At 55.3% G+C, this 230,686-nt stretch carries 194 protein-coding genes, 2 tRNA genes and 1 pseudogene (2 of these 197 cut by a window edge); 98 read left to right on the forward strand and 99 right to left on the reverse strand.

Annotated features, from left to right (window positions below):
• Both C0557_RS24385 and C0557_RS24390 read left to right on the forward strand, forming a co-directional pair.
• Positions 1-199, forward strand: partial view of a 7-cyano-7-deazaguanine/7-aminomethyl-7-deazaguanine transporter gene (locus C0557_RS24385; RefSeq protein ID WP_208661837.1) — the final stretch only. 467 nt of this gene lie to the left of the window's left edge; 199 of the gene's 666 nt are visible here — the last part of the coding sequence; the start codon falls outside the window, past its left edge; the stop codon is at positions 197-199.
• A 72-nt stretch (positions 200-271) separates the two neighbouring features.
• Complete coding sequence (locus C0557_RS24390) at positions 272-829, forward strand: DcrB family lipoprotein (RefSeq protein ID WP_208661857.1); 558 nt, start codon at positions 272-274, stop codon at positions 827-829.
• 93 nt (positions 830-922) lie between these two features.
• On the opposite strand, the gene C0557_RS24395 is transcribed toward C0557_RS24390, so the two are convergent.
• Positions 923-2,119: an MFS transporter gene (locus tag C0557_RS24395; protein ID WP_208661859.1), complete on the reverse strand. Its 1,197-nt coding sequence runs from the start codon at positions 2,117-2,119 to the stop codon at positions 923-925.
• 146 nt (positions 2,120-2,265) lie between these two features.
• Between C0557_RS24395 and C0557_RS24400 the strand changes: the two genes are divergently transcribed.
• Positions 2,266-3,315: an AI-2E family transporter gene (locus C0557_RS24400; protein WP_208661872.1), complete on the forward strand. Its 1,050-nt coding sequence runs from the start codon at positions 2,266-2,268 to the stop codon at positions 3,313-3,315.
• Positions 3,316-3,318: 3 nt separating this feature from the next.
• On the opposite strand, the gene arnF is transcribed toward C0557_RS24400, so the two are convergent.
• The 8 genes from arnF to C0557_RS24440 form a co-directional block, all read right to left on the reverse strand.
• On the reverse strand, positions 3,319-3,705 hold the full coding sequence (gene arnF / locus C0557_RS24405; protein ID WP_074776023.1) for a 4-amino-4-deoxy-L-arabinose-phosphoundecaprenol flippase subunit ArnF: 387 nt from the start codon (positions 3,703-3,705) through the stop codon (positions 3,319-3,321).
• Complete coding sequence (arnE, locus tag C0557_RS24410) at positions 3,702-4,040, reverse strand: 4-amino-4-deoxy-L-arabinose-phosphoundecaprenol flippase subunit ArnE (RefSeq protein WP_007369659.1); 339 nt, start codon at positions 4,038-4,040, stop codon at positions 3,702-3,704. Before arnE ends, arnF begins: the two co-directional genes overlap by 4 nt.
• On the reverse strand, positions 4,037-5,695 hold the full coding sequence (gene arnT, locus C0557_RS24415) for a lipid IV(A) 4-amino-4-deoxy-L-arabinosyltransferase (RefSeq protein ID WP_208661876.1): 1,659 nt from the start codon (positions 5,693-5,695) through the stop codon (positions 4,037-4,039). Before arnT ends, arnE begins: the two co-directional genes overlap by 4 nt.
• Positions 5,692-6,594: a 4-deoxy-4-formamido-L-arabinose-phosphoundecaprenol deformylase gene (gene arnD, locus C0557_RS24420; protein WP_074776029.1), complete on the reverse strand. Its 903-nt coding sequence runs from the start codon at positions 6,592-6,594 to the stop codon at positions 5,692-5,694. Before arnD ends, arnT begins: the two co-directional genes overlap by 4 nt.
• A gap of 2 nt (positions 6,595-6,596) precedes the next feature.
• Complete coding sequence (arnA, locus tag C0557_RS24425) at positions 6,597-8,576, reverse strand: bifunctional UDP-4-amino-4-deoxy-L-arabinose formyltransferase/UDP-glucuronic acid oxidase ArnA (protein ID WP_208661888.1); 1,980 nt, start codon at positions 8,574-8,576, stop codon at positions 6,597-6,599.
• Positions 8,573-9,556: an undecaprenyl-phosphate 4-deoxy-4-formamido-L-arabinose transferase gene (arnC, locus tag C0557_RS24430; protein ID WP_208661891.1), complete on the reverse strand. Its 984-nt coding sequence runs from the start codon at positions 9,554-9,556 to the stop codon at positions 8,573-8,575. The genes arnA and arnC overlap by 4 nt, the downstream gene beginning before the upstream one ends.
• Position 9,557: 1 nt before the next feature.
• Entirely contained in the window at positions 9,558-10,694 is a 1,137-nt protein-coding gene (gene arnB, locus C0557_RS24435) for a UDP-4-amino-4-deoxy-L-arabinose aminotransferase (RefSeq protein ID WP_208663106.1), read from the reverse strand.
• A 426-nt stretch (positions 10,695-11,120) separates the two neighbouring features.
• Positions 11,121-11,627, reverse strand: a complete 507-nt coding sequence (locus C0557_RS24440; protein ID WP_208661893.1) for a phenolic acid decarboxylase — start codon at positions 11,625-11,627, stop codon at positions 11,121-11,123.
• A gap of 98 nt (positions 11,628-11,725) precedes the next feature.
• Here C0557_RS24440 and C0557_RS24445 point away from each other — a divergent pair, with 98 nt between their 5' ends.
• The 4 genes from C0557_RS24445 to C0557_RS24460 all read left to right on the forward strand — a co-directional run bounded on the left by C0557_RS24445 (position 11,726) and on the right by C0557_RS24460 (position 15,491).
• Entirely contained in the window at positions 11,726-12,583 is an 858-nt protein-coding gene (locus tag C0557_RS24445) for a LysR family transcriptional regulator (RefSeq protein WP_074776039.1), read from the forward strand.
• Positions 12,584-12,683: 100 nt separating this feature from the next.
• Positions 12,684-13,742 (forward strand): ABC transporter substrate-binding protein, encoded by a 1,059-nt coding sequence (locus C0557_RS24450; RefSeq protein ID WP_208661897.1) that lies wholly within the window; start codon positions 12,684-12,686, stop codon positions 13,740-13,742.
• Positions 13,729-14,730, forward strand: a complete 1,002-nt coding sequence (locus tag C0557_RS24455) for an iron ABC transporter permease (RefSeq protein ID WP_208661900.1) — start codon at positions 13,729-13,731, stop codon at positions 14,728-14,730. The genes C0557_RS24450 and C0557_RS24455 overlap by 14 nt, the downstream gene beginning before the upstream one ends.
• On the forward strand, positions 14,727-15,491 hold the full coding sequence (locus C0557_RS24460; protein ID WP_208661902.1) for an ABC transporter ATP-binding protein: 765 nt from the start codon (positions 14,727-14,729) through the stop codon (positions 15,489-15,491). The genes C0557_RS24455 and C0557_RS24460 overlap by 4 nt, the downstream gene beginning before the upstream one ends.
• Here the strand turns inward: C0557_RS24460 and C0557_RS24465 are convergent.
• Positions 15,453-16,172, reverse strand: coding sequence for a substrate-binding domain-containing protein (locus C0557_RS24465; RefSeq protein ID WP_208661905.1), 720 nt, complete (start codon positions 16,170-16,172; stop codon positions 15,453-15,455). The two genes, C0557_RS24460 and C0557_RS24465, sit on opposite strands and share 39 nt — an antisense overlap.
• Positions 16,173-16,337: 165 nt before the next feature.
• On the opposite strand from C0557_RS24465, the gene nikA reads away from it, so the two are divergent.
• Genes nikA through nikR form a run of 6 tightly spaced genes read left to right on the forward strand, consistent with a single transcriptional unit; the run spans position 16,338 to position 21,609 of the window.
• Positions 16,338-17,906 (forward strand): nickel ABC transporter substrate-binding protein, encoded by a 1,569-nt coding sequence (gene nikA, locus C0557_RS24470; RefSeq protein ID WP_208661908.1) that lies wholly within the window; start codon positions 16,338-16,340, stop codon positions 17,904-17,906.
• Entirely contained in the window at positions 17,903-18,844 is a 942-nt protein-coding gene (gene nikB, locus C0557_RS24475; RefSeq protein WP_208661911.1) for a nickel ABC transporter permease subunit NikB, read from the forward strand. The genes nikA and nikB overlap by 4 nt, the downstream gene beginning before the upstream one ends.
• Complete coding sequence (gene nikC, locus C0557_RS24480) at positions 18,844-19,677, forward strand: nickel ABC transporter permease subunit NikC (RefSeq protein ID WP_208661914.1); 834 nt, start codon at positions 18,844-18,846, stop codon at positions 19,675-19,677. Before nikB ends, nikC begins: the two co-directional genes overlap by 1 nt.
• Complete coding sequence (gene nikD, locus C0557_RS24485) at positions 19,677-20,441, forward strand: nickel import ATP-binding protein NikD (RefSeq protein WP_208661929.1); 765 nt, start codon at positions 19,677-19,679, stop codon at positions 20,439-20,441. Before nikC ends, nikD begins: the two co-directional genes overlap by 1 nt.
• Positions 20,438-21,223, forward strand: coding sequence for a nickel import ATP-binding protein NikE (gene nikE / locus C0557_RS24490; protein WP_208661931.1), 786 nt, complete (start codon positions 20,438-20,440; stop codon positions 21,221-21,223). The genes nikD and nikE overlap by 4 nt, the downstream gene beginning before the upstream one ends.
• Positions 21,211-21,609, forward strand: coding sequence for a nickel-responsive transcriptional regulator NikR (gene nikR / locus C0557_RS24495; RefSeq protein ID WP_090125920.1), 399 nt, complete (start codon positions 21,211-21,213; stop codon positions 21,607-21,609). Before nikE ends, nikR begins: the two co-directional genes overlap by 13 nt.
• Here the strand turns inward: nikR and C0557_RS24500 are convergent, their stop codons facing one another.
• Complete coding sequence (locus C0557_RS24500) at positions 21,610-22,701, reverse strand: iron-containing alcohol dehydrogenase family protein (protein WP_208661933.1); 1,092 nt, start codon at positions 22,699-22,701, stop codon at positions 21,610-21,612.
• Positions 22,702-22,927: 226 nt separating this feature from the next.
• On the opposite strand from C0557_RS24500, the gene purB reads away from it, so the two are divergent.
• The 4 genes from purB to C0557_RS24520 are packed head-to-tail and all read left to right on the forward strand — an operon-like array spanning position 22,928 to position 27,295.
• Complete coding sequence (purB, locus tag C0557_RS24505) at positions 22,928-24,295, forward strand: adenylosuccinate lyase (RefSeq protein WP_208661937.1); 1,368 nt, start codon at positions 22,928-22,930, stop codon at positions 24,293-24,295.
• Entirely contained in the window at positions 24,292-24,819 is a 528-nt protein-coding gene (locus C0557_RS24510; RefSeq protein ID WP_208661940.1) for a GNAT family N-acetyltransferase, read from the forward strand. The genes purB and C0557_RS24510 overlap by 4 nt, the downstream gene beginning before the upstream one ends.
• Positions 24,820-24,830: 11 nt before the next feature.
• Positions 24,831-25,976, forward strand: coding sequence for an amidohydrolase (locus C0557_RS24515; protein WP_208661942.1), 1,146 nt, complete (start codon positions 24,831-24,833; stop codon positions 25,974-25,976).
• Positions 25,973-27,295 carry an MmgE/PrpD family protein gene (locus tag C0557_RS24520; RefSeq protein ID WP_208661948.1) on the forward strand — a complete coding sequence of 441 codons (1,323 nt, stop codon included), beginning with the start codon at positions 25,973-25,975 and terminating at the stop codon, positions 27,293-27,295. The genes C0557_RS24515 and C0557_RS24520 overlap by 4 nt, the downstream gene beginning before the upstream one ends.
• Here the strand turns inward: C0557_RS24520 and C0557_RS24525 are convergent.
• Genes C0557_RS24525 through C0557_RS24540 form a run of 4 tightly spaced genes read right to left on the reverse strand, consistent with a single transcriptional unit; the run spans position 27,292 to position 32,144 of the window.
• On the reverse strand, positions 27,292-29,568 hold the full coding sequence (locus C0557_RS24525; RefSeq protein WP_208661953.1) for a molybdopterin-dependent oxidoreductase: 2,277 nt from the start codon (positions 29,566-29,568) through the stop codon (positions 27,292-27,294). The two genes, C0557_RS24520 and C0557_RS24525, sit on opposite strands and share 4 nt — an antisense overlap.
• A gap of 2 nt (positions 29,569-29,570) precedes the next feature.
• The gene (locus C0557_RS24530; protein ID WP_007369637.1) at positions 29,571-30,332 is read right to left on the reverse strand and encodes an amino acid ABC transporter ATP-binding protein; all 762 of its coding nucleotides are present in this window, start codon (positions 30,330-30,332) and stop codon (positions 29,571-29,573) included.
• Positions 30,325-31,251, reverse strand: coding sequence for an amino acid ABC transporter permease (locus C0557_RS24535; protein WP_208661955.1), 927 nt, complete (start codon positions 31,249-31,251; stop codon positions 30,325-30,327). The genes C0557_RS24530 and C0557_RS24535 overlap by 8 nt, the downstream gene beginning before the upstream one ends.
• Complete coding sequence (locus C0557_RS24540; RefSeq protein ID WP_035886702.1) at positions 31,251-32,144, reverse strand: ABC transporter substrate-binding protein; 894 nt, start codon at positions 32,142-32,144, stop codon at positions 31,251-31,253. The genes C0557_RS24535 and C0557_RS24540 overlap by 1 nt, the downstream gene beginning before the upstream one ends.
• Before the next feature lie 220 nt (positions 32,145-32,364).
• Here C0557_RS24540 and C0557_RS24545 point away from each other — a divergent pair, with 220 nt between their 5' ends.
• A complete protein-coding gene (locus tag C0557_RS24545; RefSeq protein WP_208661957.1) occupies positions 32,365-33,159 on the forward strand; it encodes an SDR family NAD(P)-dependent oxidoreductase in 795 nt (264 codons plus the stop codon).
• Between the two features lie 35 nt (positions 33,160-33,194).
• On the opposite strand, the gene C0557_RS24550 is transcribed toward C0557_RS24545, so the two are convergent.
• The 9 genes and pseudogenes from C0557_RS24550 to C0557_RS24590 form a co-directional block, all read right to left on the reverse strand.
• Positions 33,195-34,193, reverse strand: a complete 999-nt coding sequence (locus C0557_RS24550) for a bifunctional helix-turn-helix transcriptional regulator/GNAT family N-acetyltransferase (RefSeq protein ID WP_074776075.1) — start codon at positions 34,191-34,193, stop codon at positions 33,195-33,197.
• 99 nt (positions 34,194-34,292) lie between these two features.
• Positions 34,293-35,270, reverse strand: coding sequence for an AEC family transporter (locus tag C0557_RS24555; RefSeq protein WP_208661959.1), 978 nt, complete (start codon positions 35,268-35,270; stop codon positions 34,293-34,295).
• Positions 35,271-35,960: 690 nt separating this feature from the next.
• Positions 35,961-36,479 (reverse strand): DUF4303 domain-containing protein, encoded by a 519-nt coding sequence (locus C0557_RS24560; RefSeq protein ID WP_208661961.1) that lies wholly within the window; start codon positions 36,477-36,479, stop codon positions 35,961-35,963.
• 360 nt (positions 36,480-36,839) lie between these two features.
• Positions 36,840-37,433: pseudogene (locus tag C0557_RS24565) on the reverse strand (RHS repeat-associated core domain-containing protein); the annotation flags it as partial.
• A 78-nt stretch (positions 37,434-37,511) separates the two neighbouring features.
• Positions 37,512-38,138: an imm11 family protein gene (locus C0557_RS24570; protein WP_208661963.1), complete on the reverse strand. Its 627-nt coding sequence runs from the start codon at positions 38,136-38,138 to the stop codon at positions 37,512-37,514.
• 1,026 nt (positions 38,139-39,164) lie between these two features.
• Positions 39,165-39,599 (reverse strand): SMI1/KNR4 family protein, encoded by a 435-nt coding sequence (locus tag C0557_RS24575; protein WP_208661965.1) that lies wholly within the window; start codon positions 39,597-39,599, stop codon positions 39,165-39,167.
• Between the two features lie 5 nt (positions 39,600-39,604).
• Positions 39,605-44,104 (reverse strand): RHS repeat-associated core domain-containing protein, encoded by a 4,500-nt coding sequence (locus C0557_RS24580; RefSeq protein WP_208661968.1) that lies wholly within the window; start codon positions 44,102-44,104, stop codon positions 39,605-39,607.
• A gap of 3 nt (positions 44,105-44,107) precedes the next feature.
• Entirely contained in the window at positions 44,108-44,521 is a 414-nt protein-coding gene (locus C0557_RS24585) for a DcrB-related protein (protein WP_208661971.1), read from the reverse strand.
• Positions 44,521-46,443 (reverse strand): type VI secretion system Vgr family protein, encoded by a 1,923-nt coding sequence (locus tag C0557_RS24590; RefSeq protein WP_208661974.1) that lies wholly within the window; start codon positions 46,441-46,443, stop codon positions 44,521-44,523. Before C0557_RS24590 ends, C0557_RS24585 begins: the two co-directional genes overlap by 1 nt.
• A 524-nt stretch (positions 46,444-46,967) precedes the next feature.
• Here C0557_RS24590 and C0557_RS24595 point away from each other — a divergent pair.
• A complete protein-coding gene (locus C0557_RS24595) occupies positions 46,968-47,672 on the forward strand; it encodes a GNAT family N-acetyltransferase (RefSeq protein ID WP_208661976.1) in 705 nt (234 codons plus the stop codon).
• A gap of 44 nt (positions 47,673-47,716) precedes the next feature.
• Here the strand turns inward: C0557_RS24595 and C0557_RS24600 are convergent, their stop codons facing one another.
• The 4 genes from C0557_RS24600 to C0557_RS24615 form a co-directional block, all read right to left on the reverse strand.
• Complete coding sequence (locus C0557_RS24600) at positions 47,717-48,826, reverse strand: phosphoserine transaminase (RefSeq protein WP_007369623.1); 1,110 nt, start codon at positions 48,824-48,826, stop codon at positions 47,717-47,719.
• Between the two features lie 27 nt (positions 48,827-48,853).
• Positions 48,854-50,080 carry a RimK family alpha-L-glutamate ligase gene (locus C0557_RS24605; RefSeq protein WP_208661978.1) on the reverse strand — a complete coding sequence of 409 codons (1,227 nt, stop codon included), beginning with the start codon at positions 50,078-50,080 and terminating at the stop codon, positions 48,854-48,856.
• A gap of 312 nt (positions 50,081-50,392) precedes the next feature.
• Positions 50,393-51,805, reverse strand: coding sequence for a hypothetical protein (locus tag C0557_RS24610; protein ID WP_208661980.1), 1,413 nt, complete (start codon positions 51,803-51,805; stop codon positions 50,393-50,395).
• A gap of 173 nt (positions 51,806-51,978) precedes the next feature.
• Entirely contained in the window at positions 51,979-53,169 is a 1,191-nt protein-coding gene (locus tag C0557_RS24615) for an NAD(P)/FAD-dependent oxidoreductase (protein WP_208661982.1), read from the reverse strand.
• Positions 53,170-53,397: 228 nt separating this feature from the next.
• Here C0557_RS24615 and pitA point away from each other — a divergent pair, with 228 nt between their 5' ends.
• Complete coding sequence (gene pitA, locus C0557_RS24620; protein WP_208661984.1) at positions 53,398-54,894, forward strand: inorganic phosphate transporter PitA; 1,497 nt, start codon at positions 53,398-53,400, stop codon at positions 54,892-54,894.
• Positions 54,895-54,966: 72 nt separating this feature from the next.
• Here pitA and uspB read toward each other — a convergent pair whose 3' ends face one another.
• A complete protein-coding gene (uspB, locus tag C0557_RS24625; RefSeq protein ID WP_007369618.1) occupies positions 54,967-55,302 on the reverse strand; it encodes a universal stress protein UspB in 336 nt (111 codons plus the stop codon).
• A gap of 453 nt (positions 55,303-55,755) precedes the next feature.
• On the opposite strand from uspB, the gene uspA reads away from it, so the two are divergent.
• Positions 55,756-56,193, forward strand: a complete 438-nt coding sequence (gene uspA, locus C0557_RS24630; protein ID WP_007369617.1) for a universal stress protein UspA — start codon at positions 55,756-55,758, stop codon at positions 56,191-56,193.
• Between the two features lie 66 nt (positions 56,194-56,259).
• On the opposite strand, the gene rsmJ is transcribed toward uspA, so the two are convergent.
• The 3 genes from rsmJ to C0557_RS24645 form a co-directional block, all read right to left on the reverse strand.
• On the reverse strand, positions 56,260-57,012 hold the full coding sequence (gene rsmJ / locus C0557_RS24635) for a 16S rRNA (guanine(1516)-N(2))-methyltransferase RsmJ (RefSeq protein WP_208661986.1): 753 nt from the start codon (positions 57,010-57,012) through the stop codon (positions 56,260-56,262).
• 4 nt (positions 57,013-57,016) lie between these two features.
• Positions 57,017-59,059, reverse strand: coding sequence for an oligopeptidase A (gene prlC, locus C0557_RS24640; protein ID WP_208661989.1), 2,043 nt, complete (start codon positions 59,057-59,059; stop codon positions 57,017-57,019).
• A gap of 156 nt (positions 59,060-59,215) precedes the next feature.
• Positions 59,216-60,487, reverse strand: coding sequence for a phosphatase PAP2 family protein (locus C0557_RS24645; protein ID WP_208661991.1), 1,272 nt, complete (start codon positions 60,485-60,487; stop codon positions 59,216-59,218).
• Positions 60,488-60,680: 193 nt separating this feature from the next.
• Here C0557_RS24645 and C0557_RS24650 point away from each other — a divergent pair, with 193 nt between their 5' ends.
• Entirely contained in the window at positions 60,681-61,523 is an 843-nt protein-coding gene (locus C0557_RS24650) for a 23S rRNA (adenine(2030)-N(6))-methyltransferase RlmJ (protein ID WP_043956184.1), read from the forward strand.
• Positions 61,524-61,605: 82 nt separating this feature from the next.
• The gene (gene gorA / locus C0557_RS24655; RefSeq protein ID WP_208661993.1) at positions 61,606-62,958 is read left to right on the forward strand and encodes a glutathione-disulfide reductase; all 1,353 of its coding nucleotides are present in this window, start codon (positions 61,606-61,608) and stop codon (positions 62,956-62,958) included.
• Positions 62,959-63,077: 119 nt separating this feature from the next.
• On the opposite strand, the gene C0557_RS24660 is transcribed toward gorA, so the two are convergent.
• Positions 63,078-63,683: a histidine phosphatase family protein gene (locus C0557_RS24660; RefSeq protein WP_208661995.1), complete on the reverse strand. Its 606-nt coding sequence runs from the start codon at positions 63,681-63,683 to the stop codon at positions 63,078-63,080.
• Positions 63,684-64,580 carry a LysR family transcriptional regulator gene (locus C0557_RS24665; protein WP_208661997.1) on the reverse strand — a complete coding sequence of 299 codons (897 nt, stop codon included), beginning with the start codon at positions 64,578-64,580 and terminating at the stop codon, positions 63,684-63,686.
• A gap of 129 nt (positions 64,581-64,709) precedes the next feature.
• Here C0557_RS24665 and aguB point away from each other — a divergent pair, with 129 nt between their 5' ends.
• Complete coding sequence (gene aguB, locus C0557_RS24670; RefSeq protein WP_007369608.1) at positions 64,710-65,594, forward strand: N-carbamoylputrescine amidase; 885 nt, start codon at positions 64,710-64,712, stop codon at positions 65,592-65,594.
• 3 nt (positions 65,595-65,597) lie between these two features.
• Entirely contained in the window at positions 65,598-66,680 is a 1,083-nt protein-coding gene (aguA, locus tag C0557_RS24675; RefSeq protein ID WP_208661999.1) for an agmatine deiminase, read from the forward strand.
• Positions 66,681-66,713: 33 nt separating this feature from the next.
• Here aguA and C0557_RS24680 read toward each other — a convergent pair whose 3' ends face one another.
• The gene (locus tag C0557_RS24680) at positions 66,714-67,142 is read right to left on the reverse strand and encodes a GNAT family N-acetyltransferase (RefSeq protein WP_253073761.1); all 429 of its coding nucleotides are present in this window, start codon (positions 67,140-67,142) and stop codon (positions 66,714-66,716) included.
• A gap of 275 nt (positions 67,143-67,417) precedes the next feature.
• Between C0557_RS24680 and C0557_RS24685 the strand changes: the two genes are divergently transcribed.
• Entirely contained in the window at positions 67,418-69,067 is a 1,650-nt protein-coding gene (locus tag C0557_RS24685) for an alpha,alpha-trehalase (RefSeq protein ID WP_074776116.1), read from the forward strand.
• A 69-nt stretch (positions 69,068-69,136) separates the two neighbouring features.
• Here the strand turns inward: C0557_RS24685 and C0557_RS24690 are convergent, their stop codons facing one another.
• Positions 69,137-70,726: an STY4199 family HEPN domain-containing protein gene (locus tag C0557_RS24690; protein WP_208662001.1), complete on the reverse strand. Its 1,590-nt coding sequence runs from the start codon at positions 70,724-70,726 to the stop codon at positions 69,137-69,139.
• Between the two features lie 156 nt (positions 70,727-70,882).
• Here C0557_RS24690 and C0557_RS24695 point away from each other — a divergent pair, with 156 nt between their 5' ends.
• Positions 70,883-71,419: a GNAT family N-acetyltransferase gene (locus C0557_RS24695; RefSeq protein ID WP_208662003.1), complete on the forward strand. Its 537-nt coding sequence runs from the start codon at positions 70,883-70,885 to the stop codon at positions 71,417-71,419.
• A 68-nt stretch (positions 71,420-71,487) separates the two neighbouring features.
• Positions 71,488-71,886: a YdeI family stress tolerance OB fold protein gene (locus C0557_RS24700; RefSeq protein ID WP_208662005.1), complete on the forward strand. Its 399-nt coding sequence runs from the start codon at positions 71,488-71,490 to the stop codon at positions 71,884-71,886.
• A gap of 44 nt (positions 71,887-71,930) precedes the next feature.
• On the opposite strand, the gene C0557_RS24705 is transcribed toward C0557_RS24700, so the two are convergent.
• Positions 71,931-72,689 (reverse strand): SDR family NAD(P)-dependent oxidoreductase, encoded by a 759-nt coding sequence (locus C0557_RS24705; RefSeq protein ID WP_208662015.1) that lies wholly within the window; start codon positions 72,687-72,689, stop codon positions 71,931-71,933.
• Positions 72,690-72,807: 118 nt separating this feature from the next.
• Between C0557_RS24705 and C0557_RS24710 the strand changes: the two genes are divergently transcribed.
• The 3 genes from C0557_RS24710 to C0557_RS24720 all read left to right on the forward strand — a co-directional run bounded on the left by C0557_RS24710 (position 72,808) and on the right by C0557_RS24720 (position 76,383).
• Complete coding sequence (locus C0557_RS24710) at positions 72,808-73,707, forward strand: LysR family transcriptional regulator (RefSeq protein ID WP_208662017.1); 900 nt, start codon at positions 72,808-72,810, stop codon at positions 73,705-73,707.
• A gap of 54 nt (positions 73,708-73,761) precedes the next feature.
• Positions 73,762-74,793 (forward strand): inner membrane protein YhjD, encoded by a 1,032-nt coding sequence (yhjD, locus tag C0557_RS24715; protein ID WP_074776127.1) that lies wholly within the window; start codon positions 73,762-73,764, stop codon positions 74,791-74,793.
• A 273-nt stretch (positions 74,794-75,066) separates the two neighbouring features.
• Positions 75,067-76,383 carry an MFS transporter gene (locus tag C0557_RS24720; protein WP_074776129.1) on the forward strand — a complete coding sequence of 439 codons (1,317 nt, stop codon included), beginning with the start codon at positions 75,067-75,069 and terminating at the stop codon, positions 76,381-76,383.
• A 37-nt stretch (positions 76,384-76,420) separates the two neighbouring features.
• Here C0557_RS24720 and C0557_RS24725 read toward each other — a convergent pair whose 3' ends face one another.
• Both C0557_RS24725 and pdeH read right to left on the reverse strand, forming a co-directional pair.
• Complete coding sequence (locus C0557_RS24725) at positions 76,421-78,475, reverse strand: AsmA family protein (RefSeq protein ID WP_208662019.1); 2,055 nt, start codon at positions 78,473-78,475, stop codon at positions 76,421-76,423.
• 65 nt (positions 78,476-78,540) lie between these two features.
• Positions 78,541-79,311 carry a cyclic-guanylate-specific phosphodiesterase gene (gene pdeH, locus C0557_RS24730; protein ID WP_208662021.1) on the reverse strand — a complete coding sequence of 257 codons (771 nt, stop codon included), beginning with the start codon at positions 79,309-79,311 and terminating at the stop codon, positions 78,541-78,543.
• A gap of 232 nt (positions 79,312-79,543) precedes the next feature.
• Between pdeH and C0557_RS24735 the strand changes: the two genes are divergently transcribed.
• Positions 79,544-80,479: a sugar kinase gene (locus C0557_RS24735; protein ID WP_074776134.1), complete on the forward strand. Its 936-nt coding sequence runs from the start codon at positions 79,544-79,546 to the stop codon at positions 80,477-80,479.
• Between the two features lie 44 nt (positions 80,480-80,523).
• Here C0557_RS24735 and C0557_RS24740 read toward each other — a convergent pair whose 3' ends face one another.
• The 9 genes from C0557_RS24740 to bcsR all read right to left on the reverse strand — a co-directional run bounded on the left by C0557_RS24740 (position 80,524) and on the right by bcsR (position 96,471).
• Positions 80,524-82,017, reverse strand: coding sequence for a pitrilysin family protein (locus C0557_RS24740; RefSeq protein ID WP_208662023.1), 1,494 nt, complete (start codon positions 82,015-82,017; stop codon positions 80,524-80,526).
• A 217-nt stretch (positions 82,018-82,234) separates the two neighbouring features.
• Positions 82,235-83,521 carry a dicarboxylate/amino acid:cation symporter gene (locus C0557_RS24745; protein ID WP_074776138.1) on the reverse strand — a complete coding sequence of 429 codons (1,287 nt, stop codon included), beginning with the start codon at positions 83,519-83,521 and terminating at the stop codon, positions 82,235-82,237.
• A gap of 157 nt (positions 83,522-83,678) precedes the next feature.
• The gene (gene hmsP, locus C0557_RS24750; protein WP_217273274.1) at positions 83,679-85,685 is read right to left on the reverse strand and encodes a biofilm formation regulator HmsP; all 2,007 of its coding nucleotides are present in this window, start codon (positions 85,683-85,685) and stop codon (positions 83,679-83,681) included.
• Positions 85,686-85,907: 222 nt separating this feature from the next.
• A complete protein-coding gene (bcsC, locus tag C0557_RS24755; RefSeq protein ID WP_208662025.1) occupies positions 85,908-89,405 on the reverse strand; it encodes a cellulose synthase complex outer membrane protein BcsC in 3,498 nt (1,165 codons plus the stop codon).
• Positions 89,387-90,493: a cellulose synthase complex periplasmic endoglucanase BcsZ gene (bcsZ, locus tag C0557_RS24760; protein WP_208662027.1), complete on the reverse strand. Its 1,107-nt coding sequence runs from the start codon at positions 90,491-90,493 to the stop codon at positions 89,387-89,389. The genes bcsC and bcsZ overlap by 19 nt, the downstream gene beginning before the upstream one ends.
• A 6-nt stretch (positions 90,494-90,499) precedes the next feature.
• Entirely contained in the window at positions 90,500-92,890 is a 2,391-nt protein-coding gene (gene bcsB / locus C0557_RS24765) for a cellulose biosynthesis cyclic di-GMP-binding regulatory protein BcsB (RefSeq protein WP_208662029.1), read from the reverse strand.
• A 25-nt stretch (positions 92,891-92,915) separates the two neighbouring features.
• Positions 92,916-95,519 carry a UDP-forming cellulose synthase catalytic subunit gene (bcsA, locus tag C0557_RS24770; RefSeq protein WP_208662031.1) on the reverse strand — a complete coding sequence of 868 codons (2,604 nt, stop codon included), beginning with the start codon at positions 95,517-95,519 and terminating at the stop codon, positions 92,916-92,918.
• Positions 95,516-96,271 carry a cellulose biosynthesis protein BcsQ gene (gene bcsQ, locus C0557_RS24775; protein WP_208662033.1) on the reverse strand — a complete coding sequence of 252 codons (756 nt, stop codon included), beginning with the start codon at positions 96,269-96,271 and terminating at the stop codon, positions 95,516-95,518. Before bcsQ (C0557_RS24775) ends, bcsA (C0557_RS24770) begins: the two co-directional genes overlap by 4 nt.
• Before the next feature lie 11 nt (positions 96,272-96,282).
• A complete protein-coding gene (bcsR, locus tag C0557_RS24780) occupies positions 96,283-96,471 on the reverse strand; it encodes a cellulose biosynthesis protein BcsR (protein WP_007369584.1) in 189 nt (62 codons plus the stop codon).
• Between the two features lie 174 nt (positions 96,472-96,645).
• Here bcsR and bcsE point away from each other — a divergent pair, with 174 nt between their 5' ends.
• From bcsE to bcsG, 3 genes are read left to right on the forward strand one after another with little or no spacing between them, the layout of a single operon-like run.
• Positions 96,646-98,205: a cellulose biosynthesis c-di-GMP-binding protein BcsE gene (gene bcsE, locus C0557_RS24785; protein WP_208662035.1), complete on the forward strand. Its 1,560-nt coding sequence runs from the start codon at positions 96,646-96,648 to the stop codon at positions 98,203-98,205.
• Positions 98,202-98,399, forward strand: a complete 198-nt coding sequence (bcsF, locus tag C0557_RS24790; protein WP_208662037.1) for a cellulose biosynthesis protein BcsF — start codon at positions 98,202-98,204, stop codon at positions 98,397-98,399. The genes bcsE and bcsF overlap by 4 nt, the downstream gene beginning before the upstream one ends.
• Complete coding sequence (bcsG, locus tag C0557_RS24795) at positions 98,392-100,071, forward strand: cellulose biosynthesis protein BcsG (RefSeq protein ID WP_208662040.1); 1,680 nt, start codon at positions 98,392-98,394, stop codon at positions 100,069-100,071. The genes bcsF and bcsG overlap by 8 nt, the downstream gene beginning before the upstream one ends.
• Before the next feature lie 39 nt (positions 100,072-100,110).
• On the opposite strand, the gene C0557_RS24800 is transcribed toward bcsG, so the two are convergent.
• The 17 genes from C0557_RS24800 to C0557_RS24880 form a co-directional block, all read right to left on the reverse strand.
• Entirely contained in the window at positions 100,111-101,106 is a 996-nt protein-coding gene (locus tag C0557_RS24800; RefSeq protein WP_208662042.1) for a glycosyl hydrolase family 8, read from the reverse strand.
• 4 nt (positions 101,107-101,110) lie between these two features.
• On the reverse strand, positions 101,111-101,593 hold the full coding sequence (bcsD, locus tag C0557_RS24805) for a cellulose biosynthesis protein BcsD (RefSeq protein WP_074776156.1): 483 nt from the start codon (positions 101,591-101,593) through the stop codon (positions 101,111-101,113).
• Complete coding sequence (locus C0557_RS24810; protein WP_208662044.1) at positions 101,590-105,585, reverse strand: cellulose biosynthesis protein BcsC; 3,996 nt, start codon at positions 105,583-105,585, stop codon at positions 101,590-101,592. Before C0557_RS24810 ends, bcsD begins: the two co-directional genes overlap by 4 nt.
• A 14-nt stretch (positions 105,586-105,599) precedes the next feature.
• On the reverse strand, positions 105,600-107,885 hold the full coding sequence (gene bcsB / locus C0557_RS24815; protein WP_208662052.1) for a cellulose biosynthesis cyclic di-GMP-binding regulatory protein BcsB: 2,286 nt from the start codon (positions 107,883-107,885) through the stop codon (positions 105,600-105,602).
• The gene (gene bcsA / locus C0557_RS24820) at positions 107,882-109,996 is read right to left on the reverse strand and encodes a UDP-forming cellulose synthase catalytic subunit (RefSeq protein WP_074776160.1); all 2,115 of its coding nucleotides are present in this window, start codon (positions 109,994-109,996) and stop codon (positions 107,882-107,884) included. Before bcsA (C0557_RS24820) ends, bcsB (C0557_RS24815) begins: the two co-directional genes overlap by 4 nt.
• A 16-nt stretch (positions 109,997-110,012) precedes the next feature.
• Positions 110,013-110,816, reverse strand: coding sequence for a cellulose biosynthesis protein BcsQ (bcsQ, locus tag C0557_RS24825; protein ID WP_208662055.1), 804 nt, complete (start codon positions 110,814-110,816; stop codon positions 110,013-110,015).
• Positions 110,807-111,298, reverse strand: a complete 492-nt coding sequence (locus C0557_RS24830; RefSeq protein WP_208662057.1) for a cellulose biosynthesis protein BcsO — start codon at positions 111,296-111,298, stop codon at positions 110,807-110,809. The genes bcsQ (C0557_RS24825) and C0557_RS24830 overlap by 10 nt, the downstream gene beginning before the upstream one ends.
• A 625-nt stretch (positions 111,299-111,923) precedes the next feature.
• Positions 111,924-112,937, reverse strand: a complete 1,014-nt coding sequence (dppF, locus tag C0557_RS24835) for a dipeptide ABC transporter ATP-binding subunit DppF (protein WP_208662059.1) — start codon at positions 112,935-112,937, stop codon at positions 111,924-111,926.
• Entirely contained in the window at positions 112,934-113,917 is a 984-nt protein-coding gene (gene dppD, locus C0557_RS24840; protein WP_074776168.1) for a dipeptide ABC transporter ATP-binding protein, read from the reverse strand. The genes dppF and dppD overlap by 4 nt, the downstream gene beginning before the upstream one ends.
• A gap of 10 nt (positions 113,918-113,927) precedes the next feature.
• Complete coding sequence (dppC, locus tag C0557_RS24845; RefSeq protein ID WP_208662061.1) at positions 113,928-114,830, reverse strand: dipeptide ABC transporter permease DppC; 903 nt, start codon at positions 114,828-114,830, stop codon at positions 113,928-113,930.
• Positions 114,831-114,839: 9 nt separating this feature from the next.
• Positions 114,840-115,859: a dipeptide ABC transporter permease DppB gene (dppB, locus tag C0557_RS24850; protein WP_007369570.1), complete on the reverse strand. Its 1,020-nt coding sequence runs from the start codon at positions 115,857-115,859 to the stop codon at positions 114,840-114,842.
• Positions 115,860-115,993: 134 nt separating this feature from the next.
• On the reverse strand, positions 115,994-117,601 hold the full coding sequence (dppA, locus tag C0557_RS24855) for a dipeptide ABC transporter periplasmic-binding protein DppA (protein ID WP_208662063.1): 1,608 nt from the start codon (positions 117,599-117,601) through the stop codon (positions 115,994-115,996).
• A gap of 675 nt (positions 117,602-118,276) precedes the next feature.
• Positions 118,277-118,353: transfer RNA gene (locus tag C0557_RS24860), tRNA-Pro, on the reverse strand.
• A 91-nt stretch (positions 118,354-118,444) separates the two neighbouring features.
• Positions 118,445-120,127 carry a kdo(2)-lipid A phosphoethanolamine 7''-transferase gene (gene eptB, locus C0557_RS24865; protein WP_208662065.1) on the reverse strand — a complete coding sequence of 561 codons (1,683 nt, stop codon included), beginning with the start codon at positions 120,125-120,127 and terminating at the stop codon, positions 118,445-118,447.
• Between the two features lie 198 nt (positions 120,128-120,325).
• Positions 120,326-120,757: an organic hydroperoxide resistance protein gene (locus C0557_RS24870; protein ID WP_007369567.1), complete on the reverse strand. Its 432-nt coding sequence runs from the start codon at positions 120,755-120,757 to the stop codon at positions 120,326-120,328.
• A 118-nt stretch (positions 120,758-120,875) separates the two neighbouring features.
• The gene (locus tag C0557_RS24875) at positions 120,876-122,078 is read right to left on the reverse strand and encodes an MFS transporter (RefSeq protein ID WP_208662067.1); all 1,203 of its coding nucleotides are present in this window, start codon (positions 122,076-122,078) and stop codon (positions 120,876-120,878) included.
• A gap of 244 nt (positions 122,079-122,322) precedes the next feature.
• Positions 122,323-123,012, reverse strand: a complete 690-nt coding sequence (locus tag C0557_RS24880) for an autotransporter domain-containing protein (RefSeq protein WP_208662069.1) — start codon at positions 123,010-123,012, stop codon at positions 122,323-122,325.
• Between the two features lie 146 nt (positions 123,013-123,158).
• Between C0557_RS24880 and tag the strand changes: the two genes are divergently transcribed.
• Together tag and C0557_RS24890 are read left to right on the forward strand one after the other, a co-directional pair.
• Positions 123,159-123,737 carry a DNA-3-methyladenine glycosylase I gene (tag, locus tag C0557_RS24885; protein ID WP_208662071.1) on the forward strand — a complete coding sequence of 193 codons (579 nt, stop codon included), beginning with the start codon at positions 123,159-123,161 and terminating at the stop codon, positions 123,735-123,737.
• Positions 123,718-124,164 (forward strand): N-acetyltransferase, encoded by a 447-nt coding sequence (locus C0557_RS24890; RefSeq protein WP_074776184.1) that lies wholly within the window; start codon positions 123,718-123,720, stop codon positions 124,162-124,164. The genes tag and C0557_RS24890 overlap by 20 nt, the downstream gene beginning before the upstream one ends.
• Here the strand turns inward: C0557_RS24890 and C0557_RS24895 are convergent.
• On the reverse strand, positions 124,127-126,457 hold the full coding sequence (locus C0557_RS24895; protein ID WP_208662074.1) for a molybdopterin guanine dinucleotide-containing S/N-oxide reductase: 2,331 nt from the start codon (positions 126,455-126,457) through the stop codon (positions 124,127-124,129). The two genes, C0557_RS24890 and C0557_RS24895, sit on opposite strands and share 38 nt — an antisense overlap.
• 205 nt (positions 126,458-126,662) lie before the next feature.
• Between C0557_RS24895 and C0557_RS24900 the strand changes: the two genes are divergently transcribed.
• The 5 genes from C0557_RS24900 (at position 126,663) to ghrB (ending at position 131,843) form a co-directional block, all read left to right on the forward strand.
• Complete coding sequence (locus C0557_RS24900) at positions 126,663-127,679, forward strand: LacI family DNA-binding transcriptional regulator (protein WP_208662077.1); 1,017 nt, start codon at positions 126,663-126,665, stop codon at positions 127,677-127,679.
• Positions 127,680-127,792: 113 nt separating this feature from the next.
• Complete coding sequence (locus C0557_RS24905) at positions 127,793-128,554, forward strand: sugar phosphate isomerase/epimerase (RefSeq protein WP_208662079.1); 762 nt, start codon at positions 127,793-127,795, stop codon at positions 128,552-128,554.
• Complete coding sequence (locus C0557_RS24910) at positions 128,547-129,488, forward strand: sugar kinase (protein ID WP_208662081.1); 942 nt, start codon at positions 128,547-128,549, stop codon at positions 129,486-129,488. The genes C0557_RS24905 and C0557_RS24910 overlap by 8 nt, the downstream gene beginning before the upstream one ends.
• Positions 129,489-129,579: 91 nt before the next feature.
• Positions 129,580-130,872 (forward strand): MFS transporter, encoded by a 1,293-nt coding sequence (locus C0557_RS24915; RefSeq protein WP_208662083.1) that lies wholly within the window; start codon positions 129,580-129,582, stop codon positions 130,870-130,872.
• On the forward strand, positions 130,869-131,843 hold the full coding sequence (ghrB, locus tag C0557_RS24920) for a glyoxylate/hydroxypyruvate reductase GhrB (protein ID WP_208662085.1): 975 nt from the start codon (positions 130,869-130,871) through the stop codon (positions 131,841-131,843). The genes C0557_RS24915 and ghrB overlap by 4 nt, the downstream gene beginning before the upstream one ends.
• Before the next feature lie 65 nt (positions 131,844-131,908).
• On the opposite strand, the gene C0557_RS24925 is transcribed toward ghrB, so the two are convergent.
• Positions 131,909-132,622: a DUF3053 domain-containing protein gene (locus C0557_RS24925; RefSeq protein ID WP_074776196.1), complete on the reverse strand. Its 714-nt coding sequence runs from the start codon at positions 132,620-132,622 to the stop codon at positions 131,909-131,911.
• 392 nt (positions 132,623-133,014) lie between these two features.
• Between C0557_RS24925 and C0557_RS24930 the strand changes: the two genes are divergently transcribed.
• Entirely contained in the window at positions 133,015-133,308 is a 294-nt protein-coding gene (locus C0557_RS24930; RefSeq protein ID WP_208662094.1) for an HTH-type transcriptional regulator, read from the forward strand.
• A 53-nt stretch (positions 133,309-133,361) separates the two neighbouring features.
• Here the strand turns inward: C0557_RS24930 and C0557_RS24935 are convergent, their stop codons facing one another.
• Entirely contained in the window at positions 133,362-134,987 is a 1,626-nt protein-coding gene (locus C0557_RS24935) for an ABC-F family ATP-binding cassette domain-containing protein (protein WP_208662097.1), read from the reverse strand.
• Between the two features lie 408 nt (positions 134,988-135,395).
• Here C0557_RS24935 and C0557_RS24940 point away from each other — a divergent pair, with 408 nt between their 5' ends.
• The 3 genes from C0557_RS24940 to C0557_RS24950 are packed head-to-tail and all read left to right on the forward strand — an operon-like array spanning position 135,396 to position 137,361.
• A complete protein-coding gene (locus C0557_RS24940) occupies positions 135,396-135,767 on the forward strand; it encodes a response regulator (protein ID WP_074776202.1) in 372 nt (123 codons plus the stop codon).
• On the forward strand, positions 135,764-136,402 hold the full coding sequence (locus C0557_RS24945; RefSeq protein WP_074776204.1) for a chemotaxis protein CheC: 639 nt from the start codon (positions 135,764-135,766) through the stop codon (positions 136,400-136,402). Before C0557_RS24940 ends, C0557_RS24945 begins: the two co-directional genes overlap by 4 nt.
• Positions 136,403-136,404: 2 nt before the next feature.
• Complete coding sequence (locus C0557_RS24950; protein ID WP_208662099.1) at positions 136,405-137,361, forward strand: GGDEF domain-containing protein; 957 nt, start codon at positions 136,405-136,407, stop codon at positions 137,359-137,361.
• A 205-nt stretch (positions 137,362-137,566) separates the two neighbouring features.
• Here C0557_RS24950 and C0557_RS24955 read toward each other — a convergent pair whose 3' ends face one another.
• Positions 137,567-138,283, reverse strand: coding sequence for a hypothetical protein (locus C0557_RS24955; protein WP_208662101.1), 717 nt, complete (start codon positions 138,281-138,283; stop codon positions 137,567-137,569).
• Between the two features lie 488 nt (positions 138,284-138,771).
• Here C0557_RS24955 and C0557_RS24960 point away from each other — a divergent pair, with 488 nt between their 5' ends.
• From C0557_RS24960 to C0557_RS24975, 4 genes are all read left to right on the forward strand, one after another.
• Positions 138,772-138,972 (forward strand): hypothetical protein, encoded by a 201-nt coding sequence (locus tag C0557_RS24960; protein WP_208662104.1) that lies wholly within the window; start codon positions 138,772-138,774, stop codon positions 138,970-138,972.
• Between the two features lie 62 nt (positions 138,973-139,034).
• Positions 139,035-139,313, forward strand: coding sequence for a hypothetical protein (locus C0557_RS24965; protein WP_208662106.1), 279 nt, complete (start codon positions 139,035-139,037; stop codon positions 139,311-139,313).
• Between the two features lie 17 nt (positions 139,314-139,330).
• Positions 139,331-140,605 carry an HlyD family secretion protein gene (locus tag C0557_RS24970; RefSeq protein WP_208662108.1) on the forward strand — a complete coding sequence of 425 codons (1,275 nt, stop codon included), beginning with the start codon at positions 139,331-139,333 and terminating at the stop codon, positions 140,603-140,605.
• Entirely contained in the window at positions 140,592-142,712 is a 2,121-nt protein-coding gene (locus tag C0557_RS24975; protein ID WP_371813218.1) for a peptidase domain-containing ABC transporter, read from the forward strand. The genes C0557_RS24970 and C0557_RS24975 overlap by 14 nt, the downstream gene beginning before the upstream one ends.
• Positions 142,713-142,777: 65 nt before the next feature.
• Here C0557_RS24975 and glyS read toward each other — a convergent pair whose 3' ends face one another.
• The 3 genes from glyS to C0557_RS24990 form a co-directional block, all read right to left on the reverse strand.
• Positions 142,778-144,847, reverse strand: coding sequence for a glycine--tRNA ligase subunit beta (gene glyS, locus C0557_RS24980; RefSeq protein ID WP_074776213.1), 2,070 nt, complete (start codon positions 144,845-144,847; stop codon positions 142,778-142,780).
• 9 nt (positions 144,848-144,856) lie between these two features.
• On the reverse strand, positions 144,857-145,768 hold the full coding sequence (gene glyQ, locus C0557_RS24985) for a glycine--tRNA ligase subunit alpha (protein WP_035886762.1): 912 nt from the start codon (positions 145,766-145,768) through the stop codon (positions 144,857-144,859).
• A 136-nt stretch (positions 145,769-145,904) separates the two neighbouring features.
• Positions 145,905-146,207: a YsaB family lipoprotein gene (locus tag C0557_RS24990; protein WP_208662110.1), complete on the reverse strand. Its 303-nt coding sequence runs from the start codon at positions 146,205-146,207 to the stop codon at positions 145,905-145,907.
• A gap of 169 nt (positions 146,208-146,376) precedes the next feature.
• On the opposite strand from C0557_RS24990, the gene C0557_RS24995 reads away from it, so the two are divergent.
• A complete protein-coding gene (locus C0557_RS24995) occupies positions 146,377-147,372 on the forward strand; it encodes an acyltransferase (RefSeq protein WP_208662112.1) in 996 nt (331 codons plus the stop codon).
• Here C0557_RS24995 and C0557_RS25000 read toward each other — a convergent pair.
• From C0557_RS25000 to xylA, 4 genes are all read right to left on the reverse strand, one after another.
• On the reverse strand, positions 147,365-148,285 hold the full coding sequence (locus C0557_RS25000; protein ID WP_072439468.1) for a GlxA family transcriptional regulator: 921 nt from the start codon (positions 148,283-148,285) through the stop codon (positions 147,365-147,367). The genes C0557_RS24995 and C0557_RS25000 overlap by 8 nt on opposite strands.
• Positions 148,285-148,821, reverse strand: a complete 537-nt coding sequence (locus C0557_RS25005; RefSeq protein ID WP_208662120.1) for an isochorismatase family protein — start codon at positions 148,819-148,821, stop codon at positions 148,285-148,287. The genes C0557_RS25000 and C0557_RS25005 overlap by 1 nt, the downstream gene beginning before the upstream one ends.
• Before the next feature lie 121 nt (positions 148,822-148,942).
• Positions 148,943-150,397, reverse strand: coding sequence for a xylulokinase (gene xylB, locus C0557_RS25010; RefSeq protein ID WP_208662122.1), 1,455 nt, complete (start codon positions 150,395-150,397; stop codon positions 148,943-148,945).
• A gap of 50 nt (positions 150,398-150,447) precedes the next feature.
• Positions 150,448-151,770, reverse strand: a complete 1,323-nt coding sequence (gene xylA / locus C0557_RS25015; RefSeq protein WP_208662124.1) for a xylose isomerase — start codon at positions 151,768-151,770, stop codon at positions 150,448-150,450.
• A 349-nt stretch (positions 151,771-152,119) separates the two neighbouring features.
• Here xylA and xylF point away from each other — a divergent pair, with 349 nt between their 5' ends.
• The 4 genes from xylF (at position 152,120) to xylR (ending at position 157,181) form a co-directional block, all read left to right on the forward strand.
• On the forward strand, positions 152,120-153,112 hold the full coding sequence (gene xylF, locus C0557_RS25020) for a D-xylose ABC transporter substrate-binding protein (protein ID WP_074776224.1): 993 nt from the start codon (positions 152,120-152,122) through the stop codon (positions 153,110-153,112).
• Positions 153,113-153,199: 87 nt separating this feature from the next.
• Positions 153,200-154,741: a xylose ABC transporter ATP-binding protein gene (locus C0557_RS25025; protein ID WP_208662126.1), complete on the forward strand. Its 1,542-nt coding sequence runs from the start codon at positions 153,200-153,202 to the stop codon at positions 154,739-154,741.
• Entirely contained in the window at positions 154,719-155,900 is a 1,182-nt protein-coding gene (gene xylH, locus C0557_RS25030; protein ID WP_074776226.1) for a xylose ABC transporter permease XylH, read from the forward strand. Before C0557_RS25025 ends, xylH begins: the two co-directional genes overlap by 23 nt.
• A gap of 102 nt (positions 155,901-156,002) precedes the next feature.
• Complete coding sequence (gene xylR / locus C0557_RS25035; protein ID WP_074776227.1) at positions 156,003-157,181, forward strand: D-xylose utilization transcriptional activator XylR; 1,179 nt, start codon at positions 156,003-156,005, stop codon at positions 157,179-157,181.
• A 52-nt stretch (positions 157,182-157,233) separates the two neighbouring features.
• Here xylR and C0557_RS25040 read toward each other — a convergent pair whose 3' ends face one another.
• Positions 157,234-158,061, reverse strand: coding sequence for a protein bax (locus C0557_RS25040; RefSeq protein ID WP_074776229.1), 828 nt, complete (start codon positions 158,059-158,061; stop codon positions 157,234-157,236).
• A 315-nt stretch (positions 158,062-158,376) separates the two neighbouring features.
• Between C0557_RS25040 and C0557_RS25045 the strand changes: the two genes are divergently transcribed.
• Positions 158,377-160,413, forward strand: a complete 2,037-nt coding sequence (locus C0557_RS25045; RefSeq protein WP_208662128.1) for an alpha-amylase — start codon at positions 158,377-158,379, stop codon at positions 160,411-160,413.
• Between the two features lie 149 nt (positions 160,414-160,562).
• Positions 160,563-161,819, forward strand: a complete 1,257-nt coding sequence (avtA, locus tag C0557_RS25050) for a valine--pyruvate transaminase (protein WP_074776233.1) — start codon at positions 160,563-160,565, stop codon at positions 161,817-161,819.
• Positions 161,820-162,597: 778 nt separating this feature from the next.
• Here the strand turns inward: avtA and C0557_RS25055 are convergent.
• From C0557_RS25055 to C0557_RS25070, 4 genes are all read right to left on the reverse strand, one after another.
• Positions 162,598-163,071: a 4Fe-4S dicluster domain-containing protein gene (locus tag C0557_RS25055; protein ID WP_208662131.1), complete on the reverse strand. Its 474-nt coding sequence runs from the start codon at positions 163,069-163,071 to the stop codon at positions 162,598-162,600.
• 126 nt (positions 163,072-163,197) lie between these two features.
• Positions 163,198-165,042: a selenocysteine-specific translation elongation factor gene (gene selB / locus C0557_RS25060; RefSeq protein ID WP_208662134.1), complete on the reverse strand. Its 1,845-nt coding sequence runs from the start codon at positions 165,040-165,042 to the stop codon at positions 163,198-163,200.
• A complete protein-coding gene (gene selA / locus C0557_RS25065) occupies positions 165,039-166,415 on the reverse strand; it encodes an L-seryl-tRNA(Sec) selenium transferase (protein ID WP_208662136.1) in 1,377 nt (458 codons plus the stop codon). Before selA ends, selB begins: the two co-directional genes overlap by 4 nt.
• 92 nt (positions 166,416-166,507) lie before the next feature.
• A complete protein-coding gene (locus C0557_RS25070; RefSeq protein ID WP_208662138.1) occupies positions 166,508-167,116 on the reverse strand; it encodes a glutathione S-transferase in 609 nt (202 codons plus the stop codon).
• A 514-nt stretch (positions 167,117-167,630) separates the two neighbouring features.
• Here C0557_RS25070 and C0557_RS25075 point away from each other — a divergent pair.
• The 8 genes from C0557_RS25075 (at position 167,631) to trmL (ending at position 176,212) form a co-directional block, all read left to right on the forward strand.
• Positions 167,631-169,541, forward strand: coding sequence for a PTS mannitol transporter subunit IICBA (locus C0557_RS25075; RefSeq protein ID WP_074776242.1), 1,911 nt, complete (start codon positions 167,631-167,633; stop codon positions 169,539-169,541).
• Positions 169,542-169,660: 119 nt separating this feature from the next.
• Positions 169,661-170,824 carry a mannitol-1-phosphate 5-dehydrogenase gene (mtlD, locus tag C0557_RS25080; RefSeq protein ID WP_035886773.1) on the forward strand — a complete coding sequence of 388 codons (1,164 nt, stop codon included), beginning with the start codon at positions 169,661-169,663 and terminating at the stop codon, positions 170,822-170,824.
• Positions 170,824-171,411: an MltR family transcriptional regulator gene (gene mtlR / locus C0557_RS25085; protein WP_208663115.1), complete on the forward strand. Its 588-nt coding sequence runs from the start codon at positions 170,824-170,826 to the stop codon at positions 171,409-171,411. Before mtlD ends, mtlR begins: the two co-directional genes overlap by 1 nt.
• A gap of 53 nt (positions 171,412-171,464) precedes the next feature.
• Positions 171,465-171,827, forward strand: coding sequence for a YibL family ribosome-associated protein (locus C0557_RS25090; RefSeq protein ID WP_074776246.1), 363 nt, complete (start codon positions 171,465-171,467; stop codon positions 171,825-171,827).
• Positions 171,828-172,089: 262 nt separating this feature from the next.
• Positions 172,090-173,745, forward strand: a complete 1,656-nt coding sequence (gene lldP, locus C0557_RS25095) for an L-lactate permease (protein ID WP_074776248.1) — start codon at positions 172,090-172,092, stop codon at positions 173,743-173,745.
• Positions 173,742-174,518, forward strand: coding sequence for a transcriptional regulator LldR (gene lldR / locus C0557_RS25100; protein ID WP_208662140.1), 777 nt, complete (start codon positions 173,742-173,744; stop codon positions 174,516-174,518). The genes lldP and lldR overlap by 4 nt, the downstream gene beginning before the upstream one ends.
• Positions 174,515-175,702, forward strand: a complete 1,188-nt coding sequence (gene lldD / locus C0557_RS25105) for an FMN-dependent L-lactate dehydrogenase LldD (protein WP_064562788.1) — start codon at positions 174,515-174,517, stop codon at positions 175,700-175,702. The genes lldR and lldD overlap by 4 nt, the downstream gene beginning before the upstream one ends.
• A 36-nt stretch (positions 175,703-175,738) precedes the next feature.
• Positions 175,739-176,212, forward strand: coding sequence for a tRNA (uridine(34)/cytosine(34)/5-carboxymethylaminomethyluridine(34)-2'-O)-methyltransferase TrmL (gene trmL / locus C0557_RS25110; protein ID WP_074776252.1), 474 nt, complete (start codon positions 175,739-175,741; stop codon positions 176,210-176,212).
• A gap of 174 nt (positions 176,213-176,386) precedes the next feature.
• Here the strand turns inward: trmL and cysE are convergent, their stop codons facing one another.
• The 5 genes from cysE to C0557_RS25135 all read right to left on the reverse strand — a co-directional run bounded on the left by cysE (position 176,387) and on the right by C0557_RS25135 (position 179,608).
• Entirely contained in the window at positions 176,387-177,208 is an 822-nt protein-coding gene (gene cysE / locus C0557_RS25115) for a serine O-acetyltransferase (RefSeq protein WP_074776254.1), read from the reverse strand.
• 142 nt (positions 177,209-177,350) lie between these two features.
• Entirely contained in the window at positions 177,351-178,370 is a 1,020-nt protein-coding gene (gene gpsA, locus C0557_RS25120; protein WP_074776256.1) for an NAD(P)H-dependent glycerol-3-phosphate dehydrogenase, read from the reverse strand.
• The gene (secB, locus tag C0557_RS25125) at positions 178,370-178,837 is read right to left on the reverse strand and encodes a protein-export chaperone SecB (protein ID WP_074776258.1); all 468 of its coding nucleotides are present in this window, start codon (positions 178,835-178,837) and stop codon (positions 178,370-178,372) included. The genes gpsA and secB overlap by 1 nt, the downstream gene beginning before the upstream one ends.
• 39 nt (positions 178,838-178,876) lie before the next feature.
• Positions 178,877-179,128 carry a glutaredoxin 3 gene (gene grxC / locus C0557_RS25130; protein WP_007369517.1) on the reverse strand — a complete coding sequence of 84 codons (252 nt, stop codon included), beginning with the start codon at positions 179,126-179,128 and terminating at the stop codon, positions 178,877-178,879.
• A gap of 48 nt (positions 179,129-179,176) precedes the next feature.
• Positions 179,177-179,608, reverse strand: coding sequence for a rhodanese-like domain-containing protein (locus C0557_RS25135; protein WP_007369516.1), 432 nt, complete (start codon positions 179,606-179,608; stop codon positions 179,177-179,179).
• A 248-nt stretch (positions 179,609-179,856) separates the two neighbouring features.
• Here C0557_RS25135 and gpmM point away from each other — a divergent pair, with 248 nt between their 5' ends.
• The 5 genes from gpmM (at position 179,857) to C0557_RS25160 (ending at position 185,839) form a co-directional block, all read left to right on the forward strand.
• Entirely contained in the window at positions 179,857-181,401 is a 1,545-nt protein-coding gene (gpmM, locus tag C0557_RS25140; RefSeq protein WP_208662142.1) for a 2,3-bisphosphoglycerate-independent phosphoglycerate mutase, read from the forward strand.
• A 9-nt stretch (positions 181,402-181,410) separates the two neighbouring features.
• Positions 181,411-182,676, forward strand: coding sequence for a murein hydrolase activator EnvC (gene envC, locus C0557_RS25145; RefSeq protein WP_208662144.1), 1,266 nt, complete (start codon positions 181,411-181,413; stop codon positions 182,674-182,676).
• A 3-nt stretch (positions 182,677-182,679) separates the two neighbouring features.
• The gene (locus tag C0557_RS25150; RefSeq protein WP_208662146.1) at positions 182,680-183,618 is read left to right on the forward strand and encodes a divergent polysaccharide deacetylase family protein; all 939 of its coding nucleotides are present in this window, start codon (positions 182,680-182,682) and stop codon (positions 183,616-183,618) included.
• Between the two features lie 84 nt (positions 183,619-183,702).
• A complete protein-coding gene (locus C0557_RS25155) occupies positions 183,703-184,932 on the forward strand; it encodes a glycosyltransferase (protein WP_208662148.1) in 1,230 nt (409 codons plus the stop codon).
• Entirely contained in the window at positions 184,925-185,839 is a 915-nt protein-coding gene (locus C0557_RS25160; RefSeq protein ID WP_208662150.1) for a hypothetical protein, read from the forward strand. The genes C0557_RS25155 and C0557_RS25160 overlap by 8 nt, the downstream gene beginning before the upstream one ends.
• Positions 185,840-185,905: 66 nt before the next feature.
• On the opposite strand, the gene tdh is transcribed toward C0557_RS25160, so the two are convergent.
• Complete coding sequence (tdh, locus tag C0557_RS25165; RefSeq protein ID WP_007369509.1) at positions 185,906-186,931, reverse strand: L-threonine 3-dehydrogenase; 1,026 nt, start codon at positions 186,929-186,931, stop codon at positions 185,906-185,908.
• Positions 186,932-186,940: 9 nt separating this feature from the next.
• Positions 186,941-188,137, reverse strand: coding sequence for a glycine C-acetyltransferase (gene kbl, locus C0557_RS25170; protein WP_035886783.1), 1,197 nt, complete (start codon positions 188,135-188,137; stop codon positions 186,941-186,943).
• A gap of 214 nt (positions 188,138-188,351) precedes the next feature.
• Between kbl and rfaD the strand changes: the two genes are divergently transcribed.
• Genes rfaD through C0557_RS25200 form a run of 6 tightly spaced genes read left to right on the forward strand, consistent with a single transcriptional unit; the run spans position 188,352 to position 194,539 of the window.
• Complete coding sequence (rfaD, locus tag C0557_RS25175; RefSeq protein ID WP_074776264.1) at positions 188,352-189,284, forward strand: ADP-glyceromanno-heptose 6-epimerase; 933 nt, start codon at positions 188,352-188,354, stop codon at positions 189,282-189,284.
• Between the two features lie 2 nt (positions 189,285-189,286).
• The gene (rfaF, locus tag C0557_RS25180) at positions 189,287-190,333 is read left to right on the forward strand and encodes an ADP-heptose--LPS heptosyltransferase RfaF (RefSeq protein ID WP_208662152.1); all 1,047 of its coding nucleotides are present in this window, start codon (positions 189,287-189,289) and stop codon (positions 190,331-190,333) included.
• Positions 190,334-190,336: 3 nt separating this feature from the next.
• On the forward strand, positions 190,337-191,317 hold the full coding sequence (rfaC, locus tag C0557_RS25185) for a lipopolysaccharide heptosyltransferase RfaC (RefSeq protein ID WP_208662154.1): 981 nt from the start codon (positions 190,337-190,339) through the stop codon (positions 191,315-191,317).
• 3 nt (positions 191,318-191,320) lie between these two features.
• On the forward strand, positions 191,321-192,430 hold the full coding sequence (locus C0557_RS25190; RefSeq protein ID WP_074776267.1) for a glycosyltransferase family 9 protein: 1,110 nt from the start codon (positions 191,321-191,323) through the stop codon (positions 192,428-192,430).
• A 4-nt stretch (positions 192,431-192,434) separates the two neighbouring features.
• The gene (locus tag C0557_RS25195; RefSeq protein ID WP_074776268.1) at positions 192,435-193,343 is read left to right on the forward strand and encodes a glycosyltransferase family 2 protein; all 909 of its coding nucleotides are present in this window, start codon (positions 192,435-192,437) and stop codon (positions 193,341-193,343) included.
• Positions 193,331-194,539 (forward strand): O-antigen ligase, encoded by a 1,209-nt coding sequence (locus C0557_RS25200; protein WP_208662156.1) that lies wholly within the window; start codon positions 193,331-193,333, stop codon positions 194,537-194,539. Before C0557_RS25195 ends, C0557_RS25200 begins: the two co-directional genes overlap by 13 nt.
• 33 nt (positions 194,540-194,572) lie before the next feature.
• Here the strand turns inward: C0557_RS25200 and C0557_RS25205 are convergent, their stop codons facing one another.
• Positions 194,573-195,526, reverse strand: a complete 954-nt coding sequence (locus C0557_RS25205) for a polysaccharide deacetylase family protein (RefSeq protein ID WP_208663117.1) — start codon at positions 195,524-195,526, stop codon at positions 194,573-194,575.
• Between the two features lie 153 nt (positions 195,527-195,679).
• Between C0557_RS25205 and rfaQ the strand changes: the two genes are divergently transcribed.
• The 7 genes from rfaQ (at position 195,680) to coaD (ending at position 202,575) form a co-directional block, all read left to right on the forward strand.
• Positions 195,680-196,747 (forward strand): putative lipopolysaccharide heptosyltransferase III, encoded by a 1,068-nt coding sequence (gene rfaQ / locus C0557_RS25210; RefSeq protein ID WP_208662158.1) that lies wholly within the window; start codon positions 195,680-195,682, stop codon positions 196,745-196,747.
• Positions 196,744-197,871 (forward strand): glycosyltransferase family 4 protein, encoded by a 1,128-nt coding sequence (locus C0557_RS25215; RefSeq protein ID WP_208662160.1) that lies wholly within the window; start codon positions 196,744-196,746, stop codon positions 197,869-197,871. Before rfaQ ends, C0557_RS25215 begins: the two co-directional genes overlap by 4 nt.
• Position 197,872: 1 nt before the next feature.
• Positions 197,873-198,976: a glycosyltransferase gene (locus tag C0557_RS25220; RefSeq protein WP_208662168.1), complete on the forward strand. Its 1,104-nt coding sequence runs from the start codon at positions 197,873-197,875 to the stop codon at positions 198,974-198,976.
• Between the two features lie 11 nt (positions 198,977-198,987).
• Entirely contained in the window at positions 198,988-199,977 is a 990-nt protein-coding gene (locus tag C0557_RS25225) for a glycosyltransferase (RefSeq protein WP_208662170.1), read from the forward strand.
• Positions 199,978-200,044: 67 nt separating this feature from the next.
• Positions 200,045-201,319 carry a lipid IV(A) 3-deoxy-D-manno-octulosonic acid transferase gene (gene waaA, locus C0557_RS25230; RefSeq protein WP_208662172.1) on the forward strand — a complete coding sequence of 425 codons (1,275 nt, stop codon included), beginning with the start codon at positions 200,045-200,047 and terminating at the stop codon, positions 201,317-201,319.
• Positions 201,319-202,089 (forward strand): glycosyltransferase family 2 protein, encoded by a 771-nt coding sequence (locus C0557_RS25235; RefSeq protein WP_208662174.1) that lies wholly within the window; start codon positions 201,319-201,321, stop codon positions 202,087-202,089. The genes waaA and C0557_RS25235 overlap by 1 nt, the downstream gene beginning before the upstream one ends.
• Positions 202,090-202,092: 3 nt before the next feature.
• Positions 202,093-202,575, forward strand: coding sequence for a pantetheine-phosphate adenylyltransferase (gene coaD, locus C0557_RS25240; RefSeq protein WP_208662176.1), 483 nt, complete (start codon positions 202,093-202,095; stop codon positions 202,573-202,575).
• Between the two features lie 107 nt (positions 202,576-202,682).
• Here the strand turns inward: coaD and mutM are convergent, their stop codons facing one another.
• The 4 genes from mutM to radC form a co-directional block, all read right to left on the reverse strand.
• Positions 202,683-203,492, reverse strand: coding sequence for a bifunctional DNA-formamidopyrimidine glycosylase/DNA-(apurinic or apyrimidinic site) lyase (mutM, locus tag C0557_RS25245; RefSeq protein ID WP_064562721.1), 810 nt, complete (start codon positions 203,490-203,492; stop codon positions 202,683-202,685).
• 75 nt (positions 203,493-203,567) lie between these two features.
• Positions 203,568-203,735: a 50S ribosomal protein L33 gene (rpmG, locus tag C0557_RS25250; RefSeq protein ID WP_003024094.1), complete on the reverse strand. Its 168-nt coding sequence runs from the start codon at positions 203,733-203,735 to the stop codon at positions 203,568-203,570.
• A gap of 20 nt (positions 203,736-203,755) precedes the next feature.
• On the reverse strand, positions 203,756-203,992 hold the full coding sequence (rpmB, locus tag C0557_RS25255) for a 50S ribosomal protein L28 (RefSeq protein ID WP_002436699.1): 237 nt from the start codon (positions 203,990-203,992) through the stop codon (positions 203,756-203,758).
• Between the two features lie 339 nt (positions 203,993-204,331).
• Positions 204,332-205,000: a DNA repair protein RadC gene (radC, locus tag C0557_RS25260; protein WP_074776279.1), complete on the reverse strand. Its 669-nt coding sequence runs from the start codon at positions 204,998-205,000 to the stop codon at positions 204,332-204,334.
• A gap of 170 nt (positions 205,001-205,170) precedes the next feature.
• Between radC and coaBC the strand changes: the two genes are divergently transcribed.
• The 4 genes from coaBC (at position 205,171) to C0557_RS25280 (ending at position 208,741) form a co-directional block, all read left to right on the forward strand.
• The gene (coaBC, locus tag C0557_RS25265; RefSeq protein WP_208662185.1) at positions 205,171-206,385 is read left to right on the forward strand and encodes a bifunctional phosphopantothenoylcysteine decarboxylase/phosphopantothenate--cysteine ligase CoaBC; all 1,215 of its coding nucleotides are present in this window, start codon (positions 205,171-205,173) and stop codon (positions 206,383-206,385) included.
• On the forward strand, positions 206,363-206,821 hold the full coding sequence (dut, locus tag C0557_RS25270) for a dUTP diphosphatase (protein ID WP_035886792.1): 459 nt from the start codon (positions 206,363-206,365) through the stop codon (positions 206,819-206,821). The genes coaBC and dut overlap by 23 nt, the downstream gene beginning before the upstream one ends.
• A gap of 124 nt (positions 206,822-206,945) precedes the next feature.
• Complete coding sequence (gene slmA, locus C0557_RS25275; RefSeq protein ID WP_074776281.1) at positions 206,946-207,542, forward strand: nucleoid occlusion factor SlmA; 597 nt, start codon at positions 206,946-206,948, stop codon at positions 207,540-207,542.
• Between the two features lie 182 nt (positions 207,543-207,724).
• Complete coding sequence (locus C0557_RS25280; RefSeq protein ID WP_208662193.1) at positions 207,725-208,741, forward strand: SMP-30/gluconolactonase/LRE family protein; 1,017 nt, start codon at positions 207,725-207,727, stop codon at positions 208,739-208,741.
• Between the two features lie 37 nt (positions 208,742-208,778).
• On the opposite strand, the gene pyrE is transcribed toward C0557_RS25280, so the two are convergent.
• On the reverse strand, positions 208,779-209,420 hold the full coding sequence (gene pyrE, locus C0557_RS25285; protein ID WP_007369488.1) for an orotate phosphoribosyltransferase: 642 nt from the start codon (positions 209,418-209,420) through the stop codon (positions 208,779-208,781).
• A 149-nt stretch (positions 209,421-209,569) separates the two neighbouring features.
• Positions 209,570-210,286 carry a ribonuclease PH gene (gene rph / locus C0557_RS25290; protein WP_208662195.1) on the reverse strand — a complete coding sequence of 239 codons (717 nt, stop codon included), beginning with the start codon at positions 210,284-210,286 and terminating at the stop codon, positions 209,570-209,572.
• 122 nt (positions 210,287-210,408) lie between these two features.
• Here rph and C0557_RS25295 point away from each other — a divergent pair, with 122 nt between their 5' ends.
• Positions 210,409-211,272 carry a YicC/YloC family endoribonuclease gene (locus C0557_RS25295; protein WP_074776283.1) on the forward strand — a complete coding sequence of 288 codons (864 nt, stop codon included), beginning with the start codon at positions 210,409-210,411 and terminating at the stop codon, positions 211,270-211,272.
• A gap of 167 nt (positions 211,273-211,439) precedes the next feature.
• Here the strand turns inward: C0557_RS25295 and C0557_RS25300 are convergent, their stop codons facing one another.
• On the reverse strand, positions 211,440-213,983 hold the full coding sequence (locus C0557_RS25300; protein ID WP_208662197.1) for a filamentous hemagglutinin N-terminal domain-containing protein: 2,544 nt from the start codon (positions 213,981-213,983) through the stop codon (positions 211,440-211,442).
• A gap of 641 nt (positions 213,984-214,624) precedes the next feature.
• On the opposite strand from C0557_RS25300, the gene C0557_RS25305 reads away from it, so the two are divergent.
• Positions 214,625-214,900, forward strand: a complete 276-nt coding sequence (locus C0557_RS25305) for a hypothetical protein (RefSeq protein WP_208662205.1) — start codon at positions 214,625-214,627, stop codon at positions 214,898-214,900.
• 127 nt (positions 214,901-215,027) lie between these two features.
• Here the strand turns inward: C0557_RS25305 and ligB are convergent, their stop codons facing one another.
• A complete protein-coding gene (gene ligB / locus C0557_RS25310) occupies positions 215,028-216,719 on the reverse strand; it encodes an NAD-dependent DNA ligase LigB (protein WP_208662213.1) in 1,692 nt (563 codons plus the stop codon).
• Between the two features lie 258 nt (positions 216,720-216,977).
• On the opposite strand from ligB, the gene gmk reads away from it, so the two are divergent.
• The 7 genes from gmk (at position 216,978) to C0557_RS25345 (ending at position 226,207) form a co-directional block, all read left to right on the forward strand.
• Entirely contained in the window at positions 216,978-217,601 is a 624-nt protein-coding gene (gene gmk / locus C0557_RS25315) for a guanylate kinase (RefSeq protein WP_208662215.1), read from the forward strand.
• Positions 217,602-217,655: 54 nt separating this feature from the next.
• On the forward strand, positions 217,656-217,931 hold the full coding sequence (gene rpoZ / locus C0557_RS25320; RefSeq protein WP_007369481.1) for a DNA-directed RNA polymerase subunit omega: 276 nt from the start codon (positions 217,656-217,658) through the stop codon (positions 217,929-217,931).
• 18 nt (positions 217,932-217,949) lie between these two features.
• The gene (spoT, locus tag C0557_RS25325) at positions 217,950-220,070 is read left to right on the forward strand and encodes a bifunctional GTP diphosphokinase/guanosine-3',5'-bis pyrophosphate 3'-pyrophosphohydrolase (RefSeq protein ID WP_074776287.1); all 2,121 of its coding nucleotides are present in this window, start codon (positions 217,950-217,952) and stop codon (positions 220,068-220,070) included.
• A gap of 4 nt (positions 220,071-220,074) precedes the next feature.
• Complete coding sequence (trmH, locus tag C0557_RS25330; RefSeq protein ID WP_208662217.1) at positions 220,075-220,764, forward strand: tRNA (guanosine(18)-2'-O)-methyltransferase TrmH; 690 nt, start codon at positions 220,075-220,077, stop codon at positions 220,762-220,764.
• Between the two features lie 3 nt (positions 220,765-220,767).
• A complete protein-coding gene (gene recG, locus C0557_RS25335) occupies positions 220,768-222,849 on the forward strand; it encodes an ATP-dependent DNA helicase RecG (RefSeq protein WP_208662220.1) in 2,082 nt (693 codons plus the stop codon).
• 124 nt (positions 222,850-222,973) lie between these two features.
• The gene (locus tag C0557_RS25340; protein WP_074776290.1) at positions 222,974-224,359 is read left to right on the forward strand and encodes an NCS2 family protein; all 1,386 of its coding nucleotides are present in this window, start codon (positions 222,974-222,976) and stop codon (positions 224,357-224,359) included.
• Positions 224,360-224,479: 120 nt separating this feature from the next.
• Positions 224,480-226,207 (forward strand): AsmA family protein, encoded by a 1,728-nt coding sequence (locus C0557_RS25345; protein ID WP_208662222.1) that lies wholly within the window; start codon positions 224,480-224,482, stop codon positions 226,205-226,207.
• 187 nt (positions 226,208-226,394) lie between these two features.
• Here the strand turns inward: C0557_RS25345 and yicI are convergent, their stop codons facing one another.
• Together yicI and C0557_RS25355 are read right to left on the reverse strand one after the other, a co-directional pair.
• Positions 226,395-228,713, reverse strand: a complete 2,319-nt coding sequence (gene yicI / locus C0557_RS25350) for an alpha-xylosidase (protein WP_208662226.1) — start codon at positions 228,711-228,713, stop codon at positions 226,395-226,397.
• Between the two features lie 10 nt (positions 228,714-228,723).
• Complete coding sequence (locus C0557_RS25355; protein ID WP_208662234.1) at positions 228,724-230,115, reverse strand: glycoside-pentoside-hexuronide family transporter; 1,392 nt, start codon at positions 230,113-230,115, stop codon at positions 228,724-228,726.
• Between the two features lie 289 nt (positions 230,116-230,404).
• On the opposite strand from C0557_RS25355, the gene C0557_RS25360 reads away from it, so the two are divergent.
• Both C0557_RS25360 and C0557_RS25365 read left to right on the forward strand, forming a co-directional pair.
• Positions 230,405-230,499 (forward strand) — tRNA-Sec (locus C0557_RS25360).
• Between the two features lie 183 nt (positions 230,500-230,682).
• Positions 230,683-230,686: the 5' portion of a type II restriction endonuclease gene (locus C0557_RS25365; RefSeq protein WP_208662236.1), read on the forward strand. 389 nt of this gene lie beyond the right edge of the window; only the first 4 of its 393 coding nucleotides appear in the window; its start codon is at positions 230,683-230,685; the stop codon falls past the right edge of the window.

The following is a 230,686-nucleotide window of genomic DNA, read 5'->3' on the forward strand; positions in this document are numbered from 1 at the left end:
TGCGTTCTTCTTTATTGCTTTCTGGCGCAGCCCGGATGCGTTTATGGCGCAGCACTGGACGGAAATCGCGATGGTGGATTACAGCTTTAAAGTGCTTATCAGCATCGCCTTCTTCCTGCCGATGTACGGTGTGTTGTTGAATATGTTACTGAAAAGGCTGGCAGACAAATCTGAAATTAACGCGTTGCAGGCCAGTTAAGAGTACCGCCAGGCAGATGTGATAAGATGGGGCGCTGAGCCGTTATGGCTGTTTATTGAAAGGAAGAAGTCAATGCGCAATCTGGTTAAATATGTCGGTATTGGCCTGCTGGTCGTCGGGCTGGCTGCCTGTGATAACAGCGACAGCAAGAAGCCGGTTCAGGCCGCTTCAGCTGAAAGCAATGCAACAGGCCAGCCGATAACGCTGCTTGACGGCAAGCTCAGCTTCTCGCTGCCGGCGGATATGACCGATCAGAGCGGCAAGCTGGGCACCCAGTCTAATAATATGCACGTTTACTCCGACGCCACCGGCCAGAAAGCGGTGATCGTCATCGTTGGCGACAACACGCAGGAAGATTTAGCGGCGCTGGCGAAACGCCTGGAAGATCAACAGCGTGGCCGCGACCCGCAGTTGCAGGTTGTGACCAATAAAGCGATTGAGATCAAAGGCCAGACGCTGCAACAACTCGACAGCATTATCTCGGCCAAAGGTCAGACGGCTTGGTCTTCCGTGGTGCTGGGCAAAGTTGACAATAAACTGCTGACCTTGCAGGTCACGCTGCCAGCGGATAACCAGCAGCAGGCGCAAACCGCCGCAGAAAACATCATTAATACTATCGTGGTGAAATAATCCCGCTGCGAGGAATAACGAGGGAACCTGCGGGTTCCCTTTTTTATTGCCGGATGACACCGTCGTCCCGATAAACAGAGCGCTAGCGGGCAATCATCCCACCAACACCGGCTTTTGTTTTAATCGCCAGGCCAACAACAAGGCGATTGCTACCAGCCCTGCCGCCGCCAGATAAATCGACGACACGCCCGCCCATGCCATCAGCAACCCTGCCAGCGGGCCGGTAATACCCAGCGATAAATCCATAAACACCGTATAGGTTGCCAGCGCGGAACCCTGGTTATTCTGCGGTACCGCTTTCACGGCCACGACGCCCAGCGCCGGGAACACCAGCGAGAAACCAGCACCGGCAAGGAACACACCGAGTTTTGCCATCCACGGATCGACCGCCAGCCCCACCAGTACCAGGCCGAGCGTTTCGACCACAAAACAGATCATCGATACATTCAGGCCGCCAAAACGGTTGATGCCGTTAGGGAACAGCAAACGGGCACCAACAAACGCACAGCTGAACAGCGTCAGGGCAAATGCCGCGCCGTCCCAGCCTTTGGCTGCATAATAAAGCGTGATGAAGGTCGCTATCACGCCAAATCCTGCCGAACCCAGCGCCAGCGCCATGCCGTACGGCCAGACGCGCCCCAGCACTGCGCGAAACGGCAGTGGTTTGCCTTTGCTGGCCTTTACCCTCGCCCGCGGTAATGCCAGCACGATCGCCAGCAACGCAATGCCCATAATGGTTAATGACAGCCCCTGTAACCCGCCATAGCGGTAACAGAGGACGCCGAGCGGCGCACCCAGCGCCATTGCGCCATAGGTGGCAATGCCATTCCACGAGATCACACGACCAATATGTATGGAACCGACAACGCCCACGCCCCACAGCGTCGCGCCGGTCCCGGCAAAACTCTGGCCGATACCCAAAATCACACGCCCGAGGCACAACAACACCAGGCTTAATATGCCAGGGCTGCTGCCCATTGCCGCCAGCAAGTAACTGAGACCGCTAAGAAAGGCGCCGCACAGACCAAAGATAACGACCTTTTTCGGCCCCAATAAATCGGCATAGCGCCCGGCGTGCGGTCGGCTGAGCAGCGTGGCGAAATATTGCAAACTGATCACTAACCCGGCCCAGAAGGCGCTATAGCCCATCACATCATGGACATAGCCAGGCAACACCGCCAGCGGCAGTCCAATGGTGAGATAACTGGCAAAGTTAAAAATAACGACGGACAAAATCCGCAGATTGAGGCGCAATCCGCTAAGCGCCGGTTCAGCGGCATTTTCAGGCATGAAGTTTGACCCAGAGATTCACAACAGTGTTTCACTATTATCACGTCAGGGCGCAGAAATCAGCATCCACTTTAAGAATATCTCTGTCGGGCGAAGACGTTACGGGGCACTACACTTAACGGGCGTGATGACAAAAGGAATGCTGAATGACACAACCTCAACCGGACCAGGCAGGTCTTCATATTCTGTTAAAACTGGCAGCACTGGTGGTGATCCTCGCCGGGATCCATGCCGCCGCTGACATTATTGTGCAACTGTTGCTGGCGCTCTTTTTCGCCATCGTCCTTAACCCACTGGTGAGCTGGTTTATTCGCCGCGGCCTGAAACGCCCGGTCGCCATTGCGATTGTAGTGCTGGTGATGCTGATTTTCCTCACCGCGCTGTTCGCGGTGCTTGCCGCATCGGTGAATGACTTTATGACCCTGCTGCCGAAATACAATCGCGAGTTCACGCGCAAATTTCTCCAGTTGCAGGATGCCATGCCCTTCCTCCGGTTGCATATGTCGCCAGAGCGCATACTGCAACGCATGGATTCCGAGCGGGTAATGACGTTCGCAACGTCCATGGCGACCCAGCTATCGAATGCGATGGCCAGCATTGTGCTGCTGGTGATGACCGTGGTGTTTATGCTGTTTGAAGTACGCCACGTTCCCTACAAAATGCGTTTTGCCCTGACCAACCCACAGGTGCATATTGCCGGGCTGCACCGCGCGTTAAAAGGCGTCTCTCACTATCTGGCGCTGAAAACGCTGCTCAGCATATGGACCGGTCTGATTGTCTGGCTGGGGCTGGTGTTACTGGATATTCAGTTTGCGTTAATGTGGGGCGTGCTGGCTTTTCTGCTCAACTATGTACCCAATATCGGCTCGGTGCTCTCCGCGATCCCCCCGATGATTCAGGCGTTGCTGTTCAATGGTACTTACGAATGCTTGCTGGTTGGCGCGCTGTTCCTGGTGGTGCATATGGTGATTGGCAACATTCTTGAACCGCGCATGATGGGCCACCGTCTCGGGATGTCCACGCTGGTAGTGTTCCTGTCATTGTTGATTTGGGGATGGCTGCTCGGCCCGATCGGTATGCTTCTGTCAGTACCGCTGACCAGCGTCTGTAAGATCTGGATGGAAACCACCACCGGTGGCAGCAAGCTGGCGATTTTACTGGGGCCGGGCAGACCGAAAAGCCGCCTGCCCGGGTAAACGTTATTTGCCTGACCGCCCAGGCAGAAAAATAACCAGCACACCGGCGACAATCAGCAACACGCCAAGCCCGCCGCGCAGAGAGAAGGGTTCATGCCAGCCGGGCAACCAGATGGCGGCGGCCCACACCAGAATGTAACTCACGCTGAGCAGGGCATAAGCCTTGCTCAGCGGCAAACGGTGCAGCGCAAAATACCAGCATCCCATCGACGCCAGGTAGCCGAACAGCCCGGCAATCAGCGCCAGCGTTCCTTTCTGCGGCTGAAGCAGTACCGACACAAACTCCCACGAGAGGCTCACCGGCGGCAATGAAATCATCGCGTAACGCAGCAACAACTGCGCGACGCTGACCAGCAGCACGCTCGCAAGCGCCCATACCATGCCCCTCATCGCGTACTCCCCAGCAGCACAATACCGGCAATGATCAACGCAACGCCCACCGCATGACGCGCGGTAACTCGCTCATGCCAGATAAACCGCGCGGCCAGCGTAACCCAGACAAAATTGAGGCTCAGCATCGGATACGCCACGCCGACCGGAATACGCTGGAGCACCAGCAGCCACAGCGCCATACCGGCGCCCAACGATGCCAGCGCCAGCCCCAGCCACAGACCGAGATGCCTGCCGCGATGCCCCGGCGGCGCGGGGCGTGTCGCCTGTTTCTGGCACAGTTGCCCTACGCAGCTCAACAGGCTGGCGAGGAGGAGCCAGATCCAGCTTGTCATTGCGGATAGTACTGAATAAAGACCATACGCCCCTGCACATAGACGTTATCAGGTTTCGGGATCGGCAAACGGGTGAAATCATCCGGTTTAGACTGGTGCAATACCAGCGATATCACGCCTTGCTGACGGTGTTGTGCCAGCCAGTCAGTAAAACCATCCTCACTGACAAAGCGGCCCTGCCCGTCAGGATACGCCATCCCGTAGGTAAGCTCACCCTGCGTACCGAAGAGAATAATATCTTTGCGCTTCAGCTCCCACGCCAGACCAGCGGCAACCCCGACGTTATCGGCCAGTACATAGCGGCTGGGGGCCAGCGAGTCGTTGACGAAGTTAATTAAAAATTGCGGCTGTTTGGAATCCATCACTTTGTCCGGGATAACAATGCCCACCAGCAGTGCAATCCCCAGCGGACACAGCGCGGCGTACGACCAGCGCTCGTGACTGGCGCGCAACGTAAACAACCCGACCAGCAACCAGCAGAAAAAGGCAAATGCTGCCAGCGCCGCTTTATACACTTCGATCGGCATCCATACCGGATGCTTTAAAAAGCCCCACGGCGACACCACCAGCGCGGCAACCGTACCGATCAAACCAAAAGCAATGTTGATCCAGGCGTTAATGCGCAGCGCCCGGCCATGCTCTTTGGCCACCTCTACCGCATAGCGCGCCATCAGGATCGCCAGGGGTCCGAAACACGGCAGAATATAGGTCGGCAATTTTCCCTTCGCGATGCTGAAGAAAATCAGCGGCATCACCACCCAACCCAGCAAATAGAAGGCTTCGCGCAGCCCCTCTTTACGCGCCAGCCAGCCCGTTTTCAGCGCGCCAGGCAACAGCGCGAGCCACGGCAGCGAACCGGCAACCAGGAACGGAATGTAATACCAGAACGGCGCTTTGTGCTGCGCATCCTGCTGAGCAAAACGCTGAATATGCTCCACCCAGAAGAAGTAGCGCCAGAAATCCGGCTCGCGGGCAGCAATCGCCAGTCCCCAGGGCAGTACAGTCACGACGCAGCAGATCACCGCCAGCCAGCCCCAGAGCAGCACCTCTTTCCAGCGTTTCTGCACAATCACCCACGGCAGCACGCCGATCACCGGCACCGCCAGTGCGAGGAACCCTTTGGTCATCACCCCCATGCCGCAGGCAATGCCCAACAGCACATAGCCGCCAAACTTACCGCGCAGCGTGGTGGCCTGCGACGCAAGCCAGAAGCTGAACATCGCCAGCGTCATCCACAGCGTGATCATCGGGTCGAGCACCGCATAAGTGCCGATACCGTAAACTAAAAACGCCGTCAGGAATATCACGCCGGAAAGCACGGCAATACGTTTATCGCGCCACATCTTCCACGCCAGACCGCCAACCAGCAGCGCCGAAAGCGCAATCGAGAAGATGGCACCGGAACGAACCGCGAAGTTATTGTGACCAAACAGCCACTGACCAATATTGTTGATCCAGTACCCGGCAATCGGTTTTTCGAAATAACGCAGGCCGAGGAAATGCGGCACTACCCAGTCGCCGCTGTGCAGCATCTCCCGGCTGATTTCCGCATAGCGGGTTTCATCGGGCTGCCAGAGCAAGCGATATTCAATGGGAACGAGATAGTAGAGGGCAAATAGCGCGAACAGCACCAGCGTAAAATAACGGGATTTCATGACCCTGAACTCAACAGTTGTTGGCAACCCAGCCAGCCTTCCCGGCCGACCACTTCTCCGCGCACGACTTTGCCCACCGGCAACGTGGCTACATCATCCGGCAATAGCTGGCTCAACGGGCAAAAGACGATTTGCTCGCGGGTCGCCATTGCCAGTAATTCATCAAATCCATCCGCGCCGATGATCCCTTCCACTTCAGCATGAATGGTATAAACCGGCGTCCCGTTATCACGATGGATACAGTCGAGAATATAGCGATTGTATTCAGCGGCGCTCACCGTGGTGCCGACCACTTCATCCCAGGTCGGCAACGTCACCGGGATCTGCGGAGCCGCACAGGTGTTGTCCGTCAGTTGCGGGCGAAACGGCTGCGTACCGCGACAATCGCTGTTATAACGGAAGTCGAACGCAGACTTCGCTTTCACCACCCGCTGATCGGCGCGCCAGCCTGCAACGGCCGAACAGGTCACCGAACGACCGATAATCACTTCCAGCGCCAGCAGGCCGCGTTCGATCTCTGCCTCTAAACGCTTTTGATCCCATACTCCGCTCCAGCGCTGCCAGCCGTGGTGATCCCAGGCGTGCAGCCCGACTTCATGGCCCTGCGCGGTCTGGCGAATAATTTCCGCATTCCCTTCGCCGATTAACCGTCCCGGCCAGGCCGTTCCGGCCAGCAGAATATCCCAGCCGTAGAGCGATGCCGCGCGCGAGCGCAGCATCTTCCACAGAAACTTCGGCTTAAGCAGGCGCCAGATATGGCGCCCCATGTTGTCCGGCCCGACGCTAAAGAAAAAGCTCGCCTGAATATGGTGCTTTTTTAACAGCTCCAGCAGGCGCGGTACGCCATCACGCGTGCCGCGAAAGGTATCGACATCAATACGTAAGCCGACATATTTCATGCTTATTTCTCATCCGTCAGTTCGACAGTGCGCAGGAAGAAATCCAGCGTCTCGTCGATGGTCTGGCGCATATCCACGGTCGGTTCCCAGTGCAGGCAGCGTTTAGCGTTACGGATGCTCGGTTTGCGGTGCTCCACATCCTGGTAACCTTTGCCGTAATAGGTGCTGCTTTCCACTTCGCGGAAACCGGCGAACGGCGGGAAACGATCGCGCAGCGGGTGTTTCTCAAAGCTCGCCAACAGCATTTCGGCCAGCTCTTTGATGCTCGCTTCGTTATCCGGGTTACCGATGTTGATGATCTCGCCGTCGCAGCGCCCATCTTTGTTTTCGATAATGCGGAACAGCGCTTCGATACCGTCGCTGATATCGGTGAAGCAGCGTTTTTGTTTACCGCCTTCGATAAGCTTGATCGGCGAACCTTCCACCAGGTTGAGGATCAGTTGGGTGATGGCGCGGGAGCTACCGATACGCGCCGCGTTCAGGTTATCCAGGCGCGGCCCCATCCAGTTAAACGGACGGAACAGGGTGAATTTCAGACCGTGCTTGTCGCCGTATGCCCAGATCACGCGGTCGAGCAGTTGCTTCGATACTGAGTAAATCCAGCGCTGTTTGTTGATCGGGCCAACCACCAGGTTCGAATTGTCTTCGTCGAAATTCTTGTCGGTACACATGCCGTACACTTCGGACGTCGACGGGAAAATGATGCGTTTATTGTATTTCACGCAGTCACGGATGATTTTCAGGTTCTCTTCAAAATCCAGCTCGAACACGCGCAGCGGGTTGCGGGTGTATTCGATCGGCGTGGCGATCGCCACTAGCGGCAGCACCACGTCGCATTTTTTGATGTGATACTCGATCCACTCGGAGTGAATGCTGATATCGCCTTCAACGAAGTGGAAGCGCGGGCTGCCGAGGAAACGGCTGATCGCATCCGATCCGATATCCAGACCGTAGATCTCGTAATTGTCATCACGCAGCAGACGTTCGGTCAGATGGTTACCAATAAAGCCGTTCACGCCAAGGATCAGCACGCGAGTACGGCGTTTTACCGCCACCACCGGTTTGCTGGTCAGCAATGCGCCAGCGACCAGCCCCAGCGACTGCGCCAGTTGCGTACCCTGCATATAAACGCCGTTATCGGCCTGGCCGGTCAAAATTTCCAGCGCGCCTTCGCCACAGGCGACAATCAGCGGCGCAACAGACAGCACGGTGCCTGCGCGGGCCGGGCTGAGATCGGTACGCACGCGGGATTTCCAGACGATAAATTTATGGGTACCGGCAAAGCTGTAGGCGCCCGGCCACGGATCGGAAACGGCGCGCACCAGGTTTTGCAGCGTCTGCGCCGGTTTTTCCCAGTCAAGACGGCCATCTTCCGGTGTGCGGCGGCCAACATAGCTGGCTTTGCTCTCGTCCTGCGCGGTTTCACTGAAGCGCTGCACTTTGATGTCTGGCAGCACGCTGCTCAGCATCGCTTTTGCCGCCTCGGACAGCTTACGGTGCAGCGAGAGGGCTTCATCATTTTCCTCAATCGCCACGCGCTGCTGCGCGATAATCGCGCCCGCATCGGCCCGCGCGACCATGCGATGCAGGGTAACGCCGGTTTCCGTTTCACCATTGACCAGCACCCAGTTCAGCGGTGCGCGGCCACGATAAGCCGGCAGCAGGGAGCCATGCAGGTTGAACGCGCCAAGACGCGCGGTGTTGAGGATGTTGTCGCACAGCAGGTTGCGGTAGTAGAACGAGAAGATCACATCCGCGTTGAGGTCGCGAATACGGTCCACCCACAGCGGGTGGTTAACATCCTCCGGTGCATAAACCGGAATGCCGCGCTCAGCGGCAATGCGCGCCACGGAGCCAAAAAAGTGGTTTTCATTCGCGTTGTCAGGGTGAGTAAAAATCGCTGCAATCTCAAATCCGGCATCCAGTAACGCCTGTGTACCAACACATCCCATATCATGGTAAGCAAAAACTACGGCTTTCATTGTTTTTTTTCCTCTTGCGAATCATCAGATTCTTGACGAACGACACGTTGAATAAAGTAGCGAGGACGGGCGCGCACATCGTTGTAGATGCGGCCGATATACTCCCCAAGCAGCCCCATGCCGATAAACTGCGCGCCGATAAAGGTGAACAGGATGGCGAAGAGCATAAACACCCCTTCCCCCGCCCACTGCGGCCCAAATGCCAGACGCAGCACCACCAGCAGTACCGCCAGCGAGAAGCCCACCAGGGCAATCACGCTGCCGAAGACGCTCAGCAAGCGCAGCGGCGTGGTGGTCAGGCAGGTCACCAGGTCGTACATCAGATTGATCAGCCGCATAAAGCTGTATTTCGAATCACCGAACTCACGTTCGGCGTGCTGCACCGGGATCTCAACCGCCCGGCGGGCAAAGGTGTTGGCGAGGATCGGGATAAAGGTGCTGCGCTCGTGGCAGTGCAACATGGCATCGACAATATGGCGGCGGTAAGCGCGCAGCATGCAGCCGTAGTCGCCCATCGCTTTACCGGTGGTGCGCTGAATCAGGCGGTTGATGGTGCGTGACGCCATTTTGCGGAACAGGCTGTCCTGGCGGTGCTGGCGCACGGTGCCGACCACGTCATAACCTTCATTGGCTTTCGCCACCAGACGCGGGATCTCTTCCGGCGGGTTTTGCAGATCGGCATCCAGCGTGATGATCAGATCGCCGGTGACATGGCTGAAACCGGCCATGATTGCCGAGTGCTGGCCATAGTTGCGGTTCAGCAACACGGCAACAATATGGCTGCCTGGCTCCTCTGCCGCGGCGGTTAACATCTGCGCGGAGTCGTCGCTACTGCCGTCATCGACCAGCAGAATTTCGTAATCAATGCCGAGCAGATCGCAACTCGCCGTGGTGCGGCGAATCAGTTCCGGCAGGCTCTCTTGCTCGTTGTAAACCGGGATAACCACGGAAACTTTTTCGACAAGCGGTAAGGTAAACATATCAGCGCCCTGCAATGTTTTTGAGCGCATCAATGACGCGGGTTGAGTCGTCATGGGTCATGTCCGGGAAAAGCGGCAGGGAACAGATACGTGCGCTGTTCCACTCCGTATTAGGTAAAACAATCGGGAAGCGTTCGCGGTAGTACTTCTGCGTATGTGCCGCGCGAAAATGCAGGCCAGTGCCAATGCCCTGCGCTTTCAGGGTTTCCATCAGTGCGTCGCGGGAGATACCGCAACGTTGTTCGTCAACGCGAATAATAAACAGATGCCAGGCGTGTTGATGCGGCCATGACGGCAGCGCCAGCGGCTGGAACGGGGTATCCGCCAGTTCCTGCAAATAACGTTGAGCAATCTCCTGGCGACGGGCATTGGCCGCTGGCAATTTACCAAGCTGCACCAGCGCAATGGCGGCGTTGATATCGGCCAGGTTGTATTTAAAGCCAGGGGAGATCACTTCCGCCTGCGGCGCTCGGCCGTGGGTCTGCCGATCATAGGCATCCACGCCAAGCCCGTGGAATTTCAGGCTGCGAATACGGTTGGCCAGTTGTTCGTCGTCCGTCACCACTAACCCGCCTTCAGCGGAGGTCATGTTTTTAATGGCATGGAAGGAAAAAATCGCCGTACCGCGCGAACCCACATGCTGACCTTTGTAGTACGTTCCGGCTGCGTGCGCCGCATCTTCAATCACCGGAATACCGTGCTTCTCGCCAATGGCGCGAATGGCATCAATGTCGGCAGGCGCGCCCGCATAATGAACAGGAATAATGGCTTTGGTTCGTGGCGTAATCGCCGCTTCAACCGCTTCAGGGGTGACCATCAGCGTGTCGCGATCGACATCGATCATCACCGGCGTCGCGCCGAGCAGGACGATCATGTTGAGAGTGGAAACCCAGGTCATCGACGGGGTGATTACTTCATCACCCGCACCAATCCCCAGCGCCATCAGCGTGACGTGCATTCCGCCTGTTGCAGAACTCACCGCAATCGCATGGCGGTTACCGGTCAGCGTGCAAAAAGCGTCTTCGAGCGCCTGGTTTTTCGGACCTGTCGTGATCCAGCCGGAAGAGAGCACTTGCTGAATGGCTGCGAACTCTTCATCTCCCATTGACGGGCGCGAGAACGGTAAAAAATCACTCATCATTTTTCCTTGGCGTCAAAGACGCATAAACAGACCGCCACAAAGACACTTTGCGGCTAGTGAGTAAAATGGCGGATGAATGTTAAACCACAATATAATGACTGCATTTTTTATGCGTTAATCATCATTCACAGTTGGTCGGTAGATGTTATCAAAGGAATATTAGGACAAGATTAAGAAATCTGAGAAGTGTCAAATTTAACAATTATAAAAAATATTTACTTTACAATGCGTTAAATTGCCAGGAAGGGAAATTAAGCTGTGATGATTGTCAAAAAAATGAAACAATTAACGCCTCTGTGTTGTATACAAAGGCGTTTTTCTTTGCTATTTAAACGATACATCAACAAAACAGAAAAATTAATATGGTTATGCAATTAATTATTTCTATCGTTACTGTTTAAATATATTTTCCTGAATAAGAAATCAGGACAAATTCTGCGGAAAATTAGCCGGTAATTCGCTGGCGGGGCAGTCTATTACGCTATCGTTATTCGCGCCGCAATCGCGCACAAACGTAATGGTGGCGAATTCATCAATCACTTCGGTCGGATAAGCCGGGCCCGCCGCGCGGTAAGACTCCATCAGCGGAATGTGATCGTTCTGGAAGCAGACGGTTTTTTCCGGGTTGTTGATCACCCAGCGCGGGAAGAAGATGGTGCCGTGGAACAGGCGATCGCCGAGGTTCACAATCAGGCTGACATCGGTGCCGGTCGGTTCAGTCCAGGAAATTTTATAAATACTTTCCCCCACGCGAACGATATACGCATGCTGGTTTTTCACCCAACGGTTCGCCACGATGCCGCTATGAATACGGTAATCCAGGGTTTCGCCGTTTTTCACGTAGATCTCGTAATTCCAGCCATTATCGTAGGTATAAACCAGATGTTTGCCGATAAAACCGCTCAAATCATGTTTATCAAAGGTGCTCATTTTTCATCTCCTCTGTTCGATAAGGTGATCCTACGCGCGTAAAAATCCAATGAATAATGCTATATTTGCATCAAATTAATTCAATTTTTAGATGAGTCATGCACAAGACCACGCTGGAACAATGGACGCTGCTGCAAAAAGTGGTGGAGCTGGGCAGCTTTGCCAAAGCCGCCGACGAAACGCACCGCAGCCAGTCATCCGTGAGCTACAACCTGGCGCTATTGCAGGAAAGGCTGGGCGTTGCCTTGCTGGTACAAGAAGGGCGTCGCGCGGTGCTGACACCCGCGGGCGAACTGCTGCTCAACCAGGTGAAACCGCTGCTCAAAGCCTTCGACTGGGTCGAAACCCGCGCAGCAACGCTGCGTAACGGCATGCGCACCCGGCTGGATCTGGTGGTGGATAACATCTTTCCCCGCGCGCGCCTGTTCGCCATTCTGCGCCAGTTCCAGCAGCGCTATCCGCAAACCCAGGTACGGTTGACCGAGGTGCTGGAAAACGCCTCCAACGAGCTGCCGGTGTATGCGCAGGCGGATGTGATGGTGCTGACCCGCCGCCAGGACACCACCGGGCGCGGCGAATGGCTGATGAATATCGATTTTGTCGCCGTCGCGCACCGCGATCACCCGCTGGGCGCGGCGCAACAGGTGAGCGAAGAGATGCTGGCCGAGTGGCCGTTAATCCGCATTGCCGAGAGTGATGCCCGGCAAAACCAGAGCGCGCAGGAGTCGTGGACTTTTTCCACCATCGATGCAGCGATAGAAGCGGTGCAGTATCAGGTCGGCTATGGCTGGCTGCCGGAAGAGCGCATTCAGCCCTTGCTGACAAACGGCGTGCTGAAAATACTGCCGCTCAGCCACGGCGCGCGACGCGCCACGCCGCTGCATCTGATCGTCAAAAAAGACCTCGCGCCGCTGGATGAGCAGGTCGAGATGTTGTTGCAGTTGTTCAAGGGGTAACCCCCTACCCCTGAATTTCTTCACCGCGTCATTTACAGACATGGTCGCTATATAATCTAATACATATCGTAAAATTCCTATTCCAGACAGAGCGATAATCATGTCGAACAAAATTTCCGCATTAATTCTGGGCACGGTACTGGCCTGTACCAGCCTTTTTGCCCATGCCGACCGCACCATCACCGATCAGCTCGGCCGCCAGGTCACCCTGCCGGATCACATCACTCGCGCGGTGGTATTGCAGCACCAGACGCTGAACCTGCTGGTGCAACTGCATGCCGCCGACGATGTTGTTGGCGTACTGAGTAGCTGGAAAAAACAGCTCGGACCGGAATTCGCCCGCTTTATGCCTGGCATTGAAAAACTGCCGACGCCAGGCGATCTGACGCAGGTGAATATCGAAAGTCTGCTGGCGCTGCATCCGCAGGTGGTGTTTATCGCCAACTACGCGCCCGCCGATATGATCCAGCAAATCCAGCAGGCCGGCATTCCGGTCGTGGCGGTTTCGCTGCGTCAGGATGCCGAAGGCGAGAAAAACAAAATGAACCCGACGATGGCGGACGAAGAGAACGCCTACAACGAAGGGCTGAAACAGGGTATCCGCCTGATTGCCGAGGTGGTCGATCGCAAACAGCAGGCTGAAGCGTTGATCGACTACACCTTCAGCGCCCGCGCGAAATTCAACGCGCCGGTGGCGAATATTGCGGAAGCGGACAAAGTTCGCGTTTATATGGCGAACCCGGATCTGAACACTTACGGTTCCGGCAAATATACCGGGCTGATGATGGAGCACGCCGGTGCGAAAAACGTCGCTGCCGCCACCATCAAAGGCGCGCGTCAGGTTTCGCTTGAGCAGGTTATTCAGTGGAACCCGCAGGTAATTTTTGTCCAGGATCGCTACCCGGAAGTGGTGAAAGCGATTGAGAACGATCCGGGCTGGAAAAATATCGACGCAGTGAAAAACCATCGTGTCTGGCTGATGCCGGAGTATGCCAAAGCCTGGGGTTACCCGATGCCGGAAGCGCTGGCGATTGGCGAACTGTGGATGGCGAAAAAACTCTATCCGGCACGCTATGCCAACGTGAATGTTGATGCCCAGGCGCAGGACTACTACCAGCGTTTCTATCGCGTCAACTGGCAAGCGAATGCGGGCAAATAACCGCTTTGCGCTGTTGCACGGCGGTTTTATTGCGTTAACGCTGCTGCTGGCACTGACCTCGCTCGGCCTGGGCCAGTACCGGCTCAGCATTCACGACGTGGCGTCGCAACTGCTCGCGTTCCCCGGCAACGGCGCGGCCGGGCAGATTGTCTGGTCGGTGCGCTTACCGCGCATTCTGCTGGCGCTGCTGGCTGGCGGCGCGCTCGGTCTGTGCGGTGCCGTGCTGCAGGGCGTGTTCCAGAACCCACTGGTCGATCCGCATATTATCGGCGTAACTTCCGGCTCCGCCTTTGGCGGCACGCTGGCCATTCTGCTCGGTTTCAGCCCACTGCTGATGATGACCTCAACCTTTGGCTTTGGCCTGGGTGCGCTGGTGCTGGTGTGGCTGATTGCCGCCTTACAACGGCGAGAAAATACGCTGATGCTGATCCTCTCCGGCATCATTATCAGCGGCTTTTTTGCCGCGCTGGTCAGCCTGATGCAGTACATGGCCGATACCGAAGAGACGTTGCCGAACATCGTTTTCTGGCTGCTGGGCAGCTTCGCCACCGCCAACTGGCACAAAGTGCTGATGCTTTGCATTCCGGTCGGCATCGTCAGCACCATGCTACTGATGCTGCGCTGGCGCATTAACCTGCTGGCGCTGGATGAGAAAGATGCGCTGGCGCTGGGCGTACCGCTAAAACGACTGCGCCGCTGCGTGCTGGTCGGTTGTGCGGTACTGGTTTCTTCGCAGGTGGCGGTCAGCGGCAGTATCGCGTGGATTGGTCTGGTGATCCCCCATCTGGCGCGGCTGCTGGTCGGTGCCGATCATCGCCGGCTGTTGCCGGTCGCTTTCTGGCTCGGCGCCAGCTTTATGCTGCTGGTTGACGATCTGGCGCGCACCTTAACGCAGGCGGAAATCCCCCTCGGCATTATTACCGCCCTGCTGGGCGCACCGGTATTCGCCGCTTTGCTGATTCATAACAACCGCCGGAGGTGGCAATGACGGAACCTGTATTAACGGTGAAAGATCTGGTGTATGGCCGCGAACGCGCGCTGTTTACCCCCCTCAGCTTCTGCTGTCATCCCGGCGAGATCTGGGCGGTGCTCGGCGCAAACGGGCTGGGGAAAAGTACGCTACTGGATACGCTGACCGGCGTGCTGCCTGCGCTGTCAGGCAGTTTTTCCGTGCAGGGTGGCGTCGGTATCGTGCCGCAGTCTTTCCGGCCGGCCTTTGCCTGGCGCGTACGAGATGTGGTGTTGATGGGACGCGCACGTCATGTCGGGCTGCTGTCGATGCCTTCCGCAGCGGACGATGTGCAGGTCGAAAAAGCGCTCAGCCAGCTAAATATCCGCCATCTTGCCGACACATCGTTTGTGCACCTTTCCGGCGGCCAGCAGCAACTGGTGATGATTGCCCGCGCGCTGGTCAGCGGTAACCAAACCATTCTGCTGGATGAGCCCTGTTCGGCGCTGGACCTGGCCAATCAGCAGGTGGTGTTACAACTGATTGATTCGCTTGCGCATCAGGAAGGGCGCTGCGTCGTTTTTACCACCCACGATCCGACCCATGCGCTGCAAGTTGCTCATCAGACGCTGTTGCTGTTGCCGGGCCAGCGCTGGCTGGCAGGTGAAACGCAGCAACTGCTCAGCGAAGCGAACCTGCAATCCGCCTACGGTCTGCCGGTGCGCCGCATTGAGCTGGCAGAAACCACGGCGCTGGTGCCGTTATTCCGCCTGCGGCGGCAAAAAACCGGCAGCGCGTAAACAGGCTTGCCCCTGCGAACCAACGATAAACTGCATCAACGGCGCGGCCGGTTCCTCCAGCAGCGCCAGCGCGTAGTTGCAGCGAATGTTGTGCGCGGGCGGAATATCCACCACCCGCACATCCCGTTCCGCCGCCAGCAACGTGGTGTAGTGCTGATAACCGATAAACATGTCGGCAAATCCTTCACGAATGAGCCACGCGCTGGCGATCTCTTTGGCAGGAACCGTTAAGCTGTCGCGCCCGCCCACCAGTGGCTGCGCGCGTTGCCGCAGTTGCTCTCCCAGCCCCGGTTTCAGCGTGTCGAGATGTGCAAAGAGCTGCCAGGTGTAGTCGCCAGAAGGATCGCAGCCGGGCGTGGATGTTCCGAGTCGCAACGTCGGATCGGCCAGCAACGTCAGCCAGTCCACCTGCGGTGCAGCGCTACGCACCGTCAGGCTCAACGCATTGGCGGCAAAAACCTGTATAGCCCGCGCACGCCGCGCATCCACCAGCGCCTGCGGGTGCGCGGTATTAGCAGACGCAAACAACGCACAGCGTTCCCCGGCCTCGATCCGTTCACGCAGCAGCCCCGCCGGGCCAAATCCGGCCTCAACCGCAATTCCAGTCTGCTCGCTAAACGCCGCCAGCAGTGGGGTAAACGCCCGTTTCAGGCTGCCTGCTGCCAGTACTGTTAATGTCATGTTCAGGTATCCGTGAGGTTCAACCGCCAGCCATCTTACGCGTCACGCGGCGGGAGATAAATCCTTGTGATTCACATGGTTTTTGATCCAGGACAGGCCATTAGTATGATGAATAAATAAAATCGTCATACCTTCTCGCCACCGACTTTCGTCAGGGAATTCAACGTGTCCTTCTTTCGCCACGCCGCCGCGCTGCTGTTATGCGTCTCTTTTGCCGCCTGGGCGGCACTACCCACATTAACCACCGCCTGGCCGGTGAATGTCGGCCCGCTCAACCCGCACCTTTACACGCCGAACCAGATGTTCGCCCAGAGCATGGTGTATGAACCGCTGGTAAAATATCAGGCTGACGGCAGCGTAAAACCCTGGCTGGCCACGCACTGGACGCACTCGGAGGATGGCAAAACCTGGGTGTTTACCCTGCGCGACGGTGTGCTGTTCTCCAACGGCGAGCCGTTTAACGCCCAGGCCGCCGCAGAGAACTTCCACGCGGTGCTGGAGAACCGCCAGCGCCATGCCTGGCTGGAGCTGGTAAACCAGATAACCGATGTCAAAGCCCTGAGCACCAGCCAGTTACAAATCACCCTGAAAAGCGCCTACTATCCGTTTCTGCAAGAACTCTCCCTGCCCCGCCCGTTTCGCTTTATCGCCCCGTCGCAGTTTAAAAACCAGCAAACCATGAACGGCATTATCGCGCCGATCGGCACCGGGCCGTGGGTATTGCAGGAATCCCGGCTCAATCAATACGATGTCATGGTGCGTAACGAACGTTACTGGGGGGAAAAACCGGCAATCGGCAAAGTCGTTATCAAAGTGATCCCCGACGCAACCAGCCGCGCGGTGGCTTTCGAAACCGGTGATATTGACCTGCTTTACGGCAACGAAGGGCTGCTGACGCTGGATACCTTCGCCCGCTTCAGCCACAACCCAGCCTGGCGCACGCAGCTTTCCGCACCGGTAGAAACGGTGATGCTGGCACTTAACTCCACGCGCGCGCCAACTAACGAGCAGGCGGTACGCGAAGCGCTGAACTACGCAGTGGATAAAAAAACGCTGATTGATGGCGCGCTCTACGGCACGCAGCAGGTCGCCGACACCCTGTTTGCGCCAACGGTGCCTTACGCCAATGTTGGACTCAAACCCCGCAGCTGCTCGCCGGATCGGGCGCGGACATTGCTGGAAAACGCTGGCTGGACGCTGCCCGCCGGGAAAACTATCCGCGAAAAAGCAGGTCAGCCGCTGCATATCGAGCTGGCGTTTATCGGCACCGACGCGCTGAGCAAATCGATGGCGGAAATTATCCAGGCCGATCTGCGCCAGGTGGGCGTCGAAGTGGCGCTGGTGGGTGAGGAGGAGAGCAGCATTTACGCCCGCCAGCGCGATGGCCGTTTCGGTATGATTTTCAACCGGAGCTGGGGCGCGCCGTACGATCCGCACGCCTTTATGAGCTCCATGCGCGTACCGTCCCATGCTGATTACCAGGCGCAGCGCGGCCTGGCGGATAAAGCCATCATCGACCACGAAATCGGCGAGGTGCTGACCACCCGCGATGAACACGCGCGCCAGGCGTTGTACCGCGATATTCTCACTCGTCTGCACAACGACGCGGTTTATCTGCCAATCAGCTATGTATCGACGATGGTGGTGGCAAAACCAGAACTGGGCGTGATTCCGTTCGCGCCGATTGCTTCTGAGATCCCCTTCGATCAGATTTCGCCGGAGGCGGCGCAATGAGCCGCTACTTACTCCGTCGTCTGCTTATCCTGATCCCGATGATCCTCGCCGCATCGGTGGTGATTTTCCTGCTGCTGCGCCTCGGTACGGGCGATCCGGCAATGGACTATTTACGCCTTTCCAGCCTGCCGCCAACGCCGGAGATGATTGCCGCCACGCGCGCGCAGCTTGGTCTTGATCAACCGCTGGCCGCGCAATATCTCCACTGGCTGTGGCGCGCGCTGCACCTCGACTTTGGCATCTCCTACGCCACCCAGCGCCCGGTGCTGGACGATGTGCTGCACTTTCTGCCCGCCACATTACAACTGGCGGGCGCGGCGCTGGCGCTGATTTTGCTCATCTCGGTGCCGCTCGGCATCTGGGCGGCACGCCATCGCGACGGCTTGCCGGACTTTATCGTGCGCGCGATTGCCTTTCTCGGCGTGTCGATGCCCAACTTCTGGCTCGCTTTTTTGCTGGTGATGTTCTTCTCGGTGCACCTGCAATGGCTGCCTGCACTGGGTTACGGCGGCTGGCAGCACCTGATTTTGCCTGCGGTGTCGATAGCGCTGATGTCGCTTTCGATCAACGCCCGTCTGCTGCGCGCCAGCATGCTGGAAGCGGCGGGCCAGCGCCATGTCACCTGGGCGCGGCTGCGTGGCTTAAACGAAAAGCAGACCGAGCGCGGGCATATCTTGCGTAACGCCGGGCTGCCGGTGATCACCGCGCTGGGCATGCATATTGGCGAGCTGATTGGCGGCACGATGATCATCGAAAACATCTTCGCCTGGCCCGGTATTGGCCGCTATGCGGTGTCGGCGATTTTTAACCGCGACTACCCGGTGATCCAGTGCTTCACGCTGGTAATGGTGGTGGTGTTTGTGCTGTGCAACCTGGTGGTGGATCTGCTGAGCGCCGCGCTGGATCCCCGCATTCGCCATCATGAAGGAGCGCACTGATGCACTTTTTTCTTACCGCGCGCGGGTCGGTACGGGGCGCGATGCTGATCCTGCTCCTGCTGCTGGTGATTGCGCTGACCTGTCAGTGGTGGGTGCCGTTCGATCCGCAGGCGATTGACCTGCCTTCGCGCTTGCTGCCGCCCGACAGCCAGCACTGGCTCGGCACTGACCACCTCGGGCGCGATATTTTCTCCCGGTTGTTGGCCGCCACCCGCGTGTCGCTCGGCGCGGTGATGATTTGCCTGCTGCTGGTGCTGACGTTGGGCCTTGCTGCAGGCGGCTGTGCCGGGCTGCTGGGTGGACGCGTCGATCAGGCGATTATGCGCGTGGCGGATATTTTCATGACCTTTCCCACGTCGATCCTGTCGTTTTTTATGGTCGGCGTGCTCGGCACCGGGCTGACCAATGTGATCATCGCCATCGCCCTCTCCCACTGGGCATGGTATGCGCGCATGGTGCGCAGCCTGGCGATCTCCCTGCGCAGCCGGGAGTATGTACTGGCGGCGCGCTTAAGCGGCGCGGGTTATCTGCCGCTGTTTCGCGACCATCTCGCGGGCGCGGTGGTGCCCTCGTTACTGGTGCTGGCGACGCTGGATATCGGTCATATGATGCTGCACGTGGCAGGCATGTCGTTTCTCGGGCTTGGCGTGACCGCGCCTACGCCGGAATGGGGCGTGATGATCAACGATGCGCGGCAATTTATCTGGACGCAGCCCCTGCAAATGCTGTGGCCGGGGCTGGCACTGTTTATCAGCGTGATGGCGTTTAATCTGCTGGGCGACGCCCTGCGCGACCACCTCGATCCTCATCTGGTTACGGAGCACGCACACTGATGCCTGGACAACTGTCTCTGGAGAGTCTCACCCTGCATGCCGAAAGGCCGCTGGTGCAGGAGGTTTCGCTGACGCTGCAACGCGGGCGCGTGCTGGCGCTGGTTGGCGGCAGCGGCAGCGGGAAATCGCTGACCTGCGCGGCAGCGCTCGGCGTGTTACCTGCTGGCGTGCGGCAGGTAAGCGGCCAATTGCGGCTGGATGCGCAGCCCGTCAGCCCGCAGGCCCTGCGCGGCATTACCGTCGCCACGGTGATGCAAAACCCGCGCAGCGCCTTTAACCCACTGCGCACGATGGCCGCGCACGCGCGGGAAACCTGCCATGCACTTGGCAAACCCGCCGATGACGCGACGTTAATTGCCGCGCTGCGCAGCGTCGGGCTTGAAGCGCCGCAGCGCGTGCTGGGCTGTTATCCCTTTGAGATGAGCGGCGGCATGTTGCAACGCATGATGATTGTCATGGCGCTGCTCAGCGATGCGCCGTTTATCATCGCCGACGAACCCACCACCGATCTCGATGCCGTAGCGCAGGCGCACATCCTCGATCTGCTCGATAAAATCGTACAACAACGCCAGCCAGGCATGCTGCTGGTGACGCACGATATGGGCGTGGTCGCCCGTCTGGCCGATGATGTCGCGGTGATGGATAACGGGCAAATTATCGAACGCGGCCCGGTGACAGCGCTGTTTACCGCGCCGCAGCATCCGGTGACCCGGCAGTTAGTGGCGGCGCATCTGGCGCTGTACGGCATGGAGCTGGCGCAATGAATATTCTTGAGGTTAAGGGTTTATCTCATCACTACCGGCAACAGCCAGTGCTGCAACATCTCTCCCTGCAACTTAAGCGCGGTGAAACCGTGGCGCTACTCGGGCGCAGCGGATGCGGTAAAAGCACGCTGGCGCGGCTGCTGGTCGGGCTGGAAGCGCCGCACGCAGGCGAAATTTTCTGGCAGGGCGCGCCGCTTTCCCGGCTGAATGCCCGCACACGTAAAGCGTTTCGCCGCGATATTCAGATGGTGTTTCAGGACCCGCTCAGCGCGGTGAATCCGCGCCAGACGGTGCATGAGATCCTGCGCGAGCCGCTGCGCCATTTGCTGGCGCTTAACAGAGCGGAGCAGCAGGCGCGTATCGCGCAGTTACTGGAAGATGTCGAGCTGGACGAGGCGTTGCAGCATAAGCGCCCGCCGCAGCTGAGCGGCGGCCAGCTTCAGCGCGTCTGCCTGGCGCGAGCGCTGGCGGTAGAGCCTGGGTTATTGATCCTCGACGAAGCGGTCTCCAGCCTTGATGGCGTGCTGCAAGCCGGGATGATTAATCTGCTGAAGCGCCTGCAACAGCGTACCGGCCAGGCGTGCCTGTTTATCACTCACGACCTGCGGCTGGTCGAACGTTTTTGCCAGCGGGTGATGGTAATGGAAAACGGCAGCATTGTTGAAACCGTGGAGGTCTCCGCGCCGCTGCGCTTTACCTCTACCGCAGGCCAGGCATTACAGCAGGCGGTGCTACCCGCCTTCCCTTCCCCACGACAAAGAAGAGCGCCATGCAACGCGTAACCATTACCCTTGACGATGATCTGCTGGAAACGCTGGATAACCTGAGCGAACAGCGCGGCTACAACAACCGCTCGGAAGCGCTGCGCGATATTCTGCGCAGCGCGCTGACGCAGGAATCGACACAGAACAGCGAGCAGCAGGGCTATGCCGTGCTCTCCTATGTTTACGAGCATGAAAAGCGCGATCTGGCGAGCCGCCTTGTCGCCACGCAGCATCACCATCACGAGCTTTCTGTCGCCACACTGCATGTGCATATCAGCCACGACGACTGTCTGGAGATCGCCGTGCTGAAAGGCAAAATGGGCGATGTGCAGCATTTCGCCGACGATGTGATTGCCCAGCGCGGCGTGCGCCACGGCCATTTGCAGTGCCTGACAGAAAAATAGCTACACCGCGTAACGCGGGGTGAAAAACTGCTCCGTCTGGCGCAGCGCGCGCTCAATACGCGCCGGATCGAGGGAAAACGGCAGGTGATCGGCCGCTACCTTCGGGAAGCTGATACTGCGCGCTACCGCCTGGATCACCGCCAGGCGGATCTCTTTTAACGGCGCCAGCGTCAGCGGCGCATCATACTGGCGCAGCAGCGCCAGCAGCGTGGCATCCGGCGTGTCGCTGTCATTCTCCAGAAACGACTGTACCAGCAGGCTGTAACCGACGCGTTCGCCGTGCAGCCAGTCGCGCAGCGCCGGTTCATAGGTCAGACGGTTATGAATCGCATGCGCCACGCCGGGCGTGGGAATTTCACCACGAATACTGTTGGCCATTCCGGCAACGGCAATATTGGCGTCAATAACGCTGATAAGCGCATCGCTGACAAGGTGCGCCTGATTATCCCGCAACGCCTGCTGACCGTGTTTTTCATAAATGTCCACCGCCAGCCGCGCGGTCTGTACTTTTAATTGCAGCGATAAGTTATCCGGCGTGTGCTGTAAATAGGGGCGGAATTCATACCATTTCGCTAACGCATCAACAATGCCCGCTTTTAAATAACGCACATCGCTTTGCGCAATAATCTCGCTGTCCACCAGCACCAGCCGCGGCAATGTTTTTAATGGCTGGCTGCGTAACTGCCCGCCCTCTTCGGTGTAAAACACCGACAGCGGCGACCAGGCCGCGCAGGTTGAAGCCACTGTCGGAATAGTGATCGATGCGCCGCCGTCAAGGGCATCCGCCACCGCTTTGGCGGTATCCAGCACGCGCCCGCCGCCGACGCCAACGATATACTGCACACCCAGTTTGCGCGCCCGTTTAACGTAGTGCGCTACCCGTTCATCGGTACAGTAACCGGTCATGATCTCCGTCTGCCACGCGACGCCGCTGCTGCGCAAACTGTTTTCCAGCGCCGGATTCACCCGCGCCCAGGCCTGCGCGCTGGTAATAATTAAAATATTCTGCGTCAGCGGCGCAATATATTCCCCTGCGTCATGACGAATACCTGCGTGATGAAACCAGGTGTGCGGCGTTTTTATTGCAAGCATGAGATTGTCCATATTGAGAGGGATTAACAGCCGTTATTCCCTCATGCTACAAAAATAAAAACAAAAAACAATCTTTGCTATTTCCTGTATTTTCATATCGATAGAACAATATTAGCTATAGCGACAAATACCTTGCCGCCGATATATTCATCCGTGAAGATGCTGAGCAGAAAATAAATTTAACCACGCTTCTTTTTTCATTTTTCACCGACAGGTAACAGCGACTATGTCATCGCATCCCATCGATTTTCTGATTATCGGCAATAACTTCGCCACGCCGGAAATGCGCGCCATCTGGTCGGAGGAAAACCGTCTTCGCCAGCAGGCCGCCGTGGAAGTGGCGCTGGCCCGCGCTCAGGGCGAACTGGGCGTCATTCCTGCGCAGGCGGCGCAGGAGATCGCCGAGCGCGCGCAACCGCAGGCGCTGCAACTGAGCGATATCGCCACGCTTGCCGCGCAAATGAAACACTCGTTTATGCCGACCCTGACGGCGCTGCAACAGCAGATTGGCCCGGCGGGCGAGTATCTGCACTACGGCGCGACGACGCAGGATATTGTCGATACCGGCACGATCCTGCAACTGCGCTATGCGCTGGCCATTATTCGCCGCGATACGGTGGGTGTGGCGCGCGCGCTGCGTCAGCTTGCTGAACGGCATCAGCGTACGCTGATGGTCGGGCGCACCCACGGCATGCAGGCGTTGCCCACCACGTTCGGTTTTAAGGTCGCCGTCTGGCTGGATGAATTTCTGCGTCACCTGACGCGCATCGATGAAATCAGCCCGCGCGTGCTGACCGGCAATATCAACGGCGCGATCGGCACTAATGCGGCGCTGGGCGATAAAGGGCCGGAAGTGGAACGCCGCGCGCTGGCGCTGTTGGGGCTGGCAAGCCCGAATATCGGCTGGCAATCGGCGCGCGATCGGCTGAGTGAATTCGCCTCGCTGGCGGTACTGATCAGCGGATCGCTCGGCAAGATTGGCAATGAACTCTATAACCTGATGCGCACCGAGATTGGCGAAGTTGAAGAGCCGTTCAGCGCCGGGAAAATCGGCTCCACCACCATGCCGCATAAACGCAATCCGGCGGCGATTGAAGGTCTGGCAAGCCTCACCGCGCCGGTGCGCCACAGCGCCGGGCTGATTTTTGAATCGATGCACGTTGAGCACGAACGCGACGCCATGAGCTGGCGGGCCGAGTGGCTGGCGCTGCCGGAAATCTGCCTCTACCTTTCGGCGCAACTGCAAAATGCGCAGGGCATTCTCAGCGGCCTGACGGTCAACGAAGCGAAAATGCGCGCCAACCTGGATATTCAGGCCGGGCTGCTGCTTTCTGAACGCGTGATGTTTGAAGCGGGCAAAACCCTCGGCAAACAGACGGCGCATCACTTGGTTTACACCTGTGCGATGACCGCTTTTGAGACAGGTCGCGACTTTAAAAGCGTGCTGGCGGAGCAGCCGGAAATCGCGGCGGTAATCAGCGGAGCCGATCTCGATGCGTGGCTTGATCCGGCGCGTTACCTCGGCAGCGCGGTGGAAAAAGTGAATGACGTTCTGCGCGCCGCCGACCGCTCCGCATTACTGGAGCCGCAATGAGCGAACATTACCGCCAGCTTACCGCTGCCGACAGCGAGATCTATCTGGCGTTGATGCTGGAAGCCTACGCGCAGGTGAAGGAGCTGGGGATCCATTTCGATGCCGCCACTACCAGCAAGGCGCAGGTGACGCAACACCTGCAACAGCACGGCGTCTGGGGGCTGTTTGTCGATGACGATCTGGCCGCCTCGATCACCCTGCGCTACCCGTGGGGACCGCTGCCAGGGCCATTTGGTTTGCCGCATATTGGCTGGTTTGGCGCGCACCCGCGCTATCGTGGCGAGCAGCGCGGGCGGCAAATCTACGACTGGGTGGAGACGCACATTCTGCGCGAGCAGCTTCGCGCCCCGGCGGTATCGCTGGGCACCGCCATCAGCCATCCGTGGCTGCTCCCGTTTTATCAGCAGTATGGTTTTGAGCCTTCCCATGAAGCGGATCTGGGCAAAGGCCATATCACATTGTTTATGAAGAAAATCCTTGATGAAGCCGCCCACAGCGCGTGGCTGGCACGTCAATCTCCCTGATGAGTAACCCTATGACTGATATCGCTGCATTATCCGGCTGGCTGACCGACTTTCGCCATGAATTACACCGTTTCCCTGAACTCTCAAACCAGGAGTTCGCCACCACCGCCCGCCTGCGCGCCGCGCTGGAACAACACCAGATTCGTATTCTGCCGCTGGATTTAGCCACCGGGCTGGTCGTTGAACTGGGCGGCCAGCAGCCTGGCCCGCTGGTGGTGCTGCGTGCCGACATCGACGCGCTGCCGATTGACGAAAAATCCGGCGTGCCGTTCAGCTCTGAGCATCCCGGCGTGATGCATGCCTGCGGCCACGACTTCCACAGCGCCAGCGCGCTCGGCGCAGCCATTCTGTTAAAAGCGCAGGAAGCCGAACTTCCGGGCCGGGTGCGCATTCTGTTCCAACCGGCGGAAGAGACGGGTCAGGGTGCGCCAGCGGTGATTGCCGCAGGCGCGCTGGACGGCGCAACGGCGATTTTTGGTATTCACAACGATCCGGCGCTGCCGGTCGGAGTGATGGGCAGCAAAGCCGGGGCGCTGACCGCCGGAGTTGACCGTTTCCGCATTGATATTACCGGCACCGGCAGCCACGCCGCGCGGCCGCACGAAGGCAACGATCCGGTGGTGATTGCCGGGCAGCTTATCGCCACGCTGCAAACGTTAATCAGCCGCAATGTTCCCTCAGATGAAAATGCCGTATTGTCGATTACCCAGGTTCACAGCGGCAGCACCTGGAACGTGATCCCAGACAGCGCCTGGCTGGAAGGTACTGTGCGTACCTTTAGCCAGACAGTGCGCGAGCAAATCGAGCAGCGCCTGCGCGATGTGATCTCCGGGCTTGGCACGGCGTTTAACGCGCAAATCGCCCTCGACTGGCAGCCCGGTCCGCCGTCGGTGGTCAACAGTGAAACGTGGGTTGATCTGGCGCTGGAAACCGGACGGCAGAGCGGTTTTGACGCCCGGCGCATTGCCGCCAACCCGATTGGCGAAGATTTCGCGTTTTACCAGCAGCATCTGCCCGGCGCGTTCATCATGATCGGTTCCGGCGGCCCTTATGCCCTGCACCATCCGCAATTCCGCGTTGATGACGCCGCGCTGTTTCCGACGTCACAATGGCTGGCAAACCTGGCCGTGCAGGCGCTAAAAAAGGCAGCCGCATGAGTGAACTGACCCAGACCGTTGCGCGGCTGATTGTTGACGCGCAACCTGACGATAACGCGCGGGAGCAGGCACGACGCGGCGTGCTCGATTTCTTTGCCGTCGCGCTACCACTGGTGAACGGCACGTTGCCCGACACCACGCTGCTGGCGTTGCGCAAAATTTGGCCGGGGCAGGATGCCCAGTCACGCGCATTGCGTCTGGGCTACAGCGGGCATGCGCTGGACTTTGATGATTTTCACCCGGATTTTCGCGGCCACGTCGGGACGGTTATCCTCCCGGCGCTGCTGGCGCTGTCGGCGGAAAACGATATAACGGAGGGGCCGCGTTTTCTCGATGCGTTTGTGCTGGGAGTCGAGATGGCGGGCCGCCTCGGGCTGGCGGTGGGCAGCGGCCATTATGTGCAGGGGTTTCACAATACCGGCACGCTGGGCGCGCTGGCTGCAGCCGCCGCCTGCGCACGGCTGATTAACGCCAGCGCAGAACAGACGGCGAATATCCTCGCCATTGCCACCAGCCAGGCCGCCGGGCTGCGCGTGCAGTTCGGCGCTGATATTAAACCGCTGCACGCCGGGCTGTCCGCCAGAGCGGCGGTGACCGCCGTGCAGTTGACACAGCATGGCGTGGAAGCGAAAACCGACGGCGCGCTGGCAGGTTTTCTCGCCGCCTATAGCCCGGCGACGGCCGATCCGGCAAAACTGACCGCAGGCTGGGGGGCGCCCTGGCGCATTATCACGCCGGGGCTGGAATTCAAACCCTGGCCGACCTGTAGCGGCACCCACGGCGCGGCGCTGGCCGCGCTGGATCTGCGCGCACAGTGGCTGGCGGCGGGGTTTTCCGTCGAACAGTTATTTGCTGAGGTGGAGCAGATTGCGGTGGCCTTTCCGCCCGGCGGCGATGTGGCGGCGTTTATTCGCATGCCCGCGAACGGTGTTGAAGCCCGTTTCAGCCTGGAATATGTGGTTGCCGAATGCCTGCTGGAAAAGGATTTGCCACTCGGCAGCTTCGCGCCCGATGCGGTGAAAGCCCGCACCGCCGAACTGGCGGCTCGCATCATCCGCACGCCGGATAACAGCGCTCCGCCCGATGCCCTTAACCCGTCAGCGCGTTTTCATCGCCTGATTTTAACCACCCGCTCCGGCACGCAGTTTACCGCGCACGCCACGCGCCAGCAGTTACTGGCGCAGGGGGTGGATTTAACGGAGAAGCTGCGCCGCTGCCTGCCGCAGGTGGATGATGCCACCCGCGAATACTGGCTTGCGCTAACGCGGCTGGAAAACGCGCAGGCATTATCGGCATTACAGGCGTTGTTGCTGGTTTAGAGCGGCGCAAAGGCCTGCACTTCGCCGACATCACCGGTGAAGAGGGAAACCTGCACCACGGTGATCTGCCCGCTGCAACCCTGGCCTAATGATGAGGTGCCGATATCGCGCGTTAACACGTTGGGGTTGCCGTGGCGGCACAGTGGGCGCTGCGCCAGCGGGTCGACGGGATCGTACCAGGCGCCGGTCGGAAGCTGGACGACGCCGGGCATAATATCGTCGGCAATCCGTACCGCTGCCAGTACCGCTCCGCGCGTGTTATGCAGCATCACAATCGCGCCCTCATCAATACCGCGCGCGGCGGCGTCTATCGGGTGCATCGTACACACCTCTTTACCCTGCTTTTTGTGCTGCGCGCTGTGTCGCCCGTAATCAAGCTGGCTGTGCAGGCGGGTGGCGGGTTGATTGGCGATCAGCCACAGTGGATGCTGCGCGTCGGGCTGCTCGTCCGGCGTCAGCCACACCGGAAGACCGGGGCAATCCGGGTAATTAAAACTGGCGATGGTCACCGAGTAGATCTGGATTTTCCCGTCCGGCGTCGGCAGCGGATGCGTATCAGGATCGGCGCGAAAGCGGCGCATCAGCCGCCCGCCGTCGTCCACCTGCGGCAGTTGCAATATGCCTTCCCGCCAGAAATCATCAAACGCGGGCGTGGAGACCCCTTCCTGCGCCAGTTTCCCCTGCATCTGGCCGTACAAATGTTGTAACCACTCGCGCACCGTCCGGCCTTCGGTAAACGCCTCTTCACGCCCCAGGCGGGCGGCAATATCGCGGAAAATGGCAAAGTCATCCCGTGCGTGTCCCCACGGCTGCGCCACCGGATGCATGGCGAACAGATAGCGATCGGTCGGCGCGCCGCCGATATCTTCACGCTCCAGCGTCATGGTGGCGGGCAAAATCAGATCCGCATGGCGGGCCGTGGCCGTCAGGCTGTGCTCATGCACGATTAAGGTATCAAGCTGGCAAAACGCATGGCGCAGCCGCGCCAGATCCTGATGGTGATGGAACGGATTACCACCCGCCCACCACGCCAATTTGATGTGTGGATAACGGCGACGCACGCCGTTGAAATCGAACGGCTCGCCGGGGTTGAGCAGCATATCGGCAATGCGCGCCACAGGAATAAGATCCTCCACGCCGTTGACGCCCTGCGGCAGCGCCGGGAAAGAGACGCGGTTAAATGCTTTACCGTAATGCCCCAGCGCCCCGAGCGCATAGGCGTATCCGCCGCCGGGCAGACCCGGTTGCCCCAGGGCAGCGGCCAGCACCAGGCCGAGCCAGACCGGCTGCTCGCCGTATTGCGCCCGTTGCAGGGAGTGGGCGACCGTCACCAACACCCGTTTACCGTGCAGACGCCGCGCCAGCGCGACAATCTTTTGCGCCGGTACGCCGCAAATGGCTTCTGCCCACGCAGCATCGCGCACGGTGCCATCCTGTTCGCCGGATAACGACGCCACCAGCGTCGGCCAGCCGGTACAGTAGCGGGCAAGAAATGCTTCATCGCTCAGCCCTTCGCGCCACAACGTGTGGAGCAGCGCGAGGATCAAGGCGGCGTCGGTGCCCGGACGCACCGGCAGCCACTCACCGGCGGCTTCCTGCGGTAAATCGCTGCGCAGCGGGCTGACGGAGATAAACGCCGCGCCACGCGCAGCGGCCTGCCGCATATAGCCGCGCTCGGTATGTTCACTCATTCCACCGCTGGCGACCTGCGAGTTTTTCAGCGCCAGCCCGCCGAACGCCAGCACAATATCGCTGTGTTCGGCGATCTCGCGCCAGCTTACGCCGCGCCGGGCGATCTCATCCTGCGGAGCAACAATGTGCGGCAGAATGACGCAGGCAGCGGCGGAACTGTACGACCACACCGAGCGCACATAACCGCCGATAGTGGTGTTGAGAAAGCGATGAAGCTGGCTTTGCGCGTGGTGAAAACGCCCGGCGCTCGACCAGCCGTAAGAGCCGCCGAACACCGCCTGCGGGCCAAAATTATCCGCTACGCGTTTCAGTTCATTGGCCGCCAGCTCCAGCGCCTGCTCCCAGCTAATGGCGATGTACTCATCCGCGCCGCGACGCGCATCCGGGCCGGGGCCGTTCTCCAGCCAGCCTTTACGTACCATCGGCTGCGTGACACGCGCCGGGTGGCGCAGAGTATCTGCAAGGTTTTCCAGCAGCGGGCTGGGATCGGGATCGCCGGGAAACGGCATAATCTGCAGTTCATCGCCAGTATCGGAGGCGGTGAATGCGCCCCAGTGCGAGCTGTGGGTAACAGAAGCCATAATTACAACACCGTAGAGAGGAAATGGCTGACGCGGGCGTTGGCGTTATTCTCCAGCAACTGGCGCGCCGGGCCGGAGGCGATGATTTTGCCGGCTTCCATAAAGACGATGTTGTCGGCCACTTCGCGGGCAAAACCGATTTCGTGGGTGACGATGACCATAGTGATACCGGAGTGCGCCAGCGCTTTGATCACCTGCAACACTTCGCCCACCAGTTCCGGATCCAGCGCCGATGTCGGTTCATCAAACAGCATCACTTCCGGGTCCATCGCCAGCGCTCTGGCAATCGCCACGCGCTGCTGCTGACCGCCGGAAAGCTGTTGCGGCCAGTCGTTTTCCCGCCCCGCCAACCCTACCTGCTGCAACAACAAGCGCGCTTTCGCCACCGCCTGCGCGCGCGGCTGTTTCTTCACGCGGATCGGCGCATCGATGATGTTTTGCAGCACCGTGCGATGCGGGAACAGATTAAATTGCTGGAACACCATGCCAATACGGCTGCGCTGGCGGGCGATTTTACTGTCGCTGACTTCAAACAGCGCCTGGCCTTTTTGTTCATAGCCAACCAGCTCTCCGCCAATACGAATGGTGCCCGCATCGAGTTTTTCCAGATGATTAATGCAGCGCAGCAGCGTGGATTTCCCGGAACCCGACGGGCCGAGGATCACGGTAACCGAACCGGCATCGACATCCAGATCGACACTATCGACCACCGTCTGCCCGGAGAAGCGTTTGGTAATGTTGCGTAATTCGATGGCTTCAGCCATTGCTCACTCTCCTGGCATTCAACAGATAAACCGGCAGCTTACGGGCAAACCAGACTTTTGCTTCCACGCGCTTCACGCCGCGCGAGAAGTAGCGCTCGACATAAAACTGCCCGACCGACAACACCGAGGTGAGCAGCAGATACCAGGCCGTTGCCACCAGCAGCAGCGGGATCACTTCATAGGTGCGCTGGTAGATGATTTGCGCCGAGTAAAGCACGTCCTGCAAGGAGATCACCGACACCACCGCCGTGGTTTTGAGCTGACCAATCACTTCATTACCGGCAGGCGGCAGAATCGCGCGCATCGCCTGCGGCAGCACGGTATGGCGGAAAATCTGCCCGCGCGAATAGCCGAGCGCCCGCGCAGCTTCCAGCTGGCCGTTGCCGACGCTCTGAATTCCGGCGCGAATAATCTCCGCCGCATAGGCCGACTGGTGCATCACCAGCGCAATGACCGCCGCGCTGAACGGGCTTATCAGCGCGTTCGCCGGGGAACTGTAGAGTTCGCCAATCCCTGGCAAGGTTACTGAAATCGTTGGATAGAGCGCCGCAATGTTGTACCAGAGGAACAGTTGCACCAGCATCGGCACACCACGGAAAAACCATGTATAGGCCCAGCTAACAGCGACCAGCACCGGATTCGACGAAAGGCGCATCAGCGCCAGCACAGTGCCACCAGCAAAGCCGAGCACCACTGAAATGGCGGTCAGTTGCAACGTCATTAGTACGCCGCTGAGGATGGACTCTTCGGTGAAGCTTTGCGCCACCACGCCCCACTCAAAACGCGGGTTGTTGAAAACAGAGTGCAGCAGCCCTGCCAGCAGCAGCAAAACGAACAGGGCGCTGAACCAGCGCCCGTAGTAGCGTTTTCCGATGATGCGCAGTTCATCCTGTGATGGTGAAGCGGTGGTGTGCGCCATTAGAAAATCTCTTCGTTACGTTTGGACTCTTTTACCGCGCCAAAACCGATCGACCAGTGGTCGAGGATCTTCTGGTAAGAACCATCTTTGATCAGGGAGTTGAGCGCGGCCTGAACGGCCTCTTCCAGCCCGGAACCTTTCGGGAAGGCGATAGAAACCGGTGCATCGTTAACGCTGATTTGCCCGCTCATGGTCAGCGGTTTCACTTTGCTGACCTGCCAGGTCAGGCCTTCATAAGGGCCAAAGAACATCGGCACGCGGCCGCTAACCACCGCCTGCACCCCTGCCGGGCGATCCGGGAAGACGGCGACTTTAATCGGCGGTTTACCCTGCGCTTCACAGGCTTTGCTGCCTTCGTTCAGGCGGTTGATTTGCGTGGTGCCAGCCCCGGCGCCAATCTCTTTGCCACACACCTGGGTAAGCTCAGTGAAGGCAGGAATATTGGCATCCTGGCGGGAAATAATGCCTAAGCGCGAGGCGTCGTAATAACTGACAAAATCAACCTGCTCAAGGCGTTTTTGCGTGGCGTTAATATTGGCGAGCGCCACATCGTAGCGGCCCGATTTCAGCCCCGGAATAATATTGTCGAAACCGCCGGTATCGTGCCATTGCACTTTCACGCCGAGACGTTCGGCAACGGCGGTCATAATATCGATTTCACGCCCGGCCAGCGTTTTATTATCTTCCTGATAAAACGTGGTTGGCGGCGTATTTGGATTGGTGCCGGCAATAATATAACCACGCTTTGCAATATCGGCGGGTAATTTCGCGTTTAATGTTTTGTCCGCCTGAATCGTGAATGTTGGATGCGCGGGTACACTCTCTTCCGCCGCATTGGCCTGCTGCACGCCGCTTATTGCGAGGAGAAGAGAAAATATGCCGTATTTATTCATCTGTTTGTCGGTCCCCTGAAATGAGCAAAAAAAACAATATATTTTGTGCAATCCATTCTGGTAGAGCGCTGAAAACGAGGGAACGAATAAAACCGGAAAAGCAATGCCAGGAATGGCATAAGCCAGCCTTCACGCGCAATGGCGCAACAATTGACAACGGTTCTGCGGCGCAGGTGCTAGCCTTAGTTATTTGTAAAATCCAACTGGCAAGGAGCGGACGATGAAGATTGAGCTGCACGATAAAGTCGCGCTGGTCACCGCCTCAACGGGCGGGATCGGCTTTGCAATTGCGAAAGGTCTGGCCCAGAGCGGTGCGGAAGTGATCCTGAACGGACGCAGCGAAGGGTCGGTCAATAAGGCGAAAGAGGCGCTGACGAAGCAGGTGCCGGGCGCGCGTCTGCGCACGGCGATTGCCGATCTCGGCTCGGCGCAGGGCGTGGAAACCCTGCTGAAAGCGGCGGCGCAGGCCGATATTCTGGTCAACAACGCCGGGATTTACGGCCCGCAGGATTTTTACGCTACCGACGATGAAACCTGGGAAAAATACTGGCAGACCAACGTGATGTCCGGCGTGCGCCTTTCCCGCGCGCTGCTGCCGGGCATGGTGAAAAAAGGCTGGGGCCGCGTGGTGTTTATCTCTTCGGAATCGGCGCTGAATATTCCGGCGGATATGATTCATTACGGCGTGACGAAAACTGCACAGCTCTCGCTGGCGCGCGGGCTGGCAAAATTCGTCGCCGGTAGCGGTGTGACGGTTAACAGCGTGCTGCCGGGGCCGACGATGTCGGATGGTTTTGCCGATATGATGAAAGACGAGATCGAGAAAACCGGTAAATCGCTGGAAACGCTGGCGAAAGAGTTTGTGATGGCGCACCGCTCAAGTTCGGTGATCCAGCGCGCGGCCACCGTCGAAGAGGTGGCGAACATGGTGGTTTACGTCTGCTCCAAACAGGCTTCGGCCACTTCCGGCGCGGCGCTGCGCGTCGATGGCGGCGTAGTAGACGATATTGTCTGAGCCAGTGGCTGCCCTCAACCCGGGTAGCCACTGTTTCAACTAAGCGTTTTCACCAGCACTTCGAACAGCAGACCGGGCCGGGTCGGAATGCCAAACCGGGTATCATCCACCGGAAACGGCTCGGTTTCTCCGGTGCGGCGATAACCGCGACGCAGATACCAGGCGAGCAACGATTCCCGCACCTGCAACACCGTCATAAGGATACGTTTCCCGCCGCGCGCCCGACACCATTGCTCCGCCGCTTCCAGCAGCCGTCGACCATACTGCGCATTCTGCTGCGACGGCGAAATCGCCAGCGATCCGAGATACCACACGCCATCCTGCTGCGGCTCTACCCAGACGCAGCCATCAATGCCGCTGGCGGTTTTCCAGACCAATAAAGTCGCCTGCGGTTTGCTCGCCAGCTCTTCACGTAGCGTTTGCTCGCTAATGCGATCGCCATCCAGCAAACCCGCTTCGGTTGTCCAGCCTGCTTCCTCGCCGCCGCTGCGATAAGCGCGGTTCAGTAATGTGACGACATCAGCGATTTCGTCTTCCAGCACGGGGCGAACATCGAGTTTGGTGTAACGCGCGCCGCGAACCGGCAACGGGCGCTCGGCAAGGCGTTTTTCAAGCTGCGCGATCTGCTCGATAAAGTTGCCCGAAAGGCCTGCCGTCAGCTCCTGAACCACTTTGCCCAGCAGCGGCCATGCCATCTCTTCGCCCCGCACAATGGCGTTTGTGCCCTCGTCCGTTAAGCGAATAAACGATTTTCGCCGATCCTCACCGTCACTCTGGCGGGTGACTAACCCAGCGCGGATCAGGCGGTTGATACTGCTGGTCATCGCAGGCTGGCTAACCCGCGAACAGCGAGCCAGCTCGCCAATCGTTAAACCGGGCTGCCGATAGAGCGCCAGCAAAACCGGGTACAGCCCGGCCGGTACATGGATGCCGGTATTTTGTACCAATACACTGGCTTCCGCCTGCAACTGCTCGGCCAGCCGTTTCAAGCGGCTGCCGAGAAAAGCGTAAGGCATATCAGAGAGAATATCCATTAGTCACCTGCAGAAATATATAACATCTTATATAGATCATTATATATACATACATACGATAAATGAATGCAACTCCTGAAGGCGAAAAAGAGAGAATCTTCAGGGCCAGTTGGGGTAGAAATGCGCCATCAAAATCATAAAAAGCGGCGTCGTTATGGTAGAGAACAGCGTGGAAAGCAACATGCTGGTTGCCGTCGCGCCCTGCAATACCTGGAACTTTTGCGCCATCAGATAGACATTGATCCCCACCGCCATTGAGCCTAACAGCACCACCACCTGGCTTTCCTGACGCGGCAAATGCAGCAGATACGCTATCGCCCAAATCAGCCCCGGCATCAGGATCAACTTCAACAGGCAGATAGCGCCGCTTTCGCGCAGCCCTTTGCGGATTTGATAGCGCGAGAGGCTCATGCCGAGGGTGATCAGCGTCAGCGGCGCGGCTACCTGCGCCACCATGCTGATCGGGCTGTCGAGGAAGGCGGGCACCGGGCGATGCAGCAGAAAACTCCAGGCAAAACCGGTGAAAATGCCGATGATAATCGGGTTACGCAATACGCTGAGCAGCGTTTTGCCAATTCCGCGCAGCGAGAAGCTACCGTTCTGCGCCCACTCCACCGACACGGTAACCAGCGTCCACAGGATCAAGCTGTTAAACACCAAAACCAGCGCCACCGAGGCGAGGCTCGCCGGGCCAAGCAGGATCACCGCGACCGGAATGCCGAGCATCACGTTGTTAGAGAATATGCCCGCGAGGCCAAACACCGAGGCGGAAACCGAATCCAGGCGGAATACGCCTTTCGCCAGAATCCGCCCGATAACGTAGATCACAAAGCAGGTGCCGAAATAAGCAATCAGTAGCCGCACGTCCACCGCCGGGCTTTCGTAGAATTTACTCATTACTTTGAATAGCATGCAGGGGATCGCCACGTTAAAGCAGAAGCGGTTTAACCCCTCGTTGACCGATTCCGGCCAGCCAGCAAAGCGCCCCAGCGAGTATCCCAACGCAATCAGTAAAAAGAGCGGCGCAGAGAGCAGTAGTTGCTGCACAAGCTGGCCGAAAAATTCAGCTGTATCCATCCCTTACCCTGTTGATATTGATAAAAGTGATTTTCTCTTTGTTTTCCGCAGTATAGGGGATGGTTTTGTGTACGTCTGCTTGTCTGGCGCCCGTTTTGTGATAAATGGCTTGCGCAGTAAAAAAGACTGCATCTTTTCCAGAGATATCAAAGCACAGGCCGCGGATTCTATTTATCGAGTTCTTAACACCAGGAGCAGCGCGTTGGTGAGGGGAAATTAAAGGGAAACCGGGAACAGGAGGGTAAAGCATTAACCAATGGCCGGAAGGATTGCGGGGATCGCTTTGGTTTTAATTAACGGCTGGCTAAAACGCCGAAACAATCCATTGTGGAAACATCAACATTATACCTTTCTCTCAATATAAAAATTCAGATATCTTTTCGTATATTCTTTAAATAGTCTTTACTTACCATTTTGTAAGTGGCATCAAATTTTCGAGCGCCTCACTATATTTTCATAGTCATCACACTCATATCCAAATAAAGTGACTTCAATGATTTTCTCCAATTCAGCATCCACCTTTGATAGTTTTTTCGTTACCCGTTTAAAATAAAATACTAATTTTTACCGTAATATACCCCCCAAAGCTTGGATAACCCACAATTAACGCTGACGGATTCTATACACGCCAGCATTGAATTATAAATTAATTCCTTAGCACACAACAAATTAAAAAATAATTATCAAAAATCAATCATACCTTGAAAAAAAATAAGATATGGTAGACTCATCATTTATTTGTTTAGCTGAAGCATTTTCTACCAACTCTGAATCATCATCATCCGTGATCGTTACAAATAAGACTGATGACTTCAAGTATTCATTTAACTCCTCATTTTTAACTCTCTTGAGAGTTTGCGTTAAGCATTCAATCAAGTTCTGCTTGAACGTTATAAAATTCGATCTAGCTGTTGATTCTCTGAGAAGTTTACTAATATCGGTAAAAGCAACAGCATTGAACCCTTCATAAGCCCATTCTGATGTAGCCCATTTGTAGTAAGTTTGGTTTTCCTTACTTTTATCGTCTTCAGAATCAAGAATAGCTTTTAGACGTTGCTCAGAATTAGCACTTAATGATACTGTCATCGCACTACTGTCAGTATATAGAGCAAACGCATAGAAAACCTCAGTTGGATTTTCAGACAGGAGTTTTTTAATCGACTCCACTGTAGCCCGAACGCATTGATCTTCCAATTCATTCCAGTTCATATATCACCTCGACGTTTAGCTTCCAAAAACTTCTATTCCGATTTTCTGAAGAGCCGATTTCATTTCATTCGTGGCCTCGATTGTGCTCAAGCCTTTACTGCTTATAACTTCGTGAGCAGCTTCAAGTTTATTTGCCACTAGCTTAGCATTTGCAACAGTATGGCCCCTATTTTCTGCCCACATTAGTGCAGAGACATCTTCAACAGGATTTATGTCATATTTCTTCAGGACGTCTCTGCTCCTATTCAGAGCTGCCTGCATTTGTGGTGACCTTGAAAAATCACCTTTGAATACAATGTGATGCGCATGAGGATTGAGCATCGATGCTGGAGGGGTCGTACCTGTTTTTCTTGAATAATATGCTCCCCAATCCCTGTCAAGGCACGAAGATGCCAACCCCAGCGGATCCACCCACACCAGCGGGTCAACCACATAGGTATACGTATTAATCCCACCCAGCAACCCTATCGGGTCCATCTGGGTGTAGCAGCCGCCGGTTGGGTCGTAGTAGCGGAACGTGTTGTAGTGCAGCCCGGTTTCGCGGTCGAGGTACTGGCCCTGGAAGCGCAGGTTCTGTGGAGTGTCCCACTTCAGCGCATCGTTTTCCCGCTCCGTGCGTCCCCATGCGCTGAACGCGCCGCGCCAGACGATGTCGCCGTTACTGTCGGTAACCGATTGCGGCAACCCGTTGATTTCGCTGTGATACCAGTAGATTTCCGCATACTGCTGGCGGCTGTCGACGCGCGCCAGCGGCTCGTAGCTGTTTTCCGTGTAGATATACTGCACGGCGGCTTCCGGGTCACGGTCACGGGTTTCGCCCACCATTTGCAGCCCGGACCATGCGTACTGCGTGCGTTCCGGCGTACGGCTGTGGCGTCGCCACACCTGTTTCTCCGTGCGGCGGCCCAGCGCGTCGTAACGGTATTCCGCTTTGCTGAACTCCGAGTCGCCTTGTTAATGCTCTGGTATGTTTAATAAAGCCCGAAGACAATCGTTATAACCATCGAGCTTTTCAGGCATTATTTTTAATTATCACCAGCCAGCCCAGGCATCATATTTGAAATTTTCGTCAATAGATTTAAAGTCAACTCCTTTTAAACCCAGCATTTCAAATTTTTCTTTAAAAGACCTGGAGCATACTGGCTTTGATAATTCCTGACAGAAAAAGAGATTGTTTTTTATTTCTTTTTTTACAATAAACAAATCAATTGTGTCATAATACGTTTTATCAAGCCCACGAGATTCCGGGGTATTCAGTAAACCTGACTCAACATCCTGAGAAATTGTATAGTCAGACTTTTTTCGATCGAGAATCTCAATATAGTCCAGCAAGAAAAATAAATAATACTCTTTTCCAGTTTTTTTCTTTCTAAGGAGTGAGATATCAACTGGGATATGTATGCTATGTACCAAACATTCTTCACACAGTTTAAGAAAATCAAAAGAGACCAGATTATCACTAATCAAAAAATCGCCATCTAATTGTGTAGCACTCGCTTTTAAACGATATACCGGAGAAAAATCAGTGGATTTTGGCGGTGCTGTAAAAATATCATAGTCCGGTAATTCCGGGTCCCACTCTTTATCCATAAAATACGGAGAATCAGCATCATCTGGTAAATATTCCATAACATAAAATTGTGCAGTCGTATTACTCATAGTAATCTCCCGGTATTCGGATCAATTTTAAAAATGCCAGACTCAAGACCTTTGCTTGCCCAAGCCTGGATGTTTTTTACGCCTAATGCCAGTTGAGTATCACTCATTCTGCTGGCCTGACTTGCAAAAGTAGCGGAACGTGTTGTAGTGCAGCCCGGTTTCTCGGTCGAGGTACTGGCTCTGAAAAAAACTAAGCAGGACATCCCATGCCTGCAAAATCTAAAATATCACAACAAAAAATTTACGAGATTAACCTTTTCAATATTTTCATTTCATAGACATAATTATTTTTATCAACTCCTTTGAAACTTGATAGGCTTTTAAAGAATGACAAGGCATATTTTGGCATTTCAGTAATAAAAACATTTTTATTCACAACAACCTTTTCTTCAGAATAGAAAATTACCGTTAGCAAGGCATCCTGTCTGATAGGCTTAAACTTTACTTTAATTGGCTGATCAGGAAAATTCGTCTCAAACGCTTTATTTTCCGAGACTTCCTTAAAATCTGTCGATATTGCTAAAAGTGATTTTCTCTTTGTTTTCCGCAGCATAGGGGATAGTTTTGCGTACGTCTGCTTGCCTGACGCCCGTTTTGTGAGAAACTGCCAGCAACTTTTCCAGAGATATCAAAGCTCAGGCCGCGGATTCTATTTATCGAGTTCTTAACACCAGGAGCAGCGCGTTGGTGAGGGGAAATTAAAGAGAAATAAGGAACAGAAAAATATCACTTCACTCACTTCTCCTGTAGCAGGATTACTTAACGCAAAGCAGATGCTATATAAAAATATATAATCCAGCTTTAAATCTCGCAGTCTAAATTTCACACAAAAAAAACAACCAGAATTAAAATAAAAACAATCATCTAATTTTTATTACCGTAGTTTCTATTACCACTTCCAATGATAAGGAATTCTCTTCTCCGCTTATTCATTAATATTAATGAGAGTTATAATTAACGTGCCAACTAAAAATATTTGTGCCGGAAGAGATTTTAAAATCACTTCCGACCATAGGGGACTAAAATTTATGGGTTAGGATCATCAACTATAGACTCCAGAAAAGATGAAAAAGATGGCCATTCACCAAAAATTTCAGCTTCTTCATGTAAAACATAAAAATAAACCTTTCCATAATCTTTTTTTCTTAGTGAAATTGAATAGATTCCAGCTCCCGGATCGTAAGCGAATGGTAATAACTGACCCTTTTTAAATCCTTCAGGTAAAGACTCATCATCAAATTCGTCATAACACTCGGCAATCTCATCCAGAGAATAAAATGAATTTATTGGATAAATATTTTTCTCATCATGAACAAAAGATGGCTGAGGTTGCCCACCATTATATTTTTTATAGAGAGAGATCATTTCCTCAGGCAAAGTTGATTTAGTTATAGAGCCTAACCTGGCAAAATCCTGGTCGCTTGCGGGAGGAAGAGATTCTGTAAAAAATAAACTATTCATAATAATCACCATGTTTTGAATATATATTTAATACCAGTAATTTCCTGATATTGGCTCACTCCACCTACATGTGGAATACCCCTATGTGCAGCTTGTTGAACTAATTGCATAGTACCCGTATTTGTTACAGCGTCATAATCATCCAAATGATGCCAGACATAGCCTTTAGGTGTCGATTTCTGCCCTAGTGCAGCCATATTTGCCTTTTCAAAATCTTGATGATAATTACCTGTATATTCAATCCTCTGTATAGGATTTACACCTTCTCTTGTAAAGAGGGCATTACTATCGACATAATCCAGACCACCATTTTTTGTTGCTCTTACACCCGTAAAGCCCTTTTCTTCTAATTTTTTGATAGGGCAAACAGCCAACCCCAGCGGATCCACCCACACCAGCGGGTCAACCACATAGGTATACATATTCAGCCCACCCAGCAGCCCTATCGGGTCCATCTGGGTGTAGCAGCCGCCGGTCGGGTCGTAGTAGCGGAACGTGTTGTAGTGCAGCCCGGTTTCGCGGTCGAGGTACTGGCCCTGGAAGCGCAGGTTCTGTGGAGTGTCCCACTTCAGCGCATCGTTTTCCCGCTCCGTGCGTCCCCATGCGCTGAACGCGCCGCGCCAGACGATGTCGCCGTTACTGTCGGTGACCGATTGCGACAACCCGTTGATTTCGCTGTGATACCAGTAGATTTCCGCGTACTGCTGGCGGCTGTCGACGCGCGCCAGCGGCTCGTAGCTATTTCCCGTGTAGATATACTGCACGGCGGCTTCCGGGTCACGGTCACGGGTTTCGCCCACCATTTGCAGCCCGGACCATGCATACTGCGTGCGTTCCGGCGTGCGGCTGTGGCGTCGCCACACCTGTTTCTCCGTGCGGCGGCCCAGCGCGTCGTAACGGTATTCCGCTTTGCTGAACTCTGCATCGCCTTCAATGATGACCTGGCTGATGCGCTGCTCATCGTCATAACTGAAGCGCTGCACGATGCCGCGATGCGTATCGTGGCGTTCCGTCATGCGCCCGAAGCCGTCATATTCGCGGCGCACGCCGTCGAGGCGTTTTAGCAGGTTGTCCCAGACAGGCGGCAAATCCGCTGTTGTGCGGTTGTCTGCCGCGTCATACCAGAAACGCTCCTCCCCGGAAGGCTGAATGCTCTGCGTCATGCGGCCTGCCGCATCGTATCCCCACAGCGACTGGCGATATTTATCCGCAGGCGTCGGCGGCGCGCCATCGGTGTACATCTGGCGGATGATCTGATCGGCCCGATCCCACTGGTAGCGGCGCTCAAACACTAACCGCTGGCGCACATTATCAACACAGCGCCGCTGGCTGATGCGCCCGGCGATGTCGTAGTGCGTTTCCAGCTCCACCGCACCCGTGGTGCGGCGGGTTTCCCGGTGCAGCTTGTCGCGCTGGTAACTGGCAACCGGCAGCGTATTGCCGCCAATGGCAAGCTGCATCTCCAGCAGATGCCCGGTACCGTAGCGCAGATACTGCAACTGCCGCCCGTCCGGGAAGGTAGTGGCGCTGAGGTTGCTTAACGCATCGTACTGATGCAGATACGCGCCGGAATGGTTCTCTTCCCCCACCAGATCGCCGAGTTTATTGCGGCGGAAAACCACCACTTCGCCATTTTCCGGCTCGCGCTGGGCAATCATCGCCTGCCGCCACGCGCTGTACGGGAAACGGTGAATTTCGGTGCTCAGGGCGTAGTAGCGATACTCGGTGCGGTGCTGCTCGGTTTCCCGCGCCACCATGCGGCCGATCGCATCGTATTCATAGTTCGTCACCAGCGGCGACAAACCGCTACCGCTGGCGGGATGACGTACCAGCGTCGCCACCTGCTGCATGGCGTTGTACTGATACTCCGTCTGCCGTCCGGCGTAATCGTGCTGGCGGGTCAGCAAACCGTCAGGCGTATAGTCAAAACGCCATTGCTGGTTGTTGGCGTTGGTCAGCGTTACCAGGCGGCCCGCGCGGTTGAAGCGAAAACGCGTCACCTGCCCGGCGGGATCGATAGCCTCAGTCACCTGGCCGCGCGCGTTGAGCGTCACTTTACGCTCCAGCAGGCCATCAATATTCTGCCCACACAGCAGCCCGGCGTGGTTATAGCTGAACAGGGTTTCACGCCCGTCGGCGCGGATCCAGGTTTGCAGGCGGCCTGCCGGGCTCCAGATATAGCGTTCGCTGTTGCCGAGCGGATCGGTGGTGCTAATCAGTTTGCCGGAAGCGTCGTACTGGTTGCGGCTCTGGTAGCCGGAACAATCCTCTTCGCGGATAAGCTGGCCGAGCGCGTCCCACCAGAAGCGGTGGCTGTTCTCCAGCGCATCAATGCGCCGCAGCAGATCGCCCTGCGCATTCCACTCAAAGCGCGTTACGCCGCCTTCCGGGTCGGTCAGCTTCACCACATCGCCCGCCACGTTGTATTCGTACTGCCAGATTGCGCCATCGGGCAGCACTTCTTTCAACGGGAAGGCGTACAGCGGATGCCAGTTGGTCAGTGTCGTGCGGTCCAGCGGATCGCGCTCCATGGTCAGATTGCCGCGCGCATCCCACGCATATTCCCAGATCGCGCCGTCCGGCTGCACCATCGCCAGCAGTTGTTCGGAGTTGCCCGCCCAGCGAAATTGCCAGTTGCCGCCATGCGGATCGGTATAAGCGGTGATGCGAAACAGTTCATCCCAGTGATGTTCGCTTGAGACGCCTTCGTCGTTGCTGACGCGCGCGCGACGCTGTGTTTCGTCGGCATCAATACGCCAGCGTTCCAGCACCTCGCCCCGATCGTCAAGCACCTGGTACGCCTCAACGCGCCAGTGCCGCGAGTTGGCGTCGGGCCGCCACTGGTACTGCACTTTTAGCCCGGTGGCGTAGGCGTGCCAGGCCATCATCTCGCTGGCCTGATCCCAGCCGAACTGGCGGGTGACGATGCCGTCAGCGTCGGTGACGGCGATCAGTTGCCCCTGCTCGTTAAAACGGTAAGAGACCAACAGATGGCGTGTGCCATCGTACGCCTGATAAACCGCGCCCAGGCGGCCGGAAAGCGCGTCATACTCCAGCTCAACGTCCAGCGCCTCGTTATCGCCGGAGATGCGCACCAACTGCCCGTGCTCGTTCCAGCTAAAGTGCTGTACGTTTTCATGGCGGTCATAAATGCGCTGAATGCGCCACTCGCCAGGACGCGTTGGGTCCGGTTCGTACAACTGGTGCTCGCCGTCATTTTGCTGAATGACCATCGCCCCATTCGGGCTACAGAACAGCTTAATGCCATCTTCCTGGTAATCGATCATGTCGCCCGGCTGCACATTTCCCATGCCCAGCTCGCGGCCAGTCATATCAAGAAAGATCAGCTGATTATCCGCCTGCCGGTAAAGACGGGTTTCAAACGGCAGCATCCAGCCAGTGCCGAGCATGCCGGTTGACAGGTTGCGGCTGTGGTAAATGCGCTGCCAGTAAAGCGGCATTCTGTCCGGCAGGACGAAATCGAGATCCTCTTCTTTACTGAGGATTTTCGCGCCGGTAAGGATATTGACCGGGTGTACGGTGTTTACTGCTGCCGCCAGTACCGGCATCACGCCCGCCGAAGCAACATAAGCGCCAAGCGGACAGATAATTTCCCGCATCAGGCGGTTCACGATCAGCCGGTTACAGCCCATCTTGATAAGCGAGGGGATAATCGCCACGACTGCGCTGCCCAGCAGGTTGCCCGCGAGGTAAGCCAGTTGGTTTTTGCCACTGTGGATATCGCGCACGGTGATGGTGTCACCACCGATACGCACGCGCGGGTTTTCACTGACTTTGATTTCCGCTTCGCAGGTGCTGAGGTGACCATTGCGGGCAGCGGGCTGGTTGTTGATCAGCACCGCTTTTGAACCCTGGGCGATAAAGTTGCTGCTGGTGACCATATGGCCTTTTTTGCAGGCCACGTTATCGTGCGGCGCGGGAGACGCATACGGGCTGGCGCTCTCCACCAGCGGCTGCGTCAGGTCGTTCCAGGTGTTTTTGCCCCACTGTTTAACATCGTCCAGGGTCAGCTTGCTGGCGCGTTCAGCAATCGCCATCAGCGCTGCGCCCGGCATCAGCGCCGTTTTCAGCGTTGCGGCTACGCCCGCCAGCGCCATCATGCCGAACCCGGCCCAGTCGAAGCTGCTCTCATCCGCAGAAGCGGTCGCATTCAGGTAATCGCGATCGACAGTGCCGGCAGCACGCGCCGCCTTTTTGCCCATGATCAGCACGTTATCCGAGCCGGAGATAATCTGCGCATCGGGAGGCCCAGGGTCTATCAGGCTATCGACGAGTTTCCCCGCCGCGTTGCCAACGCTCTCCAGCGCGCCGCTGAACATCAAACCAGCCACCGCCACACCGGCGACAACCATGCCGATTGGCGTGGTGGCGGCAATAAAGATCGCGGCGACAATCGCCCCTTCCACTAATCCGCCGACAAAATCTGCCAGCGCAGAGCTATGGATCAGCGGGTCATCGATGCGCGCTGCAAGGTAATCCGTCATCCGTTACGCCCCCGGCTGCACACCGCTTTTTACTGCTGTCCAGAACGCCTCTGCGTCGGCATCAAACGGGGCGACACGGCTGAGCGTGAACGCCATCAGGTGATCTTCCACGCGGGCGACGGCGAGTTTTTCATATACCGTAACGTGTTGATTTTCAAAACGCAGTGCGACTTCACGGGCGGGCAGCCCGCCGATGACGCTATCCTGTACCTCGCCCAGCACCACTTTTTTCATGCTGCGCTTCACTTTCGCCAACTGCTGCTGGAGGAAATTCTCTTCCTCGCCGGGTTTGATATCCCACGCGCGGGTGATGACAAGCGTTGCGCCCTGCTCTTTGAATTTCAGCACGTTGATGCTGTGATCCTGATACGCGCCCGGCAGCGCCAGCACGCCTTCAGAGAGTGTAAACGTCGCCATTATTTATCCGTTCCTTGATTAAATGCGGCTTTTACCGCGGCCTGAATTTGTTCTGGTGTCGGCTCGACAGTCGGCAGGCTCTCTGGCCGCGTAATGTTCAGATCCAGCGTGCCGCCGGTATTGATTTCGCCATTGCTCAGCGCATCGATGCTGAAGTTCAGGCATTGCAGCGAAACCGTGCCGTTAGCGCCGAGCGTCAGCACCGATTTGCCCGCCACCAGCATGATGCCGCTGTCGGAAGCCTGCACCAGCGCGCCCTGCACTTTTTGGGTAAAGCCGCCGCCGACCAGTTGTTCATGTGCCAGTTGCGTGGCCTGGGTATGCGATCCCGCCACCGCGCCGGTGTAATCCCGCGTCACGTTAACGGTCTGCGAACCGCCAACGGTATGCGTTTCGTCGTTTTTCACGTTGGTATCAAGATTGCGCTCGGCCTGCAGCCATACCTGCTCTTCGCCTGCTTTATCTTCAAAACGCAGGGCGTTGGCGTTATCGACCGAGCCATCTTTCGAGCGGCTGAGGAAGCCCATTTGCGTCGCGGCAGCAGGCAGTGCCCACGGTGGCATGCTGGCTTCGTTATAGACGCGCCCGGTGATGATTGGCCTGTCCGGGTCGCCGTTGATAAAGTCGATCACCACTTCGTCGCCAACACGCGGAATTTGTACGCCGCCAAAACCCTGGCCCGCCCAGGCGCTGGAGACGCGCACCCAGCAGGAGCTGGTGTCATCGCCCTTCGCCAGCCGGTCCCAGTGAAACTTCACTTTTACCCGGCCATATTTGTCCGTCCAGATGCTTTCGCCCTGCGGCCCGACGACGCGCGCGGTTTGCGGGCCGTAAGTTCGCGGCCAGGCGGTTTGCTGCGCGGGGCGGAAGACCACCGAGGAGGGAATGACGCTGAAATCAATGCGGTGCACCGTCTGGCTATCCGCACCGCTGGCATAGCGATTTTCTTCGAAGTTGTAGTGCGCAGCGGTCACCAGGTATTCGCCGTTATCATTGAAAAACGCGGCATTGGTCAACTGGAAAGTGCTGCCCGGCACGATGCCGATCGCCGTGGCGGTGCCTTCGATTTGCTGATGTTCAACCTGCCAGCGCTCCTGGCGGATGCGGGCATAAAACTCGCCGTGGCCGTGCTCGACAAAACGCCCCGGCCAGTCGTAAACATCAATGCTGCCCGGCTGCGGCGACGAAGGGTTCTGCCGCGCCTGAAACAGCCACGCATTCGGCTTGCGGAAATCATAGTCGTCAAGGCTGTAGATGCCCGGCGTGACGCTGTCTTCCAGCGCCCACTGGCTGATGCCCTCTTCATCCGTGCTGCCGCCGGACGGCGTCTGGTGATACGGAATGGTTTCATAGCCGCTGAACGGTTGATGTTGCGTGGCGGCGTCGGTCAGCACCAGCGTGTGTTTGTCGGCTTCATGCTTAAAGTGGTAAGCAACCCCTTCCAGCTCCATCAGGCGGCTGATGAAATCGAAGCTGCTCTCCTGGTACTGCACGCAATATTCCCAGACGCGGTAACTGCCACTCAGCTTATCTTCCAGATTCACCTGGTATTCGCCGAGCAGGGTTTTGACGATTTGCGGCACCGTCTGCCCCTGGAAGATGCGCAGGTTACGGTCGCGCTTCATTGGCCACAGATCCGGCTCGACGGTAAGCTGATAGACAGCGTAGCGCGTCCCGCTCAGTTCCACCGCGCTGACTGCCACGCGGGTAATTTTGCCGTTGAAGTAGCGGGAGCCGGAAAGCGATTGCGTGGGCACGGTAACGGTGACCGCTTTGCCGAGCAACTGGCTGCGATCCATGCGCGCGTCGGTTCCCAGCAGTTGCAGGTTGAATGCAAACGCCTCGGATAACGCCTCACGACCTGAAAATTTCCAGAAAAGCAGTCCTTCGACGGGTAACTGAACAGTAATACGATTGCTCATAAATCGGATCCTGACATAACGACGCAAGCCGCTCCGGGCTTCGCCTGTAAGTTTAACGTTACGGAATAATTGACACGCTACCGCACAATTTCTGTAAATGTAAAAGGACGCTATTGTCTGATTTTTCGGCGCAAGAAATGCCAGGAATAGTCCTAATCAGGTATCTAAAAGCCAGAAAACCCGCCAATTTTTAGAGGGTTAGCCACGTAGCACAATCTGGAAATAATACTTATACGAAATTTTTATGACATTTACTCACGCGGAAACGTGTCATATAGATGTTATTTACCACAGATAAAACTATACCAGTGATAACGTTTTCTCGCCTATTCTCGCACTTTCACATTAAAGATGAGACAGCCGACAGGAAACACGGTATAACGTTTTCATTACCATCGCATCCTTATTTTTTACTTATATTAAATTAAGCCATTATATGCCCAAGGGCATAGACCCTACGAATATTTAATACCCATTTAATGGTCGTTAAGCAGGATTAAATTAGTACTAAACTGGAGGGAATAATGGAAACGTATAATCAGTATGGACAACGTATTGGTCAGGAATTTTCGGAATGGACAAAACGGGCGATGCCCGAGAAAGTCGCGCTTGCTGGTCAATACTGTAACGTTGTTCCACTGGCGGTTGATCACGCCGAAGACCTCTTCCCGGAATGGCAGAGCATCGACGACGATCGCGACTGGACCTACCTTGAGGATGTCAGGCCAAAGGATATGACGGCCTGTTATTCCTATTTAAGAAATCTGTCTACACACAAAGAAAGAATTTATTACGCCGTACAGGATAAAGCCGATCAGCAAATAAAAGGGATATTTTATGCCGGTAAATTTGATCCGGAAAATGGCTCCTTCGATATTGGCGGCGTTAACTGGACGCCATTAATGAAAAGGACGCGCATCAGCACCGAAAGTCTTTATTTGGTTCTGGCTTATTTCTTTGATCAATTAAAATACCGCCGCTGTGAATGGCGCACCAGCAGCTATAATACGGAAGCAATTAAATCGGCAGAACGAATTGGCTTTGTGAAAGAAGGCGTATTAAGGGATAAGCGCATTCGCAAAGGCCATCTGACGGATATTTCGGTGTTCTCGATTACCTTACGGGAATGGCCAGCGATCTCGTCAATGATAACCGGCTGGCTGCGCGAAGAGAACTTCGACGGCCGCAGCCGCCAGTTGCATACGCTGGCGTCGTTTCGCCGCTACTGAGGTCGCCATGCGTTGGCTTACTGCGCAACGCATGGCTTGAGGGCTTATTTTCCGTGCTGTTTGAAACGGAAATCGTCCATAAAGTTGCTCAGTTTTTCCACCGCACCAAGCGTCAGCGCGTTATAGATCGAGGCACGGATGCCGCCGATCGCGCGGTGTCCCGTCAGACCAGAGAAACCCGCCAGCTCCGCTTCCTGCAGGAATTTATCCTCCAGCGCCGCCGTCGGCAGTGTAAACGCGGCGTTCATATCTGAACGGAAGGCCGCATCTCCCCAGTTACGATAGAAACCGTCGCTGTTATCAATGGTGCTGTAGAGCAGCGCCGATTTCTGCTGGTTGATGCGCGCCATATTTTCCAGACCGCCAATATCATTCAGCAACCAGCGGGTCACCAGCATCACCACGTAAATGGCGAATACCGGCGGCGTATTCAGGTTAGAGTGCGCTTCCACCTGACGGCGATAATCGAGAAACGCGGGCAGGTTAGTCGGGCCGTTTTGCACCACGCTGTCGCGAACCAGGACGATGGTCACGCCCGCCGGGCCGATGTTTTTCTGCGCGTGGGCATAAATCAGCGAGAATTTACCGGCATCACACGGTTTGGAGAGAAAATCAGAAGACATATCGCAAACGCGCGGCACATCATCACGACCCAGCACGCGATCAAACTGTAAGCCTTCCACCGTTTCGTTGGAAACATAGTGGATATAAGGCGCGTCCGGGGAGAAATCCAGCTCTTCGTCGGTCGGCAGACGACGGTAGCCCTCTTTTTCACCGCTCCAGATCACGCGTACCGGCCCTTCGCGCATGGCTTCGGTGATCACTTTGCGGCTCCAGTAACCGGTATCGAAATACTCAGCCGGATGCTTTTTGCCGCGCAGCATAGTCATGGGCACCATCGAGAATTGCTGCGTTGCGCCGCCCTGTAAAAACAGAATGTGATAATCCGCAGGCAGACCCAGCAGCGTGCGAATATTATTTTCGGTTTCGCGTACCACATTTTCGAACCATGCGGAGCGATGGCTGATACCAAGAATCGACAGGCCCACTTCCGGGACATTAATAATAGCCTGCTGTACCTGGTTTAATACGACGTCAGGTAATGCGCCCGGCCCGCCGGAGAAATTAAGGGTGTTGTTAGGATTTAATGACATGTTATTTCCTGAGTCATAGTTATCGTTTTAAAGGGCCTGACCGGCGTACTTAAGCAGCATTTCCCGCATCGCGTTTTTCACTTTCAGCATGTGAATTTGCTTATTCGGGAACATCTCTTCATCGTCCATCGCATGAACAACCATTGCCGGGTCGATTTCAAAAATCAACAGTTCGCCGTCGCGCGTTTCCGCGCAGTCGATGCCGATATACTCCAGCCCGGTACGCTGGCTGATAGCATTCAGCGCTTCGCGATGACGCTCAGCAAAGTCAGAAAACTCATTGAAGAAACGGCCTTCCTGCGCGCGTTTGTCCGCATCTTCGTACATCCCGNCGTTGACGTAGTGGATCATCCAGTGCGAAGAGACGCCCATATGGCAGGCGAACGGTTTACCGTCGATCAGTACCACGCGCATTTTGCGGAACAGGCCGTCTTCGCCGCTGTAATCGACGAAGCGCGAAACGAAAAATTCCTCTCCGGCCGTCTCTTCCAGATAGGCCGTAACAGCAGCGGCAGAGTCGATTTTTTGCAGGCCGTGACCACCGTGGCTGCCTACCGGGCGAACAATAATCGGGAAGGTGTGATCGGCGGCGATATCCGCCAGCGTTTTCTGACCACAAGCGACATCATGCAGCGCCTGGCGGGAGACATGCAGCACCGGACAAATCACTAAACCAGGGACATTTTGCAGCAGCAGGCTGGCGTTATGACGTTCAGAAGTCGGGACGTTTTTCGGCGGGTTCAGGACCGGTTTTGGCCAGTTGCGCAGAGCATATTCAAGACGCAGAAGCACGGATTCCTGCTCATCGCTGGCGCCAATCGCCACCATAACCACGTCATGTTCCGGCACCGGTGCCGTCAGCGGATTGTCATTCAGCGGATCGACGTAGTAGTAGATGAGGTCGATATCGCTGTCTTCCATCAGGCAGTCGAGCGGGATATTTGCCGAGAGATTGCCCGGCACCATCAACATCAGCAGGCGTAATTTTGTCGGCTGGCGCGCTGGCCAGTGATAAACGCGCTGCAAATCCAGCGCCTGCGCCTGGATTTGCAGGCCCAGTTCTTCGTGCTTCAGGCTCATCATCGCGGTCGCGAGATTCATCCATAACACGGCATCTTCAGGGGCATTTTGCGCCTGCGCGATCATCTCCTGCGTGGCGGAGGTGAAGTCAACGCCCGCAATACTCATACGCAAAAAAGGCGCCATTCCGAGGAATCGCGCCGACGAAACGCCTGATTCAGTCGTTAGTGGCATGGTGGTTAATCCTGTTTGTATGGTGCATATCGCTTATGATGCGACATAACGCCAACAAACAATTCGCGGAATAGCGGCCTTAGTTGTCGGGATAACTGAGCGTAAACCGGCCAAATCAGTGACGCGGTGAATAAATAAAAGTAAAAAAAAAGAGTAATACTCGAAAAATAATTAATAAAAACAATCAGTAAATAACGACGCGTCTGACAGGAAATATAATGAAATATTTCCGTTTTAGCTGCTTCGTTACTACAAATAAATCGTGCGTCTTTGGGATATGAAAACCTGAGCCTTTCGGCCCAGGTTGATTGGCTAGCGGGTTATCTGTAGATCTTTGATGGTGACGGGCAGCTCCGCGCCGTCTTTCCACTGCGTTAATGGCATAAAGACGTTGTAATCGACAAGCCAGGCCAGCGTCTGTTTCTCGCCTTTATCGTCACTCTCCGTTTCGCATGCGACTTTCCAGTAGCGGCCAGTAAGTACGCTGCTGATCTGGCGAGCCTCATCGCTGCCGGTCACTTCGCAACGGCGGTTGATCGCGGTTTTGTCGCCCGCTTTACCTTTCGCAGGCAGCACCGTATCAAAGGTGAATTTCTGTCCCTGATGCAGCGGGAAACGCAGGTTGGTGTGCAGTTCGCTGATGATACTCGGCGAGTTATCCAGGCTGATACCGCCTTTTAACTGCCCAAGGTTACCCAGGGTCAGGCGCTGCGCCTTAAACACGTTGTAATTTTCCAGCAACAGCATCAACCCATTGGGTTGAACATCCAGCTCCATCGGCACGCCTTCATCACTCCCCCAGATCAGAGTCCACTGCATTTTTTTGAAGCGCGGCGTCGCCCACGGGTTAACAAGCTGCTGCGCCTGTTTGTCGATCTCCGCAGGCAGCGGGAATTGCGCCAGCCATTGTGGCGAATTGCTGCTCATATCCGGCAGCATCGGGCCAAGCGTAGAGGAGACGCTTTTTTTCTTCACCTGGGGAACATAAGCCCCTTCTCCTTTAAAGGCAGAAGGTGTGCTCATTGCGCATAGCTGCTTAAACGCCGCAGCAGTGGCGGGCGTATTGGTAAAATCCGCCGCCCGGCGCAGCGCTGCTTTCCCACTCAGGCTATCGGATACATAACCTTCCGGCGTCATATCCAGCCCGGCGAGCACGCTGTCTTTATTGGTTGCGCAGTTATAAGCGTGTACTTCGATTTTCATGTCGTACGGCGCATCATACGGCGGATCGTACTGAATCTCGTTGTATTCGAAGCCGATTTTCGCAATCAACAGATCTTTAGCGCGGATAACCGAAGCGGTATCCAGCAGGATCGGCGTGTCATATTGCGATTTTTTTTCAATGTAGACCCAGTTGGCATTTTTCAGCCCGGGAGATTTGCAGAGGCTGGCGGCGACATCATTCAGTTCGCTGTTCGGGCTGGGCGCGGCGTAACGTCCGTAGCTATCACCATAAAAACGGCGCACGACCGCCTCTTTATCGTCGAGCATTTCCCAGTACAGTTTCACCGCTTTTTGCGTGGAGCAATCGAAGCCGTCCCAACGGTTAATGTTTTGCCCATCTGCAAAAACAATGTGATTCATTGCCGTGATGCGATCGTTAAGTCGAATCATTACCAGCGGGTTTACCGTGCTGCTAACGACTTTTTTGCCCTGCCCGTCAGCCGCATGGCTGCTTAACGTCGCGGCCAGTAATGCTGGCAGAAGAATCTTGCCCGTTTTCATTTTCATTCCTTTGTCAGCGCAAAAATGGAGTAGCGCAATAGATGTGTAGTGATGAGGTTATCGGCAGCAGGCAGGAAATATAAAGGTCTTAAAGGGAAGGCTGAAAGTCACCAAAAATGATAGTGATGGATGAACCCAATAGTGTGATTCACCCATCTGGCAACGCCGTCAGATTACTCCGCCAGCGCCTGCGCGCAGGCCCACGCGCTGGACCACGCCCACTGGAAGTTATAACCGCCCAGCCAGCCGGTGACATCCATCACTTCGCCGATAAAGTAAAGCCCCGGCACATTGCGGGCTTCCATCGTGCGGGAAGAGAGTTCGTGAGTATCAACGCCGCCCAGCGTCACTTCCGCCGTACGGTACCCTTCCGTGCCGTTTGGCTGTACGCGCCAGTGCGTGAGTAATTCGACCAGTGACTCCTGTTCGCGACTGTTGAGCTGCTTCAGCGTGACATCCGGGATCTGCTCCAGTTGCTGCAAACATTCGACCAGCCGTTTCGGTAACTGCATCGCCAGCGTGTTTTTCAGGCTTTGATTCGGGTGCGCTTCGCGCTGTTCATCCAGCAAGCTTGCCAGATCGCACTCCGGTAACAGATTAATGCTGACGAATTCGCCCGGCTGCCAGTAGCTGGAAATTTGCAGAACCGCCGGACCTGAAAGCCCGCGGTGGGTAAAGAGCAGATTTTCCCGGAAAACCGTGCCATCTTCAGCGGTAATAACCGAAGGCACCGACACGCCGGAGAGCGCCTGCATCTGCTCCAGTAGCGGTTTATGCAGAGTAAAAGGCACCAGACCGGCGCGTGTCGGCAACACTTTCAGGCCGAACTGTTCGGCGATTTTGTAGCCAAACGGTGAAGCACCTAGCCCCGGCATCGACAACCCGCCAGAAGCAATAACCAGCTTTGCGGCCTGCACGCTGTCACCATTCAGTTGCAACGTGTAACCCTGAGCATCGCGCGTCACGCTCAGCACTTCGCTGCGCAGGCGCTGAGTGACCTTGCCTTTTTCGCACTCGGCCACCAGCATATCGACAATCTGTTGCGCCGAGTCGTCGCAGAAAAGCTGTCCCAGCGTCTTCTCATGCCAGGCGATACCGTGCTTGCCGACCAGATCGATAAAATCCCACTGGGTATATCGCGCGAGAGCAGATTTGCAAAAATGCGGGTTCTGGCTCAAATAGGCTGCGGGTTCGACATAAAGATTAGTGAAATTGCAGCGACCGCCGCCGGACATCAGAATTTTACGCCCTGGTTTTTTGCCGTTATCCAGTAACAGCACACGACAGCCCGCCTGCCCGGCCAGCGCCGCACAGAACATGCCCGCCGCACCCGCGCCGATAACAATGGCATCAAACCTTTCCACACCTGCACCCTCATCAAAAAAATCGTGGCGGATTGTAAATAGTTCACGCTGGTCACACCAGCGCGAAGAGAGCTAAAAACAACATAGCATTGAAAAATATACGATAATTTTAAAGTTTCAGCGGAATGTAAGAAATAATGTCAAAAAAAATACATATTTCACTTTGCCGACACCGCTAATGTCCCTGATAATGCGCCGCGTTCATGACCTCAAAATGGCTTAACGTCTATGCTACATTTGTTTGCAGGCCTGGATCTTCATACCGGGTTATTACTCTTGCTTGCTCTGGTCTTTGTTCTGTTCTACGAAGCAATCAATGGCTTCCATGACACAGCAAACGCCGTGGCAACCGTAATTTATACACGCGCTATGCGTTCTCAGCTGGCGGTGGTGATGGCGGCGGTATTTAACTTCTTCGGCGTTTTGCTGGGTGGGTTAAGCGTTGCCTATGCGATTGTGCATATGTTGCCAACCGATCTACTGCTGAATGTCAGCTCCGCGCACGGCCTGGCGATGGTCTTCTCCATGCTGCTGGCGGCGATTATCTGGAACCTTGGTACCTGGTATCTGGGTCTGCCGGCTTCCAGCTCCCACACCCTGATTGGCGCGATTATCGGTATTGGTTTAACCAATGCGCTGATGTCCGGTACTTCAGTAGTGGATGCATTAAATATCCCGAAAGTGCTGGAGATCTTCGCCTCGCTCATTCTTTCGCCGATTGTCGGGCTGGTGATCGCCGGCGGTTTGATATTTATCCTGCGCCGCTACTGGAGCAATACCAAAAAACGCGCGCGTATTCATATGACGCCAGCTGAACGCGAGAAGATCGATGGTAAGAAAAAGCCGCCGTTCTGGACGCGTATCGCCTTGATTCTTTCCGCTATTGGCGTGAGTTTCTCCCACGGCGCGAACGATGGTCAGAAAGGCATCGGCCTGATTATGCTGGTGCTGATTGGCGTTGCGCCTGCGGGCTTCGTAGTGAATATGAACGCGTCAGGTTATGACATCACTCGTACGCGTGATGCCGTCAACAACGTGGAAACTTACTTCCAGCAACACCCGGCGCTGCTGCAAAAAGCCACCGGCGTTGATCCGCTGATTCCGGCGCCGGAAGAGGTGAACACGCAGCCTGGCGAGTTCCACTGTCATCCGGGTCGCGCAATTGTGGCGCTGGATCGTGCGAAGGTGATGCTGACCGGTATCGAAAACTACGAGCAGGTTCCGTTGGAGCAGCGCAGCCAGCTGCGCCGTATTATGCTCTGCCTCTCCGATATTACGGATAAAGTGGCGAAGCAGCCGGATATCAGCGCCGACGATCAGCGTCTGCTGAAGAAACTGAAAGGCGATATGCTGAGCACCATTGAGTATGCGCCAATCTGGATCATCATGGCGGTAGCGCTGGCGTTAGGTATCGGCACAATGATCGGCTGGCGCCGCGTGGCAACCACCATCGGCGAGAAAATTGGTAAGAAAGGTATGACCTACGCTCAGGGAATGTCCGCGCAGATGACTGCGGCGGTGTCTATCGGGCTGGCAAGTTATACCGGGATGCCGGTTTCCACCACGCACGTGCTCTCCTCTTCCGTGGCCGGGACAATGATTGTCGACGGCGGCGGTTTGCAGCGCAAAACCGTGACCAATATTTTGATGGCCTGGATCTTCACCCTGCCAGCCTCGATTATTTTGTCCGGCGTGCTGTACTGGCTCTCGCTGCATCTGATTTAACGCAGCGCAGGCGCAATAAAAAACGGGTCAGGAAACTGGCCCGTTTTTTTTATTCTCTGATTAGCGCAGCGCTCAATGCCAAATCATCAACGCAATCAGGCTGATGACCACCAGGCCACACAGCGAACTGGTCAAAATAAACTGACGGCGAACACGCTCACAGCGGCGGATGAATTCGTCATCATGGTGATCGCGGTAGCGCTGGGCATAGATATACCAAACCAGACGCATCTGCTTACTGGGCTGGCCGTGCGCGGTAAAAAAGCCGCCGCCATCCACGTACTGATAGAGTAAGGGATCACAACCACGAAGTACCACTAACAGCGCGCGTAGCGATGAGTAATAACGCGCCATGTTAACCAAACACACCACACATAAAGCCCAAAACAGCGCAACAGTGTTGATCACCATATCCCCTCCCCGGCGATCGCCCGCGGAGAAAGACTCCGGAACGCTCGCGCCTGGATACCCAACCAAGTCTGACAACGAATAGTGTTACCAATCCCCGGACGGGAAGACAAGCACAGGCGGAGTCCCGCAATTGACCGCATTTCCTTACGCGGATAACTGGGGGACGCCGTCTGTTTCCGTACGGTTTATTTATAGTGTAGGAGATCCGTTTATTTTTTTACCACAAGCTTAATCACCATCAATGCATCTGGCTGTAAATATTGCTTAAGTGATTCGTGATCCAGGTTAATTGACGGTGTGAAAAGAGCGTTATAAGGTAGAAATATCTTCTGAAAAGATCCTTAAGGCCGGGCGCTACGCTCACGTGAAACGCAGGATGCGGGCGCAGTGCAACTGTATCAGGGGCAACCACCCCGATGGTCATCGACAACTTATGGAAGGAGTACCACTATGGCTTACAAACATATCCTCATCGCAGTCGATCTCTCCCCCGAAAGCAAATTGCTGGTTGAGAAAGCAGTATCCATGGCGCGGCCATACAACGCGAAGATTTCCCTGATTCATGTCGATGTAAACTACTCCGATCTTTATACCGGTCTTATCGACGTTAATCTCGGCGATATGCAAAAACGCATTTCTGATGAAACTCACCAGGCGCTGACCGAGCTGTCCACTAACGCGGGCTATCCGATCACCGAAACCCTGAGCGGCAGCGGCGACCTGGGCCAGGTACTGGTTGATGCGATTAAAAAATACGATATGGATTTGGTGGTGTGCGGCCATCACCAGGATTTCTGGAGCAAACTGATGTCCTCCGCGCGCCAGCTTATCAACACGGTTCACGTTGATATGCTGATTGTCCCGCTGCGGGATGAAGAAGAAGATTGAGATTCCCGCTAACGAATAGCCGCTAGCCTGAACATAGCCCGGTACGCGCAACGCGACCGGGCTTTTTTATTCCCCGGAACCGGGGTAGATATCGAAACGATGGCTTTTGGTCACTACCGCCGATTGCGTGGCGATACCGGCCAGCGGCGGCGCGTAATCCGGGCGCTTCACCACCACGCGCTTGATGGCAAGCTTGCGCGCAGGCTCCAGCAAACCGTCGGCGTCGAGATCCGGACCAACCAGCGACTGGAATACCCGCATCTCCTTCTTCACCAGCGCGCTTTTTTGCTTATGCGGAAACATCGGATCGAGATAAACCACCTGCGGGCGCGGCGTGATATCCGCCAGGCTCGTCAGACTGGAAGCGTGAATCAGTTGCAGCCGCTCGCGCAGCCACGGGCCGATTTCCGCATCGGCATAGCCGCGATGAAGACCATCCTCCAGCAGCGCAGCAACGACCGGGTTACGCTCCAGCATCCGCACTCGGCAACCCACCGACGCCAGCACAAACGCATCGCGACCCAGCCCTGCCGTGGCATCCACCACCTCCGGTAAATAGCTGCCTTTGATGCCAACCGCTTTGGCGACGGCTTCACCGCGACCACCGCCAAACTTACGCCGGTGCGCCATACCGCCCGCAATAAAATCGACAAAGATGCCGCCCAGTTTCGGCTCATCGCGCTTACGCAGTTCCAGATGCGTCGGCGTTAACACCAGCGCCATCAGGTTGTCGTTATCCGGTTCCAGCCCGAAGCGGGCCGCAAGAACAGATAAGGCGCCGTCTCCGGCGCCTGTTTCATCCAGCAAACAGATTTTCACTGCATCAGCCTTCGATACCGTAATGCTCAAGCATGGCGTCAATCTGCGGCTCGCGACCACGGAAGCGTTTGAACAGCTCCATCGGCTCTTCCGAGCCACCACGGGTCAGGATGTTATCAAGGAACGACTGCCCGGTTTCACGGTTGAAAATGCCCTCTTCTTCAAAGCGGGAGAAGGCATCTGCCGCCAGCACATCGGCCCACAGATAGCTGTAATAACCCGCCGCATATCCGCCCGCGAAGATATGGCTGAAAGCATGCGGGAAGCGACCCCACGACGGCCCCGGCACCACGGCGACCTGACGTTTGATTTCGGCCAGCGTTTCGAGGATTTTCGCCCCCTGCTCCGGGCTGAATTCGGCGTGCAGGCGGAAGTCGAACAGGCCGAACTCCAGCTGGCGCAGGATAAACATCGCCGCCTGGTAGTTTTTCGCCGCCAGCATTTTGTCCAGTAGCTCCTGCGGCAGCGGCTCGCCGGTTTCATAATGGCCGGAGATAAACGCCAGCGCTTCCGGTTCCCAGCACCAGTTTTCCATAAACTGGCTCGGCAGCTCGACCGCATCCCACGGCACACCGCTGATCCCTGCCACACCGGCGGTTTCAACGCGCGTCAGCATATGGTGCAGGCCGTGACCAAATTCATGGAACAGGGTGATCACTTCGTCATGGGTGAACAGCGCCGGTTTGCCGTTGACCGGGCGGTTAAAGTTACAGGTGAGGTACGCGACGGGTTTTTGCAGCGAACCGTCGGCGCGGCGCATCTGGCCAACGCAGTCATCCATCCACGCGCCGCCACGTTTGTTCTCGCGGGCATAAAGATCAAGATAAAAGCTGCCGCGCAGCTCGTTGCTCTCATCGTAAAGCTCGAAGAAACGCACGTCCGGATGCCAGACATCAATATCCTTGCGCTCTTTGGCGGTGATGCCGTAAATACGTTTCACCACTTCAAACAGGCCGTTCACCGCGCGGTTTTCCGGGAAGTACGGACGCAGTTGCTCATCGCTGATGCTGTAGAGGTGCTGCTTCTGTTTTTCGCTGTAGTAACCGATATCCCACGGTTGCAGCTCATCAACGCCGAATTCGGCTTTCGCGAAGGCGCGCAGTTGTGCCAGCTCTTTTTCGCCCTGCGGACGCGCGCGTTTGGCGAGATCGGTCAAGAATTCCAGCACCTGCGCCGGGTTTTCCGCCATTTTGGTGGCCAGTGATTTAAAGGCATAGCTTTCAAAACCGAGCAGTTGCGCCAGCTCGTGACGCAGCGCGAGGATCTCGGCCATGATCGGGCTGTTGTCCCACTTGCCCGCATTCGGCCCCTGATCGGAAGCGCGGGTGCTGTAAGCGCGGTACATCTCTTCACGCAGTGCCTGGTTATCGCAATAGGTCATCACCGGCAGATAGCTCGGGATATCCAGCGTCAGCAACCAGCCTTGCTGCTCTTTGGCTTCTGCCTGCGCTTTCGCCGCCGCTAAGGCGCTTTCCGGCATGCCGGGGAGTTCAGCTTCGTCAGTAACCAGCTTGCTCCAGCCCATAGTGGCATCAAGCACATTGTTGCTATAGAGGTTGCCCAGTTCAGAGAGACGTGAGGCGATTTCGCCATAGCGCTGCTGTTTCTCTTTTGGCAGGCCGATGCCCGACAGTTTGAAGTCGCGCAGCGCGTTATCTACAGATTTTTTCTCCGCCACGCTCAGCGCCGCGTAATGCGGGCCGTCACGCAGATCGCGATAGGCGTTGTACAGCCCTTCGTTCTGCCCGACCCAGGTGCTGTACTCCGACAGCAGCGGCAGCGTTTGTTCATACGCTTCGCGCAGTTCCGGGCTGTTTTTCACTGAATTCAGATGGCTGACCGGCGAGAAGAGACGGCCAAGGCGATCGTCCACTTCAGCCAGCGGCTGACAAAGCGTGTCCCAGGTGTAGGGACCGCCCTGCGCAACAACGCGTTCCACTGCGCTCCGGCAGTCGTCCAGCGCTTTGGTCACCGCAGGAACAACATGCTCAGGAAGAATTTTAGAAAAGGGGGGGAGCACAAAAGGCGTCAATAATGGGTTGGTCATAGCGCAGTCCTTGGTATGAGGTATTGGTTAAGAATGGGGCCAAGTCCCGCAGATTTCAATCCCGCGCGCTACGCGTGCCAGGGTATCGCTGCAATAAGCAACAACGAAGAAAACGCCCGGCGGCATTGCGCTCGCCGGGCATCACACACGCAAACCTCAGCGGGATTTATGCGCCATCTCATAGGCCGCAGACAGGTTCAGGCGCTGCCAGAAGCTCTGTTCATCGTTATTGCCAGAGAGCGGGTAACCCGCCGGTATCGCCGTTTTCACCATCAGCGCACGGCGCTGGCTGGCGGAAAGATTCGGCAACGCTGCTTCCAGAAGCACATCAGCCCCTTCCGGTACTTTCAGTTTTTTCTCTGCCCCTTTCTGCTGCGGCAAATCGTACGTCATGGTGAAACGGTAGAAATCGCGCATCGCCGGGTCGCGATACGGATCGTATTTCCCGGCACTCTGCGCACATTGCGCAAGCGACGTGCCGCACTCTTTTTCCAGCGCGGCACGGAGCTGGTCGCGGGCTTCATTAAACAGGGCGCGGTATTTCGCATCATTCAGGTAATGCGCGACGTTACGCTCCGCCACCATCCTTGAACCGATGACATCCAGCGGATAGTGCACACCCAGCACCACGCGGGAATAACCGTAACGCGCGCCGCGCGACAGCAGTGCGTCAAAACGTTCCGGGATCATCTCCGCCATCAGCAGCGAATCGGTATAACCGGTATTGGTATGACCGCTGGGGAACGAGCCGCCATCCGCGGTATAAGCTTTGTTATCCTTCACTACCACGTCGTCCGGCACCAGGTGGATGCTGTTGTTCTGGATCAGGAACGGGCGCTTATAGTCGAAATGTTTTTTCGCCGCGCCGGTGCTCACTTCGCTGGCTTTGATTAACGCTGCCGCTTTGCCTAACTCGCCTTTGTCATAGGCGGTGAGAAAAGCGGTGCCCAGTTTTGGCCCCAGCGCATCGGCAATAAAATAGAGATAGCTGATCCCCTCAGCATCAGCCAGCGCCTGGCGGCGCAAACCCTGCGTGGCATCGCGGTTAATTGCCTCAACGGTATGCAGGTTGGCATCCAGCACCGGCTTTGGCAGAGCGCTAAAACTGGCGAGCAGCGCGATACCCGCCTGCTGATTCGCTTTGGTCTGGAAATCATAATCGCGCGCCTTCAGCCAGGCGCTGTCCGCCTGTTTAGCGCTCTGCGCGGAGTGCTCCAGTTGATCGCGGGTTAGCGCCGCCGCGTTACCCTGCAAGGCCTGGCGCAGCCCGGCCAGTGATTGTGCTTCCAGCGCAACATACGCCTGGCTGTCCGAGGCTGGCGTGGTGGTATTGGCGATGTCACGCGCCTGCACCAGCGGAATATCTTTTGCCATCGCCTGGTTAGCCAACAGCAGCGCGGCAGTTAAAAGAGTGAGACAGATTTTCATTTTTTATCCTTTTATTCAAACGATTACCTTGCCTGAACCCGACGCTAGCGCGGCAGTTTGACACTTTAATGACACCGTTATGTTTTGAAACCTTTTCCGCTGAAATGAAACAAGCCTGCGGTGCAGCGGTAATCTGCGGCAATCTACGGTAAACTGTGCAGAATCTCGTTTATTTTCCGGAATCTCAGTCCCCATGCTCAGTTATCGCCACAGCTTTCACGCTGGCAACCATGCCGACGTCCTTAAACACACCGTTCAGAGCCTGATCATCGAAGCGCTGAAAGAAAAAGAGAAACCGTTTCTCTATCTCGACACTCATGCGGGTGCCGGGCGCTATCAGCTTTCTGGTGAACATGCGGAGCGCACGGGCGAATATCTGGAAGGCATCGCCCGCATCTGGCAGCAGGACGATTTACCGGCCGAGCTTGAGCCGTACATGAATGCAGTGCGCCACTTCAACCGCGGTGAGCAACTGCGCTATTACCCGGGTTCACCGCTGATTGCCCGTGAATTGCTGCGCGAGCAGGACAGCCTGCAATTAACCGAGCTGCACCCGAGCGATTACCCGCTGCTGCGCCAGGAGTTTCAGAAAGACAGCCGCGCCCGCGTTGCACGCGCCGACGGTTATCAGCAATTGAAGGCCAAACTGCCGCCGGTTTCCCGCCGTGGCCTGATCCTTATCGACCCGCCGTATGAGATTAAAACCGATTATCAGGCAGTGGTGAGCGGTATTCAGGAAGGCCATAAACGTTTTGCCACCGGCGTTTACGCGCTGTGGTATCCGGTGGTGCTGCGCCAGCAGATCAAACGCATGCTGCGCGATCTGGAAGAGACCGGCATCCGCAATATTCTGCAAATTGAACTGGCCGTGCGACCGGACAGCGATCAGCGCGGCATGACGGCTTCCGGCATGATCGTCATTAACCCGCCGTGGAAGCTGGAAGCGCAGATGAACAATCTGCTGCCGTGGTTGCACAGCAAGCTGGTGCCTGCCGGTACCGGGCACACGCTGGTTCACCAGATCGTCCCGGAGTAATCGCAGCCATCGGTGGAACCTTTCGGATTGCGCGTTACAATCGCGACAATTTTCGACTTCGTTCAGGATTAAGGAAAAAACCATGAGCAAACATTACGACTACATCGCCATTGGCGGCGGCAGCGGCGGTATTGCATCGATCAACCGTGCAGCCATGTACGGTCAAAAATGCGCGCTGATTGAGGCCAAAGAGCTTGGCGGTACCTGTGTGAACGTGGGTTGTGTTCCGAAAAAAGTGATGTGGCACGCCGCACAGATCGCCGAAGCCATACATCTCTATGGCCCGGACTACGGCTTTGACACCACCGTCAACCATTTCGACTGGAGCAAACTGGTTGCCAGCCGTAGCGCTTACATCGACCGTATCCATACCTCGTACGAAAACGTGCTGGGTAAAAATAACGTCGATGTGATCCGTGGTTTTGCCCGTTTTGTTGATGCCAAAACCGTGGAAGTGAACGGCGAAACGATCACCGCCGATCATATCCTGATCGCCACCGGCGGCCGTCCGAGCCACCCGGATATTCCGGGCGTGGAATACGGTATTGATTCCGATGGTTTCTTCGCCCTGCCCGCGCTGCCAAAACGCGTTGCCATTGTTGGCGCAGGGTACATCGCCGTTGAGCTGGCGGGCGTGGTGAACGGTCTTGGCGCTGAAACGCACCTGTTCGTGCGTAAGCATGCGCCGCTGCGCAACTTCGATCCGCTGATCACCGAAACGCTGGTCGAAGTGATGGCGGCGGAAGGCCCGACGCTGCATACCCACGCGATACCGAAAACGGTGGTGAAAAACGCCGACGGCAGCCTGACCATCACGCTGGAAGATGGCCGCTCGCAAACCGTTGATTGCCTGATCTGGGCGATTGGCCGTGAACCGGCGACCGATAACTTCAACCTTGCTGCCACGGGTGTGAAAACCAATGACAAAGGGTATATCGACGTTGATAAGTTCCAGAACACCAGCGTGCCGGGGATTTACGCGGTGGGCGATAACACCGGTGCGGTAGAACTGACGCCGGTTGCCGTTGCCGCTGGTCGCCGTCTCTCCGAACGCCTGTTTAACAACAAGCCGGATGAACATCTCGACTACAACAACATTCCTACCGTTGTGTTCAGCCACCCGCCGATTGGCACCGTAGGTTTAACCGAGCCGCAGGCGCGTGAGCAGTACGGCGACGATCAGGTGAAAATCTATAAATCGTCGTTCACCGCGATGTATACCGCCGTCACCTCTCACCGCCAGCCGTGCCGCATGAAACTGGTCTGCGTCGGCCCGGAAGAGAAAATCGTCGGTATCCACGGTATCGGTTCCGGCATGGACGAGATGTTGCAGGGCTTTGCGGTTGCGCTGAAGATGGGCGCCACCAAAAAAGACTTCGACAACACCGTCGCCATTCACCCGACGGCGGCAGAAGAGTTTGTCACGATGCGCTAAGCATCAGCGGTAAAAACGACACGCCAGAGAAGCCCCAAGCGGGGCTTCTTTTTTTCACCAATGTCGCTAATGCAGAAAATCACCCTTTTTTTAAGAAGTAAGCCGCATCGCGAAACGTATCACGCGGGCAGCGTCAATAAATGGCTGGCGATTCCCCAGCGCATTACCCGGCAAGCTTGCTCGTCTACCGTCAGCAGCGAAAAGCTGGCATTCGGATGGTGGTAACGCGCGACATTGCTCAGTGAATTTTCCATCAGTTGCGCGATAACTGCCTGAATCACATGACCATGCGATACCAGCGCCACCGTTTCCTGCGAGCAAACATCCGGCAACCTGTTCAGGAAAGTGAGCAGCCGCTGCGCCGCCGCTGCCAACGATTCGCCCTGCGGCGGACGGAAATGTTCATCGTCGATAAACGGCGGATATGCGCACTGTATTTCGCTTAGACTGCGGCCTTCAAGCTCGCCAAAATGCTGCTCCTGTAGCGCGTCGTGCAACTGAAAATCACAGGCGAAATGCCCGGCTATTCGCGCCGCCATCTGCTGTGCTCTGCCCGCCGGAGAGGAGATAACAGCCCCAGGCGTTACCCCCTCGGCCTTTAACCCGGCAATCAGTGCGTTGCACTCTTCCTGCCCGCGCGGCGTCCACGGGCTGTCGAGCCGCCCCTGGATAATTCCGGCGCGGTTCCACTCGGTTTGCGGATGGCGAATTAATAACGTTTTCATCTAAACCCGCACCGCCTTCAACTCATTGATCAGCCACTGCACCGCAGGCTGATAATCATAAAGCCGATGGGTAAGCAGCAGTAAATCGTAAGATGGCGCGCCGTCGGGCAGCGCCATGATGCGCAGCGGCAACATCTTTGCCAGCTCCTGGGCAATACGGAACGGAACGCACATCAAATAACCGGTCGCGACGGCCACGCGTCCTCCGACAGCATAACTTTGCACTACCGTCGCCAGCGGACGGTAGAGATGCTGCGACAGCAGCCAGCTATCAATATGATCTGCGCCAGAGCTGACCGCCGGTAAATGGATCTGTGACTCGCTGACCAGATGTTTAAGCGTCAGGGTGTCCGGCAAATCGGTACGCTCCACGGAAGCGATCGCCACGAAATGGTCGGAAATCAGCGGGTGTCGATTAAAGTAGTGCGGAATATGCTGCACGGTATCAACGCCGATAAACGCGTCGAGTTGCCCTTTTTCTACCCGTTCAACCTTGATGGTTTCCGAAAGAATATCGACCGACAGCCGCACATTCGGGGCGATGGTTTTAAAACGGGCGGTCAGCACCGGCATAAACATAAATTCGAAGTAATCCACCGCGCCGATGTAAAAAGTATGCGCATCGCGGGCAGGATCGAAGTGGCTGGGCCCGCGCGTGGCGGTATCCAGCTTGCTGAGCGCATTCTCAATCACCGGGATCATCATCGCCGCGTACGGCGTCGGCTCCATGCCGTTGCGCGTGCGGATAAACATTTCATCTTTGAGCTGCTCGCGCAAACGGTTCAACGCATGGCTAAACGCAGATTGTGAAAGATTGGCCTTCTGCGCCGCCCGGGTCACGTTTTTCTCTTTCGCCAGGATCGGCACCAGCCGCAGCAAATTCAGATCGACTACCACTATGCACCTTTTTCATGTTTTCATGATAACAATACATTTTATGCATAACGAAGATCGTTGCTATAGTTTGCAGCAAAATAAGTGCGGATAATTTGCACTGTCTGAACCGAGACCAACGGGAGAGAATTGATGAGAAATGTAACTGTTGCCGCGACCCAGATGGCTTGCACCTGGGAACTGGAAAAAAACGTACAGAACGCGGAACGTTTAGTTCGCGAAGCGCACCGCCAGGGCGCGCAGGTGATCCTGATTCAGGAGCTTTTTGCAGCCCCTTATTTCTGCATTGATCAGAGCCCGGAGCACTACGCACTGGCACAGGAAGTGGCGACCAGCCCGCTGATTAAGCATTTCTCCGCGCTGGCAAAAGAGCTGGAAGTGGTACTGCCGCTGAGCCTGTTCGAAAAATGCAATAACGCTTACTACAACTCGCTGGTGATGATCGATGCCGACGGCAGCGTGCTGGACACCTACCGTAAAACCCATATTCCGAACGGTCCGGCTTACCAGGAAAAACAGTTCTTCATCCCTGGCGATACCGGATTCAAAGTCTGGAACACCCGCTACGCAAAAATCGGCGTCGGTATTTGCTGGGATCAGTGGTTCCCGGAAACCGCGCGTTGCCTGGCATTGCAGGGCGCAGAGCTGATCTTCTACCCGACCGCGATCGGCTCTGAACCGGCCTATCCGGATATCGACAGCCAGCCGCACTGGACCCGCGTTCAGCAGGGCCACGCCGCCGCCAACGTCATTCCGGTGATCGCTTCGAACCGTATCGGCACCGAAGCCAGTAAATACATTGAAGGCCTGGAAATGACCTTCTACGGCTCCTCATTCATCGCCGATCAGACCGGTGAACTGGTGGCGCAGGCCAATAAAACCGACGAAGCAGTGCTGGTGCACACCTTCGATCTGGATGCCGTTGCCGCACAGCGCGCCTCCTGGGGACTGTTCCGCGACCGCCGCCCGAACATGTACGGCGCGATTGCGACCTCTGATGGCAGCGTGAGGAGCTAAGCGATGGCGCAGCTGACCACGCCCGTAAAAGACGGGTTCGCAATGCCGGCAGAGTGGGCACCGCATCAGGCTGTGTGGATGATCTGGCCTTATCGCACCGATAACTGGCGCGCCAATGCCGCACCAGCCCAGCAGGCGTTTGCGGCCGTGGCAAAAGCAATTTCCCGCAATACACCAGTCATCATGGGCGTTCCTGCGGCCGAAATGGCGAAAGCGCGCGGCACCATGCCAGCGGAAGTTACGCTGGTTGAAATGGAGAGCGACGACGCCTGGATGCGTGATACCGGCCCGACCGTCGTACTGAATCAGGCAGGCGAACAGCGCGGTATTAGCTGGACGTTCAACGCCTGGGGCGGTCTGAACGGCGGGCTTTATGCAAGCTGGGATCGCGATCAGTTAGTGGCAGGCCAGGTGGCGAATTACCACCAAATGCCATGCTACAACACGGATTTAGTGCTGGAAGGCGGCTCCATCCACGTTGACGGTGAAGGCACTCTGCTGACCACCGCCGAGTGTCTGCTGAACCCGAACCGCAACCCGAATCTGAGCCAAGCGGAAATCGAGCAACAACTGCGCGATTATCTTGGCGTGTCGCAGATCATCTGGTTGCCGGAAGGCGTGTTTAACGATGAGACTGACGGTCACATCGACAACATGTGCTGCTTCGTGCGCCCCGGCGAAGTGGCGCTGCACTGGACTGATGACCAGAATGACCCGCAGTACGCCCGCTCCGCGGCGGCGTTGCAGGTGCTGGAAAACACCAAAGATGCGCAGGGTCGCACGCTGAAAGTGTGGAAAATCCCGTCGCCGCCAGCGCTGTACGCCAGCGCAGCAGAGACCAATGATGTGGAAAAAGGCACGGCGATTGAGCGCCACGAAGGCAATCGTCTGGCGGGTTCCTACGTCAACTATCTGGTCAGCAACCAGCAGATTATCTATCCGCAGTTGCACCCGGCCACCGATGGCGCGGCGCAGGCGCTGTTTGAGGAGATGTTCCCGGATTTCGTCATCACTGGCGTTCCGGCGCGCGAAATTCTGCTCGGTGGCGGTAATATTCACTGCATTACCCAGCAAATCCCGCGTTGATCCACAGCCCGGCGGTGAATGCCGTCGGGTGTTTTACAGCGTGCGCGACATCCGAATGTACTGCACCTCTTTTTTATAAAACGTCTCACCCTCAGGGGTAAAACCGAAGCGCGTATAAAACCCTGCCGCCGAGGTTCTGGCGTCCAGCGTGACCGTTTTCACCCCGTCCTGCATCAACTTATCCAGCACCGACTGAAACAGAAAACCGCCAAACCCCTGCTGCTGCCAGGCCTGCAAGGTGGCGAATTTGCGGATCTGACAACGCTGCTCGCCGATGATGAACACCGACAGGCAACTCACCACCTGAGCATTGAACAGCACGCCAAAATGTGCGGCGCTTTCATCGCCCTCCACGCGTGAAGCATTGCGCTCAAGATGCGGCCACAGTACCGCCTGGCGAATATCCAGACATTGCTCTAACGTAATAGTGGCGAAATTCACGGGTTCTCTCTCCATCGTCATGGGGCTTCCGGGCAATGTAAGCATGCAGGGGCGATTATTCATAAATCGTTGCAAATTGATTACTCTGAAAGCCGCCGCTGCGTTATTCGATTCGTTTTGCAATTTTAATAAAATTAATCAATAAGTTGCTTAATTTCTGCTTTCGCACAGCGGGAAACAAAACGTGATCTAACGCACATTTCATCCCCCAGAGATCGAAGCGAAAGTCTACGCTTTATAGATAGCCGGGACACACCCGTCATTTTTTACGACGACATCCGGAGGCCAGAGCCACTATGTTCAACCAGAAACTACAAAGCGCAGAAAACGTCGAGTTTATCATCGAAGAAGAGCTTCTCTATGAAACCGATCCGTGCGAGTTAAAACTGGATGAAATGATTGAAGCGGAGCCGGAACCCGAAATGATCGAAGGGCTACCGGCGTCCGATGCGCTGACGCCTGCCGATCGTTACCTTGAATTGTTTGAACACGTGCAGTCGTCACGTCTCTTTGCCGATAGCAAAACCTTCCCCGACTGTGCGCCGAAACGGGATCCGCTCGACATTCTGATTCGCTATCGCAAAATCAAACGCAAACCCGAGTTCGACCTGAAACAGTTCGTGAAAGCGCATTTCTGGCTGCCGGAAAACACGACCAAAGAGTATGTCTCCAATCCGGAGCATTCGCTGAAAGAGCATATCGACAATCTGTGGCCAGTGCTGACCCGCGAGCCGCAGGATCACATTCCGTGGTCGTCGCTGCTGGCGCTGCCGCAGTCGTACATTGTGCCAGGCGGTCGATTCAGAGAGACCTACTACTGGGACTCTTACTTCACCATGCTGGGGCTAGCGGAAAGCGGCCGCGACGACCTGCTGCGCTGTATGGCCGATAACTTTGCGTGGATGATCGAACGCTACGGCCATATTCCGAACGGCAACCGCACTTACTATCTGAGCCGTTCGCAGCCACCTGTTTTCGCTCTGATGGTGGAGCTGTTTGAAGAGGATGGCGTGCGCGGCGCGCGGCGCTACCTTGAGCATCTGCTGATGGAGTACGCCTTCTGGATGGATGGCGCTGAATCGCTGGTGCTGAACCAGGCTTACCGCCATGTTGTGCGGATGCCGGACGGTTCGCTGCTTAACCGTTACTGGGACGATCGCGATACGCCGCGAGACGAATCCTGGCTGGAGGACGTGGAAACCGCCCGCCACTCCGGCCGCCCGGCGAATGAAGTTTATCGCGACCTGCGCGCAGGTGCCGCCTCCGGCTGGGATTACTCCTCCCGCTGGCTGCGTGACGCGCACCGGCTGGCGAGCATTCGCACCACGCAGTTTATTCCCATCGATTTGAACGCCTTTTTGTTCAAACTGGAAAGCGCGATCGCCAATATTTCCGGGCTGAAGGGCGACCGCGAGCGTGAAGCGGAATTCCGCCAGAAAGCGAGCGATCGCCGCGCGGCGGTTAACCGCTATCTGTGGGATGAGGAGAATGGCTGCTACCGCGATTACGACTGGCGCCGTGAAGAGATGGCGCTGTTCTCCGCCGCCAGTATCGTGCCGCTGTATGTCGGTATGGCAACGCATGAGCAGGCGGATCGGCTGGCGGAATCAGTGAAAAATCGCCTGCTCACACCGGGCGGTATTCTGGCAACGGAATATGAAACCGGCGAACAGTGGGATAAACCCAACGGCTGGGCGCCGTTACAGTGGATGGCGGTGCAGGGCTTTAAGCTTTACGGTAACGACGCGCTGGGGGACGAGATCGCCCGCAGTTGGCTGCAAACGGTGAATCACTACTACCAGAATCACCACAAGCTGATCGAGAAGTACCACATTGCCAGCAGCACGCCGCGCGAAGGGGGCGGGGGTGAATACCCGCTGCAGGACGGTTTCGGCTGGACAAACGGCGTGGTACGCCGGTTAATCGGGCTGTACGGCGAGCCGTAACGCTCGCCGAGCTTCGTCAATTGCGCCATCGGGTTCAACGCCCGATGGCGCTTCGCTTATCAGGCCACCTTAATCGATGGCGTTATAAATGGCGGTCTGAATATCCGCCCACTTACGGTTTTCGTCATTCGGCTCTGCCTGGTAACGCAACTGCGCCTGTTCCATCTCATAACGCTGACGCTCAACCACCGGTTTTATGGTGCAAAATGCCCGCAAATAACTTTTGCTGATCGATGACAACCCCTTGTTATTTGTCGCCATTTCATGGGTCAACGTGCTGATAAACCGACGGCAGGGGCGATTCTCATCCATTTGAATCCGGTAACGCAGCAGCATATCCAGCACCTCAATATGATTGGCCTCCACCGCCTGCTCCGTCCACGACAGTTTCCAGTTCATTCCGGTACGCAAAAACAGCGACACCACGCGCGTATCGTTACGATCGATTGCCGAGCGGAAGTTGTTCTCGTCGCGCGGCAGCCCCATGCGGCTCAGCTCCTCTTTCGGCGAGATTTTTTCCTTATCCTGCGAAATGGGCACCGTAATGCCGCTTCCGTGCACCATCGGTGCCTGAACATCACTGAGGAACAGCCAGAACCCACCAATCGCCACGATTAGCGCCACCACGCCCACTGAACCCCATAACACGCTGACAAACAGCTGCTCGCGCTCTTCGCGGCTACGTACCGGGCGTTTAGCCGGTCTGTCGATACTGTCACGCATTGGCATCGCATCACCTCCTGCGGCGCGGTCTTTTTTTCGCGCCTGCTCCCAGAAAGCGTCTAAATTATCGCCCGCCTCGCGCAATATTTCGGCGGGATTGGTTGTGGTGCGCCCCTCTTCCCATGCGCTTTGTACCGGTCCCGTAATCTGCGGATAGTAGCTATTCAGTAAACTGAGCTGATTGGAGGTCAGCGGCTGTCCCGCCACGACCAAAGCGCGCATGTGTCGCACATCATCGAGGAACGTGTGCAACGTTTTACGCGTTTCCAGATACAGGTTTAATACCGCGTTATCGTTAAACAAACGGGCGTAATGCTGGCTGAACTCTTTTTTATCCACCAGCAGTAACGCCAGCTCGCTAAAGCGCATCCCGCTCAAAATATCGTTGCGATCGCCCAACCGCAGCCAGCGGCGCACATGATCGGCGCCAAACTGCGTTTTCAAATGGTTACGCAGCCGCTCCGTATCCGGCCAGGCCTGCGCCACCAGCGAGGTGATCATCATCTCCAGCGCGCGCAGTTGCTGCTGACCGCGCTGCTGCTGGCTCTCCTCCACTTTTAGCGATGTGCTGTAACTGAGTAGCGGCTGCCGGGTTCGCAGATTTTCCAGCGCGCTAACAAAGCGGAGCGCGGCAATCAGTTGATTTTCCGTCACGTTCTGCCCGCTCTCATAGCGCGGGACAAGCTGCTGCAAGTGGCGGAGCTGCAAAGTGAACTGTGTTAATTCCGCATCGTTGAGTTTTAGTCGTTTAGCCACCGCGCCCCAGCCACCCATGCTCAGACGCGCAATATCAAGTTGTTCTAAAAACCAGCGCGGATCTTTACCCTCGTCGAAACGGACATTCAGTAATAACAGAATTTCGACGGACGCCTGGCGAATCACGGCAATGCATTTCTCAAACTGTTCACCCGTATTAACAGGGGCGTTACTTGTCATTATTTTCCTTTAAGTACAACTGAAGAAATAATTATCTGGCCAGTGTTAGCGCTTAATTTTTTCTTTAATTACGTGTAGTTAAAAGATAGACCACTTAGGGATTATGATCAGTGATACTGGTTTCAACGCGTAAAAAAACGGCCGGAGACATTCGTCATGCTTATATTTCATACCCCCAGATTGACCTGTTCGCCGATGGTTGAAGACGACTGGCCTTTCTTTCTCGCGCTGCAACAGCACCCCGATGTCATGCGCTACATCTCTGATGCCCGTACCGAACAGGAGATTCGCGAAGCCTTTGACTCGCGTCTGGTCGCCTGGCAACCCGGTAGCACACACTGGCTCTGTCTGCTGGTACGCGATAACGCCACCGATACTCCGCTGGGCGTGACGGGCTATATCCATCGGGATATTGATTGTGCCGAAGTGGGCTTCCTGTTCGCCCCTGAAGCGCAGGGCAAAGGCTACGGTCAGGAATCGCTCACCGCCCTGTGTCATTACGCGTTTAACCAGGGCGGTATTCGTCGGCTGGTCGCTACAGTCACCGCCGGGAATCTGGCTTCGCGCCGCTTACTGGAAAAAACAGGGTTTGTACTGGAAGGCGAACTGCGGGAGGCCTGGTGGCTGGCGGGAGCGTGGCATAACGACTGGCTGTTTGGCTTACTGCGCCATGAATATACAGAAAAAGGCTAATTTACCAGCACATCGCACGCCCTTCTGCCAGGCTTAAAGACGTGTTCCGGCAACTGACAGGAGAAGTTATGAAGAAAACTGTGCTCACCCTCTGTGTAGCAACACTGTTCTCCATGACGGCATTCGCCGAAGATTCACCCGGTCTGAAAACCGATAAAGCCCCGCCACCGCCGCACAAGATGGAGGATGGCTACCGTGGGATGGAAGATGCGCGAAGCTCCACCATCAAAGACGCCAAAGCCATGCATGACGGCGCATCCGTCTCGCTGCGCGGCAACCTGGTGAAAAAGGAGGGCAAGGATCGCTACCTGCTTCGCGATAAAACAGATGAGATAAAGGTGATGATTCCGCTGGCGCTGTTCGACGGCAAATCCGTATCGCCGGATGAACTCGTCGGTATCAGCGGCTCGCTGGATAAAAAACAGCAGCCTGCGTTTATCCGGGTTACGCATTTTCAGAAACAGTAGCCGATGCGCGCCCGGCAGCCAGAAGCCCGCCGGGCGTCGTCATTTTACAGGAACATACCGCCAGAAACTTCCACGCGTTGCGCGTTCATCCAGCCCAGCTCATCGCTCAGCAGCGCCGCCATCGCATCGCCAATATCGTCCGGCAGGCCTACGCGCCCCAGTGCGGTTTGCGCAGCGAGATACTGATTAATCTGCTCGTTATCACGCACCTGGCCGCCGCCAAAATCGGTTTCGATAGCGCCCGGCGCGATGATATTCACCGCGATTCCACGCGCGCCCAGCTCTTTCGCCTGATAACGGGTCAATACTTCCATCGCCCCTTTCATGGATGCGTACGCGGCATATCCTGGCTGGCAAAAACGCGCCAGGCCACTGGAAACATTAAGAATACGACCGCCATTTTTCAGCAACGGCAGCAGATTCTGCGTCAGGAAGAATGGCCCTTTAACGTGGATGTTCACCAGTTGGTCAAACTGCGCTTCGGTGGTATCAGCAAACGCCGCGTGAATGCCGATTCCGGCATTGTTCAATAAATAATCGAACGTCTCACCCTGCCAGACCTGTTTCAGCTGTTCATGGACTTCACGGGTAAAGGCAGCAAAGCTCGAAATATCGCCGACGTTCAACTGCAATGCCACGGCTTTCACGCCTTTTTCTTCAATTTCGCGTACGACTTTCTGCGCTTCTTCGGCGTTGCTGTTGTAGGTCAGGATAATGCCCGTTCCCTTTGCTGCCAGCTTCAGGGCCGCATTTTTACCCAGCCCACGGCTGCCGCCGGTCACTAATGCAATAGGTTGTGTCATAAGAAACCTCGTTTTCGCTGATGTGGAGAGTGAGAAAAGCTTATTAGCTGACACAGAAACAATAAAGGTGCTAAATTACGCTTCACTGTTTCAGTCAAGACAACAATAGAGTGTCGGCATGGATAAAATTTACGCAATGCAACTGTTCATCCGCGTCGCGGAACTGGAGAGTTTTTCCCGGGCGGCGGATTCAATGGGATTGCCTAAAGGTAGCGTATCTCGCCAGATTCAGGCGCTGGAAACCCATCTCGGCACCCAGTTGTTGCACCGCACCACCCGCCGGGTACAGCTCACGCAGGACGGAATGGTCTATTACGAGCGAGCAAAAGATCTGCTGGCGAATATGGATGAGCTGGACGGCCTGTTTTTGCACGACCCTTCCAGTATCAGCGGGCGATTGCGCGTGGATATGCCGGTCGGCGTGGCGAAAAATCTGGTGATCCCGCGTTTACCCACTTTCGTGCAGCAGTATCCCGGTATTGAACTGGAGCTGAGCAGCAGCGATCGGCTGGTCGATATTATTCGTGAAGGTTTTGACTGCGTAGTACGCGTTGGCACGCTAAAAGATTCCGGCTTAATCGCCCGCCAGCTTGGTCGGTTATCGGTCATTAATTGCGCCAGCCCCGATTATCTGGCGCGTTTCGGTTACCCGGAAAGCCTTGATGATTTGTCCTCTCATGCGCTGGTGCATTACGCGGTGAACCTCGGTACACGTCCGCAAGGTTTTGAAGTCTGGCAGGATAAGCAGACGCGGTGGGTAAAAACCGGCGGCATTCTGACGGTGAACAGCACCGAAACCTATCAGGCCGCCTGCCTTGCCGGGCTGGGGATTATTCAGGTGCCGCGCGTCGGCGTGCGCGAAGCGCTGCGTGCCGGAAAGCTGGTCGAAATTCTGCCGCAATATCGCGCCGAGCCGATGCCGGTCTCGCTGATTTACCCGCACCGCCGCAATCTCTCCCGCCGCGTGCATCTGTTTATGGAGTGGCTGGTGACGGCGCTGAAGGATTATGTCGATTAGCGCCAGGCTATAATTTCCGTTACAGACATATTCAGGAGAAGGAAAAAAGCGCTGATGACGCCGGAAAATCATGAAAAACGCCCGACGCAAGATCTCGACTATGAACCCGTAAGGAAGATGACGGAACAGCCTGCCCAGCAGAAAAACGCCACGGAAGGAAAAGTCAGCAGCACGCTGGCGACCGTGACCGACACGGCGCAAAAACTCCGGCGCCTTCCCGTCATCGCGCACCTGATCCGCGCTACAGAACGCTTTAATGATCGTATGGGAAACCAGTTTGGCGCGGCCATCACCTACTTCTCTTTTCTGTCGATGATCCCGATTCTGATGGTCTCGTTTGCCGCCGCCGGGTTTGTGCTGGCCTCGCACCCGACGCTGTTGCAGGACATCTTCGACAAAATTGTGTTGAGCGTCAGCGATCCAACCATGGCGGCAATGCTGAAGAACACTATCAATATCGCCGTACAACAGCGCACCACGGTGGGGATTGTCGGGCTGGCCATCGCCCTCTACTCCGGCGTGAACTGGATGGGCAACCTGCGCGAGGCAATCCGCGCCCAGTCGCGCGATGTCTGGGAGCGCAATGCCCAGGACGCGGAGAAAATCTGGGTGAAATATTTCCGCGACTTTATTTCGCTGATTGGTCTGCTGATCGCCCTGATTGTCACGCTGTCGATCACCTCGATTGCTGGTTCGGCGCAGCAGATGATTATCTCGGCGCTGTATCTCGACAATATCGAGTGGCTCAAACCGGCCTGGCGGCTGATTGGCCTGGTGATCTCGATATTCGCCAACTATCTGCTCTTTTTCTGGATCTTCTGGCGCTTGCCGCGTCATCGCCCGCGCAAAAAAGCGCTGATCCGCGGCACCTTTATCGCTGCCATTGGTTTTGAGGTGATCAAAATCGTGATGACCTGGACGCTGCCATCGCTGGTGAAATCGCCCTCCGGCGCGGCGTTTGGTTCGGTACTCGGGCTGATGGCATTCTTCTACTTCTTTGCCCGTCTGACGCTGTTTTGCGCCGCATGGATTGCCACCGCGCAATACAAAGGTGACCCGCGCATGCCGGATAAAACCCGCCACTAAATTCGCGGTCGGGCTGAGTGAAAATGTAAAATATCAGCCCGATCTCGCTTTTCAGCATGAAAATCCAGGTCGTAACTTTTATTTAACCGAAAACCAGTTTTATCCACTAATTTATAAAATGTGTGAAGCATTTCATGGAAGAGAAATCGCACGTGTGAAAATTATCCGCTTTTTGCGCATTTTTCCCGCGATTTGCCGTTTTGTTACAGATTGAAATGTCGCTTTTGCTGTGGCTAATATGGCTGTTCGTTCGCGCAAAAATAAGAAAATTCTATGCAAGCTACAGCTACCACTTTCGACAACGAGCAGGAAAACCCACCGGTAAACTCACGCAATAAAGTCGTCGTTGCTTCTCTGATTGGCACCGCTATCGAGTTCTTCGACTTCTACATTTACGCGACCGCTGCGGTCATTGTTTTCCCGCATATCTTCTTCCCGCAGGGCGACCCAACGGCAGCCACGCTGCAATCGCTGGCGACCTTCGCCATCGCCTTTATCGCGCGTCCGATTGGCTCTGCGGTGTTCGGCCACTTCGGCGACCGCGTTGGCCGCAAAGTAACGCTGGTGGCGTCGCTGCTGACCATGGGCATCTCTACCGTGGTGATCGGCCTGCTGCCGGGCTACGAAACGATCGGCGTGATGGCGCCGTTGCTGCTGGCATTGGCTCGTTTTGGCCAGGGCCTGGGGCTTGGTGGCGAGTGGGGCGGCGCTGCGCTGCTGGCCACGGAAAACGCCCCGCCGCGCAAACGCGCGCTGTACGGTTCTTTCCCGCAGTTGGGCGCGCCCATCGGCTTCTTCTTCGCGAACGGCACATTCCTGCTGCTCTCCTGGCTGCTGACCGACGAACAGTTTATGAACTGGGGCTGGCGCGTACCGTTTATCTTCTCTGCGGTACTGGTGCTGATCGGCCTGTACGTGCGCGTTTCGCTGCATGAAACACCGGTGTTCGCCAAAGTCGCGGCTGCGAAAAAACAGGTGAAAATTCCGCTGGGTACGCTGCTGACCAAACACGTCCGCGTGACGGTGCTGGGTACTTTTATCATGCTGGCAACCTACACGCTGTTCTACATCATGACGGTCTATTCAATGACGTTCAGCACCTCGCCGCAGGGGCTTGGCATGCCGCGCAATGAAGTGCTGTGGATGCTGATGATGGCGGTAATTGGCTTCGGCGTGATGGTGCCGGTGGCGGGCCTGCTGGCCGATGCGTTTGGCCGTCGCAAAAGTATGGTGATCATCACTACACTTATCATTCTGTTCGCGCTTTTTGTCTTCCCGCCGCTGCTGGGTTCCGGTAACCCGGTGCTGGTGATGACTTACCTGCTGATTGGCTTAAGCCTGATGGGGCTGACTTTCGGCCCGATGGGCGCACTGCTGCCGGAACTGTTCCCGACGGAAGTGCGTTATACCGGTGCGTCATTCTCCTATAACGTGTCGTCCATTCTCGGCGCGTCCGTGGCACCGTATATCGCCACCTGGCTGCAGGCGAATTATGGCCTGATGTATGTCGGGTTCTACCTGGCGGCCATGGCGGGGTTGACGCTGATTGCGCTGCTGCTGACCCACGAAACCAAACACCAGTCGCTGTAATCCTTTCCCCTCTCGCCACCGGCGAGAGGGTCACTTCTTAGTGTTTCATCTGCGACAAAATCGTCTGACACTGATTCTGCTCCCCTTCTGAGGGTGAGATCAGCGCCAGCAACGCTGCCGCCGGCGTCACTAACGTCGCCAGCGCCGCCGCTACTGCGCCGCGCGCAATCAACGGCCCGGCTTTAACCCCGGCCTGTGGATTTTTGAAGCTGCCACGCACATACAGCGGCGAGCGCAGCGTCACGATGCGAATGCCTTTACTCTCCGGATCGATGGTTAAATCCAGTTGCTCAGAGGCAAAGCTGGCGGTGCCGGTGACATTAATCAGCGCATTTTCGGTGTCGAAAGCGAAGATTTGCGGGCGCGCCACGCCGTTCGTCAGATCCAGATTGGCCGCCGCGCAGTTGACCCGCACTTCGTCATCGCCAAACAGCTGGCCGATAACATAGTTGCCCACATTCAGGCCAAGGATCTCCATCAAATTACGGCTCACCAGCCCGTCGTTCATCAGCAACTTCAGATTGCCGTTACTGGTGCCGAGCAGCGCGGCGACCGAGTTCCCCACGCCACGGATGTCTGCATCACCGTTCATCTCGCCGAGTGTTTTTTGCATTAGTTCGACGTTCGGCATCAGTTGTTTCAGCTTCAGCCGCCGCGCCTGGATCTCTGCGCGGCCCTGCATCGGCTTTTTATCCCCTTCAAAATGGAGATTCGACGAGATGGTGCCGCCCGCAAGGCCAAATTTCAGCGGTTGCAGGCGCAGGTCGGCGTTGTTGAGGATGATGTGCGTGGAGAGGTCGCTGAGGGGCAAGGTTGAACCATGCTCGATACGGCGGCCTTTAAAGCGAACATCAGCATCCATCACATCCCATTTATCGGTTTCAAAGCGATCGTACGGCAGCACTTTGCCCGCCGGTTGCACCGCTTTTTCCCCTTTTTGCAGCTCACTGCGCCCGGAGTGCTGCCCTCCTTTGCCGGAATCAACACCAATAAGCGGCCCCAAATCCGCCAGCCGCAACTGGCGCGACTCGACATCGCCTTCCAGTTTCGGGCGCGGCTTACCGGTGGTGTACTTGAGCGAGCCGTGAATATCGCTGTCGCCGATATGGCCGTTGAAATCGCGGTAATCAAATGTCGAGCCTTTTTCATCGCCGATCTTCGCCACCAGATGACCGTCGGTCTCAAACGGTGGCGTATCCGGCAACAGCACGCCGGTTAAGTCATACAGATCGCCCAGCGAATCGCCGCCGAACTTCAGTTGCAGATCGATACCGCCGATGTTCAGCGGATCGTTGACCGTACCAACAAACGCGACGCGGGTATTGCCGGAGCGAAAATCCGCCTGTACCGGGAAAGGCGTTCCTTCGCCACGCAGCGCCAGCATGCCGCCGATTTTTCCCGTCCCGGAAAGTGGCTGCCCGTTGTAGCGTCCTTTTGCCGTCAGGCCAAAAACATAATCGCCTGCCTTCGCTGTGCCATCGTTTTTGCCGGTTACTTCGCTAAATGGCAGCGGCTTACCGAGCGGATCGACGAGGATCTCGATATCGGCGCGCGTCACCGCATCATCAATGGCAATACGCCCGCGATCGAAGAGAATGTTATCAAGGCGAAATGACCACGAAGAGGGCTGTTCATTCGCCTCTTTGTTGGTGTCGCTGGCGAGGGTGAACGTCCAGTTATTGAGTTTTTCTGAGCGGCGAATAAGGCGGGCATCCGGCTGTTGTAGTTTGATCCACGGCAGATAGACCGTTTTGCTGAGCAGCGCCAGCGGCGCAAGCGTGGCTTCTACGCGCGGCAGATGCACCATGGCCACTTCATCAATGCCCGGCGGATTGCCCAGCATAATATCGTCAGCGTGAACATGCGGCCACGGCACCCAACTGCGCCAGCCGGTCTCCTCTTTTTGCCGCTCCCAGACCACGCCCAGATCGCCACGAATGGCAAACGGACGATTCAGTTCGGCGGAGACTTTTTCATTGATGGTGGGTTTCAGGCGGTTCCAGTCGAAGGTGGCGATGATAACGACGGCAACCACAATCAGTAACAATACGGTGGCTATAACAGCGGTGATCGCTTTACGCGTTTTTGTCATTGTTTCCCTTTCCTCTTAAGCCTTACCTCTCATAAAGATAGTTTAGGCTCACTGAAAGGGCGGAATTACAAATCGAGTATCACATGTTCAAGTCGGGCCAGAGGAACCGGACGTGACAGAAAATAGCCCTGCGCCGCAAAGGCCGGGGACGCCTGCACGTCGCGCCACTCTTCAAGGGTTTCGACCCCTTCAACGATAACGCCCTGGCAGTAGCGGTTCATCAACTGCAACAGCATGGTGAACAGGTTTTGCCCTTCCGGGGTTTTACGCAGCATGATAAACAGGTCGCGCGCCACTTTGATGTAGTCGTAACGTACTTCGCTCAGCGCCGAGAAGTTCGCCATCCCGGTGCCGAAATCATCCAGCCACAGCGGGCCAATTTCACTGATCGAAGCAAAGGTGGAATCCTGCGGTAAACGAATGTGCTCCACCAGTTCAAAGCGGATCCACGGCAGCGACTCGACCAGCGCCATCAGTTGCGTATTCTCGCGCATCGCCAGCAGCGTCGGGCCATCGACATTGACCGAAGCCAGCACATCGTTATCAGCGAAGAAAGTCCCCTGTTCTGCCAGCAATTCGACCTGCTCATGTACCACTTCCACGCGCAGGCGCACGGGGATTTGGCTGAAATAACGATCGGGGGCAATTCGCTGCTCCGGCTGTGACGGATGCGTCACAATGGTCAATACTTCAACAGCCATCAGACGACCATCGGTTTTATAGATGGGTTGATAAGTATAAGCACGTTCGCATTGCAGCCAATAACGACGCTCCTCAAGGCTTTCAATGCTTGCTTCAGGAGTGTTTAGTCGCTGGGTGACCTGCTTTAACTTCATGTCTGGTGTCCTGTCGATGGGGATGAGCTGGAACAACTCGTCAATGGGTTATCGGCGCTACGACTAAGAACTTTATGTCCTGCTTTTCGGCAAAATTAAAAACCAGAATGCAGGAATCTGCGCAGAACAGGGTTTAGCTCAAAAAAATACTGGAACGTTGTTTTAATATGATTGACCGCGCTTCACGCAAAACGCACACTACCGTTAATTTATCTGATCCAGGTTCACGACTATGTCCAGGAAAATTGCCGTCATCGGCGAATGCATGATCGAATTGTCACAAAAAGGCGCAGAAGTTAATCGTGGCTTTGGTGGCGATACCCTTAACACCTCCGTTTATATCGCCCGCCAGGTCAATCCGTCAGCGCTTTCCGTGCACTACGTTACGGCACTTGGCACCGACAATTTCAGCCAGCAGATGCTCGACGCCTGGCAGAGCGAAGATGTCGATACCCGTCTGACGCAGCGCATGGAAAACCGCCTGCCGGGCCTGTATTACATCGAAACCGACAGCACTGGCGAGCGCACGTTCTATTACTGGCGCAACGAAGCGGCGGCGAAATTCTGGCTGGAGAGCGAGCAGTCTGCGGCAATCTGCGAAGAACTGGCGTCATTCGACTATCTCTACCTGAGCGGTATCAGCCTGGCGATTTTAAGCCCGGCCAGCCGCAACAAGCTGCTGTCGCTGCTGCAAACCTGCCGCGCTAACGGCGGCAAAGTCATCTTTGATAACAACTACCGTCCGCGCCTGTGGGCCAGCAAAGAAGAGACGCGCCTGGTGTATCAGCAAATGCTGGCCTGCACCGACATCGCGTTCCTGACGCTGGACGATGAAGATCTGCTGTGGGGCGAAAAACCGGTCGAAGAGGTTATCGAACGCACGCAGCGCGCGGGCGTGAAAGAAGTGGTGATTAAGCGCGGCGCAGACTCTTGCCTGGTGGCGATTGCCGGTGAAGCGCGGGTAGAAGTGCCAGCCGTGAAACTGCCGAAAGAGAAAGTGATCGATACAACGGCGGCGGGCGACTCCTTCAGTGCGGGCTACCTGGCCGTACGTCTGACCGGCGGCGATGCCACGGCAGCGGCAAAACGGGGTCACTTAACGGCCAGTACGGTCATTCAGTATCGCGGGGCGATTATTCCGCGCGAAGCAATGCCAGAGTCAGAGTAACGCTTTTGCCCCCTCTCAACCTTGCGGAAGAGAGAGGGCAAACATTACTGCTGCGGCGGGATATCCGACACATCGGTATGCCCGTCGTCAGCCGCTGCGGGCGCTGCTGCGGAACCCGCCGGTCTCATCACCTCATCCCACGTTGCCTGCAACTCTTTCATGTTGTATTCCGGCTCGCCTTTCGGCTGCATCAGAATCAACGCCATATCCTGCGACAACTGCTGATGCAGATCCTGATTCAGCATCTCCGGCGTAAGACCATTTAAGAAGCTCTGGCGCAGCTTTTGGTACTGCTCCGGCGCGATATCCACCACCTGGTTCTGCCACGAGCGCAACCGCTGGCCGATCAAAATATCGGTATCGGCGCGGGCGTAGGTCGCAAAAAGCTTTTGCAGTTCAAGGTTTTTCTGCGCAATCAGCGCCTTAAATTCCTCTTCCGGCAACCCTTTTTCACGGACTTTCGCCAGTTCGCGCGCGATCACGCCAACATTGGCGCTGAGCTTGTCGTTTGGCGTATCAACATTAATGGCGCACTGCGCGCGCTGGAACAGCACGCGGCAATCAAAGCCCAGGCCGATATCTTTGGCGTTATTTTTCGTCAGGTTCTGCTGGATATGCCAGAACAGCGCTTCGCGCGCCAAATCTGCACGCCAGTAGCGTTCCAGCGCGGCGGATTCGCGAATCGGCTGCCAGGCGGAATCCCACATAATCGACAATCGATCCTGGGTCACTGCCTCGCTCATCAGGCTGACCGCCTGGTGCGGCAGCGGAGAAAGCGTGGCCACCGGCGCGGGTGTCTGGCGTTTACCTTTCAGCTCGCCGAAGGTTTTACTAATTTGCTCGGCCACCGCGCGGCTGTCCACATTGCCCACCACCACCAGCGTCATGGCGTCCGGCGTGTACCATTTTTCGTAGTACGCTTTCAGCTGCGCCGCATCAATTGGCTCTTTCAGCGTTTCTGCCGGATCGTGTCCCAGCAGCGACGACCCCTTCAGACGGTAGCGCCACCAGCTATCTTTGGTATCCGCAGGCCAGGTTGCCACCATATCGTTACTGGCAAGCGCGTGACTGATGGTGGCAGGCGTAATGGTGAGTTTGCCCGTCGCATCCGCCAGATAGACCAGCGCTTCTTTCAGCAGGTCCGTGCGGTTATTCGGCAGGCTCAGGTTGTACTGAGTGTATTCATAGGAGACCAGCACCGGCGGCAGCGGGCGTTTAGGGTCGATCCCTTGTTGCCACAGCGAACGAACCTGCGCCGGTTCAAGACGACCGCTGTGGGTCAGCGCGACGCGGGGAATAAAATGGGTGTAGCCGCTCTGTTGCGTACTTTCGGCGAGCGAACCGGTATCAATAGACAGGCGAATTTCAATGCGATCGCTGGGACGCTGCGGCGTGGCCAATACCTGCCACTGAAAACCGTTCGCCAGTGTCCCCTGTTGCCAGGCCGGGTCAGGCTGGAGCGCATCTGCCTGCACATAACCGACGGCTGCCAGCATCAGCAAACCGCCCGTTAACAGTCGAATTTTTGTGCCCTGCATGTGAACCCCTAATCAACATTCCTGGTTAAAAAGTATGCCCGCCAGAAGGAGGCTAAAGAGAGATAAAAACACTTCGCTTTTAGACCGCAGGAAACGCAAAACGTCACAACACGAAGCGAATTTTCCCGAAAACTCATCATGAATGGTAACGGAGACAGGGGTCAATTATGCGCAGGAGCCAGCAGTCCGACAAGGGCTGCTGGCTTAAGTACCGAAATTACGAGGAGATTTCGCGCGTTTTCGCGGCGCTTGTACGATTATCCAGCGTATCGACGAGCTGTTTTTGATCGAGCTCTTTTACCCATTTAGCCACCACGATCGTCGCCACACCGTTACCGACCAGGTTGGTCAACGCACGCGCTTCGGACATAAAACGGTCAATACCCAGAATCAACGCCAGCCCGGCCACCGGCAGATGGCCGACCGCAGACAGCGTCGCCGCCAGCACGATAAACCCGCTACCCGTCACCCCGGCTGCGCCTTTGGAAGAGAGCAGCAACACTACCAGCAGCGTAACCTGGTGGACAATATCCATATGGCTGTTGGTGGCCTGCGCGATAAATACCGCCGCCATCGTCAGGTAAATGGAGGTTCCATCAAGGTTGAACGAGTAACCCGTTGGGATCACCAGCCCCACCACCGATTTACGACAGCCCAGCCGCTCCATCTTCTCCAGCATGCGCGGCAACGCAGACTCCGACGAGGAGGTGCCCAATACAATCAGCAGCTCTTCGCGGATGTAGCGGATAAATTTAAAAATATTGAATCCGGTAACGCGGGCAATCGTCCCCAGCACCACCACCACGAACAGGATACAGGTGACGTAGAAGCAGATAATGAGCTGCCCCAGTTGCACCAGCGTACCGACGCCGTATTTACCGATGGTGAAAGCCATCGCGCCGAAAGCGCCAATCGGCGCCAGACGCATGATCATATTAATGATGCCGAAAATGACCTGCGAGAAGCTTTCAATAACGTTAAAAATCAGCTGGCCTTTGTGCCCCATACGGTGCAGCGCAAAACCAAACAGCACGGCAAACAGCAGCACCTGCAGGATATTACCGCTGGCGAAGGCACCGATAACGCTGGACGGGATCACATCCAGAAGGAAGTCGATAATCCCCTGCTGTTTTGCCTGCTCGGCATAAACAGCCACGGCTTTTGCATCCAGCGTCGCAGGATCAACGTTCATTCCTGCGCCGGGTTGCACCACGTTAACAATAATCAGGCCGATGATCAGCGCCAGCGTACTGACGACTTCAAAGTAGAGCAGCGCAACCGCACCGGTGCGACCGACTGCCTTCATGCTTTCCATACCGGCAATACCGGTAACAACCGTACAGAAGATCACGGGGGCGATGATCATCTTGATGAGCTTAACGAAGCCGTCACCAAGAGGTTTCATCTGCGCCCCGATGTCAGGGTAGAAGTGGCCAAGTAAAATACCGATGGCGATGGCCGTCAGAACTTGAAAGTAGAGACTTTTAAACAAAGAGGTTTTCATAAGGTGTCCTTGAAATTAAAACCTCAGGCTTTTTAGGGCTTTCATTAAGCCTGCGGTTTAAAAATAACACCCTATAAACATGACAGAAATTAACTTACATCAAATCAGAAACAACAATGTTAAAAATTTGAACTGACTCGCACAACCTCGTAACATTTTAGGATTTCTCAACCCTTTCCGAAGCGGCAAGGTAGCGAAGTTCAAACTGATCTGCCGGCGTTGCCCGATCAAATAAAAAGCCTTGCACCACTTCCACGCCAGCCGCCGCCAGCCACTCCCGCTGCGCCTGCGTTTCGACGCCTTCGGCGATAATGTGCAGCTCCAGGCTACGCGCCAGATGAATGATGGCCGACACCATGCTGTCGTCTTCCGGCAAACCTTCAACAAACATTTTATCGATCTTCAGCATATCCACCGGCAGTGATTTCATGTGATGAAGCTGACGCAGACCGGCATAGCCCATACCGAAATCATCCAGCGCAATGCGCACCCCGGCATTACGCAGCGGGCGCAGGATCTCCACGGCGGCTTTCGGGTCATCAATGTGGCGGCTTTCCGTCACTTCCAGGATCATCGTCTGCGGGGCGATTCGGTAGCGATTCAGCAGCGCCAGCATGTCCGGCAGCATATCGTGATGCAGCAGTTGCAATGCCGAGAGATTGACCGATAGCGGCAACATAATGCCGCGCGACTGCCAGGCGGCCAGCAGACGGCAGGACTCTTCCAGCACCCAGTAACCGACGGTCACCATCAGGCCGCAGGATTCAATGCGTTCAATCAACCCCTGCGGTAAATCCCAGCGCCCATCGGGCTGACGAACCCGCAACAACGCTTCCGCGCTGACCAGTTCACCGCTGTCGATCGCCACCTGCGGCTGAAGCCAGAGCGCAAATTCGCCCTGCTCGAGGGCAGTGAGAATATCGCTCTCCTGCGTTAACCGCTGCTGCGCCAGTTCCATCTGCTCAGGATCGAAGAACTGGATCTGGTTTTTCCCTTTACGCTGTGCGCTGGTCACCGCTGACATGGCGCGATGGTAAAGCTGCCCGGCGCTCAGATCGCCATAACACATTGCCACGCCAATATTGGCGTTGGGCCGCAATTGAATACCGTTTAGCGGAACACGCTCATTAATGACAGTGAGTGCTTGCTTACCTAACGTCATCGCATGCCACGGTTCCTGAACGCCGTTGGCGATAATAGCAAAGTCATAACCGCTGACCTGCGCCAGCACCATGCCCGAAGAAAGCACCGATTTCAGCTTCTCGACCAGCGTGACCAGCAGCACTTCACGCTGGGATTCCTGCAACACACCGGCGGTGTCGCGCAGCGTTTCGCAGGAGACAATCATCAGCGCCATCGGCTTTTGCCGGGCCACGGTTTGCTCCAGCATCGCCATCAGAAACGCTTTGTTGGGCAAATCCGAAACCGGGAAGCGGGTAGACTGGATATTCATCTCTTCAAGCTGGCGCAGTAGCATCTGCTGGTTGCGGTTGTAGTTGCGCACCAGTACACCGATTTCATCATCAAAATGGTGGCCGGGCAGCGTCAACTGGTGGCCAATGCTTTCCTGCGCGGACAGCGCGTTCAGTTCGGCAGAGAGTTTGCGCAGCGGATGGACGATCAGCCGGTTAATACACCAGGTGATCGCCACGGTAATCATCAGCGACAAAAGTAAGTAAGTCGTTACTAACAAAGAGAGCGTGCTGAGGATAAATTTGTAGGTGCGCCAGGAATCTGCCTGCAACACCAGATACGCCAGCGGCTGCGGGTTCGCCGGGCGCTCAAGCGAGTAAATCGGCAGCGTAATCTGAATCGGTAATTCGAAAAAGCGGGTGATGGTGACTGGCACCGGGTGTTCCGCGATAAAGCGTACGCGCAGCGCCTGGAATTGATTCGGCAATACCACATCTGCCCGGCTGACCACGCCCGCCGGTTTGATCTGTTTCAGGATGGTTTCCGCTTCGGGGATATCGGCTTTCAAAATGGCCGCCGAGAGCGGTTCGCGCACAGAGCGGGCAATACTTTCCAGTTGCGTAGCCGTGTTATAGCGATTCTGCTGTAAGAAGTGAAACAGCAAAATAACGCAGAAAATAAAAACAAACACCATGGAAACACAGGCAACCATGGCCATCTGTTTAATGGTTAAAGAACGGCTGACACGCAAAATTACTTCTCCAGAGACACAAAGCCATGAGTTCAGAGCTAACACAGCAAACTCTGACGCCAGAGTATACTCGATCGCAATGCGGTTAGATAAACGGGCTGATAGATCGTTTTCGCGGGCGGAACAACGGCAGAAAAGGAAGATAACAGTTTGAATGTCTGGCGGTTAACCGCGTTTCGACAGCCTGTCTTTACCGCGTCTCCCGCCAGGAATGTTCTTGTATTACCAGTCAGCGTACGGCGTCAACGGCTGCGGAGGCATATCCATATCGCCCTGCCAGCCCGCCATTGAATACCGCACGAACAGAATGCCGTGGCTCGGAGTGTAATCCTTCGCCTGCTGAATATCGATGCCAGCACCAATCGACCAGTGCGATGTGACGCGCCGCTCGACCAGCAACCTTGCGGTATAACCGAAGCCGTTCGAACTGCTGCCCGCGCCTAAATTATCTTTATCCGCATACATTGCCGTACCGTCCGGGAAAAACTGGTTATCCGGGATCAGGTTCTGCAGCGGATAGCGCAGAATCGAATCGGTCTTCGAGTGCGACCACGAGACCGAACCACCCAGCTCCCACGACCAGTTTTCCGTGCGTTTGCGCCAGTTGACCGGCAAAGCAAAAGAGAGATATTGCTGCGGGCTGTAGTAACCGCCCTGGCCGAGCGAATAACCGCTCAGATCTTTATCGTAGTGCCACAACATATTGTTGACGCCAACGGTCAACCGCTCGTTGTTTTTGTTGATCAGCTTGTAGTAGTAACCGGTCATCCAGCGAACGCGCCAGTTATCTTCGACGTTTTTACCGGTGAGGGTATCGGCGTTCAGGCTCGACCACACGCCGTTAGCTTCACCTTTATCGTAACTGATGCTGACCCCACCGCCAGTCGCGCGCACGCCGCCCCAGGTGGTGCCGGTATTCGGGTCTTTCTGCCCGGCAAAGGCCAGCAGTGAGCTGGAGATCGGACGCCGGTGCGCGTTAACGGTATAGCCAATGGGGCCAAGATCGCTGCTGTAACTCACGCCGCCGACCACATCGACAACGTCAAATCCCATCGGCGTGGTGCCGATATCCGCCGCCCAGCTACGGTTTTGCCAGCCAACGGCAACGCTCGCGCCGTTCGCGGTCTGGCTGGTACTGCCGCGACACGGCGTGGCGGAACATGTCCCCCACGTCGGATCGTAAGTGCCGTTGGTGGTGGCAAAACTCCCGGCATCCATATTGACGACGTCGGTACGGAAGAACATACGCCCGTCCGATAGCGGCGCATCAACCTGCAACATGGTGGTATGCGCTTTCAGGTCAGAATAACCGCCCGTACCGCTGGAACCCCAGTAATCATGTTGCAGGGTGGCGTTAACATCTTGCTGGCGGTAAAGATCCGCCGCATCGCTGCGCACGCCGCGCTTCAGCCAGTCATCTTTTTCATCGTTGCGCGTCAGTTGGGTAAAGCTGTCGTTATCCGCCGGGCGCGTGGTGGTAATAGCGGAAGCGACCATCGCATCTTTCCAGGTTTCCAGCGCCTGCTGCGGTTCGCCATTTTGCGCCTCGAAACGGGCGGCATCGCGCAGTACCAGCGCATTCTCCATGGATGGCGGTCGTGATTTAGCCTGCGGTACAAGCGCACTGAAAGTCTGCTGCGCGCTGGCGCTATCGCCAAGCGACGCCTGCATCAGCGCAATACGCCGCTGGGTATTGATGGAACGCGGCTGCGCCGCTGTCGGCGCAGGCAGTTTCACCAGTTGATCGCGCGCCGCCATCTTATTGCCTTCTGCGGTATACACTTCCGCAAGGCCAAGTAATGCGTCCTCATTGGTCGGTTCACGGTCAAGTACGCGCTGGTAATATTGCCTGGCCGCGCTGAAGTCGCCGCGCTGCTGCGCCCAGTCAGCCAGCGTTGAATCAATACGCGTGGAAGCGGGCTGCTGGTTTAAGAAGGCAATCGCCTGTGCTTCGTCGCCGCTGTCCCGTAGCCTGTTCGCCTTATCCAGTAACTGGTTGGCTTGCAGCCGGTCGGCCAGCTCCTGAATATTGCTGTTCCATTTTGCCTTCGGCAGCCGGTTGAGATGATTCAGCGCCGCCATTTCCTGATTGTTGCCCGACAGATAGAGTCCGTAAGCAAAGACCTGCTCCGCATCGTCCGGCTTTTGCACGGCCAGTTGGCTCATCAGCGAATCGGCCTCGCCACGCCTTCCGGACTGGCGTAAATCACTGGCCAGTCGATACGTTATCCAGACGTCGCCGGGCGAGAGCGCCAGCCGTTTACGTTGCAACTCCGCTGCCTGCGCCCATTGCCCCTGGTTTTCCAGCGCTTCGGCCTGCTGCGACAGACGATCGTTCGTCATGCCGCGTTCAATATCGTCAATGCTGCGCCGCTGGCTGGCGGAGAGCGACTGAATAAAGCGTTCTACTTGTTCCGGCGACTGGGCGCGGTAAATGTTCGCCAGACCGCGCACTGCGTTGCTGTTGCCGCTGTCCATGCGCAATGCCTGACGATAGAAACCCTCCGCCGCCGCGTTATCTTTGCGCGCCACCGCCGCATCGCCGAGGCCCAGCACCGCATAGCTGTCGGTGTTATCAATGCTGCGCGCTTGCTGGTAAAGCCGCTCGGCCTGCGCCGGATTATTGGCTTTCAGCGCCGCATCGCCCTGCTGGATCAGCAGCCAGTAGCGGTTCACTTTCAGCAGACTTTCCCATTTGCTGCGGCTGCCGCTCGTCGGATCCATGGCGATGGCTTTCTCAAACTGCGTGACCGCACGGGCGCGATCTCCCCGCTGGGAATACGCCTGCCCCAGCGCGCCCACGGCTTCACTGTCGTTATGATTAGCGTTAACCGCCTGCTGCAATTCGCCCACCGCCTGCGCACCTTTACCGGCATCCACTGCCGCAAGGCCCGTGGCGCGAGCGCGAAACGCCGGATCGGCCATCTGTTTTTGCTGCGTAGCCAGCAGCGTGCGGGCGCTGTCAACGGCATCGCCCGAACTGAATATCGTCAGAAAATGCTGCAACGCTTTCACGCTGGCATCACTGATCGGCATGTTCTGAAGTTGCTGATACCAGAGTGTGGCAGCAGCATCACGTCCATTGCTCGATTTCGCCATCTGCTCCAGCACAGCGTAGCCTTCCGCGTCATGGCCATCGGCAAACAGCAACTGCGCCAGCGAGTTTTGCAACTGATCGTTGCCGGGATAACGGGCGTTCAGCCTTTTCAGTTGATTCACGGCTTCCGCGCGGCGCGCCGGGACTTTCGACACCAGCACCCAGTACTCGACCGCCAAATCGCCATCCGGCGCATTACCTTTAAACAGCGCGTTATAGGCGGCAATCGCCTCCTGCGTATGCCCGGTGGTGGCCTGCAAACGCGCCTGCTGCAACGCCTGACGCCCCTCCGCCGTGGCGAGCGACATCGCTAGCAGAGAGGAGTGGTAAGCCCCGGATTCCGGCGCCAGTTGCTTCATTCGATCGAGCTGCTGCTGCGCTCCGGCATTGTCACCCTGGCGCAGCAAATAGCGGAAACGGGCGGCAATCACGTCCGGGTTGTTCGGATCGATCAGTTCAAGGCGATAGAGCGACTGACGCACTAAATCTTCGCGCCTGGTTGTTTCCCCCAGTCGCACCTGATCCAGCAACTGTTGCTGTGCGGCGGTATCGGCCGCGCGCACGGCTGGCGCCAGCGCGAGGCCAAGTGAGAAACAGAGAAGACTTACTGTGAACTTGCGCATTCCTGGCCCCAGTCAGGTTGTAACTCACCACGAGGGGTGAAACGAAAACGGTGCTCATCCCACCCTTGTCCAAACAGGGTAAGAACATAGCTGAAATAGGCATCGTCACCGGGAAAATGGTCTGCGACATTCTGCCGCTGCCGGGCCTGAGCGTCGCGATCCGGTAAAAATGGCAACAGCGCAGCGGCAAAGCCTACCGGTCCGTTACCCTGGATCTTGCCGGTCGCCACATCCACTTTTTCCGGGACTACGTTATTTTTCGTTGTGAGCGTCGCCATCGGTTTAAACTTCGCCAGCAGCCGCGCTTTCTGCGTGTCGCTGCCATGCAGCATGCCAGCCCACAAATAGACGCGAATCGCGTCGTAGCTTCCGATCAGCGTCTTTTCGCTTTTAAGCTGCCAGCCCTGCCCCTTTTGATAGCGCACCCAGTCCGGCGAAAAGCCTTTTGGCGCGGTCTCCAGCAACAGCCGCAGATTGGTTTCGCGCAGCGTTGTCCAGGGCGCGCCAAAACGGGTGAAATAGCTCGCCAGTTGCGGCGGCAAATAGCTGGGGTTAAAACGCCATGCGCTGTTATCGGCAAAGCCGATTTTTCCCGGCAGCAGCATCAACCCAAGCCCTGGCACCTTCACCACCTCTTCTTTAGCGATGCGGTCTAACAGCGCTTTCCCCTCGCGGGTGTAGGCATCGTTTTTCCACAAGCGCCCGGCTTCCAGCAGTGACCAGGCGATCCAGAGATCGGCATCGGAAGCCGAGTTGGTATCCAGCACCGTCCAGCTCTCTTCGTCTTTTTTCCCCCACAGCCATGCGGGAAGATGGTCGCTGAGCGAGCCTTGCGCCAGGTTGTTTTGCGTCCATTGCAGCAGGTTATCGAATGCCTTGCGATCGTTGGCGGCCAGCGCGAAGAACAGCGCGTAGCTTTGCCCTTCCGAGGTGGTAATTTTGCGCGCATCACTCGGATCCACCACCCGTCCGCCATCGCTGATATAGGCCTGTTTAAAATGCTCCCAGGCAGGCCAGGTGCAGGCGGCGTGCGTACTCACCGCCGCCAGCATCAGCGCCATCATCACCATCCAACGTAGCGCCTTCATTGCTGATTACTCGTGGTCCGAATCAAGGCGGCGGCGGCTGATAATCCGCAGCAAGCGCCACAGTACCCATGCCAGCAATACAACGCTGACCGCAGCCAGAATGGCCAGCAGTACCGGGTGGTTCGCCAGCGCATACCAGATACGCTCAAACCACGGCAAGTGACCGACATAGTAGACATCGCCAACGCGCAGGCCGTTAACGCCGGATTCACGGATCACCGTTACTGAACCGAAAATCGCCGCACGTTTACCGCTGTCGTTCATGGCATTGTTCAGCAGTTCGTAGCCGCGCGGGCTGTCCGCCAGCAGCGCCACAACGCTGCGTTGATCGTTGAACGGCGACTGGAAGCTAATCACTGCCGCCATTGGGCCATCGGAACTGACTGCTGTTTTCGCATCGGCTTTGCGGTCGGCGGCATCCGGTTCACTCGCCATGAATGGCGACTGGCGCAGCGGCGTTTTCACCCAGCTTTGCGTCGCATTCACCAGCAGGTCGATCTTCTCGTCGTTCTTCAACGGTTGCGGAATCGAGCCGATGATCATGATGTCGGCATCTTTGTCCTGCAACTGGCTGGCATCGCTGGTCAGTTGCATATTAATGGCCGGGAAGCCGGTTTGTGCGCCGATGGTGCCAAGCATATCCAGCAGCGTACCGACCTGTGCTGGCGTCGGCTGAGCCGGTGTGACAATGAGGGTTTGCGACAGATCCGCCATCCGGCTAAACGGGAAGCCTGCATTCGCGAAGGCGCGCAAATCCGGCATGGCGATAAAGTGGTAATACTTCGAGAAATCGATGGTTGAGTCGTCGCCAATCACCACGCGGTTCGGTACTTGCTGGAACGTCACGCAGTTATCGATGCTGCCGCCCGGCATGGGATTCATATACTGGAAGTCGAAGCGCAACTGGTTAACAGCCCCCAGTTTCAGCGCCGGAATCGACACATCCGTTTTGCTGTCCAGCAGACCTTGCAGTACCGGCAGACGCAGCAACAGACGGTTTGTGTCCTGGTTGCTGGTCAGGTTGAAATATTGCAGGAACTGGTTATTCAGGCTGATATCCATGCGCGAGCTATCTTTGGTCAACGGCGCGGTATAACGATAGTTGAGATTCATATCGATACCGGTGCTGCGCAGCAGATAGAGATCCGGCGGCAAATTCAGCGACACGTTGATGGACGATGGCTCCAGCCCGGTGGACTGCAACTGTTCCTCATAGGTTTTCAGCTCGCCGAAGGTCACCGGACGGTCAGTACGCACCCAGTTTGGCGCGTCATACGGCTGACGAGCCAGCAGCGGTTTAACTTCATCCACCGTGACGCTATCGCCACGGAACAGCACGTTGCCCTGAGCGATACCTTTTGCCGCCTGCAACAGATCTTTATCGTCACGCCCCATCACGATCAGCAGCTTCACATACGGATTATCCGGATGGTTGATCATGCTGATGGTCGGCCCTTTCACCGCGGGCGCGTCACGCAGGAAATCCGGGCGTTTATCGTTAGTGGCGAAAACAAGGGCATTACGATCCGGCAGGCTGTTGTAAGAGACCGGGAAAGTCTGGCCGCGCCAGCCAGCACGTGAACCGAACCACGACGCGATGATCGCCGCAGCCTGCTGCTGCGCGATGTCCGGCGCACTGGCAAAGACCATCGGCAGGGTTAACGCCCGATTATCACGCGGGTCAAAGAACGGCACCGGGAAGTGGGAGAGATCGTTTTTCAGCGGCAGGCTTTGGTAGGTCATCTCCAGCGAACTGCTGCGACCGATATCCATCCACAGCGTGCTGCTGGACGGGTTTTCACAAACATCGCGATAGTGGCCAACAAACTCCAGCCGCACGCGGTTGAAATCGCTAATAAACAGCGGGTTGATCGGCACCTGCGCCAGCGTCTTCTTACCGAGCTGCTCTTTGGTGACCGGCAAGACGCCCATCAACTCATCATTCAGATAAACCTTTAACTGGGATTGAACCGGCAACAGCGATGGCGACGGCGTGTACTCAAGGTTAAGTACCGCTTTTGACACCACTTCGTCGCTACGAACGCCAAACTCAACGCCACCGTCCGGGTTAATGCCACGCAGTACCATGCTGCCCGGCGGCGGTGCGATCTGCGCAAAGGTGAGTTTGACGTCGCGGGATGGCGAATCTGTCGCTACCACCGGCGCATTAGCGCCTGGCAGGCCAGGCATCACCTGGCCTACAACATTCCCTGCGGTCGGCGTTGTTGGCGTTAGCGATTCAGCTTGCTGCGGCGCGGGCGTTGCGACCGGATCCGTAGCCGGTGCGACAGCCGGGACATTAGGCGCCGGAAGCGAGGGCGCGGCAGAAGTCATCATCGGGGTCAGGGTACTTACCCCTACCGCCACAGCACAAATCCAGGAAAGTTTTCTTTTCATCGCGTTTTCATCATTGTTGAGCCAGTCACGTCGTTGGTTGCTGCACGGCCATATTCCGTGCCGGACGACGCGGAATAAATGACACCACCCAGGCCACCAGATCGGTAAATGAGCGGAAAATCACTTTGACGGACGGTGGAGCAAATTCCGCGAGATGGCGATAGCCGCGGAAACCCAGTTTCAAAATATCAAACAGACTTTCCAGAGGCTTATCTTCCGGGAAGCTGTCCTGCCACAGCGCCCATGTGTCTGCACGGGCAAAGGTACACTGCACAAAATCGATATGTTGTTTGGTGGTGAGCGGCATCAGTTGCAAACCGACTTCGTTGCCAATGACGCGCGCTACCGTCGTCGGAAACGCATACTCTTGCTGGCCGCGCTTCAGCAGCAGGTTTACTTTCTGCCCTTCCAGCACCTGCGCCTGACCATTAATCTTGATGCCCAGGCCGCCGTCGGAGAAGTCATGGACGGTACAGGAGAAAAGATGGCCATCTTCGCGGGCAATGGCCGCTGGCATGGAGATTTCGACACGGTGCGCGCGGCGTACCTGTTTGCTTTCGACCGATACCGCTACCGCGCCGCCAAGAATCACCATGTTGTAAAACACCCAGGCCATACTGACGAACACGGTGAGCACTTCGTTCTCCGGGCCGTAGAAATAGCGCCAGATCCCCACCAACACGCCCACCAGATTCAGCAGTACCAGGAAGATGTAAGGACGAGAGATCACCCAGTCCACATACTCCTCTTCCACCAGCCCGCCTTTGGCGGTGACGTTAAACTTGCCTTTATGCGGGTTGAACAGCGCCACCAGCGTAGGCGGCGCGATATACCATGCCAGCACCGTTTCGTAGATCTCGCTCCAGAAAGAGTGGCGATATTTCCCCTGAATCTTCGAGTTCGTCAGGCTGGCGTGAATCATGTGCGGTAGCACGAACAGGGCGATCATCAGCGCCGGGGCGTAAATGATGTAGGCATGCAACAGCAGGAACGCCAGCGGCGCGGTCAGAAAAATCAACCGCGGGATGCCCGATAAGAAGTGGAACATGGCGTTGACGTAACATAGCCGCTGCGGCAATTTCAGCCCTTTACCAAACAGCGGGTTGTCGAGGCGGAAAATCTGCACCATGCCGCGCGCCCAGCGAATACGCTGACCAATGTGTGCCGAGAGGCTCTCGGTCGCCAACCCTGCTGCCTGCGGAATACGCATATACGCAGAGGTATGCCCAAGGCGGTGTAAACGCAGCGAGGTATGCGCATCTTCGGTGACGGTTTCTACCGCAATCCCGCCTATCTGATCCAGCGGCCCACGACGAATAACCGCACAGGAGCCGCAGAAGAAAGTGGCATCCCACATGTCGTTGCCGTCCTGCACCAGACCATAGAACAGCGTGCCTTCGTTAGGCGTTTTACGAAAGCGCCCGAGGTTACGTTCAAACGGGTCCGGCGAGAAGAAATGGTGCGGCGTCTGCATCATCGCCAGCTTTTTCTCTTTCAGGAACCAGCCCATGGTCATTTGCAGGAAAGAGCGCGTCGGAACGTGGTCGCAGTCGAAAATTGAGACAAACTCGCCCTTCGCATATTTCAGCGCATTATTGATGTTACCGGCTTTCGCATGCTCATGCGTCGTGCGGGCGATATACTCCACGCCCACCATGCTGGCGAACTGGCGAAACTCTTCGCGGCCGCCATCATCGAGGATCCAGATTTTGAGTTTGTCTTTCGGCCAGTCGATACCGAGCGACGCGTAAATGGTGTTTTTCACCACGTTGAGATCTTCGTTATAGGTCGGCACGAAAATATCCACCGACGGCCACAACGACATATCTTTCGGTAGCGGCACCGGCTGGCGGTTCAGCGGCCAGGCAACCTGGAAATAGCCCAGTACCAGCACTATCCAGGCGTACGTTTCGGCAAACAGCAGCACCAGGCCGCACACCAGGCTGACCGGATCGTCCCAGTTGAGGGTTGAGGTATAGCGCCACCAGATATAGCGACAAGAGACGGTCAGCGACAGCACAATCAGCATCAGCGCTGAAAAGCGTCCCGGAATGCGGCGCACCAGCAGCGCAACGCCCCACAGCAGTATCAGGAAAACAAACTGCGCCAGCGGGTTAAACGGCTGCGTAATGCACAACAGGGCAAGAATCAGCGAAAACACCACAATGACGCCTAAAATAAAGCGCCGCAGGCGCGGGCTGATATGGCTAAGCTCTTTTTTATGATCGAGATGACCGGTGCGATGCGTCACGCGTTCCGGCAAGGTATCAAGCCAGTGATACCAGCGCCCACGCAATGCGCGGATACGGGCAAAACGCTGGCGCCGCGCCGATTTCGGCGGTCCCCAGGGTAATGTCACCAGCAGCCAGAGGCTTTGCAGCAGGTAGCGCGCCGGATCAAGCGGGCGCGGTCTGTCAGGATCGATATGCGGAAACCAGTGCTGTTGCTGCGCCCGCAACTGCTGCCAGCGCGGATGCTCAAGCGGGATAAACATCCAGGCCAGGATCACCCAAAAGCAGCCACAAGCCGCGCTGAACCATGATGCGCCATGCTGGCGATAGTGCTGATAGCGCGCGCGTAAGCGTGCGCTGACCGGCGGGATCAGCAACCAGCTGGCGGGGCCGCTCATGGCCGGATCCTCTCTCGCTCACCACCTTCGCGCGGCTGTGCGCAATGCAGCAGGCACCAGTTCGCCAGCGTCACCATCTCTTCCGCGGCCAGCGAGTCGCTGCGGTATTCGCCCAGCGGTTGTTTCGATGCCAGACACTCCGCCAGCGCTTCATCACGATGGATAGTGGTCGGCAGGATGCGCGTCTGGCTTTGCAACCAGACCTGCCACAGATCGTCCTGCAACTGGCTACCAATCCGCAGGTCGTTAATCAGAATATGCGACCCCGCAGGCAGCGGCTGCTGATGCAGGCGAATATGGCAATTAATATCAGGTTTGATAATGGTGAAAACATGGTCGCACGCGGCGACGAATTGCCGCGCCAACGGTGAAAAACCGTGCGGCAGATCGATGAGCACCCAGTGATACTGTTGCTGCGTTTTTAACGCCTGTAAAAGGGAAACAAGCGGGTTTAACGCGTCATGATGAACAGAATCCCACTCGCTCGTTGTGAGTTGGCCGAACGGCAATACATCCAGTTGCGAAGTGTAGCGCATACCGGCATCGCGCCAGTCCTGACCATCCAGCACTGAGCGCGCCCAGCCGCCACGGCTGGCAAAATCGACATTAAATGACAGGCGCAGCAGATTGTCAGGGCAGGCATCAATAACCAGCACCGATTCGCCTAATAATTGCAATGACCAGGCCAGAGCCGCCGTAATCGATGTTGTACCCACACCGCCGCGGATCCCCTGTAATCCCAAAATGGCCATCTACAGTTGCCTTATTGTTGACGGGATAATTCAGCCAGTAGCGGCCAGCGCTTAATCGCCGCAGCCAACTGTTCACGCTGGGAAATATCGGCGTAATCTATTTCGGGTAGTGAAAAAGCCTTGCTCAGTGCCAAAAAATCATTTTGGAATGTATAACCCAGAGTGGGGTCTGTTTGCGTTTTTGGTTCATTATTATGCATTCTGGCCCGATCCCTTTGAATAGAAAACACATGCACTGATTGTAGCAAGGCATCATGCCCTACGAAATTTATTTACATGTTAAAACTGATGTTCTTTAATTTCAATGTTAGGTTTATTTCTCAGCTTTCGCTAGTAAACTGAGATACAGATAAATTTGTTTCAAGAGGGACATCGTGGACCCCATATTTTCTATTGGCATTCAGTCTTTATGGGACGAATTGCGTCATATGCCTACGGGCGGCGTTTGGTGGTTAAATGCCGATCGCGAAATTGACGCATTTAGCCTTATTAATCAAACCATTGCACAGCAAGATACCGAGGCGAACGTCGCGGTTATCGGTATGGACCACGATCTCCGGGGCATCCTTAAACTGGATAAAGATCACGGCCCCCAAAAAATTCGCCTATTTTCCATGCCAAACCAGAGTAATAGCCTATACTTTCTCTCCCGCGATTTACTTTGCACCATTGAACCTGAGAATTATTTACTTATACTGCTCTGTGCTAATAATGCCTGGCAGAATGTTCCTGGTCCCAAAATACATCAATGGTTAGAAAAAACGCATGAGTGGGCAAAATATCATAATTGCACTTTGCTGGTTATTAATCCCGGCAATAACAATGACAAACAAGCCTCGATTTTGATGAGTGAATATCGCTCACTGTTTGGTCTGGCAAGTTTACGCTATCAAAACGGTATGCATCTTTATGATGTCGCCTGGTGGTGTAATGAAAAAGGGATTAGCGCGCGACAGCAACTGATTCTTCATCACCATGATGACCGCTGGCAATTAGCGAAGCAGGAAGAAACCGCCGTACAACCGCGCAGCGATGAAAAAAGAATATTAAGCAATGTGGCGGTTCTGGAAGGTGCGCCGCCGCTTTCCGAATATTGGTCTTTATTTGAAACAAACGAAGCCCTGTTTGAAGAAGCCCGCTCAAGCCAGGCGGCAACGCTGATTTTCTCCCTGGCGCAAAACAACCAGATCGACAGCATCGCCCGCCAGGTACATACCCTGCGCCGCCAGCGCGGCAGCGCTTTAAAAATTATCGTCCGTGAAAGCCAGGCCAGCCTGCGCGCAACCGATGAGCGATTATTGCTGGGCTGCGGCGCGAATATGGTTATTCCCTGGAACGCGCCGCTGTCGCGCTGCCTGACGCTGATTGAAAGCGTGCAAGGGCAACAATTCAACCGGCTGGTGCCGGAAGATATCACCACCCTGCTTTCCATGACCCAGCCTCTGAAGCTGCGCGGCTACCAGCCGTGGAATATCTTCTGCGATGCGATAAGCAATATGGTCAATAACCAACTGTTGCCGCCGGATGGTAAAGGGGTAATGGTTGCGCTGCGCCCGGTACCGGGCATTCGCGTTGAGCAGGCGCTTACCCTCTGTCGCCCTAACCGCGTGGGGGATATTGTCAGCATGAGCGACAACCGGCTGGTGCTGTTTTTGTCCTTTTGCCGGGTCAACGATCTTGATACCGCCCTGAACCATATTTTCCCGCTGCCAACGGCCGATATCTTCTCAAACCGAATGGTGTGGTTTGAAGATAATCAGATTGCCGCAGAGCTGGTGCAGATGCGTACGCTGACGCCGGAAAAACTGGCTAAACCGCTGCCTGACACGGCCAAAACGGAGAAAGTCATTAACGCCGAACATGACGGTAATGGCTGGCGTCGTATTCCGGAGCCTTACCGCTTATTCAGTGATACCACGGAGCGCACATCATGATGTCAATCAGCGATATCGTTCAGCTTATTATCTTCTGTGCGCTGATCTTTTTCCCGCTGGGCTACCTGGCGCGCCACTGGATACGCCCGATCCGCTCCGCGTTTCGCATCTTATTTACCAGACCTCGCTATGTAAAACCGGCAGGAATATTGCACCGGGAATCGTTCGTCAAGGCAGACCGCAAACATGACTAATTCATCTACGACCACTTCACCGCCTTCGCCGCTGTGGCAATACTGGCGCGGCCTCTCCGGCTGGAATTTCTATTTTCTGCTGAAATTCGGTCTGTTATGGGCGGGCTACCTTAACTTTCATCCGCTGCTGAACCTGGTATTTATGGCATTCCTGCTGATGCCATTGCCGCGCGTGAGGTTACATCGTCTGCGCCACTGGATCGCGCTGCCGATTGGTTTTGGTCTCTTCTGGCATGACACCTGGCTGCCCGGCCCGGAAAGTATTCTGAGCCAGGGCTCACAAGTTGCGGGCTTCAGCGCCGACTATCTGCTTGATCTGGTGACCCGTTTTATCAACTGGCAAATGATTGGCGGGGTTTTTGTCCTGCTGGTGGCGTGGCTGTTTTTATCGCAGTGGATCCGCGTTACCGTGTTTGTCGTCGCCATTATGATCTGGCTGAACGTGCTGACCCTGACCGGACCGGCATTCAACTTGTGGCCTGGCGGCCAGCCAACCACCACGGTGACCACGACCGGCGGCGGAGCGGCAGCAACCGTCGCGGCGGCAGGCGATACCCCGGTAGTCGGCGATATGCCTGCGCAAACCGCGCCGCCGACCTCGGAAAACCTGAATGCTTATCTTGCCAGTTTCTACGCCTCGGAAGAGAAGCGCCAGAGCACTTTCCCGGCGCAGCTTCCCGCTGACGCCCAGCCGTTCGATCTGCTGGTCATTAATATCTGTTCCCTTTCGTGGGACGATATCGAAGCGGCAGGGCTGATGTCGCACCCGCTGTGGTCGCACTTCGACATCGTATTTAAACACTTCAACTCTGCCACCGCTTACAGCGGCCCGGCGGCGATTCGTCTGTTGCGCGCCAGCTGCGGCCAGTCGTCGCACAAAAACCTCTATCAGCAGGCCAATAATCAATGCTATCTGTTTGATAATCTGGCGAAACTGGGCTTTACCCAGCAGTTGATGATGGACCATAACGGCGAATTTGGTGGCTTCCTGAAAGAGATCCGCGATAACGGCGGCGTGCAGGTACCGTTGATGGATCAGTCTGGCCTGCCGCCTGTACTGCTCTCTTTTGATGGTTCGCCGGTCTATGACGATACTGCTGTGCTGAACCGTTGGATGGAGTCGGACAGCTTCAAGCAGGGGCAGCGCACCGCGACCTTCTACAACCTGCTGCCGCTGCACGACGGGAACCACTATCCGGGCGATCGTAAAACGGCGGATTACAAACTGCGCGCGCAGAAATTGTTTGATGAGCTGGATGCCTTCTTCACGCAACTGGAGAAATCCGGGCGGAAAGTGATGGTGGTGCTGGTGCCGGAACACGGCGCGGCGCTGAAGGGCGACAAAATGCAGGTTTCCGGCCTGCGTGATATCCCCAGCCCATCAATTACCAACGTCCCGACCGCGATTAAATTCTTCGGCATGAAAGCACCGCATCAGGGCGCGCCGATTGAGATTAATCAGCCGAGCAGCTTCCTGGCGATATCGGAACTGGTGACGCGCGTGCTGGATGGCAAAATCTTCACCGAGGACAGCGTCAACTGGCAGCAGCTCACCAGCAATCTGCCGCAAACGGCGCCGGTTTCTGAAAACGCCAACGCCATTGTGTTGCAGTACCAGAACAAACCCTATGTTCGCCTGAACGGCGGCGACTGGGTACCGTATCCGCAGTAACGTCCTGCGCCCTCTCCCGCCAGGGAGAGGGTCAATCGGTTAGTGCTGCTGCGCCAGCCACACCAGCATCTTCAGGCTGGCAGAGTAGTAATCATCCTGCGCGGTGATTTGCGGCTCGGCCAGCGTTTCTCCCAGCGTTAAATCACGTACCGCCAGCAGACCATCATTCATCATATACGGCGCCGTTTCGTTGGTTGTCACATTCACCCAGGCTGGCGTCTGATTGCGGCTAAAGCCCTGCCACCAGTTACGCCACGGCGTCAGCAGCGCGCTTTGCGGATCCTGCCAGCTGATATACAGCGGAATACGGATAGCGTCATAACTCATGCGCGGCGGCCACTCTTTCGCCGGGGAGAGCTTGCCATCCGCCGCCAGCGAAACCCAGTCTGTCGGGAGTTGCGCTTTGCCAAAGCGCATTTTTCCCAGCAGCTTTTGTCCGTCAGTGATCAAATCGCGCCACACCACTTGATGGCTGCGCTTCGCGAAATCCTGCCACGCCGGGAAAATGAAGTAGGCAGGATTCAGGTTCACATAGGTGTTGAGATTGAAGCCGTTCGCGCCCGGCAGCATCACGCGGTAACCGGCATAACTCACCACCGTATGTTTCAGCACGGCCTGGGTGATAGCGTCCGACGCGCTGGTATAAGCCGGAACATTCCAGCGCTCCCCCGCTTTCAGCAGTGCCCAGGCCAGCAGAACATCACCATCCGTCGCATCGTTTTTATCGGCAACAGGATCGGCTTCCACCGGGTTATAACGCCAGAAAAACAGGCCGTTATCTTTATTTCTCAGGGTCTTATTCGTCCAGTTCCACATGCTGTCAAAGGCCGCTCTGTCATCACTGGCCACCGCCATCAACATGGCGTAACCCTGGCCTTCAGTATGGGAAACACTTTTATTGCCGGTATCGACGACGCGTCCATCCGGCATCAAAAAACGGGCTTTATAACTATCCCAGGCCGCAGAAGCCTGGGAAAATGACGTAAACAACAGACTCACCATCACCACCAGTGCGGCGAATACGCGCTTCAACATGGGTTTACTCACTTGGGTTAGCGTAACGGAAGAGAACATCCGACACAGAATAGAGCCTTTCGCGGGTAAAAACGAGGCCTGCCGCGCCGCCCTGCTCTTGCATCCAGCGGGTATACAGCCCCTCAAGCACGGCGCAAAAGGCAAAGCACCAGCGCTTCCGGTGCGCATCTTCCCGCGCGACCGGCAAGCCCTGATGCCGAAATGCCAGCCCGTCATCACGGGTATCGATATCGATAAAGCCCCAGTTGAACAGCGCCAGTTGCGCATTGATATTGGCTTCCAGTTCGCCCACGGTTTCCGAAGGCGGGAGCGGCGTACGTTCCGCCATCGCATCGCCCATCTGGCGCAGGAACGGCAGACTTTCCGCTTCGCCGACGTTGCTTACCATGCCGTCAATCATCACGCTCAGCAGATCGAACCAGCCCGGCGCCGTTTGCTGCTGCTGAAACCACGAGAGCAACGGTGTATCAGAAGTGTGTGTCATCATTTGTCTCCCAACATATACCGGAGCCAAATCCCGGCGGTGCTTTCGTTATAATTGCCGAAGGTGTCGTAGCCGACTTTACCGCCCACGGTCATATTTTTATTCACGTTGTAATCCAGCCCCGCATGGAAGTTGTAGCCGATACCGTTTTGCGACGTGCCCTGGTACTGCGCCTCTTTGATAAAGCCCAGATCCGCCAGTTGCTGAAGCATCTTCTGTGCCTCAGGCTCGGTCGGGAAATAGTCGCTTTTATCCTGGGTATAAGACTGATAACCCACAGCGCCGCCGATGCTTAGCTTCCAGTTATCGATTTTCTGCGAAAGATCGACCGGTAAAGAGACGCTGACATAGTTCTGCGGGCTGAAATAACCGCCCTGGCCGTAGGTGAAGTAGCTGAGGTTTTTCGAGAAATCCATCCAGCTCACGCTCAACCCGGCCTGCAACTGGCGGAAATCGTCATGCCACGGGCGTAAATAGACTCCGGCATTGGCGTTCATACTGGTGTTGCTGGCAACGTCCGTCCCGAGATAGCTGTAACCCCCGCCGCCAACGTAAAACCCGGCATCGCCATCATCGTAACTTAACTGTACCGTTCCGCCGTTTTTGGTGACCTGCCCCCAGTGCTGACCGGAGTATTTATCCTGTAGCCCGACATACGACAGCAGGCTGTCGGTGATCGCGCGGCGCTCGCCAGTGAAGATCAGCGTCAGGTAGTTGGTCAGTTTCGGCGACCACTTCACGCCGCCCACCAGCGAGGTGAGATCCTGCCCGAGCGGCGTACTGCCGATATCCAGCTTGTAGCTGTCGCCGCTGAGCGCCATATTCAGCTCTACGCCGCTGGCGTTTTGCGAATCGGTAGAGGCGTTAATCGCATCGTTGTAATTCTTCTTGTAATTCGATGCGCTCAGGCTTTTCAGGCGGCTCGAAGCCAATAAAGAGGTCAGGTTGTTGTAACCCTCATCGGTAAACGGCGTCAGTTTGCTGGCATCGCCGTAACCAGCCAGATCGGTAAACTTATCGCTGCCGTCCGTTGCCGTAGAGCTGTTGGCATTACTGATGGAGGTGGCAATATTGCTCGCCGCATCCGCCAGCGGGTTGGAGCCATAACGACGCCAAGCGTCGCCCGAAGCGCTACCGGAACTGAGGCTGACCGGCGTGGCGGTAAATTCAAAGCGCGCATCGCCGAACGGCGAGCTGGACCAGGTCAGCGGCGCTTTCGCTTCCGTTAATTTACTGGTGCCGGTTTCCCCGTCGCGACCGCGAATATCCACTTCACCTTGCAGCCACATGCCGGTTTTTTCGTCCATCTGCTGCATCATGTCATCCACCTGGCGCAGCGTACGGCTTTGCGCCGTTTCCACTGGCAGATCGGTACGCGTGGTGCCCGGCAGGTTACTGCCCGGCTCACGGGCGACCTGCGCCACCTGCCACGGCAACGTCTGCCCATACAGCGACTGCGGCGCCGCTGTGTCTGCCGTGGTTTTGCTGGTGGTCATAAACGGGTTATCCGCCAACAAAACGCCGCCAATTGTTGGCGTGGCCGCGCTGTTGGTTGATTCCAGCCCCACCAGCTTGCCGCGTGCGCTACGCAACAAGGTCATCGCCTGCTGATGGTTGCCCTTTGCTTCTTCCAGCCGCGCCAGCAGCAGCAGGCGTTCCGGTGAACTGTTGCTGCGCAGGCCATTCGCCAGCACCTGTGCTTTATCAACGTTATTTTCCGCCAGCGCCACATCAATCGCGCCGACGCGCGCGGCCTGATCGTTGCTGTCGCGCGTCATCAGGTAGTCATACAGCACGCCCGCTTCTTTGTTCATTTTGCCGCTCTGATAGAGACGGCCCATGGCGAACATTAAATCGGTGTTCTGCGGATCGCTTTGCAACGCGCGAATCAGCTTGTCATAGGCGGCGGCATAGTTGCCCTGCTCGCGCAGACGATCGGCTTCATTAATCACATAACCGTTACGCACGCCCGCCAGTTGCGCCGGGGTGCTGCGCGCCTGCATCTCCGGGCTGGAAACAAACGTCTGCGCTTCCTGGTTCAACCCGGCCTGATTCAGCACGGCAATTTGATCGGCGTAATCCCCGGCATTGCCCTGCACACCCTGCTGCATATTGGCCCGCACCAGCGAAACCGCCGTGGTCAGATCGCCGGTTTGCGCCAGCATTCGCGCCAGTTTCCCGGCATCGGCCGGGCTTTCCGGCGGCGTGCTGGCGAGCGCTTTCAGGGTATTCGACGCGGCAACAGTATTGCCCTGCGCCAGATAACGATCGGCGGTCGCCATCTGCAGGTTGTAGTTCACCCGACGAGTGAGATCGCGCGTCTGGCTGTTTTGCCCCGCAGGCGAGATCCGCGACAACAACGCGCTGGCCTGCTGCCAGCCGCCATTTTCACTGGCGAACAGCGCGGCGGCATACAAGGAGCTGGCACCTGCGCCGCTGCTTTGCGCCGGAAGCATGACGCTCGCTGCTTCATTCTGCTGGCCGGATTGCTGTAATAATCGCGCCAGATCGAGACGCAGCCACGGATCGTCTGGCAACCGCTCAACGCCCTGACGCAACAGCGCAATCGCCTGCGGCGTATTGCCGCTGGCGGCCAGTTGTTGTGCCTGGCGGCGCAGCGGATCGCCCGGCGTGCCGGTGACCACGCGCGGTTGCAGCTTCGCCTGCAAGCTGGCCGGTAAGGTTCGCAGCATGCTCTGGGCTTCTGCCGTTTTGTTTTGATCACGCAAAACGTAATAGAGGTTTTCACGCGCCGGGGCATTCTGCGGTTGGTCGTTCAGAATAGCGCGCAGCGCCTGCTCCGCCTGCGGATAATCTTTGTTCTGGCGTAACACATCGGCGCGGAACAGTTTTGCTGCCGTTCCCCGCTCGCCGCTCTGCTGCGCCAGCGGTGCGGATAAGGCCAGCGCCTGGCTGACATTGCCCTCTTTCAGCGCCTGTTGCGCCTGCGCCAGCTGGCCGTAAAACGCCGCGTCCTCCGCCTGCGTTTTGCGCTCGGCGGAGGCATCACCGCCCTGGCTCGCCGCCCGGTTCAGGTATTGCGCCGCCGCCTGATAATCCCCCTTGCGCTGGGCGATATACCCCATGCCCGCCAGCGCATCAGCGTCCTGCGGATTGGTTTGCAGCACCTGTTCAAATTGCCGCTTCGCCGTACTGCTGTCGCCGCTGTTCAGGGCGGTAAAGCCCGCGCCTTTCGCCGCGCCGCCGATGTTTTTGCGGTAGTAATCCTGAACTTCGCTGTCCTGCGGATGGCGCTGCAACCAGGTGTCGTAGAAGCGCTCATCGCCGGACTGCGGCCCAAGCCACAGCAGCGCCTGACGTAAACCGGCATCGGCATCTTTGCTGCCGCTGGCCATCGGTTCGAGCAGTAAAATCCCGTCGCGGCGCGTCTCTTCACGCCAGGTGAGCATCTTGCCCAGCGCCACGCGCGCGGCATTATCCTGCGGATTCTGCGCCACAATGCGCTGCATCTGCGCCAGCGCCTGCGGATAGAGCGCTTTGTCGCTCGCCATCGTCAGATAATATTCCGGCGCCAGCCCCGGCGGCGGCGTATTGCCGTTAAACAGGCTGCGCCAGGTCTCCAGCGCGGCCGGAATGTTGCCGCTCCGCGCCTGCTGACGCGCCAGCGTGAGCTGGCCTTGCGGCACCTGCGCCATCTGTTTGGCGTTATCCAGCGCCTGCAATCCGCCATCGCCGGGCGCGGTTTGCGCCAGCCGCGAACGCCACTGCGCGGCGGTCTGCAAATCGCCATTTTGCTGCGCCCACAGCGCCATCAGATACATCGCCTGGGTGTTATTGGCATCAACCATTAACACCTTTTTCAGTGACTCCATCGCCAGGTCGTCATGGGATTTTTCATGCCAGTAGTTGGCCTGATCGAACAGCGCTTTTAATGCCGCATCATTCGGCGCGGCCTGCGCCTGCCCGGCGACGCTGAGCGCAAGTGCGCCGGAGAGGTAAACAGTCGTCCACCGGCGGGCGGTTTTGTTTCGCATTGTGATCACCCTTTTCACTTGCTGTTCTCCGGATCCAGACGTTTACGCTCGCGCTTTTTCAGCGTCAGATAGAGCAGCCAGCCCGCCAGCGAACCGACCAGCAAACCCAGAATAGCCAGCAGCACGGAGTGCTGGTTGGCATACCAGACCACCATCATCTGCGGTGGCATTTGACCACTCGGGAACTGTTCGCCAACGCGGAAGCTGCGCACGCCGTTTTCATTGGTGATGATGGCGGCATCGCCGCGAATACCGGCGTTAATGCGCGCCGAAGCCAGATCGCTGTGCAGGTGCGAAAGCTGTTCATCGCTGCTGCCCAGCGCCAGGACCACCAGGCGCTCATCGTTCCACGGCGAGCGGAAACTGATAAAACCGCGCCACGCTTCGTTAGAGGAGAAGTAGCGGTCAGCCTCCAGCCCTTCGGCCGCCCAGTCGCCCGCCATCCAGCGCTGCACTTTCTGCCACAGGGAAGGCGCGCGCACGCCCAGCGTGTTGTCATGGGTGATAAACGGCGAATCCGCCAGCAGCGCGTGGTTGAAGTCGTGCTGATCCATGCCCGTGACCGCCAGCACGTCGCGATCGCGCACCAGTTCCTGCAGACCGCCGCCGGTGGGAACGCCGAGCACCACGCGGTTATGTCCCAGCGCTGTTCCGGTGGCATTACCGGAGCGCGCGGCCATATCCAGTAGCATGGCGAGCTGCGTTTCTGACGGATTCTGCGGCAACATCAGCACCGTTTCTGCGTAGTCCGCCATGCGGGTAAACGGGAACGACGCACCAACGAAATAGGAGAGGTTCGGCAGCAGCGCAAAGTGACGCGTGTGGCTTAAATCGATCCATGAATCATCATCAATACGGCTTTTGATGTTGTTGTTAAGCAACGTGCTGCACGGCGCATTCTCTTTCGGCACGATGTTGAAGTAGAGCGAGAGCTGGTTGTCGCCGTAGATCATGTACGGCTCCAGCGGCATATCGAACGACTCCTGACGCGCATCGCCGCCCAGCTTGTGCCACAGCGTTTCCAGCACGCCCTGCTTATTGACCGGCAGGTTGTGCAGGAACGTGTCGTTCATGGTCATGCTCAGCCAGGAGCGCTGCTCGTCGATCCAGTTTTCCGTCGGGAAGCGGTAACCAATGTGCAGCGGGATGGTTTCACCGTCCCACAAAAACAGATCCGGCGCGGCGCGAAATGCCACCTGCAACGGCGAGTGCCAGATCCCGATGGCGGTCAGGATTTGATCTTTGCGGATCAACTCATGAAGCTTGATGGGACGATCGGTTGGGATCCAGCGCGGCGCATCATAGGGTTTGCTCAACGGAATGGTCTGCGCCGTAACATCGAGCGCAGGTGTTTGCGGCGTGAAATTGCCCCGCGTCAGCCGCCAGGCCGCCGCACGCAGTTCATGCTCATCTTTACCGACCACCAGCAGCAGCTTGTACACCGGGTTCGCCGGGTTATCGATAATTTTCAGCAGCGGCTGCGTGGTTTGCGGCAGCGTCAGGCCGCCGATCTGCTCGCCGGGATGGCCGATCAGGATGCCGTTCTGTTCCGGCAGACGATCGTGATACGCCGCAAAGGAGATGCCGCGATAATCGGCCTGGATCCCCATCCACGAGGAGATCAATGCGCCCGCGCTAATGGCATCGGCGCTCAGCGTCGCGCCGAACGCCATCGCAATGCTCGTCGGTGACATCTGCATGCTGTCAAAGAACGGGCGCGGGAAGTGGCTCAGATCGGTGCCGATATCCAGTTGCTGCCCTTCCAGCTCAAAACGCGAATCCGGCAGGACGGTGACACGATACTTATCGTTCAGATCGCGCTGGCACTGCATCGCCTCGCCATCATTGATTTTGAAGCTCAGGTTGTTGCTGGAAACCATCAGCGCTGCCGGAATATCCAGCTGGTAGCGCGACAGATCGCTATCGGTCGCGGTCAGCGGCACGGTGCCCAGCGGCTGGCCGTTAAGCATCAATTGCAGGGTAGCATTACGCGCCGCCATTGCCGGGGAAACCTTCAGATTCAGCGCCAGCCGGGCGTTGGTGATCACCTGATCCATCGGCAGGGTAAAATCGACGCCGCTCTGGAACTGGCCGCCGCTCAGGGTTAACCCCTGCGGTTGTCCCATTTGCGCCAGACTCACGCTGTTGACCACCGACGGCACAAAGGCCGATGCGCTTTGCGCCGCTGTCGGCGGGGGTAAATCGACCGGCAGCAGCGACGAAACCGTGGTTTCTTCACTGTGCAGCGGCACCATAAACAGTGTACCGACCAGCATAGCCAGTGTTGCCAGACGTTTCATACGCTGCCCTCCTCCGACGTCGCCTTCTCCGCCAGCTCTGCCCGCAGGCGGCGATTTTCCCGACGCGATGTCCAGGTCAGCCAGAAGAGATCAAAGACGCAGCGCACAATGGTCAGCATCGAGCGGAACGGGTTGTCCTGCGGTTTCGGCGGGTGGATCCACGCGTCCGCGCGGGAAAGCACCACGCGCACCAGTTCGCGGCGGCGCGACAGCGGAATATCGTCGAACATCAGGCGGATATACTCGGCATCGCTGGCGATGATACGAACCGGAATGGCAATCGCGCCCGATTGCAGCAGCAGTTCAATCTCTTCGATTTCATCGCTCTGGTGGCGCTCGTCCGGCACCACAATACGGCAGCCGCCCATCGATAAATCGGCGGTCTGGCTGCGCGAGGTAATACCGCTGGCATAGTGGATCAATACCGGAATATCGACATCAATACGGATTGTTTTGCGGGTCTGGCGGGTTTCCCGCGCCACGGCAATCGCCGCCAGCAGGAAAATCAGGCTGTACAGCCCCCAGCCGACGTTAAGGGCGATAACGCGCGGATCGACGCCGAAGTAATCATGGGCGCAGGCGCGGACAATCCCGGCCACCACGCCAGCCGCCAGCAACACCGCGATAATCAAATGCGGGCGCACCACGCTGAAATCGAAATAGCCCACGTTCAGCAGGCCGCCTTTATCGGTGACGTTAAATTTCCCGCGTTTCGGAAACAGCATGGTGACGACGGTCGGCAGGACAATATGGAACGCCAGCACGATGTCATAAATCTCTCCCCAGAAGCTGTAACGGAAACGCCCGTTCAGACGCGAGTTAACGTACACCGCAAGGAACAAATGCGGCAGCGCGTAGGCGAAGACCAGACTGGCCGAGGAGTGAATAATGTTCAGGTTAAACAGCAAATAAGCCAGCGGCGCGGTCAAAAAGGCGATTCGCGGCAGCGCAAACTGGTAATAAAGCATCGCGCTCAGGTAGCACAAACGCTGCGGAAGGGTCAGCCCGCGTCCCAGCAGCGGGTTGTCGAGGCGGAAAATCTGCGTCATGCCGCGCGCCCAGCGGGTACGCTGGATCACATGCAGTACCAGACGTTCGGTCGCCAGACCGGCCGCCAGCGGAATATCGATAAACGCCGTGCCCCAGCCCAGGCGCTGCAATTTCAGCGCGGTATGCGCATCTTCGGTCACCGTTTCCACGGCAAAACCGCCAATCTCCTCCAGCGCGCTGCGGCGGATCACCGCGCACGAGCCGCAGAAAAAGGTTGCGTTCCAGTTGTCGTTGCCTTGCTGGATCGGGCCGTAGAACAGCGAGCCTTCATTAGGAATATTGCGGCCTACCGACAGGTTGCGTTCGAACGGATCCGGTGAATAGAAGTAGTGTGGCGTCTGCACCAGCGCCAGTTTCGGATCTTTCAAGAAACCGCCGACCGTGGCTTGCAGGAAAATTCGCGTGGCGACATGGTCGCAGTCGAAGACGCAGATCAGCTCGCCGTGAGTAAGCTTCATCGCGTGGTTCAGGTTGCCGGCTTTGGCGTGCGCATTGTCATTACGGGTGATATACCCGACGCCGACATCGGCGGCGAACACCGCAAACTCCCGGCGTTTACCATCATCGAGCAGGTAGATTTTCATCTTATCGCGCGGGTAATCAATACACTGCGCGGCGAGCACCGTATCACGCACCACGTCCAGCGGTTCGTTGTAGGTCGGAATGTAGACATCCACCGTCGGCCACTGGCTCATATCATCCGGCAGTTGCACTATTTCACGCTTCAGCGGCCAGACAGTTTGCAGGTAACTCAGCAGCAGCATCACCCAGACATAGACTTCCGCAAGGAACAGCCCCATGCCGAGCAGGGTTTCAATCTCAGAGTTAAAATGCAGGGTTTGCGTCAGGCGGAAATAGATATAGCGTGTCGACAACAGCACCGACATCACGACCATAATCACCGAAATACTGCGCTTTTTGCTGAATCCAAGCAGGAACAAAATACCAATGCTGATCAGGCCAAAAATATACTGCTTTTGGCTGTCCATCGGCGTAATGACCACCAGCAGGGCGACAGGAACCATTGCCAGCACCAGCAAAACAGAAAGAAGCTTTTTCATAGGTTGCCCGTGAGCGTTAGAAACCTGACATGCGCGGCGAGTTGTGAACCGTCCCGTCACCGATTTTGACGCCTAAAATACCGGCGACGCGTTTTGCAATGAGTTCAATATCGAAAGCGGCGGCGGAAGCCGGGCTAAAATCGAACACCGATTGCTGTGAGGCATTCGCTTCGGCAACGCTTTCATCGCGGTGCAGCACGCCCAGAAGCTGGTTGCCCAGGCGCTGCTCAAGAAACGTGGTGACATCACGGCTGATCTGGCGGCGGTTGTCGCTCTGATTGACCACAAAAAAGTGACCGGCTTTACGGTTGAGCACCTCTCCCGTCAGGCGGTTGTTTTCTATTTGCGGCAGCAGGGAGAGCGATGCGGTATCCGCCAGCAACGTCACCAGATGCACATCGGCCAGCCGCGACATGGCTTTTAACGCCGCCGACGGCCCTGGCGGAAAATCGGCGACGATAATCAGCCCCGGATAGTTCAACAGCGTATTCAGCCCACGCGTTAAAAAGTGCTCGTCATTCGCCAGCCGCTCTTCAAATGTGAGGCGCTGATCTTCCGTGGCGTCGCCATAAGGCAGGACGAAGATATTGCCGCCCGCGGTGAGGACAAACTGGCTCCAGTCCGATGATTCCGCCGCTTTGGCAACGTAGCCGCGCCCGTCCGTTAGCGGTACGCCGAAATGCAGGCGCAACGCATTCTGCACGTCAAAATCGAGCGCCAGCACTTTGCTGCCTGAACGGGCCAGCGCGTACGCCAGATTCGCCGTCAAGGTCGTTTTTCCGACACCACCTTTCGGCGAACAAACACAAATCAACGGCATGACGCGATCCTTTCTAACAACGAATGTAATGGCTGGTTTTTTTCCGTTTTCGGCTTTGCTTCCGGCGCTTTGGCGGCGAAAAGCTGCGCGTAATTGACGGCGGCAGATTTTACCCCCTCAGCAGGCAACGCTCTCACCGGGGTGGGGATGGACACAGGCGCCGGGGGCGGGATGACCGCCGCAATCTGGCTGGCAACCGCCTGAAAAATGGAAGGAGCCGGTATTGACGCAGGCTCACTGACGTCGGCAGCGGGCGCATTTTCAGGGCGGGCAAAGAGATCCGGTTCAATGGATTGCGGGACAGGAAGAGAAACATGGCCGCCCATGGTCAGCGTCGATTCATCCGTTGCCGGAGAGAGCTGCTGAATCAGCGCCCAGTTTCCCTGGTCGGTGCCAGGGTTTTGCGCGGAGAGATCCTTAAAATTGTGCTTTTGGTTGCGGGTTTTATCCTTAAACCTCTGCAAATCATCATAATGATTCATGGTTAATCTCATGATTTACAAAATAATATTGTACCCGCCACCGCTAAAGATCTCAGCGCCCGGATATTGGTCGAGTTGTGGCTTTTTATTTTGGCTGTGCTGTGTTGCGTGGGTACAAGATAATGTTTCGGCGATGGCCTTCCGCCTGTTTTTACGTGTTAAATTTCATTGGTACTAACACGATGTTTATTTCCGGTAAATATATAAACAATACCCATACATGTGCCATCTTTTTTTGCTGCGGTATCTATTAAAGTGTTAACGTCCAAAAAAGGAGGGATATTATGGAGATAAAAACCAACTTAAGATAAATTAATATTAATTAGTATCACACATTTCATGATTAAAAGAGTAATAATCCATGAAAAGAAATAGCATCTTTAATTTTTACTTACCTGGAGAAATATTTAGAAATAATTATTGGGAGTCATAAAACTGTTTTATTCCGCTAAGCCATTATTCCTGCTGAAATTATCTCTCCGTTCGTTTTAAGGTAAATTTATTGGAAATTTCAAAAATAAGCCGAAAAGCTTATAAGGATTGGCAGCAACGGAGAATATCGATTGTCCGGGGTCAGCGTAAAGTAACAGGCCCGGCAACCTGAACGCTGCCGGGCACATGAGGATTACGCGTGCGGTTTCTCGCCGTTCTCATCCTGGTCGACGGCAAAGCAGGCAACCAGTTGACCACTGTAATCTTTCAGCTGCGGCTGCAGCTGCGTGCAGGGGCCGAAACGACGGGAGCAGCGGGCGTTAAACGCGCAGCCCGGCGGTGGATTCAGCGGGCTTGGCAGCTCGCCGGTCAGTTTAATGCGCTCGCGACGCTCATCCGGATTCAGGCGCGGCGTTGCAGAGAGCAGCGCCTGAGTGTACGGATGACGCGGGTTGGAGAAGATCTGGTCTTTCGTGCCTTTCTCCACGCAGCGGCCGAGATACATCACCATCACTTCATCGGCAATGTGCTCAACCACAGAGAGATCGTGGGAGATAAAGACGTAAGAGAGCCCCAAATCCTGCTGCAAATCCATCATCAGGTTGAGCACCTGCGCGCGCACGGAGACGTCCAGCGCGGAAACCGGTTCGTCGGCAATCACCACGTCCGGATCGAGCATCAGACCACGGGCGATAGCAATACGCTGACGCTGACCGCCGGAGAACATATGCGGATAGCGATCGTAATGCTCGGTTTTCAGGCCGACTTTCGCCATCATCTCCAGCGCTTTTTCCCGACGCGCCTCTTTGCTAAGAGAAGTGTTAATCAGCAGAGGTTCTTCGAGGATCTGCCCCACTTTTTTACGCGGGTTCAGCGATCCATACGGGTTCTGGAAGACGATCTGAATCTTCTGCCGACGCAGCTTCTGCGCATGGGGATCGTGTTTCAGCAGATCCTGACCCTGGTAATACAGCTCGCCGCCGGTCGGGGTTTCAATCATCGTCAGCAGACGGCCGAGCGTGGATTTACCACAGCCGGATTCGCCCACCACCGCCAGCGTTTTACCGCGCTCCAGGGTGAACGATACGCCATCCAGCGCTTTCACCAGGCGTTCCGGGGCAAACATTCCCTTCTTCACCGGGTAGTATTTTTTCAGGTCGATAGCCTGCAACAGCGGCTGCTGCGAGGTGGCCTCGTGCGTACTCATAGTGTCGGCCTCCCGGCGTCATCGAGTGGGTAGTGACATTTGGACTGACGGCCGCCATCGACGGTGTTCAGTGCCGGTTCCTGCTCGCGGCATTTGTCCGTTGCATACGGGCAGCGCGGGTTCAGCAGGCAGCCAGTGGGGCGGTCATATTTGCCCGGAACAACGCCCGGCAGCGAAGCCAGACGCGCTTTGTCCTGCGCAAACTCCGGCAGCGCACGCAGCAGCGCCTGAGTGTAAGGATGACGCGGCGCGCGGAAGATATCTTTCGCTTCACCGCTTTCCACCACCTGGCCTGCGTACATCACAATAATTTTGTGCGCCGCTTCCGCCACCAGCGCCAGATCGTGAGTGATCAGGATCAGCGCCATATTCTCTTTTTGCTGCAACTCCAGCAAAAGCTCGATGATCTGCGCCTGGATGGTTACATCCAGAGCGGTCGTCGGTTCATCAGCAATCAGCAGTTTTGGCTGACAGGCAATCGCCATGGCAATCATCACGCGCTGGCTCATCCCACCGGAGAGCTGGTGCGGATATACGTCCAGACGCGAGGCCGGATCGGGAATACCGACCTGCGTCAGCAGGTCAATCGCGCGCTGACGACGGGTTTTCTTATTCCCGCCCTGATGCACCTTAATCGCTTCCATTATCTGGAAACCGACCGTGTAGCACGGGTTCAGGCTGGTCATCGGATCCTGGAAAATCATCGCCACTTCGGAGCCCACCAGACTGCGGCGCTCTTTTTCCGAAATGCGTTTCAGATCCTGGCCGTTGAACTCCAGGTTTTCGGCCATTACGCGGCCGGGGAAATCAATCAATCCCATAATCGCCAGTGAACTGACGGATTTACCGGAGCCGGATTCACCGACGATGCCGACCACTTCGCCCTGGCTCACGCTGTAACTTACGCGGTCTACGGCGCGGAACTCGGAGCCAACGTCGCCGAAGTGCACCGATAATTTATCTACATTTAATAACGCCATCTCGAACCTCTTACTGCTTCAGTTTGGGGTCGAGCGCATCACGCAGGCCGTCACCCATCAGGTTAAATGCCAGCACCGTCAGCAGGATCGCGACGCCCGGGAAGGTCACGACCCACCAGGCACTCTGCGCGAACTGCAACACATCGGAGAGCATAGTGCCCCACTCCGGTGTTGGCGGCTGCGCACCCATGCCAAGGAAGCCAAGGGCGGCCATGTCGAGAATGGCGTTCGAGAAGCCCAGCGACGCCTGAACGATCAGCGGCGCGAGGCAGTTGGGGAAAATATTGACGAACATCTGGCGCATCGCACCCGCACCGGCAACGCGGGAAGCGGTCACGTAGTCGCGATTCACCTCCACCAGCACGGCGGCGCGCGTGAGTCGCACATAGTGCGGCAGGGCGACAAACGTCAGCGCCAGCGAGGCGTTGACAATCGACGGGCCGAAGATAGCCACCAGCACCAGCGCCAGCAGCAAGCTCGGCAGCGCCAGCATAATGTCGACGACACGCATAATGATGCTGTCAATAACGCCGCCAAAGTAACCGGCCACCAGGCCGAGCACGATGCCCGCAATCAACGACAGCACGACCACCAGACAGCCCACCAGCAGCGACAGACGGGCGCCAAACATCAGGCGCGACAGCGTATCGCGGCCAACATCATCGGTACCCAGAATGTGCGTCCAGGTACCGCCGTCCTGCCAGATCGGCGGCGCCAGCAGCGCATCGCGGAACTGATCGGCCGGGTTGTGCGGCGCAAGGAAGTTAGCAAACACAGCGATAATCAGCATGATCACCACGTAAACCAGGCCAACAACTGCACCTTTGTTGCGTTTGAAATAGTGCCAGAACTCCTGCAACGGCGTCATTGGCACCGGTGCAGCGATAACTTTATTTTCAGTAAATTGTGACATGATGGCCCCTTACTTCTTATGCCGAATACGCGGGTTCACCACGCCGTAGAGCAGGTCGACCAGCAGGTTGACGAGGATAATCATCGTCGCGACCAGCAATACCCCGCCCTGCACCACCGGATAGTCACGGCGTTGCAGCGCATCAATCAGCCAACGGCCCAGACCCGGCCAGGAGAAGATGGTTTCCGTCAGGATCGCGCCCGCCAGCAGCGTGCCGACCTGCAAACCGATAACCGTCACCACCGGCAACATCGCGTTGCGCAGCGCATGCACGATGATCACGCGCATGCGGGTCAGCCCTTTTGCGCGCGCGGTACGGATGTAATCTTCACCCAGCACTTCCAGCATCGAGGAGCGGGTCATACGCACGATCACCGCCAGCGGGATAGTGCCGAGCACGATGGCCGGTAGGATCATATGCGCAAGGGCATCGATAAAGTTGCCCTGCTCGCCCCAGATGGCGGTGTCTATCAGCATAAAGCCGGTTAACGGATTGCTGTCGTCAAGGAACACCATATCGCTGACGCGCCCGGAGACCGGCGTCAGGTTGAGCTGCACCGAAACCAGCATAATCAGCATCATGCCCCACCAGAAGATAGGCATGGAGTAGCCGGTCAGCGCAAGGCTCACCGCAGTATGATCGAAAATAGAGCCACGTTTGACGGCGGCCAGCACGCCCACCGGAATACCCACAGCGACCGCAAAAATCATGGCGCAGATACCGAGTTCCAGCGTCGCTTTAAAACGCGGCACAAACTCGTCCCACACCGGAAGTCGGCTCTTCAGAGAGATGCCTAAGTCACCGTGCAATACGCCCCAGACATAGTGGACATATTGTTCCCAAAGCGGCTTATCAAGACCAAGCTCAGCCAGCAATTGAGCGTGACGCTCAGGAGAGATACCACGCTCACCCGCCATGATCATTACCGGGTCGCCGGGGATCATATGGACAAAGGCAAAGGTGAGAAGGGTGATACCGATAAACGTTGGGATAACCAGCCCCAAACGTCGGAGAATGAACTGCAACATAACCCGGATTCTCAGTAGTGACGCAGCGCCTGGCGGCGGCGCGTCTGTATTGCTCACAAACAGGAACTCCCTCCGCAGAGGGAAAACACTTTACCCCCTCTCCCGGAAAGGAGAGAGGGCTGCTATCGTGCTTATTATTCGACAGACACGTTTTCGAAGTGGTGTTTGCCTAACGGATCAACAACATAGCCTTTGACTTCTTTACGCACCGGCTCATACACGGTGGAGTGAGCGACGATCAGCGCCGGAGCCTGGTCATGCATCACTACCTGAGCCTGTTTGTAGAGTTCAACACGCTTGTTGTGGTCGTCGGTTGCGCGAGCCGGTTGAATCAGATCTTCAAACGGCTTGTAGCACCAGCGAGAGTAGTTGGAACCGTCTTTCGCCGCTGCACAGCTAAACAGGGTGGCGAAGAAGTTATCCGGATCCCCGTTGTCGCCGGTCCAGCCCATCATCACCGCCTGGTGTTCGCCCGCTTTCGCGCGCTTCAGGTATTCACCCCACTCGTAGGTCACGATTTTGGCTTGTACGCCAACTTTCGCCCAGTCAGCCTGAATCATCTCAGCCATACGGCGAGCGTTCGGGTTGTACGGACGCTGTACCGGCATCGCCCACAGCTCAACGGTAAAGCCTTTATCCTGACCGGCTTCTTTCAGCAGCTGTTTCGCCTTCTCCGGATCGTAGGTGTAGTCTTTAACGTCGTCGTTATAGCCCCACATGGTTGGCGGGATCAGGTTTTTCGCCGCCACGCCAGCGCCCTGGTATACCGCTTTGATGATCGCTTCTTTGTTCACCGCGTAAGTCAGCGCCTGACGCACTTTCACGTCATCAAACGGTTTCTTCTCGGTGTTGAAGGACATGTAGCCGACGTTCAGGCCAGCCTGCTCCATCAGCGTGATGTTTTTGTCCTGCTTCATACGAGCGATATCCGCCGGGTTCGGGTACGGCATAACCTGGCACTCGTTTTTCTGCAGTTTGGCATAACGTACGGAAGCATCCGGAGTGATGGAGAAGACCAGACGATCGATTTGCGGTTTGGTGCCCCAGAAACCGTCAAACGCTTTGTACAGGATGCGGGAATCTTTTTGATATTGCAGCAGCTGGAACGGACCAGTACCGATCGGGTCGAGGTCCACTTTCTCCGGCGTACCGGCTTTCAGCATGTTGTCCGCGTACTCTTTGGAGAGAATAGAAGCGAAGTCCATTGCCAGGTCGGCCAGGAACGGTGATTCCGGACGGGTCAGCACGAACTGAACGGTATTGTCGTCGACTTTCTTCACTTCGCTAATCAGGTCAGGCAGACCCATGCCTTCGAAGTATTCGTAGCTGCCGCCAGAGACTTTATGGTACGGGTTCTGATCGTTTTTCTGACGGTCGAAGGAGAACACCACGTCATCCGCGTTGAAATCGCGCGTCGGTTTGAAATCTTTGTTGTCCTGCCACTTCACGCCTTTACGCAGGTGGAAAGTGTAGGTTTTGCCATCAGCGCTGATATCCCACTTCTCAGCCAGGCCAGGAATCACTTCCGTGGTGCCGATTTTGAATTCCACCAGACGGTTATAAATCGGTACGGAGCTGGCATCATAGGTGGTGCCAGAGGTGAAAAGCTGTGGGTTAAAGCCTTCAGGCGAGCCTTCAGAACAATAAACCAGGGTTTTAGCCTGCACGCTTGCCGCGACGGTCATGGCCACCAGGCTAAGACCGAGCTTCAGCATCCCTGACTTCTTCAAGGAAATACTCATTGATTCTGCTCCAATGTGATATGTGTTGTTACCCATGCAGTGGGTATGTCCGACAGACCTTTATTAGTTTTTTACCCGGTCTGGTCGGTTGTGCCCGAAGGCGTTATGAGAGATGGGGATTCCTTTCACAAGGTTGACTGAGTTGCAGTGCAGATTCTCCTTGAAATGCCCCTCATGCCCTACAATCTGTCAACAGAATGTCAAAACGTCAATACAGGTAACCGGGATTTACAACGACGGTGAGAATCGGTAAACAAAGTTTAAAAAAACTTCAAGCCTCTATTTTCAGCAGGGAAATTTGTGCTACCGCCGCTACATCAGAATAATTCGCTTATTAATCTTCCAAAGCCAGTGATTAACTTTCATGCAGATTATGAAAAATTTCTTGCAGAATGATGATTATCTGAGCGATTAATGCCGTGAACGCTAAAACGCACAGCGAAAAATGCTGTCATTATCCATAAGCAACGCGAAAAAAGATCCAAACATATATAAAAAAATACAATGGAATATCGTACAAAATTGTGAACTGGCAGCGAGAAGTGGGGATAACAGAGATTTTCGCTCATTTCGCCGGATGGCGCTGCGCTTATCCAGCCTACGGGAACGCGTCAGGCTATTTTCCAGGATGCAGAAAGCAAAAAACCCAACCTTGCGGTTGGGCTTTTTTGAATTTGGTCGGTGATAGAGGATTCGAACCTCCGACCCCTTCGTCCCGAACGAAGTGCGCTACCAGGCTGCGCCAATCACCGAATGCGGGGCGCATCTTACTGCCGTGATGCTACCCCGTCAATCCCCTAATGTAAAAAAGCATACTGACTGGCGATAAAGCCAGCAGAGCGCTTACTTCGCCGCCTGAGTCGGCAAATGGCACCAGTTATTGTTCTCGTTAATCCCGCCATTTGGCGAGGTATAACCGAGGCAACCCATAATGGTGTCGTACAGTTCAACATGGCGACGCGGCGTTTTAAACGCTGCCTGCTGCTTAAGCTGGGCAAACATCTGCGCCTTTTGCGGATCCTCAAGATACTTGTCGGACATCCACACCATCATCGGCACGCGGAACTGCTCCGGTGGCGCCATTTTGCGCGGCGTACCGTGCAGATGCTCCTTTTCATTGATTGACTCCCCGTGGTCAGCGGCATAGAAAATGATCGCTTTCCGGTCGCGCATCTTATCAATCACGCTATCGATAAAGTGATCGACATAGCTGACGGAGTTATCGAAGGAGTTAATCAGCTCTGCTTTGCTGCACTTGTCATCGACGCCGACACACTCCGGCGTCCACTGCGCGAAGCTGCGCGGATAACGCTGGGTATAGTTAAAGTGTGAGCCTTTGGTATGCATAATAATCAAATGCTTACCTGCGGATTTATTGTCCAGAGAATTCTGCATTTCATCGACAAGCAGCATATCGTCTACGCTTCTGCCACGGTTACGCGGCTCGGCGCCAATCTGCTCGCGATACGCGATGTTGTCAGCCATGGTATTGCTGTAGAACCACATCTCGCTCTGCATGGCGTACAAATCGCTGGCGAAGCCCAGCTGTTTAAGCACGGCAAAGACGTTTTGCTCTTTCAGCGTGCGCTGCGGGTTATCTTCCGCGCCGCCTTCACGGACAAACATGCAGCGCAGAGAGAGCTTGGTCGCGGTGTCGCATGAGTAACCGCGAAACGCCACGAGGTTCTTCTCTTTCGCCAGATTCGGCGTGGTATTGCGCGAGTAACCCAGCAGCCCCATATGATCCCAACGCGTGGTCTCGCCAATAATGAATACCACCCAGGTATCATCGATATCTTTTGGCGCGACATAGGTAAACTTCGTCGCCGGGTTGATCAGCGATTTATTGCCGGAAGATTCATCCACCTGTGCCCAGGCATACAGCCCCAGCGCAGAGAGCCAGTTTGACGGCAGATAGGAGTTCGCCACTACCCCGCCATAGCTCGGCATATCAACCTTTGACGTTCGCTCGGCCTGTTTCTGCTCCATGTCCAGCAGGCGAATTGGCCCCCAGACCAGCAACCCCGCCAACAGCACCAGACCCAGGCTGCGAATGCGCATCCCCGGCGTACGCAGCTCGTTCAGCAGCGTAAAGCGGCAGCGGTTGCCCCAAATCAGCAGCAACGGCAGCGCACTCACTGCCACCATCCAGACAATAAGCTGCCAGCCCACCACTTCTTTGGAGAGATCGATATCCGTGGTCATTACCGAAGCAATGATGCCGTAGCCAATCACCACGTTGAGAAACGTCATGTAATAGCTGGCAGCCGCAGAGCACACCACCACCAGCGAAGCCAACACGCGCCAGACACGGCGTCCCGTCAGCGACAACAGGCGTAATAAAAAGAAAGTGACCAGTACCGTACCAACGAGTTCAACAACTGCGGAGATACCTTTCAACGCAGTGAAGGATTGCGCATATCCATCAAACCGACGGAAAAAAACCGCGCTATTCATAAACAGACCGATATATAGCGCTAGCAGGAAGCTCAGCTTCTGCTGCGTCATTGTTTTGATATAACTCATGCAAGCAACTCGACAACTAAGGGGAAAGAACCTGACTCAGGCAGGCTATTAATCAGCAGCGGAAGTTAACAGCGGAAACTTCTGAAGCGTGGTAAGTAGACCATAGCGGGGCGGAAAAGTGTCATGCGGAAAGCTTAACCAGCCATATATTTACAAAATACATGGCTGGCGTCAGAAAATTAGCACTAAAAGGCGTTATCAGGAGGTAATCACGTTAAGTTTTACGTCAATGTTGCCACGCGTTGCGTTGGAGTAAGGGCACACAATATGTGCTTTTTGTACCAGCGCTTCGGCTTCCTGATGATCCATGCCCGGCAGGTGAATATCCAGTTGCGCTTCAATACCAAAACCGGTCGGTAGTGGCCCAATGCCAACTTGTCCTTCAATGTAAGCATCCTGCGGTACTTTCTTTTTCTCTACCGAGGCAACATGTTTCAGCGCTCCAAGGAAACAGGCTGAATAGCCTGCGGCAAAAAGCTGCTCCGGATTAGTCACTTCACCGCCAGCGCCGCCCATCTCTTTGGGTACGCCAAGTTTTACATCCAGAACACCGTCAGAGGAGGTCGCACGCCCATCACGGCCACCGGTTGCTTTTGCTTTAGCGCGATAAACTACTTTTTCTAAAGACATCATTAGACTCCTTCAGTAAGGAAGAACCTGACCAATAAGGATAGACGCTCTGGAGAAGGTTGGCGGCAGAGACAGAAAAACCGCCAAAACGGCGGCTTTTCATGTTGTCGGTTAGCCATCAGGCGTGCGCTTCTTTATATACGCTACGCTGCGGCTGACGAATGGTGGTGGAGAGCGCCAGTGAAAGAATCAGCAGAGCGAAGATAACGCAGAAGGTGACATAGAAGCCGCCAAACACCGACGCAATCAGCGAACCACAGATACTGCCGATACCGAAGCCCAGGTAAATCACACCGTAGTTTTTCGCCAGGTTGTTGAGGCCGAAGAACTCGCTGACCAGCGACGGGAACACGGTGATCGTACCGCCGAAGTTAAAGGCGACACAGGCAATGGCTGCGAAGTACGTGGTCGCATTCAGCGGTGCGAACAGCAGAGCCGCCATACCGACCAGCGAAATCACCTGACCGATAGTAATCACACGAATACGGGCAATTTTGTCAGAGAGAATGCCGAGAACCAGGCGACCGCTGAGGTTAGCAATGGCGATAATGGTGACCGCATTCGCCGCTGTTGCGACATCCAGATGAACCATGCCCTGAGCGATATCTTTCGCCACACCAATCACATACAGGCCGCTCATGCAGGCGGTGAGGAACATAACGGCCAGCATCCAGTATTGCGGTTTACGCATGGATTGCGCCAGGGTGAAGTCGTTTTCAACCACGCCATTCACGGTAGCGGCTTTCTGCTGCGGCGCATCGGTCATCAGGGTTGCGCCGAAGACAATCATCACCAGCGCAATCAGGCCCCAGATAACAAAGGTTTTTTCCAGGCCAACACTTGCCAGCAACTGGCTGTCGATGAATTTAAAACCGAGGCTGCCGAGGCCATAAGAACCAATAGAGAAGGCAGAAATCAGGCCTTTACGTTCCGGGAACCATTTCACGCAGTTCGAGAGCGTTAACAGATAACCCGCACCATCTGCCAGACCCACCAGCACCCCTGCGCTCATCCACAGCATCAACAGGTTGTTGGAGTGCGCGGTCAGGAAGAACCCCAGACCCAGCAGAATACCGGAAGCCATGGTGACGCGTTTCACGCCAAAGCGCTCCTGCAATTTCCCGGCAATAGAGGATGAAAGCGCCAGGCCAAGGCTCAACAAACCGAAAGAGAAGGCAACCTGACTGACGGGCTCGTTCAGTTTTTCCGCCAGCGAGCTGTTGAACAGGCTCCAGGTATAAACAGACCCTAACGCGAATTGCGTAATAATGGTGCCGATAAGCGTCAGCCAGCGGGTGTGATTAGCAGTTGAAGTTTTCATGGCAGTTGTCCTGCAGAAATAAAAGAGAAGTTTCACTGCCGACAACCATAACGAAGCGCATTTCATGCCAGGTGAAAAAAGGCATGAAATGCAGCAAAGGAGGAATGAAATGCATCTAAGCGGGAATGAATGACACAGTGGAATTTCATGCCATCAATAAATCAAGGTAAGTTAGTACATACTATCAATAAGAAACGCGCCAGCTATTGTTTCTTAAGTGTAAAAAGTTTGTTTTAAGCGTGCTTCAAAAACGTGCACTAACGCCCATAGTGTATAAATAATGTTGCCCCAGCGTTACATTTTCCGACTGCGATAACGACGCATAAGCAGCGAGGTGCGGGTTCAACAGCATATCGGCGCCTAAGGTCACATCCATCCAGTTACCGTACTGGTTCGCCGCCGTTAAGCGATTAAGGCCGGACTGGGTTTTCCAGACGTTATCGCCGAACTGCTGATTGAAGCTGACTTGCGCCCACGGGCGAAGGTCGCCAAAACGGCTGTCTACGCGCCATCCAAGCGAGCTAATACTGGCGTGCCACAAGGGATCGCTGTACTGCGCGGCGGTCGCGCTGTCGCCAAATTCGTTATACATTGAGGTGGTTGAGCCATCGTAATGCCAGGCCGCAACCGGGCCGGTGGTCACGCGGCTGACCAGCGGAATGTTCCAGCCAATACTCATGGTGCTAATCGGATCTAACGGTGTGTCATCCGGCAAATTCAGCGCAATACCCGGCGAATTTTGCGCAGAGCGGATACGCTCTTCCAGAATATCGTTATAACGTGGTTGTCGTTCGCTATCCCAGGTATAGCGTTCGGTCGCGGTGCTTTGCGGGTCGGTAACAATATATTCTTGCTGCCACGCCGCCGCCGTCTGAACAAAAAGCAGACACGCAGGCAGCAGCGCCAGCGAAAGGCCACTGTTATTTATTTTCATCAAGTTGCGACTCCAGAAAAGAGCCGAATCCGGCGTATTCGTTATCATTGTTTATGGGCTAATGCCCTTTACTAAATATTGTCTTTCTGGTGTGCGCGTCAAGGCAGGCGGACGTTTATTTTACCAGGCATAAATGGAGTAAGAATATGCAGCGTTGTGGTTGGGTTACTCAGGATCCTCTGTATCTCACGTACCATGATACCGAGTGGGGCGTCGCGCAGAGGGATGGTAAAAAGCTGTTTGAAATGATCTGCCTGGAAGGGCAACAAGCCGGGCTGTCATGGATTACCGTATTGAAAAAACGGGAAAATTATCGCGTGGCTTTTCATCAATTCGAGCCGGAACGCGTAGCGGCGATGAGCGCAGAAGATGTGGAGATTCTGCTGCAAAATGCTGGCATCATTCGCCATCGCGGCAAGATAGAAGCCATTATTGGCAACGCCCGCGCCTACCTGGCAATGGCGCAAAACGGCGAGTCATTTTCAGAATTTGTCTGGGGGTTTGTCGATAACACGCCGCAAATCACCCAGGCGGCGACGCTCGGCGAAATTCCAACCTCAACAGCAGCGTCAGATGCTTTATCAAAGGCGTTGAAAAAGCGCGGCTTTAAATTCGTCGGCACCACCATTTGCTACTCATTTATGCAGGCCTGCGGTCTGGTCAATGACCATATTACCGGCTGCTTTTGCCACCCCGGAGGCATGCATGATCCGCGCGTGGCATAGCCGGGATTTATCGCCGCTGCTGACGCTGTGGATGGAAAGCACCTGTTTTGCTCATCCGTTTATTGACACGCGCTATTGGCAGGAGAGCGAAGCGCTGGTGCGTAATGCCTATCTCCCGTCGGCGAAAACCTGGGTCTGGGAAGCGAATGGCGAACTGGAAGGGTTTATCAGCGTGATGGATGAACAATTTATCGGGGCGCTGTTTGTGCGCCCTGCCGCCATTGGCCAGGGAATTGGCAAAGCGCTGATGAATCACGTCAAACAGCGCTTTCGTTGGCTAAGCCTGGAGGTGTACCAGAAAAACGAACGGGCGGTGAAGTTCTACCATGCGCAGGGCTTTCGTATTGAAGAGAGCGCCTGGCAGGAAGAGACCCGCCACCCGACGTGGATCATGAACTGGCAGGCGGATCAAAGGCCGTCAGCGTAAGCGCCGGGCCGGTATATTTCTCTACCCACGCCAGCGCCGTGTTTCCTGCACAGCCATTGCCCAGCCGCGAGCTGGGCAGATCTTTGGTCAGCACGTTCACGGCGCCGTTTTTACAGATGCCGCCCGCCGCAGGCTCCAGATCCGGCCAGGCGCCTTCGTGAATACAGATCACGCCAGGCTTGATACCCTCGGTCACCACCGCCCCCGCCAGAACCTGCCCGCGCGCATTCCAGACGCGCACAACATCGCCCGCGACAATTCCGCGCGCCTGCGCATCGGCGGGATGCAGGGTAATGGGCTCGTGGCCTGCAACGGCGTACTGTTCACGTAAACGGGTAAAGTTTAGCTGGCTGTGCAGGCGATGCGCCGGATGAGCCGACAGCACCTGCAACTGTTCCGGTTCGGCATTACCGTGCCATTCGTCCGGCTCCAGCCACATCGGATGCGGCGGACAATCAGCGTAGCCAAAGCTACGAATGCGCTCCGAGAAGATTTCGATTTTGCCGCTCGGCGTCTTCAGCGGGAACTGTGCAGGATCGCGACGGAAATCGGCAAAGCGCACAAAACGGGCGTTCTGCTCGCTTTCCGGCATCTCAATCAGCTGGTTTGCTGCCCAGAATTCGGCAAACGGCGGTAACGTCACCTGCTGGCTGGCACCGCGTTCAGCGGCAATGTTGTAAAAGGTTTCCAGCCACTGAAGCTCGCTTCTGCCCTCGGTAAAACGCTCGCGACCACCCGTTTCCCAACGCTCACTCAGCTCGGCAAACACTTCCCAGTCATCGCGCGCTTCATACTGCGGAGCGACCACGCGCTTCATCGGCACCAGATGCTGATTGCTGTAATCGCCGGTCATCGTCAGATCGTTGCGCTCAAACGAGGTAGTGGCAGGCAGAACGATATCCGCATGCTTCGCCGCTGCCGTCCAGAAACACTCCGAAATCACCACCAGCTCCGGCTTCTGCCAGGCGCGGATCAGGCGATTGGTATCCTGATGATGGGTAAAGTTCGCGCCGCCTGCCCACCAGACAAAACGGATCTGCGGGAAGTGCCTGTCCATACCATTATGCTGATACGGCGCGCCGGGGTTTTCCAGCGCTTCCACAATGCGGGCGACCGGGATTTTATCCACTGCGTCAACACCGCCCTGCACCGTGCCCTGCATCGACGCCAGCACGGCTGCGCGCCGCGTCGGGTTACCGCCGTTGGCAAAATGGTAAGAGAGACCAAAACCGCCGCCGGGCGTGCCAATCTGCCCGAGCATCGCAGCGAGCGTGACCAGCATCCAGTGTTTCTGCTCGCCATACTGCTGGCGCTGCATACCCCAGCCGGACATCAGCATGGTGGTATTTTCATGGAAAAGTTGCGCCAGTTCGCGGATTTTCGCCGCATCAATGCCGCAAATTTCCGCTGCCCATTCTGCCGTTTTCACCACGCCGTCCTGCTCGCCGGTCAGGTAGGCGGCAAACGTGGAATAGCCTTCTGTGCAGCGGGCCAGGAAGTCGTCATCCTGCCAGCCGTTTTCCACCAGCGTATGGGCGATGCCCAGCATCAGGGCGACGTCGGTTCCCATATGCGGAGCAATCCACTCCATGCTGTCGCCAAAGAAATCAACGGTCTCCGATCGCATCGGATCGATACAGATCACCCGCTTGCCGCTTTTACGCAGCGCATCAAAGTATGGAATGCCCTGTTCGTCAGTCGCATTCCAGGCAATTTTCAGGGTGTTGAGCGGGTTCGCGCTCCACAGCACCACCACGTCGCTGTGCTCCAGAATCAACGGCCAGCTGGTCTGCTGCTGATAGACTTCGTTGCTGCCAACGACGTGCGGCATGATCGCCTGCGCCGCGCCGGTGGAATAGTCGCCCAGGTGACCAGTGTAACCGCCCGCCAGGCTCATATAGCGTTGCAGCAGCGTCGCCGCTTTATGCAGCACGCCGTTGGAACGCCAGCCGTAGGAACCGGCAAAAATAGACGACGGGCCGTAGCTGTCGCGAATCCGTTTGTGCTGGGCGTGGATCAGCGCCAGCGCATCGTCCCAGCTCACGCGCACAAATTCGTCCTGCCCGCGCACACCCTGCGGATTTGACGGCGAAGCGAGAAAGCCTTTGCGCACCATCGGATAGCGCACGCGCGTCGGGCTGTGCACTTGCTCCTGCACCACAGTTTGCAGTGAGTTCGGATGGCGAGTCGGTAGCGCGCCGCGGGAAGCGAGCACGTTTTCACCGTCGGTTTCGACCAGCATCGGGCCCCAGTGGGCCGCCGTAAGAACTGTTTTGATAGCAGGGTTTGCCAAAGCGCGCTCCTGAATAGCTTGCAGGTGATGGCGGCACGATGCCGCTCTGATGTTCTGTTCGCTCTATCATCCACAGCCGCGGTGTAATCGCAAAGAATTAAACGTCATTACGCGCACACTCCGGGTGATATGCCTGTGTTAGTGCTTGATTGCCCGCGATTTCGCGCTAAGGTGTGGACAATCATTTACGGCGAGGGAAGCAGCAATGGCGAAAACGGCGCGCCCAACCATCAGCGATGTGGCAAAAGCAGCGAAAACGGGGAAAACCAGCATTTCACGTTACCTTAACGGTGAAAGGCATCTGCTGTCGGCCGCCTTGTTGGCGCGCATTGAGCAGGCCGTTGCCGATCTGGATTATCGCCCAAGCCTGATGGCGCGCGGTCTTAAACGCGGCCGCACCCGCCTTATCGGCCTGATCATCGCCGATATCACCAACCCCTATTCAGTGCATGTGCTAAGCGGCATCGAAGCGGCCTGCCGGGAAAAAGGGTTTACGCCGCTGGTCTGTAATACCAACAACGAGCTGGATCAAGAGCTTCATTACCTCGACCTGCTGCGCAGTTATCAGGTAGAAGGCATCGTAGTGAATGCGGTAGGCATGCGTGAAGAAGGATTAAATCGGCTGCAACAATCCGCCCTGCCGATGGTGCTGATTGACCGTAAAATCCCTGATTTCGCCTGCGATGTGGTTGGGCTGGATAACACCCAGGCCGCCACCACGGCCACAGAGCACCTGATTGAGCAGGGTTTTGAAGCATTACTCTTTCTCAGCGAACCGTTGGGAACGGTAAACACCCGCCGCGAGCGGCTCAGCGCCTTTCGCGCTACCCTCGCCCGCTATCCGGGCGTGGTGGCGGAAAACGCCGAAGTGCCGCTGCATGAAGCGGCGTTACTGGACAATGCCCTGCGCCAGTTCCATGCCCGCCACCGCGGGATGCGCAAAGCGGTGATCTCCGCCAACGGCGCGCTGACCTTACAGGTCGCGCGTTCACTCAAACGCATCGGCCTGAACTGGGGCAGCGACATCGGCCTGCTCGGTTTTGACGAACTGGAGTGGGCCGAGCTGGCGGGCGTAGGTATTACCACGCTTAAACAGCCAACCTGGCAAATCGGTTATGCCGCTGTAGAGCAGGTGGTACGGCGCATTGAAGGCCAGAGCGACACGGTGCGCGAGCAGGTATTTTCCGGCGAACTGATTGTCCGTGGCTCCACGTCTCGTTAACGACACTGCGTGATAGCGATCATAAATTCAACATACCGCGCTTTTCTTTGGAACCGGTTCCATCTAGCGTTAAAGACAGAATCTATTTGCTGTCTTTGCCGGGGAGCCGGAGTATGCCGAGAAAAATTATCGTTGTTACCGCCGCATACGGTCATGACACGATCCACACCATGGGCGGGCAGATGGCCCTGCTGCCGGTTATCGCCGCCGCCGGGGCTGACGGCGTAGAAATCCGCCGCGAGCTGCTGAGCAGCGAGGAGATCGACCGTCTGTCCTCGCTGGCGTTCGCCATTGAAATGCACAATCTGCAAGCCTGTTACTCCGCGCCGGAGCCGCTGTGCCTGGCGGATGGCGCGCTCAATCCTCGTTTACCCGCTTTGCTGCACGAAGCCCACACGCTGAAAGCCCGCTGGCTGAAAGTCTCGCTGGGCCATTTTACCCATCAGGCGGTACTGGCAACGCTGCGCGACTGGCTGCTGACCAGCCCGGTGCCGCTGGTGGTAGAAAACGACCAGACGGACTGCGGCAAACTTGCGCCGATGCTGCGCTTTAAAGCCGCCTGCCATACCCTCGCGCTGCCGGTGACGCTGACATTCGATACCGGCAACTGGTTGTGGGTCGGTGATTCCCCTGAAGAGGCCGCCCGCCATCTGGCACCCGCGGTCAGCTATATCCACGTCAAAGCGGCTGTCGCCGACGGGCAAACTTTTCGCACCGTACCGCCGGATGAAGCCGATGCCCGCTGGCTGGCGCTGCTGGATAACCTGCCCGCCGACGCGCCGCGCGGTATTGAATTCCCCCTGCAGGGCGACGACCTGATCGCCGTTACCCGTCATTACGTTGAACTGTTACGTAAGGAGCCACGCCATGCATAACGCGCTGGATGTCATCACCATTGGCGAAGCGATGGCCATGTTTGTCGCCACCGAAACCGGCGACCTCGCCGATGCCGGACACTTTATTAAACGCGCGGCAGGCGCAGAACTGAATGTGGCGACCGGCCTGTCGCGGCTGGGGTTGAAAGTCAGCTGGGTCAGCCGCGTCGGCGATGACAGCTTCGGGCGTTTCATCCTCAATACGCTGCGCCAGGAGGGCATTGATACCCGTTGCGTGACGCTGGATGGGCGCTTCGCTACCGGGTTTCAGCTTAAATCTAAAGCTGAAAATGGAACCGATCCCATCGTGGAGTATTTCCGTAAGGGCTCGGCGGCCAGCCATCTTTCGCCGGAGGATTTTAACGCCGACATCTTTAGCCAGGCGCGCCATTTGCACGTTAGCGGCGTGGCGGCTGCGCTATCGGCAACCTCCTATGCTCTGCTGGAACATGCCGTCGCGCGGATGAAAGCACAAAACAAAACCATTTCGTTCGATCCGAATCTGCGCCCGGTGTTGTGGAACAGCGAAGCCGAGATGGTGGAGAAACTGAACCGCCTCGCCTTTCAGTCCGATTGGGTTCTGCCAGGGTTGAAAGAGGGCGTCATTCTGACCGGCCAGCGCACACCGGAAGGGATCGCCGATTTCTACCTGCAACGCGGCGTTCAGGCGGTGGTGATCAAAACGGGCGCCGATGGCGCGTGGTTTAAAACCGCCAGCGGCGAGCAGGGCGCGGTGCCGCCGGTCAAAGTGGAAAATGTTGTCGATACGGTCGGTGCCGGAGATGGTTTCGCCGTGGGCGTACTGAGCGCTCTGCTGGAAGGTAAAACCCTGCCTGAAGCGGTACGCCGGGGTAACGCCATCGGCGCAATGGCCATTCAGGTGCCGGGCGACAGCGAAGGATTGCCGACACGCGCGCAGTTGGGCGCGTTGTAGTTGTAAAGCCTGAAGTTATTCAACCAAAAACATCCGCCGCACTGTGCCCTACACACAGGCGGTAAGTAACCTCAACCATAGAGGCAATCTTATGAGTAACGCGACAAATTCGTCCAAACGCTGGCTGTACATCATGCCAATTGTATTTATCACCTACAGTCTGGCGTATCTCGACCGTGCAAACTTCAGCTTCGCCTCCGCCGCCGGTATCAATGACGACCTGGGCATCACCAAGGGCATCTCTTCGCTGCTCGGCGCACTCTTCTTTCTCGGCTACTTCTTTTTCCAGATCCCCGGCGCGATTTATGCGGAGCGCCGCAGCGTCCGCAAACTGATTTTTATCTGCCTGATTTTGTGGGGCGGCTGTGCGTCGCTAACCGGTATCGTCAGCAATATCCCGATGCTGGCCGCCATCCGCTTTATTCTCGGCGTGGTGGAAGCGGCGGTCATGCCCGCGATGCTTATCTACATCAGCAACTGGTTTACTAAATCGGAACGCTCGCGCGCCAATACCTTCTTAATCCTCGGCAACCCGGTAACGGTACTGTGGATGTCAGTAGTGTCCGGCTATCTGATCCAGTCCTTCGGCTGGCGCGAAATGTTTATTATTGAAGGCATTCCGGCCGTGATTTGGGCGTTTTGCTGGTGGGTGCTGGTGAAAGACAAACCGGCGCAGGTAGCGTGGCTCTCCAGTGATGAGAAAGCGGCGTTGCAGGTCCAGCTTGAAAAAGAGCAGCAAGGCATCAAAGCCGTGCGTAATTACAGTGAAGCCTTCCGCTCACGGAATGTCGTTCTGCTGTGCCTGCAATACTTCGCCTGGAGCATTGGCGTATACGGTTTTGTACTGTGGCTGCCGTCAATTATTCGCAGCGGCGGTGAAAATCTCGGCATGGTCGAAGTGGGCTGGCTCTCTGCCGTTCCGTACCTTGCCGCAACGCTGGCAATGATACTGGCCTCCTGGGCTTCCGATAAGCTGCAAAACCGTAAACTGTTTGTCTGGCCGCTGCTGCTGATTGGCGCATTCGCCTTTATCGGTTCATGGGCTGTAGGTGCCCACCATTTCTGGATCTCTTATACCCTGCTGGTGATCGCCGGTGCCGCAATGTATGCCCCGTACGGGCCGTTCTTCGCCATCATCCCGGAGATGCTGCCGCGCAACGTCGCCGGTGGCGCGATGGCGCTGATTAACAGCATGGGCGCGCTCGGCTCATTCTGCGGTTCGTGGGTGGTGGGTTACCTGAACGGCGCAACCGGCAGCCCGTCGGCCTCGTACATTTTCATGGGGGTAGCGCTTTTCGCCTCTGTGTGGCTTACTTTAATTGTTAAGCCTGCTAACAATAAGCAGATTCCGGCAGGCGCACCATCACAAGGGAGAACCGCATGAAGCCGTCTATCATCCTGTACAAAGCCTTACCCGATGATCTGCAACAACGTCTGGCCGAGCACTTTACCGTAACCCAGGTGGCCAACCTGAAACCGGAAACGGTGCAACAGCACGCTGAGGCTTTCGCCACTGCGCAAGGGCTGCTGGGTTCCAGCGAGAAAGTCGATGCCGCGCTGCTGGAGAAAATGCCGCAGCTGCGCGCGACGTCAACGGTCTCGGTAGGCTATGACAATTTTGATGTGGACGCGCTGAACGCACGTAAGATTTTGCTGATGCATACCCCGACCGTGCTGACGGAAACGGTCGCCGATACCATTATGGCGCTGGTGCTGAGCAGCGCCCGCCGCGTAGTGGAAGTCGCAGGGCGGGTAAAAGCGGGGGAATGGACATCCGGCATTGGCGCAGACTGGTTCGGCGTCGATGTGCATCACAAGACAATGGGCATCATCGGGATGGGCCGTATCGGGCTGGCGCTGGCGCAACGCGCGCACTTCGGTTTCGGCATGCCGATTCTCTATAACGCGCGTCGCCATCACGCCGAAGCGGAAGCGCGCTTCCAGGCGCGCTATTGCGATCTCGATACCCTGCTGCAAGAGTCCGACTTTGTGTGTCTGGTGCTGCCGCTGACCGAAGAGACGCATCATCTGATCGGTAAAGCGCAGTTTGAAATGATGAAAAAATCGGCGATTTTCATTAACGCCGGACGCGGCCCGGTGGTGGATGAAAATGCGCTGGTGGAAGCCCTGCAAAACGGCGAGATCCACGCGGCCGGGCTGGACGTTTTCGAGAAAGAGCCGCTACCTGTTGATTCGCCGCTGCTGTCGCTGCCCAACGTCGTGGCGCTGCCGCACATCGGCTCCGCCACGCACGAGACACGCTACAACATGGCGGCCTGCGCGGTGGATAACCTGATTGACGCGCTCAATGGCAAGGTGGAGAAAAACTGCGTCAATCCGCAGGTCGCGGGCTGACGGTTCACCCTGCTGCGGACATAAAAAAGAGGCGATTAATCGCCTCTTTTTTTGTTTGCGCCCGCTTACTGCTGCGTGGCGTTAACGGTCGCGGTCCAGGCCTGAGTGAACGCCTGATGCTGCGCCGCCAGCGGCGCAATCAGCGCGTTATACTGGCTGGCCTGCTGGGACGTCGGGAACTGGATGCCGTTAGCAACAAAGCTCACCTGCGTATCCTGCTGGGCAATAAAGTCGCCCACCTGCACCAGTTGCTGAGTGAAGACCTGCGCCGCCGGGATCAGCGGTTGCAGCGCGTTGGCCGGATTGGTGACCACTTTGGTATACACCTGGTCAAACACCGGCTTGAGATCGTCCGCCTGCTTTAACGCCGCGTGGGAAGCATCTGCCTGCATTTTCGCATTCTGCAGCTGCTGGCTGAGTACGCCGAGCGAGCCATTGGCCTGACGAAGCGGTTCACGCTGGGTCATATAGTCCTGCGGTACGCGGATGGCGTTAACGCTATCCACTACCGGACGCAGACCGGAATCCATCGCCTGGTTCACCTGCTGGGAATAGCCATAAATCACAGCATAATCAGAGACAAACGGACCGAACTGTTTTTTCTGATCTGCCGTCAGAGCGGGCAGACGTTCGCTGCTACGCATTGCCGTATTTTGCAGGAAGTCGATAAACGCCTTGCGCTGATCGCCTTCTTTATCGAAACACCCACTCAGGCTAACTACCATTAATAACGCCGCAAGAGGCGCAAACCAGCGAGAGCAGGACTTTCCTGTCGCCATTTTCTTACTCCTTTCACCCATAAAAGCGCACACCGGCACACACGTGCCTGACGGCTTACAAGGATAGTCCAGGTCCGCCTCGCAAGATACCCTTTACTTACATTCTTAATACAATGAATTCGACCTGGCATGAAAATTTCCGGGAAGGTGTGCAGATAATTCTTAATCCAAATTAAACGAAAGGTTTTACAAAAAAATACTGAGCGCCGGGAGATGCAGATTAATCAAACAATTAAGCGGTAGAAAACCCACTTAAGATGCATCTGAAGCGCATGAAAAGTCATTTACCGTCTAATTAATCACAGCCAAAACCACACACCAGGAATTTTCACGACTATTCTTAATAAGCTGTATCACGATCCCGCTGTGTGATTTTTTAAGAGGAGTTCTCAATGGAATATAAAGATCCTATGTTTGAACTGCTGAGCAGTCTGGAACAGATTGTTTTGAAAAATGAAGTAACGCAGCCGGTAACTCTGAGCAAAAAGCCGAATGCCTTTAGTGACTTTGAACAATTGCGACGCGGAACCGGGCTGCAAATTGATGACTTCGCTCGTGTAATGGGAGTCTCAGTATCAATGGTGCATGAGTGGGAATCACAACGAATAAAACCCACCGCGACTGAAATGAAACTGATGCGTCTGATTCATGCTAACCCGACGCTCAGCAAACAGCTTATTGACTGAACATATTTACCACCAGAACCCCCGCTGAGCCGGGGGTTTATAATGCCCACGCGTTACCTGCGCCAGATTTCGCAATGCCAGTCCTCTTCCCGCCACTCAATCGTATGCGTTAACTTCAGCCCCTGTAAAAACGCGTCATCGTGCGACACCACTATTAACGCGCCGGGGAACGTCGCCAGTGCTGCTTCGATCGCCTGTGTTGAGGCTAAATCGAGATGGTTAGTCGGTTCATCCAGCAGCAACAGTTGCGTGGCAATACGCCGCCACAGCACGCAAGCCAGCGCAGCTTTCAGCTGCTCCCCGCCGCTCAGCGCGGCTAACGGCAGCATGACTTTATCCGCGCCGAGTTGCAGTTGCGCCAACCGGGTACGCAATACGCCTTCTTCCAGTGGTGTATCGGCCAGCCGGAGGTGCTCCAGTACCGACAGCGAGCAATCCAACTGCGACAGATGCTGATCAAGATACGCACCCGCGACCGAAAGCTGGCAAAGCCCGGACAGCGGCGCTTGCTCACCGAGGATGATTTTCAGGAGTGTGGATTTTCCACAGCCGTTTGGCCCACGCAACGCCACGCGCATCGGACCATCAATGCGCCAGTTGATCGCGACCGGCATACCATGCGGCAGCATAAGCGCTTCCATCACCAGCACCTGCTTGCCCTCTGGCACATGGCTACCCGGCAGAGTGAACATGACGGGTGCATCGTCTTCCAGCCGTTCCCGCGCCTGATTTACCGCGCCGTTCAACATCGCATTCTGTTCCCGATGTTGCCGACGCAGTGTACCGGGGCGCTCTTTTGCCGCGCCTTTGTATTTCACCCGCTCAAACGAGGCGATGTTGAGGGTATCGACAGTTCGCAATGTTTGTGCCGAACGCCGCTGGCTGGCGTCATGTTCTTTCTGCATGCGGCTACGAGTACGACGCCGCTCCGTCACGGCGTGTTCCAGTACGGCGCGGGCGGCCTGCTGTTCCGTATCACGCTGACGCTGGTAATCCTCGTAGTTACCGCCATAGCTGCGCAGGCCCGCGGGCGTGAGTTCAAGAATACGCGGCATCAGCGACAGCAGCTCGCGATCGTGGGTCGCCACCAGCGCGCCGCCGGTTCGCTGTAGCAAGCGGTCATAAAACCACTCGCGCCCCTGACGATCCAGGTGATTGGTCGGTTCATCAAGCAGCAAATAATCGGCATCGGTGCTTAAGGCGCTGCATAACAACGCCCGCATGCGTTCACCGCCGCTTAACTCTGCGGCAGGTTGATCCGGGATAAAGGCGGGTAGCCCGGCGCCAATAAACGCCGCGACAAGACGTTCCGGCAGATCCCAGAAACCCTCCAGGCATTCCAGGTCTTCCGGCTGATAGTCACCCTGTTCGACGCGACGGCGGGCAACAAATACGTCGCCATAGCCCAGAAGCTCAGCCAGAGTCGTTGTTGCCGCTACGGTGTGCTGCTGGGCGACATAGGCCACGGAAGCGACGCGTTCAATATCACCAACAGCAGGTATTGCCCGCCCGGCAAGAAAGCGCAGTAGTTGAGTTTTGCCGACGCCGTTACGCCCGACAAGGCCGCATAACGACAGCTCAAGCGAGAGATTCAGCGGGCCAAAAAGGGTTTCGCCTGTCGCAAACTGACAGGTGACTTGATGCAAAATAAACGCAGGGGATTGCGCACAATGAGCCATAAGCACTCCTGAATGAAATTAAAACCCTCCCGCCAACGCTTATGCGTTAAGCAAGGAACCTTTCATCAGTCGTGTTTGTTCATTTTCAGAGTGCACTCCGGTGAGACGAGAAGTTCGTCGGCACGTAGCATAGCCAGGTTACGGCTGGCGCTTCAAGGTTAAATTTCACGTGATGCTGTTATTCAGCGCTAATTTTTTGCGCGCGATTGCCGATGAATATGATGACTTAACTAAAAGCAGCAGACAGGGCGTGTAATCCAGGTACGCAATTTCACAAAGGAAACGACTAAACAAGGCGTTAGCGCAAAGTGCAACGCTGCGGCAAGCGCAAGCAATAATCAGGGAAGGCAGTTCCACAGAGAAGCATTGTTCTGGTGTTACGGCAACGAACCACTAAAAAGAGAATGAATGATGTCCAGATATATTCTGATTGTTGACGACAGCCGCCTGTCGCGCATGATTTCACGGCAGTTTGTCACAAATCTGCATAACGACTGGAAAATTGACGAGGCCGGCACGGGCGAAGAGGCGATCGCTCTGGTCGCGACAACGGCGCCGTATCTGATCTTGCTGGACGTTAATATGCCGGGCATTGGCGGGCTGGAGACGGCTTCACGCATTCGTAAAAGCCACCCGCAAACCCACATTGTTCTGCTCACTGCCAATGTGCAGCATTCCGTGCAAACCGCCGCCGAAGAACTTGGCCTTGGCTTCCTGCCGAAACCGCTGAAAGAGCCGCAGCTCCATGCATTGCTGAATAGCCTGGAGACAAATTCATGAACGCGCTACCGGATATCAGCGATATCGAAGCCGACAGCCTGATGGAGATCTTCAACATTGGCGTCGGCCATGCGGCCGCGGCGATGAGCAATATCGTCAATGAAGAAGTACGCATGTCGGTGCCGACCATCCGCTTTACCAACCGCTCGGAAGCCGCCGACGAGCTGGGCGCAGGCGTCTCGCTGTTTGGCATCAGCCAGTATTATGAGGGCGCGTATGCCACGGAAGCGATTCTAATGTTTCCGGAAGCCGCCAGCTTTGAAATCGTACGCATGATGGTTGGCGATCTGATCCCCGCCCACGAACTGGGGGAGATGGAACGCGAAGCGATGAGCGAAATCGGTAATATCGTGCTCAACGCCTGTGTCGGTACGCTGGCGAACATGTTCCAGAAAGAACTACAGGGCTCGCTGCCCGAGGTGCGCGTCGGCACCAGCAAGGAGATCCTCAATCCGGACAAAGATGAAAACGATCCGATAGTGATGATGCTGCGCATCGATTTTGCGCTGGAGCGCCAGCAAATTCAGGGGTATCTCGCGTTTATCCTCGATATGTCCGCGCTGCAAGACTTACGTGAGCAAATCCGGCTTTATATCAACCGCATTGAGTCCGGTTGTGTTCCCGACGGAATGTAATCATGAAAGATAAGTTGTTACTGGATGCATTCTCTGCGCTCAGCCTCGGCGTGATCATCGTTGATGCGCAATACCGCATTACGTTGTGGAACGCCTGGCTGGAAGCCCATACCGGTCTTGCCGCCAGCGAAACGCTGGGGGAGGATTTTTTTACGGTCTTTCCTGATTTGCTGTATCACCGCGTGGGCGATGCTATCCGTCAGGCAATTGGCCACAATTTATCAGCCCTGCTGTCGCAGTCGCTGCACCGTTCTCCGTTTCCGCTTTATGCCGAACCGGCGCGGCCTGCCGCCCGGCTGAGCCAGGCCGTAACTATTGTTCCGCTGGGCGATGCTGAACGGTTTTGCCTGATCCAGATTGTGGACGTGACGGCCGCAGTCCGCCGCGAATCCCTGCTGCGCGACCAGGCGCATGAGCTGTTATCACAATCGCTGTCGGACGGTCTTACCGGCGTAGGCAACCGGCGTTACTTCGATCTCTGCATTGACCGCGAATGGCGCGCCAGCAAGCGCAACAACAAATCGCTGTCGCTGCTGCTTATCGATGTCGATCACTTCAAACGCTATAACGATTGCTACGGCCACCAGCGCGGAGATGAATGCCTGCAACAGATCGCGAACGCCATGCGTAATGCGCTGGATCGCCCCAACGACATTCTGTTTCGCTATGGCGGCGAAGAGTTCTGCGCCCTGCTGCCGGAAACGCGCTCCGCCGATGCGGTGGAAATTGCCGAACGGTTGCGCACCAGCGTTCAACTGCTGGATTTACCCCATGCCAACTCGCCCGACCGTATCGTCAGCGTGAGCATTGGTGTCGCCAGTCATAACCAGCAACAGCACACAGAATACGGTCAGCTTATTCAGAGCGCTGATGACGCGCTGTACGTGGCCAAACGCGCTGGTCGCAACACGGTGCGCGTAAAATCCGCCACCAGACAACCGCGACCGGTTAAGAGCTGATGGAGTGGGGCTATAAAAAACCCGCTCCGGCAGCGGTGGTGAAACGGTGCTAAGGCAATTTCTGGCGCAATGAACGAACGGGCATAAAGGCGATCTCCCTGATTTGTTAGCATAACCAGTAGATCATATTTTTCTATGCCCCTCTTTTTTTACCCGCTTATTACCGGGGATTTCAGCGCATGAAATCAGCATTAAGCGAAATACCTTATGCTTGTCGCCAGCCTTTTTTTATGTCAGCCATGGCATCTGGCATAACTTCAGGCATACGCATCCAGCCTTTCGTATGCATATAGTCGATACAGCGCTCTTTTACTCCCTCCGCTGCGCCAGAATAATAGCCAAATCCGATGCCATCTTCTTTTAATCCGAGATTTTGGCAAACTTTATGCATTTCTGCGCTGACCACATTATCCACCACAAATTTATCGGCACCAAGGCGCAGTACGCTTTCTGCTGCCGCAAAATGTAATAAATAAATGATGCCTCTGTGCTGCATTTCCATTGGCAAAAAGATATCCGAATAACCTAACGTGGAGGCGTTATTGTAATTGTCGTCCCGATCGGTCACGTACATACGCTGGATATAAGAAGATTCCACCCCCTTTCCTGACAAGTTTATTTTAAAGTCCAGTGTGTTTTGCTTATCGCTTTTTGCCACGCGAAAAATTTCAATATTTCCATGCCGGGGATGACGAAAATGAAATGACCCGGCAAATAAATTTCTTTTTTCTACTGAAATTGCGTGAATATTCTCACTTGCCGGTAAATCTACCGCCAGATTCTGTGGTTGATTTGGCGCCGTCGCATGTACATCCTGCGGCGATACTGTTCTTACCGCCGATGTCTCCTGAAGTTCTGTGGGTTCCTCAATTTGAGGGGAAATACAGCACAACTGGCGCAAACTCTGGGCAATAGTATACATAGCCGTCATCTCCGAAAATGGTCCCGTTTAAGCAGCTCCATTTAGTCTTATGAGTGGACAACGCCATCAAAAAGTTCCAAAAGGCGTCATTATCGTGCGTCTTAGCATTATTTTTTGCGATTTATCCATGCTTTTAATAAGGACTAAATCCTTCCCTGCAAAGTCATGTTAAACAGAATGCATTATTTATAATTACATTCAGTCATAATAATTAACGGCCATACACATTCCACTTTGACGCTCAACAACCTTTTGAAGGTTCAGGAATATATTATTATAAAGTGATCACTTATCCTCATGGCAACAATCAAAACAACTCTTTATCTTTTTGATTTAAAAACAAAAAATGACACTTTAAGATACATTATTATTCTGCCTTGTGGCCTTAAAAAAATAGTGTACATTGTTTTTGCGCACTGCTGATTTATCTATTCAGCCTAATCAGCGGTGCCATCACCTGTATATAATTATTATCAACGAGGCTTAAAATGAATACTGTACGCGAACTGAACGTAGAAGAACTGAATATGGTTTCCGGTGCGGGTATTGGTCCGGCAACGGGTGCTCTGTTGAATGGCATCGAGGGTGGGTTGAAACCAACAGAAAGTATTCCGGTCGTGGGTACGGTCACTGGCATTGTTGATGGTATTCTTGGTGCCGGATCAAGCATCGTAACCGCGCTGCCGTAAATAATACCCTGCGCGGCCAGCAGTAAGATATTATTTTTATCTGGTTTGCTGGCCGGGAAATAATGTTAGCAATGAGTGAAATATACTTACCTGTGAGGTTTAAAATGAATACTGTACGCGAACTGAACGCAGAAGAAGTGAATATGGTTTCTGGTGCTGGTGCTGTTGGTTCTACAATTGACTCTACACTTAGCTCGCTTGATTCTGCAGTTAACGATTTGTTAAAAGGCAATACTTTAGGAATTAACCCCGACCTGACAGGTCCTATAGTAGCACCACTTAAAAAAACTCTCGATGGCGTATTAAGCGCGGGGGATGGAATCATAGTGTCAGCATTGTAACCCCCTGACTGCTAATTATGCTTTTTCGTAAAGAGGCTGCCGGGAATATCCGGTCGCATCAGTCCGGCCAGGTGTTATTATTAACCGGCTGGCCGGTCTGGTTGACCATTACAGTAACGCTATTATTTATTGCCGCGTTATTACTGTTTTTAATTTATGGCAATTACACCCGACAGGTTAATGTCAGCGGTGAAATCAACTCCTGGCCGCACACCACCGATTTATTCGCCCCCGAAGAGGGCGTTATTGCCCACGTTTTTATCGCGCCGGGGCAAACAGTACGCGCCGGGGCCGCTCTTTATGAGCTGGATGTCAGTAAAACATCACCTTCCGGCAACCTCAGTTCCACCACGCTGGCTGTGCTGGAAAACCAATCCGTGCAGATAGATAAGGTACTAAGCAATATCGAGTACAACCAACGCGTCACGCTGAATAGCCTGCAAAAACAGCTGGATCAGCTGTCGCTCGAACGAAAAAAAACCGTGGCCATGGTGGACATCTCTGCTGAAGGCGTTAATGCCATGCGTTCCAGCATGAAGGACTATGAGCGATATCGCAGCCAGGGGCTGGTTACGACAGACCAGCAAAACAATCAGCGCTACCTTTTTTATCAGCAGATGAGCGTCTGGAATAGCCTCAGTTCGCAGATTGTTCAGCAGGATATGCAGATAAATTCTCTGCGCAGCGATCTGGTAACCCGCGCCGCCCAGTTTGACGAGCAGAAATCGCGCTACCTTCTGCAACAGGCAGATATTAAGCGGCAACTGGCTGAAGCGAACGTGAGTAAAACCCGTCTTATTACAGCGCCCGCAGCGGGCCATGTTTCGTCCTTAAATATCACTCAGGGGCAAATGGTCGCTGCCGGAGATGAAGTGGTGCAACTGGTTCCTTCCACGGGGATCCTGTTTCATCTGGTGCTGTGGCTACCGGATGACAGCGTGCCTTATATCAAACCCGGAGAAAACATTAATATCCGTTATGCCGCCTATCCTGCGGAAAAATATGGACAATTCCCGGGGAAAATTATTTCCGTATCGTCAGCGCCGGTAACAGGTTCAGAGCTGAGAAAACGCGCCAGCATACCGCAATCACCAGGCAAAATATGGTTCAAAGCCGTGGTCGCGGTGGATAAAGAAAAACTACAGTGGCGGGGAAAAAGGCTGCCGCTGATCAGCGGAATGCAGGCGCAGGCCACCCTCTTTCTGGAAAAACGTCCGCTATATCAATGGATGTTCTATCCCTATTACACGTTGAAAAACAGTATTTCGGAGCCAGTGAGTGACGAAACCTGAGCTAAAACAACTACTTTCCCGCCTGCGTTTGACTCTGCGGCACCGAATGCCGGTACTGCTGCAAACGGAAACAGCAGAGTGCGGGCTTGTTTCGCTGGCAATGATTGCTGACTGGTATAACCTGCCGACGAATATCCATCATTTACGCCAGTATGGCGGTTTTTCTATCCGCGGCGCCAACCTGCGCATGGTGATGGATACCGCTGCGTCGATTGGCATGAAATCCCGCGCCCTGCAGTTGGATATGGATAACCTCCCCGCCCTGAAACTGCCCTGCATTCTGCACTGGGATTTGAATCATTTTGTCGTGCTGGTCGCTATTCGCCGGGGAAAGGTGGTCATCCACGATCCGGCAGCCGGGCGACGGATTATGGGCATGAAAGAGGTGTCGCTGCATTTCACCGGTGTGGCTCTGGAGCTGTGGCCTGCGGGTGAGATGAAACAGGACCCGCAACCGCGCAACCGGCTTCGTCTGAGTACGCTCACCGGCCGTATTGCCGGATTTGCCATTACACTGACCAAACTGTTCTGTTATTCAATATTGGTTGAATCTTGCGGTTTATTGTTGCCAGCAGGCATGCAGCTGATTATGGATCATGCTATTCCGGCAAACGACACAAGTTTATTGACCTTAATCTGTCTGGGGCTGCTTTTTTTTGTGCTGTTCAGAACCGGCATCAGTATGCTCAGAGGCTGGACTTCACTGGTGGCGAGCACGTTAATAGATATACAGTGGAAGGCCGGGTTATTTGAGCGCATGTTATCTCTTCCGTTAGCTTATTTTGAGAAACGCCGACTGGGGGATATCCAGTCTCGCTTCTCCTCGCTTGGAATATTGCGAACCACGCTCACTAACAATATCGTCAGCACGATTATGGACGGGATTATGTCTGTCGGGCTGCTGGTGATGATGCTGTTATATGGCGGCTGGCTGCTGTGGATTGTGCTGGCTTTTTCCCTCACATGGGGAGGGTTCCGTCTGATGACTTATCCGGCCTGGCGCCGGGCTTCAGAGGAATTAATTGTTCGTGAGGCCCGCGCTGGCTCGCATTTTATGGAAACGTTGTACAGCATTAATACCATTAAAGCGCTGGGACTGGATAAACAACGCGCCCAGCATTGGATAAATCTCAACATTGAAAGCGCTAATGCGACAGTACGCAAAACTCGTTATGAGATGTTATTTAGCGGAGGAAATATCCTGATCGCCGCGCTTGAGCAAATTTCGTTACTGTGGCTGGGTGCACATCAGGTAATCGACGGGCAGCTAACGTTGGGTATGTTTGTGGCGTTTAATACCTATCGCGGGCAGTTTGCCGATCGCGCCAATAATTTACTGAATATGCTGCTTCAGTTACGCATGCTTTCCCTGCATAAAGAACGCGTGGCGGATATCGCCCATGCCGAAGCAGAAACCACCCTCGGTGAACATACCCGCCAACTGCTGGCACCAGGGGAACCAGCAGCGCTAACCCTACACAATTTATCTTTTCAGTATGATCCTTTTGTTCCGCCCCTGTTTAGCGAGTTGCACATGGAAATAAGCGCTGGCGAAAGCGTGGCGATTATTGGTCCCTCAGGCAGAGGAAAAACCACGCTATTGAAAATTATGGCTGGCCTTTTACAACCTACAACCGGTGAAGTGCACATAAATGGCATGAACATACGAACCGCAGGGCTGCGTAATTATCGCGCATGTATTGCTTGCGTATTACAGGATGATTCGCTGCTGGCCGGTTCCGTTGCAGATAATATCAGTGCGTTTGATCCGCAGCCTGATGAAAAATGGATGCAACACTGCGCGCAGCTAAGCAATATTCACGCAGATATTATGCGCATGCCGATGGGGTATCAGACATTGATCAGCGAGCTGGGCGGCAGTTTGTCCGGCGGGCAGAAACAACGGTTATTGATCGCCCGGGCGTTATATCGCCGACCATCAATTTTATTTCTCGATGAAGCCACCAGCCATCTGGATACGGTAAACGAAGCGCAGATCAACACCGCCATAAAATCATTGCGCATAACGCGGGTTATTATCGCTCACCGCCCGTCCACTATTGCATCCGCAGACCGGGTAATTGATTTAAACGGGGGAAATAATTAGCCCTAAAAAATTGAGGATGCCACCAGGCATCCTCAATGTGATCAGGCCAAAATATTACCGCGACATTACTGCAGCAGAGAAATATCCGCCACCTGCAGGAACAGTTCACGCAATTTCGACAGCAGCGTCAGGCGGTTAATACGCACGTCTTTGTCGTCGGCGTTTACCATTACCTTTTCGAAGAACTCATCGACCGGCTCACGCAGTTGCGCCAGTTCGATCAACGCTTCCTGGTAGCGACCTTCTGCAAAGAACGGCTCCAGCTTATCGCGCAGCACCACCAGATTACCGGCCAGCTTGATTTCGGCTGCTTCTTTCAGCACCGAGGCGTGAACGATATCGTTCAGCGTTTCATCAGACTTCGCCAGAATGTTGGAGACACGCTTGTTGGCTGCCGCCAGCGCCGCCGCTTCTTCCAGGGTACGGAAGTGCGAAACCGCCTTCATACGTGCATCGAAGTCCGCCGGTTTGGTCGGACGGCGCGCCAGTACGGCCTGAATGGTGTCAACGCTGAAACCTTCGTCCTGATACCAGGCGCGGAAGCGACCCAGCATAAAGTCGATCACATCATCAACCACGTTAGCATTGGTCAGCTTGTCGCCGTACAGACGCACCGCTTCTTCGGTCAGCGTTTGCAGATCCAGCGCCAGGTTCTTCTCAACGATGATACGCAGCACGCCCAGCGCGGCACGGCGCAGCGCGAACGGGTCTTTATCGCCTTTTGGATGTTGGCCGATACCAAAGATACCCGCCAGCGTGTCCATCTTGTCAGCAATCGCCAGCGCGCAGGCAATCGGGTTCGACGGCAGTTCATCACCGGCGAAACGCGGCTGATACTGCTCGTTCAACGCAACGGCAACATCTTCCGCTTCGCCGTCGTGACGCGCATAGTGCATGCCCATCACGCCCTGGGTGTCGGTAAATTCAAACACCATGTTAGTCATCAGATCGCACTTGGAGAGCAAACCGGCGCGGGTAGCATGATTGACGTCAGCGCCAATCTGCCCGGCGATCCAGCCCGCCAGTGCCTGAATGCGGTCGGTCTTGTCGCGCAGCGTGCCCAGTTGCTGCTGGAACAGCACGGTTTGCAGGCGCGGCAGATGATCCTCAAGACGTTTTTTGCGGTCGGTATTGAAGAAGAACTCGGCATCCGCCAGACGCGGGCGCACCACTTTCTCGTTACCGGAGATAATCTGCTGCGGATCTTTCGACTCGATGTTAGCCACGAAGATAAAGTTCGGCAGCAGTTTGCCGTCGTTACCGTAAACCGGGAAGTACTTCTGGTCGCCTTTCATGGTGTAGACCAGCGCTTCCGCCGGAACGGCGAGGAATTTCTCTTCGAATTTCGCCGTCAGCACTACCGGCCATTCCACCAGCGAAGTGACCTCTTCCAGCAGGCTGTCGCTCAGATCGGCATTACCGCCGATTTTGCGCGCCGCTTCTTCCGCATCCGCTTTGATTTTGGCTTTACGCGCATCGTAATCGGCGATCACTTTGCCACGCTCGAGCAGAATTTGTGGATACTGATCGGCATTATCGATAGTGAATTCCGGCTCGCCCATAAAGCGATGGCCGCGGATCACGCGATCGGAATTAATGCCCAGAATCGTCGCCGGAACAACGGTGTCGCCCAGCAGCAGCGTAACGGTGTGCACCGGACGCACAAACGTTACTTCCGACGCGCCCCAGCGCATCAGTTTCGGGATCGGCAGCTTAGCAAGCGAGGTGGCAACCATGTTCGGCAGCAGCGTTTCGACGCTTTCGCCTTTTACATGGGCGCGATAGAGCAGCCACTCACCTTTGTCGGTGGTCAGACGCTCGGCCTGATCGACAGTAATACCGCAACCACGCGCCCAGCCTTCTGCGGCTTTGCTTGGTTTGCCTTCAGCATCAAACGCCTGCGCAATCGCCGGGCCGCGTTTTTCAACTTCGCGATCCGCTTGCGATGCGGCAAGTTTTGCCACTTTCAGCGCCAGACGGCGCGGTGCGGCAAACCACTGTACGTCGCCGTGAGCCAGGCCCGCGGCATCCAGTTCAGCGGTAAAGTTGGCAGCGAAGGACTCGGCCAGGCTGCGCAATGCTTTTGGTGGCAGCTCTTCGGTGCCGATTTCCACCAGGAATGTTTTCTCAGACATGGCCGCCTCTTATTTATTTCTGTTGCACATCGGGAAGCCAAGGGCTTCACGGGAAGCGTAATACGCTTCAGCGACTGCTTTGGTCAGCGTACGGATACGCAGGATATAGCGCTGACGTTCCGTTACGGAGATGGCTTTACGCGCATCCAGCAGGTTGAAGCTATGGGCGGCTTTCAGAATGCGTTCGTACGCAGGCAGCGGCAGCGGGTTTTCCAGCGCCAGCAGCTTCTGCGCTTCTTTTTCATACTGCTCGAAGCAGCTGAACAGGAAGTCCACGTCTGCGTATTCAAAGTTGTAAGTGGACTGCTCCACTTCGTTCTGATGGAAGACGTCGCCGTAAGTGGTTTTACCCAGCGGGCCGTCGCTCCAGACCAGGTCGTAAACGCTGTCTACGCCCTGAATGTACATCGCCAGACGTTCCAGACCGTAAGTGATCTCGCCGGTAACCGGTTTGCACTCCAGACCGCCCACCTGCTGGAAGTAAGTGAACTGCGTCACTTCCATGCCGTTCAGCCAGACTTCCCAGCCGAGCCCCCAGGCGCCCAGCGTCGGGTTTTCCCAGTTATCTTCCACGAAACGAATATCGTGAATCGTCGGATCCATACCCAGCTCTTTCAGTGACCCGAGGTACAGCTCCTGAATGTTATCCGGGGAGGGTTTAATCACCACCTGGAACTGGTAATAGTGCTGTAAGCGGTTCGGGTTTTCGCCATAACGGCCATCGGTCGGGCGACGGGATGGCTGGACATAGGCAGTCGCCATCGGTTCTGGCCCCAGCGCGCGCAGACTGGTCATCGGGTGGGAGGTGCCGGCGCCAACTTCCATGTCCAGAGGTTGAACGATGGTGCAGCCCTGACGGGCCCAATAATCCTGTAAGGTCAGGATCAGACCCTGAAAGGTCCTGGTATCAAACTTTTGCATATTCTTTCGTGCTGGATACGTGTGGATTTAAAGGAAGCGACCAGTATACCCGCTGGCTGCAAGATATACAGTATGAAACCGAGGTGTTTAAGGAAAATTGGGAAATTCACACGGCCGCGGGCCGCGTTCTGGACGCTTAGCGCATCGAAAGATGTAGAAACTGGCCTTCTGCGTCAAAAGCGCAGACAAACGCCTCGCTACGGGGGGTCATACCGCGCATTTCGTAACTGCCGCGAAACTGTTCAAAACCGGTAACGGCAATTTTTTGCGCGGCGGTATTGTAGCGATGCGCGGCGTTTTGCCGGCATAACTGCTCCATATCGAGGGAGTGAACCGGGTCCGGTCTGGCGTTTTGCGCGCGCTGCACGGGCGTGCCCGGTGCGGCGCTGCATCCTGCGACTAACAGCAGCAACATTATTGGTACAAGAGATTTCATCATTTTTATCACTGCCCTGTTCGCTGGCTGTTATTTTTAAAGGGTAAGAGCACTAGTTTTGCAAATCTGTGGAAAACTGCACAAGCGGATGCGGGAAAACTCAGAATTATCCAGAGCGTCAGGTGGATAAATGGCAGGTCAGAGGATATTTAACGTTAAAACAGAGGAACTGATGCAGTCGAAAATTTACTGGATAGATAATCTGCGAGGGATAGCCTGTTTGATGGTGGTGATGATCCATACCACCACCTGGTACATCACCAACCCGGCCAGCATTACCACTTTCGACTGGAATGTCGCGAATCTGCTGAATTCCGCCTCCCGCGTCAGCGTGCCGCTGTTTTTTATGATTTCGGGTTATCTCTTTTTTGGCGAACGCAGCGCGCAGCCGCGCCATTTCCTGCGCATCGCCCTGTGTCTGGTGTTTTACAGCCTTATCGCCCTGCTCTATATCGTGCTGTTTACCTCGATTAACAGCGAGTTATCCCTGCGCAACCTGCTGCAAAAACCGGTGTTCTACCATCTGTGGTTTTTCTTCGCGATTATCGTTATCTACCTGGTTTCGCCGTTGATTCAGGTGAAAGCGCTCAGCGGCAAAATGCTGCTGGCGCTGGTCATAGTGATTGGCATCGTGGCTAACCCGAATACGGTGTCACAGAAGATCGGCCATTTTGAATGGTTACCCATCAACCTCTACATCAACGGCGACACGTTTTACTACATCCTTTACGGCATGCTGGGACGGGCGATCGGCATGATGGAGACGCAAAGACGGCAGCTCACGCTTTTCAGCGCGGCGATATTTTTGCTGGCGATCTGGGGAATTTCGCGCGGTACGCTGCACGAGTTGAAGTGGCGCGGCAACTTTGCCGACACCTGGTATCTCTACTGCGGTCCGCTGGTGTTCCTTTGCGCCATCGCGCTGTTCACGCTGATTAAAAATACGCTGAACGATCGCACGCTGCCCGGCCTGGCGCTGATTTCGCGCCACTCGCTGGGAATTTATGGTTTCCATGCGCTCATTATCCATGCGCTGCGCACCCGCGGCATAGAGCTGCGCAACTGGCCGCTACTCGATATCGTGTGGATTTTTGTCGCCACGCTGCTGGCAAGCCTGGCGCTGTCGATGCTGGTTCAGCGCCTCGACCGACGGCGTTTCGTTAGCTAGCCATTCGTGACCGCGCCCGGTGCAACTGGCGCGGCGAAGAGAACCCGGCGGCCAGCGCCGCCTGCTCCGCGCCGTGCCCCTGCAACAAGCACTGCTCGGCAATCACCAGGCGTAACTGTTCAAGGTAGTCGCGCACGCTGATGCCCAGATGTTGCTGGAACAGGCGCGTCAAATGGCGCGGGCTGACGTGAGCACATTCGGCGATATCCGCCAGTTGCCACGCTTTTTGCGGCTCGGCGGTGAGCGCATCCTGCGCCCGATGCACTGCCGGGTGAAGATGATTGCGGTAACGCAGCCACGGCGAAATCTGCGGATCGTCGCCGGAACGGCGGAACCAGACCACCATCTCACGCGCCACCGCCAGCGCCGTTTCCGGCCCCCGCAGACGGTTGATCAGATGTAAGGCCAGATCGATGCCGGAGGTGATGCCCGCGCTGGTCCAGATGCCGCGATCTTCAATAAAGATACGGTTCTCTTTCACCTGCGCCGTCGGCGCTGCTGCTTTCAATCGCGCAATCACATCATGATGTGTGGTGCACTGCACGCCGCTCAACAACCCGGCTTTCGCCGCCAGCACGGCGCCCGAACAGACGCACATCAGGGTAATGCTCTGATTGTGGATCTGCGGTTGCAGGCGCATCAGCCAGTGCAGTACGAGACTGGCCTGCGGCGTGTTGAAAAAATTCGCCGAATCGCTGACGCCGGGCAACACCAGCAAACTGCCTGCCGGCAGTGTTTCCGGCAGCGGCGAGATGTTGCCCATATTCAGGCCAATCGATGTGGGCACTTCGGCGTCTGGCCCGATGTAATGCAGGCGGAAAGCATCCTGTGCCAGCACGAATGTTTCCGCCGGGCCGGTCATATCCAGCGCCAGCACTCCCGGCAACATCACAAACCAGACATCTGTCGTCATTAGCGTTCCAGAATTTCGTGGACGGTTTTAATCGTGGCGAAGCGGCCTTCCAGCACCGTTTCCGTACGATGGCGCAACGCATCGCAATCCAGCGTAATCCCTTTATGCGTCATCGGGAAGGTCAGCGTCGCTTCGCTGGCAAAAGTCACGCGATAACCCAAATCCGACGCCACGCGCGCCGTGGTTTCGCAGCACTGTTCAGTGCGGATACCACAGATAATCAGGTGGTTGATATCACGCGCGCGCAGCCAGTGATCCAGGCCGGTATCGGTAAAAGCATTGTGCACATGCTTATAAAAGGTCACGGCCGGTTGATGCGTCAGAAAAGGCATCGGCGCAACAAAACCGCTTTCCAGCGAGAAGGGGCCGCTGTCTGCAACGTGAAAGATATCGACAACCGGAATGCCGCGCGCTTCACAGCCGGAAATCAGAGCAGAAATGGCCTGCTGAAAGGCAGGAAAATCCGTCTCCTGCCAGTATTCACGATGAAAGAAAGATTGTTGTGTGTCGATATTGATAAGGGCGGTACGTGACATTTCAGGACTCCTTGCTCAGTGGGGATAACGCTATTCTGGCAAGGAGTGCCATGTCTGCTAAGACCAAAAAAGGACAACCTCAGGGTGATTCCGGCCCACTGAAGAAAGTGAGCCGGAACGATCAGGACATCAGCGGCAACAGCTGCTGATAAATGCGTCGGAACGTCTCGCGACGCGAAGCGTACCCGTTATGACGTTCGGCGTTCGGCAGATGCTGTTGTTCAATGGGAAGCTGCGGTAGCAGCGTTGCCAGCGGGACATACGGGTTCACCGCGACCTGCGCCAGCCGCGCCGCGCCCAGCGCCGGGCCAACATCGCCGCCGGTACGGTAATCGAGTTGCAGGCCGCTGATATCCGCCAGCATTTGCCGCCACCAGGCGCTGCGCGCGCCGCCGCCGATAAGCGTAATACTCTTCGGCGTCACGCCGCAGGCATGCACCACATCCATACCATCCGCCAGCGCATAACCCACGCCTTCCAGCACCGCGCGCGCCAGTTCGCCCTGCCCGTGCTGATGCGTCAGGCCAAAGAAAACGCCTTTCGCCTGCGGGTTGTTGTGCGGCGTGCGTTCGCCGGAAAGGTAGGGCAGAAACCAGAGATCGCCCGCCTTGTCGTCCGCCTGTTCCGCCGCGTGGATCAACGCGGGCACCGATTCCAGCCCCGTTAGCCTTGCTGCCCAGTCCAGGCAGGAGGCGGCGCTAAGCATCACCGACATCAGGTGCCAGCGCCCGGGCAGCGCGTGGCAAAAGCTGTGTACTGCGCTCTCCGGCTTGCTCAGAAACCCTTCGCTGACCGCGAAATAAACGCCGGACGTCCCCAGCGAAAGCATCGCCTGCCCCGCATCGGCCATACCCACGCCCACAGCGCCCGCCGCATTGTCACCGCCGCCCGCCACCACCGGAACAACGGGCATCGACCAGCGTCGTGCCACCTCCGGCAGCAGTTCACCGGTTATTTCGCTGCCTTCAAACAGCGCAGGCATATGTGCGCGGGTGAGCGAGCAGGCCGCCAGCATCTCATCGCTCCAGTCGCGCTTCGCGACATCCAGCCACATAGTGCCCGCAGCATCCGACATATCGCTGGCAAAAACGCCGGACATTTTCAGACGCAGGTAATCTTTGGGCAGCAATACTTTCGCGACTCTGGCGAAGACGTCCGGCTCGTGGCGCTGAACCCACAGCAGCTTCGGCGCGGTAAAACCGGGCATCATCAGGTTGCCGGTAATGGCGCGGGAATTTTTCACCTGCGCTTCCAGCAGCTTGCACTCTTCGCCGCAGCGGCCGTCATTCCACAAAATAGCCGGGCGAAGCACGCGGTTTTCGTTATCCAGCAGCGTGGCGCCGTGCATCTGCCCGGCAAGCCCGATGGCCTTCACCTGCTGTAGCGAATGCGCGGCGGCCAGCGCCTGAATTGCACGATCCGTTGCCTGCCACCACTGTTCAGGATCCTGCTCGGACCATAATGGCTGCGGGCGCGATACGCTGAGTTTTTCCGTATGAGAGGCCAGCACATCCCCCTGTTCACCGAGCAGAATAGCTTTCACGCCTGAGGTGCCGAGATCGATCCCGATATACATAGTGACCACTCCTGTTGATGTGCGCCGCGTTGCCCGCGGCGCGGCACCGGTTACTTGTCGAAGAGGTAATGATTAACCAGATTTTCCAGTTGTTCCTGATGGCCGCTCTGATGGCGCGGCGCCAGGTTCTGCTGCTCAGCGTACTTCGCCAGCTCCGCCAGACTAAGCTGCCCCTGCAAAATTTGCTGGCCCAGCTCACCATTCCAGCCGGCGTAGCGCTTCGCAACGCGTTTATCCAGCTCGCCATCTTGCACCATGCGAGCGGCCACTTTCAGCGCCAGCGCCATGGTATCCATTGCGCCGATATGTCCGTAGAAGAGGTCATATTTATCGGTGCTCTGGCGACGCACTTTGGCGTCAAAGTTCAGCCCACCGGTAGTGAAACCGCCAGCTTTGAGAATTTCGTACATCACCAGCGCATTCTCTTCCACGCTGTTCGGGAACTGATCGGTATCCCAGCCAAGCTGCGGGTCGCCGCGGTTAGCATCCACCGAGCCGAACAGCCCCAGCGCAATGGCGGTAGCGATTTCATGATGGAAAGAGTGGCCCGCCAGCGTGGCGTGGTTGGCTTCGATATTGAGCTTGATCTCTTTCTCCAGACCAAACTGCTTCAGGAAGCCATACACCGTGGCTGCGTCATAATCGTATTGATGCTTGGTCGGCTCCTGCGGTTTTGGTTCGATAAGCAGCGTACCGTGAAAACCAATTTTGTGTTTGTGCTCAACCACCATATGCATAAAGCGGCCGATTTGTTCACGTTCCTGGCGCAAATCGGTATTCAGCAGGGTTTCATACCCTTCACGCCCGCCCCACAGCACATAGTTTTCGCCGCCGAGCTTATGGGTGGCGTTCATCGCCGTCACCACCTGCGTGGCGGCCCAGCTGAAGACTTCCGGATCGGGATTGGTCGCCGCGCCTGCGCCATAGCGCGGGTTGGTAAAGCAGTTCGCCGTGCCCCACAGCAGCTTCACGCCGCTCTGCTGCTGTTTTTCCGCCAGCACATCCACCATCTGCGCAAAGTTGTTGAGGTACTCTTTCAGCGATGCTCCTTCAGGAGAGACATCGACGTCATGGAAGCAGTAATAGGGGACGTTCAGCTTATGGAAAAACTCAAAGGCGACATCAGCTTTGCGTTTCGCCTGTTCCATCGCCTCGCCGGGGTGTTGCCACGGGCGATCGAAAGAGCCCACACCGAACATATCCGCGCCATTCCAGCAGAAAGTGTGCCAGTAGCAGGCGGCAAAACGCAGGTGATCCTCCATGCGCTTACCGAGCACTAGCTCATCCGGATTGTAATGACGAAACGCTAAAGGATTCGTGGTTTTTGGGCCTTCATAACGAACCCGATCCAGCTGATCGAAATAAGCTTGCATAATGAGCTCCATTGGCGAGTGAACAATTCTGAAGTAATACTGGATTCTCTCTCTGGCTTGCTCAATTACGTTATTTCACACCGCTATTAAGAGAATGCACAAACGTGCGCTGGCTCGCAAAATAACGCCGACAATTGTTGCGTGTCGCCTTCCTCTTTTTTATGCAAAATCGGTTTTGCTTTTTTTAAAATAAGATCGCGGTCATAAATCAGCAAATAAACCAAAAAACGTAATGCGTGGATAAAAATCAGTAATTGCTAACTTAACGTTCCGTGTTAAAAATTTGCTCGTCCAAAGCAGTGCATGTTTCTTTTATCTCGCTCATCACCCTACGAAAGGTATTACTATTATGAAGATAAAGAACCTTTGCCTTACACTCTGCGCCTCCCTGATCCTTGCCAGCGCCGTTGGCCACGCCAAAGAAGTGAAGATTGGCATGGCGATTGACGATCTGCGCCTTGAACGTTGGCAAAAAGATCGCGATATTTTTGTCAAAAAAGCCGAATCGCTCGGCGCTAATGTGTTTGTTCAATCCGCCAACGGCAATGAAGAAACACAAATGTCGCAAATTGAAAATATGATAAACCGTGGCGTTGATGTGCTGGTTATTATTCCCTACAACGGTCAGGTATTAAGTAACGTAATAAAAGAAGCCAAACAGGAAGGAATTAAAGTTCTGGCTTACGATCGCATGATTAATAATGCCGATATCGACTTCTATATTTCCTTCGACAATGAAAAAGTTGGGGAATTACAGGCGCAAAGCCTGGTCAAGAAAGTGCCGCAAGGGAATTACTTTTTAATGGGCGGCTCACCGGTGGATAATAACGCCAAGCTGTTCCGCGCCGGGCAGATGAAAGTTTTAAAACCGTATATCGATAGCGGAAAAATTAAAATTGTCGGCGATCAGTGGGTCGATGGCTGGCTGCCGGAAAATGCGCTGAAAATAATGGAAAACGCGCTCACCGCTAACAACAACAAAATCGATGCTGTCGTCGCTTCAAATGATGCCACCGCTGGCGGCGCAATCCAGGCGCTTAGCGCCCAGGGGCTGGCAGGGAAAGTCGCTATCTCCGGCCAGGATGCGGATCTCGCCGGGGTAAAACGGCTGATTAACGGCAGCCAGACGATGACCGTCTACAAGCCGATTACGCAGCTTGCCAACACGGCGGCGGAAATTGCCGTCGAATTGGGCAACGGCCAGCAGCCGAAAGCAGATACCACGCTCAACAACGGTCTGAAGGATGTTCCGTCCCGCTTGCTGACGCCTATTGAGGTGACGAAAGACAATATCGACGCCACCGTCATCAAAGATGGTTTCCATCAGAAAAACCAGCTCTAGCACGTTCGGCGCGCCTCTTCATTGCGGGGCGCGCCCTCCGCCTCCTCTTTCAGGCGTTGTCAGACCAGCAAATGACGTGGAGCAGCTATGCCTTATTTACTCGAAATGAAAAACATCACCAAAGCCTTTGGTGCTGTGAAAGCCATTGATAATGTCAGCCTGCGACTGAATGCCGGCGAAGTGTTATCACTGTGCGGCGAGAATGGTTCCGGTAAATCAACACTGATGAAAGTCCTGTGCGGGATCTACCCGGCGGGCAGCTACGACGGGGAGATCGTGTTTGCCGGCGAAACCTTGCAGGCCAGCCATATCCGCGACACCGAACGTAAAGGTATCGCCATCATTCACCAGGAACTGGCGTTGGTGAAGCACCTGACGGTGCTGGAAAATATCTTCCTCGGTACGGAAATCACCCGTAACGGCGTGATGGATTACGACATGATGACGCTGCGTTGCGAAAAGTTGCTTAAACAGGTGAGCCTGGCCATTTCGCCGGATACCCGGGTGGGCGATTTAGGGCTGGGGCAGCAGCAACTGGTGGAGATTGCCAAGGCGCTGAATAAACAGGTGCGGCTGCTTATTCTGGATGAGCCGACGGCCTCGCTCACCGAACAGGAAACCGCAGTACTTCTGGATATCATCCGCGACCTGCGCAACCACGATATCGCCTGTATCTACATTTCCCACAAACTCAATGAAGTCAAAGCGATATCCGACGTGATTTGCGTCATTCGCGATGGCAAACATATCGGCACCCGCGATGCGACGGGCATGAGCGAAGATGACATCATCACCATGATGGTGGGTCGCGAGCTTACGGCGCTTTATCCCAGCGAGCCACATACTACCGGCACGGAGATCCTGCGCGTTGAACACCTGACCGCCTGGCACCCGGTTAATCGCCATATTAAACGCGTCAACGACGTCTCCTTCAGCCTGAAACGCGGCGAAATCCTCGGTATCGCCGGGTTAGTCGGCGCAGGCAGAACCGAAGCCGTGCAGTGCCTGTTCGGCGTGTGGCCTGGCCGCTGGGAGGGCGCGATTTACCTTGATGGCAAGCAGGTGGAGATCCACAACTGCCAGCAGGCCATTGCACATGGCATTGCGATGGTGCCGGAAGATCGCAAAAAAGACGGCATCGTGCCGGTTATGGCGGTGGGAAAAAATATTACCCTTGCGGCGCTGGATCAGTTTACCGGCGTGCTCAGCAGCCTGGACGATGCCGCAGAGCAGGCCTGCATTTTACAGTCTCTGCAGCGGCTGAAAGTGAAAACCTCATCGCCAGCGCTTGCCATCGGTCGTCTCAGCGGCGGCAATCAGCAAAAGGCGATTTTAGCCCGCTGCCTGCTGCTCAACCCGCGCATTTTAATCCTCGACGAACCGACGCGCGGTATTGATATCGGCGCGAAGTACGAAATCTACAAACTCATTAACCAACTGGTGCAGCAAGGGATTGCCGTCATCGTTATCTCATCCGAGCTGCCCGAAGTGCTGGGCTTAAGCGACCGGGTGCTGGTGATGCATGAAGGCAAGCTGAAAGCCGATCTTATCAATCGTAATCTGACCCAGGAGCAGGTTATGGAAGCGGCACTGAGGAGCGAACATCATGTCGAAAAGCAACCCGTCTGAAATGAAGCTATCCACGGTCTCACCGGGCCTATTTTCCGGTCTGAAATCCCTCAACTTACAGGTCTTTGTCATGATCGCTGCCATCGTGGTGATCATGCTGTTTTTCACCGGTATGACCGATGGTGCTTACCTGAGCGCGCGTAATATCTCTAACCTGCTACGCCAGACCGCCATCACTGGCATTCTGGCGGTCGGCATGGTGTTCGTCATTATTTCCGCTGAAATTGACCTCTCCGTTGGCTCAATGATGGGTCTGCTCGGCGGCGCAGCGGCGATTTTTGATGTCTGGCTCGGCTGGCCACTGCCGCTCACCGTGGCGGTAACGCTGGTGCTCGGTCTGTTGCTGGGTGCATGGAACGGCTGGTGGGTGGCCTATCGCAAGGTGCCGTCATTCATCGTCACTCTCGCCGGTATGTTGGCGTTTCGCGGCGTGTTAATCGGCATCACCAACGGCACCACGGTTTCTCCCACCAGCGCGGCGATGTCGCAAATCGGCCAGAGCTACCTGCCAGACGGTGTCGGTTTCGGCGTCGGCGTTCTGGGCATGGTGGTGTTTGTGCTCTGGCAATGGCGCGGACGGTTGCGCCGCCAATCGCTCGGCCTCACAACACCCGCCTCCACCAGCGCGATTGGTCGTCAGGCGCTTATCGCAGTGATTGTGCTGGGCGCTATCTGGCTGCTCAATGATTATCGCGGCGTTCCTACACCGGTGCTGCTGCTGGCATTTCTGCTGCTGGCCGGGATGTTTATGGCTACGCGAACCGCGTTTGGCCGCCGGATTTACGCCATTGGCGGCAACCTGGAAGCCGCCCGGCTTTCCGGTATCAACGTTGAGCGTACCAAGCTGGCGGTATTTGCCATCAACGGTTTGATGGTGGCAATCGCCGGGTTAATCCTCAGCTCACGCCTCGGCGCGGGTTCGCCTTCGGCCGGGAATATCGCCGAGCTGGACGCTATTGCCGCCTGTGTCATTGGCGGTACCAGCCTCGCAGGCGGGATCGGTAGCGTTGCGGGTGCCGTAATGGGGGCGTTTATTATGGCTTCGCTGGATAACGGCATGAGCATGATGGATGTGCCCACCTTCTGGCAATACATCGTCAAAGGTGCGATTTTACTGCTGGCGGTGTGGATGGATTCCGCGACCAAACGCCGGGCCTGAAAGGAGTGAATACTGGCGCGATCACACTGCCGGATCTTTTTTATCCGGCGGTGTGCTGAATATGATAATCAGAACAGGTGGAAAGCCAGGAATCCCAGAGACATGTTTGAAAAACGCCATCGCATCACGCTGTTATTTAATGCGAATAAAGCCTATGACCGCCAGGTTGTCGAGGGCGTCGGCGAGTATTTGCAGGCGTCGCAATCCGAGTGGGACATCTTTATCGAGGAAGATTTCCGCGCGCGCATTGAAAATATTAAAGAGTGGGTTGGTGACGGTGTTATTGCCGATTACGACGACCCGGAAATAGAACAGGTACTGGCCGATGTTGACGTCCCGATCGTCGGCGTAGGCGGCTCCTATCACACGCCAGAAAGCTACCCTGCGGTCCATTACATCGCCACTGACAACCACGCGCTGGTAGAGAGCGCATTCCTGCATTTGAAAGAGAAAGGCGTACACCGTTTTGCTTTTTACGGCCTGCCCGCTTCCAGCGGTAAGCGCTGGGCTGCTGAACGTGAATATGCTTTTTGTCGGCTTGTCGCGCAGGAGAAATACCGCGGTGTGGTCTATCAGGGGCTGACTACCGCGCCGGAAAACTGGCAGCACGCACAGAACCGGCTCGCCGACTGGCTACAAACGCTACCGCCGCAAACCGGCATCATTGCCGTTACCGACGCCCGCGCCCGCCACGTACTGCAAGTGTGCGACCATCTGCATATTCCGGTGCCGGAAAAGCTGTGCGTGATTGGCATCGATAATGAAGAACTCACCCGCTATCTCTCCCGCGTCGCGCTCTCTTCCGTGGCGCAGGGTACGCGGCAGATGGGCTATCAGGCGGCAAAATTACTGCATCGTCTGCTGGATAGCGAAACCCTGCCGCTTCAGCGGTTGCTGGTGCCGCCGGTGCGGGTGGTGGAACGTCGTTCGACTGATTACCGGTCGCTGAACGATCCGGCGGTCATCCAGGCGATGCACTACATCCGCAATCATGCCTGCAAAGGGATCAAGGTCGATCAGGTGCTGGATGCTGTCGGTATTTCGCGTTCCAATCTGGAGAAGCGCTTTAAAGAGGAAGTGGGGGAAACCATCCACGCGGTGATCCACGCGGAGAAACTGGAAAAAGCGCGCAGCCTGCTGATTTCAACGTCGCTCTCGATCAACGAGATTTCACAAATGTGCGGCTATCCGTCGCTGCAATATTTCTATTCCGTCTTTCGCAAAGAGTACGACAGCACGCCGAAAGACTACCGCGACCGCTACAGCGAAGTGCTGATATAACGCACAAAGAAAAACGCCTTCCACAGGGAAGGCGTTTTAGCAGCAAAAACAGTTACATGTGCGCGGCGATTAACTGCTGATTGTCCTGATACATGGCAAACAGGTAGTTGTTGTAACTCGCACCGCGGGTCGAGTAACCCTTCAGCTTATGAATCATGTTTGAAGCCGTCACTTCCTGATCGGCCTTGCGTAACTGCGCGCGGGATGTACGGAACGACGCATAAGCAGCATGCGTGTTCAGATTGGTGACGTAGGCGTCCACCGACTCCTGCAAGGATTCAAAGTGGGAATAGCCTTTCACCTTACCCGGGCCATTTTTACAGGCACCTTTGGCACACTTCATACCAAACAGATTGTTGTTGGTACGCGCCAGTTTGGAGGTGCCCCAGCCGCTTTCTGCCGCCGCCATGGTAGCGACCATGCTGTCAGGAATAATGTCCACGCGCTCCAGCAGCGTGTTCCAGGGGATACGGCGCGTATTCCCGGACCAGCTCACTTTGTAGCGTTTGGCAATATCCTTCAGGCGCGTGCGTTCGGCAGGCGACCATTGGCTGTCGTACTGTTTCTTTTGCAGCCAGTTACGCTCGGCGGTAATCGCTGAGTTTCTACTGGTGATATAAGGCATTACTGTCCGGAGAAACGCTTTTTTCCTTGGGGTTCCGGAAGGGTATTTTCGCAAATCAGGAAGTGAACTGCTATTTACACTATTGCGAGAATACTCTTGTTTACTGCTTGCCTGCTTCTTTACGTTTGCCTTAGTGACGTGGGCTTTGTGACTCGCTGTTTCTGTGTGCGTCTTTGCCAGCACCCCACCCGAAAATATAAGGGTGAAAAACATGAGTATCGTAGCCCCAGGTCGTCGCATGGGTATCGATATCATTAGGTCTCCTGGTCGGATATGAACATTCCAACACCTTCTTTTTTGCATAAATTTGAGAGCTGAATCTCAAATCATAGCAAAAATAGCGTACAAGAGCACGTACAGAAATAATCCAATTCCGAAACCATGTCACCAGGAAATTGTGCAGAAAATGGACAAAGAGTGATAAATGTGGTGGTTATCGCAAATCTGCGACGTTCTGTGTGGTTTATCACTCACCCGTTGTTCTCCTCCCTGGCGATAACGCGCGCAGGATGAGTCGGCCCTGTTTTCAGCGTGGCAAACTGAAAGAAACCGCTGTTAACGGGACATCAGATGAAACACGCCGCGCTTTCATTGCTCTTTATACCCTGCTTCGCCTTCGCCGACTGGTCCGCCAGCAGTTTTCCTGCCTTAACCAACGATGGCACCGGTCTGTGGCGCAGCCAGGCGACGCTGAAAAAAGGGGCTTACCCGCTCACGTTGCAGGAAGGCCAGCAATGCTGGCAACCCGCTGAAGGGGTGAAGCTCAACCAGATGCTTTCCCTGGTTCCCTGCACTGGCAGCGCGCCGCAGTGGCGTATTTTCCGCGACGGCGATTACCAGTTGCAGCTCGATACCCGTTCCGGCACGCCCACTCTGTTGCTGAGCGTGAAAAGCGAGAATGCCGACACCCGCGCGAATGTGGCGCGCCAGTGCCCGGTGCGCAGCGATAAGCCGCTGACGATAGACGTCGGCGCAACGTTCCCGGAAGGCAGCCAGGTGCGCGATTTCTACAGCCAGCAAATCACCACCGTCCGCAACGGCAAAATCACCCTTCAGCCTGCGGCGCAGAGTGACGGGCTGCTGCTATTAGAAAGCGCCGAAACCCATGGCCCCGCGCCCTTCCAGTGGCATAACGCCACCGTTTATTTTGTTTTAACCGACCGTTATGTGAATGGCGACCCGTCAAACGACAACAGCTACGGGCGGCACAAAGATGGTATGCAGGAGATCGGCACCTTCCACGGCGGCGATCTGAAAGGGCTAACCAGCAAGCTTGATTATTTGCAGCAACTGGGCGTAAACGCGTTATGGATAAGCTCGCCGCTGGAGCAGATCCACGGTTGGGTAGGCGGCGGCACGAAGGGCGATTTTCCCCATTACGCCTATCACGGCTACTACACGCAAGACTGGACGCGCCTGGATGCCAATATGGGCGGCGAAGAGGATTTACGCACGCTGGTCGATGAAGCGCACCGACGCGGCATCCGCGTGTTGTTTGACGTGGTGATGAACCACACCGGTTACGCCACACTTGCGGATATGCAGACGTATCAGTTTGGCGCACTTTATCTGAAAGAGGATGAACGGCGCAAAATCCTCGGCGAGCACTGGACAGACTGGAAGCCCGCCGCCGGCCAGACGTGGCACAGTTTCAATGATTACATCAACTTCAGCGATAAAACGGCGTGGCAAAACTGGTGGGGTAAAAACTGGATCCGCACCGATATCGGCGATTATGACAACCCCGGTTTTGACGATCTGACCATGTCGCTGGCCTTCTTGCCGGATCTGAAAACAGAATCGACCACGCCATCCGGCTTGCCCGTCTTCTACCAACATAAACCGGACACCCACGCGCGGGAGATTGCCGGTTACACGCCGCGCGATTATCTGACCCACTGGCTCAGCCAGTGGGTGCGCGATTATGGTATCGACGGTTTTCGCGTTGATACCGCCAAACACGTTGAGCTGGCGGCCTGGCAGCAACTCAAAACCCAGGCGACAGAGGCGCTGGCCGAATGGAAAAAAGCCAACCCGCAGAAGAAAATTGATGATGCGCCATTCTGGATGACCGGCGAATCCTGGGGCCACGGCGTCATGCGCAGCACCTACTACGACCACGGTTTCGACGCGATGATCAATTTTGATTATCAGGAGCAGGCCGCCAGCGGCGTGCCGTGCCTGGCGAATATGGATACCGTCTGGCAGCAAATGGCGGACAAGCTGCAAAGTTTTAACGCCCTGAGTTATCTCTCCTCGCACGATACCCGCCTGTTCCGCGAAGGCGGCCAGCAATCGGCAGAGCTGTTATTGCTTGCGCCAGGCGCGGTGCAGATCTTCTACGGTGATGAATCCGCACGTCCATTTGGCCCCACGGGATCCGATCCGCTGCAAGGCACGCGATCGGACATGAACTGGCAGGATCTTGACGGCAAATCCGCGCAAAGCCTGCGCCACTGGCAAACGCTGGGCCAGTTCCGCGCGCGCCATCCGGCACTGGGCGCGGGAAAACAAACCACACTGACATTACCGCAAGGGTATGGGTTCGTTCGCGAGCAAGGAGATGACAAAGTCATGGTTGTCTGGGCGGGTGCGGTCCCGCACTGAGTCATAAGGAAAATATCAGCATATTATGCTGACAAAAAATACAGAGTTAGTATAAACAGCGAAAATCGTCACGGCGCGGCAATTTGCACACTGCTCTGCGGAGCGTTATGGTTAGCCACTTTGAACAGTAGCGCGACAGAGCAGTAGCGATGACATTTTCACTTTTCGGCGACAAATTTACCCGCCATGCAGGCATTACGCGCCTGATGGAGGATCTCAACGACGGTTTACGCACCCCTGGCGCTATCATGCTCGGCGGCGGTAACCCGGCACAAATCCCGGCGATGACCGATTACTTCCATAACCTGCTCGCCGGGATGGTAGAAAACGGCAAAGCGATTGATGCGCTGTGCAATTATGACGGTCCGCAAGGCAAAACCGAGCTGCTGACGGCGCTGGCCGGGATGTTGCGTGAAGAGTTAGGTTGGGATATTGAACCGCAGAATATTGCACTGACAAATGGCAGCCAGAGCGCGTTTTTCTACTTGTTCAATCTGTTCGCAGGCCGCCGTGCCGATGGAAGTACCAGAAAAGTATTATTTCCGCTAGCGCCGGAGTACATCGGCTACGCGGATTCCGGGCTGGAAGAGGAGATGTTTGTCTCGGCGCGGCCCAATATTGAACTGCTGCCTGATGGCCAGTTTAAATACCATGTTGATTTCGAACATCTGCATATCGGCGAAGAGACCGGGATGATTTGCGTCTCGCGGCCAACCAACCCTACCGGCAACGTGATCACCGACGAAGAGTTGATGAAACTCGATGTGCTGGCGAATCAGCACAACATTCCGCTGGTGATCGATAACGCTTACGGCGTGCCTTTCCCGGGCATCATCTTTAGCGAAGCGCGTCCGCTGTGGAACCCGAATATCATCCTGTGCATGAGCCTGTCGAAGCTGGGCCTGCCGGGCAGCCGCTGCGGAATTATCATTGCCAACGATAAAATTATCTCCGCCATTCGCAACATGAACGGCATCATCAGCCTTGCGCCTGGCGGTATCGGCCCGGCAATGATGTGCGAGATGATTAAGCGCCAGGATCTGCTGCGCCTCTCCGAAGAGGTGATCAAACCGTTCTATTACCAGCGGGTTCAGGAAACTCTCGCCATTCTGCGCCGCTACCTGCCCGAAGAGCGCTGCCTGATCCATAAACCGGAAGGGGCGATTTTCCTCTGGCTGTGGTTCAAGGATCTGCCCATCAGCACCGAATTACTTTATCAGCGCCTGAAAAAACGCGGCGTGCTGATGGTGCCGGGTGATTACTTCTTCCCGGGGCTGGATAAACCCTGGCCGCACACACATCAGTGCATGCGCATGAACTATGTGCCGGAACCGGCGCTTATCGAAGCCGGGGTAAAAATTCTCGCCGAAGAGGTTGAAAAAGCCTGGCAAGAAAACAAGGCCTGAAAAGAGTTTAAAAAAGCCATCGTCAGGATGGCTTTTTTATGCCTGCCAGATAACCACACAAAGATTAATTTTAATTAGGCAGCGATTTGTTTTTACATGCATATATTGCAAAAATAAAAATGAACCTTACTTCATGTTAATTATAATAATTGTCAAGGATATATCCCTCCTTAATAAAATCTAAAAAAAGAAATCTTTATCAAGCGTGACTTAAATTATAAATCAACATATAACCAATTGATTTTAAACAATATATAGAATAAAAGTGCTGTCACTTTAGGAATATTCATATTTTTCATTTATTTGCAAAATATTAATGCACCAACGTTGCCGGTCTATAAATGCGATTTACACTTAATTCATGCACAGTCCGGAATTTTAATTGAGCGGAGTATCAGTATGGCAACTAATAACATTAACCACCTCAGCACCATTGCAGCGGAAGCAGTGTTTCTGCCAATGCGTCCGGGCTACTGGCGAACGTCAATGCCACCTTGAATACGGTCAACCAGCAATTCCTCCAACACCAGGGGAAGCACCACCTCGAAGCCTCTCTGCGGTGTGAGCGGTGTCGTCGTCGGCATATAAAAACCAACCCAGCAGTAAAAGTTTTTGTGCCCCCGCAAGGGGGCACGTCTTCGCAGCAACACGTGTCATCGCCGTTCAGCGCGCTGATTGAAAAGGGATTGCGTAATGAAACACTTATTGTGCCTCAGCCCGCTTCGCACTGCTCCACTGGCGAGCGCGCGCCGACACGCTGACGTAGAACTTTAACGACTTACGCTAGCTGGCTTCGCAGGCGACGCTCGCGCAACTGCGCCGGGTTCACACAGCTGAGCGCGCTGGTCGGGCAGGCTTCCACGCAGGCGGGTCCGGTTTCGCGGTGCTGGCACAGATCGCACTTCAGCGCCTGTACGCGCTCCTCAATCCGCGTCACCTGCATCGCGCCAAACGGGCAGGCGATCATGCAGCTTTTACAGCCGATGCAGCGGGATTGTTCCACCAATACCACGCCGTCGGCGCGATGAATCGCGCCAACCGGGCAGACATTCGCACAGGGCGCATCTTCGCAGTGATGGCAGGTCACTGCCGTGGAAAATGTACCGGTTTTAACCACCCGAATGCGGGCGGAAAAGGTGGAGGCCGAGAGGGTTGAGCAGTCCTGATTATCCTGGTGCGACACCACGCAGGCCACTTCGCAGGTGCGACAGCCAATGCATTTTGCCGAATCGGCGATAATAAAACGGTTCATTCTCCACTCCAGCGGGCGTTAAAAAAGCCAAGAGTGCCGAAATCGTCGCTGCCGCGCTTTGATCGCAGAGGGGAAAGGTGCCAGATTTGTCATTTGCATGAACATTTCTGGCGCTCTGCCTGGAGCTTATTCCTTCAGGAAAAGGGCTTTATCGCGCAGGATATGGTCATTGCCGCGTCGGCGGGTAAAACCAATGCGGTCAAAATATTCCAGAATCTGAATCGCCAGTTTGCGTCCCACATTCAGCGTATCGCGGAAATCGGCGGCGCTGGTGGAACCGCGCGCCTGATCCAGATCGCGGATCATGCTGGCGAAAGTGACAATCCGATCGTTACGGTAATAACGATCTTTCACGATCGCCGTAATAAGCCCCTGCTGAGCAGCCTGTCGCAGTACGCCGCGCATCACCTGTTCATCGCTTGCGGTTTCGCGCGCCAGATCGCGCACCCACCACGGTTCATCACCAAACAGCGGCGCTACTTTTTGCCACAGATGCTCCTGTTCATCGCTGAAGCCGGTTTTGTGATCCGGCAGATGCAGCCAGCCATGATGGCTGTGAATGTCGCCCGCCTCGCGCATCCGTTCGATAAGCGTGAGCACCAGCCCCTCATCTTCTATCGGCAATGCCATGCGCCGCAGACGCTCGCGCCCAGGGCCTGGCTCTTCGCGGTGCTGCTCATGGTAGATTGCCAGCGTATCCAGCAACTTACGCTGCCAGCGCGCCGCCACCGGCGCATTCAACAGGTTATTGCCAGCACGAATAAAACCGGGGTTATCCAGCAGCACTTCCAGCCCGCGCGCGCTGAGCTGCCGCGCCCAGCCAAACGCCGTCAGATCAACGGCACCGCGCGATAAATGCGCCAGCAGCGCCTGCGCATCATCGCCCGCTTGCGCCAGCTCCGCGATCCATTGCAGATACTCAGTTTTACGTTTGCCGCGGCGCGGTGAGTTGAGTGTTACCACCCGCGCTCCGGCCAGCGTACTGCGCGCAGAGATATCACGCAGTACCAGCCGATCGTTATCGGCCAGCCACAGCGGCGTATCCAGCACCAGCTCGGCGAGACCATTTTCCAGCAGCGAAACGCGGCCGGTAACATGGCTGGCGGCATGGTGGATATGCACCGGCTGCCACTGGGTCAGCGGCGTGTGCGTTTGCAGCGCGACAATCACCCGCTCCGTTGGCTCCGGCGGTTGCTGTGACAGCAACCAGTCACCGCGGCTGAGCGCCTCTTTTTCCGCGTCCCCGGCAATGTTGAGCGCAATACGCTGCCCGGCATGAGCATGATCAACCGGCTGATTCTGCGCATGCAGACCGCGCACGCGCATCGGTGTATTCACCCCGGTCAGCCACAACGTATCGCCCACGCGCACATCGCCAGAGAGCGCCGTACCGGTCACCACCAGCCCGGCGCCTTTGACGGTAAACGCGCGATCCAGCGCCAGGCGAAAACGTTGATTTTCCGGGTGCGCGCGCTCTGGCAACTGCAACAGATGCGCACGTAATTCAGCGATGCCACGCATCTCTGTTGCGGCGGTGACAAACAGGGTCGCCTGCGGATAACCAAAGGTTTTCAGCGTTTCTTGTACTTCTGCGCGCACCTGCTCAATTCGCGCGTCATCCACGCGATCGGCTTTCGTTAGCGCCACAGTCAGCGCCGGGTTACCAGTAAGTTGCAAAATGGCCAGATGCTCGCGGGTCTGCGCCATCACGCCATCATCGCAGGCGACGACCAGCAGCGCATGATCGATGCCGCCGACGCCCGCCAGCATATTCGAGAGGAATTTTTCGTGCCCCGGCACATCAATAAACCCCGGTACGCGCCCATCCGGCTGCGACCAGTAGGCGTAGCCCAGATCGATAGTCATGCCGCGTTTTTTCTCTTCCGGCAAACGATCGGCATTCACGCCGGTTAGCGCCTCAATCAGGGTCGTTTTGCCGTGGTCAACATGCCCGGCAGTGGCAATAATCATTTCAGCAACATCTCCAGCAAGCGGGATTCATCATCAAGACAGCGGCAGTCCAGCCACAGGCGACCATCATAAATGCGGCCAATCACCGGCTGCGGCAACGCCCGCCATTGCGCCGCCAGCGCTTCCAGCCGACGCCCGCTGCCGTCGCGCGGCGTAAAGGTCACGGCTGCGCCAGGCAGGCGATCGACCGGCAAAGAGCCGCTGCCGATCTGTGACAAACAGGCTTCGACACGCAGGTCGAACTCGCTATAGCGCGCATTCAGCGCCGCGCACAGCCGCTGCGCCTGCTCGCGGATCTCCGGCTCCGGGCGCGTCAGATAACGCAGCGTCGGCAGGCTCTGCGGTAGCGTTTCCGGGTGCAGATAGAGACGCAGCGTAGCTTCCAGCGCCGCCAGCGTCATTTTGTCCGCCCGCAGCGCCCGTTTCAGCGGGTGCTGCTGCAACTGCGCAATCAACGCTTTTTTACCAACGATAATGCCCGCCTGCGGGCCACCGAGCAGCTTATCGCCGGAGAAGCTCACCAGGCTGACGCCTGCGGCGATCAGCGCCTGCGGCATCGGCTCTTTTGGCAGGCCGTAGCGGCTTAAATCCACCAGCGAGCCGCTACCCAAATCAACAATCACCGGCAGACCAGCCGCTTCGGCAAGCGTCACCAGCTCTGCTTCGTCCACCGCAGCGGTAAAACCGTCAATATGATAATTGCTGGTATGTACCTTCATCAGCAGCGCCGTGTTGTCGTTGATCGCCTGGCGGTAATCTTTGGCATGCGTGCGGTTAGTGGTTCCCACTTCATGCAGCACGCAGCACGCCTGGCGCATCACGTCCGGAATGCGGAACGCGCCGCCAATCTCCACCAGCTCGCCGCGCGACACCACCACTTCACGCCCCGCCGCCGTGGCGGCCAGCATCAGCAACACGGCGGCAGCGTTGTTATTGACGATACAGGCATCTTCCGCGCCGGTTAGCTGGCAGAGTAAATCCGCCAGCGCACGATCGCGGTGACCACGTCCGGCGCCGTCGAGATCGTATTCCAGCGTCACCGCAGAACCCATGACCGCCGCAACGGCATCGATCGCTGCCTGCGGCTGCACCGCGCGGCCTAAGTTGGTATGCAGTACGGTGCCGCTCAGGTTAAACACCGGGCGCAGCGCGCTGGCGCTGCTCTGTTCCAGCCGGGTTTGCGTCTCGCGGGCCCAGGCATCGCACCAGTCGGGTAATGTCTGCTGCTGACGGATTTGCTCACGCGCTTCGTCCTGTAGCTGACGCAGCATCTGCGTTACGCGGCTGTGGCCGAAAAGGGTTAATAAAGTGGCGAACGCCTCGTCACGTAACAGGCGATCGGTCGATGGGATCTGGCTGTAAAGAGTTGTCATGAAAAGGCCTGGCTATGAGTTGCCCCCTCCCGTCAGGGGGATTGACGTGAGGGGATTGTACAGCGACTTTGCTCAGGCCGACACCATGCTTATCAGGCCCCTGGCGGCTCTGTACGGGCGAAACTTTCACGCTGGAAGAGGTTCTCGACCAGCTTCACCAGCAACGGGTGATTCACGCACCAGCCCGGCGAGACGTGGCGGAAGTTGAGATAGCTAATCGCGCAGGCGATGGCAATGGTCGCCAGGTTCAGCGTATCCACGCTGAGCGTTCCCTCTTGCAGGTAGCGTTCCAGCGTATCCAGCCCCTGCGAAACTTTCTCCCGCTGGCGCAGCAGCTCGCTTTCCGATTGCTGCTCAACCGGGCGCGCCAGTTCACGCACCGAGACCAGCGCAGCATCCATAATGCCGTCGGCCAGCGCTTCCAGTTGGCGGATTTTCAGCGCAGCCACAGGCTCCGTCGGCAATAACGCCGGTGCGATAGCCAGTAATTCAATGTATTGCGCGATGATCGGCGAGTCGAACCAGACTTCGCCCTCATCCGTAATCAGCGCGGGGACCTTACCGAGCGGGTTATATTGCGCCACGCCGTTGATCGCGTTGTAGGGCTGCTCGTTGATAAATTCAAAGGTGATGCCCTTTTCCAGCAGCATCACGGAGATTTTGCGGACAAAAGGGCTGGTGTAGCTGCCGATAAGTTTCATTTTTGGATCCTTTTTTGCCAACAAAAAGTTAATTATGTACTAGTCGTCGTAAATTGTTTCATCAACGTGAAAACTTCCGATACTAAATTAGCTTCGCCATCCTGCCTGAAAGGAAGTTACAGGTCGTCCTGATTGTAAAAAATACAGTTTGCTGGCGATCACACTCGGAAAACTCCTGGCACAAATATCTTGTGATTTAGATCACAAATAAATAACAAAGTCGCGCCCACTATTTGTGAACCTGATCACATTTAATCCCCGTAGGCGTTCAGTTTTTATCCTTTGTTCTTTTTTTACACTGATTTTTTGTGATGAATATCACGATAAGTGACGGGGTATCCCCCACATTGATGTGACCAAGATCACATTAAAGACCATCGTCTGGACAGTTACGCAATTCGGTGCGAGATTTCGCCTCACAGATAACCCAGGTCCGGCTACCTCTGCCGCCACGTTAACAACAAAACCTCGGGCTTCCGGCCTGTGCGATAGTAAACATAAGAAGGGGTGTTTTATGTCATCCGATATCAAGATCAAGGTGCAAAGCTTTGGTCGCTTTCTCAGCAATATGGTGATGCCCAACATCGGCGCGTTTATCGCGTGGGGTATCATTACCGCATTGTTTATTCCTACAGGGTGGTTACCAAACGAGACGCTGGCGAAACTCGTCGGCCCCATGATTACGTATTTGCTGCCGCTGCTCATCGGTTTCACCGGTGGTCGTCTGGTTGGCGGCGATCGCGGCGGCGTGGTGGGTGCTATCACCACAATGGGGGTTATCGTCGGTGCGGATATGCCGATGTTCCTCGGCGCGATGATTGCCGGCCCGCTGGGCGGCTACTGCATCAAGAAATTTGACGCCGCTGTAGACGGCAAGATCAAATCCGGTTTCGAAATGCTGGTGAATAACTTCTCCGCTGGCATCATCGGTATGATCCTCGCCATTCTGGCGTTCCTGGGCATCGGTCCGGCCGTTGAAGTGCTGTCCAAAGTATTGGCTGCGGGCGTTAACTTCATGGTTGTTCACGACATGCTGCCGCTGGCGTCCATCTTTGTTGAACCGGCGAAAATCCTGTTCCTCAATAACGCCATCAACCACGGCATCTTCTCGCCGCTGGGTATTCAGCAGTCTCATGAACTCGGCAAGTCCATCTTCTTCTTAATCGAAGCAAACCCGGGTCCGGGTATGGGCGTGCTGCTGGCGTATATGTTCTTCGGTCGCGGCAGCGCGAAACAGTCTGCGGGCGGCGCGGCAATCATCCACTTCCTGGGTGGTATCCACGAAATTTACTTCCCGTATGTGCTGATGAACCCGCGTCTGCTGCTGGCAGTGATCCTCGGCGGTATGACTGGCGTGTTCACGCTGAGCGTGCTGAACGGTGGCCTGGTTTCTCCGGCTTCTCCGGGTTCCATCCTGGCAGTGCTGGCAATGACGCCGAAAGGCGCCTACTTCGCTAACATCACGGCGATTCTGGCTGCGCTGGTCGTCTCTTTCGTTATCTCTTCTATCCTGCTGAAAACCAGCAAAGTGAAAGAAGAAGATGACGATATCGAAGCCGCTACCCGTCGCGTACAGGACATGAAAGCCGAGTCCAAAGGCGCAACTCCGCTGTCGGCTGGCGATGTCACCAACGACCTGAGCCACGTACGTAAAATCATCGTAGCCTGTGATGCCGGTATGGGTTCCAGCGCCATGGGCGCAGGCGTACTGCGTAAGAAAGTGCAGGATGCTGGCCTGACCAACATCTCGGTGACCAACAGCGCAATTAACAGCCTGCCGCCGGATGTCGACCTGGTTATTACGCACCGCGATCTGACTGAGCGTGCTATGCGTCAGGTACCGCAGGCGCAGCATATTTCGCTGACCAACTTCCTGGACAGCGGCCTGTACACCAGCCTGACTGAACGTCTGGTTGCCGCGCAGCGCCACACGGACAACGAAGTAAAGGTGACAACCAGCCTGAAAGACAGCTTTGATGAGACCAACAGCAATCTGTTTAAACTGGGCGCAGAGAACATCTTCCTTGGTCGCAGCGCGAACACCAAAGAAGAAGCGATTCGTTTTGCCGGTGAGCAACTGGTGAAAGGCGGCTATGTTGAGCCGGAATACGTGCAAGCGATGCTGGATCGTGAAAAACTGACCCCGACCTATCTGGGTGAGTCGATCGCCGTTCCGCACGGTACGGTGGAAGCCAAAGACCGCGTCCTGAAAACCGGCGTGGTGTTCTGCCAGTATCCGCAAGGTGTACGCTTCGGTGAAGAAGAAGATGACATTGCCCGTCTGGTCATCGGTATCGCCGCGCGTAACAACGAGCATATCCAGGTGATCACCAGCCTGACCAATGCACTGGATGATGAGACGGTCATTGAACGTCTGGCTCAGACTTCCAGCGTTGAAGAAGTGCTGGCGTTGCTGAACAAGTAATCCCCAAAGCCCGGTGGCAAAATGCTTACCGGGCTTTTGTTCTCTCCCTTCGGGGAGAGGGTCAGGGTGAGGAGAACAGTATGTGGTTCTTCACCCAGGCCCTCTCGGGTAAAACATTTATGAAGGTTAATTCTATGAAAGCATTACATTTTGGCGCAGGTAATATCGGACGTGGCTTCATCGGCAAACTGCTTGCCGACGCGGGGATTGAACTGACATTCGCCGATGTGAATCAGGTGGTGCTCGACGCCCTGAATGCCCGTCATAGCTATCAGGTTCACGTTGTGGGAGAAAAACAGCAGATTGATACCGTTTCCGGCGTCAACGCTGTCAGCAGCATCGGTGATGAAGTGATTGACCTGATAGCGCACGTCGACCTGGTTACCACAGCCGTGGGACCGGTTGTTCTGGAGCGTATCGCTCCGGCGATTGCCAAAGGTCTGGCGAAGCGCAAAGCGCAGGGTATCAACACGCCGCTGAACATCATTGCCTGTGAAAACATGGTACGCGGTACCACCCAACTGAAAGGCCATGTGATCGCCGCACTGGCCGATGCCGATAAAGCGTGGGTGGAAGAGCATGTCGGCTTTGTCGATTCGGCCGTTGACCGCATCGTTCCGCCAGCGGAATCCGCAACCAACGATCCACTGGAAGTGACTGTGGAAACCTTCAGCGAGTGGATTGTTGATAAAACCCAGTTCAAAGGCGCGCTGCCAGCCATTCCAGGCATGGAGTTAACTGATAACCTGATGGCATTTGTTGAGCGCAAGCTCTTCACGCTGAATACCGGGCATGCTATAACCGCGTACCTTGGAAAACAGACCGGCCATCAAACCATTCGCGATGCCATCCTTGACGACGCTATCCGCGCCGTGGTGAAGGGCGCAATGGAAGAGAGCGGTGCGGTACTGATCAAGCGTTATGGCTTCGATCCCGAAAAGCACGCGGCGTACATTCAGAAAATCCTCGGCCGTTTTGAAAACCCGTGGCTGAAAGACGATGTGGAACGCGTGGGCCGTCAGCCGCTGCGTAAACTGAGCGCCGGCGACCGTCTGATTAAACCGCTGCTCGGCACGCTGGAGTACAACCTGCCGCACGCAAACCTGGTGAAAGGTATCGCCGCCGCGATGCACTACCGCAGCGAGCAGGATCCGCAGGCGCAGGAACTGGCCCAGCTTATCGAAGAGAAAGGCCCGCAGGCTGCGCTGGCGCAAATTTCCGGCCTGGATGCCAATAGCCCGGTCGTTACCGAAGCCATCGACGCATATAACGCAAAGGCATGATGCCGGTTTTGGCGCGGGAATCCCCGCGCCAGTTAACGAAATTGTCAGATATGCAGGCAATAATGGAACAAACGCAGGCTTTCGAAAACCGTGTACTCGAGCGTCTGAATGCGGGCAAAACCGTACGAAGCTTTTTGATTGCTGCCGTTGAACTGCTCAATGAAGCCGTCAATATTCTGGTGTTGCAGGTATTTCGCAAAGATGACTACGCGGTGAAATATGCTGTAGAGCCGCTGCTTGACGGAGATGGACCGCTGGGCAATTTATCCGTGCGGCTGAAGCTGATTTACGGCCTGGGCGTGATTTCCCGTGCGGAATATGAAGACGCGGAGCTCCTGATGGCGCTGCGTGAAGAGCTGAATCACGACGGTACGGAATACGCCTTTACCGACGATGAAATTCTCGGGCCGTTCGGCGAACTGCATTGCGTGGCCGCCCTGCCGCCAACCCCGCAATTTGATACCAGCGATGCCGATCTGTTCGCCATGCAGAAGCAGCGCTACCAGCAAGTGGTGCGCTCTACCATGGTGCTTTCATTGACTGAGCTAATTTCCCGCATCAGCTTAAAAAAGGCATTCCATAAGTAAGCGCCGCCGCAAATGTTGTATCCTTGCATTTTCCCCCAACAAAACTGAGCACCATGAAAGACGTTGAAAAGAACGAAATCAAGCGCCTGAGCGACCGCCTCGATGCAATTCACCACCAGCAGGCTGACCTCTCTTTAGTCGATGCGGCAGAAAAATACGCCGAACTGGAAAAAGAGAAAGCCACGCTGGAGACGGAAATTGCCCGCCTGCGCGAACAGCACAACCAGAAGCTGAGCAAAGAAGCGCAAAAGCTGCTGAAAATGCCGTTCAGCCGCGCCATTAGCAAAAAAGAGCAGGCCGATCTCGGTAAGCTGAAAAAAAGCGTTCGTGGGCTGGTGGTTGTGCACCCGATGACGGCGCTGGGCCGCGAAATGGGTCTCGACGTGATGACTGGCTTCGCCAACAGCGAATTCTAATCGGTATCGCCCTTGTCGCGTACTGAGCGCGGGGGCGACCTGAATTGGCCCTACCAATTCCACTTTGATTCTCTCCCTGCTTCACAGTTCCATTAAATCCCGTCACATACCCATTGCTCAAATGCAACATTTGGATAACCATCCGTTATCACCAACCCTACACCATCGCATTGGCAGGACCACTTTTACAAAACGTGTGACGCAGCGTTAAGCACAGACTTACCGCGTACCGGCTTTGTTGTGGTTCTCGGGAGACACCTGCATGAGCCTCTGGCAACAGAATTACGACCCGGCCGGGAACCTCTGGCTATCGAGTCTGATCGCATCGCTACCGATCCTGTTTTTCTTTTTTGCGCTGATAAAACTCAAGCTCAAAGGCTATGTGGCCGCGAGCTGGACGGTCGCCATCGCTCTTGCGGTGGCGCTGCTGTTTTACCATATGCCCGTAGATCACGCCCTTGCTGCCGTGGTCTACGGCTTCTTCTATGGTCTGTGGCCGATTGCATGGATCATCGTGGCGGCGGTATTTGTCTACAAAATCTCGGTGAAAACCGGGCAGTTCGACATTATCCGCTCATCAATCCTCTCGATTACGCCCGACCAGCGCCTGCAAATGTTGATTGTTGGCTTCTCGTTTGGCGCGTTTCTCGAAGGGGCGGCCGGGTTCGGCGCGCCGGTGGCAATCACCGCCGCATTGCTGGTCGGGCTGGGCTTTAATCCGCTGTATGCCGCCGGTTTATGCCTGATTGTGAATACCGCGCCCGTGGCGTTTGGCGCAATGGGTATTCCGATTCTGGTCGCAGGCCAGGTCACCGGGCTGGAGAGCTTTGAGATTGGCCAGATGGTAGGCCGCCAGTTGCCGTTCCTGACCATTATCGTGCTGTTCTGGATCATGGCGATTATGGATGGCTGGCGCGGCGTGAAAGAGACCTGGCCTGCGGTGCTGGTGGCGGGCGGTTCGTTTGCTGTTGCCCAATATCTGAGCTCCAACTTTATCGGCCCGGAACTGCCGGATATCATTTCGTCGCTGGTTTCGCTGGTGTGCCTGACGCTGTTCCTGAAACGCTGGCGGCCGGTGCGTATCTTCCGCTTTGGCGATATGGGCGCGGCGCAGGTTGATCTCGATTTAAAACGCACGCATTACAGTGCCGGGCAGGTTCTGCGCGCCTGGTCGCCGTTCCTGTTCCTGACGGCAACCGTCACGCTGTGGAGCGTACCGCCGTTCAAAGCGCTGTTTGCGCCAGGCGGCGCACTGTATGACTGGGTATTCAATATTTCTGTACCGCATCTCGACAAGCTGGTTGCCCGCATGCCGCCAGTTGTCAGTGCCGCTACGCCGTATGCCGCGGTGTATAAATTCGACTGGTTCTCCGCTACTGGCACAGCCATTTTGTTTGCGGCGATCCTGTCGATTGTCTGGCTGCGCATGAAACCAAAAGAGGCGGTCAGTACCTTCGTCAGTACGCTGAAAGATCTGGCGCTGCCGATTTACTCGATCGGTATGGTGCTGGCCTTCGCCTTTATCTCGAACTATTCCGGGCTGTCGTCAACGCTGGCGCTCGCGCTGGCACATACCGGCAGCGCCTTCACCTTCTTCTCGCCGTTCCTCGGCTGGCTGGGGGTATTTCTCACCGGTTCCGACACGTCATCGAATGCGCTGTTTGCCGCGCTGCAAGCGACCGCCGCTCAGCAGATCGGCGTCTCGGATGTGCTGATGGTGGCGGCCAACACCACCGGCGGCGTCACCGGCAAAATGATCTCGCCGCAGTCGATCGCCATTGCCTGTGCGGCAGTCGGACTGGTTGGTAAAGAGTCGGACCTGTTCCGCTTTACCGTTAAACACAGCCTGATTTTCACCTGCATGGTGGGTGTGATCACCACACTTCAGGCTTATGTACTGACCTGGATGATCCCATGACGGTTTTACCCCGACGCCTGGCTGACGAGGTTGCAGACCGCGTTCGGGCGCTGATTGCTGAACAACAACTGGAAGCGGGCATGAAACTGCCCGCCGAACGCCAACTGGCCGTACAGCTTGGGGTTTCGCGCAATTCGTTGCGTGAAGCCCTTGCAAAGCTGGTCAGCGAAGGCGTGCTGCTGAGCCGTCGCGGCGGCGGTACTTTTGTGCGCTGGCAGCACGATGCCTGGTCAGAACAGAATATTGTTCAGCCGCTGAAAACGCTGCTCAACGACGACCCCGATTACAGCTTTGATATCCTCGAAGCCCGTCACGCCATTGAAGCCAGTACCGCCTGGCATGCCGCCATGCGCGCCACCGAAGCGGATAAAGAGAAGATTGCCCTGTGTTTTGACGCCTCGCAGTCGGATGACCCGGATCTCGCGTCGCAGGCGGATGTGCGTTTCCATCTCGCCATTGCCGAAGCCTCGCATAATGTGGTGCTGCTGCAAACGATGCGCGGCTTCTTCGACCTGCTGCAATCCTCAGTCAAGCAGAGCCGCCAGCGCATGTATCTCGTGCCGCCCGTTTTTGCCCGTCTGACCGAACAGCACCGCGCGGTGATGGACGCCATTTTCGCGGGCGATGCTGATGGCGCACGTCAGGCGATGATGGCGCACCTCGGTTTTGTGCATACCACTATTCGACAATTTGATGAAGATCAGGCCCGCCAGGCGCGCATCACCCGCCTGCCCGACGAGCAGCATTCGCATTCAAGGGAGAAAAAAGCATGATTATTTCCGCAGCCAGCGACTATCGCGCAGCGGCAAAACGCATTTTGCCACCATTCCTGTTTCACTATATCGACGGTGGCGCGTATGCCGAATATACCCTGCGCCGCAACGTGGAAGATTTGTCACAGGTGGCGCTGCGCCAGCGGGTGTTGAAGGATATGTCCACGCTCAGCCTCGACACCACACTGTTCAATGAGAAACTCAGTATGCCGGTGGCGCTGGGGCCGGTCGGGCTGTGCGGTATGTATGCCCGTCGTGGCGAAGTGCAGGCCGCAGGCGCTGCCGATGCGAAAGGCATTCCATTTACGCTCTCCACCGTTTCGGTGTGCCCGATTGAAGAAGTGGCACCTACCATTAAACGCCCGATGTGGTTCCAGCTTTATGTGCTGCGCGATCGCGGTTTTATGCGTAACGCGCTGGAGCGGGCAAAAGCCGCAGGCTGCTCGACGCTGGTCTTCACCGTGGATATGCCGACGCCCGGCGCGCGCTACCGCGATGCCCACTCCGGAATGAGCGGCCCCAATGCCGCCCTACGCCGCTATGTGCAATCGGTTTTGCATCCGCAATGGGCGTGGGATGTGGGGGTAAATGGCCGTCCGCATGATTTGGGCAATATTTCCGCCTATCTCGGTAAACCGACCGGGCTGGAAGACTATATTGGCTGGCTGGCGAAGAACTTCGATCCCTCCATTTCCTGGAAAGACCTGGAGTGGATCCGCGAATTCTGGGACGGCCCGATGGTGATCAAAGGGATCCTCGATCCGGAAGATGCCCGCGATGCGGTGCGTTTCGGCGCTGATGGCATTGTGGTTTCCAACCACGGTGGCCGTCAGCTCGACGGTGTGCTCTCTTCCGCCCGCGCATTACCGGCCATTGCCGATGCGGTAAAAGGCGATATCACCATTCTGGCTGACAGCGGTATTCGCAACGGTCTTGATGTAGTGCGTATGATTGCGCTCGGTGCTGATTCCGTGCTGCTGGGCCGCGCGTATCTTTATGCGCTGGCAACGCATGGCCGCAAGGGCGTGGCAAACTTGCTGGATCTGATCGAGAAAGAGATGAAAGTGGCAATGACGCTGACCGGCGCGAAATCGATTCGCGAAATCAGCAAAGAATCGCTGGTGCAAACGCTCCAACAGCTACCCGCCGCGCTGGCGCCGCTGACGCATGGCGATGCGGCTTAGAGAGTGCTATCCTGCCCCCGCTATTAAGGGGGCAGTATGTTAAACATCGTATTATTTGAACCTGAAATCCCGCCCAATACCGGGAATATTATTCGCCTGTGCGCCAATACCGGTTTCAGCCTGCACATTATCGAACCGATGGGTTTTACCTGGGACGATAAACGCCTGCGCCGCGCAGGGCTGGATTATCATGAGTTCGCTGCCGTGAAGCGCCACGCGAATTACGCTGCGTTTGTCGAAGCTCAGCAGCCGCAGCGCCTGTTTGCGCTCACCACTAAAGGTACCCCTGCACACAGCGCGGTCAGTTTTCAGGACGGGGATTATCTGATGTTTGGCCCGGAAACGCGCGGCCTGCCCGCAACAATCCTTGATGCGCTGCCGCCACAGCAAAAAATCCGTATTCCGATGATGCCGGACAGCCGCAGCATGAACCTGTCAAATGCTGTGTCCGTGGTGGTGTATGAAGCCTGGCGCCAGTTGGGCTATCCCGGCGCGGTGCTGCGTAGTTAACGGATTGTCGGGTAGCGGGGATGTCTTATTCGACCTACGTATAAACGTGGCTACCGTTACTTATACATTCGTTTTTTCTGGCGTTATTGGCGAAGGCAGATTGAACACGGACAGCGCGGAAAAACCGGAACGTGCCCGTAGGCCGGATAAGGCGTCGCCGCCATCCGGCATCTTTCAGATGCCGTCGCCGTACTCAAACCCCTGGTTAATCCCATTAAAATGCTGATCCATATCCATCGACGGTTTATCGCTTTCGGGTTTGCCCACGATGCGCGCCGGGACACCGGCCGCAGTGGTGTGCGGCGGTACGGGTTGTAGCACCACCGAACCGGCACCGATTTTCGCGCCGCGCCCGACTTCAATATTACCGAGGATTTTCGCTCCGGCACCAATCATCACCCCTTCACGGATCTTCGGATGGCGATCGCCGCTGGTTTTCCCGGTACCGCCGAGGGTGACCGACTGGAGAATCGAGACGTCGTCTTCAATGACGGCGGTTTCACCAACCACAATGCCGGTGGCGTGATCGAGCATAATACCGCGGCCGATTTTCGCCGCCGGGTGGATATCCACCTGGAAGCTCACCGATACCTGATTTTGCAGGAAAATTGCCAGCGCCTGGCGGCCCTGTGACCACAGCCAGTGACCAATGCGATAGGCCTGTAAGGCGTGAAAACCTTTCAGATAGAGCAGCGGCGTGGAGTATTTATCCACCGCCGGGTCACGCGTGCGCACGGCCTGAATATCGCAGGCGGCGGAAGCGATCATTTCCGGGTCGGCAGCATAGGCTTCTTCCACCACTTCGCGGATGGCAATCGCCGGCATAATCGGCGACGCCAGTTTGTTCGCCAGCATATAACTCAGGGCGCTGCCCAGATTCTCGTGCTTGAGTAGCGTTGCATGATAAAAACTGGCCAGCATCGGCTCACACTCCGCCAGCGCCCGGGCTTCGGCTTTGATATTATTCCAGACCAGATCCAGTTCTTCACACGACATTGCTTACTCCAGGAATATCTGCGTTTCAATAAACAAAAGTATTCAGGATGCGTCGAAGCAGCAAGCCCGTGCACCCTGGCGCTTATACAAGCAGCCGGGGGCACAGACTCAGCCAACAAAGAGGCAACAAGAAGAAGTGTATTTAGTGATTGCTGCGTTCGTCTTTGCGAGCACGACCCAATAGCGTCAATGCTGCCTCGCGCGCATTCTTTCCGCAATACAATACCTGATAAATTTCCTCGGTTATTGGCATTTCAACGCCAAACCGGTGCGCCAGCGCGCGAACTTCTTTGGTATTGCGATAACCTTCCACCACCTGGCCAATTTTGTCCTGTGCGCCTTGTACATCCATTCCCTGGCCAAGCATCATGCCGAAGCGGCGGTTACGCGACTGATTGTCGGTACAGGTCAGCACCAGATCGCCTAAACCCGCCATGCCCATAAAGGTGGACGGATCGGCCCCCAGCGCCGCGCCAAGACGCGACATTTCCGTCAGACCGCGAGTGATCAGCGCCGTACGGGCATTCGCGCCAAAACCAATGCCATCAGACATTCCCGCGCCGATCGCAATCACGTTTTTCACCGCGCCGCCGAGCTGCACGCCGATGAAATCCGGGTTGCTGTAAACACGGAAGCTTTTGCCGCAGTGGAGAAGCTGCTGAAGATCTTCAGAAAATTGCGGATCGGTAGAAGCCAGAGAGATAGCCGTCGGCAAACCTGCCGCCAGTTCTTTGGCAAATGTCGGACCGGAGATCACCGCCAGCGGGATCGCCGAACCTAAAACTTCACGCGCCACGTCCTGTAGCAGTCGTCCGGTTTCCGCTTCCAGACCTTTCGTCGCCCACACAATACGTGCATCATCGCGCATCAGCGGCTTTATTTGTGACAGCACATCGCCGAAAACATGGCTGGGCACGACCACCAGAATATTGCGGCTGGCGGCCAGCGCACGCGCAAGGTCGCTTTCTAATTGCAGCGAATCAGGAAAAGGCACATCGGGAAGAAATGCGGCATTGCAACGATCGTGTTGCAGGGTCGCAATATGTTTCGGGTCATGACCCCACAGCACAACCTGGTGGCCATTTCTTGCCAGTGTGATGGCAAGAGCGGTGCCGTAAGAGCCGGCACCGATCACAGTCATTGCAGCATTAAGTGCGTTCATCAGGCATCCTGATGTTGTTCAGCACCTTCGCCAGTCTGCTGTTGCAGGTAGTTCATGAACAGCGCATCAAAGTTAACCGGCGCAAGGTTCAGTTGCGGGAATGTACCGCGGGATACCAGACTGGTGATGCATTCGCGGGCATACGGGAACAGAATGTTCGGGCAGTATGCACCCAGGCAATGCGCCATCTGCGTTCCTTCGATACCCTCGATAGAGAAGATACCGCCCTGCTGCACTTCGCACAGGAAGCCGGTTTCTTCACCAAGAGAAGCCGTTACAGTAACGCGCAATACGACTTCATAAACGCCTTCAGCCAGCTGCGTGGAAGCCGTGTCGAGATCCAGTTTCACTTCCGGCTGCCACTCTTTCTGGAAGACGTGCGGTGCATTCGGCGCTTCGAAAGAGATATCTTTCGTATAAATACGCTGAATCTGGAAAGTCATTTCGGTGTTGTTTTGTTCAGACATGAGTGAATAACCCTTAAGTGTTGTAGTGCTTTAAAAGCATTAACGTAAAAGCGGATCCAGCCCGCCACGCGCATCCAGCGCATATAAATCGTCACAGCCGCCAATGTGCTGTGCATCAATAAAAATCTGCGGAACCGTTGTACGGCCACTACGTTGAATCATCTCTTCACGTTTTACCATGTCGCCATCGATCGGCAACTCAGCAAAAGCGACGCCTTTGCTGCTCAGCAGCGCTTTTGCACGGTGGCAAAACGGGCAGGTTGCTTTCGTGTAGATCTCAATATTGGCCATGACTTTAGTCTCCTGATCTCCCCTGCGAGCCGCAGCTCGCCGGAGCAATTATTTACCGCGAACCAGTGGCAGATTCTCACCGATCCAGCCAGAGATGCCATCTTTCAGCACAAAGACTTTCTCGAAGCCCGCTTTCACCAGCTCATTTGCCGGTGCCTGCGCCTGCATGCCACTACCGTCAACAACGATAATTGGCGCGCTTTTGTGTTTCTCAAGCTCACCTACATTATTGGCTTTGATCTCGTTTGGCAGCAAATTAACTGAGCCTGCAATGTGCCCTTTTCGGAAATCATCACGCTGACGCAAATCCACAACGACAGCCTCTTCTTTGTTGATCAGGCGTGTGGCTTCGCCGCGAGAAATCACTTTTACTTTCGACGCCAGGCCTTTGAAAGTAGTGAATAATACAGCCCCGAATAACGCAATCCAGGCGATACACAGTATGGGGTTGCGGCTAATAAATTGCATAATTTCTTGCATCTGGGGTAACAGCTCCCGACTAGTGATTAAAAAACCAGGAAAGGAGTATACCTGCGCAGTGTGGCAAATACAGCCAGCGAGCACGATGGAATGCATTTTCTGCGGCGTGTTACGAAAAAAAGAAAGAAACCCCCGTAAATCAGCCCGCCAGGCAGCCGCTTTCTTTGATCTTCTGCGGCTATTTTATCGATTCAGCTGTAGTAAAATTACGCAAAATTTTTTTGTCTTCTGAGCAAGAGGGTGTCGCAATGTCGGTTTCTAAAAAACCTATGGTACTGGTGATTCTGGATGGCTACGGCTACCGCGAAGACCAGCAGGATAACGCTATTTTCAACGCAAAGACCCCGGTAATGGACCAGCTGTGGGCAAAACGTCCGCACACCCTGATTGATGCGTCGGGCCTTGAAGTCGGTCTGCCGGATCGCCAGATGGGGAACTCCGAAGTCGGCCACGTCAACCTCGGCGCCGGTCGCATCGTTTATCAGGATCTGACCCGTCTGGACGTTGAAATTAAAGAACGTACCTTCTTCAGCAACCCGGTGCTGAGCGGCGCGGTGGATAAAGCCGTGGCCGCCGGTAAAGCCGTGCACATCATGGGTCTGCTTTCCGCAGGCGGCGTGCACAGCCACGAAGACCATATTATGGCGATGGTAGAACTGGCCGCAGAGCGCGGCGCTGACAAAATCTACCTGCATGCGTTCCTCGACGGTCGCGATACGCCGCCGCGCAGCGCGGAATCTTCACTGAAAAAATTCGAAGACAAGTTTGCCGCGCTGGGCAAAGGCCGCGTCGCTTCAATCATCGGCCGTTACTACGCCATGGATCGCGACAATCGCTGGGATCGCGTAGAGCAGGCATATGATCTGATGACGCAAGCAAAAGGCGAGTTTACTGTCGACAGCGCTGTAGCTGGCCTGCAAGCGGCTTACGCCCGCGGTGAAAACGATGAATTCGTCAAAGCGACCGTGATCCATGCTGCGGGTCAGGCTGATGCCGCGATGCAGGATGGCGATGCGCTGATTTTCATGAACTTCCGTGCTGACCGCGCGCGTGAAATTACCCGCGCTTTCGTCAATGCGCATTTCGACGGCTTCGCGCGTAAGAAAGTGGTTAACGTGGATTTCGTGATGCTGACGGAATATGCCGCAGACATCAAAACCGCCGTGGCGTATCCACCAGCCTCTCTCGCTAACACGCTTGGCGAGTGGATGGCGAAGCACAATAAAACGCAGTTGCGCATCTCTGAAACAGAAAAATATGCGCATGTAACCTTCTTCTTTAACGGCGGCGTTGAAGAGCCGTTCCCGGGCGAAGAGCGTATTCTGATCAACTCGCCAAAAGTGGCGACTTACGATTTGCAGCCGGAAATGAGCTCCGCCGAGCTGACCGAAAAACTGGTTGCGGCAATCGCCAGCGGCAAATACGACACCATCATCTGTAACTACCCGAACGGCGATATGGTCGGTCATACCGGCGTATTCGATGCGGCAGTTGCTGCGGTCGAAGCGCTGGATCACTGCGTGGCAGAAGTGACCAAAGCAGTCGAATCTGTGGGCGGCCAATTGCTGATCACCGCCGATCACGGTAACGCAGAGCAGATGCGCGACCCGGCTACCGGCCAGGCGCATACCGCACACACCAACCTGCCGGTGCCGCTGATCTATGTTGGCGATAAGTCAGTGAAGGCTGTTGCAGGCGGAAAACTTTCCGATATTGCACCGACCATGCTGACGCTGATGGGCATGGAAATCCCGCAAGAGATGACTGGTAAGCCGCTGTTCATCGTGGAATAATCGCTCCCCATGAGGGGAAAGGCGATTTTTTCAATTACATGGGGCAGGTTCCGGCCCCTTCTTTGCGCCAGCGCACTCTGCGCTGGCGCATTGCTGTGCGCCGTTTCCGCCCATGCGGATGACCGCGACCAGCTCAAATCCATTCAGGCCGATATCGCCGAGAAAGAGCGCGCGGTACGCCAGCAACAGCAGCAACGCTCCGGCCTTCTTGCCCAGCTTAAAGCGCAGGAACAGGCTATTTCCGCCGCCGCCCGCCTGTTGCGGGAAACCCAGAACACACTTGCACAACTCAACCGCCAAATCGATGAGATGAATGCCTCGATCGCCAAACTGGAACGCCAGCGCGCGGCGCAGGAACGCAACCTGGCTGCGCAACTTGATGCCGCGTTCCGCCAGGGGCCGCACACGGGCATTCAACTCCTTTTAAGCGGTGAAGAGAGCCAGCGCGGCCAGCGTTTACAAGCTTACTTCGGCTATCTCAACAAGGCGCGCCAGGAAACGATCGCCCAGTTGAAGCAAACGCGTGAAGAAGTGGCGACGCAGAAAACCGAGCTGGAAGAGAAACAGAGCCAGCAACAAACCCTGCTTTACGAGCAAAAAGCGCAGCAGGCCAAGCTTGAACAAGCCCGTAATGAGCGGCAGAAAACCCTTTCCGGGCTGGAATCCTCCATCCAGGAGGGGCAACAGCAGCTCAGCGAGATGCGCGCCAACGAATCCCGCTTGCGTGATCGCTTAGCCCGTGCGGAAGCGGCAGCCAAAGCGCGTGCCGATCGCGAAGCGCGTGAAGCGCAGGCCGTGCGCGATCGTCAGAAAGAAGCCAGCAGCAAAGGCACCACCTACAAACCTACTGAAAGCGAACGTTCGCTGATGTCCCGTACCGGCGGGTTAGGTTCGCCTTCGGGCCAGGCTATCTGGCCGGTTCGCGGTCCGTTGCTGCATCGTTATGGCGAACAGTTGCAGGGTGAGCTACGGTGGAAAGGGATTGTTATCGGTGCGTCTGAAGGTAGCGAAGTTAAAGCGATCGCCGATGGACGCGTGATCCTGGCCGATTGGCTACAGGGTTACGGCCTGGTGGTGGTGGTTGAGCACGGTAAAGGCGATATGAGCCTCTACGGTTATAACCAGAGCGCCCTGGTCAGCGTCGGCACGCAGGTGCGCGCAGGCCAACCGATAGCCCTCGTAGGCAGCAGTGGCGGTCAGGGCCGGCCTTCACTCTATTTCGAAATTCGCCGTCAGGGTCAGGCGGTCAATCCACAGCCGTGGTTGGGAAGATAAGTTTTGCTTCAGTTTCGTCATCTTGTGCTTTCTCTCGCCGGTGCGCTGGTTTTCTCCGCGCCGGTTCTCGCCGGAAAACTGGCTATCGTTATCGACGACTTTGGTTACCGTCCTCAGACTGAAAATCAGGTGCTGGCGATGCCGCAGGCGGTTTCCGTTGCGGTGTTGCCCAACGCCACACATGCGCGGGAAATGGCGACCAAAGCCCACAACAGCGGCCATGAAGTGCTGATTCACCTGCCGATGGCGCCGCTCAGCAAACAGCCGCTGGAAAAAGACACTCTGCGTCCGGAAATGAGCAGCGCGGAAATTGAACGTATTATCAGCGATGCCGTCAGCAAAGTGCCCTACGCCGTGGGGCTGAATAACCACATGGGCAGCGCCATGACGTCGAGCCTGTTCGGCATGCAGAAAGTGATGCAGGCGCTGGAGCGCTATAACCTCTACTTTCTCGACAGCATGACCATCGGCAACAGCCAGGCGATGCGCGCCGCGACGGGAACCGGCGTGAAGGTGTTGAAGCGCAAAGTGTTTCTCGACGATACGCAAAACGAAGGCGATATTCGTCGTCAGTTTAACCGCGCCGTTGAGTTGGCTCGCCGCAACGGTTCCGCTATTGCTATCGGTCATCCGCATCCGGCAACCGTCCGCGTCCTGCAACAGGCGCTGTCCAGCCTGCCTGCGGATATCACGCTGGTGCGCCCGAGCAGCCTGCTGAATGAACCGCAGATCGATACTTCTACGCCAAATACCACAGCGCCAGGCAGCATCACTCCGCCACCGCGTAACCCGTTCCGCGGCGTTAAACAGTGTAAAACGAAGCAAAAACCGCAGCCGGTTTATGCCAGCCGCTTCTTTAGCGTGGTGGGTGAAAGCATTAGCGACAGTTCGCTGGTTCACTATATGCAAAACCAGTGGCGCGGCTGGGGTCAAAAACACTAATTTCGCTCGCTGGTTAACTGAGATTCAGCACACGGTGCCTGTTCGTTTTAAGCATCACTATTGTGCAAGCCAAAAGGTTAAGAAATGCCGCAACGACATAAGATTCTCCTGCTTGATACGGGTAAAGAGTGGGGTGGTGGTACAAACAGCATGCTTGAACTTCTGAAGCGTATTGATCGCCAGAAGTTCGACATCACATGCTGTTTTTACACTAATTACAGCCGCGCCCTGGGACAAACTATCGAGCAGGTTTTACACAGCATCGGCATTCCGCTTATTGTCATCCCACAACGCAGGCAGCCCTGGTGGGCAAAACTCGCTAAAGAAACGGGCCGCGGGTTACTCTTTTTTTCCAGAACTGCGCGTAAATCTTATACCCGTTATATCGACCGGCTGTGGCGTATCCAGCCGAATGTACACAGTATTGAGAGCTTATTGAAACAAGGCGGCTACGATACGCTGTACATGAACAACCAGCCAGGTTCCAACGAAGAAGGCTACCTTGCGGCATCGAGGCTGCCGGTGCGCCTGATTCAACACTGCCGTATCGAGCCTGTGCTGAATGAACCTTTGGTGGCCCTGGTGAACCGCTATGCCACGCAGATCATTGCCGTATCCCACGGCGTTGAACGCGTTTTGCTTCAGCATGGCGTTAAGCCGGAACTCTGTACGACGGTAAATAACGCGATTGATATCCACCAGAAAATGCCGGACCGCCGCGCAATGCGCCAACAGTTGGGGCTGGATGATGAAACGTTTATTTTTGGCAGTATCGGCTCGCTTATCCCGCGCAAAGCGAACCATCATACTCTCAGCGCATTAAGCGCATTTAGCCAGCGTCACCCGCAGGCTAAATGGAAGATGATCATTGTTGGCGAAGGTGTGGAACGCGGTGCGCTGCTTAATCAGGCAAAATCACTGGGAATTGCGGAGCGGGTCGTGTTTACCGGCTTTCAGAATCAGCCTTTTGACTATCTATCTACTTTTGATGCCTTTATTCTGGCATCGCAAAGCGAAGGTCTACCGCGCGTTGTGCTGGAAGCCATGCTGTTAAAAATCCCCGTTATTGGATCCGCCGTGACCGGTACGGCCGAGCTTATCGAAGATCAGGTAACAGGATTATTGTTTCCGTGGAGTGATGTCGCTCAGCTTTCATCACATCTGGAGCAGGTATGGGCAAGCGAAACGCTACGCTCGCAGCTGGTCACCAGAGCCTACGAAAACGTATGCCGTCATTACGCCATTGAGCATTACGTGGCTGGCGTTGAAGCCGTGCTAGAAACCCCTTCTTCAGAACGAGAGCGTCATGTTTAAATTTCTCAACTCCCGATACCGCCATATTACCGGCCGCCACAATATTCCTTACGCGACGCTTTCTGCGAATGAGAAACGTGTTGCGGTAGATTCCGTCGTCATTCCCTGCACAGGCGCGGATTACATTGAAGAAGCGCTGTTATCGGCAACCTTTGCCGAACGTTATGCGCAAGAGATAACGGAAATTGTCATTGTCAGCGACCAGCCAGCATCCGCATTTGGTCAGTTACCTGCTAAAACGCGCATCGTGACGCTCGATCTGCCAAAACGTGAAGAGCAGTATCGCTACAAACAAATTTACCTGAGCCGCCTGATTAAGCTGAATGCACCTTTGCAGGCCAGGGGAGAAGGTATTTTGATGATCGATTCCGATCTGAATTTGCTCAAAATGCCTGAAATCCGTATGACAGATATGCATGTTTATTCCAGCTTCCGGCAGGGGAAAATGATTGCCAAGCTGGACGGCGCGCCCGCAGAAAAGGTTCCAGCCTACTATAAAGAGACGGTACGCCCGTATTTAGTGGATCACGTTAACGGTGCGTTTCTTGCGGCAACAAAAAAAACCTGGCGGCGTATTTGCCCGCTTTGGCTGACATTGTTCCAGGATACCTGGGAATTGATGGACGATAGCCAGCCGCCAACCGATCAGCTACCGCTTGCAGCGTTACTGGATTTGCTGGACCTCAGGACGATTAATTTGGGTGACTGGATGAACTGGCCGGTTTCCAAAAAAATCGGCGGTCAGGAAGCGGTTATTCCCAAAGAGGTTATTGGCGCCCATGGCGGTTTTCCGCTCTCCGAATGGCAAAAATATCTCGACTCGGCAGATAATAAATTGCTTTTCAAAGGTCAGGACTATACGCGTAAAGTGCGCTATCTGACCGATCAAGAGAAGTTGCAGAAATAATAAAGGGGCCACGGGCTAATGCCGATCGTTTAAGGATCGGCATTAGCCCGCAGGCGTCTTTTTTATTTATTCCCAGCTCAGAATCACCTTGCCGGATTGACCCGAGCGCATGGCATCAAAGCCCTGCTGGAAATCGTCAACGCCGAAACGGTGAGTGATAATCGGTGAGAGATCCAGACCAGACTGAATCAACGCCGCCATCTTGTACCAGGTTTCAAACATTTCACGACCGTAAATCCCTTTGATAAACAATCCCTTGAAGATGACCTTGTTCCAGTCGATCGACATATCCGAAGGCGGAATACCAAGCATTGCGATGCGCCCGCCGTGGTTCATGGTATCGAGCATCGTACGGAACGCCGGTGGCGCGCCGGACATTTCGAGGCCGACATCGAACCCTTCGGTCATGCCCAGTTCCGCCATCACATCGGCCAGGCTCTCTTTGGCTACGTTCACGGCGCGGGTAACGCCCATTTTACGAGCCAGTTCCAGGCGATACTCGTTCACATCGGTGATCACCACATGGCGGGCGCCGACATGCTTCGCCACGGCCGCCGCCATGATGCCAATCGGACCGGCGCCGGAGACCAGTACATCTTCCCCCACCAGATCGAAAGAGAGCGCGGTATGCACTGCGTTGCCAAACGGATCAAAAATAGAGGCCAGATCGTCAGAGATATTGTCCGGAATTTTAAACGCGTTAAACGCCGGGATCACCAGGTACTCGGCAAAACAACCCGGACGATTTACGCCAACGCCAATAGTGTTGCGGCACAGGTGCGTACGCCCGGCGCGGCAGTTACGGCAGTGGCCGCAGGTAATATGACCTTCACCGGAGACGCGATCGCCAATCTTGAAGCCTTTCACTTCCTGACCGATCCCCACCACTTCGCCAACATATTCGTGGCCAACCACCATCGGCACGGGAATGGTTTTTTTCGACCAGTCATCCCAGTTGTAAATATGCACGTCGGTGCCGCAAATCGCGGTTTTACGAATTTTAATCAGCAGATCGTTATGGCCGACTTCCGGTTCCGGTACATCGGTCATCCAGAGGCCTTCTTCCGCTTTCAGTTTGGATAACGCTTTCATGTCAGGCCCTCAGGCAATCACACCCAGTTGTTTACCAATGCGGATAAACGCCGCTACCGCACGTTCAATTTGCTCAGTACTGTGCGCCGCAGACATCTGCGTGCGGATACGCGCCTGACCTTTTGGCACCACCGGGTAGAAGAAACCGGTGACGTAAATGCCCTCTTTTTGCAGCTCGCGGGCAAAGTTTTGCGCCACCACCGCATCGCCCAACATCACCGGGATAATGGCGTGATCGGCGCCCGCCAGCGTAAAGCCTGCGGCGGTCATTTTTTCGCGGAATAAGCGAGCGTTGGCCCACAGACGGTCACGCAACTCCGCGCCGGATGCCAGCATCTCCAGCACTTTAATGGAGGCGGCAACAATCGCCGGTGCCAGCGAGTTGGAGAACAGATAAGGGCGGGAACGCTGACGCAGCCACTCCACCACCTCTTTGCGTGCGGCAGTGTAACCACCGGATGCGCCGCCCAGCGCTTTGCCGAGCGTACCGGTGATGATATCCACGCGTCCCATCACATCGCAGTACTCGTGTGTGCCGCGACCGTTCGCACCAACGAAACCAACCGCGTGAGAGTCGTCCACCATCACCAGCGCGTCATATTTATCCGCCAGATCGCAAACGCCTTTCAGATTCGCGATCACGCCGTCCATCGAGAACACGCCGTCTGTGGCAATCAGCACGTGACGAGCGCCCGCTTCACGCGCCTCTTTCAGGCGCGCTTCCAGCTCCTGCATATCGTTATTGGCATAGCGATAGCGCTTCGCTTTACACAAACGTACGCCGTCGATGATCGACGCGTGGTTCAGCGCATCGGAAATGATGGCATCTTCCGCGCCGAGCAGCGTTTCAAACAGCCCGCCGTTGGCGTCGAAGCAAGAGGAGTAGAGAATGGAATCTTCCATGCCGAGAAACTCGGCCAGCTTCTGCTCCAGCACTTTGTGGCTGTCCTGAGTACCGCAAATAAAGCGTACCGACGCCATGCCGAAACCATGGCTGTCCATTCCCGCTTTCGCGGCGGCAATCAGTTCGGGATGGTTGGCCAGACCGAGGTAGTTATTGGCGCAGAAGTTAATGACGTGGCTACCATTCGCCACGGTGATATCAGCCTGTTGAGCCGACGTGATAATGCGTTCTTCTTTAAACAACCCTTCCGCCCGGGCGGTTTCCAGGTCATTCGTTAACTGTTGATAAAAATCCCCACGCATCGCAATTCTCCAGACTGGGCAAATTTCGGCACATCTTACCGAAAGCTATGCGGTGATACGAGATGACGCATCACCCATTATGTAATTTGTAGCATAAATCACGCATCGCTAAGCCCTTCTCTGGGGGAATGGCTGAAGGGGCGACAATGTGATGGTATGATAAGAATATTAGTGTCTGAGATTGTCTCAACGCTCCATTTTCAAAGGTACAGTTATGATCATCGTTACCGGCGGCGCGGGTTTTATCGGCAGTAACATTGTTAAAGCCCTGAATGATAAAGGCATCACTGATATTCTGGTGGTGGACAACCTGAAAGACGGCACCAAGTTTGTCAATCTGGTTGACCTGCACATCGCCGACTACATGGATAAAGAAGACTTCCTGATCCAGATTATGGCCGGGGAAGAGTTCGGCGACATTGACGCGGTGTTCCACGAAGGTGCGTGCTCCTCCACCACAGAGTGGGACGGCAAGTACATGATGGATAACAACTATCAGTACTCTAAAGAGCTGCTGCATTACTGCCTGGAACGCGAAATTCCCTTCCTGTACGCCTCTTCCGCAGCCACATATGGCGGTCGTACCTCCGACTTCATTGAATCCCGCGAGTATGAAAAACCGCTGAACGTTTACGGCTACTCAAAAATGCTGTTTGACGAATACGTGCGCAGCATTCTGCCGGAAGCGAATTCACCGGTGGTCGGCTTCCGTTATTTCAACGTTTATGGTCCGCGTGAAGGTCACAAAGGCAGCATGGCGAGCGTCGCTTTCCATCTCAATACCCAACTGAACAACGGTGAAAGCCCGAAACTGTTCGAAGGTAGCGATAACTTTAAGCGCGACTTCGTCTACGTTGGCGATGTGGCCGCGGTGAATCTGTGGTTCTGGGAAAACGGCGTTTCCGGCATTTATAACCTCGGTACTGGCCGCGCGGAATCTTTCCAGGCGGTTGCCGACGCAACGCTGGCGTTCCACAAGAAAGGCACCATTGAGTACGTTCCGTTCCCGGAAAAACTGAAAGGCCGCTACCAGGCGTTTACCCAAGCGGATCTTACCAACCTGCGCAAAGCGGGCTATGACAAGCCGTTTAAAACCGTCGCCGAAGGCGTGACCGAGTATATGGCCTGGCTGAACCGCGACGCGTAAGTATGAAAATTTTGGTCATTGGCCCGTCATGGGTGGGCGACATGATGATGTCGCAAAGTCTCTATCGCACGCTCAAAGCGCGCTTTCCCCAGGCGATAATCGATGTGATGGCACCCGCGTGGTGCCGTCCTCTTTTATCACGCATGCCGGAAGTCAACGAAGCGATTCCGATGCCATTGGGCCACGGCACGCTGGAAATTGGCGAGCGCCGCAAGCTGGGTCATAGCCTGCGGGAAAAACGCTATGACCGGGCATACGTCCTGCCAAACTCCTTTAAATCGGCGCTGGTCCCCTTCTTTGCCAGAATCCCTCATCGTACCGGCTGGCGTGGCGAGATGCGTTATGGCCTGCTGAACGATGCACGGGTACTGGATAAGCAAGCCTGGCCACTGATGGTCGAACGCTACGTCGCGCTGGCCTATGACAAAGGCGTCATGGTCTCGGCGAAAGATTTGCCACAGCCGCTACTGTGGCCGCAGTTGCAGGTCAATGACGGGGAAAAATCACAAGCCTGTGCCGCGTTTGCCCTCTCCGCAGAGCGCCCGATGATTGGCTTCTGCCCCGGCGCGGAGTTCGGCCCGGCCAAACGCTGGCCACACTATCACTATGCGGAACTGGCAAAGCAGTTGATTGACGAAGGTTATCAGGTGGTGCTGTTCGGTTCCGCGAAAGACCATGAAGCGGGCAATGAGATCCTCGCCGCGCTGAATATCGAGCAACAAGCCTGGTGCCGCAATCTGGCCGGGGAAACCCAGCTGGAACAAGCCGTGGTGTTGATCGCCGCCTGCAAAGCTGTCGTCTCCAACGACTCCGGCCTGATGCACGTCACCGCCGCGCTCAACCGCCCGCTGGTGGCGCTGTATGGCCCAAGCAGCCCGGATTTTACCCCGCCGCTGTCGCATAAAGCGCGCGTCATCCGTTTGATTTCCGGCTATCACAAAGTGCGTAAAGGCGATGCTGCCGAAGGCTATCACCAGAGCCTGATCGATATTACGCCGCAACGCGTACTGGAAGAGTTAAATGCACTGCTGCTGGATGCGGAAGGATAACCGATGCGGGTATTGATCGTGAAAACCTCCTCGATGGGCGATGTGCTGCATACCTTGCCCGCGCTGACTGATGCCATGCAGGCGATTCCTGGGGTTCGCTTTGACTGGGTGGTCGAAGAGGGATTTGCCCAGATCCCCTCCTGGCATTCCGCCGTCGATCGCGTCATTTCGGTGGCAATCCGCCGCTGGCGTAAAGCCTGGTTTTCCGCGCCCATTGCGGCAGAGCGCAAAGCCTTCCGCGAAGCCGTGCAGGCTGAACGTTACGATGCCATCATTGATGCGCAGGGATTGGTGAAAAGCGCCGCGCTGGTCACCCGGCTGGCGCACGGAGTGAAACACGGGCTGGACTGGAGCAGCGCACGCGAGCCGCTGGCAAGCTTGTTTTACAATCGTCGCCACCATATCGCAAAACAGCAGCATGCGGTGGAACGTATCCGCGAGCTGTTTGCCAAAAGCCTCGGTTACGCAAAACCGCAAACCCAGGGCGATTATGCGATTGCGCGCCATTTTGCCGTTGCCGATACAGCACATCCGCCGTACGCCATCTTTTTGCACGCCACTACCCGCGATGATAAACACTGGCCGGAAAGCCGCTGGCGTGAACTGCTCGAATTAATGCAACCAACCGGTATCCATATTAAACTCCCATGGGGCGCGGAACATGAACGCCAACGAGCGGAACGCATGGCTGCGGGTTTTGATCATGTTGAAGTTTTGCCTAAACTTTCGCTGGCGCAGGTTGCGGCACAACTTGCCGGCGCGCAGACTGTCGTTTCCGTCGATACGGGGCTGAGCCATTTAACGGCCGCGCTCGATCGCCCCAATATCACGCTGTTTGGTCCTACCGATCCGGGGCTAATTGGCGGATACGGTAAAAATCAGCATCAGGTGGTAAGCCCAACCGGGCGGATGGGAGATATAACAGCGGATGAGATTTTCACGTTTCTTCAGAACCATCAGCTACTGCGCGACAGAGATGCCTAATCAATGAGTTATATTTTTCTGCTGATTTTATTACTGCCGGTGAAAATCATCGGCAAGCTATTCCGTAAGAAAACCGGGCGTAATCTGGTCATTCAAACGGCTAAAATCGGCGATTTTGTTAACGTGACACCCTTACTGGCGTACCTGCAGAAAAGTGACGTATTGATGAGCAGAAGCGTCAGCATGCTGGCACAGCATGATGAGACCATTGAAACGGCTTTTTTTATTGAGCAGCGCAAACGCAATCTGTGGCAAAAACTCAGTTTCGCCTGTCATATCATGAACCGCTACGACAATGTTTATCTGCTGCAACCGAATAGCGCAAACCTGTTCTTTGCCGCTGTTTGTAATGCCAGTAATAAGCAGTTTCTCAGTACTTACGCGCGCAAGTGGTATCACGGAGTCTTCTATGCAACGGCAGATGGCATCGTCGATCATGGAAAAAAGACGTTGTCCGTCACCAATTATCTGCAGCTGGCAGACCGTTCACTTTCATGGGAGATGTCTCCCAAGCACGCGACTAAACCGCTCTTCAGGCCTTCTGTCTATCCGGAGATCCTCGATAAACCCGGCGTCATTCGTATCGGTATCAGCATTTCCGCAGGTAACAAAGCCAAAACGGTTCCGCCGGTTATCTGGAAACGGATTGTTGATTGCCTGGCAACGTTACCCTGCGTGTTTTACGTGTTTGGAACGCCGAATGAGCAGTCGTGGATGGATGACATTACCGCAGCCTACGGCAACTTCCCCCATTTCGTTAATATGATAGGTAAAGTCTCACTTGAAGAATTGCCCTGGGCTATTTCCAAAATGGACTGCTATATCGCTTCGGATTCAGGGAATATTTATATCGCCGATGCGGTTAATGTTCCGGTCGTTATGCTGTTCGGGCCGTGTTGCCATTACGAACAACGCCCCTTAGGAAAGACCCTTTTAATTGGTGATGACAAGAATATTTGTTCTTATGTTTTTGAAACCCAATACTATTTCCCGCAGGATCGTGAGGAATTATTTGCCGTTACCGATACCTCGCTTGATCAGATTGAACAATTCATTCGTGAATTACCCAAAGCCAGCGCGTTACTAAATGTTCGCGACGCACAAGGTAACTGATTCTATGGCTTTTCTTAGCATCATCATCGCAGCACATAACGCTGAAAAAACACTTACCGCGACCCTTGAAAGCCTGCTGGCAGCAATCGATACCTGTGCTCAAGAGCTCGAAGTTATTATTTTTAACGACAGTTCAGAAGATGCAACGCAAACCATTATTGATGCGTGGAAGGATAAATTACCGCACGTTATTAGCCGTCAGGTAAGCTACCGCAATGTTGGCCAGGTTCGTCATAGTGCCGTTTCTCTGGCCTCAGGTGAATACATCACCATGCTCGATAGTGATGACCAGTTAAAACCAAATAGCCTGCGTGATGCAGTGGATTTCCTCAAAGCACAGCAGCCAGATATGCTATTGACGCGTTTGCTTGAGATCCGCGATACCAGCAAAATTTCCACCACATGGCAGGGTTTTAATCCAATACCGTTATCAACCCATGATGCTGTGCGACGTTTTCTGCTTCATAAGGATTTTCAGGCACATCTTATTGGGCAGTTTATACGCCGGGAGCTCTATAACAGCAATCCCATTCCTTCAATGATTTGTTATGAAGATTTTGCTGTCTTTCCCGGGATGTTGATGCAGGCTCAGAAAATATTTTATCAGCGTCAGGGATATTATTATTACATTAAACGTAACGACAGCCTCTCCAGCACCCTGAGCGCCAGCAAAATTGCGCCGCTTATTGAGTGTACGTTAGAGATGGAAAAAACCTTTCCACGTCAATTCCGGCACCTGGTTAATTGCCACTGGTTTGATATTTACAGTAATCATAAAAAATATCTTACTGATAAACAGTTGCTCATAGTCAGGCAGCGCGTCAGCGAGCTTTATTCGCTTTCATTTTATCTGTCCAGCGATGTTCGTTTCAGCTATAAAAAAAGGGTCATTGAGGCACTATGGAAAAAGTAAGACTACGGCTTTATCAGTTCACACTTGTTTTAGCATTTGCCTCGGTGGCACTTGCCCTTGTCAATTCAGGCATGCAGAGACAATGCTTTTATATTGCCGTATACGCCAGTATTATTGGCTTACTTTTTGAATCTAAACGAATTTCTCTTCGTCCTTTTAGTATCGCATTGCCAATTTTACTTATCGGCGTGTTAAATCTGGCATGGTATTTCATTTATGAGTACCAGACGGAAGGCATTAACAAATATAGCGACTACCTTGGCGCCAGCAAAAAGCTGATGCTGGCAAGCTTGTTAGTTTTCTATATTGACCGATTTAAGTACTACGTAACCAAAGAGAACTTTCAGAAATATTTTCTCATCGCCACCGCTACGGGTTTTACGCTGGCAACGGCTTACGGGCTGTGGCAAGCCTCACAGAGAGTGGATCGCGTTATGATGGCGATTGATCGCGCGACCGTGGCTGCCTATGTATATTCCGTTCTTTCGTTGGCCTTCGTTTATAGCCTCTATTTGCAGCAAAGTGTAAAACTCTACGTGCTGGCCGGCATCACTATTTTGCTTTCCTGGTTCATTATTCTGCTGACCGGTACGCGAGCGGCTATGGGGCTGTATTTAATACTGGCCATTGTGTTGACGCTTTACCATTTCCGTAAATTCCATCTTAAATCCATGGTGGTATTTTGCTGCATCGTAGCGGGTATTTTTCTCGTAAGTTATAAGCCGTTAATTGCGCCGAAAGTAGCCCAAACGCAAGTTGAAATTGAAAAATACCAGCAAGGGCAGGATCGCACTTCACTCGGCGCTCGCTTCTCCATGTGGATTATTGGCGTACAAAACGGCCTTGCACATCCATTAGGGCAGTCCATCGAGAGCCGTGAAATCTGGTCGCAAAATTACGTCAACGATGGGCATCCGCATCTTGCGGCCTCACTTGAATACATTAGGATTCATTTGCACAATGAATTTATCGAGAAGTACTCGCTTCAGGGTATCCCGGGGCTGCTGCTGCTCTTGTTCTTCTTTATTTCGGTGATTTCTTACGCCATCCGCAATAATAACGGGCTGCTGCTGGTGACAGTGCTGCTTTTGCTACTGTACGGAATGACTGACGTCATCCTCCTGAGTTCGGAGGCGGTGCTCTTCTTTATGGTCATCTTTGCGCTGGCCACATCTTTTTCGCGAAGGGAAGCGTGATGATAAAAAAATGCCCGATAAATCGGGCATTTTTTATTTCTGCTGCTGATAAAACCCGGCCAGCGTCATACCTTGTGTTCTGGCAGCCAGCCACTCAAACAGCTCTTCAAGATCCCGATACAGCCCCTCAATCGCGGCTTCATCCTTAAAGGTTGGGCTGCCGCCCGGCATAAATTCTGATGAATGCAGCATAAACTCGACGTATCCATTCCCTTGCGCCAGACATTTTTGCGCAACATCAATCATCTGTGCTGTATTCCCGCCAGAAGGGCGTAGCCAGTTCACCGAAGGCGAACGGTATTTGCCGCGCAACCGATCGTAGCTCTGCTTAATCGCGTTGAGCCACGCGGGATGCTTATATTGAATGCTCATCGGAACCTCAAGCAGAGAACTGGTTCCGGGCTTAGAAATATCATCAACATCAAGGAAATAGGCATGCTGCGGGAAGTGCTGGTAATCCGTACCACCCGAACCTTGCGGCGCGCCTTTCGCATTACGCCAGTTAACACGAGGTGTAACTGAACAGTCTACCTGGTAGCCCAGTTCGATAAGCAATTTCGCGTAGCGGCTGTCGAACGCCCAGCGCCCGGCGCGATGACTCAACATTTTGGTGTTGAATGTATCCTCAAGTAACTGCGTCATAAAACAGACTTTTTCACGCAATACTGCCGAGGGATATTCAATCAGATAGGGCTGCCAGCGCCAGTCATCGCCCGTTAAATCATGATCCGGGGGGCTATTCCATGCATGAAGGTGCATCCCAACCTCCCCTTCCCCCCGTGCGATGACATCTTTCGCGAACTCAACAAACGCCGGATCGGTTGCCATTTCATAATTGGTTAGCCAGACAGGTTTAAACCCGAAACGCTCACACAATGACTGGAAACGTGCCAGATACCGCGCGTTCTCCGTTTTGATCTCGCGGCGATTTTGCCAGAGGTTATCACCCTCTGTATCAATCGTGATGATAAACGCCGGTTTATCCATATTTAGCCCAGGTAAAATAAAGGTCAGCGCTATGTTACGCACTCTCATCACAATGAGTAAACCCTTAGAGATAAAATCCTGACGGCATGGAGAAAGAGTGCAAGACAACATCAGGTCTATTAGAATTGCAGGCAGGTTGTTGCCGATAAGACGATGATGAATAACATACTGAATACGCCTGATTTACGCATTTTATTGATTAAACTTCGTCATCATGGCGACATGTTGCTGACGACTCCGGTGATAAACTCGCTTCGCCAGCGCTTGCCGAATGCGCAAATTGATGTCCTGCTATACGAAGAAACACGCGACATGCTGGCAGCGCACCCGGCGATTAATACGATTTATGGTATCGATCGCAAATGGAAGCAACTTGGTACGCTCAAACATTTGCAAAAAGAGTGGCAGTTACTGTGCGCCCTCAGGGCCCGCCAATATCATCTGGTGATAAACCTTGCCGATCAATGGCGCAGCGCTATCGTTACTCGCTTTACCGGCGCACCGGTTCGTCTCGGCTTCGGCTTCAATAAACGTAAAAACGCCTTTTGGCGCTTTTGTCATACCGAACTGGTTTCCGTTGCAAACCACAATGCGCTGCATACCGTTGAGCAGAATTTATCTATTCTTTCTCCCCTATCGGTTCCTCCCGTCTCAACGGTGACGATGAGTTACAGCGCAGATGACTGGAATTTCGCCCGGCAACAGCTGACAGCACAAGGCATCAGCGATCGCTATATCGTCATTCAGCCAACATCACGCTGGTTCTTCAAATGCTGGGATGAGAACAAAATGGCGCAAACTATCACGGCGCTGCGGCAGGAAGGCCATACCATTGTGTTGACGGCCGGACCGGATAAAAAAGAGCTGTCGATGGTTGACAGGATCCTCAACGCATCGCCGCAGACTGGCGTTATCTCGCTGGCAGGCAAGCTCTCGCTGCGCCAGCTTGCGTCGCTTATCGATCATGCCGACCTGTTTATCGGCGTTGATTCTGTGCCCATGCATATGGCCGCAGCATTGCAAACGCCCTGCGTTGCGCTTTTCGGCCCGTCAAAACTCACTTTCTGGTCGCCCTGGCAGGTCAATGGCGAAGTTATCTGGGCGGGTGATTTTGGACCGCTTCCCGACCCTGACGCCGTTGATACCAAAACCAGTGAACGTTATCTCGACGCCATCCCCGTTGATGCGGTTGTCGATGCAGCGAAGAGGTGTCTGGCATGAAACGTCATCGTCTGGCTATTGTTCGTCAAAAATATCGGCCTGATGGCGGGGCGGAGCGCTTTGTTTCCCGTGCGCTCATGGCGCTGGGTAATCAGGATCTGGAATTAAACGTCATCACCCGCGAATGGCAAGGGGAACGCCAGGACGACTGGCACATCCATATTTGCAATCCCGCCAAATGGGGGCGTATTAGCCGGGAAAGGGGCTTTGCTAACGCTGCACGCGCGCTATGGCAGAAGCAGCAATTTGATATCGTTCAGAGTCACGAGCGTATTGCGGGTTGCGATATCTATCGCGCCGGCGACGGCGTGCATCAACGTTGGCTCCGGCAGCGTTCGCGTATTCTTCCCGGTTGGCGTGCAAAAATGCTGATGCATGACCGCTATCACCGCTATGTCATGCACGCCGAACGCGAAATGTATCAATCGCCAGAGCTGAAAGCGGTCATCTGCAATGCGGAGATGATTAAGCGAGAAATCATAGAAGACTTTTCTGTTGACGCAAAAAAGATTCATGTCATTTATAATTCAATAGATTCCAGCCGTTTCATTCCGGCGGAGAGCGCGCAGCGTGCAGCATTGCGCCAGCAGTATGGGCTTCCTGCGGCTGCCACTGTTTTTTGCTTTGTTGGCTCGGGTTTTGAACGAAAAGGCCTCGCTGCAGCGATTGAGGCGATAGCAGGGACTACGGCTTATCTGATTGTCATAGGCCAGGATAAAGCAGAAAAGCGTTATCAGGCGCTTGCCCAGTCACTGGGTTGTAAAGAACAGATCCGGTTTATGGGTATGCAAAAAGAGACGTTGCCTTTTTATCAAGTTTGCGATGGCCTGTTGCTACCAACGTTGTATGATCCTTTCCCAAACGTCATTCTGGAAGCGATGGCATGCGGTTTACCCGTCATCACGTCGAATAGCTGCGGTGGAGCGGAATTTATAGAGCAAGGAAGTAATGGTTTCTTCTGTGATGCCCTTGATATCGGCAAGTTAAGAGAGGCTGTGATGGCCATTCCATCACTGGAAAAGAGTAATGAAATGGGCAGGAAAGCCCGCGATAAGGTTAAGGACTCAACCCCAGGAAAGCTGTCAAGCCAGCTAATTTCGCTTTATCAAAATATTCTGGATTAATATGCGCATCCTGATGATTATTGATGGCTTACCCGGTGGAGGCGCAGAAAAAACCGTCCTCACGCTCTCCAGCGGCTTAGTGGAAATGGGACACCAGGTCTCGCTTTTCTCACTGCGTAAAGTGTGCGATTACCCCATCCCCGAAGGTGTGGATTTCCAGGTAATTCAGGATAAATGCAAAAAACCCTGGCGCAAGCTTACAGAGATCCCACGTCGTGCAAAGCTGTTAGATGAAGCGATTACTACGGCAGAACGTAGCGGAAAGTTTGATATTGTTTTTTCCCATCTGCATAAAACCGACCGTATTGTCGCCCATAGCCGCGCGCTTGATCGCGACAAAGTCTGGTTTTGTATTCACGGCATGTTCTCATTTTCCTATCTTTGCCACCGCCGTGGGTTTTCCCGCTGGTTTAAGCATCTGAAGATTCGGCACACCTACGAAAACCGCAATGTGGTGGCCGTCTCGTCAGCCGTGCTGCACGATCTTTCCGACACGCTGGCAATCCCTCTGCGTCGCAGCGCGGTTATCCATAACCCCTTCGATATTGAAGCTATCCAGGAACTGGCCGAACAGCCGTTTGAAATGCAGGGGCAGGACTACCTGATTCACGTTGGACGTTTCCACGAACACAAAAGGCACGACCGCTTGCTGCGCGCTTATGCGCTTAGCAAAATCGAGGCGCCTTTAGTGATGATGGGTAACGGCTCAGAGGCAAAAATCGCCCAGTTAAAGGCGCTTGCCGGCAGCCTCGGAATCGCTGACAGGGTGGTGTTTCGTTCATTTGTACCTAATCCCTATCCCTGGATCAAAGGCGCCCGCCTCTTAGTGTTAAGCTCGGACTGCGAAGGATTTGGTAATGTTCTGGTCGAGGCGATTATCTGCCAGACACCACCGGTCAGCACTAACTGCCCAGGTGGGCCGGCGGAGATTTTGACGGGGCCACTTGCTCGCGGCCTGAGCGGCCTGAGCGACGAGTCGCTGGCAAAAACGTTATCCGATATGTATGCCAATACTTCCCATGGAATAGATGGCGAGAAAATTTCATCTTACGGTATCAACGCGATTTGCCAGCAGTATCTTGCTCTGGCGGAAAATAATAAGTAATCAGGTTTCTTATGCAAATTTCAGCGCCTATGTTAAGCGTGGTGGTTGCCGTCTATAACGGCGAAGCATTCCTCGACCAGTTTTTCACTTGCCTCGTCGCGCAAAAAATCGACAGCATGGAAGTGATCATTGTTAATGATGGTTCTACGGATGGATCGATGCAGATCGTGGAGCAATGGCGCGATCGACTACCGCAGTTACAGATTATTGAGCAAGAAAACCAGGGCGTATCGGTTGCCCGCAATTCCGGGCTGGCCTGCGCAAAGGGAAAATACCTCTCTTTCCCGGACATTGATGACGTTTTCAAACCCGGTATGTATCAGCGCCTGCTTGATATGGCCAACACGGGGAATCTGGATGTTGCGACCTGTAACGGTAACTATGTCTGGGAAAACGATAAAAAACCTACCCGTCCAATTTTTCCGCCTGAAAAGTTACAGTCAACGGCTGTAGTGACCGGCCCGGCATGGCTTAAGCAGGCTCTGGATTCACGTAAATTCCTGCATGTCACCTGGCTGAATATCTATCGCCACGATTTCATTCGTCAGCATAACTTTCATTTCGAACCGGGTCTTCGCCACCAGGATATTCCCTGGACAACGGAAGTCCTGCTCGCTGCCGAGCGCGTGCAATACACCAGCGAGCAATTTTACGATTACTACATCCACTCAGCGTCTGTTTCGCATATGCCGGACACTGACGACACGCTGATTCGCTCGGCGCGCCACTACATGAAAATCCTGCAAATGCTGGACGCCATTAACCAGCGCTATGCGGATAAAGTCAAAAATATACCGGCATGTTACTGGCAGATAGCCAAAGAAGGGCTCGGCATCATCCATACCTTTGATAACATGAAGGATGAAAGCAAAAAGGCGATGATCATTCGCGAGTTTTTCGAGAAAGGCATCTGGAAGCTCATCTGGAAAAGTGCAAAAAGTCCACGTTTGCGCTGGCGCCTTGGCCGCCGCTACTTCCGTCTCAAAAGGTATCTGGCATAAGGTATAGCTTTAGCTGTCCTAAATGCTTAGAATTTGCCCGCCGAATCTTAAAAAAACGGATAGTCGCTTGGAATTGTTGTATACCACCCTGCTTTACTTAATACAGCCTCTGGTGTGGTTGCGATTATTACTTCGCAGCCGCAAAGCCCCTGCTTACCGTAAGCGTTGGGCTGAACGCTATGGATTTTGTCGTAACAAAGTGAAGCCGGACGGTATTTTGCTGCATTCCGTCTCCGTAGGCGAAACCCTGGCGGCCATCCCGCTGGTGCGCGCACTGCGTCATCGCTACCCTGCATTACCGATCACCGTCACCACCATGACGCCAACCGGCTCGGAACGCGTGATGTCCGCGTTTGGTAAAGACGTTCATCACGTTTATTTGCCCTACGATCTGCCGTGCGCCATGAACCGTTTCCTGAATACCGTACGCCCGAAGCTGGTGATCGTAATGGAAACCGAGCTGTGGCCGAATATGATTTCTGCCCTTCATGCCCGGCAAATTCCGCTGGTAATTGCTAACGCGCGCCTTTCCGAGCGCTCGGCGAAAGGCTATGCCCGGTTGGGTAAAGCGATGCGTCGTTTGCTCAGCAAAATTACCTTAATTGCCGCGCAAAACCAGGAAGATGGCGACCGTTTCCTGCAACTGGGCCTGAAACGCAATCAACTAACCGTCACCGGTAGCCTGAAGTTCGATATTTCTGTGACGCCGGAACTTGCCGCGCGCGCCGTGACGCTGCGCCGCCAGTGGGCGCCGCGCCGTCAAGTATGGATTGCCACCAGTACGCATGAAGGTGAAGAAGCAATTATTTTGCAGGCGCACCGCAAGCTGCTGGAGACATTCCCCGATTTGCTGCTGATCCTGGTTCCTCGCCATCCTGAGCGTTTTCCGGATGCGCGCAACATGGCGCAAAAAGCCGGATTCAGCTACACCCTGCGCAGCTCGGGCGAGATCCCGTCCGGCAGCACCCAGGTGGTTATTGGCGATACCATGGGCGAACTGATGCTGCTGTACGGTATTGCCGATATTGCTTTCGTCGGCGGCAGCCTGGTTGAGCGCGGCGGTCATAATCCTCTGGAACCCGCAGCCCATGCCATTCCGGTGCTGATGGGGCCGTATACCTTTAACTTCAAAGATATTTGCGCACGTTTGCAGGAAGCGGAAGGGCTGATCACTGTGACCGATGCCGATTCGCTGGTGAAGGAAGTTTCCACACTGCTGACGGATGAAGACTACCGCTTATGGTACGGTCGCCATGCCGTTGAGGTTCTGCACCAGAACCAGGGCGCGCTGGCGCGTCTGCTGCAACTCCTGCAACCGTATTTGCCTCAGCGGAGCCATTAATGTCCAGACGTTTGTCGGTGGTGATGATCGCCAAAGATGCGGCGGATCTGCTGCCCGATTGCCTTGCGTCCGTAGCCTGGGCGGATGAGATCGTGCTGCTGGATTCCGGCAGCCGCGACGACACCCCCGGCATTGCCAGCCGCGCCGGTGCTAAAGTCTTCAGCCATACCGACTGGCAGGGTTATGGCATTCAGCGTCAAATTGCCCAGCGTTATGCCAGCGGCGACTATATTCTGATGATTGATACCGACGAGCGCGTAACCCCTGAGCTGGCAGAACAACTGCGTCAGGCGCTGGCTGCGCCGCAGCCAGGCGCGGTGTACAGCATTGCTCGTCGCAATTACTTTCTCGGGCGTTTTATGCGCCACAGCGGCTGGTATCCGGATCGCGTCACGCGCCTGTACGAACGCGAACGTTACCAGTACAACGATAACCGCGTTCATGAGTCACTCGATGCGCCACAGGCGCAGATCATCGCCCTGAGCGGTGATTTACTGCATCTGACCTGTCGTGATTTCGCCAGTTTCCAGCGCAAGCAGCTCAATTACGCCACGGCGTGGGCGCAGGAACGCCATCAGCGCGGGAAAAAAACCTCGCTGCCGGGGATTTTCGCTCATACTTTGGGCGCATTCGCAAAAACGTTGCTGCTGCGCGGCGGCGTGCTCGACGGCAAACAGGGCTGGCTGCTGGCGGTGGTTAACGCGCAGTATACGTTTAATAAATACACCGAGCTGTGGGCGCTGAACCACGGTTATTCAGAGAAAGGATAAGCGATGAGTACAAAAGCGATTTATCCCGGTACTTTCGATCCGATCACCAATGGCCACATTGATATCGTGACCCGCGCGGCGACCATGTTTACTGAAGTGGTACTGGCTATTGCCGCCAGCCCAAGTAAGAAGCCGATGTTCAACCTTGAAGAACGCGTAGCGCTGGCACAATCGGCAACGGCGCATTTACCGAACGTTACGGTAGTGGGATTCAGTGATTTGATGGCGAACTTTGCCCGCGCACAGCAGGCAAATATTCTGATCCGCGGTCTGCGTGCCGTTGCAGATTTCGAGTACGAAATGCAGCTGGCGCATATGAACCGCCATCTGATGCCGGAACTGGAAAGCGTGTTTCTGATGCCGTCGAAAGAGTGGTCGTTTATCTCTTCATCGCTGGTGAAAGAAGTGGCGCGCCACCAGGGTGATGTCGCCCACTTCCTGCCGCCGAACGTGCACCAGGCTTTGCTGGAGAAGCTTAGAGTCTGATGGCGCTTCGCTTATCAGGCCTGCCGCACCGGTGTGCCTGAAAAATAGAGCCGCCATTTAGCAAAGCACAACAGCATTCCGCAGCCGCCATCCGGCAAAAAACACGCTTATTTCTGGCAGCGGCGACAGTAAAACGTTGAGCGCTGCGCGTGCTTCGCGGCCATAATCGGCGTACCGCAGACGCGACAAGGTTCCCCTTCCCGCCCGTATACCTGTAACTCCTGCGCGAAATAGCCTGGTTTCCCGTCGCTTTGCAGAAAATCTTTCAGCGTGGTTCCGCCCTGTTCAATGGATCGCAACAGCACGGCTTTGATCACCCGCACCAGCATTTCACACTCCTGACGCGACAGCGAAGAGGCCAGGCGATCCGGGTGGATCCCGGCGGCGAACAGCGATTCGCTGGCGTAAATGTTTCCTACACCGACCACCAGCTTGTTATCCATCAGCCAGGGTTTGATAGCCGTTTTTTTCTTCGCGCACTTCTGCTGCAAATAATCGGCATTAAAGGCTTCGCTTAACGGTTCAGGGCCAAGATGTGCCAGCACATTGTGGCCTTCCAGCTCTTTGGTCCACAGCCATGCGCCAAAGCGGCGAGGATCGGTGTAACGCAGCACTTTGCCGTTGCTCATCACCAGATCAACATGGTCATGCTTTTCAGCCGGAAGCTCATGGGGAAGGATGCGTAAACTGCCGGACATACCCAGGTGGATGATGATCCAGCCATCCGGCAGCTCCAGCAGCAGATATTTCGCGCGACGCTGAACGCTCAGCACCGGTTTATCGCTCAGGGCGTGGATCTCATCGGAAACCGGCCAGCGTAATCGCCCGTTGCGTACCACCGCATGAAGAATGGTTTCGCCAACCAGGTGCGGTTCGATACCCCGGCGGCTGGTTTCTACTTCGGGTAATTCAGGCATCTCATCTCCGGCTTGCGGGTTATCAGAAATGCAAAAACCCCGACAGTGCGGGGTTTTTGTGCAAGAAAACTAAAATTATTTGATTTTAGCTTCTTTGTACAGCACGTGCTGACGGACAACTGGATCGAATTTTTTCAGTTCCAGTTTTTCCGGCTTAGTACGTTTGTTCTTCGTGGTGGTGTAGAAGTGACCAGTACCAGCGGAAGAAACCAGCTTGATTTTCTCACGAATACCTTTAGCCATGATTTATATCCTCTAAGTACTTAGTACTTTTCGCCACGGGCACGCAGTTCAGACAGAACTGTATCGATGCCTTTCTTATCAATTACACGCATACCTTTAGCAGATACGCGCAGGGTGACAAAACGCTTCTCGCTCTCAACCCAGAAACGGTGAGAGTGCAGGTTCGGCAGGAAACGGCGTTTAGTCGCGTTCAGTGCGTGGGAACGGTTGTTACCGGTCACCGGACGCTTGCCAGTAACTTGGCAGACTCGGGACATGTCTATTCTCCAAAAATCAAATTAGCTCGAGCTTCGTATGGGGTATCGGCGCCTCGTCAGGCTTTACAGCCCGGTCATCGCAGTTCTACACACCATCTTTCAGGCTGCCTCTGCATTGGCTGCACTCGCTTATCCAGGTCACGTACTTATGTACGTTCACAGGGATTCACTCTCTTGCCGCCTTGATGCAACTTGAATGATTTAGTGTCTAAGTGAACTCTCGATTGCCAGGCCCAAATGCCAAACCCGAGATTCTCAAAGGTGGCGTAGTATACGCTGAGTCGGCGGTGTGCTCAAGTCCCGAACAGACAAAGATCCCGGTGGATCGCCTAAAATGGCTTAAATCCAGCCGCGTTCTGCAAACGAAACGCACTCCCCGCGACCGACAACCAGGTGATCAAGCACACGGATGTCCATGAACTGGCAGCATTTTATCACTCGCTCAGTGATTTGCTTATCCGCCTTGCTTGGCTCAGCGTTACCTGAAGGGTGATTATGCGCGAGGATCACGGCGGCTGCATTCACTTTTAACGCTTCACGCAGAATTTCCCGCGGATGCACTTCGACATGGTTAATGGTGCCGCTAAACAACCGGCAGTGCTTCAGTATCCGGTTCTGGTTATCCATCAGGATCACCATAAAGATCTCGCGCTCTTCTCCCGCTAGCTGACTCTGCAAGAATTCACGCGTCATATCAGGGCTTAGTAACGAGCTCTCTTCCAGCAGGCGCGCATTATAGTAACGACGCGCCAGCTCGCCGATGCCCCTTAACTGCGCATATTTCGCCACGCCGATTCCGTGTACATCCTGAAAATCTTCCAGCTCGGAAGAGAGCAATGTATAAAGCGAACCAAATTGCTTCAGCAGTTCGCGGGCAACGGTTATTACACACTTTCCTCGCGTTCCGGTGCGCAGAAAAAGCGCTAATAACTCCACATCCGATAGTGTCTCAATGCCGTACTGCATCATCTTTTCGCGCGGCTTCTGGGGTGTCAAAACAATGTCCATATTCCCTCCTCCCGATCCCACGTTTATGGTGCCATTTCACGCCCCCTCCTTCGACAACCAATTTCAAAGCCTGCGTAATGCCTCGCAAAGTGCTCTGCGGGCAAAAGCACGACAACATCAGGATTGTGATAAAATGCCCAGCTTCTGGTGAAATCCAACAGGAAAGAATCATGATCAGTCTGGCGGGTAAAAAAATTGTCCTCGGCGTAAGCGGCGGTATTGCGGCTTACAAAGCGCCTGAGTTGGTGCGCCGTCTGCGCGATCGCGGCGCGGAAGTTCGCGTGGTAATGACCGAAGGCGCCAAAGCCTTCATTACCCCGCTGAGCCTGCAAGCCGTTTCCGGGTATCCGGTTTCCGACAGCCTGCTCGATCCCGCTGCCGAAGCGGCAATGGGCCATATCGAGCTCGGTAAATGGGCCGATCTGGTGATTCTGGCGCCCGCCACCGCCGATTTGATTGCCCGCGTCGCCGCCGGAATGGCCAACGACCTGGTTTCCACGATTTGCCTCGCCACCCCTTCTCCTGTCGCGGTAGTACCAGCGATGAACCAGCAAATGTATCGTGCCGCAGCAACCCAGCATAATTTGCAGGTGCTGGCCTCACGCGGTCTGCTGCTCTGGGGGCCGGACAGCGGCAGTCAGGCCTGTGGCGATGTTGGCCCTGGCCGCATGCTGGATCCGCTGACGATCGTTGATATGGCAGCCGCGTATTTTTCACCTGTCAAAGATCTGCAACATCTGAACATCATGATTACCGCCGGCCCGACCCGTGAGCCGTTGGATCCGGTGCGTTACATTACTAATCTCAGCTCCGGTAAGATGGGCTTCGCCATTGCCGCCGCCGCCGCCAGCCGCGGGGCGAACGTCACGCTGGTTGCAGGCCCGGTCACGCTGCCGACGCCTGCGCTGGTGCAACGCATAGATGTCACCACCGCGCTGGAGATGGAAGCGGCCGTGCAGCGTAGCGCACAGCAACAGCACATTTTTATCGGCTGCGCCGCCGTCGCGGATTACCGCGCAGCCAGCGTGGCGGAAGAGAAAATTAAAAAGCAAGGCGATGAAATCACGATAAAAATGGTAAAAAACCCGGATATCGTCGCTGGCGTTGCCGCACTTTCTGCCCATCGCCCCTTTGTCGTGGGGTTTGCCGCCGAAACAAATAATGTGGAAGAATATGCCCGGCAGAAACGCGCCCGCAAAAACCTTGACCTGATTTGCGCTAACGATGTTTCCCAATCAGATCAAGGCTTTAATAGCGACAACAACGCATTACATCTTTTCTGGCAGGAGGGCGACAAACGTCTGCCGCTGGAACGCAAAGAACTTCTGGGCCACCAATTACTGGACGAGATCGTTACCCGTTATGATGAAAAAAATCGACGTTAAGATTCTGGACCCGCGTGTCGGCAAGCAATTTCCGCTACCGACTTATGCCACCTCCGGTTCCGCCGGACTTGACCTGCGCGCCTGTCTCGACGACGCCGTAGAGCTGGCGCCAGGCGCAACAACGTTGCTGCCAACCGGTCTGGCAATTCATATTGCCGATCCGTCGCTCGCTGCGGTTATTCTGCCGCGTTCAGGGCTGGGCCATAAGCATGGCGTGGTGCTGGGTAATCTGGTTGGTCTGATTGACTCGGATTATCAGGGACAACTGATGGTTTCCGTCTGGAACCGCGGCCAGGACAGCTTCACTATCGTTCCGGGCGAACGCATCGCACAAATGGTGTTTGTACCGGTTGTGCAGGCCGAATTTAATCTGGTGGAAGAGTTCGACGCGACTGAACGCGGCGAAGGCGGCTTTGGCCATTCCGGGCGTCAGTAAACCGCTCTATTTAACGCATCACACGGCGAAATAACGCGATAACATCACCGCAAACGCACCTTGTTTGCGGTCGCCGTGTGGTCGCTCGCCTGACAAGTGTTTATTTTCAGGGGTATTTTAGAACATGGCAGAAAAACAAACTGCGAAAAGGAATCGCCGCGAGGAAATACTTCAGTCTCTGGCGCTGATGCTGGAATCCAGCGATGGAAGCCAGCGTATTACTACCGCGAAACTGGCCGCTTCCGTTGGCGTATCCGAAGCCGCGCTGTACCGTCATTTCCCCAGTAAAACGCGCATGTTCGATAGCCTGATTGAGTTTATCGAGGATAGCCTGATCACCCGCATTAATCTGATTTTAAAGGATGAGAAAGACACCACCACGCGCCTGCGCCTGATTATGCAGCTAATCCTCGGCTTCGGTGAACGTAACCCTGGCTTAACGCGCATCATGACCGGCCATGCGCTGATGTTTGAACAGGATCGCTTGCAAGGGCGCATTAACCAGCTCTTCGAACGCATTGAAGCGCAGCTGCGCCAGGTCCTGCGCGAGCGCAAAATGCGCGAAGGCGAGGCCTATGCCACTGACGAAACGCTGCTGGCAAGCCAGTTGCTGGCGTTTTGTGAAGGGATGCTGTCGCGCTATGTGCGCAGTGAATTTAAATACAGCCCAACCGACGATTTTGACGCCCGCTGGCCGCTGCTCGCCGCGCAACTGCAATAATCTCTCTTTATGCAGCCTTTGTGGCTGCATTCTCATTTTCCGGCAATCTGTGAAAAGGCCCAACGCAATTCGTTGAGATGCCAGATGTTGCACCGCCCACTATTTCCTAACCTCTCTTTGACAATATCGTTCCACTTAAGCGAAATAACCTCTTAAATACCCTACAAATAAGGAGACGCTTGATGGCAACATCACGTCGGGAACTGTTGAAACTGAGCGGAATTGCTACCGCGTCATTACTCCTCAGCCAGAAAAGCATTGCTGCCTGGGCTCCTTCCGCTCGCTACCCCGATCCCAGTATCGTCGCGCTGGATGACAGCTTTCGAAACTATATGGTTTCCAGCGCTAAAGTGGAGCAAATCGCCACTGGCTGCCGATGGGCGGAAGGGCCAGTATGGTTTGGCGATATGCGTATGCTGTTGTGGAGTGACATCCCCAACAATGCGGTGATGCGCTGGGATGAAGCCACCGGTGAAACCCGCGTTTTTCGCCATCCGTCAAATAATGCCAACGGCCACGCCCGTGACAGGCAAGGGCGGCTGATCAGCTGCGAGCACGATACCCGGCGGATCACGCGCACCGAGTATGACGGTACGATTACGGTGCTAGCCGACAGCTTTGACGGCAAACCGCTGAACTCGCCAAACGATATCGCGGTGAAATCAGATGGCACCATCTGGTTTACCGATCCGCCATTTGGCATTGCCGGGTTTTACGAAGGGCATAAAGCGGCAGCGCAGCTCCCGCAGAATGTCTACCGGCTCGATCCACAAACCCGCAAACTGGAAGTGATCCTTGGCGATGTCAAAGGCCCGAACGGTATCTGCTTCTCGCCAGACGAAAAAACGTTGTATGTCGTAGAGAGCCGCGCCACGCCAAACCGGCTGATTCTGGCGTGGGACATTGTCGATAACCAGCTGAAAAATAAGCGCGTACATATCGACTGCGGCAACGGCACGGCCGACGGTATTGCCTGCGATATGGACGGCAATCTGTGGTGCGGCTGGGGAATGGGTACGGAAGAACTGGACGGCGTGCGCATCTTCAATACGCAGGGAAAAGCGATTGGCATGATTCATTTGCCGGAGCGCTGTGCCAATCTCTGCTTTGGCGGCGAACAGCGTAATCGCCTGTTTATGGCCTCCAGCACTTCAGTTTATTCACTCTATGTGAACACGCAGGGCACAAAACTGTTATGACACACGCCCGGCAGGCACCTCCTGCCGGGCGCTACGGTTATACGCCGTACTGTTCGCGATACGCGCGAACCGCAGCCAGGTGATCGGCCATCTCCGGCTTCTCTTCCAGATACGCAATCAAATCTTTCAGCGTGATAATTGAAATCACTTTGCAGCCGTAATCACGCTCCACTTCTTGAATCGCGGAGATATCAGCGCGGCCGCGCTCCTGGCGATCCAGCGAAATCAGCACGCCTGCCAGCGTCGCGCCATTGGCCTGGATAATTTCCATCGACTCGCGGATAGCGGTGCCCGCGGTAATGACGTCATCCACCAGCATTACACGGCCCTGTAACGCGCTGCCGACCAGATTACCGCCTTCACCATGATCTTTCGCTTCTTTACGGTTAAAGCAGTACGGTACATCGCGCTCATGATGTTCCGCCAGCGCCACCGCAGTGGTAGTCGCAATCGGAATACCTTTATAAGCCGGGCCAAACAGCAGGTCGAAATCAATCCCGGAATCCACCAACGCTTCGGCGTAAAAACGGCCTAACAGAGCCAGATCGCGCCCGGTATTAAATAGCCCGGCGTTGAAGAAATAGGGGCTTTTACGCCCGGATTTCAGCGTGAACTCGCCAAACTTCAGTACCTGCTTATTAAGCGCAAATTCAATAAACTGACGCTGATACGCTTTCATGGATTCGCTCCTCATCTCACTTTTCAATTTACAGATTACGCAAAATAGTTCGCGCAGCATCGCGAAGGCAACCAGAGCCTGCCGCTAACAAAGAGGCTGCGTGAAGTATGACGCGCAAAAAAAAGGGCGACTCTCAGTCGCCCTTATAATTAATTCGCCAGCGCCGCTTTCTGCGTCGCGATAATCGATTCGATTCCCCCTCTGGCCAGCGCCAGCAGGGCCAATAACTCTTCGTGGGTGAACGGTTCGCCTTCCGCCGTGCCCTGAACTTCAATCATGCGGCCATCTTCGGTCATCACCACGTTCATATCGGTCCCGGCGGCGGAGTCTTCCACATACTCCAGATCGCACACGGCCTCGCCGTTAACGATACCCACGGATACGGCGGCAACCATGCCTTTCATCGGATTGGTTTTCAGTTTCCCGGCCGCAACCAGTTTGTTCAGTGCATCCGCCAGCGCCACACAAGCACCGGTAATAGACGCGGTACGGGTGCCGCCATCGGCCTGGAGCACGTCGCAGTCGAGCGTGATGGTGAATTCACCCAACGCGTTCAGGTCAACCGCTGCACGCAGCGCACGGGCAATCAGGCGCTGGATTTCCATAGTGCGACCGCCCTGTTTGCCTTTTGCGGCTTCACGCGCGTTGCGGGTATGGGTGGAACGCGGCAGCATGCCATATTCCGCGGTGATCCAACCCTGTCCCTGACCTTTCAGGAAACGCGGCACACCTTCTTCAATAGAGGCGGTGCACAGCACTTTGGTATCACCAAATTCAACCAGCACGGAGCCTTCAGCGTGTTTTGTATAGTTACGGGTCAGGGTGACGGGACGTACCTGAGTGGCGCTACGACCTGCTGGACGCATGATGATTTCTCCGGCTATTCGAATGTGGCTGCGCATTATACTGGCTTAGCGTGGTTATTCCTATCCTGATAAGGCCACGAAAGCTATAATCCCCGCATCTCTCTTTAAAAACGGGAACGTCTATGATCCGCAGTATGACCGCCTACGCCCGGCGTGAAATCAAGGGTGAATGGGGCTCAGCCTCCTGGGAACTGCGCTCGGTAAACCAGCGTTATCTGGAAACTTACTTCCGCCTGCCGGAGCAATTCCGCAGCCTTGAACCGGTTGTCCGTGAACGTCTTCGTACCCGTCTGACTCGCGGCAAAGTGGAGTGCAACCTGCGTTTTGAACCCGATTCCAGCGCGCAAGGGGAACTTATCCTCAACGAAAAACTGGCTAAACAGCTGGTATCTGCCGCCAACTGGGTGAAATTGCAGAGTGACGAAGGGGAAATTAATCCGGTAGATATCCTGCGCTGGCCTGGCGTGATGGCCGCACAAGAACAGGATTTGGATGCCATTGCGACACAAATTCTCGCTGCGCTGGACGGTACGCTGGATGACTTTATCGTCGCCCGTGAAACCGAAGGCCAGGCGCTGAAAGCGCTCATCGAGCAGCGTCTGGAAGGTGTAAGTACCGAAGTCGCCAAAGTGCGTGCGCATATGCCGGAAATCCTGCAATGGCAGCGCGAGCGGCTGGTTGCCAAGCTCGAAGAGGCGCAGGTACAACTGGAGAATAATCGCCTTGAGCAGGAACTGGTGCTGATGGCGCAGCGTATCGATGTGGCCGAAGAACTGGACCGGCTCGAAGCGCACGTAAAAGAGACCTACAACATTCTGAAGAAAAAAGAAGCCGTGGGTCGTCGCCTCGACTTTATGATGCAGGAGTTCAACCGTGAATCAAACACGCTGGCATCCAAGTCGATTAATGCTGAAGTCACCAATTCCGCTATTGAACTGAAAGTGTTGATTGAGCAGATGCGCGAGCAGATTCAGAATATCGAGTAATCTTTTTCGCTCTGTAGCTTTATCATTAAAAAAGCCATTTAAAAAATGGCTTTTTTGTTGAGTTTTATACCGGATAGAGGACACATCGTCTACGAATGATAATCTTCCGGTGTTGTTCCATAAAAGCAGCATTGCTGCTGCTTTTATGTGGAACATTGATATCAGAACTACTTACCGACAACCGTACCCAAAATATTGCTCACAGGAACACTGGAGTTTAACCCCTGAACGCCGCCAATAACCCCGAGCAGGTTATTCACCGACTGTGCCGTGATATTAACAACACCATTACTGAAAAGATTGCTATAGTTATAAACACCGCCACCCGCTTTGATGTTAATAACTTTACCGGCAAAAATATCGCCATAGTTATTCAGGTTGTTCGCTACGTTGAAGTTCACTTCATTATCAGAAGAAATAGTATTTCTGTTAGTTAATGAACCCTTTGTCGTGGTAAATGAAACTTTATTTTTCCCAACAAGATATCCTTTGTTCTCAAAAGAATCGCTCATTGTCACTACCAAATCTTTATCCGCAGTGATAACACCCGTCAGATTGCCATTTTTGGCGCTACCGGAGCTGCGGTTATCCAGTGATGCGGTGGAGATATTAACATCACCATAAGACTTGATAACGGCGTAGTCATTGTTTATAGCATTAGCTTTAATATTTGCTGCCGCGCCCCCTACTGTCTGGCTATTGGCATTAGAGAACAAACCGGTGGTAGTAACATCTAATGTACCTGCCTGAGCAATAATACGGCTATTTTCGCTATAGATATTTTTTGCGGTCAGATTAACTGAACGTTTACCGATGAGCCCGCCTTTTTGGTCAGCCATACCAAAATAGAACCCATACGGATCGCCATAGCTGTTACCATTATTATTAAAAAGATTACCTTTGGTGGTGATGTTGATATCATTAACAGCAACAACCAGCGCTGCGTTGCTGTTCACATCACCTGTAGCAGTAATATTGATATCTTTACCGAGCAACATGCCGCCGTAGTTATCAATTAACCCGCCGTTTATGCTCAGTGTTCCTTCATCAGAACGGAGCACACCCACATAGTTTTCAAGTTTGCCGGATGCAGCAACGCTTAAATTACCCACAGCACCGATGCTGCTTGCATAGTTAACCAGATTTTTTGTTTCAACGTTAACGTTTTTCTCTGAAGAGATTTTGCCGTAGTGATTATCGATATTATAGCTGCTCTTAATATCGATATTACCATTCGATGAAATTTGACCATTATTTTCCAGCGCATAGGATGAAATCATAATGCCACCATCACCGGCAATAATCCCGCGAGAATCACTGCTGCCAACATCGGCGGTCTTCGTATTATTGTTAATCAGAGTACTGTTTTTAGCATCAATTTTGATATGACCATTTACAGTACGGATACGACCACCGGTATTGTCGATAGTATTATAACTATTATTAACTAACTCGATATTCTGAATCGCATCCATAGTACCATTTCTGTTTGCGGTATTCAGAGAGTTAATGCCAATATAGCCGCCGTTAATCTGTCCATCGCTATTGTCAAAGAACCCTGTTTCGAGAGCAACGATTCCACCGGTCAGACCGTATGTTTTTTCCGTTCCGGAGTTACGCAGTGTATTACCATTGGTGTTGATCGCCAGCAACCCAGCCGAAGCCATTTTGCCGTTCATGTTGTTCAGATAGCCGCTACTGATTGCGATGTCTTTACCTGCCTGAATATTACCAAGGCCAGAATTGTTTAACGTATTTTTGGCAGTATCAATGTACACTGACGCGTCACTGGCAATACTGCCGCCAGAGTTATCAAGATCGCCAGCCAGCTTCATCAGAACAGTGGCATTTGATTTAATCGACGCATTTTTATTATGTAACTGGCCCTGGGCATCAAGGGTAAAGCCTCCCTTACCCGCGGCGATCACACCGCTATTATTTACGCCAGCGCCTTGTTCTGTGCTGATAAGCGTGATTTTGTCCGCATACATTCCCCCCAGCTTCGCAACGTCGAGGCTATTGCTTTTACGGAAACCTTCAGCTCTCACGCTGCCCGTGATTTGATTGTTCGTATTGACATAGTTATTGCCCAGAACGAGCGTCAGATCTTTAGCTACGCCGACATAACCATTGACCGTCACAGCACGAGTAATAAGTTCCGTTGGGGACTCATTAAGCAACTGAGCCTCAACGCTAATATCACCGCTATTAACGGCGTATCCTTTCAGTACGCCATTCTGCACATCAGGCGTCCCGGAGGTTAACGTCACCTTATTGGTATTAATAAAGCCGCAGCCCGAACAGGTGATACCCGATGGGTTTGCAATGATCAGATGTGCTTCATCACCCGCAACTTCCAGCATGCCGGCCAGGTTACTACGGCCCGAACGCACTTCGTTGAGAATAATTTTGGCGCTACCGGAAGTCAGGTTACTGTTACCGCTTATCATTCCGCCGAGAGCCGTATTGGCACCATTGGTGCTATTATTAAATATTACCCCTTCCTTTCCCACATTCAATTTGTCATAGATATTATGCGAGAGCCCATTTTCATTCGCTTTATTGATATCTATAACTGGCACATTATTAACAGCTCTGGCCGCTGCTGCGCGATTACTGTTAATCATGTCCGCATGGACGACCAACGGCAATGACAAAATAACCGCAGTAGCAATAGGTGTTACTTTAACTAAATAACGTTTTTGTTTCATTGTAACCTCTGAATATGATCTTTAGTTATTTGTGCATGTCTGTATACGGAAATTGTTGTCAATCAGTAATTAAAGAAAAACTGACACCCAGAAAAATAAACAATATTCGTCCGGGAAGAAGGATTGAAGCCATGGTTATAAATGCTGTTGCTATTCGATTAACAACTGCACCAATAAAATGAATTTAATAACACAACACAGTAAACATCCGAACTCCCTGTCACTGGTTATTCCTTCATTTATTTATCGATAAACATCGACCCACAATTCCATTCACAAATAAAGTGACAACAGGTCATGCTCAAATCGCATTAAAATTCCGACAAATCATTACTGTAAAAGAAAAATCTTCATAACCAGCCGTCCTTTATTTACCAAAGGCGATACTAATTGTATTGTCGCCGCTCTGGCAAGCCTGTTTTATCCCGATAACTAAAAATCATATTTTTCTCACCACCTACACAAGACATATTATTATAAAAAATAAAAGAAATTAAATTATTAACACCGAGAAATAAATCACACTGTTAAAAAATAGAACATGTTCGATAAACCCAAATCAAAAGAATAAATATTGACTTATCTTTCTTGAGAAAAATAAAATTAAAACGTCACCAAGACATTTATTCAAGGGAAAAGAAATGCGTGAATTAAACACTCAAGAAATTGCAGCAGTTTCCGGTGCGAGCCTGGCCTCCATTGGTAGCTTTTTAGGTTTCCAGGCAGGAAATCTTGCCGACTACCTCACATCAAAAATTGGTCTGTCTACTAACTTCGGCAGCTATACCAGCCAGATTGGCACAGGTATCGGTCAATTATTGTCGCTGAATTTTACTGATGCCAAAGCAAACATTGCCAATGGTTGTAATGGCCTGACAAGCGCATTAATTACGGCTGTTGGCAACCTTTTTAAATAATAAAAAAACTGTCATTAGCAGGAAGAGCCAGTGCATTACTGCTGGCTCTTTTTATTAAAAACCAGCGTTGTTGTCCAAATTTAATGTGACGCTGTTCAATTGATTTATCTCTAAAAATATCGAATGGCTATTCACTGCCCACGGTAAATCCTTGTACTTTCTGTTTTGCCAGCCAGTCCGCCAGTGATGTCACTTCCGGCAGACTTAACCAGCGCCGTATCTGCCGAACACGCTCTGTCCCCACGCCTGGCAGCGTAAGCCATTCTTGCTCTGTCTTGCCGACAAGTTCTTGCCAAAGGCTGATGCCCTGCGCATTTAATGCAGCCTGAGGCAAAGGAATTCCTAACGCGTTAACCCAACGGATAAAAGGATATTGGCGTACCACGTTAAAACGGTGCCAAAGCTTTAGTCCGCGAGCGGGAGAAATACCGGGCGTCGCCTGCAACTGCTCCTTTGTTAATGCCAGCCAGGAAAAGAGATGTTCGAAATGATGTGTCTGATGCAACATCCGCCAACCACTTTCTCCCAGCCCCTCGATCCCCAGTGCTTTTGCAGAACTTAGCCATACCAGTCGGGCAATAAACTGTTCATTGCACTCTGCCGTGGCATAAAAGCAGCTAAGCGATGAAAAAAGCGGAGCTGGTGGAACCGGTTTTTCGCGAACAAGACTGCGCCAGACCACGCGGTTAAGACGCGGAATCCCCTGCCCGGCAAGACTTACAGAAACCTGATCACCCGGTGCAATATCCAGTTCCTGCCAGCGCCGGACAGAACCAAGATTGACCCTCTGGACGCGTTTATCATCCAGTTGCACAGGTTCAAGCTGTGCAACGACGGCAATTTTCCCGGTACGCCCAACGGCAAACTGAATATCTTTTACGCTGGCGACTTCCTCTACCGGATCATATTTCCATGCCACCACCCAGTCGCCGTGCCCAGGCAACCACGCCTTGCCCTGAGGTTCTGCCCCCGAGCGAACGACGATACCGTCTGTCACGAAGGGCAAGGGTGAGGTAAACCAGCGGGCACGTAAACGCTCCACGTCCTGCACAGTATTGACTGGCACGCTGTAATCGAGCACCTCACTAAATCCGCTCTTACTCAGCGCAACCAGCCGTTGTGCCAGCGTTGCCGGGCCATCCGGCCATGCCCATACAAAGAAATCCAGCTCACGAAGCAGGGCCGGAGCGTCGCGTCGCATCATCGCACCTGCAACCCTGGCCCGGGCATTTAAGCCGCCCGACTGTTTCTGTATATGGTTTTCACGGCGCAGAAAGAGTTCGCCCTGCAAAACGCTGTTCGCCAGCTCGCCGCTAACATTGTTGGGAATCGCCGGGATTGCGTGAACCTTCGCCGTCCAGTCCTCACCCGACAGCCCATTTCCACGGCTGATCGCCTGTACCAGCTTGCCCTGACGGTAGACCAGCGTGAGCGCTACGCCATCCACTTTTGGTTGTACCCAGAGATCTTTTTTCCCGGCCATCCACTGTTGCAGCGCCTGCTTATTCGCCAGCTTGCGCACACCGGTATGCGCAACAGGATGAGCGGTATTACCGCCAGGTGGTATTGATGAGTTGAAGGATATTTCGAGCGAAAAGCAGCGCTGCCAATAGGCAAGCCGGGCGTTTAGCCTATCGTACACATCATCGCTGACGTCGCTTGCTCCCGATTTCCAGTACGCCGCATTCCACTGCGCGAGCTGCTGCTGCAAACGACTTACTTCTTCCTGCGCCCGCGAAGGCGACCAGACGGGGCAAGTTGCAAAGCTGAATGCGCTCCATAGCAACAGACAAACTGCGGCTCCGGCTCTTCTCCACATAGATATTTCTCCCTTTAGATAGCGCAATCGTTATAACGCCAGGAGGGAATAGCTTTCGATCAATAAACAGAGCGGTTGCGAGGCAGGTTCCGGAGATTCGCTACGGTGGTGAAAATTTGCAAACAAAACAGGAAAGCGGGCCGCAAAATGCCATACTGAGAGGGAAAAAGTGTGACAAATGCTACGTCACGTAGCGCTGATGTGTATAATAGGCACGTATGTAAGTTTCCTTTCGCAATTCACATACAAAAGACTCTCATGGCTCAAGGCACGCTATATATTGTTTCCGCCCCCAGCGGCGCGGGTAAATCAAGCCTCATCCAGGCTTTGCTGAAAACCCAACCGTTATACGACACTCAGGTTTCTGTTTCACACACCACGCGCGCACCGCGCCCGGGTGAAGTGCACGGCGAACACTATTTCTTTGTTAATCATGACGAATTTAAAGCCATGATTAACGATGACGCGTTTCTTGAACATGCCGAAGTATTTGGCAACTTTTACGGCACCTCCCGCGCAGCCATTGAGCAAGTACTGGCGACCGGCGTGGATGTGTTCCTGGATATCGACTGGCAGGGCGCGCAGCAAATTCGCACCCGCATGCCGCAGGCGCGCAGTATCTTTATTCTGCCGCCGTCAAAGCTGGAGCTGGATCGTCGCCTGAGAGGACGCGGTCAGGACAGCGAAGAGGTAATTGCAAAGCGGATGGCGCAGGCCGTTGCGGAAATGAGCCATTACGCAGAATATGATTACCTGATTGTGAATGATGATTTCGATACCGCTCTGGGCGATTTGAAAACCATTATTCGCGCCGAACGCCTGCGTATGAGCCGCCAGAAGCAGCGACATGACGCTTTAATCAGCAAACTATTGGCAGACTGAGCCTGGTTTCAGTATCATGCCCAGTCATTTCTTCACCTGTGGAGCATTTTAAGTATGGCACGCGTAACTGTTCAGGACGCTGTAGAGAAAGTAGGTAACCGTTTTGACCTGGTGCTGGTCGCCGCGCGTCGCGCTCGTCAGATGCAGGTTGGCGGTAAAGATCCGTTAGTACCGGAAGAAAACGATAAAACCACCGTTATCGCGCTGCGCGAAATCGAAGAAGGTCTGATCAACAACCAGATCCTCGACGTGCGTGAGCGCCAGGAACAGCAAGAGCAGGAAGCCGCAGAACTGCAGGCCGTTACCGCCATTGCTGAAGGTCGTCGTTAATTAACCTGCAGGTCACCCTTGTATCTGTTTGAAAGCCTGAATCAACTGATTCAAAACTATCTGCCTGAGGATCAAATTAAACGTCTCAGGCAGGCGTATCTCGTTGCACGTGACGCTCACGAGGGCCAGACACGTTCAAGCGGTGAACCCTATATCACGCACCCGGTAGCGGTGGCCTGTATTCTGGCCGAGATGAAACTCGACTACGAAACGCTGATGGCCGCGCTACTGCATGACGTGATTGAAGATACCCCAGCCACTTACCAGGATATGGAACAACTGTTTGGCAAAAGCGTTGCCGAGCTGGTGGAAGGGGTATCCAAACTTGATAAGCTCAAGTTTCAGGATAAAAAAGAAGCGCAGGCCGAAAACTTTCGCAAGATGATCATGGCGATGGTGCAGGATATCCGCGTCATCCTGATCAAACTGGCCGACCGCACCCATAACATGCGTACGCTGGGCTCGCTTCGCCCGGACAAGCGTCGCCGCATCGCCCGTGAAACCCTCGAAATCTATAGTCCACTGGCGCACCGTTTAGGTATTCACCACATCAAAACCGAGCTGGAAGAGCTGGGTTTCGAAGCGTTGTACCCGAACCGCTATCGCGTGATTAAAGAAGTGGTGAAAGCCGCGCGCGGCAACCGCAAAGAGATGATCCAAAAAATCCTCTCGGAAATCGAAGGGCGTTTACAGGAAGCGGGCATTCCCTGCCGTGTTAGCGGTCGTGAAAAGCACCTCTATTCCATCTATTGCAAGATGGTGCTGAAAGAGCAACGCTTTCACTCGATCATGGATATTTACGCTTTCCGCGTTATCGTTCATGACCTGGATACCTGTTATCGCGTGCTGGGCCAGATGCACAGCCTGTACAAACCGCGTCCTGGCCGCGTGAAAGACTACATTGCCATTCCGAAAGCGAACGGCTATCAATCCCTGCACACCTCGATGATTGGTCCGCATGGCGTACCGGTAGAGGTGCAGATCCGTACTGAAGATATGGATCAAATGGCGGAAATGGGGGTTGCTGCGCACTGGGCCTATAAAGAGCACGGTGAGAGCAGTACCACCGCCCAAATCCGCGCTCAGCGCTGGATGCAAAGCCTGCTGGAGCTGCAACAGAGCGCCGGTAGCTCGTTTGAATTTATCGAGAGCGTTAAATCTGATCTCTTCCCCGATGAGATTTATGTTTTCACCCCGGAAGGCCGCATTGTCGAGCTGCCCGCTGGCGCGACGCCGGTGGATTTTGCCTACGCGGTACATACGGATATCGGCCACGCCTGCGTCGGCGCACGCGTTGATCGCCAGCCTTATCCGCTGTCGCAATCGCTCGCCAGCGGCCAGACGGTAGAGATTATTACCGCGCCGGGCGCCCGCCCGAATGCCGCATGGCTGAACTTTGTCGTCAGCTCAAAAGCGCGTGCGAAAATCCGTCAGATGCTGAAAAACCTCAAGCGCGACGACTCGGTAAGCCTCGGTCGCCGCCTGCTGAATCATGCGTTAGGCGGCAGCCGCAAGCTGGCCGAAATTCCGCAGGAGCATATTCAGCGCGAGCTTGAGCGTATGAAGCTGGCGACGCTTGACGATCTTTTGGCTGAAATCGGCCTTGGCAACGCCATGAGCGTTGTGGTCGCGAAAAACCTGCAACAAGGGGAAGCGGTGCAAGCCGCGCCAACGCCGTCCAATTCCAGCGGCAACGGTCATTTGCCGATCAAAGGCGCAGATGGCGTGCTGATCACCTTTGCCAAATGCTGCCGTCCGATCCCCGGCGACCCGATTGTCGCTCACGTCAGCCCGGGTAAAGGGCTGGTTATCCACCATGAGTCCTGCCGTAATATTCGTGGCTACCAGAAAGAGCCCGAGAAGTTTATGGCTGTGGAGTGGGATAAAGAGACCGCGCAGGAATTTATCACCGAAATCAAGGTGGATATGTTCAACCATCAGGGAGCGCTGGCCAACCTCACGGCGGCAATTAATACGGCCTCATCCAACATTCAGAGTCTGAATACGGAAGAGAAAGATGGCCGCGTGTACAGCGCTTTCATCCGACTGACGGCGCGCGATCGCGTCCATCTGGCGAATATCATGCGTAAAATCCGCGTGATGCCGGATGTGATTAAAGTCACCCGCAACAGAAACTAATTCTATGAATTCTCAACGTTATGCGCGTATTCGCGAGATGCTCGCCAGACGTCAGCCCGATCTGACAGTTTGCATGGAGCAGGTTCACAAGCCCCATAACGTCTCTGCCATTATCCGCACTGCGGACGCCGTCGGCGTGCATGAAGTCCACGCTGTCTGGCCGGGCAACCGCATGCGCACTATGGCCTCCTCCGCCGCAGGCAGTAATAGCTGGGTGGAAGTGAAAACACACCGTACCATTGGCGATGCTGTCGGCGTGCTGAAAGCGCGTGGCATGCAGGTACTCGCCACGCATCTGTCGGACAAAGCGGTCGACTTTCGCGAGATTGACTACACGCGCCCGACCTGCATTCTGATGGGCCAGGAGAAAACTGGGATCACTCAGGAAGCCCTGGATCTGGCGGATCAGGACATCATCATTCCGATGATCGGCATGGTGCAGTCGCTCAACGTTTCCGTGGCCTCAGCATTAATTCTGTATGAAGCGCAGCGTCAGCGGCAAAACGCCGGTATGTACCAGCGTGAAAACAGCATGCTGCCGGATGAAGAGCAGCAGCGCCTGCTGTTCGAAGGGGGTTACCCGGTGCTGGCGAAAGTCGCGAAACGCAAAGGGCTGCCTTACCCGCACGTCAATTCGGAAGGCCAAATTGAAGCCGAGCCCGCGTGGTGGGCCACTATGCAGGCGGCGGGATAACCGATGAAAGGTAAGCTGCTCGACGCGGTGCCCTTAAGTTCGCTGACCGGCGTCGGCGCGGCGCAGAGCAGCAAACTGGCGAAAATCGGTCTGCACACCGTGCAGGATTTGCTGCTTCACCTGCCGCTTCGTTACGAAGATCGCACCCAGCTTTACCCCATTGCCGACCTGCTGCCGGGCATCTACGCCACGGTGGAAGGCGAAGTGCTGAACTGCAATATCACTTTCGGTGGTCGCCGGATGATGACCTGCCAGATCAGCGACGGTTCCGGCATCCTCACCATGCGCTTTTTCAACTTCAACGCGGCGATGAAAAACAGCCTCGCCACGGGCCGCCGCGTGCTGGCCTACGGCGAAGCAAAGCGCGGGAAGTATGGTGCGGAGATGATCCACCCGGAATACCGCGTGCAGGGCGATCTCAGCACTCCCGAATTACAGGAAACGCTTACGCCGGTTTATCCCACCACCGAAGGGATTAAGCAGGCGACATTGCGCAAACTGACCGACCAGGCGCTGGAACTGCTGGCGACCTGCGCCATCAGCGAACTGCTGCCGCCTGAGCTGGCACAGGGCATGATGAGCCTGCCGGAAGCGCTGCACACGCTGCATCGCCCGCCGCCGTCATTGCAACTGGCCGAACTTGAAGCGGGTACGCATCCAGCGCAGCGTCGTTTGATCCTTGAAGAATTACTGGCGCATAACCTGAGTATGCTGGCGCTGCGCGCCGGGGCTCAGCGCTATCATGCGCAGCCGCTCGTTGCCAAAGATGAACTGAAACAAGGCCTGCTGGCGTCGCTACCGTTTAAACCAACCGGCGCACAGGCGCGGGTTGTGGCGGAAATCGAGCGCGATATGGCGCTGGATATCCCGATGATGCGCCTGGTTCAGGGCGATGTCGGCTCCGGTAAAACGCTGGTTGCCGCACTGGCCGCGTTACGGGCGATCGCCAACGGTAAACAGGTGGCGATGATGGCACCGACCGAACTGCTGGCTGAGCAGCACGCCAACAATTTCCGCAACTGGTTTGCGCCGCTCGGTATCGAAGTGGGCTGGCTGGCGGGAAAACAAAAAGGGAAGGCGCGCCAGGCACAGCAGGATGCCATCGCTAATGGCGAAGTGCAGATGGTGGTCGGCACACACGCTATTTTCCAGGAGCAGGTGCAGTTTAACGGCCTCGCGCTGGTGATTATCGATGAGCAACACCGCTTTGGTGTCCACCAGCGTCTGGCGCTGTGGGAGAAAGGCCAGCAGCAGGGCTTCCACCCGCACCAGTTAATCATGACGGCCACCCCGATTCCGCGCACGCTGGCGATGACCGCCTACGCCGATCTCGATACGTCGGTTATCGACGAACTACCGCCGGGCCGCACACCGGTAACTACCGTCGCCATCCCGGATACGCGCCGCAACGATATTATCGATCGCGTGCGCAACGCCTGCATCGACGAAGGCCGTCAGGCATACTGGGTGTGTACGCTGATTGAAGAGTCCGATCTTCTGGAAGCACAGGCGGCGGAAGCCACCTGGGAAGAGCTGAAGCTCGCACTGCCAGAGCTGAATGTCGGGCTGGTGCATGGCCGCATGAAGCCAGCGGAGAAGCAGGCAGTCATGCAAGCCTTCAAACAGGGCGAGCTGCATCTGCTGGTCGCCACCACGGTCATTGAAGTCGGCGTGGATGTGCCCAACGCCAGCCTGATGATTATCGAAAACCCGGAACGGCTAGGCCTTGCGCAACTCCACCAGCTCCGCGGGCGCGTTGGACGCGGCGCAGTGGCCTCACACTGCGTTTTGCTCTACAAATCCCCGCTCTCAAAAACAGCGCAAAAACGCTTACAGGTGCTGCGCGACAGCAACGACGGTTTTGTCATTGCGCAAAAGGATCTGGAAATTCGCGGCCCCGGCGAACTGCTCGGAACCCGCCAGACCGGCAATGCGGAATTCAAAGTCGCCGACCTGCTGCGCGACCAGGCGATGATCCCGGAAGTTCAGCGCGTCGCCCGCCATATTCACGAGCGTTATCCGCAGCTTGCAGCAGCATTAATCGAACGCTGGATGCCGGAAACAGAACGCTACTCCAACGCCTGAGTTTCAGGACCTTAGCCGGTAGAAAGAACATCCCTTCGAAAAGTGTGTTTTTAACATAGCAACCGTTTGCTTTTACCAAACAGTCCGATAAAATCAGCGCTTTTCCATCAGGGGATTGTCTGAGATGTCCTTAAACACCATCGAGTCCGAAAATGCGCAACCGGTTGCGCAGACTCAACCCAGCGAGCTGATCTATCGCCTTGAAGACCGCCCGCCGCTGCCGCAAACCCTGTTTGCCGCGCTGCAACACCTGCTGGCGATGTTTGTTGGCGTGATTACGCCCGCGCTGCTGATCTGCCAGGCGTTGGGGCTACCGGCTCAGGACACTCAGCACATCATCAGCATGTCGCTGTTCGCCTCCGGCGTCGCTTCCATCATCCAGATTAAAGCCTGGGGCCCGGTGGGTTCCGGTCTGCTGTCGATCCAGGGCACCAGCTTCAACTTCGTTGCGCCGTTGATTATGGGCGGCACGGCGCTGAAAACCGGTGGTGCGGATGTACCAACCATGATGGCTGCGCTGTTCGGCACCCTGATGCTGGCAAGCTGTACCGAAATGGTTATCTCGCGCATTCTGCCGCTGGCACGCCGCATTATTACCCCGCTGGTCTCCGGCGTAGTGGTGATGATTATCGGCCTGTCGCTGATCCAGGTTGGTCTGACTTCCGTCGGCGGCGGCTTTGCCGCGATGGGCAATCACACCTTCGGCGCGCCGAAAAACCTGCTGCTGGCGGGCGTGGTGCTGGCGATCATTATTCTGCTCAACCGTCAGCGTAACCCGTACCTGCGTATTGCTTCGCTGGTGATTGCCATGGCGGTCGGTTATGTGCTGGCGCTGTTTATGGGCATGCTGCCGGAATATAGCGCGCCAGCGAACGCCTTTATGGTGCCAACGCCGCTCTATTACGGCCTGAGCATTGACTGGAATCTGCTGCTACCGCTGATGCTGGTGTTTATGATCACCTCGCTGGAAACCATCGGTGACATCACCGCCACCTCTGACGTTTCCGAGCAGCCCGTCGCCGGGCCGCTGTACATGAAGCGCCTGAAAGGCGGCGTGCTGGCGAACGGCATCAACTCGTTTGTTTCGGCGGTGTTCAACACTTTCCCGAACTCCTGCTTTGGCCAGAACAACGGCGTTATTCAGCTGACCGGCGTCGCCAGCCGCTATATCGGTTTCTTCGTGGCGCTGATGCTGGTTGTGCTGGGTCTGTTCCCGGCGGTCAGCGCTTTCGTTCAGCAGTTACCTGAGCCGGTACTCGGCGGCGCAACGCTGGTGATGTTCGGTACGATTGCCGCTTCCGGCGTGCGTATCGTCTCCCGCGAGCCGCTGAACCGCCGCGCGATTATGATTATCGCGCTGTCGCTGGCCGTGGGCCTTGGCGTTTCCCAGCAGCCGCAGATCCTGCAATTCGCGCCGGACTGGCTGAAAAACCTGCTCTCCTCCGGTATCGCCGCTGGCGGTATCACCGCAATTGTATTGAATCTGATTTTTCCGCCAGAGAAAAATTGATCGCGCCACGGCAGCCGGGCTTACCGGCTGCCGCAGTCATCTCCTTTCATCATTCCGCCCTTGAGCATTGCGCATAAATCGTGCATAACTGCCTGATTGACACTTCGGGGATGGAAGATCATGAAATTTCTTGGAAAGCTGCTGTTCGTTGTCGTTATCGTCCTGCTACTGGCGATAGTGGCCGCTTATTTTCTGCTGCAAACCCGTTGGGGTGCGACACAGGTCAGCAACTGGGTAAATAACAACAGCGACTATCACCTCACTTTTGATGCGATAGAACATCGCTTCTCCTCGCCTTCCCATGTGTTACTGAAAAACGTCAATTTCGGCCGCAAAGGCAACCCGGCGACGCTGGTCGCTAAAACGGTGGATATTGGCCTGAGCAGCCGCCAGTTGACCGATCCGCTGCACGCCGACACCATTTTATTGCAGGATGGCACGCTCAATTTCTCCCCGTCTGCTGCGCCGCTTCCCTTCCAGGCCGATCGCCTGCAACTCAATAATATGGCGTTCAATAGCCCGACCACTGGCTGGGATCTGAGTGCGCAACGGGTGATGGGTGGCGTCTCGCCTTGGCAGCCGGTGGCCGGCAATGTGCTGGGCAGTAAAACGCAAATCCAGATGAGCGCCGGTTCGCTGACGTTAAACGGCGTTCCGGCCAGCAACGTGCTTATTCAGGGCAGTATCGACAAAGATGTTGTTACCCTGACGACTATCGGTGCGGATATGGCGCGCGGCTCCCTGACCGGCGATGCGAAACGCACTGCTGATGGCGGCTGGGTGGTGAATAACCTGCGCCTGAACGATATTCGCCTGCAAAGCGATAAAACCCTGCTCGATTTCTTCAATCCGCTGACCACGCTGCCGTCATTACAGATTGGCCGTGTCGATGTGACGGACGCTCGTTTACAGGGGCCGGGCTGGGCGGTTACCGACCTCGATCTGAGCCTGAGCAATTTGACGCTGATTAAAGGCGACTGGCAAAGCGACGACGGAAGGCTGTCGATGAACGCCAGCGAGTTTATTTACGGCTCGCTGCACCTGTTCGACCCGATCCTGAATGCCAACTTTTCTCCGCAGGGAATTGCGCTACAGCAATTCACCTCGCGCTGGGAAAACGGCATGGTGCGCACCTCCGGCAACTGGTATCGCACGGGCCATGCGCTGGTGCTCGACGACGCCGCGTTCGCCGGGCTGGAGTACACGCTGCCGGAAAACTGGAAGCAACTGTGGATGGACGATCTGCCGTCGTGGCTGAACACGGTAACGCTGAAGAAATTCAGCGCCAGCCGCAACCTGGTGATTGATATCGATCCGACGTTCCCGTGGCAACTCACCGCGCTGGATGGTTATGGCGACAACCTGCAACTGGTGCGCGAAGGGAAATGGGGCGTCTGGGGCGGTAGCGCAAAACTGAATGCCGCTGCAGCAACATTCAACCGCGTGGACGTGCGCCGCCCGTCGCTGGCGCTGAATGCCAACGGCAACATGGTCAATATTACCGAGCTGAGCGCCTTCACCGACAAAGGGTTGCTGGAGGCTAAAGCTGTGGTTTCACAAACGCCGGATCGCAGCGTTAATGTCAGCCTGAACGGACGCGGCGTACCGCTGAATGTGCTCCAGGAGTGGGGCTGGCCAGCGTTACCGATTAGCGGCGATGGCAACCTGCAGCTGACCGCCAGCGGCAGCGTGCGCGCCGATGCACCGCTGAAGCCCAGCGTCAACGGCGAGTTATCTGCGGTGAACGTACAGAAACAGCAGGTAAAACAGAGCATGCATGGTGGCGTGGTATCGGGCGGAGTGGTTGCACCTCCGGCAGAGCCTGCACCGACACAGCCCGCGCCCTGACATCTGATATTGCCGGATGGCGCTAACGCTTATCCGGCCCGACAAATACCGGCATTATCTACGGGGGACTGTAGGCCGGGTAAACGCAGTGCCACCCGGCGACAACCCATTCTCAGCACTCCAGGCCCGGCCAGCAACAGCATTCCCTCCGGGAATCACAGGCCGGGCTGCCATCCGGCAACGTCCTTCAAAGCGTAATACGCACTTCACTACCCTGCGGCGTAATCACCACACCCAGCTCGCTGCCGGACTGCGTTGCGCCCTGTACACCGGCAATCTGCGCGATATTGCGCAGGCACAGCGTCCAGTTACGCCCTGCACCGTCAGCCTGCACCGTAATCACGCCATTTGCCCGTTTCGCCCGCAGACGGAAGATCACCGCGCCGCTGGCATCCGGTACTTCGCACAACGCTTCACACCCGTCATCCAGCGCAAAAAGCTGGAATGCCGTGCCCTCATGCCAGGCATAATCCGGGCGTTGATCGTTACTGCCCAGCGCCAGCAGCGTGTTGTCGCGCACGTAAACCGGCAGGCTCATAAAGTTGTGGCGCTGTTTATGCCAGCGGCTGCCGATCTGTACGTCGTTGTGCCACAGGTGCGTCCAGCGTCCTTCCGGCAGATAAAACTGCACATCGCCCGCTTCGCTGAACACCGGCGCAACCAGCAGCGCATCGCCGAGCATATACTGCCTGTCGAGATAGTCGCAGGCTGGATCGTCCGGGAAGGCCAGCATCATGGCGCGCATCATCGGCACGCCGGATTCATGCGCCTGCGCAGCCTGGCGATAAAGGTACGGCATCAAGCGACATTTCAACTGTGTAAAGTGGCGAACCACATCGCAGGACTCTTCATCGTACGCCCACGGCACGCGGTAGGATTTACTGCCGTGCAGGCGGCTGTGGCTGGAGAACAGCCCGAACGCGCACCAGCGTTTGTAGACATGCGCAGGCGCGGTATTTTCGAAGCCGCCGATATCGTGGCTCCAGAAACCAAAGCCAGAAAGGCCGATGGATAACCCGCCGCGCAGGCTTTCAGCCATCGATTCGTAGTTGGCGTAGCAGTCGCCGCCCCAGTGAACCGGGAACTGTTGCGCGCCCACGGAAGCCGAACGGGCAAACAGCACCGCATCCTGCTCGCCAACCGTCTCTTTCAGCACGTTCCACACCAGTTCGTTGTAGATGTACGCATAATGGTTGTGCATCTTCTGCGGGCACGCGCCGTTATGCCACGCCACATCGGTCGGGATGCGTTCGCCAAAGTCGGTTTTGAAGCAATCCACGCCCATCGCCACCAGGCCTTTGAGCTTATCGGTATACCACTGGCAGGCTTCCGGGTTGGTAAAATCATAAATCGCCAGCCCCGGCTGCCATTTGTCCCACTGCCACAGCGAGCCATCCGGGCGTTTCAGCAGGTAGCCCTTCTCTTTCAGTTCGCGGAAAACGGGCGATTTCTGCCCGATGTAGGGGTTGATCCAGACACAGATTTTCAGCCCGCGCGCTTTCAGCCGCTTCATCATGCCAGCCGGATCCGGGAAGGTCAGCGGGTCCCATTCGAAATCGCACCACTGGAAGGCCTTCATCCAGAAGCAGTCGAAGTGGAACACATGCAGCGGCAACTGGCGTTCGGCCATGCCATCGATAAAACTGTTCACCGTCGTTTCATCGTAGTTGGTGGTGAACGAAGTGGTCAGCCACAGGCCGAATGACCACGCGGGCGGCAGCGCCGGGCGGCCGGTGAAGCGGGTATAGCGATCCAGCACCGCCTGCGGCGTCGGCCCGTCGATAACGAAATACTCCAGATGCTCGCCTTCAACGCTGAACTGCACTTTGGAGACCTTCTCCGAACCGATTTCAAACTCCACGGCTTCCGGGTGATTAACCAGCACGCCGTAACCGCGATTGGTCAGGTAGAAGGGGATATTTTTGTACGACTGCTCGGTGCTGGTGCCGCCATCGCGGTTCCAGGTTTCCACCGCCTGGCCGTTGCGCACCAGCGCGGTAAAGCGCTCGCCAAGGCCATACACCGTTTCGCCCACGCCGAGATCCAGCCGCTCGAACAGGTAGTTGCGCCCGCGGTTGCCATCCTGCACGTAGCCGTTGTTTTTCAACTGGCTGCCGGTAATACGCTCGCCGTCGCGCAGAAAATCGATCGCCCAGTTGTCGCCTTTTCCCACGCGAACGCTAAGCGAACCGCTTTGCAACTCGGCAAATTCGTCGGTGTTGTGCATTTCCACGTGAACATTTTGCGCAACGTTAAGCGGGAAATGCGGGCCGTTATCCAGCGCGCCCTGAAAATGCTCAATGCGCACACCGATAATCCCTTCCTGCGGCGAGAAAAAGCGCAGCGTAAACAAAGGGGTATCCAGTTGCCAGGTGCGCTCACGCACGTCGCGCGGGGCGGCATAGACCACCATCTCATTGCCCTGCTGTTCAACCTCAAAGACCTGAACCGGCTGGATTAACGTCAACCCCGGCTGGATAAGCCAGTTGCCATCACTAATTTTCATCTGTCACTCCTTACAGTAATTCTTCCCGGGTAGAAACATGATCAAGCCCCTGTTCACCGCGGTGCTCGCCACGCGCCAGTTGCGCCATGATCGATTTCAGGAACGGGGTTTTCAGCGTGTAAAAACGTTTGGCGATAATGGCGCTGAGCAGGTAGCAGAGCGCCGGAACCAGCGTGAACAGGGCAATAATGATGCTAATGGTCGTGCTGTTCTGGCTGTGAGCCGCGGCATCGTAACCGCCACCGGCCAGCGCCCAGCCAATCAACGCGCCGCCAAGGGCAAGGCCGAGTTTCAGCACAAACAGCGTACCGGCAAAACTGATGCCAGTAAGGCGCTTACCGTTGCACCATTCGCCGTAATCGACGGTATCGGACATCATCACCCACTGGATTGGCGTCACCAGTTGGTGCAGCACACCGATAACAAAGATAAAGATGAACATGGTAACGCTGGCCTGGATCGGCACGAAGAACATGGCGATGCTCAGCACGGTGAGCGCGGCGTTAGTCCACCAGAAAATGGTGACTTTGCATTTCCAGTCGGTCAGCGGTTTCGCCAGCGCGCTGCCAATCAGGTTGCCGACGCAATAGGTGGTGAGGAACGCGGTAAAGATGGCGGCATCGCCCATGATCCAGGTGACGTAATACATCATCGCGCCGCCGCGCACGCAGACGGCGAGGATATTGAGGATGGTCAGCACGCCGACGATGCGCCACTGGTCGTTCTGCCAGATATCACGCAGATCTTCACGCATTGAGGTGGTGCTCGGCGGTGCCTGGATACGCTCTTTGGTGGTGAAGAAGCAGAATGCCAGCATCATAAAGGCGACCACCGAGAGCACCGCAATCCCGCCCTGGAAACCGGCAACTTTGTCTTCGCCACCAATTAATTTCACCAGCGGCATCATCAGCACCGTGGAGAGCATGCCGCCTGCGGTGGCGAGCACGAAGCGCCAGGATTGTAGCGAGATGCGCTGTGTCGGGTCATTAGTGATAACGCCGCCGAGCGCGCAATAAGGAATATTGACCACGGTGTAAAGCAGGGTGAGTAACGTATAAGTTACAGCGGCATAAATCATTTTACCGCTCGTGCTGAGATCCGGCGTGCTGTAGGCCAGCACGCAGACCACGCCAAACGGCAGCGCGCCGAAGATAATCCACGGGCGGAATTTCCCCCAGCGGCTGCGCGTGCGGTCGGCAAGCAGCCCCATGCACGGGTCGGAAATGGCGTCTAACGCACGCGCCAGCAGGAACATGGTGCCGACAAACCCGGCGGGAATACCGAAAATATCGGTATAGAAAAACATCATGTACAACATCACGTTATCGAAGACGATATGGCTGGCGGCATCGCCCATCCCGTAGCCAATTTTTTCTTTCACGGAAATAATCTGACTGTCCATTTTTGTTTCCTTTACGCGTGAAAAGTGCACAGAGAGCGGTTTCACACGTTGTAAACGATTGGTTTTCAGCCGGGTATTGCGATTTCTTGTTATCAAATTACGTTTATTCTTTTCTGTGATCGCTCCCCCTTTCAGTGGAGCGAAGCGGCTAAGCGATGGAAAAGATAAGGATTTATCTTAAACGACCGATTTTACTGGCCGCACAATGAGAAAAATTCTGATGAGGGTATGTGGTAAATGACTGAAAGTAGCTATAATGCGCCCCGCCTCCATGTAGCAATGCAGGCGCGGAAGATCGTCATCTCCGGTGAGGTGGCTGGACTTCAAATCCAGTTGGGGCCGCCAGCGGTCCCGGGCAGGTTCGACTCCTGTGATCTTCCGCCAAAGTTGAATAACGCTTCATTCATACTAATAATTTATTTAATTCTCATTAATCATTCCTTCAATTTATTTATTATAAAAATATAGATAAATTTTTGTGAAATTGATCAAAACATCAGCAACGCAAGTAATTTCACAACTCTTCTTGTTGGTAAGTTATACATTCACTCTAACAAGGTTGAATATATGA

The organism is Kosakonia sp. MUSA4, from assembly GCF_013085925.1.
GTDB lineage: Bacteria > Pseudomonadota > Gammaproteobacteria > Enterobacterales > Enterobacteriaceae > Kosakonia > Kosakonia sacchari_B.

What these genes read in the sequence shown, in the direction of transcription:
- C0557_RS24990 (WP_208662110.1), bottom strand. Translation starts at nt 146,207, where the DNA reads ATGATGAAATCTCTTGTACCAATAATGTTGCTGCTGTTAGTCGCAGGA.
- C0557_RS24955 (WP_208662101.1), bottom strand. Translation starts at nt 138,283, where the DNA reads ATGTATACTATTGCCCAGAGTTTGCGCCAGTTGTGCTGTATTTCCCCT.
- dppF (WP_208662059.1), bottom strand. Translation starts at nt 112,937, where the DNA reads ATGAGTACGCACGAGGCCACCTCGCAGCAGCCGCTGTTGCAGGCTATC.
- C0557_RS25155 (WP_208662148.1), top strand. Translation starts at nt 183,703, where the DNA reads ATGCCGCAACGACATAAGATTCTCCTGCTTGATACGGGTAAAGAGTGG.
- dut (WP_035886792.1), top strand. Translation starts at nt 206,363, where the DNA reads ATGATGAAAAAAATCGACGTTAAGATTCTGGACCCGCGTGTCGGCAAG.
- C0557_RS25160 (WP_208662150.1), top strand. Translation starts at nt 184,925, where the DNA reads ATGTTTAAATTTCTCAACTCCCGATACCGCCATATTACCGGCCGCCAC.
- bcsQ (WP_208662033.1), bottom strand. Translation starts at nt 96,271, where the DNA reads ATGGCCATTTTGGGATTACAGGGGATCCGCGGCGGTGTGGGTACAACA.
- C0557_RS25045 (WP_208662128.1), top strand. Translation starts at nt 158,377, where the DNA reads ATGAAACACGCCGCGCTTTCATTGCTCTTTATACCCTGCTTCGCCTTC.
- dppC (WP_208662061.1), bottom strand. Translation starts at nt 114,830, where the DNA reads ATGTCACAATTTACTGAAAATAAAGTTATCGCTGCACCGGTGCCAATG.
- C0557_RS24465 (WP_208661905.1), bottom strand. Translation starts at nt 16,172, where the DNA reads ATGACATTAACAGTACTGGCAGCAGGCAGCCTGAAACGGGCGTTTACC.
- nikR (WP_090125920.1), top strand. Translation starts at nt 21,211, where the DNA reads ATGCAACGCGTAACCATTACCCTTGACGATGATCTGCTGGAAACGCTG.
- yicI (WP_208662226.1), bottom strand. Translation starts at nt 228,713, where the DNA reads ATGAAAATTAGTGATGGCAACTGGCTTATCCAGCCGGGGTTGACGTTA.
- C0557_RS24395 (WP_208661859.1), bottom strand. Translation starts at nt 2,119, where the DNA reads ATGCCTGAAAATGCCGCTGAACCGGCGCTTAGCGGATTGCGCCTCAAT.
- C0557_RS24610 (WP_208661980.1), bottom strand. Translation starts at nt 51,805, where the DNA reads ATGAAAACGGGCAAGATTCTTCTGCCAGCATTACTGGCCGCGACGTTA.
- C0557_RS24995 (WP_208662112.1), top strand. Translation starts at nt 146,377, where the DNA reads ATGCAGTCGAAAATTTACTGGATAGATAATCTGCGAGGGATAGCCTGT.
- rfaD (WP_074776264.1), top strand. Translation starts at nt 188,352, where the DNA reads ATGATCATCGTTACCGGCGGCGCGGGTTTTATCGGCAGTAACATTGTT.
- C0557_RS25195 (WP_074776268.1), top strand. Translation starts at nt 192,435, where the DNA reads ATGGCTTTTCTTAGCATCATCATCGCAGCACATAACGCTGAAAAAACA.
- nikD (WP_208661929.1), top strand. Translation starts at nt 19,677, where the DNA reads ATGCCTGGACAACTGTCTCTGGAGAGTCTCACCCTGCATGCCGAAAGG.
- kbl (WP_035886783.1), bottom strand. Translation starts at nt 188,137, where the DNA reads ATGCGTGGGGATTTTTATCAACAGTTAACGAATGACCTGGAAACCGCC.
- bcsA (WP_074776160.1), bottom strand. Translation starts at nt 109,996, where the DNA reads ATGAAAAAGCTTCTTTCTGTTTTGCTGGTGCTGGCAATGGTTCCTGTC.
- coaD (WP_208662176.1), top strand. Translation starts at nt 202,093, where the DNA reads ATGAGTACAAAAGCGATTTATCCCGGTACTTTCGATCCGATCACCAAT.
- C0557_RS24725 (WP_208662019.1), bottom strand. Translation starts at nt 78,475, where the DNA reads ATGACAAAAACGCGTAAAGCGATCACCGCTGTTATAGCCACCGTATTG.
- mtlR (WP_208663115.1), top strand. Translation starts at nt 170,824, where the DNA reads ATGCCGGTTTTGGCGCGGGAATCCCCGCGCCAGTTAACGAAATTGTCA.
- C0557_RS25340 (WP_074776290.1), top strand. Translation starts at nt 222,974, where the DNA reads ATGTCCTTAAACACCATCGAGTCCGAAAATGCGCAACCGGTTGCGCAG.
- xylA (WP_208662124.1), bottom strand. Translation starts at nt 151,770, where the DNA reads ATGCAAGCTTATTTCGATCAGCTGGATCGGGTTCGTTATGAAGGCCCA.
- C0557_RS24900 (WP_208662077.1), top strand. Translation starts at nt 126,663, where the DNA reads ATGGCGAAAACGGCGCGCCCAACCATCAGCGATGTGGCAAAAGCAGCG.
- C0557_RS25235 (WP_208662174.1), top strand. Translation starts at nt 201,319, where the DNA reads ATGTCCAGACGTTTGTCGGTGGTGATGATCGCCAAAGATGCGGCGGAT.
- yhjD (WP_074776127.1), top strand. Translation starts at nt 73,762, where the DNA reads ATGACGCCGGAAAATCATGAAAAACGCCCGACGCAAGATCTCGACTAT.
- bcsB (WP_208662052.1), bottom strand. Translation starts at nt 107,885, where the DNA reads ATGAAACGTCTGGCAACACTGGCTATGCTGGTCGGTACACTGTTTATG.
- C0557_RS24720 (WP_074776129.1), top strand. Translation starts at nt 75,067, where the DNA reads ATGCAAGCTACAGCTACCACTTTCGACAACGAGCAGGAAAACCCACCG.
- glyQ (WP_035886762.1), bottom strand. Translation starts at nt 145,768, where the DNA reads ATGCAAAAGTTTGATACCAGGACCTTTCAGGGTCTGATCCTGACCTTA.
- C0557_RS24810 (WP_208662044.1), bottom strand. Translation starts at nt 105,585, where the DNA reads ATGCGAAACAAAACCGCCCGCCGGTGGACGACTGTTTACCTCTCCGGC.
- C0557_RS25025 (WP_208662126.1), top strand. Translation starts at nt 153,200, where the DNA reads ATGCCTTATTTACTCGAAATGAAAAACATCACCAAAGCCTTTGGTGCT.
- C0557_RS24440 (WP_208661893.1), bottom strand. Translation starts at nt 11,627, where the DNA reads ATGAGCACCTTTGATAAACATGATTTGAGCGGTTTTATCGGCAAACAT.
- C0557_RS24870 (WP_007369567.1), bottom strand. Translation starts at nt 120,757, where the DNA reads ATGTCTTTAGAAAAAGTAGTTTATCGCGCTAAAGCAAAAGCAACCGGT.
- uspA (WP_007369617.1), top strand. Translation starts at nt 55,756, where the DNA reads ATGGCTTACAAACATATCCTCATCGCAGTCGATCTCTCCCCCGAAAGC.
- avtA (WP_074776233.1), top strand. Translation starts at nt 160,563, where the DNA reads ATGACATTTTCACTTTTCGGCGACAAATTTACCCGCCATGCAGGCATT.
- C0557_RS24680 (WP_253073761.1), bottom strand. Translation starts at nt 67,142, where the DNA reads ATGACGATGGAGAGAGAACCCGTGAATTTCGCCACTATTACGTTAGAG.
- arnB (WP_208663106.1), bottom strand. Translation starts at nt 10,694, where the DNA reads ATGAGTGATTTTTTACCGTTCTCGCGCCCGTCAATGGGAGATGAAGAG.
- C0557_RS25190 (WP_074776267.1), top strand. Translation starts at nt 191,321, where the DNA reads ATGAGTTATATTTTTCTGCTGATTTTATTACTGCCGGTGAAAATCATC.
- C0557_RS24925 (WP_074776196.1), bottom strand. Translation starts at nt 132,622, where the DNA reads ATGGCGACAGGAAAGTCCTGCTCTCGCTGGTTTGCGCCTCTTGCGGCG.
- aguB (WP_007369608.1), top strand. Translation starts at nt 64,710, where the DNA reads ATGAGAAATGTAACTGTTGCCGCGACCCAGATGGCTTGCACCTGGGAA.
- C0557_RS25305 (WP_208662205.1), top strand. Translation starts at nt 214,625, where the DNA reads ATGCGTGAATTAAACACTCAAGAAATTGCAGCAGTTTCCGGTGCGAGC.
- C0557_RS24455 (WP_208661900.1), top strand. Translation starts at nt 13,729, where the DNA reads ATGCGGGCAAATAACCGCTTTGCGCTGTTGCACGGCGGTTTTATTGCG.
- C0557_RS24390 (WP_208661857.1), top strand. Translation starts at nt 272, where the DNA reads ATGCGCAATCTGGTTAAATATGTCGGTATTGGCCTGCTGGTCGTCGGG.
- C0557_RS24555 (WP_208661959.1), bottom strand. Translation starts at nt 35,270, where the DNA reads ATGGATACAGCTGAATTTTTCGGCCAGCTTGTGCAGCAACTACTGCTC.
- C0557_RS25005 (WP_208662120.1), bottom strand. Translation starts at nt 148,821, where the DNA reads ATGTCACGTACCGCCCTTATCAATATCGACACACAACAATCTTTCTTT.
- eptB (WP_208662065.1), bottom strand. Translation starts at nt 120,127, where the DNA reads ATGAGTTATATCAAAACAATGACGCAGCAGAAGCTGAGCTTCCTGCTA.
- xylR (WP_074776227.1), top strand. Translation starts at nt 156,003, where the DNA reads ATGTTTGAAAAACGCCATCGCATCACGCTGTTATTTAATGCGAATAAA.
- C0557_RS25055 (WP_208662131.1), bottom strand. Translation starts at nt 163,071, where the DNA reads ATGAACCGTTTTATTATCGCCGATTCGGCAAAATGCATTGGCTGTCGC.
- C0557_RS25220 (WP_208662168.1), top strand. Translation starts at nt 197,873, where the DNA reads ATGCGCATCCTGATGATTATTGATGGCTTACCCGGTGGAGGCGCAGAA.
- C0557_RS25215 (WP_208662160.1), top strand. Translation starts at nt 196,744, where the DNA reads ATGAAACGTCATCGTCTGGCTATTGTTCGTCAAAAATATCGGCCTGAT.
- C0557_RS25040 (WP_074776229.1), bottom strand. Translation starts at nt 158,061, where the DNA reads ATGATATCGATACCCATGCGACGACCTGGGGCTACGATACTCATGTTT.
- C0557_RS24445 (WP_074776039.1), top strand. Translation starts at nt 11,726, where the DNA reads ATGCACAAGACCACGCTGGAACAATGGACGCTGCTGCAAAAAGTGGTG.
- nikB (WP_208661911.1), top strand. Translation starts at nt 17,903, where the DNA reads ATGAGCCGCTACTTACTCCGTCGTCTGCTTATCCTGATCCCGATGATC.
- C0557_RS25090 (WP_074776246.1), top strand. Translation starts at nt 171,465, where the DNA reads ATGAAAGACGTTGAAAAGAACGAAATCAAGCGCCTGAGCGACCGCCTC.
- bcsZ (WP_208662027.1), bottom strand. Translation starts at nt 90,493, where the DNA reads ATGAAGGCGCTACGTTGGATGGTGATGATGGCGCTGATGCTGGCGGCG.
- C0557_RS24530 (WP_007369637.1), bottom strand. Translation starts at nt 30,332, where the DNA reads ATGGCTGAAGCCATCGAATTACGCAACATTACCAAACGCTTCTCCGGG.
- C0557_RS24930 (WP_208662094.1), top strand. Translation starts at nt 133,015, where the DNA reads ATGGAATATAAAGATCCTATGTTTGAACTGCTGAGCAGTCTGGAACAG.
- C0557_RS25300 (WP_208662197.1), bottom strand. Translation starts at nt 213,983, where the DNA reads ATGAAACAAAAACGTTATTTAGTTAAAGTAACACCTATTGCTACTGCG.
- C0557_RS25135 (WP_007369516.1), bottom strand. Translation starts at nt 179,608, where the DNA reads ATGCAAGAAATTATGCAATTTATTAGCCGCAACCCCATACTGTGTATC.
- C0557_RS25070 (WP_208662138.1), bottom strand. Translation starts at nt 167,116, where the DNA reads ATGAAACTTATCGGCAGCTACACCAGCCCTTTTGTCCGCAAAATCTCC.
- bcsQ (WP_208662055.1), bottom strand. Translation starts at nt 110,816, where the DNA reads ATGCCGTTGATTTGTGTTTGTTCGCCGAAAGGTGGTGTCGGAAAAACG.
- C0557_RS24650 (WP_043956184.1), top strand. Translation starts at nt 60,681, where the DNA reads ATGCTCAGTTATCGCCACAGCTTTCACGCTGGCAACCATGCCGACGTC.
- C0557_RS24875 (WP_208662067.1), bottom strand. Translation starts at nt 122,078, where the DNA reads ATGAAAACTTCAACTGCTAATCACACCCGCTGGCTGACGCTTATCGGC.
- C0557_RS24695 (WP_208662003.1), top strand. Translation starts at nt 70,883, where the DNA reads ATGCTTATATTTCATACCCCCAGATTGACCTGTTCGCCGATGGTTGAA.
- C0557_RS24575 (WP_208661965.1), bottom strand. Translation starts at nt 39,599, where the DNA reads ATGAATAGTTTATTTTTTACAGAATCTCTTCCTCCCGCAAGCGACCAG.
- C0557_RS24905 (WP_208662079.1), top strand. Translation starts at nt 127,793, where the DNA reads ATGCCGAGAAAAATTATCGTTGTTACCGCCGCATACGGTCATGACACG.
- C0557_RS24945 (WP_074776204.1), top strand. Translation starts at nt 135,764, where the DNA reads ATGAACGCGCTACCGGATATCAGCGATATCGAAGCCGACAGCCTGATG.
- C0557_RS25205 (WP_208663117.1), bottom strand. Translation starts at nt 195,526, where the DNA reads ATGGATAAACCGGCGTTTATCATCACGATTGATACAGAGGGTGATAAC.
- C0557_RS24970 (WP_208662108.1), top strand. Translation starts at nt 139,331, where the DNA reads ATGCTTTTTCGTAAAGAGGCTGCCGGGAATATCCGGTCGCATCAGTCC.
- arnE (WP_007369659.1), bottom strand. Translation starts at nt 4,040, where the DNA reads ATGACAAGCTGGATCTGGCTCCTCCTCGCCAGCCTGTTGAGCTGCGTA.
- C0557_RS24880 (WP_208662069.1), bottom strand. Translation starts at nt 123,012, where the DNA reads ATGAAAATAAATAACAGTGGCCTTTCGCTGGCGCTGCTGCCTGCGTGT.
- ghrB (WP_208662085.1), top strand. Translation starts at nt 130,869, where the DNA reads ATGAAGCCGTCTATCATCCTGTACAAAGCCTTACCCGATGATCTGCAA.
- purB (WP_208661937.1), top strand. Translation starts at nt 22,928, where the DNA reads ATGTCATCGCATCCCATCGATTTTCTGATTATCGGCAATAACTTCGCC.
- xylB (WP_208662122.1), bottom strand. Translation starts at nt 150,397, where the DNA reads ATGTATATCGGGATCGATCTCGGCACCTCAGGCGTGAAAGCTATTCTG.
- tdh (WP_007369509.1), bottom strand. Translation starts at nt 186,931, where the DNA reads ATGAAAGCGTTATCCAAACTGAAAGCGGAAGAAGGCCTCTGGATGACC.
- C0557_RS24645 (WP_208661991.1), bottom strand. Translation starts at nt 60,487, where the DNA reads ATGAAAATCTGTCTCACTCTTTTAACTGCCGCGCTGCTGTTGGCTAAC.
- dppD (WP_074776168.1), bottom strand. Translation starts at nt 113,917, where the DNA reads ATGGCGTTATTAAATGTAGATAAATTATCGGTGCACTTCGGCGACGTT.
- dppA (WP_208662063.1), bottom strand. Translation starts at nt 117,601, where the DNA reads ATGAGTATTTCCTTGAAGAAGTCAGGGATGCTGAAGCTCGGTCTTAGC.
- mutM (WP_064562721.1), bottom strand. Translation starts at nt 203,492, where the DNA reads ATGCCTGAATTACCCGAAGTAGAAACCAGCCGCCGGGGTATCGAACCG.
- pdeH (WP_208662021.1), bottom strand. Translation starts at nt 79,311, where the DNA reads ATGAAGTTAAAGCAGGTCACCCAGCGACTAAACACTCCTGAAGCAAGC.
- arnD (WP_074776029.1), bottom strand. Translation starts at nt 6,594, where the DNA reads ATGAAATATGTCGGCTTACGTATTGATGTCGATACCTTTCGCGGCACG.
- rpoZ (WP_007369481.1), top strand. Translation starts at nt 217,656, where the DNA reads ATGGCACGCGTAACTGTTCAGGACGCTGTAGAGAAAGTAGGTAACCGT.
- C0557_RS24740 (WP_208662023.1), bottom strand. Translation starts at nt 82,017, where the DNA reads ATGCAGGGCACAAAAATTCGACTGTTAACGGGCGGTTTGCTGATGCTG.
- xylH (WP_074776226.1), top strand. Translation starts at nt 154,719, where the DNA reads ATGTCGAAAAGCAACCCGTCTGAAATGAAGCTATCCACGGTCTCACCG.
- C0557_RS25280 (WP_208662193.1), top strand. Translation starts at nt 207,725, where the DNA reads ATGGCAACATCACGTCGGGAACTGTTGAAACTGAGCGGAATTGCTACC.
- C0557_RS24830 (WP_208662057.1), bottom strand. Translation starts at nt 111,298, where the DNA reads ATGAATCATTATGATGATTTGCAGAGGTTTAAGGATAAAACCCGCAAC.
- lldR (WP_208662140.1), top strand. Translation starts at nt 173,742, where the DNA reads ATGACGGTTTTACCCCGACGCCTGGCTGACGAGGTTGCAGACCGCGTT.
- C0557_RS24570 (WP_208661963.1), bottom strand. Translation starts at nt 38,138, where the DNA reads ATGAGTAATACGACTGCACAATTTTATGTTATGGAATATTTACCAGAT.
- ligB (WP_208662213.1), bottom strand. Translation starts at nt 216,719, where the DNA reads ATGTGGAGAAGAGCCGGAGCCGCAGTTTGTCTGTTGCTATGGAGCGCA.
- C0557_RS24960 (WP_208662104.1), top strand. Translation starts at nt 138,772, where the DNA reads ATGAATACTGTACGCGAACTGAACGTAGAAGAACTGAATATGGTTTCC.
- C0557_RS25345 (WP_208662222.1), top strand. Translation starts at nt 224,480, where the DNA reads ATGAAATTTCTTGGAAAGCTGCTGTTCGTTGTCGTTATCGTCCTGCTA.
- rpmB (WP_002436699.1), bottom strand. Translation starts at nt 203,992, where the DNA reads ATGTCCCGAGTCTGCCAAGTTACTGGCAAGCGTCCGGTGACCGGTAAC.
- bcsG (WP_208662040.1), top strand. Translation starts at nt 98,392, where the DNA reads ATGACTAATTCATCTACGACCACTTCACCGCCTTCGCCGCTGTGGCAA.
- rph (WP_208662195.1), bottom strand. Translation starts at nt 210,286, where the DNA reads ATGCGTCCAGCAGGTCGTAGCGCCACTCAGGTACGTCCCGTCACCCTG.
- cysE (WP_074776254.1), bottom strand. Translation starts at nt 177,208, where the DNA reads ATGTCGTGTGAAGAACTGGATCTGGTCTGGAATAATATCAAAGCCGAA.
- gpsA (WP_074776256.1), bottom strand. Translation starts at nt 178,370, where the DNA reads ATGAACGCACTTAATGCTGCAATGACTGTGATCGGTGCCGGCTCTTAC.
- bcsA (WP_208662031.1), bottom strand. Translation starts at nt 95,519, where the DNA reads ATGAGCGGCCCCGCCAGCTGGTTGCTGATCCCGCCGGTCAGCGCACGC.
- recG (WP_208662220.1), top strand. Translation starts at nt 220,768, where the DNA reads ATGAAAGGTAAGCTGCTCGACGCGGTGCCCTTAAGTTCGCTGACCGGC.
- radC (WP_074776279.1), bottom strand. Translation starts at nt 205,000, where the DNA reads ATGGACATTGTTTTGACACCCCAGAAGCCGCGCGAAAAGATGATGCAG.
- lldP (WP_074776248.1), top strand. Translation starts at nt 172,090, where the DNA reads ATGAGCCTCTGGCAACAGAATTACGACCCGGCCGGGAACCTCTGGCTA.
- C0557_RS25295 (WP_074776283.1), top strand. Translation starts at nt 210,409, where the DNA reads ATGATCCGCAGTATGACCGCCTACGCCCGGCGTGAAATCAAGGGTGAA.
- C0557_RS24540 (WP_035886702.1), bottom strand. Translation starts at nt 32,144, where the DNA reads ATGAATAAATACGGCATATTTTCTCTTCTCCTCGCAATAAGCGGCGTG.
- rfaC (WP_208662154.1), top strand. Translation starts at nt 190,337, where the DNA reads ATGCGGGTATTGATCGTGAAAACCTCCTCGATGGGCGATGTGCTGCAT.
- tag (WP_208662071.1), top strand. Translation starts at nt 123,159, where the DNA reads ATGCAGCGTTGTGGTTGGGTTACTCAGGATCCTCTGTATCTCACGTAC.
- C0557_RS24400 (WP_208661872.1), top strand. Translation starts at nt 2,266, where the DNA reads ATGACACAACCTCAACCGGACCAGGCAGGTCTTCATATTCTGTTAAAA.
- arnF (WP_074776023.1), bottom strand. Translation starts at nt 3,705, where the DNA reads ATGAGGGGCATGGTATGGGCGCTTGCGAGCGTGCTGCTGGTCAGCGTC.
- secB (WP_074776258.1), bottom strand. Translation starts at nt 178,837, where the DNA reads ATGTCTGAACAAAACAACACCGAAATGACTTTCCAGATTCAGCGTATT.
- envC (WP_208662144.1), top strand. Translation starts at nt 181,411, where the DNA reads ATGAGGGGAAAGGCGATTTTTTCAATTACATGGGGCAGGTTCCGGCCC.
- C0557_RS24590 (WP_208661974.1), bottom strand. Translation starts at nt 46,443, where the DNA reads ATGAGCAATCGTATTACTGTTCAGTTACCCGTCGAAGGACTGCTTTTC.
- C0557_RS24910 (WP_208662081.1), top strand. Translation starts at nt 128,547, where the DNA reads ATGCATAACGCGCTGGATGTCATCACCATTGGCGAAGCGATGGCCATG.
- C0557_RS24525 (WP_208661953.1), bottom strand. Translation starts at nt 29,568, where the DNA reads ATGGCTTCTGTTACCCACAGCTCGCACTGGGGCGCATTCACCGCCTCC.
- selA (WP_208662136.1), bottom strand. Translation starts at nt 166,415, where the DNA reads ATGACAACTCTTTACAGCCAGATCCCATCGACCGATCGCCTGTTACGT.
- C0557_RS24800 (WP_208662042.1), bottom strand. Translation starts at nt 101,106, where the DNA reads ATGTTGAAGCGCGTATTCGCCGCACTGGTGGTGATGGTGAGTCTGTTG.
- mtlD (WP_035886773.1), top strand. Translation starts at nt 169,661, where the DNA reads ATGAAGGTTAATTCTATGAAAGCATTACATTTTGGCGCAGGTAATATC.
- C0557_RS24585 (WP_208661971.1), bottom strand. Translation starts at nt 44,521, where the DNA reads ATGGCGACGTTTACACTCTCTGAAGGCGTGCTGGCGCTGCCGGGCGCG.
- C0557_RS24890 (WP_074776184.1), top strand. Translation starts at nt 123,718, where the DNA reads ATGATCCGCGCGTGGCATAGCCGGGATTTATCGCCGCTGCTGACGCTG.
- C0557_RS24580 (WP_208661968.1), bottom strand. Translation starts at nt 44,104, where the DNA reads ATGACGGATTACCTTGCAGCGCGCATCGATGACCCGCTGATCCATAGC.
- C0557_RS24705 (WP_208662015.1), bottom strand. Translation starts at nt 72,689, where the DNA reads ATGACACAACCTATTGCATTAGTGACCGGCGGCAGCCGTGGGCTGGGT.
- prlC (WP_208661989.1), bottom strand. Translation starts at nt 59,059, where the DNA reads ATGACCAACCCATTATTGACGCCTTTTGTGCTCCCCCCCTTTTCTAAA.
- C0557_RS24515 (WP_208661942.1), top strand. Translation starts at nt 24,831, where the DNA reads ATGACTGATATCGCTGCATTATCCGGCTGGCTGACCGACTTTCGCCAT.
- C0557_RS24535 (WP_208661955.1), bottom strand. Translation starts at nt 31,251, where the DNA reads ATGGCGCACACCACCGCTTCACCATCACAGGATGAACTGCGCATCATC.
- arnC (WP_208661891.1), bottom strand. Translation starts at nt 9,556, where the DNA reads ATGTTTACCTTACCGCTTGTCGAAAAAGTTTCCGTGGTTATCCCGGTT.
- C0557_RS25200 (WP_208662156.1), top strand. Translation starts at nt 193,331, where the DNA reads ATGGAAAAAGTAAGACTACGGCTTTATCAGTTCACACTTGTTTTAGCA.
- C0557_RS24915 (WP_208662083.1), top strand. Translation starts at nt 129,580, where the DNA reads ATGAGTAACGCGACAAATTCGTCCAAACGCTGGCTGTACATCATGCCA.
- lldD (WP_064562788.1), top strand. Translation starts at nt 174,515, where the DNA reads ATGATTATTTCCGCAGCCAGCGACTATCGCGCAGCGGCAAAACGCATT.
- selB (WP_208662134.1), bottom strand. Translation starts at nt 165,042, where the DNA reads ATGATTATTGCCACTGCCGGGCATGTTGACCACGGCAAAACGACCCTG.
- rpmG (WP_003024094.1), bottom strand. Translation starts at nt 203,735, where the DNA reads ATGGCTAAAGGTATTCGTGAGAAAATCAAGCTGGTTTCTTCCGCTGGT.
- bcsF (WP_208662037.1), top strand. Translation starts at nt 98,202, where the DNA reads ATGATGTCAATCAGCGATATCGTTCAGCTTATTATCTTCTGTGCGCTG.
- glyS (WP_074776213.1), bottom strand. Translation starts at nt 144,847, where the DNA reads ATGTCTGAGAAAACATTCCTGGTGGAAATCGGCACCGAAGAGCTGCCA.
- C0557_RS24550 (WP_074776075.1), bottom strand. Translation starts at nt 34,193, where the DNA reads ATGGATATTCTCTCTGATATGCCTTACGCTTTTCTCGGCAGCCGCTTG.
- arnT (WP_208661876.1), bottom strand. Translation starts at nt 5,695, where the DNA reads ATGAAATCCCGTTATTTTACGCTGGTGCTGTTCGCGCTATTTGCCCTC.
- C0557_RS24520 (WP_208661948.1), top strand. Translation starts at nt 25,973, where the DNA reads ATGAGTGAACTGACCCAGACCGTTGCGCGGCTGATTGTTGACGCGCAA.
- slmA (WP_074776281.1), top strand. Translation starts at nt 206,946, where the DNA reads ATGGCAGAAAAACAAACTGCGAAAAGGAATCGCCGCGAGGAAATACTT.
- C0557_RS24600 (WP_007369623.1), bottom strand. Translation starts at nt 48,826, where the DNA reads ATGTCATTAAATCCTAACAACACCCTTAATTTCTCCGGCGGGCCGGGC.
- C0557_RS24560 (WP_208661961.1), bottom strand. Translation starts at nt 36,479, where the DNA reads ATGAACTGGAATGAATTGGAAGATCAATGCGTTCGGGCTACAGTGGAG.
- C0557_RS24545 (WP_208661957.1), top strand. Translation starts at nt 32,365, where the DNA reads ATGAAGATTGAGCTGCACGATAAAGTCGCGCTGGTCACCGCCTCAACG.
- C0557_RS24745 (WP_074776138.1), bottom strand. Translation starts at nt 83,521, where the DNA reads ATGAAAACCTCTTTGTTTAAAAGTCTCTACTTTCAAGTTCTGACGGCC.
- arnA (WP_208661888.1), bottom strand. Translation starts at nt 8,576, where the DNA reads ATGAAAGCCGTAGTTTTTGCTTACCATGATATGGGATGTGTTGGTACA.
- C0557_RS24460 (WP_208661902.1), top strand. Translation starts at nt 14,727, where the DNA reads ATGACGGAACCTGTATTAACGGTGAAAGATCTGGTGTATGGCCGCGAA.
- C0557_RS24685 (WP_074776116.1), top strand. Translation starts at nt 67,418, where the DNA reads ATGTTCAACCAGAAACTACAAAGCGCAGAAAACGTCGAGTTTATCATC.
- rfaF (WP_208662152.1), top strand. Translation starts at nt 189,287, where the DNA reads ATGAAAATTTTGGTCATTGGCCCGTCATGGGTGGGCGACATGATGATG.
- coaBC (WP_208662185.1), top strand. Translation starts at nt 205,171, where the DNA reads ATGATCAGTCTGGCGGGTAAAAAAATTGTCCTCGGCGTAAGCGGCGGT.
- nikE (WP_208661931.1), top strand. Translation starts at nt 20,438, where the DNA reads ATGAATATTCTTGAGGTTAAGGGTTTATCTCATCACTACCGGCAACAG.
- C0557_RS24510 (WP_208661940.1), top strand. Translation starts at nt 24,292, where the DNA reads ATGAGCGAACATTACCGCCAGCTTACCGCTGCCGACAGCGAGATCTAT.
- C0557_RS24595 (WP_208661976.1), top strand. Translation starts at nt 46,968, where the DNA reads ATGGAAACGTATAATCAGTATGGACAACGTATTGGTCAGGAATTTTCG.
- rfaQ (WP_208662158.1), top strand. Translation starts at nt 195,680, where the DNA reads ATGATGAATAACATACTGAATACGCCTGATTTACGCATTTTATTGATT.
- pyrE (WP_007369488.1), bottom strand. Translation starts at nt 209,420, where the DNA reads ATGAAAGCGTATCAGCGTCAGTTTATTGAATTTGCGCTTAATAAGCAG.
- C0557_RS24735 (WP_074776134.1), top strand. Translation starts at nt 79,544, where the DNA reads ATGTCCAGGAAAATTGCCGTCATCGGCGAATGCATGATCGAATTGTCA.
- C0557_RS24965 (WP_208662106.1), top strand. Translation starts at nt 139,035, where the DNA reads ATGTTAGCAATGAGTGAAATATACTTACCTGTGAGGTTTAAAATGAAT.
- C0557_RS24690 (WP_208662001.1), bottom strand. Translation starts at nt 70,726, where the DNA reads ATGACAAGTAACGCCCCTGTTAATACGGGTGAACAGTTTGAGAAATGC.
- C0557_RS24660 (WP_208661995.1), bottom strand. Translation starts at nt 63,683, where the DNA reads ATGAAAACGTTATTAATTCGCCATCCGCAAACCGAGTGGAACCGCGCC.
- C0557_RS24940 (WP_074776202.1), top strand. Translation starts at nt 135,396, where the DNA reads ATGATGTCCAGATATATTCTGATTGTTGACGACAGCCGCCTGTCGCGC.
- C0557_RS25355 (WP_208662234.1), bottom strand. Translation starts at nt 230,115, where the DNA reads ATGGACAGTCAGATTATTTCCGTGAAAGAAAAAATTGGCTACGGGATG.
- gpmM (WP_208662142.1), top strand. Translation starts at nt 179,857, where the DNA reads ATGTCGGTTTCTAAAAAACCTATGGTACTGGTGATTCTGGATGGCTAC.
- trmH (WP_208662217.1), top strand. Translation starts at nt 220,075, where the DNA reads ATGAATTCTCAACGTTATGCGCGTATTCGCGAGATGCTCGCCAGACGT.
- bcsC (WP_208662025.1), bottom strand. Translation starts at nt 89,405, where the DNA reads ATGCGCAAGTTCACAGTAAGTCTTCTCTGTTTCTCACTTGGCCTCGCG.
- C0557_RS25000 (WP_072439468.1), bottom strand. Translation starts at nt 148,285, where the DNA reads ATGACGACAGATGTCTGGTTTGTGATGTTGCCGGGAGTGCTGGCGCTG.
- C0557_RS24500 (WP_208661933.1), bottom strand. Translation starts at nt 22,701, where the DNA reads ATGCTTGCAATAAAAACGCCGCACACCTGGTTTCATCACGCAGGTATT.
- C0557_RS24935 (WP_208662097.1), bottom strand. Translation starts at nt 134,987, where the DNA reads ATGGCTCATTGTGCGCAATCCCCTGCGTTTATTTTGCATCAAGTCACC.
- C0557_RS24950 (WP_208662099.1), top strand. Translation starts at nt 136,405, where the DNA reads ATGAAAGATAAGTTGTTACTGGATGCATTCTCTGCGCTCAGCCTCGGC.
- bcsD (WP_074776156.1), bottom strand. Translation starts at nt 101,593, where the DNA reads ATGATGACACACACTTCTGATACACCGTTGCTCTCGTGGTTTCAGCAG.
- C0557_RS24700 (WP_208662005.1), top strand. Translation starts at nt 71,488, where the DNA reads ATGAAGAAAACTGTGCTCACCCTCTGTGTAGCAACACTGTTCTCCATG.
- C0557_RS24710 (WP_208662017.1), top strand. Translation starts at nt 72,808, where the DNA reads ATGGATAAAATTTACGCAATGCAACTGTTCATCCGCGTCGCGGAACTG.
- xylF (WP_074776224.1), top strand. Translation starts at nt 152,120, where the DNA reads ATGAAGATAAAGAACCTTTGCCTTACACTCTGCGCCTCCCTGATCCTT.
- gmk (WP_208662215.1), top strand. Translation starts at nt 216,978, where the DNA reads ATGGCTCAAGGCACGCTATATATTGTTTCCGCCCCCAGCGGCGCGGGT.
- C0557_RS25225 (WP_208662170.1), top strand. Translation starts at nt 198,988, where the DNA reads ATGCAAATTTCAGCGCCTATGTTAAGCGTGGTGGTTGCCGTCTATAAC.
- C0557_RS25075 (WP_074776242.1), top strand. Translation starts at nt 167,631, where the DNA reads ATGTCATCCGATATCAAGATCAAGGTGCAAAGCTTTGGTCGCTTTCTC.
- pitA (WP_208661984.1), top strand. Translation starts at nt 53,398, where the DNA reads ATGCTACATTTGTTTGCAGGCCTGGATCTTCATACCGGGTTATTACTC.
- grxC (WP_007369517.1), bottom strand. Translation starts at nt 179,128, where the DNA reads ATGGCCAATATTGAGATCTACACGAAAGCAACCTGCCCGTTTTGCCAC.
- trmL (WP_074776252.1), top strand. Translation starts at nt 175,739, where the DNA reads ATGTTAAACATCGTATTATTTGAACCTGAAATCCCGCCCAATACCGGG.
- gorA (WP_208661993.1), top strand. Translation starts at nt 61,606, where the DNA reads ATGAGCAAACATTACGACTACATCGCCATTGGCGGCGGCAGCGGCGGT.
- C0557_RS24450 (WP_208661897.1), top strand. Translation starts at nt 12,684, where the DNA reads ATGTCGAACAAAATTTCCGCATTAATTCTGGGCACGGTACTGGCCTGT.
- bcsR (WP_007369584.1), bottom strand. Translation starts at nt 96,471, where the DNA reads ATGCATAATAATGAACCAAAAACGCAAACAGACCCCACTCTGGGTTAT.
- aguA (WP_208661999.1), top strand. Translation starts at nt 65,598, where the DNA reads ATGGCGCAGCTGACCACGCCCGTAAAAGACGGGTTCGCAATGCCGGCA.
- bcsB (WP_208662029.1), bottom strand. Translation starts at nt 92,890, where the DNA reads ATGAAAAGAAAACTTTCCTGGATTTGTGCTGTGGCGGTAGGGGTAAGT.
- nikC (WP_208661914.1), top strand. Translation starts at nt 18,844, where the DNA reads ATGCACTTTTTTCTTACCGCGCGCGGGTCGGTACGGGGCGCGATGCTG.
- dppB (WP_007369570.1), bottom strand. Translation starts at nt 115,859, where the DNA reads ATGTTGCAGTTCATTCTCCGACGTTTGGGGCTGGTTATCCCAACGTTT.